We start from the raw sequence: 230,686 nt of genomic DNA, 5'->3' as shown, positions 1-230,686 counted from the left end.
AAATGATACTCGCTGGTCGGCGTTTAAATGACGGCATGGGCGCTTATGTTGTCTCTCAGTTAGTCAAAAACATGCTACACAAACGTATTCAGGTAGAGGGTGCGAATGTGTTAATTATGGGTCTAACCTTTAAAGAAAACTGTCCTGATTTACGCAATACCAAAATTGTTGATATTGTTAGTGAGCTTAAAGAATACAACATGAATGTTGATATTACTGACCCCTGGTGTTCAAGCGAACAAGCCGAGCACGAATATAACTTAAGCCTGACAGAAAAACCCGAAGCTGGTCATTACGACGCTATTATTTTGGCGGTAGCCCATAATCAATTTAAGAGCTTAGGTGTTGACGAAATTCGCAAACTAGGTAAACAACACCATGTACTTTATGACCTAAAGTATATACTACCAAAAGAGTCAGTAGACATGCGTTTATAGTGTAGGGGATAAATCAGCAATGCAGTCCGAAGGCTCAACCTACATCGAGCCCACGGGTGATAACGTAGGTTGAGGCGATTGTTTTTTAGGTCGGACTTTAGTCCGAGAACTGTACAGCAGGCTATTAACGACATGGGCCAACAAACATTTGCAGTTGGCATCACTCCGAAAACAGTTAAATTTCATTTAACCTGATGGACTAAAGTCCAACCTACATAGAGCCCACAGGTGATAATGTAGATTTAGGCAATTGTTTTGTAGGTCGGACTTTAGTCCGTCAACCGTACAGCGGGCTATTAACGAGATGGGCCAACAGGTATTTACAGCGTATTATTTTTTGCAGTTGGCATTATTCCGAAGGCAGTTAAATTTCATTTAACCTGATGGACTAAAGTCCAACCTACATAGAGCCCACAGGTGATAATGTAGATTTAGGCGATTGTTTTGTAGGTCGGACTTTAGTCCGTCAACCGTACAGCAAGCTATTAACGAGATGGGCCAACAAACATTTGCAGTTGGCATTATTCCGCAAACAGTTAAATTTCATTTAACCTGATGGACTAAAGTCCAACCTACATCGAGCCTACGGGTGAAAATGTAGATTCAGGCGATTGTTTTGTAGGTCGGACTTTAGTCCGTCAACCGTACAGCAGGCTATTAACGAGATGAGCCAACAAACATTTGCAGTTGGCATTATTCCGAAAACAGTTAAATTTTATTTAACCTGATGGACTAAAGTCCAACCTACATAGAGCCGACAAGTGACAATGTAGATTTAGGCGATTGTTTTGTAGGTCGGACTTTAGTCCGTCAACCGCACAGCAAGCTATTAACGATATGGGCCAACAAACATTTGCAGTTGGCATTATTCCGCAAATAGTTAAATTTCATTTAACCTGATGGACTAAAGTCCAACCTACATAGAGCCGACAGGTGATAATGTAGATTTAGGCGATTGTTTTGTAGGTCGGACTTTAGTCCGTCAACCGTGCAGCGGGCTATTAACTAAATTAGCCAATGCCAAAGCTTTAATAAATTATAAAACATGGAGGTTTTATGTCATGGTCTGATTTGCGTAAAGGCCGTTATTCACATGAGCAAGGTGAGTATTTTGTTACTTTCAATACCCAAAACAGAGAACCATATTTTCATGATTTTAATTTGGCCTGTTTGTTTTCTCAGCAAATAATTGTTAATGAAACTAAGCATAATTGTGTATGGCTGGCATGGGTATTAATGCCTGATCATTTTCATGGCTTATTGCGTTTAAATGCTGATGGTTCAACACTACCTAATGTTGTTAAGGGTTTAAAGGGAAGTGCTAGCTTTATTATTAATAAAGAACGTAATCAGCAAAAGCAATTTTGGCAATCATCGTTTTATGATCGTACTTTAAGGGTTGATGAAAATAGAAAGAATCTAGCTAGATATATTCTTGCCAATCCATTGAGAAAAAGATTAGTGAATAATATTGCTAATTATTCTTTTTGGAATTCAGTATATTTGTAGGTCACTGTTTATATAAAAGTTAAACTTTATTGAACCTGATGGACTAAAGTCCAAACTACATAGAGCCTACGGGTGATAATGTAGATTTAGGCGATTGTTTTGTAGGTCGGACTTTAGTCCGTCAACCGTACAGCGAATAAAAAACGTAGTAGGGTAAAACCAAACAAATAAGCAATCTGAAAGCTATTTTTTATAACTGACAGCTTAAAACTTCAAACTGACAGCTGTTTTTTAAAACTTGATGGACTAAAGTCCAACCTACATAGAGCCGACAGGTGATAATGTAGATTTAGGCGATTATCTTGTAGGTCGGACTTTAGTCCGACAACCGTACAGCAAATACAAAACGGAGTAGGTTAAAGCCAAACAAACAAATAACCTAAAAGCTATTTTTATAACTGAAAGCTGACAGCTATCTTTTAAAACCTGATGGACTAAAGTCCAACCTACATCAAACCTAAGGGTGACAATGTAAATTTAGGCGATTGTTTTGTAGGTCGGACTTTAGTCCGACAACCGTACAGCAAATACAAAACGGAGTAGGTTAAAGCCAAACAAACAAATAACCTAAAAGCTATTTTTATAACTGAAAGCTGACAGCTAAAAACTATCAAACTGACAGCTGTTTTTAAAACCTGATGGACTAAAGTCCAACCTACATCGAGCCGACAGGTGATAATGTAGATTTAGGCGATTGTTTTGTAGGTCGGACTTTAGTCCGTCAACCGTGCAGCAAATACAAAACGTAGTAGGATAAAGCCAAATAAAAAAGTAATCTAAAAGCTATTTTTATAACTGAAGGCTGACAGCTAAAAACTTCAAACTGACAGCTATCTTTTAAAACCTGATGGACTAAAAACCAACCTACATAGAGCCTACAGGTGATAATGTAGATTTAGGCAACTGCTTTGTAGGTCGGACTTTAGTCCGTCAACCGTACAGCGAATACAATAAAACTTAATATTTAAAACTAAATGGAAGTAATAATGTCAAAATATGAAGAAGTACAAAAGCAGCTTAAGCAAGAACCAAAAGTTTGGCTTGTTACTGGGGTCGCAGGTTTTATTGGCTCAAACCTTCTAGAAACATTATTACTATTGAACCAAAAAGTTATCGGTTTAGACAACTTTGCTACCGGTCACCAACGTAACTTAGACGAAGTAAAATCTGAGGTATCAGCACAGCAATGGCATAACTTTACTTTTATTAATGGCGATATTCGAAACTTTGATGACTGTCAACAAGCCTTTACTATTAACAACCTTAACGTTGACTATGTGTTACATCAAGCCGCCCTTGGCTCTGTGCCTCGATCTATAGCAGATCCTATTTTAACTAACGCGGCCAATATTACGGGTTTTGTGAATATGTTAACCGCAGCAAAAGACGCTAAAGTAGCCACTTTTGTTTATGCCGCATCAAGCTCTACTTATGGCGATCACCCCGCGTTACCAAAAGTTGAAGCAAACATTGGTAAGCCATTATCCCCTTATGCCGTGACTAAATATGTTAATGAACTTTATGCCGATGTATTTAATAAAACTTACGGCTTAAATGCCACCGGCCTGCGCTACTTCAATGTATTTGGTAAACGCCAAGACCCTGATGGCGCCTACGCTGCAGTTATTCCTAAATGGACAGCCGCTATGATAGACAACCAAGACTTATTTGTTAATGGTGATGGTGAAACCAGTCGTGATTTTTGTTTTATCGAAAATGCCGTACAAGCCAATATATTAGCGGCCACAGCGAATGAGCAAGGCAAAAACCAAATATATAATGTCGCGCTAGGGGATAGAACAACACTTAATGAATTATTTTCGAGCTTAGTTGCTGCATTAAACACCAATGAGGTTAGCTATACTAAAACAGCTATATACCAAGACTTTAGAGTTGGAGATGTGCGCCATTCTCAGGCGGATATATCAAAAGCTAAAAAACTTATCGGTTATCAACCAGCATACCGTATTCAACAAGGCATAAATAAAGCCATGCCGTGGTACATCAAATTTTTAACCAAGCAAGCAAACTAAGCAAAATTAAGTAAGTAAAGCAAAACCAAGTAAACAAAGCAGATCAAGCAAAATAATTAATTCGCCATATTGAAATTAATTTTTTTGACAAAGAACAGTAATTAAACTACTGTGCAATGCTGATCTGTTAGGTATGTCTTTTAAAGTCAATTTTAAGCAATCTTTCGACTGACTTTATATGGATATAATTAAGCCTTTGTCATTTTTTTATAAAAGCTTATTTGACTATCTAATAATTAAACCATCGCTATAAATTATAGAAGTTAAATAAATCAATGAAGTTATTTTTTGTCAAAATCACACTTGTGTCGTTACTTTTCATCAGTGCCTTTAATGTTTTTTCTGCAGACGTAAGCCAAGCACAAATAGAACAATTTAAACAATTGTCACCGAGTCAGCAAAAAGCCCTCGCGAAAAACATGGGTATTGACATCTCAGCACTAGGTGGCCTTGGCAATAACAGCAAAGCAGCTACGCAGTCATCTCCCTCATTAAATGAACTAGTGCCAGTTAGAAACACACCAATAGATGAAAATGATCCAGCATTAAAATCATCTGACGAAACTTTACCAGAAATTGAGGCCATTAGCCTACAGTTTGAAAAAATTGAAAACACCCTTAGCCTAAAGCCTTTTGGTTACGAGTTATTTGCTGGCGAACCATCAACATTTGCCCCTGTTTCTGACGTACCAATTCCTTCTGAATATGTTTTAGGCCCAGGCGACTCTTTATCTATTCAGCTTTATGGTAAAGAAACCATGAGTTACAACTTACCCATAAACCGTCAAGGTAATGTTGATATTCCTAAATTAGGACCGGTTAATGTAGCAGGGCAAAGTTTTAGTGAAGCAAAAAGTTTAATCACCAGTATTATCGACGAGCGAATATTAGGCGTTAAAAGCAACATATCAATGGGCGAATTACGCTCTATTAAAGTATTTGTATTGGGCGAAGCTTATCGCGCCGCGTCATATACCTTAAGTTCGTTATCAACGGTAACTCAAGCCATATATGCAGCGGGTGGTATTAACGACATTGGCTCATTGCGCAACATTCAAGTAAAACGCCGTGGCAAAGTTATTGCAGAACTAGACTTATACCAACTGTTATTACAAGGTGATACCTCAGGCGATATCAGTTTAATGGCCGGAGATGTGGTTTTTATACCTACGGTGGGCACAACAGTTGGCATTAAAGGTGAAGTAAGTCGTCCAGCGATTTATGAGCTTAAAAACGAGCAAAGCATAGCTGAGGTCATAAGTTTGGCCGGTGGAGTAAAAGCCACAGCTTATAAGCAAGTAGGAAAAATAGCACGTATCAACAAAAGTGGCTTACGTTCAGTGCTCAGTGTTAACTTACTGACCGGCCAAAATAGCCAAGTTAACAATGGTGACATCATAGAAGTGGCCTCAGTGTTATCAACACTAGAGCAAAGTATTACCGTAAAAGGCCATATTCAACGTCCCGGTATTTATGGTTGGTATAAAAATATCAAATTAAGCGATATTCTTCGCAGTATTAATGACTTTAAAACCCAACCTGATCTTGAATACATTTTAATTACCCGTAAAAACCCTATTACCGGCAAATTGACCAGCTATAACGTCAATTTTGCTAATTATATAAAAAGTCAGCAAGCCTCGTCAGACTTTGTTTTACAGGCAGAAGACACAGTTTACGTATTTAACAAACAAAGAAATCGTAGCGAAAGCCTAGAACCCTTGCTTGAGGTGCTAAAAGCACAAACTCAACTGGCAGAGCTTGCCACTATTGTTAGCGCAAAAGGCGCGGTGCGTAATCCTGGCGATTATCCGTTAACCGTAAATGCCACAGTTAATGACTTACTCAATGCGGCTATGGGTTATACACGAAACTCTGAATTAGAATATGCTTTACTCGCCAGAAAAGACAAACAACTAAATACCAGTGTGCTTTACATCGACCTAACCAGTGCCACCGCGAAGAATATTTCACTAACCGCGCTTGACCGATTGTTTTTGTTTAACCGCAACAAGCCGCGTACTGAATTACTTGAGGAATTAATTACTGAATTGCGCCAACAAGCTGACAAGTCAAAGGCACAAAATGTTGTTAGCATCACCGGCGATGTTCATTTTCCGGGGCAATACCCTTATGTTATTAACATGACTAGTAATGAATTGATTAATTTAGCCGGTGGCTTGAAAGAGTCTAGCTACTTGGTTAATGCAGACTTAGTGCGCTTTAATCATGACGGTATAGAAAATGCTGAAATTAGCCATCAAAATATTAATCCAGCGAGTCAGTTTATACTGCAATCACTTGATAACTTAAACATTAAACGCATACCTGATTGGCAAGAAAATCGAGAAATTAAATTAACCGGCGAAGTGGTTTTTCCCGGTAGTTATATTATACAAAAAGGTGAAACCTTAAATAATGTTATACAGCGCGGTGGCGGCTTAACAACAGAGGCTGATGCCTCGGCGGCAATTTTTACCCGAGCCGCGCTTAAAAAGCAAGAAGCTGAAAAAATAGCACAGCTGAAAGCACAGTTAGAAAGTGAAACAGCGCAAATAAAATTAACTGATGATGAAGCGGGCAGCGCTGAACTGACCGAATCATCAGCCTTGTTAACTCAATTAAATTCGGCTGAAGCCATTGGCCGCTTAGTAATTGACCTACCACAAGTATTAAGCAATAACCTAGCCGATATTCGCTTAGATAACGGCGATGTTTTGTATATACCCAAAAAACGAGAGTCAATCAGCGTAATAGGCGAAGTGCAATATGCAACATCACACTTGTATGAAAACGGTGTTGATTTTAACGATTATATTAACCGCTCAGGTGGCTTAAAAACCCGTGCTGACCAAGAACGTATTTATATTATCAAAGCCGATGGCACAGTGCAGTTAGCCAGTAATAACAACAACTGGTTTTCAAGCCAGGCTGATATGTTAGCACCAGGCGATACCATAGTAATACCGCTAGATTTAGAATATAAAGACAGCCTAAGCCTTTGGTCGGCAGTAACACAAATTATTTATAATTCAGCCGTAGCGGTTGCAGCCATTAGCGGTTTGTAATAGCTGGTTTGGCGTTTTTATCTGTTTTTGAATGACAGTGAATTGCTAACAATTTCAGAGAGATACTGACGCTATTGCTAGTAATAGCGTCAGCGGCATAGTTATTTAATCTCGTGTATTTAACTATAAAACTCCTTGTAGGTCGGACTTCAGTCCGACAGCCACAAAACTTAAAACTACTTGTAGGTCGGACTTCAGTCCGACAGCCACAAAACTTAAAGCTACTTGTAGGTCGGACTTCAGTCCGTCAGCCACAAAACGAACACATAACGAAAAAGGGCAAAATCCCAATTAGCCAGTAAACTCAAAAAGGCTAAATGTTTTTGTTCAAACAAAACCAATAAATAGCTATTAAAAATGACAGATATATTGCTATAATGCGCGCCTCTTATAGACAGATATATCTATAGCTGCACAACCCAGCAAGCTTATTAACTATAGAGAAAGTTACTAAAATGAACTTAAATGTGAGATATTGTGAAAAGTCATAAATTGCAAGGAAGTACTTCAAAAGAAGTCGACGCAATGAATTCAAACGAATATCATCAGCAACACCTTCCCGATGACGACGAAATTGACCTAGCAGAGCTTTGGCATGCTATATGGTCAGGCAAACTATTAATTATTGCTATTAGTGGCTTATTCGCTATTTCATCAATTATCTATGCGATTAATCAACCTAACATATATAAAGCTACAACCCTATTAGCACCTGCTAGTGAGCAAGGTGGCGCAAGTGGCTTATCTAAAATGGCTGGCCAGTTTGGTGGTTTAGCAAGCCTTGCCGGCATTAATCTTGGTGGTGGCGGCACAGATAAAACAGGCCTAGCGCTTGAAGTATTAAAGTCTAGAGTATTTCTCGAAAAATTCATCAATAAACACCAGTTATTAGTACCTTTAATGGCGGCTGAAAATTGGAATGCTAAGACAAATACACTGATATTGAATGGCGACGTTTATAACGCGACAACTAAAACATGGGTAAGAGAAGTTAAAGCACCTAAAAAACCTCAACCTTCTTCATGGGAAGCTTATAAAACGTTTAAAGATATTTTAGTGGTGGCAGCGGATAAAGAAACGGGCATGATCACCCTAACTATAGAACATTACTCACCAGAAATTGCCACGCAGTGGTTATTATGGCTAGTAAGTGATATTAACGCCGCCATGCGCGAACAAGACAAAGCCGAAGCGCAACGTAGTATCGACTATTTATCCACTAAGCTACAAGAAACTCAACTAGCCGACATGCAAACGGTGTTCTATCAGTTAATTGAGCAACAAACCAAAACCATCATGTTGGCCGAAGTATCACTAGAATATGTGTTGAAAACCATTGACCCCGCCAATGCGCCAGAAGAAAAAGCAAAACCTAAACGAGCCTTAATTGTTGTGCTAGGTACTATGTTAGGTGGCATTTTATCGGTGTTAATCGTGTTAGTGCGTTATTTTTCTAATAAAGATAATAAAGGTAATAATAAAGACGACATTAACCATTCAAATAGTGCTAACCAAGTTGCTGAGCCAATATCAGGTTCGACTACTGCTGCTCAAGCGTCAGCTGAAGTTACAAGTAAACAGGAGTATATATAATGATAATTGCTGCCTTAACTGCCTTCTGCTTTGCTTTTATTGCAATAAAAGTGTTCAAGCCTATTGCCATTGATGTTGGCTTAGTAGACAAACCGAATGCACGCAAACATCATGACGGACAAGTGCCATTGATTGGCGGCATTTCAATATTTGCTGCTGTATTAGCGGCCAGCCTAATCTGGCTGCCTAATACCTTAGAATTACGTATGTACCTAGTTGCCTCTGCGATGATGGTGTTTATTGGCGCACTGGATGATAAATTCGATCTTAAAGTACGCATTCGAATTGTTGGGCAAATTATTATTGCTAGTTTAATGATTTATGGCGTAGGTGGTTATATATCAAACTTAGGTAACTTATTTAGTTTTGGCGATATTGAACTCGGCCCCGTAGGCATCGTATTTACTTATTTTGCCATTATTGTGGTGATTAATGCTTACAACATGGTTGATGGCATTGACGGTTTAATTGGTAGCTTAAGTTTAAATACCTTTACCGCCATTGCGATATTATTTTTAATCAGTGGTAATACAAGCTACTTAAGCTATCCACTAATTTTAGCGACAGCAACCTTACCTTATTTGATGTTTAATTTAGGTTTTTTCAAAAGTTATAGCAAAAAAATATTTATGGGCGATGCCGGTAGTATGTTTATCGGCCTAAGTGTTATATGGCTATTAACCATTGGCACACAAGGCGAAAGCGCATCATTTAGGCCAGTAACCGCATTATGGATATGTGCCATACCTTTAATGGACATGCTGGCTATAGTTATGCGCAGATACCGTAAAGGTAAATCTCCTTTCAAGCCAGACCGAGATCACTTACACCACATATTACAACGCGCAGGTTTGTCTTCACGGCAAACACTAGTAGTTATTTCAATCGCTTCGGCACTTATGTCGATATTAGGTGTGTTAGGTGAATATTTTCAAGTACCTGAAAGCATTGAGTTGGCGTTATTTGTGTTGATATTCATTCTTTATAATAAGTATGCTCGGCATTTTAGTTGGAAGTATGATGAGTAAATACTTCAAATAAAAATAGTGTACCTTATTTACAGAAAAATGAAGAGGCGTTAGCGAAGGTTAGCGTTTTGTTGATTAAATGTCATTAAAGCAGCTTTTAGACGAACAAGAAAGTGACCTGTTCACAACAAAATTATATCAGGCCGGTATTACTCTGAGTTTAGGTATTGAAGGTTTTCAATAACATTCTAGGCACATCAATTAATTTAAAAAATATAGGAATAGATCATGAGTTTTACATTTGACTCCGTTAAAATTGGTATTATCGGCCTTGGCTATGTAGGTCTACCTCTAGCAGTAGAATTTGGTAAAAAATTTAACACCACGGGCTTTGATATTAATAAGGAACGTGTTGAGCAGTTACAAAACGGAATAGATGCAACACTTGAATGCTCATCGGAAGAATTAAAAGAAGCTAGCAAACTAGCTTATAGTGCCAATAAAGACGATCTTCAATCGTGTAATGTCTATATTGTAACTGTTCCTACACCTATTGATGAACATAAGCAACCGGATCTAACACCTCTAATTAAAGCGAGTGAAATGTTAGGCAAAGTGATAAGTCAAGGCGACATTATTATTTACGAGTCAACAGTTTACCCTGGCGCTACCGAAGAAGAATGTATTCCCGTAGTTGAGGGTGTTTCAGGGTTAAAATTCAACCAAGATTTTTATGCAGGTTACTCGCCAGAACGTATTAACCCGGGTGATAAAGAACATCGTGTCACTAATATTTTAAAAGTCACTTCAGGTTCAACCCCCGAAATTGCTGAAAAAGTAGATCAGCTTTATAAAACAATCATCATCGCCGGTACTCACAAAGCAAGTTCTATTAAAGTGGCAGAAGCAGCTAAGGTAATTGAGAATACTCAGCGTGATGTCAATATTGCACTTATAAATGAGCTATCAATTATATTTAATAAGCTTGATATTGATACATTAGAAGTGCTGGAAGCTGCGGGCACTAAATGGAATTTCTTGCCCTTCCGTCCAGGTTTAGTGGGCGGTCACTGTATTGGTGTTGATCCTTACTACTTAACGCATAAAGCACAGTCTGTTGGTTATCACCCAGAGATGATCTTAGCTGGGCGCCGTATAAATGACGGAATGGGTGCTTATGTTGTATCTCAATTGGTTAAGAAAATGCTGAAAAAACGCATACAAGTTGAAGGTGCTAATGTATTAGTAATGGGGCTTACTTTTAAAGAGAATTGTCCTGATCTTCGAAATACCAAAATTGTAGATATTATCAGTGAACTAAAAGAATATAATATTAATACAGATATTGTAGATCCTTGGTGCTCAAGTGCTGAAGCTGAACATGAATATAATTTAAAACTGATAGATGAGCCTAAACAAGCGCATTATGATGCCGTTATTTTAGCAGTATCTCATGATGAGTTTAAAGCTCTAGGTGCTGAAAAAATTAAAGCATTGTGTAAAGAAAATCATGTGGTTTATGACTTAAAGTATGTTCTTCCTAAAGATAAAGTTGATATGCGATTATAGTGGGAAAGTCTTATTCCCATATGTAATAGGGAATTTCATGATCATTGAATATACAGAAAGAGTTAATAAAATTGATGACTAAATACCAAGAAATAAAAAACAATTTAAAAATAGAACCTAAAACATGGTTGATTACAGGTGTCGCTGGTTTTATCGGCTCTAATTTGCTTGAACACCTATTATTATTGGATCAAAAAATAGTCGGTTTAGACAACTTTGCTACCGGCCATCAACATAACTTAGATGAAGTAAAAAGCTTGGTATCAGATAACCAGTGGCAAAATCTCACATTTATTGAAGGTGATGTACAAGATTATAATACTTGTACACAGGTGTTACATAATGTTGATTATGTATTGCATCAAGCTGCTCTTGGCTCTGTTCCTCGTTCAATAGCTGATCCCATCACCAGTAATGCCGCAAATATTACGGGTTTCTTGAATATGCTACAAGCAGCTAAAGAAGCTAATGTAAAAAGTTTTACTTATGCGGCAAGTAGTTCTACCTATGGCGATCATCCAGCATTACCTAAAGTAGAAGAAAATATTGGTAACCCTTTATCTCCTTATGCTGTTACTAAGTATGTAAACGAGCTTTACGCTGGTGTATACGCTAAGACCTATGGTTTTAAATCTATAGGTTTACGCTACTTTAATGTATTTGGTAAACGTCAAGACCCTGATGGTGCGTATGCAGCGGTGATCCCCAAATGGACAGCTTCACTTATTAAAGGTGAAGCAGTTTTTATTAATGGAGATGGTGAAACAAGTCGAGATTTTTGTTTTATTGAAAATACCGTTCAAATGAATATTTTAGCTGCAACAGCATCAGAAGAAGCAAAGAATCAGGTTTATAATGTAGCCGTCGGCGATAGAACCACCTTAAATATTCTTTATAGCTCTATACAAAAAGCACTTGCTGAAAATAATGTTCATAATAATAAAAAAGCAACTTATAGAGATTTTAGAACTGGTGATGTTAGGCATTCACAAGCAGATATAAGTTTAGCCAAGGAACAGCTTGGTTATACTCCTGAATTCGCTATTGACGCTGGTATTAAACAAGCAATTTCGTGGTATACAGAAAGAAGTTGAAGGGAGTCTTAAATTGAAAAATAGGATATCTGCATTAGACGGTTTACGTGGTTTAGCCGCTTTGTCAGTTGTAATATACCATTATACATTTAGATACAATGAATTATATTCTCATGACTATATAAATGAATTGCTTTTCTCTTGGGGGCATTACGGTGTAGATTTATTTTTTATAATAAGTGGTTTTGTTATTTTTTATTCTGCGTCTAAAGGTGGAAACCTTAAAAAATTTATAGAAGCACGTTTTTTTAGGTTATATCCTACTTATTGGGTGTCAATGTTATTGACATTCATAACTGTAAGTTTATACCAGCTACAAGGCAGAGTTGTTGATATAAAAACAGCCTTTTTAAATTTAATTATGTTTCAAAATTATTTAGGAATAAAAAGTGTCGATGGTGTGTATTGGACTTTAGCTATTGAACTAAATTTTTATTTTTGGATTGGCCTAGCAGTCTATTTTAAAAAGCTGAAAAATTTTGTCTATATAAGTAGCCTAATTTGTCTATTAAGTGTATTTACTCATAATTCACAGTTCATTTTTGCAAAAGTTTTTAATGTTTTACTTTTTACATATTACCTTCCTTATTTTGTTTTTGGCATGTCAATATTTTTATTGAAAATGAATAATGATTTGCGCCAAGGTTGGTTTGGTATCTTTTCCACTATTACGTGTATATTGTTAGCACGGAACAGTATTGATGATGTTTTTGCTTCAATTATTTGCTTTAGTCTTTTCATCGTTGTTATTAAATATGATTTTAATATCTTTTCTAAGGGCTTTCTTAAGTTTTTTGGCGTTATTTCATATCCTCTATATTTATTACATCAAAATATTGGGTATGTAATAATTCAATACTCTGTAACGAAAGGCATTTCTGAATGGTGGGCTATTCTAATTGCTTTTTTAAGTTCTGTTATTTTAGCTTGGGGAATACATGAACTTATAAGTAATAAACTTACATTATCTATGAAAAATATGTATTCGAAATCAGTATATCCGAATGCTGGTTGAACAATGAAAATAAAACATGTGGTGGTTTTACAGTCACTTTTATTCTTGTTATTACCTATACTGTCTTTTATATGGATAGTCGTAGAAGCAGTTCCTAAATCAAAGATACAGTCATTCGTCATTTCATGTTTTATGGGCTTATGCGCATATAATCTAATACCGTACCAGGGTATGGACTTAGTAGTTTATTATGAGCGCTATATTGCTTTGGTTGACTTAAACTTCGTCGATATACATGAGAGTTTTAACTCTAACTTTGGTGTGATTTATCTTATCAAATTAATAGAAGTATTAGGTTTTCCAAAAGAATTCATCCCTTTTATAGTAACAACTTTTTCCTATATAGCTATATTTAAAGCTATCGATATTATCGTTGATGGTCAAGATATATCTAAAAGTCAATGGCGACTTATTATAATAACTACTTTGTTAGTCGTTTCATTTGTTAATAGTGCGATTGGTTTACGAAGTGGTTTGTCAACTTCCTTATTTTTAATGGCTATCGCTTATGGCTTGAAAAACGAATGGTGGAAATTCTATCTCATTGGAATTATTTCGATATTTATTCATGTGTTTATAGCTTTGGGCTTTATCATTATAATCTTAGTAAGGCAGCTTCCAAAAAGTTTCAGCGTAATAACCCCAAAACTTTTGATTTTTTCACCACTATTAATTTTTATGGGGCTGGGGGTTGAACTTGTAGTCAATTCTGTGTCAATTTTTCTTCCCAAACAGTTAGCAGAATATGTTGTTAACTCATATATTCTGCATGAAAGCTGGGGACATAATGCAGAACTTAATTGGAAAACAAAGTTAGTTTCTTTGGTATTTATGTCATCAACATTCTATGCATCTTTACTTTATTTGTCTTTGAAAAAAAGTTTGAATAATGATTTTGAACTAGCAGCCTCTTTCTTAATTTTATTTGTAAGCCTTATGTGGGGTTTTTTTGCTATTTCAGAACGCTATAAATACCTTATTCAGTTAGTTGTTTTTTTACTGATTTTATACAGAATATTTTCTTGTGACATTCACTCGCGGAAGAGGTTAATGTATAAAACCCCTGTTATTTTATTCTTTATGGCTTCTATTCTTTCTACCTCTTGGGGAATGTATAGGTATAAAGTTGTAATTAAAGACTCTTATCATTTTTTAGCTCAACCTTTTTTATTTTCTTTTTTTAATGAAGTCGATATTAATAACTTAAGGTATGTACCAGCTACTTAGTTGGAATATAAATCTACTATGTCAGGTGTCTTTTTACTCTTTGCCAATGTTTGTTATGTTATTTGTCAATTTTTAGTTTTATCAATACTTTCTAAAAATTTTACTCCCAATGAATTAGGCGAATATTTTTTAGCTTTAGCGATATCCGCACCAGTAATGATCTTTTTTGCGTTAAAATTTAATGCGTATGTTATAACAACAAAAGATTTTGATGTTGATGAAAATAAAGGGAAGTTATTGGTAGCTAGAATAATATATTCGGCTGTTGGTATCGGTTTGTCGTTTGCTATATATAGTTTGTTTTTTTATTCATCTATTTCATTCGGTGTTATTAGCTTTGTATTATTAATTAAATTATTAGAGCAGTTTGATGATTTTTTTGCTGCATATTTTTCAAAAAATTTAGAATTTATAAGTTTTGCAAAAATAAAGATAACGAGAGGTGTAGGGTTACTTTTTTGTGTTCTTTTATCGCTATACTTAACCTCTAACTTCAATGATTTAATGATATTAAGTGCTATTTTGTACTGTGTTTTTTGGTGCTTAAGAAGTTGGGTATTTATAGCTAAACCCGTTTGGATTAGTTTTGATGAATTAAAACTGATTTTAAAAAAGATGTATACAATGGGGCTCAGTAGCTCGTTTCAATCACTCGCTACTAGCGGTAGTAGAACTTACATCGGTATTGCTATGGGAACTAGTTCGCTCGCTACATTTGGTTGTATATCATATTTATTAACAGCGGTTAATTTGGTTACCAATGCCTTAGGTACATATTATTTACCACACTTTACGAACAGAATTCATAGCAAAAAATTGTTTTTAAAAAAATTAGTTGAATCTCAATTTATTGTGCTTTTACTCTCTATCATCTTACTCTTTATTACTTTTACTTTTAGCGAAGATATATTGACGCTGTTATTTAATAAAGATGTTGCTTCATATAGTTTAGGTTTGTTTATTTTGTCATTTTCGGCCTCGTTTAAGGCGTCATCAAACTTAATGGGAACTGCTTTTGTCAGTACGAATAAATACTCACTACAATTAATATTTACAATTGTAAACCTTATCGCTTTGTCGTTATTTTTGTTCGTTTTTAAGTCAAGTGATTTAATGGGGGTTTTTTGGGCGTTGTTATTAGCAACAGTAATAGAGTGGTCACTAATGTTAGTTATTTCAATAAGGTATTTCAATGGTTACTTTAAATCAACTCATACATAAAATTTATTTATACTTTTTAATGAAGCGAAACCCTATAAAATTTGCCGTAGTTATAGGTGTCAAAGTAGGGAGGAATTGTAGAATAATCAGACCAAATTCAGGAACTTTTGGCTCAGAGCCTTATCTTGTTGATATTGGAGATAATGTTACTGTTGCTAAAGGGGTAGAATTTATAACTCATGACGGTTCACTGCAGCTATTTCGAGCTAAAGAGCCTCTTATTGAACTTTTCGACAAAGTTACCATTGGTGATAACGTATTTGTTGGCGTTAATTCAGTGTTATTACCAGGCACAACGATTCAAAATAATGTGATAGTTGGCGCTGGAAGTATTGTAAAAGGCATACTTGAAGAAAATAGTGTTTATGCTGGAGTGCCTGCGAAGTATATTTGTTCTTTAGATGAGTTTCTTACTCGAAATAGAAGTAGATTTTCTTATTTTAGAGATCTTAATGCTGAAGATAAAAGAAAAGCGATCATAGAGAGGTTTATCAGTTGAAGGTATTAATATTATTGAGTCGCTTACACCGTGGCGGTGCTGAAATAAGAACTTTGAATTTACTTAAGTTTATAAAGCTAAATTACAGTGTTGAAGTTACTATTTTTTTAACTTCAGGCGATACAGGTGTTTTAGATGACGAATTTAGAAAACTAGCTGAAATTGTTTACCGTGATAAAAAAACAAGCATCTTACAGAGTTATTATTACGTCCTTAAGCAAGTACAACCGACAGTTATACATATTAATGCAAACTTAGCTAGTGGTGTATATTGCTTTGTAGCAAAAATATTGCATGTGCCGGTAAGAATTTCGCATATTAGAACTGCTGCAGATTATGGGCATGGTGCTATTTATAAGACAAAAAAAGTTTTATTTAATATGTTAACCAATGCCTTTTCGACTAAGGTCATTGGTGTTTGCGATGGCGCAAGAACACTCACTAATACACCGTTAAATAAGTGGGAAACAGTTTACAATGGCATTGATACTTCAACAGTCTTAGATTCCCCAAAACATACATTAAAGGGAGAGCATAAGAGAATTATTATGCTCGGTCGAATAGATCCAGTGAAAAATCATAAATTTATTATTAATGTTTTTTCGTCATTTTCAAAGGACGATAATATTACACTTGATATTTTTGGTGAAGGCGAAAGCGCTTATGTTGACAGCCTTAAAGCATTAATAGAAAAACAAAACCTAATAGATATCGTTAATTTAAAAGGCGAGACTTCAAATCCTCTTGAAACAATCAATAATTACGACCTGATGGTATTGCCTTCATTGCGGGAAGGTTTACCAGGTGTTGTTCTAGAGTCGCTTAGTTGTGGTGTGCCAGTTATTTCAGCGAAACTATTAGGTGCACTTGAAATAGCTAAATATTCAAGTCATGTAAAATGCTTAACTACTTCGAAAGGATCAGAGCTTGAGTGGAAAAATGAAATTAATGCCTTTCATGTAGAGGACGATCGAATGGGCATTAAATCAGAGTTAGAGCAATCCCCTTTTATTTATGAAAAACATTGTAAAATAATATATTCAATCTGGAGCGGAAGTTAATGAGAAAACTATTATTTGTTCATGACCACGTATTTCTTCAAGGTGGTGATGGGAAAATATATTCGCCAGGCGGTTTTCCATCAAGTTTATGGAATAAATATTTAGAGCATTGTGATACGTTAAATGTCATAGGCCGGTTTGGTGGGAGAGTAAGTTCAGCTGAAAATAACCATGTTCTTTCAACGCATGAAAATGTTCAATTTAATTTTGTTGATAAGTTATCAAATCCAGTAGCATTAATCAAAAATGGTAAAAAAGTTGCTCAAAATATAGCTGATTTGGTTAGAGATTCAGATTGTGTGATTGCAAGACTTCCAAGTGAAAATGGCCTAATAGCAATTGACGAAGCAATAAAACAAGGCAAGCCAATTTGTATTGAAGTTGTTGGTTGTATTTGGGACGGTTTATGGAATTACGGAAGTATACTTGCTAAGTTATATGCGCCACTGGCCTATATGAGAATGCGTTCCGCTGTAAAGAGATCTAATTTTGTTCTTTATGTTACAAATCATTTTTTACAATCGAGATATCCTTGTTGCGAGGGTATAACGACCGTTTCTGCAAGTAATGTAATGGTTCACACAAAAGAAGCTAATTGGTCAAAAAGGAGTTATGGCAAAAAAATCACCTTTGGGCTTATTGGTAACTATAAAACTAAGTATAAGGGTATTGATATAGCTATTAGAGCTTTAGCAAAGGCAAAATGGTTAGATAAAGAGTTTGAGTTTAGAATACTCGGAAAAGGTGACTCTTTAGAATATAAATTATTAGCAAAGGAACTGGGGGTTGAAGATAGTGTTTATTTTGATGAACCATTGCCCAGTGGTAAGCCTGTATGGGATTGGTTAGATAATATTGACGTATACATGCAACCAAGCCTTCAAGAGGGCTTGCCACGGTCACTAATAGAGGCTATGAGTCGCGGGTGTGTAGCGTTAGGCTCTACTACTGGAGGTATACCAGAACTTATAGAAGATAAGTTTATTCATCCTGCTGGTAATATTTCTCTACTAAGCAAAACGATTGATAATTTAATGTTAAAGAAGAATGAATTTGATCAAATATCGAAAAGAAATATCGATGAGTCTCGTAAATATGATCATGAAATAATAACCTTAAAAAGGCAGAGCTTTTTTTCTAAGTTTATAAAGGGCTAAATATTGGAACAAATAAAATACCAATTTAGATTTGCGCTGCCTATGTGGTTTATGCAGCTAATGTGTGCTTGGTTACCTGACAATAGAATAAGCATTCGTATGCGAGGCATTTTGATGTCTTGTATTCTACCCAATAGGCCTAGTGGCCTTACAGTCGGTAGGGATGTCACATTACTTGGTATTGATAAGTTGATTATTGGAACAAATGTTTATTTGGCGAAAGGTACGTGGATAAACGCTATTGGTGGAGTAGTTATAAAGGATGACGTTTTACTTTCGCCATACGTAATTATAGCCTCCTTAACTCATGGCTATACAGGTGAAAATTACTTCGGAAAGTCAAAGGCTGCTCTCATTACTATTGAGTGTGGTTGTTGGATTGCCTCACATGCAACTATAACAAGTGGAGCCTACATAGCACCATGCTCTTTAATTGCTGCAAATTCTGTTGTTATTGGCTCTACAGAGCCTCACACAATATATTCTGGTGTCCCTGCAAAAAAAATAAAGGCAAGAAAATAATATGAAATTGTGTGTGATTATTACTGTATCGCAAAATTTATATAGTTTATATAGGGATCAATTTAAGTTTTTGAAAGATAGAGGAGTTGATGTTACTGCTATTGCTGCACCTGGTCCTGAACATCAATTACTTAGAGAACAAGGCATTAAGACTGTTGAAATACCTATGTGTAAACGACCTTCACCCTTTAACGATTTGTTATCTCTCTTTAAATTGTGGAGGCACCTTATATTCAATAAATATGATGTTATAAGTATTTCAACACCTAAAGCCTCTCTACTCGGTGCCATGGCTTCTTTTTTTAGTCATCATAGAAATGTGATATTCACTATAAGAGGAAGAGCTTATGAGAGCGAGGTAGGTTTAAAAAGAAAATGCTATATGCTGATTGATAAACTCATTTGTAAATTGTCTAGTAATGTTTTTTGTATATCAAAAGAGATTAGCAAGGACTTTATTGATAGTGGCCTTGTAAATCCAAACAAAATATTTGTATTAGGTGAAGGGTCAAGCAATGGCGTTGATTTGGGCAAATTTACGCGTTCACAAGACTTAAAAGTTAGAGCCGATTTAATACGCGAAAAATTCAATATAGGTGATTCAGATAAAGTTTGTTTGTATAGTGGCAGACTAAGAAAAGATAAAGGGATAACTGAACTCGTCGAGGCATTTTCTTTGTTAAATGATCTTGGTAATACGCACTTGATTATTCAAGGTGCTTTTGATGATACCGACCCATTGGACACCCGTATCTTAGATTTAATTAATATAAGCCCAAAAATACACCTGGCTCCGTGGTCGTATTGTGTAGAAGAATACTTTCAATGTGCGGATGTGTTTGTTTTTCCGTCATACCGAGAAGGGTTTGGAAATGTTGCTATCGAAGCGTCTGCCATGGAACTTCCAGTTATTGCCTTTGATGTAATCGGTTGTAGAGAAAGTGTTATGGATAATTATACTGGTATTTTAGTGAAGTCTAAATCTGTGGAAGAACTTTCCAGCGCAATGAGAACTTTGATTAAAGATGAAAAGCTTGCTAAAAAATTAGGAAGTCAAGGAAGGCAGAGGATAGAAGAACATTTTGATAGTGCAATCCTATGGGAGAAGCTGCTCGAAGTTTACAAAGGTATGCTTAAATGATTTTATTATTTTTTACTGTGAAATCATACCACTTAATGAGTAAATAGATTTTATAGATAAGTGCTTGGCTAGTTTAAATACTTCAAATTACAGAATGTTGATTTTTACCAAAAACCGTAAATGTTCACCTCATTTATGACTATTACCATAAAGGAATAATATGAATATCACAATCGCTGGAACGGGTTATGTAGGCCTATCAAACGCAATGTTGTTAGCGCAACATAACACTGTTATTGCGGTTGATATTATTAAAGAGAAAGTTGATTTATTAAAAGATAAAAAATCGCCTATTTCAGATGTTGAAATTGAAGACTTCTTGCGAAATAAAACGATTGATTTTACTGCAACCCTAGATAAAGAATTTGCCTATAAAAACGCCGACTATGTAATTATTGCCACGCCAACAGATTACGACACGGTAACTAACACTTTCAACACAAAAAGTGTTGAAGCGGTCATTAAAGATGTAATGGCTATTAACCCAACAGCAGTTATGGTCATTAAGTCTACTGTACCTGTTGGTTATACGGCACGTATTAAAGAAAAATTGGGCTGTGAAAATATACTATTTTCACCTGAGTTCTTACGAGAAGGTCGTGCACTTTTTGATAATTTGCATCCTTCACGTATTATCGTGGGTGAAAAGACAGAGCGAGCAACTATATTTGCTAATTTATTAGCAGAAGGCGCGATAAAGAAAAATATTGATATTTTGTTTACTAACTCTACTGAAGCCGAAGCTGTTAAACTTTTTTCGAACACTTATCTTGCTATGCGTGTTTCTTATTTTAATGAATTAGATTCTTATGCGGAAACGCACAACTTAAATGCTAAGCAAATTATTGAAGGAGTAGGATTAGACCCTCGTATTGGATCACATTATAATAATCCTTCTTTTGGTTACGGTGGTTATTGTTTACCTAAAGATACCAAACAGCTGTTAGCTAATTACCAAGACGTACCTAACAACTTGATCAGTGCAATTGTTGATTCTAACACCACACGTAAAGATTTTATCGCCGATTCTATTATCAGTAAAAACCCTAAAGTGGTCGGTGTGTATCGTTTGATCATGAAAAGTGGCTCAGACAATTTTAGGTCTTCATCTATTCAAGGTATTATGAAACGAATCAAAGCTAAAGGTATTGAAGTGGTGATTTATGAGCCAGTATTAGAAGAAAAAGAATTTTTTCATTCAGCAGTATATAACGATCTTGCAGCATTTAAAACAATTTCAGATGTGATAGTGTCAAACCGAATGGACGACGAACTAGCTGACGTTGTCGATAAAGTTTATACCCGTGATCTCTTTGGCAGTGATTAGTTGGCAGTGATTTTTTAACAAGTGTTTTATTCAAACTATTAAGAGCTTTTTATGAAGTATTTAGTAACCGGCGCGGCCGGGTTTATAGGCTTTCACGTAACAAAACGTTTATGTGAACAAGGTCATGATGTTGTTGGTATTGATAATCTCAATGATTATTATGATGTTAATCTTAAATTAGCACGTTTGGCTGAGTTAGATCAGTTTACAGATAGCAACGCTAAAAATATTAACGGGAATTTTCGATTTATAAAGTTAGACCTTACAGAACGTGAAGGGATTGCCACATTATTCATCAATGAAAAATTTGATCGTGTTATTCATTTAGCAGCCCAAGCAGGAGTTAGGTATTCAATTGATAATCCTATGGCCTATGCCGACTCTAATTTAATTGGCCATTTAACTATTCTTGAAGGTTGTCGTAATAACAATATTGAACATTTAATATATGCTTCTTCTAGTTCTGTTTACGGTTTAAATAATAAAACACCGTTTTCCACTAGCGATTCGGTTGACCATCCTGTTTCACTTTATGCTGCTACTAAAAAATCTAATGAATTGATGGCGCATAGCTACTCTCATCTTTATGATATTCCAACTACTGGTCTACGATTTTTTACAGTTTACGGTTCATGGGGGCGACCAGATATGGCGCCTTATATATTTACAAAAAAAATTCTAGATGGCGACACTATTGATATTAACAACAATGGTGATATGTGGCGTGACTTTACCCATGTAGATGACATTGTTGAAGGTGTTGTTCGCATTGCCGATGTAATACCTGAACGAGATATTACATGGAAAGTTGAAAGTGGCTCGCCAGCCTCTAGTTCAGCCCCTTATTCTATTTATAATATAGGGCATGGGTCGCCGATTAATTTGATGGGATTTGTTAAAGCCATCGAAGATGAACTTGGTATTGAAGCAAAGAAAAATTTTCGTGAAATGCAGGCGGGCGATGTTTACCAAACATTTGCTGAAGTAAATGATTTATTTGATACTACAGGCTATAAATCGCAAGTTAGCGTTGAAAAAGGTGTTGCTGAATTTGTAAAGTGGTATAAAGAGTTTTATAAGAAATAGTTACTGTATATCAAAATTTATCGTATATATAAAATGATACAATTTAGTATCATTTTATATATATACTGAAAACATTACTTCATCAAAACAATTTATATAACGCACTTTAAGTTAGTTATATGTAAAATTAAGGACAAAGATGCCAAATAAAATAAAAAAAGCTGTAATACCTGTAGCTGGGTTAGGTACACGGATGCTGCCAGCAACAAAAGCCATTCCAAAAGAAATGCTGCCCATTGTTGATAAACCACTTATTCAATACATAGTAAATGAATGTATTGCGGCTGGTATTAAAGAAATTGTTTTAGTGACGCACTCTTCTAAAAATGCCATTGAAAACCATTTTGATAAATCATTTGAGCTTGAAACTACTTTAGAAAAACGGGTTAAACGTCAATTGCTTGATGAAATTCAAGCGATATGTCCTAAAGACGTGACCATTTTGCATGTGCGCCAAGGCGAAGCCAAAGGTTTAGGTCATGCGGTATTAAAAGCTCGCCCTATTATCGGTAACGAACCATTTGTTGTTGTGCTACCTGATGTTATTTTAGATGATGCTACGGCGGATTTAAAAACCGAAAATTTAGCGGCGATGTTAACGCGTTATAACGAAGTTGGTGGCTACAGCCAGATTATGGTTGAACCTGTGCCTATGGAACAAGTAAGTAGTTACGGTGTGGTTGATTGTGGTGGCGTTGAACTTGCCCCTGGTGAGTCGAAAACTATGACGGCTATTGTTGAAAAACCAGCGATGGCAGATGCGCCGTCAAACTTGGCTGTGGTTGGCCGTTATGTGTTGTCTGAAAAAATTTGGGATTTGTTAAAATTAACCCCACCTGGTGCGGGTGACGAAATTCAATTAACGGATGCTATTGCGATGTTGATGGAAAAAGAAACCGTTGAAGCCTTTCATATGACGGGTAAGTCTCATGATTGTGGTTCTAAGTTAGGTTATATGAAGGCTAATGTTGAATATGGTTTGCGTCATCCTGAATTGGCTGATGATTTTAGAAGTTATTTAACTGATTTGATGAATAGTTAAGTTGATTTAAGTTTTAAGCTATCAGCTATCAGTTTAAAGAAAAGAAAAAAGAATAGCAGTCAGCTTAAAGCTAATCAGGTTTACTGCATTCTTAACACTCAAAGGTTATATATGTCTTTAGATGTTCGATGGCAACAAAGGTTGAGTAATTTTAATTTAGCCCTTAATGGGTTATCTGAGGCTGTAAATTTAAATAAAGAACGCCCACTCAGTAAACTGGAAGAGCAAGGCTTAATTCAGGTCTTTGAATATAACTATGAGTTAGCCTGGAATGTTATTAAAGATTTTTATGAAGCGCAGGCGGAAGTTGGTATTCAAGGTAGTCGTGATGCTATTCGTATGGCCTTTAAACGCGGTCTAATTGATAATGGCAGTTTATGGATGGAAATGATTAAAAGTAGAGTGCTAACTTCACATACTTATAGTCGTGAAACTGCTGCTAAAATATCTGCACAAATTATTAATGAGTATTACGATGCTTTTGTCTTGCTGAATACCAAATTAAATGATCTTCAAACAAAAGATCAGAGTTTACTTTAATAATGTTTGGCTTAGAACCTGATGCTATTGATGCCATTAAAGCTATATTTAGAAAATACTCAACTATTGATACGGTAATACTTTATGGCTCGAGAGCAAGGGGAAATTTTAAAATAGGGTCTGATATTGATATAACGCTTTTAGGTGAAAAATTGACTTATAAAGACCTAATTAATATTAGTATTGAGTTAGATGATTTACTCTTACCTTATGAGTTTGACTTGTCGATTTATGAAGATATAGACAGTAATAGTTTACTTGAACATATTAAGCGAGTTGGTGTAGAGTTTTATCGTAAAGCGGGAAAAGAAAAGAGATATAGCTAAGAAAAATCTGTCAGCTATCAGTTTTAAGCTTTCAGAAAAACATAGCTGTAAGCTTTTAGTTTTGAGCTGTCAGCTGTCAACTGTCGTAGGCAACAAGAAAAAACGTATCGCTGTTAGTTTACTTGTTGGTTGGTTTTTTTGTTTATCTGGTTTTGTGGTTGACGGACTAAAGTCCGACCTACAAAAGATAAGTTGCAAAATTTTATGGTGTTATTTGTCTGCTCTATGTAGGTCCTATGTAGTTTGGACTTTAGTCCATCGGGTTTTATGGCTATTTAGCCAATGGTTGGCATTAGTGCTTATTTTTTGGGTTTTAGCCATCATGGTAATTACTTGCTTGCTGGGTGGTTGACGGACTAAAGTCCGACCTACAAAAGATAAGCTGCAAAATTTTATAATGTTATTTGTCGGCTCTATGTAGGTCCTATGTAGGTTGGACTTTAGTCCATCGGGTTTTATGGCTTTTTGGCCAATGGTTGGCATTAGTGCTTATCTTTTGGGTTTTAGCCTTCATGGTAATTACTTGCTGGGTGGTTGACGGACTAAAGTCCGACCTACAAAAGACAAGCTTCAAAATTTTATGGTGTTATTTGTCTGCTCTATGTAGATCCTATGTAGGTTGGACTTTAGTCCATCGGGTTTTATGGCTATTTAGCTAATGGCTGGCATTAGTGTTTATCTTTTGGGTTTTAGCCTTCATAGTTATTGCTTGCTGGGCGGTTGACGGACTAAAGTCCGACCTACAAAAGATAAACTTCAAAATTTTATGGTGTTATTTATCTGCTCTATGTAGGTCCTATGTAGGTTGGACTTTAGTCCATCGGGTTTTATGGCTCTTTGGCCAATGGTTGGCATTAGTGCTTATCTTTTGGGTTTTAGCCATCATGGTAATTGCTTGCTGGGTGGTTGACGGACTAAAGTCCGACCTACAAAAGATAAACTGAAAATTTTATGGTGTTATTTGTTGGCTCTATATAGGTCCTATGTAGGTTGGACTTTAGTCCATCGGGTTTTATGGTTTTTTGGCCAATGGCTGGCATTAGTGCTTATTTTTTGGGTTTTAGCTATCACAGTAATTGTTTGCTGGGCGGTTGACGGACTAAAGTCCGACCTACAAAAGGGAAGCTGAAAATTTTATGGTGTTATCTGTCAGCTCTATGTAGGTTGGACTTTAGTCCATCAGGGGCATTGGCATTTTTTTATTAACACTCATTTATTAAAAGTATAGGTATATGGACGTAACTAATTTATCGCAGTTTACTGAACTGGCATTAACGCGTAATATTTTTTCACTATTTTCCGACCCTGAGCGCAGTGAAAACTATACGACTTCGGCGGCGGGTTTATTTTTAGATTATGCTAAGCAAAACATCGTTGATAGTGAGTTTGTGCCACTATTTACTTTGGCTGAACAGGTTGATCTTGCGGGTAAAATATCAGCGCAGTTTTCAGGTGAAAAGATCAACACTACCGAACAGCGCGCTGTTTTGCATACGGTATTACGTGCGCCTGACTCGGTTAAGCTTGATGTGTTAGGGCCGCAAGCTGATGAGGTTATTAACACTGAAGCCAAAATGGCTGCCATTGTTGATGATGTGCATTCGGGTAAGGTGTGTTCAGTTACTGGTGAAAAGTTTACTGATATTCTCGCTATCGGCATTGGTGGCTCTTATTACGGTGTTAAGGTGGCCTTGTCGGCACTTGTGCCTTACCACCAGCCAGGTTTGAAAGCGCATGTGCTGGCTAATGTTGATGGTGATGCCGCGCAAGAAAAATTTGCTAAACTTAATGCCGCAACCACGCTCGTGGTGGTGATTTCTAAAACCTTTTCTACCCAAGAAACCTTGCTGAATGCCACTATCGTTAAAGCTTGGATGCTTAATGCTTTGGTTGAACCTCATTATTCACCTGCAGAGGTTATGGCGAAACATTGGTATGCGGTCAGCAGTAATATTGAGGCTGCAACAGCGTTTGGACTTAATGCGGATAATATTTTGCCGATGTGGGATTGGGTTGGTGGCCGGTTTTCTTTATGGTCAGCGGTGGGTTTGCCACTGGCATTGATTATTGGTAACAGCCATTTTAACGCATTAAAAGCCGGTGCTAATGCCATGGACGAGCATTTTAAAAATGCACCGTTTGAGCAGAATATGCCGGTAATGATGGCTTTGCTCGGTATTTGGAATCGAAATGCTTTAGGTTACCCTAGTTTAGCTATTTTACCTTATAACCATGCGCTAAGAGCTTTGCCGGGTTATTTGCAGCAAACCGATATGGAAAGCAATGGTAAGTCGGTTTCTATTACCGGTAAAACGCTTAATTATTTAACCGCTCCCGTGGTTTTTGGTCAGGAAGGTACAAATGGCCAACATGCCTTTATGCAGTTAATGCATCAAAGTGCCGATATTATTCCAACTGACTTTATTCTCTCTCTTGCCCCAACGAGTAAGCATTTGGCTAATCATGACGCTTTGGTGGCTAATTGTTTCGCTCAGAGTGAAGCCTTAATGCAAGGTAAAACTTTAGCGCAAGCGAAAGCAGAAATGCTGGATGCTGGCGCTACTGAGGATGAAGCGAATAGGCTAGCTGCCCATAAAACCATGAAAGGTAATACCCCAAGTAATACTATTTTAATGCAGCAGTTAGATCCCCACTCCCTTGGCGCTTTATTAGCGCTGTATGAGCATAAAATATTTGTTCAAGGTGTAATTTGGCAGGTAAATTCATACGACCAATGGGGCGTTGAATTAGGTAAGCAGCTTGGCAAAGAAGTACTTAACGTGATGGCGCAGCCGATGAGCGATATTGACAGCGAAAAGCTTTCTGCCTCGTCACTGGCATTAATTCGTCGTTATAAAAGTAACTTAACTAATGCTATTTGAAATACATAATCGATCATTGTAATCTGGTTTAAATCTACAATATCTGCATTGCCTACAGGGATGTAGGTACTTATGTTTAGTCCGGAACAATAAACCTGTGCCTACAGTGCTGTTCCTAGCCACCTCGGTAATTGCTCCTGCATTACTCTAATGACTTACAGTCATGTAAGATTATTGCTCCTCACTTATCATTAGGTAGTCACTTAGCTCAGTGACTTATATCAGTTACTTCACTGAATTGGCGTAGGTTATATTTTTAGAATAAGAAGCTTAATCTTCCTTTCTCTTTATATTTTTTTGGTATAAACAAGCTTTTAGTTATATGGATAATGATTTGCTGCTGTGGCATGATGATAATCAATAATATCATGCCAACATTAGTGGTCAGCAATGCAATTAACCCATTTACAAAAGTTAGAAGCCGAATCTATTCATATCATGCGCGAAGTTGCCGCAGAATTTGATAATCCTGTGATGCTTTACTCGGTTGGTAAAGACTCCGCCGTGCTACTTCATCTTGCGCGAAAAGCCTTTGCTCCTGGAAAAATACCTTTTCCGCTATTACATGTTGATACCAACTGGAAATTCAAAGAAATGATTGCCTTTCGCGATGAAATGGCGAGAGAACATGGCTTTGATTTACTCGTGCATAAAAATGCCGAAGGTATGGCGATGAATATTAGTCCGTTTGAGCATGGTAGTGCTAAGCATACCGATATCATGAAAACTCAAGGCTTAAAACAAGCCCTTGATAAATATGGTTTTGATGCGGCATTTGGTGGCGCTCGACGTGACGAAGAAAAATCACGCGCGAAAGAGCGTGTGTATTCATTTCGTGATAAAAATCATCGCTGGGATCCTAAAAGCCAACGCCCTGAGCTGTGGAACATTTACAACGGTAAAGTGAATAAAGGCGAAAGCATTCGTGTTTTTCCATTATCGAATTGGACCGAGCTTGATATTTGGCAATACATCTATTTAGAGGGCATTAAAATTGTGCCACTTTATTTAGCTGAGAAACGCCCAGTAGTAGAACGCGATGGCACTTTAATCATGGTTGACGACGACCGTATGCCTATTGGTAAAGACGAAGTGGTGCAAATGAAAAGTGTGCGCTTTAGAACTTTAGGTTGTTATCCGTTAACCGGCGCTGTTGAGTCAACCGCAACAACCTTACCTGAAATTATTCAAGAAATGCTATTAACCAAGACCTCCGAGCGCCAAGGTCGTGTGATTGACCACGACTCAGCAGGCTCAATGGAGAAGAAAAAGATGGAAGGTTATTTTTAAAACTTTGTCATCTTATTCCAGTTTATTTTACGGTGTTAGCATTTTAATTAAATCGACAATTTGTCGAGTAGAAATTTCCAAGGAAAAAACATGAGTCATACAGAAGACTTACTTGAAACCGATATTGAAGCTTATTTGAAGCAGCATGAAAACAAAGAAATGGTGCGATTTTTCACTTGTGGTAGCGTTGATGATGGTAAAAGCACATTAATTGGCCGGTTATTACACGATTCAAAAATGATCTTTGAAGATCAATTAGCGGCGATTAAAAACGATAGTAAAAAGTCAGGCACTACCGGTGAAGCTATTGACCTAGCCTTGCTCGTTGATGGCTTGCAGTCAGAGCGAGAGCAGGGCATTACTATTGATGTTGCTTATCGCTATTTTGCTACTGACAAACGTAAGTTTATTATTGCCGATACTCCAGGCCATGAACAATACACCCGCAATATGGCTACGGGCGCTTCAACCTGTGACCTGGCCATTATTTTGATTGATGCTCGCCACGGCGTGCAAGTGCAAACTCGTCGTCATTCTTATATTTGTTCTTTGTTAGGCATTAAGCATGTTTTAGTAGCGGTTAACAAAATGGACTTGGTTGATTATAGCCAAGACCGTTATCAAGAGATTAAAAAAGACTACCGCAAATTTGCCGATGACTTAGCTTTTGAAGATGTGCGTTTTGTGCCAATTTCAGCCCTTAATGGTGACAATGTTGTTGACGAAAGTACTAAGATGCCTTGGTATCCCGGTGCTACGTTAATGAAGTTATTAAATACTATTAAGGTAGATGATCAAAAACACTTTACCCAATTTCGTTTTCAAGTACAGTATGTTAACCGTCCTAATCTTGATTTTAGAGGCTTTGCTGGCACAGTGGGCTCAGGACATATTCGTGTTGGTGATGAAATTGTTGCCTTGCCATCAGGTAAGCAAAGTAAGATTAAATCGATTGTAACTTTTGAAGGTAACATTGATCGCGCCGATCACGGTATGGCGGTTACTTTGACCCTTGAAGATGAAATTGACATCAGTCGCGGCGAAATGATTGTTAAAAAGGGCAGTATTCCTACTTCAGCTAAAGAGCTAAGTGCGACTATTGTTTGGATGCATGAAGACGAATTAGAACCAGGGCGTGAATACTACATTAAGCACGGCAGTAAGCTCACCACAGGGCACGCAATAAAAATTGACCACCGCATTGATGTTAATACCTTAGAGAAATTTCCTGTTGACCAATTAGCGTTAAATGAAATTGGTGTTGCTCAACTTGAAGTGGCTGAAGCTTTACATTTTGATGCTTATGGTGATAATCCAGCGACGGGTGCTTTTATTATTATTGACCGATTAAGTAATGTTACTGTCGGTGCGGGTATGATTAACGGCGCACTTGAAGCGAAACAAGATCATCAGTACTCAGCGTTTGAACAAGAACTTAACACCTTAGTTCGCAAGCACTTCCCACATTGGGGTGCACGCGATTTATTGAAATAGGAATAGCAGATTAGCTGTCAGTTTTAAGCTGTCAGCTTTCAGTAAAAATTTAGTTATAAGTTAAAAAATAAGTTTAAGGCATAGTGATCACTGTAGGTTGGTATTTATTCTTTAACTGAAAGGTCGGGCTTCAGTCCAAACGATAAGAGCCTACGGGTGATAATGTAGCCTTGGGCAATTGTTGATGTAGGTCGGACTTTAGTCCGTCAACTGTATAGCGAGCCATTAACGTAATGGGCCAAAAACACCTGCAACGGCATTATTTTGTCGTTCGCATGTATGCGAAGACGGTTAAATTTCATTTAACTTGATGGACTAAAGTCCAACCTACAAGGGCCTACAAGGGCTTGCGGGCGATAATGTAGCTTTGGGCAATTGTTGATGTAGGTCGGACTTTAGTCCGTCAACTGTAAAGCGAGCCATTAACGTAATGGGCCACAAAACATCTGCAACGGGCATTAGTTTGTCATTCGCATGTATGCGAAGACGGTTAAATTTCATTTAACCTGATGGACTAAAGTCCAACCTACATATAGCCTACGGGTGATAATCTAGTGTTGGGCGTTTGGTTTTTTTTATGGTTTTTGTAGGTCGGACTTTAGTCCGTCAACTGTACAGCGGGCTATTAACGTAATGGGCCAAAAACACCTGCAACGGCATTATTTTGTCGTTCGCATGTATGCGAAGACGGTTAAATTTCATTTAACTTGTTGGACTAAAGTCCAACCTACAAGATCCTACGGGTGATAATGTAGCCTTGGGCAATTGTTGATGTAGGTCGGACTTTAGTCCGTCAACTGTATAGCGAGCCATTAAAGAGATGGGCCAAAAAACATCTGAAACGGTATTATTTTGTCGTTCGCATGTATGCGAAGACGGTTAAATTTCATTTAACCTGATGGACTAAAGTCCAACCTACAAGAGCCCACGGGTGACAGTATAGCGTTGGGCAATTGTTGATGTAGGTCGGACTTTAGTCCGTCAACCGTATAGCGAGCCATTAACGTAATAGGCAAAAAAAGCAGCAGCAGATACTGTCTTATAACTCAGCATTTGTACGGTCAATTTTTATAATTTCACGATATTTACTTTTCGAACAGTAGTTAGAACTTGGATTAGGTTTACATTATGTTGTATACGCAGTGGCTACTGGTCGCAATATTTGCATTAACGCTTATTGGGCTTGTTTTTTTTCCGAACAAACCCGAGCGTGTTTTTGGTAGTACAACGTTACTGTGTTTAGCGGCGTCATTTGTTAGCACTGATGATATTCTCAGTAATGCAGTAAATCCTGGTTTAGTGACGTTATTATTATTGGTGTTATGTTCTTTTGCTTACGAACGCACCAGTATTTTAAGGCGTATATCAGCGTTAATGCTCAATGGTAAAGCATCTACGGCAAGTTTTAGAACGCTTGTATTTACCGCTTTGAGTTCGGCATTAATCAGTAATACGGCGGTGGTCGCTACATTAATTTCGGTAGTGAAAAAAAATACTGTGGTCAATCCTGGTAAATTACTCTTACCCTTGTCATTCGCCGCTATTCTTGGTGGTACTTTAACCTTAATTGGTACTTCAACTAACTTAATTGTTAATTCGTTATGGCTAGAACAAGGTCAACAAAGTTTAGGTTTTTTTGACTTTACGCTAGTGGGTGGTGCTGCACTGGTTGCTTGTTTGTTGATTATATTATTGCGTCAACATACTTTAGCTGACATGCCAAACGAGCAGCTAGGCGATAAGGAATATCTGGTTGAAGCACAAGTAAAACCTAACTCCAAACTCATTGGAAAAAGCATTGAAGATAATGGCTTAAGAAATTTAGACACTTTATTTTTGGTCGAGTTAGTACGCTGCGGGCGGCTTATTTCCCCGGTAACGCCAGATGAAGTAATAGAACCGAATGACAGGCTAATTTTTAGTGGTGACATCAGCAAAGTTTTAGTCTTGCAGCAATTTGATGGCTTAACCTTATTTGCTGAGCAAAAGGGTTTGTTACGGGAAAACTTAACCGAAGTATTGATTAAACCTGATTCTGCTATTGTAGGTAAAACCTTAAAAACAGCCGGGTTTAGGGCAAGGTTTGATGCCGCCGTTGTCGCTATTCGCCGAGAGGGCACGTCGCTTTCTGGCAAACTCGGTGATATAAAAGTGCAAGCGGGTGACTTTTTAGTTTTAGCGGTGGGCTCCGATTTTTGCGCGCGCACTAATTTAACGAAAAACTTTTTCATTCTTTCCGGTCATAAACCCGACGATATGCTGTCAGGCTGGCGTGACTCTTTAGCTATTTTTGGCTTTATTATTGCTATTGCGCTGACCATGGTGACTACGATAAGTTTATTGTCGAGCCTGATGTTTTATCTAGCGTTATTGATTTTAACCGGTTGTTTAACGGTGAATGAAATTAAACGCCGATTCCCGATTGAAATCTGGCTTATTGTGCTGGGTGCATTAACTTTAGCGCAAGCGTTTGAACATAGCGGCGTCGCAGGCATTTTTGCCCATGAAATTGAGCAATTACTGGCAGGGGAAAGTGCCTTAATCGCTATGGTGGTGATATTTTTCATTACCTTAATATTGACCGAAGTTATTACCAATAGCGCCGCTGCGGCTTTAGTGTTTCCGGTCGCTTATAATATTGCCATTGGCTTAGGTGTTAGCCCTTTACCCTTAGTGATGGCGGTAGCCTTTGGCGCTAGTGGCAGTTTTATTAGCCCTTATGGTTATCAAACCAATATTATGGTGTTTAATGCCGGCAACTACAAAATCACTGACTTTATTAAATTTGGTTGGCCGATAACACTGACTTATAGCTTTGTGGTGTTAATGTTGATACCGGTGGTTTTTCCGTTTTAGAGCAAAATAAAAGAGAAGCTTTTAGTTTAAAGCTGTCAGCTGTCAGTAAGAGATAGAGATGAAAGAGAAGCTTTTAGTTTAAAGCTTTCAGCTGTCAGTAAAAAAACAAAGATCAGAGATTAGTTGGGAGTTTGGTTGTGTTTTTACTGACAGCTTTGAACTGATAGCTTAAAGCTTTGTTAGCTTACAGCTATGTAAATAATTTAAGTGGAATAATATGAAAACTGAAAATACCGTTTGGCACACTCAACAAGTAAGCAAATCACAACGCGCTGATAGCAAAAAGCAAAAAGCTTGTTTGTTATGGTACACAGGCCTTAGTGGCTCAGGTAAATCAACCATTGCCAATGCGGTTGATGCTTTACTTTTTCAACGCCATTGTCATAGTTATTTACTTGATGGTGACAATGTTCGCCATGGCTTAAATGGTGACTTGGGCTTTAGTGATGAAGAGAGAGTTGAAAACATTCGCCGTATTAGCGAAGTGGCAAAACTGTTTGTAGATGCTGGTTTAATTGTCTCAACCGCATTTATATCTCCTTTTGCCGCTGATCGTACAATGGCAGCCAACAAGCTTGAGAACGGCGAATTTATTGAAGTATTTATCGATACTCCGATTGCTGTTTGCGAACAACGTGATCCAAAAGGCTTATATAAAAAAGTGCGAGCAGGTGAGATTAAAGACTTTACCGGCATAGACTCTACTTACGAAGCGCCTGAAAATCCAACCATTCATATCGACACGGCTAATAAAAGCATTGAACAATGCGCTCAACAAGTGGTTGATTATCTGATCACGCAAGGCTTGATTACTGATTGAGCCTACGGGTGACAATGTAGATTTCGATGATTGTTTTGTAGGTCGGACTTTAGTCCGTCAACCATTAGCCGGCGATTAACGTGATTGGCCATAAAATACCTGTAGCGGGTATTATTTTCTCAATTGGTATTGATGCAAAGACGGTTAAATTTTATTTAACTGATGGACTAAAGTCCAACAAGAGCCTACGAGTGATAACGTAGCCTTGGGCAATTGTTTATGTAGGTCGGACTTTAGTCCGACAACTGTATAGCGAGCCATTAACGTAATGGGCCAAAAAACATCTGAAAATGGTATTATTTTGTCGTTCGCATTGATGCCAAAGACGGTTAAATTTCATTTAACTTGTTGGACTAAAGTCCAACCTACAAAGGCCCACATAAAGCTTATGGGTGATAACGTAGCCTTGGGCAATTGTTTATGTAGGTCGGACTTTAGTCCGTCAATCATTAGCAGGCGATTCCCGCGATGGGCTAGCAAACACTTGCAGCGGGTATTATTCTCTCAATCGACATTAATGCCGAAGACGGTTAAATTTCATTTAACTTGATGGACTAAAGTCCATCCTACAAGAGCCTACGGGTGATAACGTAACCTTGGACAATTGTTTATGTAGGTCGGACTTTAGTCCGACAACTATTAGCAGGCGATTAACCCGATGGACTAAAATCCAAGCTAGATTACACTTACAAGTAACTTATGCTAACTTTATCGGTAAACAATTTATATAGGAGATTTTTGCATGCATTATGATGTTTTTAATGGCGATGCTGATGGCATTATTGCCTTGTTACAACTGCGTTTGGCTCAACCGAAAGCCTCAACACTGATCACTGGCGTTAAACGCGACATTCAATTATTACAGCAAGTACCTGTCGACCAGGCAACTTCTGTTACCGTGCTTGATATTTCTATGGAAAAAAACATTGTCGCTTTAGCGGCCTTGCTGGCCAATAATGTTGAGGTGTTTTATGTTGATCATCATCGCACGGGTGAAATACCGACCTCTGCGCATTTAGATAAAATTATAGATATTGACGCCAATACTTGCACCAGTTTATTGGTGAATCAATATTTAACTGGCAAATATGCTTTATGGGCTATTGTTGGGGCTTTTGGCGATAATATGTTAATAGCGGCCGAGCAGTTAGCGCAGCAAGCTGGCTTGTCAGATAATGAACAAGTACAGCTGAAAAATTTAGGGATTTATATTAACTATAACGGCTACGGTCGCACGGTTGATGATTTACATATTGCCCCTGATGTTTTATTTACCACTTTATTGGGCTATCCAGACCCCTTTACCTTGATTAATGAAGCCAACTCTATTTTTGCTATTCTTGAGCAAGCCTATTTAAGTGATATGGCACAAGCTAAACAGGCGAGCGTATTGCATGATGATGCGGCTTTGCAGCTTATTGAGCTTGACGATGCCGCTTGGTCGCGCAGAGTCAGTGGGGTTTATGGTAATGAATTAGCCAATCAGGAGCCTGATAAAGCGCATGCGGTGATCACCTTAAATATTGATGCGAGTTACACGGTAAGCCTGCGTGCCCCTATTAATAACAAAGTGGGCGCTGGTGAACTTTGTGCGCAATTTGACACCGGCGGCGGTAGAGCGGCCGCGGCGGGCATCAATCAACTACCGAAAGAAAAACTTGGTAAATTCATTGCGTTGGTGTCAAAATATTATCAATAGTTGACCTTCGGGTATTCAATTATAAATAGCATTAACCTTATAAGGATTTAAAGATGAGTTTGTTGATCACAGGCGGAACGGGCTTTATTGGTAGCCATACCGTTATTGAATTACTGGCGCTAGATAAAGACATTGTTATTGTTGATAATTTATCCAACTCTTCAACATTAGTGCTGGACCGTATTAAACAAATAACAGACAAGTCGGTAACCTTTATTCAAGCTGATATTTGTGATCGCCAAGCACTAAAGCAAGTATTTGAGCAACATAACATTGAAGCTGTAGTGCACTTTGCCGGTTTAAAAGCTGTGGGTGAGTCGAGTGTTATGCCATTAAGTTATTATCATAATAATGTCTCTGGTTCGGTAACACTGTTGCAAGTTATGGCAGAGCATAATGTTAAAAACTTAGTATTTAGTTCATCAGCAACTGTGTATGGTGAAAATAATCCCTCGCCACTTGATGAAACTATGCCAACGTCTGCGACCAATCCTTATGGTCAAACCAAACTGATGATCGAAAATATTCTCTTTGATCTAGCACGCAGTGATGAGCAATGGTCAATCGCCTGTTTACGTTATTTTAACCCGATTGGCGCACACGAATCGGGTCTTATTGGTGAAAATCCTAATGGTATTCCGAATAATTTATTGCCTTATGTGTCACAAGTGGCTGTTGGCCGATTAGCACAATTACAAGTGTTTGGTGACGATTATCAGACCCCTGATGGCACAGGTGTTAGAGATTATATTCATGTAGTGGACTTGGCCCAAGGGCATGTTAAAGCGTTAGAGGCATTAAGTGACATTAAAGGCTGTGTACCGATTAATTTAGGCACAGGTAATGGTACCTCGGTGTTAGAGATTGTGAACACTTTTCAAGAGATTTCAGGACAAGATATCCCTTATAACATTGCGCCACGCCGAGCCGGTGATATTGGCACCGTTTACGCTGATGCAAGTGTTGCGAAGACCTTACTAGACTGGCATGCAAAACTTGATTTAGCTACTATGATTATAGATACTTGGCGCTGGCAGTCTAAAAACCCCAATGGTTTTGAATAGTTAAGCTACTAATTTTAATTCGAAGTAAAGCTATTAGCTAGAAGTGAAGCTGTTAGCTACCAGCTTTTAGCTTTCAGTAAAACCAAGCAGATATTAGCACGCTTGACAGATGAATAATTGACAGCTGTATTTAAGCTTGATGGACTAAAGTCAAGCTAGATAAAGTCTATAGGTGATAGTTCAACCTTAGGTAATGTTTTTTAAGCACAATAATTACTGTACTAAATTTATTATAAACAAGGACGATTTATGCATAAAGGAATAATTTTAGCCGGCGGCAGTGGCACACGACTTTACCCACTCACGAAAGTTGTTAGTAAACAGTTGATGCCTGTTTACGATAAACCTATGGTTTATTATCCACTTGCGACACTAATGCAAGCAGGTATCCAAGAAATACTCATCATATCAACACCAGAAGAAACGCACCGTTTTGAAGAACTATTAGGTGATGGTTCAAATTTTGGTATTACCCTCTCTTATAAGATTCAACCTAGCCCAGATGGTTTAGCCCAAGCCTTTATATTAGCTGAAGATTTTCTTAATGGCTCTGCGGCAGCTTTAGTGCTTGGTGACAATATGTTTTATGGCCACGATTTGGTCAAGTCACTTAAAAATGCTAATGCACAATTAACTGGTGGTACTGTATTTGGCTACCATGTGTCGAATCCAAGATCATATGGTGTGGTGGAGTTTGACGCGAACGGCACGGCAATATCTGTTGAAGAAAAACCTCAAGTGGCTAAGTCAAATTATGCGGTACCTGGTTTGTACTTTTTTGATGCTCGCGTAGTGCAATTAGCTAAAAATGTTAAGCCTTCAGCGCGCGGTGAATTAGAGATTACTGATGTGATTGAGCAGTATTTGCAAGCGGGTGAATTGAAGGTCAAAATTATGGGCCGTGGCACGGCTTGGCTTGATACCGGTACGCATGACGACTTACTCGCTGCAGCACAGTTTATTGCCACTATTGATAAGCGCCAGGGTTTAAAGGTTAACTGCCCTGAAGAGGTTGCCTTTCGTAATGGTTGGTTAACTGAAACAAAGCTGCGTGAAATTGCCCAGCCTTTACTGAAAAGTGGCTATGGCGAATATTTGATCAAGCTGATTGAAGAGCGGGTGTTTTAAAGGGCTTGCTTTACAGGGAGGAAATAAGGAGAAGGGAATGAGGTTTTTAACAAAAGAGCTTTTGGTTTTTCTTTTATATCCTTGAGGAGCGACTTTAGTCGCTTTTTGGATTCATGATTAGGTTTTGCCACGGCGAATGAATTCGCCCCTACATAAGTTGATTTTGAAGTTTTGATGGGATTTTATGAATTATATTGATACTAAAATAGCCGACGTTAAAATTATTGAACCGAAAGTATTTGGTGATGAACGTGGTTTTTTTATGGAAACCTTCCGTGTTGATACGTTTAATGAGCATTGCTCTGAACATACTTTCGTACAAGACAACCACAGTAAATCGAGCCATGGTATTTTGCGCGGATTGCATTACCAACTGAAAAATACTCAAGGTAAGTTAGTACGTGTTACCTCAGGTGAGGTTTATGATGTTGCGGTTGATATGCGTACATCATCGGCTACTTTCGGTCAGCATGTCGCCGTGGTGCTTTCTGGTGAAAATAAGCGACAACTATGGGTGCCTGAAGGTTTTGCCCATGGTTTCTATGTTATGAGTGAGTCAGCAGAGTTTGTTTATAAATGCACAGATTATTATGCGCCAGAGCATGAAGTGTCACTATTGTGGAATGATCCAGCGTTAAATATTCAGTGGCCGCTGGTTAATGGTCAAGCGCCTGTTTTAGCCGCAAAAGATGAAGTGGGGTTGTTGTTTAAAGATGCCCCCGCGTTTACTGCTTCGCTTACTTCCTTATATACGTAAAGTCAGATAAAACCATGAAAATAATTGTTATAGGCAAGTCGGGTCAATTAGCTTGGGAGTTAAGTCAGTTTTCATCTCCCGAGCATGAAATACTCTGTTTAGGGCGTAATGATATTGACCTGCAAAATATTGCAGCAATCACTCATAGTTTACAGCAGCATAAAGCTGCGGGTGTTATAAATGCTGCTGCCTATACCGGCGTAGATAAGGCTGAAAGTGATGTTAACAATGCCTACGCCCTTAATGCTAAAGCGGTAGGTAATCTCGCGCAGGCGTGTAAAAATTTATCCTTGGCTTTTGTGCATATATCGACAGACTTTGTTTTTCATGGTGATAAAGGCGCGCCTTATTTACCTAAGGATGAAATACGGCCTTTAGGGATTTATGGCGCGAGTAAAGCCCAAGGTGAGCAGTTAATTACCAAGGTTTACCCAGAGCGAAGCACTATTATTCGCACTTCTTGGGTATATTCAACGCACGGTAATAATTTTGTAAAAACTATGCTGAACTTAATGAATACCAAGCCTGAGCTTGGCATTATTAGTGACCAGATAGGGTCGCCTACTTACGCGAAGGGCTTGGCTGCAGCTTGTATTGCAAGCTTAACGCACAATATCACAGGTATTCATCACTATACCGATACAGGTGTTGCTAGCTGGTTTGATTTTGCAGTCGCTATTCAAAATATGGGCTATGAACTGGGTTTATTAACTAAAAAAATACCCATCAAACCGATAACTACTGCCCAATACCCAACGCCGGCCAAACGGCCACATTATAGTGTGTTAGATAAGAGCAGTTTAATGCTTGCCTTGCCTGATCTTTCGTTTGTTCACTGGCAAACACAGTTGGCCACTATGATGCATGCGTTAAAAGCAGAGCAGTCTTAATTTATTTATTGTTTATTTATTATGTATTGCTCAGTGTTGATCGCTTATATATCAAATTTTTTAGAGAGTTGTTATGAAAAAATTATTAGTTACAGGTGGTGCAGGTTTTATAGGGGCTAACTTCGTACACTACTGGATGGCAAAGTATCCAGCCGATAAAGTTGTTGTACTTGATGCACTAACGTATGCAGGCAATATGGCTAATTTAGATAGTGTAAAAGATGAAGGAAACTTCACTTTTGTGCATGGTAATATTTGCGACCAAGCGTTAGTTGAAGCATTACTGATTGAACAGGGTATTGATACCTTGGTGCATTTTGCGGCAGAATCTCACGTTGACCGCTCAATTACTGGCCCTGATGCTTTTATTGAAACCAATATTATGGGTACCTATAGCTTACTTAAAGCGGCGAAAAAAGTTTGGTTAGACGGTGAAAGTGTACTTGCCGAGCATCGTTTTCATCATGTATCTACAGACGAAGTGTACGGCACGCTTTTAGCGACCGACCCTGCTTTTACAGAAGATACTGCTTACGCCCCCAATTCGCCTTATTCTGCCAGTAAAGCGGCAAGTGATCATTTGGTACGTGCTTATCACCATACTTATGGTTTAAATGTTACCACGAGTAACTGTTCAAACAATTATGGGCCGTTTCATTTTCCTGAAAAGCTTATTCCTTTAGTGGTTACTAATATTTTGCATAATAAAGTTTTGCCAATATATGGTGATGGCCAACAAATTCGTGACTGGCTATACGTTGAAGACCACGCTTACGGCATTGATTTAGTCTTACAAAGTGGCCGAGTAGGTGAAAACTATAATATTGGTGGCGAAAATGAATGGGCTAACATTGATATTGTTAAAACCATTTCAAAACTGGTTGAACAAGAATTTATTAAAAATAAAGCTTTAGCAACACGTTTTCCGAATGCAAAAGCAGCGATTGAGCAAAATACTGAATCACTTATTACTTATGTCAAAGACCGGCCTGGCCATGACCGTCGTTATGCTATTGACGCGACTAAAACCAATAATGAGCTAGGCTATCAACCGAAAGAGTCATTTGAAACCGGTATCGCTAAAACGGTTGCTTGGTATGTAAATAATGAATCCTGGTGGCAGAGTGTGATGGATGGCTCATACCAAAATTGGATAGCAGAGCAATACTCGTCAACTTAAGTCTATAAGTTTTGACGAGGCTATTTTATCTAAATACTATCTTAAATTTAACGCTGAAGAAGACGTGGATATTTATATGTCTTTAAAAATCTGATATTTTTGAATAGCCTTTTTGAATAACCAAACACTGTTTATTCTTGATTAGTATTTATGCCACAGAGAGTTAAATTGCATGTAACTCGATGGACTAAAGTCCAACCTACATAAAAAATACAGGTGATAATGCAACCTTGGGAGGTTGTTTTGTCGGTCGGATTTCAGTCCGTCAGCCGTTAAGCAGTTGATTAACGTGATCGGCCAACAAGCATTTACAGCTGAGTCTTGTTTTTTCAGTCGTCATTTGTGCCAAAGATAGTTAACTGAAAGCTGATAGCTATTTTTACTGACAACTTTCTATGCCATGCCTTTAAATTTTTGTTAAGCGATGACTAATAATTGGCAAGTTTTTGTTCGTCTGCCCAAGCGATTGCTTGATTATAGCTTTTAAGGACAGTGGCTTTGTTTAAGCCAAGCTTGGCCATGACTATGTTGGTTTTTGACCACTCTGCTCGTTCAATAAACTCTAACAGCATAATTAAGGCCGCCATATCACCTTTACGGGTTAATAACGTATCTTTGATTTCTTGAGCTAGTGGCAATTTGGTGAGAATGTTGGCTAAGTCTTCGTCAACAATGGCATCAATTAACGACAATAAACCGGTTAAAAAGGCAATTGAGCTATCTAGTGGTGATTTAATTTCACTGGCCATTAAATCACAAAACTTTGCTCGGATCATCGCCTCGTTAATAAGTTCAGATGGCTTATCGGGATTAATATTTGCTGCAAACATTAAACCAAGAAAACGTATTAATTCAGCTGAGCCTAATATAACCAGTGCTTGTTTAATAGTGGAAATGTCAGTGCGGCGTTTAAAGATCGCTGAGTTAGCATAACGCAGTAGCTTGTAGGACAAAGTAACATCGCGTTCAAAAACTGATGTAATACTGGCAAGGTCTAACTCTTTTTTTGAGGTTTCATAGAGGAGTTCTGCCATTGCTATTTGTGATGGCGATAGACTTTTGGTTTTTATCATCTCAGGCTTAGCGAAAAAGAAGCCTTGAAATAATTCAAAATCTAACGCTAATGCTTGGTTATATTCTTCGTAGGTTTCAACTTTTTCTGCCAGCAATTTAATGTGCGGAAAATCTTTAATGGCAGCTTTTACAATTTCTATGGTGTCTAATGTGGTGATTTGCCAGTCAATTTTAATGATGTGTATAAAAGGATAAAAGTGCTGCCATACAGATTGATGAATATAATCATCTAACGCGATAGTATAGCCTTTTTTATGTAAATCTTTGCATATCGATAATAACTTTTTACCTGGCTTTACGGTCTCTAAAATTTCAACAACCACTTCTTCTGGTGTTAATGTTTCTGGATAACCTTTAATGAGGGTTTCTAAAGTAAAATTAATAAAGGCAGGTTTATTGCCAGTAAATTCACTAATGCCAAGATTAAAGTTACTGGCTTCAATAATTTTTGTTGTCGCTTCGTCACCATCAATATCGGGGAAAACATTGATGATGCTATCGCGAAACAACAATTCGTAGGCAAATAGATTTTTATCTATATCTAATATTGGCTGCCTAGCTGCGTAAAAGTACATTCAAATTCCTAATTAATCCTATGTTATAAAAAATAATTTTAGTTTTTTTATTTAGTATTATTGTTTAGTTAACTTAATTTTCACATTAGCTGATTCATTTATAACACAAATAATTGTTAATACTTACGAAAAACATGGAATCAATTATTAACTAAGCCTATTATTGTTGTTCACGTTCAATTGAGTAGCAATGTGCTATATATTTGAACAGTTTTAATACCAAACAAATCAATGACCGTTAAGTGATAAAATAAATTGGTTCGATTGGTATAATGTTTTTCGGAGGTTAAATGGCTGTAGGAACGATGATTTCATTGGCACTATACTTTGTTGTTATGTTGGGAATAGGTATTTATGCCTATAGAAAATCAACTAGCGATGTATCTGGTTTTATGCTTGGGGGACGTAGTTTAGGACCTGGGGTAACAGCGCTTTCTGCCGGGGCCTCTGACATGAGCGGTTGGATGCTAATGGGTGTACCCGGGTTAATGTTCACAGTAGGCTTGAGCAGTGCTTGGATTTCTTTTGGTTTAGTCCTAGGTGCTTATTTAAATTACCTTATCGTAGCACCAAGATTAAGAACTTATACCGAGATGGCAAATGATTCGATTACTTTGCCCGATTTTTTCGAAAATCGCTTTGCTGATAGCTCACACGCACTTCGCATCACCTCTTCGATTGTTATTATTTTATTTTTTACCTTATATACTTCTTCAGGCATTGTTGCCGGTGGTAAATTATTTGAAAGTTCGTTTGGTCTAACCTATGAAGTAGGTTTATATATTACCGCGGGTGTTGTTGTACTTTATACACTTTTTGGTGGTTTTTTAGCTGTGAGTCTGACTGATTTTGTACAAGGCTGTATTATGTTTGTTGCCTTAGTGCTTGTGCCCATTGTCGCGATCTCTGATGTTGGAGGTACTGACGCTATGATGCAAGCTATTGAAAAGGTCGACCCTGCCTTCATAGACTTATTTAGTGGTGTCACTGTTATCACCATAATTTCTGCCATGGCATGGGGATTAGGTTATTTTGGTCAGCCTCACATTATTGTACGCTTTATGGCTATTCGTTCGGTAGAAGATGTACCGGCAGCGAGAAGAATTGGTATGAGTTGGATGATCGTTTCATTGTGTGGTGCTATGGCTACGGGTCTTGCCGGTGTGGCTTACGCGGCTAAAGTAGGCTTGGTAGTTGATGATGCGGAAACAATATTTATCTTATTAGGGCAGGTACTGTTTCACCCTCTTATCGCTGGCTTTATTCTAGCGGCGATTCTAGCGGCGATTATGAGCACCATTTCTTCGCAATTATTGGTGACATCAAGTTCATTAACGGGCGATATTTATCAAGCCTTTTTGAATAAGAACGCTAGTGAAAAGCAATTAGTCTTGGTTGGCCGAATATCAGTTGCCTTGGTAGCTATTGTCGCTATTTTTCTTGCTTACGATAGAGAAAGCTCAATATTAACTTTAGTCAGTAATGCCTGGGCCGGTTTCGGTGCTGCATTTGGACCCTTGGTTATTATGAGTTTGTATTGGAAGAAAATGAATCGACATGGTGCATTAGCCGGTATGTTAACCGGAGCTATTACCGTTTTAGTGTGGATATATGCACCTATAACGCTAAATGGTCAGCATCTTAGTGACGTGATGTATGAAATTGTACCTGGCTTTATTATGGCAAGTATCGCTATTGTATTGGTTAGTCGCTTAACAACCAAAGAGCAACCAGAAATCGAAAAATTATTTGATGAGGTTGTTGCTAAGCATAGTTAAATATAGTGAAACATAGCTAAAAACTAAAATAAACTGATATAGATAGTTTTAAGTTATTAGCTGTCAGTAAAAACTTTAAGTAGTTTTAAGTAAGTTATAGAAGCCGTTAATTCATGTTAACGGCTTTTTTTTGTTATTTTTTTTCTGAGTAATAGTTTTTTAAGCTGACGGCTTTAATCTCTATCTATTGTTAAATCGTGGAATTTAAACCCAAGCCATTAAGTTAGCTCTCACTTAGCGCTTGCCAGAGCTTTTAGAATAAATAGCATTTTGTATAGTGACTAACTATACAACAAAACTATGGGCGGTGATCGAAGCGCGAGGGAACGGCAAAATAGTGCGTTTAAAGGCGACTTAATATGCGGTGTTTACTATTTGATAAGGAGCTAATAAGGTTGTTATTAGCCACTCATAGCGGCACAACACTAGTACGTTGATGTACAAAGGATGTAAAACATTGTGGGCAACGCATTAGCAGTGATTGAGCATAACTATTATCTTGATGAAATTTGGGTAACCGCTCTGATTGGCCTCAGATGCAAGCTATCAATGTCTGCAGCAATCAACACATGGATGTAGGTATTCAGGCTCAGTCTGAAACGACGAACCTGTAATCTAAGTTTTTTTAAGTTGGCTAAGTGGTAAGGGATTTATTGGCATGAGTATCAGTTTGACGACTAAATTGACCAAGTAATATGATCACTCACTCGTTCTTGCCATTGCTTTATAGGCTCGTTCTTATCTCCTACTACAATGATATTTGAATGATTAAAGTTTAATGACCGACCTTGTAACTTATCATTAGCAAAATTAGCAACAAACTTAATGTCTTTGTCATCGGGTAAAATAAAAATATTGACCGGACTTGATTGACCTTGAAACACTAAATGCAGGCTGTTACTGCCATTAAAACGACAATAATCAGCGAAGATTAAGTTACCAAAGGTACTATCAAAACTGCCCTTAAATGTCGCCATTTTCTCATTTAATGAGGCCAGTGTTACCCTTGGTTGATCATTGTTAGAGAAGTGCGATGCTTCATAATTAACATGCGCGATAGCATAGTCACCCAAGTTTTTATAGGTGTTAGAAAACATCATAAAGTTAACGGTTAAGCCCATCACCAGAGCAACAGATGCTGCCATCGACAAACGCACACGTGTTTTACGTTTTTGTTGCTGATGGCTAGCAAAAGTTTGGCGTAAAATTAACTTATTAGCTAAATCTTCAGGCACGGGGATATGCATGGCTTGAGCGATTTTATTTTCTAATGTGTCAAGTTCTTGCGAAAATTTTTGTTTTGCGGAATCACTTTTAATCGCGGCTTTGATAGCATCATCACGGTTATTTGGCTCTGCTAGCATACTGCGTCTAAATTTTAAGTCATCCATTGTGTAGACCTCTTAATTTTGGCTCGTCGTCTACGGCCTCTTTCAATTGATTGCGTGCACGAAATAATCGTGTCATCACGGTATTTTTATTGAGTGACAAGATGCCGGCAATTTCTTCACCACTGAAACCACCAATTACCTGTAAAACTAAGGGTTCACGATATTCTTCAGGCATTTTTGCTATTTTTTCCCGTAACCAGTAGCTTTCAATTTCCTGTTCGCTACTGGTGGCTTTGACATCGGCAATAGTGGCTTCTTCATATTCGCTCATGTCAAAACGTTTACGCTCAAAACGACGAGCGTTTTCTCTGCGCAAAATAGTGATTAACCATGACTTTGCCGCCTTTTCGTCTTTCAACGAGTCAAGCGCGCGCCATGCACGTAAAAATGTTTCTTGCACTAAGTCTTCGGCAATATGCTTATCGTGGCATAACCAGTAGCCATATCGATATAAATCTGCATGTAATGCTTTAACGAGTGCTTCGTATCTAACTTGTTTTGTCGCCATGTTGTAAAAGACCTGAGGCTTTGTCATTTTATTTCACACAAAAGCATTTATTTACGTAGCCCCACTATAGCTCAAATAACTGCTTGAAATTTAATTGAATTAACTTTTTCTAGATGTAGCTGTTGTTAAAAAATTTTCAAGTCAAAAGTGATGTTTTTTAGTGGTAGGTTTTTAGTGTTAAGTTATTAGCGCTAGGTTTTTTGGCTCTACGGGGTTAATCGTTTGCTTAACGCTTAACGCTTGACGGACTGAAGTCCGATCGACAAAAAATCGGCCAAGGTTGCATTGTCACTCGAAGTTTTTCTGTAGATTGGACTTTAGTCCATTAAGTTAAATAAAATTTAACTATCTTTGACACAAAAGCCGACCTTGAATAGCTCGGCTTTATTTATGTTGAACAGGTGATTTCAATAACGTTAATGTAGAGAAGCTTAATTGCTAGACGCTGCTAAGGATTAATACTGATATCAACCTCGGATGACTTGCTGAGTTTGCTTTTATTCAGAGCTTGAATGGCAAGGCTCAGCTTGTTGCCTGACCAAGCACTTGGATTTTTTCCATAATAGCTTTGTTGCAACTCAATAATAGCGTTAGACAGTGCGGGGTCGTTAAAATAATCGTGCAATGAGTCAAGTGTTGTTAGTACTTGGCTTTGATTATTGTCTAATGATTGTTGCTGTGATTGATAGCGTGCCCATGGCAGCAAACATGCTAAGGCTAATTCGCCATTATTTTTCTTACAGGCAGCTAAGATAGCAAGATGAGCATTATTGACCTTGGTGTTAGTTTCACTATTGGCTTGCTTAGGCTTAAAAGGGCGCTTTGCTGTTATATACCAAGCTAATAAGGTGAGTAACCATAAGGCTAGAAATAGCCATTGCAAGAAGCTGTTTTGCTGAATGATTACGTTTTCTACAACTTTTGGTGTGGTTGGGTTTTCAAGATTCATGCGCGGTGGTTGCTGTTGCATGGTACTTGGTACTATATCAGCGTTGGGTAATATGATGATTTTTTGCCCTGCTATTGTGGCTATTTCTGCTTTATTAGTGACGGTATTCCACCAAGGAATACTAATTTCGGGTAACTGATATTCACCGGCTTTACTGGCAACAATGGCAAAGTTAACCACTTTTTGGCTGACTAAACGTTCATTGTTTAGGCCAGTATGCAGTTTAGCTTGATCTGGGTACACTTTAAGTCCTTGCGGAACTTGCATGTTAATTTCAGGTAGTTGCTCCTCTGAAAGCCCGACTGCGGTGAGCGTAATGGTGCGAGTGATTGGTTCGCCGACTTTAAATTTTCTTGGCGCGGGTTGAAACTCTTGCTGTAAAGCGAATAATTCGCTGGGCAACCATAGCCCGCTAACTTGCGCTGGAATAGCGTTAACCGTTAACGCTATATCGTCACCTACCACACTAACCGGTTTAGTATCGGCAAAACTTAAAAAGTTAGATCGTCTTGCTGAGGCTATGATGATCTCGCCAGAAAAAATTGGTGCTTTTAATATCATATCACCGCTTTTTTGTGGGCTAATAGCGTACACGCGTTCAATAACCCGATAACGTTTACCTTTGATAATACTTTCTGATTCTTGGTCTTTGCCGATTTGTAAAATATTCGCGCTGACCAGGCTGGGCTCGCTCAAACTGCCACGCTTTAATTCTGCGGCGAAGTGTAGCCTTACGGTTAGCGTGATTTGCTGTTGAACGTATAAGTCGGTGGCAGAGGCTTGTGTGGTGATAAACAGGTCTTGCTGGTTTGAAGTGGCTGATTCGTTTGCTGCGAGTGAATTAATGGTGATGATTTGGGTTTTGAAACCATTAATGTCAAACGCGGGTATCACTAGCTCACCTGAACTTCGAGGTATTAACACCGTATTCCATGTGGTGGTGCGTGTGGTGTCAAAATTGATCATGCTCGTTTGTGAGCTAACCGATGTTCTACCGACAATAAAGTCAGTTAATAGTGCTGATGTATCTAAGGCGTTTGCGTTAACATCATCATCGGCGGTAATGGTTAATATTATTGATTCATTAGCCATGGTCAGGCTTTTATCAACCGATGCGCTGACTTTTGTTAATGCGTAGCTATGACATGATAATAAAATAGCCAACAAAGAAATTATAACTTTTACCACTTTTTCTTAACTCCTACATTTCGACGATCTTGACTACGTTTTTGATACTCTAACTGCATTTTATTTCTCAGTAACATATAGGGGTCATCAGTGACTTTGTTGAGTAATTGTTGATGTTTTTGTTCGGTTTCTTTGGCCAATTGTTCGGCTAGCTCTTTAGCTGCTAGGCTTTGTGCATCGCTTGAATCTTCAGGGCTTTTCGCTTCTTGTGCATTTTTAGCTTGCTGTTGTTCTGATTGCTGTTGTTTATCGCGGTCAGTTTCTTGCTGATCTTTTTGCTCTTGGCCTTCTTCAGCATCTTTTTGCGCAGAAGATTCATCTTGTTCGCCTGGGTCTTGTTTTTCTGAGTTCTGTGGACTTTGCTGCTGTTCGCTGTCTTTGCTGTCACTATTTTCGTTTTGGCTGTCTTGACTGTCACCGTCTTGGTTTTCACCCGGCTGGTCATTGTCTTGCTGGTCGTTGTTTTGTTGATCATTTTTCTGTTGATCGTCACCTGATTCTTGCTCTTGATGTTCTTGTTGTTGCTTTAACTTTTCAAGCAAGGCTTTATTCGTTTTTGCATCGACTAAGTTTGGATCGCGCTGTAAGGCTTGTTCATAGGCCGCTATCGCGTCGTCAAATTTTTCTAATTTAGCTAAAGCATTACCTTGATTAAATAGCGCCTCTGCGGTGTTTTCTTGTTTAAATGCGGCTAAGGCTTGTTGGTAATCACCGGCTTTGTAGTAGGCACTACCTTGCCATAGTGGGTTTTTAAATTGTTCCGCTGCTTGCTGATATTGCTCACTGTTAAAGTGCGCTTGACCTTGTTGATCTTTAGTTTTCCAAAGATCTTGCCAAATATCAGCCTGAGCCTGGTTATTGGGTATTAACATGAAAGCGAACGGCAGGGTTGCTAGTAGTGCGCCACGTCTAAAATAACTTAACACCATAGGCAGAATTAATAACAGCAGGTAGGGGCCAAACTCTTGCCATTGATCGCCGGTATTTTCACTGGCTTTGGTGTTTTCTGCGTCTATGTCCGCGCTGAGCGGTTTGAAGGTCAGTCGTTCAATATCCTTGTTGTTCTGGGTCAGGGTGGCGTAGTTGCCTCTACCGCGTTGAGCTAAGCCCTGTAAGGCTTGTACTGTTAACTTAGGCACAATAATCGCGCCATTGTCATCTTTCATCAGTTCGCCATTATTGAGTTTAATGGGCGCGCCCGTTTTTGTACCAATGCCAAGAATATTAAGCCGATAAGGATGATCGCGTGACCATTGGGTTATATCTTGAATATCAATATTATCGATACCGTCAGTGAACCAATAAATATCGCCGTCTTTATGACCGGCATTGATTAACATTTCATTGGCCAGTGCCAATGCGGCAAATGGGTTGCTACCCAGTACCGGCATAAGTTCCGGGCTTAATGAAGGTAAAAGTAATTTTATGTTATTGCTGTCATCGGTTAACGGACTAATATTAAAAGCATCGCCTGCATAGGCAATGAGACCGATTTCACCGTCTTTAATACTATCGAGTAAATCTATGGCTTTATAACGTGCGCGTGTCAGGCGATTAGGAGCAACGTCGGTAGCATACATTGAGTACGACATGTCCATGATCAGCACTGAGCCTTGTGCTACTTGATACACTGGCTGTGGTAGTTTTTGCCAACTCGGTCCTGCCATGGCTAAAATTGACAGTAAGCCGATTAAAAACGGTAACAGCAATGAGTTAGATTTTGCTTTAGCGTTACCTTGCACTAATACTTTTGCTAAATGTGCCGGTAACAGTTGCTGCCAGCCTGACTGCTTAACACGCAATTTTTTTAACATAAACAGCATTAAAAATAAGCCAATAATAGCTAATAGCCAGAGTGGGCGAATAAAATGAAAGTCAGCCATATTAATCCGTCACTCCAGTTGCTGCTTTTTTGCTGAGGAAAAATTGCCCATTGGAGATGCTCTTAGTTAACAGCGTGAGTAAGCTTATCAGTAACGCTAAGCCTAAAGGCCAGTGGAACAAAGCGGTTAAAGGTCGCATCTGTTGTTGTTCTTGTTCTACGGGTTCAAGAGCGTCCAATAGTTGATAAATTTCACTCATGTCTTCACTGGCGCGAGCGCGAAAATAATAACCACCGGTTTCATCAGCCAGACGTTGTAAAGACTCTTCATCAAGATCACTTGAAGGGTTGACGCGACGAGCGCCAAATAATGAGTTTTGCACCATAACATCAGCGCCAATACCAATAGTGTATATGGTGATTTTTTTTGCCACGGCTAATTCAAGCGCTTGGTCGGGGGTAATTTTACCCGCGGTATTTTGACCATCGGTGAGTAACAATAAAACCCTATTCGATTCTTTTTTTTCATCAAAGCGTTTAACCGCAAGTGCGATAGCGTCACCAATTGCGGTTTTTTTGCCGACTAAGCCCAACACGGTTTCATCAAGCATTTGTTGCACAGTTTTACGATCAAAGGTCATCGGCGTTTGCATATAGGCATCGTCACCGAATAAGATCAAACCTAACCTGTCACCGCTGCGTCGTGCGATAAATTCACCCAGTAATTGTTTTAACATATCAAGACGATTAACGCTGCGGCCATTAAGGCTCATATCTTCTACTTGCATACTGCCGGATAAATCAACCGCGATCATCATCTCGCGCCCTTCAGTGGGCACATTGACGGATTCACCTAGCCATTGTGGCTGAGTGCTCGCCAGAACCAGTAACAGCCAAATAAGGCTGAGTATGAGTATTGATGACTTTTTCTTTTCGGGGGCAAACTCTTGTGTCTGAATACCTTTAATGATGGTGGGCATTCTAAGTGGCGCGGCTTGTACTTGTTTTTTAGCCGGTAACCAATAGACAAGTAACGGCAGCGGTAGGGCGATTAAGGCCCAGAGGAAATCAAAATGTATCATGATTTTGCTCCATCATTTTCAATCACTACGTTAGCTGATTTATCTGCTGCTGGGCTGTTATGTAAGCCAGTGTTTGTGTTTTTAATTGTTGCAGGCGCTAACCTAGCTAACTCTTTTTTGGGTGGTAAAGCATGGCTAAGCCATAATTTCGCTGCGCTTGAAAATTCAGCCGATATTTTATTTTCTGTAGTACTTGCTGCAACACTTTGGTAAACAGAAACAAAGTGTTCGGCGCTAAGTTCAGTAAATTCTTGCTGATGCTTAGGGGGTAATGTGGCGATTAAAAAGCTTTTAAAAGCATTGCCGGTTAAGTGTGCAACTTGTGATCGTGGAAAGTATTGTAAAGCTGCCCATTTTAGTAAGGCTACCATAGCGCTAATGTCAGTCGCCGTTGATAATTGTTTGAGTGCCATTTTTTGCGCCTGACGTTTAATCATGGCTTGTCGCAGTTTTAATAGGCCATAAATGATTAAGGCTAAAACAATAACGGCTAAAAGCCACCAACCTGGTGCGATAAGATAACCGTGCACATTGGCCGGTAGATGAATATCACTTAATTGTGCTAGCGGATCCATGACGCTACTCCGCGATGTAATTGAGTTTCGAGTGCTTCACTGGCACAAAAGTGCAGTAAGCGCGCGCCAGCTTTGGTTAGTTTTTCTTCTTTGGTGTTACTTAAACTCAGGGCCTGTTGATGATATTTTTCTGCCAGTGCTGGGTCACCGAGTATTAATTGTTGACGTTCATCACTATCACCACCATTAGTGATGCCAACGCTGATTTTATGTTTACTTTCTGGCAATTTTTGTTCGAGTGGATCGCTGAGCAAGCAAACGACTAATTCACAATGTCGCGTAATATGAGCTAAATGGCGCACCGCTTCATCCGTGAGATTAAAGGCATCGGTGATCAGATACACTAAGCTACCGGGTTTAGCGAGTTGGCGTAGGCGAGCACAGTTTTGTTCAAAGGCTAATATTGCTTGTTCACGGTTTAAGGGGTCGCTAGCAATAGTTAAAGAATCCGCGTGTTTCGTAACTAACGCATGCAAGTAATGCAGCACACCTTGTTGCCTGCTACGGGGTTTTAATTCTTGGTGACTGTGTTGGTTAAAAACAATACCGCCAATGCGATCGCCGCGTGACTTGGCATGCCAAGCCACTAAGGCTGCAACATGTGCTGCTTGCACTGATTTAAAAAGTAAGCGGCTACCAAAAAGCATGCTGGTGCTTAAGTCGGTGGCAATAAGCACGGGGCGTTCCACTTCTTCATGAAATAATTTTGTGTGTGTTTTTCCTGTGCGAGCCGTTACCCGCCAGTCAATAGCGCGAATGTCGTCACCATTTTGATAATGGCGAACTTCATCAAACTCCATGCCTCGGCCTTTGCTGCGAGCGAGATAATTACCTGACATTTTGCCACGTAAACTTTTCGAGGCGGCTAAATTAATCAGTGAGCTTTTAGCCTGATAACGAATCAACTCTTCAATGGTTAATTCGATGCCATTACTGACCAGTTCATTAAGCAACAATTGCGGGTTGTTTTGCTCAGTCGATTTTTTTTGATTAAACCACATAAAGGTAATTTGCGCTTAGGCAACCGCCACTAAGCTGAGTAAGTGATCAAGTAGTTGATTACTACTGATACCTTCTGCTTCAGCTTGATAAGTCATTATTATCCGGTGACGTAATACGTTGTGGAAAACCGCTTGGACATCTTCAGGGCTAACAAAGTCTCGGTTATTTAGCCAAGCTCTTGCTCGTGCACAGCGGTCAAGTGCGATAGTAGCGCGCGGGCTAGCACCGTAGGCAAGCCATTGTTTTAATTTGTCGTCGTACTTTTCTGGATGTCGAGTTGCCATGATCAAATCAACAATATAGTTTTCCACCGCTGGCGCCATATGAATTTGCATGGTTTCTTTGCGAGCGGCAAAAATATCAGCCTGAGTCATTTTTTGAATGGCTTTTGTTGCTACTTTTAATGCTTCACCGCGGTTAAGTTTTAAAATTTCTAACTCACTATCGGCATCAGGGTAATCGATTTCAACATGCATCAAAAAACGATCAAGTTGCGCTTCAGGCAGGGGATAAGTGCCTTCTTGCTCAATCGGGTTTTGTGTTGCCATGACTAAAAATAATTCAGGCAAGGGGTAAGTATTGCGGCCCACCGTAATTTGGCCTTCCGCCATCGCCTCTAATAAGGCAGACTGAACTTTTGCCGGCGCGCGGTTTATTTCATCGGCTAATACTAGGTTACGAAATAATGGTCCGGGTTGAAAAACAAAGGTACCATCTTCAGGGCGATAGATATCGGTGCCGGTTAAATCTGCTGGTAATAAATCAGGGGTAAACTGAACGCGATGAAAGTCTGCTTCGATACCTTGCGCTAATGCGTTAACCGCACGAGTTTTTGCTAAACCCGGAGGACCTTCTACAATAAGATGTCCATCAGCTAAAAGCGCTATCAGTAAGTTTTCAACAAGGGCATGCTGTCCAATAATTTGTGAAGATAAATGTTCTTTTAATGAGGAAAAGTGTTCAATAGCCATAGTTTATCGTTCTTATTGATTAAAAAAGTTTAAGTCAGCAGGTCTGACACATAAGTTGATATAAGGTTCAGCTTTTAAAAAAACAACCATCAGGACAAAATTGTAGGGTTTTTTCTTTAGCTTTTTAGTTACTTGGTGTGTTCTTGGTATCTTCTTAGTATAAGTTTGCTTATATTTTGAAGCTAATGATTGAATTATTTCTATAGTTGGTTAGAATTATCACAAATCCGAAGAGGTCTGACCTCTTGAGTGTTGCAACAAGATGGAATTAAAAATGACAAAATCAAAATTAATAACTGGCAGTGGAGAGCGCATAGCTATAGTCGCGGGCTTACGTACGCCGTTTGCAAAACAAGCGACTGCTTTTCATGGTGTTCCTGCTGTCGACTTAGGCAAAATTGTTGTCAATGAATTACTACAAAAGCATGACGTTGACCCAAAAATTATCGACCAGTTAGTGTTTGGGCAAGTAGTGCAAATGCCAGAAGCGCCAAATATTGCCCGTGAAATTGTGCTAGGTACTGGTATGAATGTTCATACGGATGCTTATAGTGTTTCTCGTGCTTGTGCGACTAGTTTTCAATCTGCGGTTAATGTTGCTGAGTCAATTATGGCGGGTTTTGTTGATGTCGGTATTGCCGGTGGTGCTGACTCTTCGTCTGTAGCGCCCATTGGTGTCTCGAAGAAATTTGCTCGCACCTTATTAGATTTAAGTAAAGCCCGTTCATTTGGTGCAAAGATGGCGCTTATTCGCCAGCTTAACTTTAAGGATATATTACCTGTACCTCCGGCGGTTGCCGAATATTCTTCTGGTTTGTCAATGGGGCATACCGCAGAACAAATGGCAAAAACACATGGTATTACCCGTGAAGCACAAGATGCATTAGCGCATCGCTCACATACCCTAGCCACGAAGAGCTGGCAAGAAGGTAAGCTAGCAGGTGAGGTGATGACCGCCCATAGCGAACCCTACAAGTCATTTATCGAGAGAGATAATTGTATTCGTGAAAACTCAGAGCTAGCCAGTTATGCCAAATTACGCCCCGTTTTTGATCGCAAACACGGTACGGTAACGGCGGCGACAAGTACGCCGCTAACCGATGGCGCTTCTGCCATTTTAATGATGCGTGAAGGTCGAGCTAAAGAACTCGGTTATAAACCTTTAGGCTACATTCGCAGTTACGGCTTTGCCGCGATTGATGTTTGGGAAGATATGCTAATGGGGCCAAGTTATGCTTCGCCAATCGCCTTACAGCGTGCCGGCATGAATTTAGCCGATGTAGATTTAATTGAAATGCATGAAGCCTTTGCGTCGCAGGCGCTTGCCAACGTGAAAATGTTTGCCAGTAACAAGTTTGCTCAAACGCATTTAGGGCGTGATAAAGCCATTGGTGAAATCGATATGGACAAATTCAATGTCATGGGTGGTTCGTTAGCCTATGGTCATCCGTTTGCGGCAACAGGTACTCGATTGATTGTACAAACATTGAATGAATTAAACCGTCGTGGCGGCGGTGTTGGCTTAACCACAGCTTGTGCAGCTGGTGGTTTAGGCGCGGCTATGATTGTGGAGACAGATTAATGACTGATGTAACAAATAGTGAACAAGCAGAAAATAATAAAACCTTTAGTTTAGCTCGCCAAGAAAATGGTATAGCGCATTTGATCATGGACGTTAAAGGCGACTCTATGAACACTTTGAAAGCTGAATTTTCTGATGAAATAGCGGAAATATTAAAAGAGATTCGCGAAGACAAGTCGATTACTGGCTTAGTATTAGCCAGTGGTAAAGCGGATTCTTTTGTCGCCGGCGCTGATGTGCATATGTTGGCGAATTGTACTTCTGCTGCGCAAGCCACGGCTTTGTCACGTCAAGGGCAAATGATTTTTGATCAACTGGAAAACTTATCAATCCCGGTTGTTGCTGCAGTGCATGGCGCTTGTTTAGGTGGCGGATTAGAACTTGCTATGGCTTGTCATGCCATCGTTTGTAGTGACAGCTCAAAAACCGCCCTAGGCTTGCCTGAAGTGCAATTAGGTTTACTGCCAGGTGGTGGTGGCACACAACGATTACCCAAACGTGTTGGTATTCAAAAGTCATTAGATATGATGCTAACCGGTAAGCAATTACGTGCTAAGCAAGCATTAAAAGCGGGCTTGGTAAATGATGTAGTGCCGCAGAGTATTTTGCTGAAAACTGCAGAGCAGCTAGCGCTTTCTGGCAAGGTAAAACCTAAAGCTCGCCAATTATCCATAATGGATAAGTTACTTGAAGGTAATAGCGTAGGCCGAAATATTTTATTCTCTAAAGCGACAAAAATGGTATTAGGTCAAACTAAAGGTAACTATCCTGCGCCTTTAAAAATAATTGACTGTATTCGTACCGGTGTTGAGCAAGCTGCTTCAAAAGGTTATCAAGTGGAAGCTGAACATTTTGGTCAATTAGTGATGAGTGATGTTTCTGTTCAGCTTAGACAACTATTTTTTGCGACCACAGATATGAAAAAAGAGCAGGGCGTTGAAGGTGTGGCGCCTAAAAAAATAACTAATACCGCAGTGCTTGGTGGCGGTTTGATGGGTGGAGGTATCGCTTTTGTCACAGCAACAAAAGCTAAACTACCTGTGCGGATAAAAGATATTTCAAATCAAGGTATCAGCCATGCCTTAAAATATGGTTATGATTTGTTAAACAAAAAAGTTAAACGCCGTTTTATGCGTCATAGCGAAATGCAAAGTCAATTAGCGCTAATAACTGGTACGACAGAATATACTGGTTTTGGCAATGTTGATCTTGTTGTTGAAGCGGTGTTTGAAGATTTAACCTTAAAACAAAAAATGCTGGCGGATATTGAAAGCCATTGTAAAGAAGGTACTATTTTCGCCAGTAACACTTCAAGCTTGCCAATAGGCCAAATAGCAGAGCACGCTTTACGACCTGAAAATGTTATTGGTCTACATTACTTTTCACCGGCTGACAAAATGCCGTTAGTGGAAATTATCGCTCACGATAAAACCTCTGATCAAACTATCTCGACTACCGTCGCATTTGCCAAGCAGCAAGGCAAAACACCGATTGTGGTAAAAGATAAAGCCGGCTTTTATGTTAACCGTATTTTAGCGCCTTATTTAAATGAAGCCGCGATGTTATTGCTTGAAGGTTGCTCTATTAAAGCGCTTGATAAAGCTATGGTTAAATTTGGTTTTCCCGTTGGACCTATGCAGCTATTAGATGAAGTTGGTCTTGACGTTGGTGCTAAAATCGGTCCAATTCTACAAGCAGAATTAGGGGATAGGTTTGCTCCACCAACGGCATTTTCTAAATTAATTGATGATGGCCGTTTAGGTAAAAAAACTAAAAAAGGCTTTTATCAATATAATACTAAAAGTAAGAAGAAATTAGTCGATGAAAGTGTATATGCCTTGCTAGGGCTTAAGGTGAGCAATACCACGGTTACTGACGCACAAGCTGAGCGCTGTGTTTATATGATGCTTAATGAAGCAGCTCGTTGTTTAGATGAAGATATTATCCGCAATGCCCGTGACGGCGATATTGGCGCTATTTTTGGTATAGGCTTCCCGCCTTTCCTTGGTGGACCTTTTAAGTACATGGATAAAATTGGCGCGGCAACTTTAGTGAGTAAATTAACCCAATGGCAAGCTGAATTTGGTGAGCGATTTACGCCTTGTGATGCCTTAGTGAAAATGGCAGAGCAAAATGAAAGCTTTTATAATTAGCCTATACTCTGGCTAACATTATCTTATACGGTATTTATTTACCGCTAAGGTGGTGATAATTAATTTACTAAGGGGCAATTTATTGCCTCTTTTTTTTATTGTTTTTTTTGAAATAGGGGGCTATTAATTTGAGATAATAAGTTAACAATAAAATACATAGTTTTTGAATAATTACTCTAAACTTGTTAAAATAACTAGGCGTGTTGGTTTTTTTACTTTTCAAGTCTAATTTTTCAAAGTGAGTAGAGCATGATTTTGTTATTCAGCGGGGTATTAAGCGTTGTTTTTTCTTTGTTTTTTTATTGCCAGGCAATCAGCAGTGGCTTAGGTATAAAGCGATGGGCAATAGCCGGTTTAATGTTTGGTCCTTTTGTTTGGCCTATGTTTTGTATGAAAAAACGTGTAAAGATATACCAGCGTTTTGGCTTTGATTGCTTGTTATTTCCAGCATAATAAAAAATATAGCCTGTTTTAATGTCAGTAACTTTTAATTTATAAAGACGCTAACTTCCTTGTAGCGTAGTGTCTAATAATCTTTATAAAAATCAACAGGCTTTATAAGGTCTTAATTCCACCAAGTACTTGCAGGCATTTCTTTTATTTCGATGCTTGCAGCAATAGTGTTTTCAGTCTTTGTAGTCATAAATAATGATTTAATTAAGTTAATCATACAGCCTCCTAGATGCTAATTTCGTTAGTGCTAGTATCTATACGAACTTCGTTTTTACGAGTTCCGACTTCTTCGATTATAAAAGCTTCATTGTTTATATCTGCTGCTGGAGTTGCTGACATTGCAAAAGAAAGAATTAGTGAACTAAACATGGTATTCCTTATTGTTATTAAATTAAATTAAATTAAATTCAATAACAGTAAAGCGAAAATCGTGCCAACAATAAAAGTCTTTATTTACAAGGCTCTTAACACGAATTTTACATAAAAGTTACAGCGTCATAAAGTTGACAACTTTGTTTAAATGGCATTTTTTCCAAATGAAGTAGATTTATTGGCAATTTGAAAAGAAAGCAAATACTTTTGGAAGTCACCTTTAGGTAGCGGTTTACTATAAAGGTAGCCTTGTAATTGCTCGCAACGTAAGCCAGATAAAAAGCTCAATTGCTGATTGGTTTCAACGCCTTCTGCGACCACTTGCATACCTAAGTTATGTGCGATGGTCACTATTGTTGCCACCATATTCCGCCCTTGCTCTGAGGTTTCAATATCATCAACAAAGGCTTTGTCTATTTTTAACGTATTTAAGGGGAATTTTTTTAAATAGGCCAGTGAAGAATAACCCGTGCCAAAATCGTCCAGTGATAAATGGATGCCCATCGCACGAATTTGTAACATAGTATCAATCGCTTTTTGTGGTGAGTCCATTACCGTGCCTTCAGTGATCTCTAGCTCAAGATATTTTGCCAGTAAGCCACTTTCTTTTAACGTATCAGCAATCATTGCCACCAAATTTGGTTGGGTAAACTGCACTGCTGAAAGATTAACCGCCACACGTCCATCAAAAAGCCCGGTATCGACCCATTTTTTAGTGGCAAAGCATGCTTTGCGTAAAACTATCTCACCAATATCTATAATTTGCCCTGTTTCTTCTGACACAGGGATAAAGACCACTGGGCTTATTATACCCTTATTCGGTGTTTCAAAACGAACTAAGGCCTCCATACCCGCTATTTTTCCTGTTGCAATCTCGATTTTTGGTTGATAAAAAACCGAAAACAAATCTTCTTTTAATCCGTGTCGAATTAAGCTTTCTATTTGCAGGCGTTTAACGGCGGTTTTATTCATAGAGTCGCTGAAAAATTGGTATTTATTACCACCCGTATTTTTCGCATGGTACATGGCCGTATCGGCATTTTTAAGGAGCTCTTGTGGACTCGCGCCATCTTCAGGATAAATTACGATGCCAATACTACTATAAAGCACAATTTCTTGGCTTTTAAGCCTAAGCGGTAGTGCAATAGATTTTAAAACTTCTTTGGCGATGTGGGTGATGGTATGAAGATCATTGGTGTTCTCAACAATTATACTAAATTCATCACCACCTAAACGATAAACCGTATCTTGATTTCGGCCTAGAATTTTAATGCGTTCGGCCACTTTGCATAGCAAAACATCGCCGACTTCATGTCCTAATGAGTCATTAACTTTTTTAAAGTTATCTAAATCAAACACCAGTAAGGCATGTGGGACTTTACTGCTCACTAATTTTTGTTGATTGGCTTGAAAATAAGCACGATTCGGTAACCCAGTTAGGGTGTCGGTATTGGCAAGTTTTCTTAATTCTACTTCTGTTTGCTTACGCTTGGTTATATCAGAGAAAACGCCGACAAAGTGCGATATATTACCACTTTCGTCACGAATGATATCGATATTAAAGTCAGTTGAATAAATCTCGCCATTGTCACGTTTACTTTTTATTTCACCGTGCCAACTACCTTTGGTCATTAAATGCTGTTTAACTTTTTGATTAAAGCTATCAGGATATTGATCAAAATTAAGTAAAGTCCCTTGCATTTGTAACTTATTTTTACCGGTTATATTTTGAAATGCTTTATTGATATCTACGACAGTAAATTGACGGTCGTAAATAACAATCGCGTCTGAAATATTCTCGATACATTTTGCAAAAAGCTTTAAACGTTCATCGGCGCGTTTAATTTGACTAATATCTTTTAAGGTCCCTGTCATTCGGCTAGGTTTGTTTTTTTCATCTCGTTCGACAATTTTTCCACGGTCGAGTACCCAGATCCATTTTTCGTCTTTATCTTTAACACGATAGGTCGCTTCAAAGTGTTCGCTATTGTCTTCCATATGCTGGTTTAAAGCTTCCCGTACTCGCGGGATATCGTGTTGGTGAATATTGGTTTGATCTGCTCCAACATTGCGCTTGCCATCTTGCGGGAATTCTAAAACTCCCCATATATTTGAGCGAAATATTTTTCCGCTTTTAATGTTCCAATCCCACATTTCATCACCACTGCCCCAAAGAGATAGTTTAAGACGCTCTTCACTTAACTTTATTTGTAGATGATAAAGACGCTTATGGCGTATCTGTTGCAATATGTAGGCGAAGATTAATAGTGCAATAAGACTATAGAAAAATATGGCGCTAGTTGACAGCCACCATGGCGGCGTTATGGTGATATTGAGCGATTTTATTTTACTTTCTTGATTGTTTTGTAAATCGTAGGCCTGTACTTCAAAAGTATAATCGCCAGAGTTTAAATTAGTGTAAGTTGCTCTTTGATTATTTTCACCAGAATCTATCCATTTATCTTCTAATCCAATTAAACGGTAACGATAATTTAGCTGGTTCGGTAACTTTGTATTAGGGGTAATAAATTCAATGCTAAATTGGGACTGTGTGTGCTTGAGTGTAAGAATAGTTAAATGATTAGGGGATTTGTCTAAATAAAACTCTTTATCGGTTATATTAGATTGCAACGTGGTCGCAACAGGAACCTCTTTGTTCGCTATGAGTATATTAGAAATAGTGGGAGTCGCTGTCAGTTGCCCAATGCGAGAAATCTCTTGAGGAATGAAGGTATGGAAACCATTTATTCCTCCAAAAAATATTGTATCAGCAGAAGTTAGTAAAGAGCTGTCGCTAATATACTCATTGTCACTTAATAGCATATCTTTATTGAAAGATTTTACTATTCTATTTTTAGGATCTACTGAGTTAATGCCGATATTCGTTGAAAGCCAACCTTTACCGGTAGAATCAATTACTATGTCCGCAATGAAATTATTACTAAGACCATTTTTTTCGTTGAACAACAAATTAGTATTATTTTTTTTGTTTATTAATGCTAAACCGTTGAGACGTGAACCTAACCAAATCCATTCATCGGACAATGAAATAGTAGATATATCCCCAAATAGCTTACTATTCGATAATAAATATAAATTATTTGAAAAATCAAGTTTTGATACATTAAAGGCTAATATTTCACCTCTGCTTGTGGAGAGCCATATTGTGTTGTCATTGTCGTATTTTAAGGTAGTAAATAGGCTGCCATTCTCTTGTTCATAAATTTCAAATTGATTGGTTTTAATGTCAAAAGATGCTAATTGCATTTCGTTATCAATAAACCAAATTTTATTTTCTATCAAAAATAATTTACTGTATTCAGTATGAGATAAGTTGAGTCCCCATGCCTTATTCTCAATTAATGTTAACGTCTTAGTATCAAAGTAATAGAGATTTCCTGGTTTATTAGGACTTTTCGCTTCAGTTTGTAACCAAAAATTATCTTGATCGTCTATCATTAAGTGAGAAATAGCTGTCTTGTTGCCAATTTTTAGATGAACTATTTTTTCATCTGAGTTTGTGTAGCTTAGCTTTCCATTATTTGTTGTAAACCAGATCCTTCCATCTTTAGATTCAGCAAACGCATATACGGCACTAGGTGTTTCATCATAGCTAAATAAACCATGTCTAATTTTTAACTGTAAACTGTTAAAGGTATTGATGCCATTCCCGACAGTTCCGATCCAAATATTATCCGCACTGTCTTTAAATAATTTTAATATATAGTTATTTGAAATAGCACTTTTATGCTGCACAGTTTGATAAGCATCTATATCTCCAGAGAGCAAGTTGATAATATTTAGCCCATTTAGCGTGCCAAGCCAAACCATCGATCCATCTAACAATGCGATAGACCTGACATTATTAGATAATAATTTATCATCTATATTTTCTGAGTCAGCGGAGTAATGTTTTTTAATTTTGTAATCTTGAGAAACAACAAACAAGCCATTATCTGTAGCTAACCAATATTGATTATCAATAGTCTTTAGGTCATAAAGGCTGGTAGCGTTAAGTGATAGATTCCACTTGTTTTCACCAGATAGCGGTACTAAAAATGACAATGTACTATTAGCTAAATATATACCTTTATCAAAAGTACCAAGCCAATAATTACCTTTTTCATCTTGAAAAATAGTTTTAATTTCTTTTAAGGCAGTATCAAATCCACGAATTCGTATCCGAGAGAAATTTTTATTTTCGCTGTCGAATTTATGTAGACCTTCTTTGGTGGATACTAAGATATCACCTTGTTGATCTTGATAAATATCCCAAACTTCATTATCTTTTAGGGAGTTACTGTTATTGGTTTGATTGAGGAAGTTATCAAAATTATCTAATGATTCGTTATATCGGCTTAAGCCTTCATTTGTACCGACCCAGAGTATATTATTGCTATCAATAAAAATTTTTCTAATAAAGTTATTAGCAATTGATTTTTTATCGGTACTGTCGTGACGATAATAAACAAAGTTTTTACCATCGTAACGATTTAAGCCGTCTTGTGTAGCTATCCATATAAAGCCATTGTTATCTTGAGTTATATCGTAAACATAGCTCTGTGATAAACCTTCGGCAATTGAGATGCGGTCAAACTTCAGTGGGGGGGTATTAATATTGTTTTCTGACGCTAGAATTTTGCCATAAGGGTATAGGAGAGTCACTAGAGCCAAGACAGCAAACATGGCACGAAATTGAGAAATTAATTTTTTTTTGAAAAAAAGCAAAAGCACTAATACAACCCTTTTTAGTTAAACCTATACCTTAATGATTTAGCTTATTAGGTATGCCATATATTTTGATTATTTCTGGATGCTAGGCCCTATTACAATGGATGTAAGGAACTAAGTCAATCTTTGCTGTTATTGTGTCGGCATTGTGTGGTGATATTCCGGTTATTAATCTATTCACTTATTTGTATCGGCTAACTTAATATTTTCTTTGACATTTTTTCAATAAAAATTCGATATTGTCATTAATGGTTACATTCTTGGTCATTTTATCTAACTGCGTTTTGTTTTCATAACTTAATAAGGACAAGCGATCTTTTAGCTCTGCGCCATTAAAATATTGTTGGATAAATTCAGCTACATTATCTATTGAGATAGTTTTAATCATTACAATGAGTTTTTGCTTTTGGTCAAAAGAGGCTTCTTTATTACAAATAGCGGCCCAATAACGCTGACTTTTAATTCTCAAGTTTGTATCTTTTTCTTGTAACTGACTTGCTAGGCCAAATTGTAAATGCTGCCAGTGTTCAGCAGGTAAATTGGTAATGTAATTATTTGTTCGAGCGATAAAGTCATTCATGGCCTCTGTTAATGTTACTGAGTCGGTGTGCGGCGATTGAATATAAAAAGCAATGCCTGGGTAGCAGTTAATCGGTATAAAACCGACACCAACCAAATAGCCATACTGTTTTTCTGTGCGCATTTCTTGGAAGAAAATAGGCGACAATAATTGATTAGTTAACATGGTTAACGCGATTGTGCGCAAATCTTTATTTGGCATGGGGTAATAGAGTAAAGCGGCGTGATCATGCTCTGGTAACTCCATCGGTAGTGTTAATGGGCCTACGCCTTGAAGATCTAGACATGGAATTTCAACTTGGTTATCTTGAGATAACTTGCCATCAAAAACTTGTTTAACCTTGGTAATAATATGGTCAGCAGATTGTCGGGACCAATTGCCATGAATGAGTAAATTGACCGCGGTGTTTTCAAAAATATGGGCTACAAAATTTGTAAACGTTTGAAACGATATCTTCTCTAGGGCATTAATTAAACTTTGGTTACTGGGGCTTTTGGGTTGCATTGTGGCGCTAAGGTTGGCAAATAGTTGTGAAATTGATTTGCTGTTTTCTGCATTTTGCCAGTGACTGAGCAGTTCTTGCTTAAATAATGCGAATTTATTCGGACAAAATTTTCCCTGCATTAAACTAGCTAACAATAGCGGCAATAGTTTTTCTTGTTTTGTACTAATACCTGATAATTTTAGCGTTAGGCCACTCTGATGAGAATATAGGTGATAGTGAATGCCCGCTAATTCGGCGTTGTAGTGCTCCTCAATAACAGCGTCGCTGTAAAGGTCAATAAATAAACGTGTCATTGCTATCGTGCTAGCACTTTCTATTACGGCTGGAGAGTCTATAGAGAGATAGATATAGCCTTTAGGGGTATTAAAACTAGTGTCATGTTTAAACCAAACATTTAAACCATTTTGCTGACAAATCTTTTTGGGCGGTGTCAGCGGGCCATTTTCTGTATTATCATTTTTGATCAGCTTAGGCCGGGACACTATATAAGGGTTTTTACTGGGTAAAAAAAGCGCGTTTATCTTGGGGGCATTTTGCCATTGTTCAATATCCTCGGGTTTAATATCCTTGACCGAGTAGGGCACTTGATACCATTTACTGGTGTTGAAATGGGGCTGTTGAGGAACATTTTTATCGATAGAAATAATGCGGATGTTAGTCGCAACCATTAAGCCAAGTAAGGTATTTAGTGTTGCTTGATTTTGACCTTCCATCACGTAATCACCGAAAATGTAATCTTGCTCTGGATAATGTTGCATATTGATCACAAGTTGGCTGACAGAGTTCAGAGGTGATAGTTTTTCTTGGTAAGAAAATGATGACTCAGCTAAGGCTTTTTTCTCTTGATAATACTGTTGATTAATTGGCGCTTGTTTAAGTAAATTTAGATATGAAAATACGATACTGACAATGGTAGTGATGTGCTGTGTACCTAATTTAGAAAGTGAGATGCTAATATTGAAATCTTTAAAATTAGAGCCATTTATGCCTGAGCCAGCCGTTAAAGCCAGCGCCCATTGTTTACTTTTTAATAATGATAAAATGCTACCCGGACCTTCATGACCCATTAAGTAGGCCAGAATAGCTTCAGGCTTTTGACGATAAAATTGATCAATACTTGGCATGGCAAAGCTAATGATCAGCTGTTGATCGTTTTTAACTGGCTGCACCGTGATCCATTTTTGTTGATGCTGGTCCAAGTAAAGCGGCTCACTAATTTTTGTTTTAGCCATGCCATTAGTGTTGATCTTGGAAAAATGCTCATGGGCTAAGTTTTCTAATTCGGTGAGCGTTTGTGGTCCTTCTAACACTAAGGTCATAAAATGCGCTTGATAATGCTTTTGAAAAAACGCACACAACTCATCGCGTAAATTGTAACCGACTTTATCGGCTAAGGTTTCACTGCTACCGACAGAAAACTTTGCGAAAGGGTGAGCTTGATTAATGGTTTCTTTGTGAACGTCGTAAAGCCGTCGAATATCGTCTTTAAGCTTGAGTTTGAATTCGGCGTCAATGTTCTTACGCTCTTTGTTAACAAATTCTTCAGATAATAACGGCATAGTAAAAAACTCGCCAAAACGTGCTATTGCCGCACTGAAATGTTGATAACCTATATCAAAGAAAAAACAGGTATGTTCTGTTGCTGTCCAAGCGTTATTACTGCCGCCATGTTGATTAATAAATTTCTGATATTCACTGCCATCAGGAAAATTTTTGGTGCCAAGAAATAGCATGTGCTCAAGAAAATGAGCAAGTCCCTGTCGATGATTAGGATCATCAAAATGCCCCACGTTAACGGCCAAAGCAGCGGCAGATTTATTTGATTCAGGGTTATGGATCAACAAAGCTCTTAAGCCATTGCCTAAGGTGATGGTTTGATAGTGTTTAGCGTCATTCGGGCTTTGTTTCACGGTTACTCCCGCACAATTTATGCTGTAGCTCGGTATGGCTATGCTCTATTGATAATCTTTCTAAATTACCTTAAGGAATAAGGTGAGTCCATTTTATTCTTATTAGATGTTATAAAAAGCTAAACAATTCGTTTACTATAGCCAAAATTATTGAGAACCTATTGAGAAATATGGCTAAGCCACCTGAATATATAAGATTCATGAGGTTTAGACATACAATCAACAATATTGAAATTGTGTTGAGATTAAGGTGTTTATGCAAATTTTTGTTATGCGTCACGGACAAGCTAAAATGATTGCGCCGTCTGATGCACTCAGACCGTTAACTGAAAACGGCGTCAAAGAAGCTAAAATTATGGGACAATGGTTATTAGAAAACAGTCTTTCATTTGATTGTGTTTTTGTTAGCCCATATTTACGCGCGCAACAAACGGCAGATGCCGTGATTAGCCAATTAGGCAATGTAGGTAAAAGGCAAACCTTAAGTATTATTACACCAGAAGATAGTGCTAAAGATGTTCATGATTATCTTGATGCCGTTTGCGCTGTTGAGCAGTACCAGAAAATATTATTAGTGTCACATATGCCTTTGGTAAGCTATTTGGTCGCCGAATTGAGCAATGATAACACTATGCCGATATTTCAAACGGGCTCGGTAGCGCAAATTGACTATGATACCGACAAAATGCATGGCGAGCTTATTCGCTTAATGTCACCTAATCAAGTCGTCAGTTAATGAAGCTTTCAGTTAATGAAGTTCGGCGCTAGGTTGCCATGATGTTTTTGAGACTCTGGCTCGTTAAGTGTTTTGGTTAATCAATACTAAACTTGTCTTTTAATTCGACTAAAACCAGTATGGCGCCATTGCCACCCCATTCCAATGGCGCTTGATGAAAGGCCATCACATCAGGGTGTTGTACTAACCAGTGCGGCACTTTATTTTTCAATATGCGGCCACCTAAACCATGAACGATACAAACACATTGTGCATGCTCTTTTTCACAAGCGGCAAGCAATGCGGCAATTTCACGTTTTGACTGGTAAAGATCAAGGCCGTGTAAGTCTAAAATTAAGTCTGGGGCGTATTGACCACGGCGTAAATTTTTAGCTTCAAAACTATCAACGCCATCACGAACGTACTTTAGAGGACCATTAAGATTCAGCGCGGGTTCAAATTCATCAGAGAAATGAAACTCAGCCAAGGCTTTTTTATCTTTTTGTTTTGCTAAAGTCGTTTTCTGCTTGCTGCTTCTTTTTGCCGGGTGTATTCTGTCCTGCACCATAGGTTTTACCTTACCTATGGTATCTTTAAATAAATTTATTTCTTCCACATTAAGTGCGTCTTTATATTTCATTTGCGAAGTTTAAAACATCGACGAACAATAACAAGTGAAAGTATAATAATAAAAACAAGTGTTATGATAATAAAACCTGAGGAAAGCGTGGGAATAATAAATATTGTAGAGGTAAGTGAACAATTACATACCGTTAATGATTATGTGCGTTTTGGTGCGAGTCAGTTTAATCAGGCTGAGTTGTATTTTGGTCATGGTACAAACAATGCTTGGCATGAAGCGCTTATTTTGGTGATGCATCAACTGGCTTTACCGCAAGAAATATCTAATGATCTTATGCAATGTCGTTTGGTATCCCAAGAGCGAATAGCGATTTTACACTTGTTTGAACGGCGAATGGTTGAAGGGCTACCTGCAGCATATCTAACTAATCAAGCGATGTTTTGTGGTTTGCCTTTTTATGTTGATGAGCGGGTACTAGTGCCACGCTCACCCATAGGTGAGTTAATCGATAATAAATTTGCTGGTTTAATTGATCATGCGCCAAAGCAAATTTTAGATTTATGTACCGGTAGTGGTTGTATTGCTATTGCCTGCGCTGTTGCGTTTCCTGAAGCAGAAGTTGATGCAGCCGATCTTTCTATTGATGCACTCAATGTCGCGCAAATCAATATTGAAGGTCATGGTTTATCAGCACAAGTTATGCCAATTGAATCTGACGTTTTTTCTGGGCTCGTAGGGCAAGGTTATGATTTAATAGTGACAAACCCGCCTTATGTTGATCAAGAGGATGTCGATGCATTGCCGCAAGAGTATTTACATGAGCCAGTAATGGGCTTAGGCAGTGGTTTTGATGGCTTAGATATCGTACGAAAAATTTTGGCGCAAGCCGCGAGTCATCTGCATGATAATGGCGTATTGATTTGTGAAGTGGGCAATTCACGAATCCATTTAAGTGCTGCTTTCCCCAATGTGCCATTTCAGTGGTTGGCGTTTGAACGAGGTGGCCATGGCGTGTTTCGTTTAACTAAAGCACAACTAGAAAATCATCAGCAAGATTTTCAGGCAATAAATAATTAATACCCAACAAGCTGCCTAGCGTAGTTTGTTGGGCACTCTGATACCAATTCATTAAGGCATTTGGTATATCATCATTTTTTACGGATAAGATTCATTATGTCAGGTAATACTTTTGGTAAGTTATTTACAGTTACTTCATTTGGTGAAAGCCATGGGTTAGGCTTAGGGGCCATTATTGATGGTTGCCCTCCAGGCTTAGAGCTTAACGAAGCTGATTTACAGCATGACCTTGATCGACGCCGACCAGGCACATCGCGTTTTACCACCGCGCGCCGAGAAGCCGACGAAGTCAAAATAATGTCAGGTGTTTTTGAAGGTAAAACTACGGGCACACCTATTGGTTTATTAATTGAGAATACCGACCAACGTTCGCAAGATTACGGTGATATTGCCAAGACATTTCGTCCTGGCCATGCGGATTATACTTACTGGCAAAAATATGGCATTCGTGACTACCGTGGTGGCGGTCGCTCTTCGGCGCGTGAAACTGCGATGCGTGTGGCAGCGGGTGCAGTAGCAAAAAAATATTTAAAACAAAAATTTGGTATCACTATTCAAGCTTGTGTCACCCAGATTGGTGACGTATGTGCTGAAAATATTGATTGGAATATTGTTGAAGAAAATCCGTTTTTCTTTCCAGATGCGAATAAACTTGAACAATTAGATGAATTATTACGTGGCATTATGCGCAAAAAAGACTCTATCGGCGCTAAATTGATGGTAGTAGCGAATAATGTGCCTGTGGGTTTAGGTGAACCTATTTTTGATCGTTTAGACGCGGATATTGCCCATGCCTTAATGGGCATTAATGCGGTGAAAGCGGTAGAAGTTGGCGACGGTTTTGCTGTTGTTAATCAAAAAGGCTCTGAGCACAGAGACGAGTTAACCCCTGAGGGTTTTGCGTCAAATCATGCGGGTGGTGTTTTAGGTGGTATATCTTCAGGCCAACCCATTGTTGCGTCGATTGCATTAAAGCCAACCTCTAGTATCGGTGTTAGTGGTAAAACCGTTGATCTTGCGGGTAAGTCTGCTGACATTGTGACTAAAGGCCGTCATGATCCTTGTGTCGGCATTCGCGCAGTACCGATTGCTGAAGCTATGTTAGCCTTGACCTTGATGGATCATTATTTGAGACATCGTGCACAAAATATGGATGTGATTTGTCAAACGCCAGATATTGAACGTTAAGCTTGCGGGTAAATCCCCAAGCTATGGTAGCCTAACCTAATGGCTTCAAAACAATTCATGCGTTTGTCGACAAATTATTTTTGGTATTTTGGTCTCTTAGGTTTAATCGTGCCTTTTTTAGCGGTATTCCTTGATGCCAGAGGTTTTACTTCGCTAGAAATTGGTGAAATATTAGCGGTGATCACCGCAACAAAAATAGTAGCGCCGTCATTATGGGCGCAGCTTGCTGACAAGTCAGGTCAACAACTAACGATAGTGAAGGTTGGCGCACTGCTGTCGTTGTGTTGTTTTAGTTTGATTATTTGGACATTCAGTTACTGGCCATTAATGTTTAGTTTGGCCATGTTTAGCCTCTTTATTACCTCAATATTACCGCAAATTGAAGTGATGACGCTTAATTCTATTCGCAAAAGTGCGAAAATATATGCCCGCATTCGTTTATGGGGCAGTATCGGTTTTGTCATCGTTGCTATGCTCAGTGGTGAACTCATTGAGCGTTATTCTGCCGAAGCCTTTAGTTATATTGGTATTGTCATATTAGCAGGGCTTTTTATATCGACACTGTTCAACAAGCAACCTCGAATAGCCAAAAAAACCTCCGTTGATAATGTTTCTATTAAGGCCAAAGTGTTCAATCGTAACTTTTTGTTGTTCTTTTTTGCGGGCTTAATGTTGCAAATGAGCTTTGGGCCTTATTATGTTTTTTTTGCTTTATACCTTAAAAACTTAGCTTACTCAGGTTTTTTAATTGGTATTTTTATCGCTATTGGTGTGGTTGCTGAAATTGGGGTTTTTGTTTTTGCCGCTATTTTCTTTAAGAGTTTCTCACTAAAAACGTTAATTAGCATGAGTATATTATTGACGGCATTTCGCTGGTTTATTGTCGGACATTTTGCCAATAGCGATATGGCATTGGCATTTTCCCAACTGATCCACGCGCTAAGTTTTGGTTTATACCATAGTGCCAGTATTAGCTTTATTCAACAGCACTTTAACGCGAACCAACAAAGCCGAGGGCAGGCGATTTATATCGGTGGTGTTTATGGTGTTGGTGGTGCGATTGGTGCCTATGTAGCTGGCTTATTATGGCAAGAGGGTATTGGTGCCGTAATAACCTTTGATTTTGCGGCGATGACCGCCCTAATTGGCGGGGTTTTAGCGCTATTTTTGCGTAATAAACCCATTAAGCGAAAAGTCAGCCTAGCTTAGAATAATCGATTATTTATTTCACTGGCGATAAGTTAACCGTTTTACTTTGCTAGTAACGAAAAAGCTAGCCATTTTATCGGCTAGCTTTTTTGATTTTGCCTAGTTAGGTTAATTAACTAGGCGGTGTGTACTTAGGCGGTAGGTACTATTTTACTTCTTCACCAGCGGCTTGTTTATCAGCATGGTAGCTAGAACGTACAAGTGGACCACATGCGGCGTGATCAAAGCCCATTTTATCTGCTTCACGTTTAAACATAGCAAAGTCATCTGGGTGAACGTAACGCTCGACCGGTAAATGATGTTTACTCGGTTGTAAGTATTGACCAATAGTTAACATGGTAACGCCATGAGCACGTAAATCCCGCATCACTTGAAGAATTTCTTCGTTAGTTTCACCTAAGCCAACCATTAAACCAGATTTAGTCGGTACACTTGGGTTCGCCTCACCAAATTTTTTCAATAGATCTAATGACCATTGGTAGTTAGCGCCTGGGCGAGCTTTGGTATATAAACGCGGTGCGGTTTCTAGGTTGTGATTGAAAGTACCCGGTGGATGGGTATTTAAAATTTCTAAAGCACGATCCATACGGCCACGAAAATCAGGGACTAAAATTTCTACTTTAGTATGTGGTGAATGCTCGGCAATTTCGGTAATACAATCAACAAATTGTTGTGCGCCGCCATCACGAAGGTCATCGCGGTCAACAGAAGTGATCACTACGTATTTCAGCTTCATGTCTTTTAGCGTTAAGGCTAACTTGCGCGGCTCTTCTTTATTTACCGCCATTGGGCGGCCATGGCCAACATCACAAAATGGACAACGGCGGGTACAAATATCACCCAAAATCATAAAGGTTGCTGTACCGTTATTAAAACATTCTGATAAATTTGGGCATGACGCTTCTTCACAAACAGAATGTAAATTATGTTTACGTAGTGCTGCTTTTATACTATCAATACGCTCTGAACTTTTTGGCAGTTTAATGCGTAACCAATTAGGTTTTCTTAGCATGGTTTCGCGCTCAGAAGTCATAACCTTAATAGGAATATGCGCCATTTTTTCGGCATCGCGTAGTTTAGTGCCTGGAGTAATTTGTGATGATTTAGTGGTCATGTATTGTTTCCAATCCCGTTTGATAAGATAAATGCTGGGTGTTTAATAACTCACTTAGGTGTTTAACCAATGAGTCACCCGCTTGATCTACTGTGGCAGGGCCTTGTAAATCGATTGTTTGTATCATTTCTAAGCCTTGGTAACCGCAGGGGTTAATGCGTAGAAATGGTGATAAGTCCATATTAACATTTAATGCCAAACCATGAAATGAGCAGCCTTTACGTACTCTAAGACCTAAAGAGGCAATTTTTTTATCTTCAACATAAACACCGGGTGCGTCAGGCTTTGCTTTTGCCGTAATGCCAAAGTCTGCCATTGAGGCTACGATGCCATCTTCAATTAGCGTAACCAGTGTTCTTATGCCCATTTTTCTTCGACGTAGATTGATCATAAAGTAGATCACTTGTTGGCCAGGGCCGTGATAGGTGACTTGCCCGCCACGATCTACTTTTACCACTGGAATATCTCCAGGCATAAGTAGGTGTTCATCTTTACCTGCTTGTCCTTGAGTAAATATTGGCGGATGCTCTACCAGCCAAAGTTCATCAGCAGTACTTTCGTCTCGATTATCGGTGAAATTTTGCATGGCATGCCAAACATCAACATAGTCGAGGTTATTAAGTTGCCGAATAATCAATGTGTTTTTCAAAATACATCTCTATAGGTTTTATTGCGGGTATTATAGCTAAATAATAATGGGAATACACCGGATAAGAAGTAGGGTCAAAGCACGTAACGTACTTGTTCAATGGCGTTCAAGGTTTTATATATTGTTTCAATATGTTCTTTACTGGTAACCGTAACAACCACTGAAATTGAATGATAATTTCCTTTCGAGCTTGGTTTTACCTTTGGCGCATAATCACCAGGCGTGTGTTTTTGCAACTCACCAACAACTAGGTCTGGTAATTCGTCACACGCGATACCCATGACTTTAAAGTTTAGTACGGTGGGGAAATCTAATAATTCATCAAATTTAGTATTCATTTTATTCTCTTAATCGGTAAAAAAACCCATATGCTGTAGGTGGTTTAATCATGACTAGCATATTCGAGTTAGTGGTAAATAAACCAATCCATGTGGTAATAATTTATGCGGCTGAATGTGCCAATTGGTGATATTTTAACACTATTTGTTACGAATGTGACCAGTCGAGGCTAGTTATTGGATATAAATGAGGGGGAGATTAACTAATATCAATGTTTGGTGATGGTTTTATTTTCTAATACAGCTGAATTAAAGCAGAAAACTTAGCCTAGGCTAAGTTTTCTGTGCAGTTTAGTATAACCAATAAAACAGTGATTAAAACTAGTTAATAAATTGCAGCTTTACATAGTCGATCAATTTATTAAACAGGCTACCTTCTTGAACTTCTTGTAGCGTTACTAATGGGTATTGGGCAATATCTTCACCGTCGAGTTGTAAAAATAATTTGCCTACTACTTCACCTTTTTGCAGTGGCGCTGTAAGTTGCTTGTCTAACTCAAAATTTGCTTGTAAGTTTTTACGTTGACCACGAGGAATGGTAATTGGGGTATTAACCATAATACCTAAGTCAACTTCTTTGCGATCGCCCATCCAAACTCTATCACTAACAAATTTTTCACCGGCTTTATAGGGTGTGTATGTTTCGTAAAAACGGAAACCATAGTTCAGTAGTTTTTTACTCTCTACTTTACGAGCGCGCTCGCTGTCTGTACCCATAACGACACTGACTAAGCGCATATCGCCTTTAGTAGCCGATGTGACTAAACTATAGCCTGCTTGTGAGGTATGGCCGGTTTTTAAACCGTCAACATTCATACTTTTATCCCACAATAAACTATTGCGGTTATATTGTTTAATGTTGTTATAAGTAAAAGACTTTTGGCGATACAACTTGTACTCATCGGGTACATCGCGAATAAGGGCAATGGCCAGTGTTGCCATATCACGCGCTGTGGTTTTGTGTTCTTTGCTGTCTAAGCCATGACTGTTTTCAAAAAAACTACTATACATGCCTAATTGTTCAGCGTGGGCATTCATTAATTGGGCAAATGCACCTTCACTACCGGCAATATGTTCAGCCATAGCAACACAGGCGTCATTTCCTGATGCAACGATAATACCTTGGTTTAACAAGCTTACTGATACTTCTGTACCCACTTCAATAAACATTTTTGATGACTCAGGGAAGTTTTTTGCCCAAGCTTTTTCGCTAATTTTAACGGGGTCATCATTACTGATATTACCATTATCTAGCTCTTTACCTATGATGTAACTAGTCATCATTTTGGTCAAGCTTGCTGGCGCAAGTAAAATATCGGCATTACTTTCTGCAATAACCGTACCCGTGGCATAATCTATTAAAATGTGGCCTTTAGCACTTACTTCTGGAGCGGGTGGGATAATAGTTTGTGCATGAGAAAGGGAGCAAACACTTAATAATACAGAGCCTAAAACAGTTAATAACTTTATCGGTTTTTTAGGTACTCGAGTAACTTTGATTTGGGGCATAATTGTCCTACAGCGCTATCATTTAATGGAAATTATAAAAACATTTAATGGAAATTATAAAAATTTTGTGCAGTATAACATTTTTCTTTTTTAATACTAATCAGTGCTACCTCAATTTGTTACCTTTGATGAATTTTGCTAATTATTTGTCTACGTTCAGTCGTAGTAATATGACTTGTTCGTTAAACATATTCGTTAAACATATTCGCTAAAAAATAACGGTTAACCTTAGGGCTTAATATTTTACTCGTGCATAAAAGTTACTAGTGAATAAAGTTACTGGCGAATAAAAGCTTTAGGGTAACCATCTGCTTTAATGGCTAACAATAACCTAGTTAATTCATCACTGCGCTCTATCGGACCAACAAGCACACGAAAAATTCCATTTATTTGTTCTAATAGGGTATTTATTTGATGTTGTTTAATTAATCCCTTGGCAAGTTTGGTCGCTTGAGTATGACTTCTACTAGCAAATACCTGAATATATTGCGCTGTAGGTGTCACCTTTAATGGCGATGGTGTTGCTGTTTCAAGCTCAATTTTTCTCGTGGCTATTGTTTCAGTTGCGACTGAAAGCGTTGTTTTTGGCAAAGGCGTGATTTTTTTTGCTTTATCTGTGGGGCGTTGATTGCTGGCCTGAAGTTTGGCTAAACCATTAAGCGTAAAATCAGTGATTGCTGTAATGGTTACATTGGCAGTACCTGTTTTTAGCATATCGAGCTTATAAGCGGCACTGTATGACAAATCAATAATACGGCTTTGATGAAAAGGGCCACGGTCATTAACTCGAACAATAACAGATAGCCCATTGCTATTATTAACAACCCTTAAATAGCTAGGTAAAGGTAAGTTCTTATGGGCGGCACTCATGGCATACATATCGTAAATTTCGCCATTCGAGGTTAAGTGACCATGAAACTTTCGACCATACCAAGAGGCCGTTCCGGCTTGACTAAAATTTTCTGCACTGTTTAATACTTGATAGTCTTCACCGCGTACTTGATAGTGTTTATTACCACCAAGGCTAAAGGCTTCAGCTCGCGGCGTAGCATCATGAAGTTCGCTAGCGGTAGGTAAGCGGCTGGGTGTACTGTCATTTTTTTGTTGGTAGCGACCATAGTTAGCGCTACAAGCCGAGACAAGTATGATCAATACACATAGGTATATAGGGTGGTTGATGTTTAGTTTCGCCATAAATATCAGTAGACTCTATTATTATTTACGTCAATCGTTTATTCGGTGATTTTTTATACGCTATTATTCCATGCGCTATTATTTAATACGCCATTCTTTTTGCTAGATATTAAATCTTCTATGGGTGCTTATTGCCATAAGCATGCCAAATCCTGCCATTAATGTCACCATTGATGTGCCACCGTAACTAATTAAAGGTAGGGGTACACCCACCACAGGCAATAAACCAGAAACCATGCCGATATTAACAAATATATACACAAAAAATGTCAGTGTTAAGCTGCCAGCCAAAAGCTTAGTAAAGGCATGCTGAGCATTGACCGCAATCCATAAGCCGCGCATAACAATGGCCAGATATACTGTTAACAATAAGCCTACACCAATTAAGCCAAATTCTTCACTAAATACCGCAAAAATAAAGTCAGTATGGCGCTCAGGTAAAAACTCTAGTTGTGATTGAGTACCTTGTAACCAGCCCTTACCGTGTATACCACCGGAGCCGATGGCAATTTTAGATTGAATAATATGGTAGCCTGAGCCAAGTGGATCTTGTTCAGGATTTAAAAATGTTAGCACCCGTTGTTTTTGATAAGGTTTCATCAAAAACATCCATAAAACTGGCGCAAATGCAGATGCTAAACCAACACAGGCCCCGATAAGTTTCCAACTGGCACCCGCAAGAAATATAACAAATATACCTGAGCTTGCGATCAGTAAAGACGTGCCTAAATCAGGTTGTTTTGCAATGAGCAGAGTGGGTATTAAGACTAAAATAAAAGCGATGATTATTTTGGAAATTTTGATTGGTAAATCGTATTGACTAACATACCAAGCGATCATAATAGGCATGATAAGTTTCATAATTTCAGAGGGTTGAAACTTGGTAAAGCCAAGGTCTAACCAACGTTGAGCACCTTTGCCAACATGTCCAAATAGTAGTACGGCACTTAATAACATTAAGCCGATAATGAAGACAGGCACCGCCCATCTTCGATAAGACAAGGGGGGGATTTGCGCAACAATAAACATCACAAATAGTGCTAAGCCAACACGCTTTGCATGTCTTATTAGCACAGCAGACTCTTGTCCACCTGCGCTATAGACGACAAATAATCCCAGTGTTAGTAAGATTAAAATCCCGATTAATAATGGCAGGTCAATATGTAAACGTTGCCATAAAGTGCGCTGTTGGTGTTGATCATGTCCGGTATTACGCACTAGGGATTACCTGCTGTATTTTTTATTTTTTGATGAAAATCGTTGCTATGATGTGGATGCTTGCGCGGGTCTTTACTGATAATTTCGCGATCACCAAAGTACTGATCCATAATCTGGCGGGCAACCGGTCCGGCATTGGTACCACCACCACCTTCAGCAACATTCTCTATGGCAACCGCAATCACTATTTCAGGGTTTTCGTACGGAGCAAAGGCAATGAACATAGCATTGTCACGTTTACTTTCTTTAACTTGACTCGCATCGTATTCTTCACCTTGTTCGATATTAGCGGTTTGTGCCGAACCCGTTTTACCTGCCGCGTCGTATTTACTGCCTTTAAATGCGGCATAGCCGGTCGCGCCAAATTTTTGCACGGTATTATGTAAACCGTCTAAAACCAGATCCCAGCTATGTTGGTTTTTTAAGATGATAGGCTGTTTTTCATCAACAACATATTCAGTGACAATGGTTTGCGCTGTGCTAGCATCTTGGTCGTTAACAACCACTTCAGTGGTTGCTTTTAATAAGTGTGGTACCTTAATCTCACCCTTGTTGACTAAGATGGATAGGGCTTGTGATAATTGCAGTGGCGTGACTGACCAGTAACTTTGACCAATACCTACCGATAGGGTTTCACCCGTATACCAAGGTTTATTATAACGGGCTCTTTTCCATTCGATACTGGGCATAATTGCACGACTTTCTTCGTGCAGGTCAATACCAGTATATTCACCGAAGCCGAATTTTCTCATCATTTGACTAATACGGGTAATGCCTAATTTATAGGCCAAATCGTAGTAATAAACATTACAAGACTGTTCTAACGATTTAGATAAACCGACTTTGCCATGGCCCCATTTTTTCCAGTCACGTCGCTTAGTTTCTATCCCGGGGAGTTGATAAAATCCGGGATCATAAATTTCTGTTTCTGGCGTAATGACCCCCGCGTCTAAACCCGTAATAGCTAATAACGGTTTAATCGTTGACGCGGGTGGGTATCCTTGTAATGTTCTGTTAAGTAAGGGTTTATTGCTTTGTGGAGCTAAAAGTTTTTTATATTTTTTGCTGCTAATGCCATGCACAAACAAGTTGCCATCAAAACTTGGGTTTGAATACATAGCAAGCACGCCACCGTCTCTTGGGTCAATGGCGACAATCGCACCACGTTTACCCGAAAGCGCCCGTTTTGCGATCATTTGTAGCTCAATATCCAAGGTTAAGGTCAGGTCTTTACCGGGAATGGGTGGGGTAAAGTCTAAGGTACGAATGATCCGACCTTGGTTGTTAATTTCTACTTCTTGGTGGCCAATGGTACCGTGTAAAATGTCTTGGTAATAGCGTTCTAATCCGCGTTTACCAATATTGCGCGTAGCGGCATAGTTTTCAGCTAAGCCTTGCTGTTCTAACGCGAGTGAGTCTCTACCATTAATACGTGCGACATAGCCCAGTGAGTGGGTGGTTAATTCAGCAAAAGGGTAATAACGCTTTAAACGTGCATCAATAAAAAAACCCGGAAATTTATGCTGATTGACCGAAAATAAGGCGACCTGTTGCTCACTTAAGCGTGAATAAAGCTCGATCGGTTTAAAACGACGTTTGCTTTTCATTGCTTGCAGTAGTTTGTCTTGTTTTTCTTGGCTTATATCTAACAGTTGGCTAACTTCTGACAAGCGCTTTTTAATGTCATTTACTTGCTCGGGGATCACTTCTAAGCTGTAAACGGGGGTATTGTCAGCCAGTAAAACACCGTTTCTATCGTAGATTAAGCCTCTATTTGGCGCGACAGGTAAAAGTTTAATCCGGTTGGAGTTTGAGCGTGTTTGGTATTTTTCATAGGAGCTAACTTGAAGATTATAAATATTACTAAATAACACTAGTGAAAGTATGATGATAGCCGCAAAGGTGATGAAGGTACGGCGGGCAAATAAATTAGCTTCAGCGCTATGATTTCTAATAACAACACGTTTTTTGGGTGCCATTATTTATTCTCTATGATAGGGGTGATTATTATTGATTGACCAAGCACGATAGAGGCTTTCAGCCACAACAATTCGAACCATAGGGTGTGGTAAGGTCAGCGGTGACAATGACCACTTTTGCTCAGATGCCTGAATGCAAGCGGGGGCTAAACCTTCCGGTCCACCAACTAAGAGCGCTACATCTCGGCTATCTACATGCCAACGTTCCAGTTGTTTGGCAAGATCAGGCGTCGTCCAAGGCTTGCCTTCTACTTCTAAGGTAACAATGCGATTACCTTTTGGAATAGCCGCTAACATTAGCTCACCTTCTTTTTCAAGAATGCGGGCAATGTCTGCATTTTTACCGCGTTTCCCTGGTGAAATCTCCACTAGATGGAAACTCATATCACGAGGAAATCTACGGCAATATTCGCTAAACCCTTGGCTAACCCAAGCGGGCATTTTATTACCAACGGCATATAAGGTAATGCGCATTGTTGTTTAGACTACTGCCATAGTTGTTCTAGTTGATAACGCTCACGAGTCTCATCAGTCATCACATGTACAACAACATCACCTAAGTCGACTAAAGACCATTCACCGACATCATTTCCTTCAACACCCAAGGCTTCAATACCAGCTGCACGGCATTCAATAGTGAGTGATTGTGCAATGGAAATAACATGGCGTTTTGAGTTACCAGAACAAACTAACATGTAGTCAGTGAAACTCGATTTTGTAGCTACTTCTAGTATAACGATATCGCGGCCTTTCATATCTTCGATTTTTTCGGTAACAAAAGTAATTAGGTCTGAACTTTGCAAAGTGGGATCTCTATAATTAACAACAATAATCGGCGATAATAGCATTATTTTGTTTGTCAGTTAACCATCTAATGCAGTAAATAGCCGTTTTTTTGCACAACAATGGATTTATTTCACTTAACCTCTCCCCAAGTGATACAAAATGAGTGATTTTGCTGCTGTTATTGAAAAATAATGGCGTTATCGATAGAGCTTATGTTGCTCTATATAATCATATACGCATTGAGGTAGATATTGGCTGACGTCTACGCCCGCTTTAATTTTGGCTCTTATTGTGGTCGAGGAAATATCCACAGGGCTACTTTCATGAATAAGTATTTGTCCAGTTTTCTGGCGCTGTAATTGCGCAAGACTATAAATTAAACGAGACTTTAGTGCGGGTTCAAGTGCCTCTTCCAACGCTAGGTGCGGGTAACCTGGGCGAATATTAACCACTAAGTTACATAAGGTGAGAATGTCTTGCCAGCTGCGCCATTGGGTAAATGATAAGAGTGAGTCCATACCCATAATAAAATATAAAGCGGCATTAGGTTGCTCAGTTTTTATTTGCTGTAAGGTATCGACGGTATATGAAGGGATGTGACGCTTGAGTTCACGAGTATCAAGGGTAAATACTGGGCTTTTATCACAGACTAAAGCCACCATTTTAGTACGCTGTTTCGCATTGGCATGAGTGCCAGCTTTATGTGGCGGGATATGAGCAGGAATTAAATGTAATTGTTTTGCGCCTAACCATTGCGCGGTTTCTTGGGCCGGTAAGATGTGACCGAGATGAATAGGGTCAAAGGTACCGCCAAGTAACGCGATAAGCGTTGGCGTTTCTTGGTTAGTTATACTCATAATCTAAACTGAAGTGTTGACTGATGTTATCGTGAAATAAGCTGATAAAAACATCACTGAGCAAAATAAAAGCGTTAAAGTCGCTACTGGTTTTACTGAGTAAGTCCACTTGCGCTAACCTCGCTAATGCTTGCTCGGCATTGCTTAAGCTTATATTGTTTAACGCATGCTGATATAAGGGTTTTTTCTTCTCCCAAATACGGTATTGCTTAAAAATGTCGTTAATATGACTGCCTTGTTCTATTTGTTCTAACATGGCATAAAGCTGACTTATTTCTTTGTGAACCACCCAAACTAATTGGCCAAATGCGCTATTGTCATGCTGCATTTGATCTAAGATAGTTAAGCACTTTTTAAGATCGCCAATCAGCAAAGTGTCGATCAGTTGAAAAGGATTAAATCTCGCTTGTTTAATTAAAAGTTGCTCTGCTTCTTCAACACTCACGGGTTGCTGTGAGAATAATATCGACAGTTTTTGCAACTCTTGAGCTAATGCCGGTAAATTACCTTCAAATAATTCAGTCATTAAATTAATAACATCGTCAGGTAAAGTCAATTGCAACTGCCGAGCTTGATTGCTGAGCCATTGTTTTAATTGTTTACCTTCAATATCGTATAAAGGTACAAAGCAACCAGCAGCTTCTAACGCTTTGAACCACTTGCGCTTTTGTGTGGCAGCGTCAATTTTAGGGCCATGAAAGATGAGTTGAATATCTTTATGTAACAGGGTGAGTAATTGCGCTATACCTTTCGCACCATTATCGCCAATTTTACCTGTAGTAAACTCTACTTCTATAATGCGTAACGATGAAAACAAACTCATCGACTGATATTCTTGAAACAGCTCATCCCAATTAAATTTATCATCAATGCTAAAACGAATAACTTCGTCAAAACCTTGTTTTTTAGCACTATTTTTAATTTTTTCTAAGGCGTCATTTTTTTGCCAAGGCTCATCACCAAAGACTAACCATATCGGTTTAAAGCCTTGTGTTAAGGTTTTCTCGAGGTGATTATGATAAATGCGCATGTGAAGTTACCTAGAGCTGAATACTAGCCATGTCACGTAAAATTTTATTGGCGGCTTCTTTACGCATTTCTCGTAACATTAACGACAATTCGCGACTTTTTGCTAGGGCAATATCAGGATCATCTTGATAGTCACGATTAAGCTCAAAGCGGAAATTTTGAATATCTTGTCCGGGGATTAAAATTTGATAGCGTACGGTATAAATAAGCTCGTATTCTGCTACTTGACCATTTGGGAAAACCGACAGTGTTCTTCGGTCTAAGTTGTCTTGTAGTATGCGCATTTGCGGAATAGCTTTTTCACTTTGTCGCACTAAAGTCACATCGTTAATGCTTAAGTGCTGCTTGACTAAACGGGTGAGTTCACCATATTGATCAACCGAGCTAAATACAATAGTTTGTAGCTCAGGCGCTAATAAATAATTGCCGCGTAGTTGAAAGCCACAACCATTTAACATCATTAAGACAATGCTAAAGGATAAAAGTTTGCTTACTCGACGAATTATTAATGGCTGCATAAAGTGTTCACTTTTTATAGGTAAAATTCAATCAGTGCATAGCCGACAAGTTTTAGCTATGCACTTTTAAATCGCTGTTTTAATTAAGTTATCATTAACAGCTGTAACAATAGAAGCTACTAATTAGCAACAATATTCAATAGCTTACCCGGTACATAAATCACTTTACGTACGGTTTTACCGTCAAGAAATTTGCTAACATTGACATCATTAAAACCGATTTCTTCAACTGCTTCTTTTGTTGCCTCGGCTGACACAGTAATTTTAGCGCGCAATTTACCGTTAACTTGTACAATAATAAGCTTTTCATCTTCCACTAAAGCGGTGGCGTCAACCACTGGCCAGGCAGTATTTTCAACTGGCTTACCATCGCCAACCATGTTCCATAAATGATGACTTAAATGTGGCACAATAGGAGTTAGCATTAAGACTACCGCACGAATAGCTTCATGCATCACCACGCGATCTTCAGTGCTAGCAATACTCGCTTTACCTAAATGATTCATCAATTCCATGATCGCGGCAATAGCGGTATTAAAAGTGTTTCGACGACCAATATCATCACTGACTTTAGCAATGGTTTTATGCAATTCAAGACGTAATGATTTTTGCGCCGAGTTAAGCGTTAAGTTGGCAACCTTGGGTGCCGCTTTTGACACTTCTGCAACTTGGGTAAAGTCATAAGTGAGTTTCCAAACCCGCTTTAAGAATCTATGTGCACCTTCCACGCCGGCATCACACCATTCTAATGTTTGCTCTGGTGGCGAGGTAAACATGATAAATAGTCGTACGGTATCAGCGCCATATAAATTAATAACTGCTTGTGGGTCAATACCGTTATTTTTCGATTTTGACATTTTGCTCATGCCAGCAGAAATAACCGGTTTGCCATCTAATTTACTGATAGCAGAAGTGACATGGCCTTTTTCATCACGCTCAACATCAACGTCTGTCGGTGCAATCCAATCTTGTCCGCCATTGTCTGCTTCACGATAATAGGTATCAGCTAATACCATGCCTTGACAGAGCAATTTCTTAAAAGGTTCGTTAGATTCTACTAAGCCAGCATCACGTAATAATTTATGGAAAAAACGGGCATAAAGTAAATGTAAAATGGCATGCTCAATACCACCAATGTATTGATCTACCGGCAACCAATAATTAGCTTTGGCTGGATCTAACATTTGTGTGTCATCGTTCGGTGAACAATAACGCGCGTAATACCATGATGATTCCATAAAGGTGTCAAAGGTATCTGTTTCGCGAAATGCTTCTTCACCATTGAAGGTGGTTTTAGCCCATTCAGGATTATCTTTAATTGGTGAAGTTACGCCATTCATCACTACATCTTCGGGTAGTTCAACAGGTAGTTGATCCGCTGGTACCGGCACAGACTCGCCATTGGCTAAATGTAGCATTGGAATCGGTGTACCCCAATAACGTTGACGAGAAACACCCCAGTCACGTAAGCGATAATTTACCGTGACTTTACCTTTGTTTTCAGCGATTAATTTTTCTGAAATAGCTTTAAAAGCCTCTTCAAAATTTAAACCGTCAAATTCACCCGAATTAACTAAAACACTCTTGCCAGTAATCGCCGCTTTTGTAACGTCAGCGCTTTCATCACTGGCAATAACTTGTTTAATCTCTAGACCATACTTAGTGGCGAATTCCCAATCGCGTTGGTCGTGACCCGGTACAGACATAACGGCGCCTGAGCCATAGTCCATCAGTACGAAGTTTGCCGCCCAAACAGGTACTATTTCACCGCTAATCGGGTGGAGTGCTTTTAAGCCGGTATCAACGCCTTTTTTCTCCATTGTCGCCATATCGGCTTCAGTAGATTTATTCGTTTTACAGCCTTGAATAAATGCCGCTAGTGCTGGATTCGTTTCAGCCGCAGCTAAGGCTAATGGATGCTGGGCAGCCAAGGCGACATAAGTCACCCCCATGATGGTATCTGGGCGCGTGGTGTAGATATCGAAGCTTTCAGTTGAGTCGGCCACTTGAAAGGTCATATCTACACCTTCAGAGCGACCAATCCAATTACGTTGCATGGTTTTAACTTGTTCAGGCCAATCGGTTAATTGGTCTAAGTCGTTAATTAATTCTTCAGCATAAGCTGTGATTTTAATGAACCATTGCGGTATTTCTTTACGCTCAACTAGCGCGCCAGAGCGCCAGCCACGACCATCTATTACTTGCTCGTTAGCTAATACGGTTTGATCAACAGGATCCCAATTCACCGTGGCATTTTTCTTATACACTAAGCCTTTTTCATATAGCTGAGTGAAGAACCACTGTTCCCAACGGTAATAGTCTTTTTTACAAGTCGCTAATTCACGACTCCAGTCGTAACCAAAACCTAATGACTTTAATTGGTTACGCATGTAATCAATATTTTCATAAGTCCATTTGGCAGGCGCGGAGTTATTTTTAATCGCGGCATTTTCAGCTGGCAAACCAAAAGCGTCCCAACCCATAGGTTGCATCACATTTTTGCCTTGCATGCGTTGGTAACGAGAAATCACATCACCTAAACTGTAGTTACGCACGTGGCCCATATGGAGTCGACCACTTGGGTATGGAAACATCGCCAAGCAATAAAACTTTTCTTTTCCTGGTAACTCTTCGGCTTTGAAGGTGTCGTTATCAGTCCAAAATTTCTGAACTTCGGCTTCAATTGATTGGGGATTGTAGATGGATTCCATTAAGATTTCTCAAACACACTTAAATAAGAGCCTTAACCCGCTTTTTTGACAATTTTACCTTGATAAAATTTGTCATGTTAAGGCTAGGTTTTAGCGATAAAAATATTCTTGATAGGATACCTTATCTCTAGCCGTTGCGACAAGTTAAAGCAGGGCTATGCGGAAAATTTTTCTAGATAAGCGAAAAATATTGCGCATTAACAGCTAAATAGCTGATAAAAGCCACTTTAGTCGTTGTTATATGCTTTAATAAAGTGCTGGTGGCTGAGGTTATCTACTCAATAAGTAGACTAATAAGTGATTTTTAAATGAGGGCAGCATGATGAAAAAAAAGCAATCTCAAATTCAAGAGCTTTATCAAAAGTTACAAACATGGTTGGAAGACACCAAGGATAACGAAATTCGCTCGGCTGTTGAATTACTCGAACAAGCGAAAACAATATTGATGGCTGCTGAGCAAATTCCTGAGCAGCAAGTTAAACAGTTTATCGCTAATCTTAAGTACGACTTGGGGGATTTTTATCAGCAATATCAAGCGGACATTAAGCATTCAATATATTTAGAGCTACTTAATGAAAACCTTTGGTCAAGCTTGGCGCAAATTACCGATAAGTCGCAAGTTGAATGGGCCGAGCTGATGGATGATTTTCAACATCAAGATGGCTACCATGTCGGTGATTATGTTGGTTTTGGTCAGTTAAAATGTAAAGCATGCCAAGATTGTGTTACTTATAGCCACCCAAATGTTGTTACGGATTGTATTACCTGTGGTGGTCAAGACTTTGATCGATTGAGTTTAACGCCGTAAAAACAACTTTTTTTGATGGTTTTTCTTTATATTATTTTGCTGTTCAGTGGCGTGTCGCTGTACACTGTGCTTATTGTAGCCGTATTTATTTCACCTGATATTAAAATCGCACTCCCGAGAGATCTTCTATGACAAATGTGTCAACAAATACACGTCTTAAACCTTGCCAGTTAACCGCAGACCTAACGGTTAAACAATTTGCTAATGCCACATCGACCTCAGAAATTGAACAAGTATTTATTGGCCATGAAAGAGCGAAAGAAGCACTAACTTTTGGCTTGTCGATGGATGCACCAGGTTTTAATGTTTACGCCATGGGTGAGCATGGTACCGGGCGTCAAACCCTGATCAAGCAAATGTTAGCCTCAACAGCGAGTCAAGAGCCTACACCTGATGAATGGTGTTATATCAACAATTTTGATGACCCAAATTCGCCATATAGCCTTTATGTTAGTCCAGGTGATGGTAAGCAATTACTTACTCGCATGAATACCTTTATTGATGAGTTAATGGATTTGTTTCCAGAGATTTTTGATAACCCTGGCTATCAACGTCAAAAAGCGGCGATTGATCGTGACTTTAATAAAAAATATGATCAAGCGATTACTGAGGTTGAAAAGGCGGCATTAAAAGATGATGTGGTGTTGCTCGAAGAAAATGGTGAAATTGGCTTTTCACCATTGGTTAAAGGTAAGCCACTTAATGATAAAGAGTTTGCTGAACTCAATGAACCAAAACGTGCTGACTTTTATATTTTGTTGGCCAAATTAGAAGATTTACTTTCTGAAAAATTAATTGAATTACCGCAATGGAAACGTATTTCTTCCGACAAATTACGTAAGTTAAAACATGAAACGGCAGCACAAAGTATTCAACCTTTTTTGAAAGAATTAGAAACAGAATTCGCCAGTAATACTGGCGTACAGAAATACTTAGCTAAAGTTAAAGCGCACGTTGTTGATGCTGTTTTAGAGTTACTGGTCGATGAAAGTAACGAGGCGCCTAATGACAAAGATATGCGTAAACTCATGGTGGAACGTTTTTTACCTAACTTATTGGTGACCCGAAAAGCCAATGAAGGTGCGCCAGTTATTTATGAACAGAATCCGACCTTTCAAAACCTGTTTGGCCATGTTGATTTTGGTAGTTTTCAAGGCAGCAGTTACACCAGTTATCGTTTAATAAGACCCGGTGCGCTGCATAAAGCCAATGGCGGTTATATATTACTTGAAGCGGATAAACTTTTGACCCAACCTTTAGTTTGGGCGCGTTTAAAGCTAGCGCTAAAGTCGCAGCAAATTACTATCGAAAATCCGCATTCAGAATATGCACAACCGGGTGCCTTTAGTTTGCAACCAGAAAAAATCCCGTTAAATGTTAAAGTGATTTTATTGGGCGATCCTGAAATTTACTATACCTTACAAGATTATGATCAAGAGTTTACTGAGTTATTTCGAGTTTTGGCAGACTTTGATCGTCACTTAGAAAAAAACCAAAGTAACTTAAATGACTACGCCAGTTTAATTCGCCAGCGTGCCCATCGTAACCATTATCCACAAGTGACAGATGAAGCGGTATTTGAGTTAGTTAAATATGCGCTCAGGCGCGCAGAACACCAGCAAAAAATATCAGCTAATATAGTGGAGGTTAATGACTTATTAGACGAAGCTTTTTATTTATGGCAGCGATCAGATGGCAAAAATGACCTGTGCGGTAAACATATCACCATGGCATTGGCGGCCAAACAACGACGTACCGGCCGCATGAGTGAAGCTTGGTTAGAGGAAATTAAAGAGCGTCAGTTACTTATTGATACCGAAGGTGGGCAAGTAGGTAAAATTAATGGTTTAACCGTGTTAGAGATTGGTGATAGTGTTTTTGGTACCCCAGCTCGTATAACGGCGACCGTATATGCTGGTAGCCAAGGGGTGACAGATATTGAGCGTGAAGTTGATTTAGGTAAATCTATTCACTCAAAAGGTGTGTTGATTTTAACTGGTTATTTGGGCCACAAGTATGGGCAGAAATTTCCAGTGACTATTTCTGCTAATATTGCCATTGAGCAATCTTATGGCCATATTGATGGTGACAGTGCGTCAATGGCTGAGCTTTGTGTGTTAATTTCCGCTATCGCTAAGTTGCCGATAAATCAAGGTATCGCGATAACAGGTTCGATGAATCAACATGGCGAAGTGCAATCTATTGGCGGCGTTAATGAAAAAATAGAAGGTTTTTATCGTCTCTGCAAGGACAAAGGCTTAACGGGCGAGCAAGGTGTGATTATACCTAAAACAAATACCATTAATTTAATGTTGGCACCTGAGGTGATACAGGCAGTGGCCGATGGACAGTTTGCCATTTATGCGGTTGACAATATTGATCAAGCGATAGAGATTTTAATGGCGCAACCCGCTGGAGCAATCACGCGTACTGGCCGTTATCCAAGAAAATCAATCCATGGTATGGTGCTAGATAAACTGTCAGCGTTTTCAGAGCTCATTAATGGCGCTGAAGAATAAGCTTAAAAGATAAGTTAGCTTGAATAATTAAGTAAAAAACCTCCTCTAACAATAAACACGGCAAGCGCCGTGTTTATTGCTTTTTACACCAGTTAAAATGTTTAAATGTTAATGTTCGCTTAAAAAACAAGCATTACTTAAATTCTTTTCTATACTGGCATTATCAACAATATTTTTCATCGTAATATTTTCCCAAGCACACGCGCCGAAATTCGAGTAAAAATTGATGATGCAAAGTTTGACTATTTGTACTTAGTTATAGGTGCTATCTCAGTAGGATTTATGAAGAGAGCATGTTAGCGAAAACGGAATAACAACAATAAAAAGTAAATGCAGCGAGTTAACCTTATCAATCAGTAATGGCGAGCTCCCTATAAAGATCAGGTACTTAAGCTGCCGAACAGACACTTTTTGTCTGTCCCATCTACTTAGTTGTTAATGTGTGATGAAATATGTGTGATGAATTTGAATGACACTGAAATCTAATCTAGCTAACTAACATTGACATCTTTAATTGCTAATGCGATTGCCAAGCTGCTGATGAGTATCTTGGTGATGGATTTTAAGTAGGTATCATAAGTAGGTATCGATGAGTTTGCTGTCTGTCGATTTGTAGTTTAATGAATTGTTTGCCAATGATATTTGGCATTATCACGCATTAGGTTATCAATGGAGGCTTTGTGGAAACATCGGATCAAATGACACAAGTATGGCCCATTGCGGCTTACTTTATTATTTTGGCTGCTATGCTCGTTCTGATGATGCTGCTATCCCATTTTCTTGGCCCCAAAGGTAAACAGCGAGCGAAGAACACCCCTTATGAATCCGGCATTGTTTCTGTCTCTGACAATAAAACCCGCTTTACTAATCACTTCTTTTTATATGCCATTTTTTTTGTCATTTTTGATTTAGAAACCATTTATCTTTTTGCTTGGGTTATTGCTTTTGATGAGGTGGGTTGGCCAGGTTTTATCGAAGCCAGTATTTTTATTACGGTATTACTGGCGGCATTAATTTATTTAATTCGTATTGGCGCATTAGAGTTAACCCGACGCCATCAACCTTTTAGAGCAACACAACTGCAGCGTTTGCAACAAGTTGAAAACCAGCCCGTTGAGCAAAGCCTCTTTGATAAAACTCTTTTTGATCAAACTAAAGGACAGCAATAATGGAATGGTCACTGACGAAAGCAAAATTAGATGACGCTATGGGGGAGATGAAAGGGGTTTCTGAAGCAGAATTAAAGCGCAGTGTTCTGTTTGCTAAGCTTGATGACATGGTGAATTGGGGGCGTAAAAATTCCATATGGCCGTTTAATTTTGGTTTAAGTTGTTGTTATGTCGAAATGGCAACGAGCTTTACCTCGCGACATGACATTGCTCGCTTTGGCGCTGAAGTGATTCGTGCAACGCCAAGACAAGCTGATTTAATGGTGATTTCAGGTACTTGCTTTCGAAAAATGGCGCCGGTGATCCAACACCTTTATGAACAATTATTAGAACCTCGTTGGATTATCTCCATGGGATCTTGCGCTAATTCTGGCGGTATGTACGACATTTATAGTGTTGTGCAAGGGGTTGATAAGTTTATCCCGGTTGATGTCTATGTGCCGGGTTGTCCGCCAAGGCCAGAAGCTTTGCTTGAAGCCTTATTGCTGTTGCAAACCAAAATACAACATCAGCCACGACCGTTAAGCTGGGCGGTTGGCGAACAGCAAGTCAGCGAAATTGGTAAACCGTCATTGCGAGACATTAAGCACGAAGAGCGTATTCAAGTGACGAACCTTGATTCACCCGATCACATTTAAGCGGCTGTTGGTGTTTTGCAACATTAACGTTTTAAAAACTGAGTGTTATTAAAACTGAGTGTTATTAAAGAAAAGTATCATTAAACAATGTGTTAATAAAGTTAAAACCCAGTAAAAACAGACTAATAAGAAAAATGGCAAGCGTGAAGGGAAGCTGATGGCATCACAAGTAAATATCAAAGCGAGTAATGATTGGCAGATGCTACAAGCTGTGCCTTTGCTTGATGAAATTATTACCCTTGCACCTAAGCTCAAGTTACAGCCGGTCAGTGCTGTTGAAAACATTGTTGACGATATTCCTTCTTATTGGTTAGAAAAAAACCAGTTAATGACATTGATGCAAGTGTTAAAGCAAGAGTTAGCTCAGCCGTTTGATATGTGTTTTGATCTTACCGCTATCGATGAAAGCGAACGAGAGCATCAATCATTGTCATCACAAGCCTTTACGGTCAGCTACCATTTACGATCATATCAACGTAATCAAGACATTCGAATTAAAGTTGCGCTGAGCACTACAGATAAAAGCTTAGAAAGTGTTTGTAGTTTATGGCCAAATGCCAATTGGTACGAACGAGAAGTTTGGGATATGTTCGGTATTATTTTTAAAAACCATCCACATTTAAGCCGAATTTTAATGCCAGATACCTGGCAAGGACACCCGTTACTTAAAACTCATCCTGCGCGTGCAACTGAAATGGACCCCTTCACGCTTCCTCCTTATCAACAAGATAAAGAACAAGCAGCACTACAATTTAACCCTGAAGCTTGGGGTATGAAGCGACAAAGTAAAGACAGCGATTTTATGTTCTTAAACCTTGGGCCCAATCACCCGAGTGTTCATGGTGCCTTTCGTATTGTGTTACAAATGGAAGGCGAAGAAATAGTCGATTGTGTGCCCGATATCGGTTATCACCACCGCGGTGCTGAAAAAATGGGCGAGCGACAATCTTGGCACAGTTATATTCCTTATACCGACCGAATTGATTACCTTGGCGGCGTAATGAATAACTTTCCCTATGTAATGGCGGTTGAAAAACTGGCGGGCATTACCGTGCCGGATCGCGCGAAAGTTATTCGTATTATGACCGCAGAAATGTTTCGTATTCTTAGTCACTTACTATTTTATGGCACTTTCGCGCAAGATCTTGGCGCACTTTCACCTATATTTTATATGTTTATCGATCGTGAAAAACTCTTTGGCATTATTGAAGCCTTTACTGGCGCTCGCATGCATCCAAGTTGGTTCCGCATTGGCGGTGTTGCACAAGACTTGCCAATAGGTTGGGAGGGGTTAGTGCGCGATTACGTTAATTATCTACCTAAGCGCCTTGATGAATATGAAAAAATGGTCATGCAAAATTCAATTTTAAAGCAACGTACTGTCGGCATTGGTGCTTATTCCACGCAAGAAGCTATTGACTGGGGCGTAACGGGTCCAGGATTAAGGGCAACCGGTTTTTCATGGGATCTACGCAAGCAGCGGCCTTATGGTGGTTATGATCAATTTGATTTTGAAGTACCGCTGGGCCACAAGGGTGATTGCTATGATCGTTGTCGGGTGCGTATAGAGGAAATGCGCCAGAGTATTCGCATTATTAAACAGTGCCTTAACAATATGCCTGAAGGGCCTTATAAAGCTGAGCATCCGCAAACTACGCCACCATTAAAAGATCGCACCATGCGTGATATTGATACCTTAATACCGCATTTTCTCAATGTTTCATGGGGGCCTGTGATCCCCGCAGGTGAGGTGTCTATCAGTGTTGAAGCAACGAAAGGCATTATGGCCTATCACCTCATTAGCGATGGTAGCACCATGAGTTATCGCACCCGTATTCGCACGCCTAGTTTCCCTCACCTACAAATGTTGCCATTAATTAGCAAAGGACAAATGGTGGCCGATCTCATCGCGACACTGGGCAGTGTGGATTACGTGATGGCAGATGTTGACCGATAAATTTTTAAGCTTGTTTAATAGCAGTAAATTCAATATTGAAAAATATAGTTAAGTGAGTAATAGCAATAATTTCAGCTTTTTTGACAACCAATACTCGTTAATAAAGAGATAGTGATGGAAACAATCAACACCACAATAATTGATTATCAGCATTATTTAACGGCAACTGAAATTGCTGCTATTGAGCATGAGGCCAGTATTATGGAAACGCGTGAAGCTGCTGGTATTGAAGCACTTAAAGTGGTGCAAGCACACCGTGGTTGGATCAGTGATGAAAGCTTATTTGCCATTAGTGACTTGTTAGCTATTCCCGTTGCCCAACTAGAGGGTGTGGCGACTTTCTATAATTTAATTTACCGACAACCTGTTGGTCAAAATGTTATCCACTTGTGCGACAGCATTGCTTGTCATTTAACTGGCGCAGACTCTGTACTTGCTGCGATTAAGCAACATTTAAATATCGAATACGGCCAAACCACAGCAGACGGTAAATTCACACTACTTTCTAATGCGTGTTTAGGCAGTTGTGATAAAGCGCCCGCGATGATGATTGGCAACGAACATTATCAGTATTTAAGTCCAGAAATCGCGGTTGATATTTTACAAAAACTTGCGGCTAAGGGAGAAGTAAATGGCTGAGTCGATATCTAACAATAACATCAAGCCGTTAACCCAATGGGTGAATCTACAGCAGCCGTTGTCATTTGATGCATATTGCCAAGCGGGTGGTTATCAAGGATCAAAAGTTGCGCTGCAATATTCGCCCAATGAAGTACTTGAAATTGTGAAAAATTCAGGCTTAAAAGGGCGGGGTGGTGCAGGCTTCCCTACGGGCATGAAATGGAGTTTTGTGCCTATGTTTACTGATGGTGATGAAGAGGCGCCGGATAATAAATATTTAGTCGCTAATGCCGATGAAATGGAGCCCGGGACATTTAAAGATAAGTTATTACTTGAAGGTGTGCCGCACCAGTTGGTTGAAGCTATGATTATCGCGGCTTACACCATAGGTGCGAACAAAGCTTATATTTTTCTGCGCGGTGAATATTACTTAGCGGCAAAGCGCTTACAAGATGCCATTGACCAAGCGTACCAAAATAATTGGCTTGGTGAAAAAATTCAAGGCAGCTCATATTCAATGGATTTATACATCCATTGTAGTGCTGGTCGCTATATTTGTGGCGAAGAAACCGCCTTGATAAATGCGCTAGAAGGTAAGCGTGCAATCCCTCGAGCTAAGCCGCCATTTCCACAAGTCAGTGGTTTATTTGGCAAACCTACCATAGTCAATAATGTTGAGACTTTATGTAATTTACCGCACATTTTAAAAAATGGCATTGCATGGTTTCAGGCTATTTCTCCTAACAGTGATGCTGGTAGTAAAATTTACAGTGCTTGTGGGCGGGTGAAAAATCCGGGCTTGTGGGAACTTCCTATGGGGCCAACCTTGGGGGAGGTGTTATATGACTATGCCGGTGGTATGCAAGATGGCTTGAAATTTAAAGGGCTACTACCGGGTGGTGCATCGACTGACTTTTTAGTGGCAGAGCATTTAGATACACCAATGGATTTTGACTCTATCGCTAAAGTGGGTAGTCGTTTAGGCACAGGTGGCTTGATTGTTTTAGATGATAAAAACTGTCCTGTGGCTATGGTATTAAATTTGATGCGCTTTTTTGCCCAAGAGTCTTGTGGTTGGTGCACGCCTTGTCGAGATGGCACGCCTTGGGCTGTTGAAGTACTAACACGTATTGAGCAAGGCCAAGGTAAAATACAAGATTTAGACACCTTAGCTAAACTCTGCGATTTTATGTGGATAGGTAAAACCCATTGCGCCTTGGCTCCGGGAGCCGTAGAGCCGCTAAGAAGCGCTTTAAAATATTTTCATGATGATTTTTTGCAGCATATTGAGCATGGCTGTTGTCATTATAATCCGTCAATGAGCGCTAAACGCACTAAAGTATCGCAAGCTCAAGTAACAAATATTAAAAAACATCAGTCAGTTAAATCACCTCAGTCACCTCAATCTCCAAAGGTAGGGCAATAACATGAGTGAAAAGAAAGTCACTATTTTCATTGATGACATGCCTTATCAGCTCAGCACTGAAGACAATTTGTTGGCTGGGGTGTTATCACAAAAATTAAACTTGCCTTATTTCTGTTGGCATCCGGCTATGGGCTCGGTTGGCGCTTGTCGTCAGTGCGCTGTTACGCAGTTTCAAGATAAAGCGGATCAACAGGGCCGCATTGTTATGGCTTGTATTACGCCAGTTACTGACGGTATGCGCATTAGTATTAAAAATAAAGCGGCCAGTGAGTTTCGCGAACAAGTTATTGCGGCGATGATGACTAATCATCCTCATGATTGTCCTGTTTGTGCTGAGGGGGGCGAGTGCCATTTACAAGATATGACGGTAATGACCGGCCACAGCGTACGAGCATATCAAGGTACAAAACGCACATTCACTAATCAATATTTAGGTGACTTGGTGGGTCACGAAATGAACCGTTGTATTACCTGTTATCGCTGTACGCGTTTTTATAATGATTATGCGGGCGGTAAGGACTTTGGGGTTTATGGTTCAAAAAACCAAGTGTACTTTGGTCGCCAGTCCGATGGTGCTTTGGAAAGTGAATTTAGCGGTAACTTAGTGGAAGTTTGCCCAACCGGCGTGTTCACCAATAAAGTTTTTTCATCACACTATACCCGTAAGTGGGATTTGCAATCTGCCCCGTCGGTTTGTAGTCATTGCTCTGTGGGTTGTAACTTAAGTATTGGCGAACGCTATGGTTCGGTGCGTCGGGTGATGAATCGCTACAATTTTGATATTAATGGCTATTTTATCTGTGATCGCGGTCGTTATGGTATCGGCTTTGTTAATGGTGAACAGCGTATCAGACAAGCTAAAGGTATTGCACAACAGTCACCTGTAGCCTTAACTAAATTAGATGTTGCTAAAGCTTTCTCACATTTTAGAAAAAAACAATTTCTCGGTATTGGCTCTACTCGTACCTCATTAGAAGCGAACTTTTATTTAAAAAATATAGTCGGCGCTGAGCAATTTAGCCCCGGCTATAACGATGAAGAAATGAAAGTGGCGGCACAACATGCCCAATTACTGACCTCAAACAAAGCACCTAGCCTTGCTGAGATTGAAGACAGTGACTTTGTTTTTATTATTGCTGAAGATATTAGCCAAACTGCGCCAAGAATGGCGTTGTCGGTGCGCCAAGCATTGCGCAATGCTGCTAAAGCTAAAGCTGAAAAAATCGGCATTGCATCATGGCAAGACAGTGCGGTGCGAACCATTGGCGGTAAATTACTGTCACCGTTATTTTCCCTGCAAAGTACCACTACTAAACTCGATGATGTTTGTCAGCAAACATTACTTTTACCTGTAGAGCAAATATCAAAAATTTTAGCGACATTGGAAAAGATTTTACAATTGGGCAATGCTCAAACGATTAACCATGACCAAGCTTTAGCACAAGCCGTTAAGCACTTAGCTGAGCAAGATCAGTTGAGCATCACTGACCAAGGCTTTATTGCCTCAGTTTATAAAGCCTTGCGTAAATCTACTAAGCCGTTATTTATTTCAGGTACCAGTGGTGTTTGTGCCAATGTACTGAGTAATATTGCCAATTTAATGTCGGCGTTTACAGCGCAAAATAAGCTGATAGCACCAGGGTTAATTATTGTGCCGCCGTGCAGTAATAGTGTTGGGTTATTATCGATTTTAGATGAAAAATCTTTGTCTATTGAGCAAGTATTAGCACAGCTTAATGACCCAGATAAAAGCTATCAAGGACTGATTTTACTCGAGCAAGAACTGGCAAATCTCTCAGCGGTTCAAATCACGCAGTTACGAAAATCTGCGCAAACCCTGATTGTGCTAGATCATTCAGCGCACCGACTTTCAAGTATCGCCGATATTGTTTTACCTGTTGCGGCGGTTAGTGAAGGAGATGGTCATTATGTTAATTACCAAGGCCGAGCCCAACAGTTTTTTCAAGTGCATCCTCCTGTTTTGCCAATTCAAGAAAGCTGGCGTTGGTTAGATAATATTGCCGATATTGTCGGTATAAAAATAACAAGTAAAGCCTCAGACGCAGCTGACCATGAGTCAAATTACTATACTCAAGTTGTGGCTAAAAAAACTCGCTATGAATCACTGACGCAGTTGCATCAATTTTTTCTTGATACTTATGCTCAATGGCCAAAGTTAATAACAAAAAAGGGGGATGAAACACAGCGTGATAAGAGCCAGCAAAAAGCTATTGCGAGAATGAGTCACCGAGCCAGTGGCCGTACAGCTCAAATGGCTAATATCACGGTACATGAAGCAAAAACCACCCAGAAAATTGATGATAACTTTACTTTTTCAATGGAAGGTAAAGCAACTGGACAAAGTAGCGACATGCCCTTTACTTGGGCGCCAGGGTGGAATTCAAATCAAGCGATTGGCCAATTTCAAAGAGAAATTAATGGTGCTTTATTGAAGGCAAGCGCTGCAGTATTTATCCCACTATCAAGTGTATTAGCCAACAACCCTTGTTGGCGATTAACTAAGAGTATTAAAAATAGTACTTTTCAAAGTAACACAGCTAAAAGTAGTGCAACTAAAAACCAAGTGACTAATTACTTGACTTATGTTCAACAAAAAAATGTTTATTTCAGTGATTGGCAAGCATCACTCACCGCTGAATTTCAAATGCTGCGACAAAGTAATCGAGTCTATATTAATGCTAAGACAGCTCAGCAAGCCGAGGTTACAAAAGGCCAGTGGGGTAAAATTATTTTTTCAGCGACAAACGAAAAAATGCTATTGGTTAGTCAAACTGTTATCAGTCAAATTTTCATTGTTAATGATTTACCTGACACTTTAGTTTTTGGCAACTTCGCTCTCTGTTCTTCGTTGCACCATCAACTAGAAATGACAATATCCTTAGCGTGTGAGCAAGAAATTGTTGATTACCTTGCTCAATTTAATGATGCATTAATAGCAGCGAAAAAAAGTAAAGAAAACATACTTGAGAGCTTGAAAATACAGGATCAAACCATTCCTATTCGATTGTTCTCAGGAGGGTTGAATGATGGCTGACATGCTTTGGAAGCTATTTGAAATAACCACTATTATCGCCTTGCTTATCCCTATAGCCGCGATGTTGGTGTGGGTTGAGCGCCGAATGATAGGTATATGGCAAGACCGTTGTGGTCCAAATCGCGTTGGGCCATTTGGTGTTTTACAATCATTGGCAGATTTATTGAAAATTCTGGGTAAAGAAGATTGGATCCCGTCTTTTAGTGATCGTTTAGTCTTTGTGCTAGCACCAGTGATTGGTGCTATGTGCGTCTTAATGAGTTTCGCCGTAGTCCCTTTCTCTCCAAGCATTGGCGTTTCTGATTTAAACATTGGTTTACTATTTTTTCTCGCTATGGCTTCGCTCGCTGTTTACAGCGTGGTGTTAGCAGGTTGGGCGTCAAACTCTAAGTATGCTTTGTTAGGCGGCATGAGAGCGGCGGCTCAAACTGTTAGCTATGAAGTGTTTATGGGCTTGTCTGTAATGGGCGTGGTGTTACTAACCGGTAGCTTTAATTTGCGTGAAATCGTGTTGGCACAAACCGATGGCTGGCTTATTCAATCACAATTTATTGGCTTTTTTATTTTTTTAGTGGCTGGTATTGCTGAAAGTCATCGACTGCCTTTTGATTTGCCAGAAGCTGAAACTGAACTCACCGCGGGTTTTCATACCGAATATTCTGGGCTGAAATTTGCCTTGTTTTTTCTCGGTGAGTATTTAAGCGTTACCTTAATATCAGCCATGTCAGTGGTACTGTTTTTTGGCGGTTGGTTAATGCCAGAGCCGCTTGCTTCATGGTTGCCTCCATTGCTGTGGTTTATTATTAAAATTATGTTTTTTGTGATGTTTTTTATTCTGCTTAGAACATCGCTGCCACGACCACGTTTTGACCAACTACTCAAGTTTGGCTGGGTCGTTATGTTGCCTTTAGCGTTATTAAACCTTTTGGTCACCGCAGTATTGCGCTTAACGGGAGTGCTATAACTATGATTAATTATGGGCAAACTTATGCAGTTACTTTTAAGGCAAACAGGGGCGAAAATGTTTAGTCAACTTCGAACCATTTGGTTAGTGCTTAAACACACATTTACCAAAGCCGATACGGTCCAGTATCCAGAAGAAAAACCTTATTTAGCACCCAGATACCGAGGTCGCATTGTGCTGACCCGAGACCCTGATGGCGAAGAGCGCTGCGTGGCCTGTAACCTTTGTGCGGTGGCTTGTCCGGTTGATTGTATTGCCTTGCAACAAGTGGTTGATGACGATGGCCGTAAACGTGCTGATTTTTTTCGTATTAACTTTTCACGTTGTATTTTATGTGGTTTTTGTGAAGAAGCTTGTCCGACCTATGCCATTCAGTTAACCCCTGATGTGGAATTGGCAGAATATGATAGGCAAAACTTAGTTTATGAAAAACAGCACCTACTGATTAATGGTCCAGGTAAATATCCAGATTATAGTTTTTATCAACAATCAGGTATTGCGATTGCAGGTAAAGGCAAGGGACAAGCAGAGCAGGAAAGGCCACCCATTGATATTAAAGGATTAATGCCATGAATTGCGAACTCTTTATGTTATATAAAGCTAAAAATAGTGGCAAGGAGAGAGAAAATGTTAGCTAATTTAACCTCAATTGAAAGCTTATTTTATCTTGCTGGTTTGGTCGCTGTTATTGCTAGTTTAAAGGTGGTTACTGGCCATAATACCGTGCACGCTTTGTTGTATTTAGTGGTGTCGCTATTAGCTGTTGCGGTTTGCTTTTATTTAATGGGAGCACCCTTTGCTGCTGGCTTAGAAGTGATTGTTTATGCAGGTGCAATCTTAGTGTTGTTTGTTTTTGCTGTACTGATGTTTGGCTTAGGTAAAGATGAAACAACAAACGCACCTAAGCATAAAGGTTTAGCTAATATGCTGGGCGCGATGTTGTTGGCGTTTGCGCTGTTAGTAGAAATTATCGTTATTATTAATAATGCCGATATGCAACAAAACTTACAAGCTACGGTTATTAGTTCAAAAACGGTGGGAATTATGTTGTATGGCCCCTATTTACTTGCCGTTGAAATTGCTTCCTTTCTACTCTTATCCGGTTTACTCGCCGGTTATCACTATGCAAAACCTGATGTTACTGGCGGGCCATTATGACCACTATTCCCTTGTTTCATGTGCTTATTTTATCAAGTCTATTGTTTGCCATTGGCTTTGTTGGTGTGGTGGCAAGAAAAAACACACTATTTATGTTGATGAGTTTAGAAATTATGCTAAATGCTGTTGGCGTTGCCTTTATTGGTGCGGGCAGCGTTTGGCAACAAGCGGATGGACAGGTGATGTTCATTTTAATTTTAACGCTTGCCGCTGCTGAAGTCGCCGTAGGCTTGGCGTTATTAATCCGTATGCAGAAGAAATACCACTCTTTAGATATTGATTTGTTAAATCAGATGAAGGGGTAATAACAGTGTTATTAGCGAGTTTACCTTTTTATCCCTTAGTGAGCTTCTTAGTGTTAATTGCCTTTGGCAAAAGACTGTCATGGCAGCTTGCGGCTATCATGAGTGTCAGTAGCATGGCACTGACGGTATTAGTTAGCGCGATATTATTGTTTGAATTATCCACTAGCCAAAACCAAGTGCTAAGCGTCAACCTCTGGCATTGGTTTGATTTATCTAGTCAACTGGGGACGGGTGAAGTTAACGTGCGCTTTTACCTTGATGGCTTATCCGCTGTTATGATCAGTGTTGTTAGCGGTGTGGGTTTTCTTATTCATTTATTTGCTGCTATTTACATGAAAGCTGATGCGAATTTCTCACGTTTTATGGCGTATATGAACCTATTTATTGTCGCTATGTTGATATTGGTCTTAGCGGATAATTTAGTGCTGCTCTATTTGGGCTGGGAAGGTGTGGGTTTATGTAGCTTTTTATTGATTGGCTTTTGGTATCAAGAAAAAAACAATGTTTTAGCTGCGCGTAAAGCTTTTATTGTTACCCGTATTGGTGATACCTCGATGGCGATAGGCTTGCTGTTAATGTTTAATACCTTTGGCGAATTAAATATAGCCGCGGTAACAACACTGGCTCAACAAGCCAATATGGTTACTGGCCCTAATTCTGTTTCTAGTGCAGAGCAAGCCAACAATATTTATTGGATTGCCTTATTATTACTTGGCGGCGCTGTGGGTAAATCAGCGCAATTGCCACTGCAAACTTGGTTACCTGATGCTATGGCAGGGCCAACGCCGGTGAGCGCCCTAATACATGCCGCGACTATGGTCACGGCAGGGGTGTATTTAATTGCCCGTATGCATGGCATTTTTTTATTAGCACCTGAAGTCATGAATTATATCGCTTGGTTGGGGGCACTGACCTTATTACTCGCCGGCGTTGCTGCACTCGCGCAAACTGATATTAAACGAGTTTTGGCCTATTCAACCATGAGCCAAATTGGTTATATGATGCTGGCGCTCGGAGCGGGTGCGTGGTCTGCTGGCGTTTTTCATTTAATGACCCATGCTTTTTTTAAAGCGCTGTTGTTCTTAACGGCAGGTGCGGTTATTTATGCGCTACATCATCAACAAAATCTTTTTAAAATGGGCGGTTTATGGAAGCAGCTACCCTTTGAAACGAGTTTATTTGTGGTGGGTTTAATTTGTTTGATGGCGCTACCTGGTACTTCTGGTTTTTTCTCTAAAGAAGCGATTATTGCCCAGCTTTGGTCGTCCAATACGGCAGGGCCGATGTTATGGTGGTGCGCTATTCTAGGGGCGTTATTAACCAGTATTTATAGTTGTCGGTTATTTTTTCTGGCTTTTCTGGGTACGGAACGCTGCACTGAAAAACCCCAGGCTGAAAAGAATGTATTACTGCGTAGTGCATTGATTATTTTGGCCTTGTTATCTTTATTTGGTGGACTTATTCCGCTTGATCTTACCTTGGTGTTTTCAGCGGCTATTCAAAGACCTTTAGTACAGTTGATTGAGCCTACTTGGTTACATAGCCTTGCCATAATAACGCCATTTATCGGTATGTTGTTTTCTTGGTTTTATTTCAAAAATTATCGTCGTTCGCCGCTTAAAGGTACTGAGCAACATATTGAGGCGAGTGAAGGTAAATTTGTGCTGTTCTGTCGTCAAGGTTTAGGTTTTGATGCGTTTTATAATGGGCTGTTAGTTAAGCCTTATCAGTGGCTTGCCCAAGTAAATAAACGCGATATTTTTGACCAAATTATTATGCTCAATGCTTGGTATGTTGGATTATGGCACGATAGTTTGATTCTAGTGCAAAATGGTAGTTTACGCTGGTATTTAGCTGCTTTTGGACTAGCGATAATCTTGCTGTTAGGAGTGAGTTTTTTATGACAGTAACTTTAATTATGCTGGCATTAGTTATTGCGGGTGCATTGGCCTGGCGAGCTGAAACATACTGGCAAGGTAGTGCTAAATGGCTAGCGCTAATTAGCTTAGCTTTATTAGCCACAGTTTTTGCGGTCTTTGTTATCGACTACGCTATTAACCACAATAATGACTTTGCGCAGTTACAGGTATTGAGCCGAGTAAATTGGATTCAAACCTTTAATATTCAATATAGTATAGCCCTTGATCAGTTGAGTATTGTATTAATAGCGCTGACCTGGCTGTTAGCGATTATTTGTGTGTTAGTTTCTTGGCATGAAATTAAGCACCATGTTGGTTTTTACTATTTTAATTTACTGTTAACTATTGCTGGCATTATTGGGGTTTTTGTTGCGGTTGATATGTTTCTTTTCTTCTTTTTTTGGGAAGTCATGTTACTGCCGATGACCGCTATTATTGCTATTTGGGGCCATGAAAAAAGACACTTTGCTGCGTTGAAATTTTTCATTTTTACCCAAGTCAGTAGTTTGCTGATGCTAGTGGCTATTATTGCCACCGGCTATTTTCATTTATTACAAACGGGGCAGTTAAGTTTTTATTACCTAGATTGGTTGATGTTGGATATACCGCTGTCCATGAGTCAATATTTAATGTTAGGTTTTTTTATTGCTTTTGCGGTTAAGTTACCTTCTGTGCCGTTGCACAGTTGGCTACCTGACGCGCATACCCAAGCACCAACCGCGGGCAGCGTATTACTTGCCGGCGTATTATTGAAAACGGGTGCTTATGGTTTAATTCGTTTTGTTATTTTTTTGTTCCCACAAGCCAGTACGCAATTTGCCCCTATTGCGGCGACATTGGCAGTAGTAAGTATTGTGTATGGTGCGAAAATGGCCTTTGCCCAACAAGATTTTAAACGTTTAGTGGCTTATAGCAGTATTAGCCATATGGGCTTTGTCATGTTGGCACTTTTTGCTTTTAATAGTGTGGCTTATCAAGGGGCTATTGTGACTATGGTGGCGCATGGTCTTAGTAGCGCTGCCTTATTCGCGCTCGCAGGCATGATTTACCAACGTATTCATAGTCGAGATTTGGCCGATATGGGCGGCTTTTGGCAAAGTGCACCTCGTATGGGGGGATTTGCTCTGGCCTTTGCCGGTGCTGCTTTTGGTTTACCGGGTTTAGCTAATTTTATTGGTGAATTTTTCAGTCTAGTAGGTGTGTTTCAAGTCTTGCCTGAATTTGCCGTTATTGCTGCATTGGGGCTTATTGGTTCAGCTATTTATGGCATGGTGCTGTTTCAATCAAGTTTTCAAGGTACGCCAACACAAGACATTATTGATCTCCAGCCTAGGGAGCTGATTATTTGTGGCTCATTATTATTGATGCTCTTAGCCATTGGTTTATATCCAAGGCTATTGCTTAAATTCTCATTTGGAGCCTAAGTGATGATGTCTATAACAAGTAACTCACCACCTTTACTTACCATGACCATGGCCGGCGCAATTTTGCCCCAACTCATTATCGCTTTTGGCATCACCTTAGCGTTATTGCTGGTGGCTTGGAAAAGATCACAACGCACCATCGCGGTATTCTCCTCTTTGATACTTTTTACCGCCTTGATAGCCAATGTTAGCTTGCTAGCCATGCCAACAACCCAAGTAACGCAATTGTTAAAAGCTGATGGTTACAGTCGCTTTGCTTTTAGCTTGATACTGATTTCAGCCTTGGTGGCTTTACGTATGAGCCATAGTTTTCTTAAAGCGCATATAGAAGTGCATGATGAATATTATTTATTGTTATTGCTACTCGTACTTGGGGCGGGCGTTTTGGTTACTAGCGACCATTTTGCCAGTTTATTTTTAGGCTTTGAGCTGCTAAGCCTAAGTTTGGTCGGGCTAGTGGGTTATCATCGAGAGAGTCATTACAGTGTTGAAAGTGCTTTTAAATATCTGGTATTAAGCGCCACCGCATCGAGTTTTATGCTCTTGGGTATTGCCTTTATTTATAGCGTTACCGGCGATATGAGCTTTAACGCCACGACAGCTTCTGCAATATACCATCAGCAAGGTTTAGGCATGTTTTTTCAGCTAGGGCTGTTGTTATTCGTTTCTGGCATCGCCTTTAAATTATCAATTGCGCCGTTTCATTTCTGGACACCTGATGTTTATCAAGGAGCACCAACACCAATCACTATGTTGATGGCCACCATATCAAAAGTCGCTATGTTCGTTGTTTTGCTTAAGTGCATTATTGCTCAGCGCTATTGGTTACACGACAGCTTTCAATTATTTTTGATGTCATTTGCGGTGATTTCCATGTTGCTAGGTAATGTGATGGCACTTAAACAGCAACATTTAAAACGCTTATTGGCTTATTCATCGATTGCCCATATGGGCTACTTACTGATTGTTATCATTGTGAGTTCAGCGCAAAGTTTGGCGTTTACTTGGCAAAGTGCGTTATTTTATTTAGCGGCCTATACCCTGGCTAACCTATCAATTTTTATCGTTATTGCCTTAATTCAGCAGCAAAATACCCGCGCGGCTTTTCAAGAAGATATTTTATTAGCAGACTTACAAGGTTTATTTTGGCGCGTACCGAGTTATGGTTTGTTGATGTTACTTGGCTTGCTGAGTTTAGCGGGCATTCCTTTAACCATGGGTTTTATTGGTAAATTCTATATCTTAAGTCAGGCAACTATTGCTCATGCTTGGTGGTTAATTGCCACGCTTATTGTCGCTAGTGGTATCAGTTTAGCTTACTATTTGCCGATGATATTTAAAATTTTTGCCGATGCGCCATCTGATGCGCTATCCGATACGCATCAGATGAACGGCAAAGTTAAAGCGCTTGGAGGGCATATTATTGAGCAAGTATTAGTGTATAGTTTTATTGCCTTTGGCTTGGTCTTTGGCATCTTACCAGAAGTGATTAATCAACTTATCGCTTCCTAGCTATTGTGAGCAAGCTTGCTAATTAATGGTCATTTTTAGCAAGTATATCGAATCTGTGTATCTATTATTGATGGCTCACAAGCAATAGAGATTAATGACCTCGATGGTAATTTTGATATTGACCATAGTTCAGGCAATATTAGTTCAGGCGACCTTTTTTTAAAAGGTCTATCAGTCAGGGCATTTTTGAACATGGCTCAGGTGGCTTAAGGGTAAAAAAGTAGATGGCGAGATCACTATTGACGATGGCTTTGGTGATCTCGAGATAGAGCAAGCTAGCGGGTTAAAAATCCTGGCAAGTGGCTCAGGTGGTTTACGGGTTAAAAAGGTAAAAGCCGGCTTTGAAATCGACAGTTAAGTAAGATTCGTTTTAATTACTGTAGAATATTCAGCACAGCGTAAAGTGCCATTTTTAGGTTTTTATGCTTTTTTTACTGTTTAATAGCGTTTAATACACATTATAGCTTGTATAAATTAACAACATCCGTATAATGCGCGCCTCTGTAATCGTCAATCAAAAAAGTTTCCAAGTGAAACTTAGCGAATTATAGAAACTTAAAATGAGTGGGGTATATCCGCCCATAGACTTGCCCAGTTAACCTTTCAACGTTAACGTAAGAATGTGCCTTAAGTCTTCCTGGTGGTTTCCTCGTATATGTACGTAGGGATTTTGGCGCATAGCCAGTTTCTACCATGAGAAGACAAAAATTATATGACTGATCTTAACAACGCCTCTGTAGGCTTTGACGCCCTTGGTTTGCCTGAAAACTTAGTATCTGCTGTAAAAGCACTAGGTTTTGAATCATCTACTGCAATTCAAGCGCAAACAATTCCCCCTTTACTTGCTGGTAAAGACGTCCTTGGTGAAGCGCAAACAGGTACCGGTAAAACGGCTGCATTTGGTTTGCCTGCACTAGCAAAAATTGACGTAACGATTCGTAAACCACAATTAATGGTTTTAGCGCCAACGCGTGAGTTAGCGATTCAAGTAGCAGAAGCAATTGAAACATTTGCACAACACATGAAAGGTTTACGTGTTGCTACTTTATATGGTGGTCAATCGTACCAGCCACAATTTCAACAACTAGAACGTGGTGCACAAGTTGTTGTTGGTACTCCTGGTCGTTTGATGGATCACTTACGTCGTAAGAGCCTTAAACTAGATAACTTATCATTTTGTGTGCTTGATGAAGCTGATGAAATGTTAAACATGGGCTTTTTAGAAGACATTGAGTGGATCCTTGAGCACTTACCAAAAGAAACACAAATGGCATTGTTTTCTGCAACTATGCCAGCGCAAATTCGCAAAGTAGCGAATCGCTTTTTGAAAAATCCTGAGCATATTAAAATTGCGGCAGTGAAAAAAGAAAAAGCCAATATTACTCAATATGCATGGAAAGTTAGCGGCATTAACAAAATGACAGCTTTGGAGCGTATTGCTGAAACTGTTGAATACGATGCAATGCTAATTTTCGTACGTACTCGTAATGATACCATTGACGTTGCTGAAAAATTAGAACGTGCAGGTTATGCTTCTGTTGCCTTAAACGGTGACATGAACCAAGCACAGCGTGAACGTACTGTTGACCAACTTAAATCAGGTGCGTCATCAATTCTTGTAGCAACTGATGTTGTTGCTCGTGGTCTTGATATTCCTCGTCTTTCATTAGTTATTAACTATGATTTACCAGGTGACAACGAAGCTTATGTTCACCGTATTGGCCGTACTGGCCGTGCAGGACGTAGTGGTACAGCAATTTCATTTGTTCGTCCACGCGAAATGTATTCTTTACGTCATTATGAACGTTTAACTTCTGGTACGATTGCTATGTACGACTTACCAAATATTCAAGAAATTGGTAAGGCACGTATTGAGCGCACTTGTACTGAGTTAGCGAGTATTGTTGCTGATAAAGAGTTAACGGCAATGCGCGAAATTATTGAAACTATGGCGAGTGAGTCAGAACTTTCAATGACAGATTTAGCGGCAGCGTTACTTTATCACAAACAGTTAAAGCAGCCTCTACAGCCGAAAGAAGATCCAAAGCCTCGTCGTGATGCACGTGAAAGAAATGATCGTGACAGCAAAGGTGGTGAAAGTCGTGGTGCTCGTAATGACAGCCGTGGTGGTCGTAATGAAGCCCGTGGCGGTCGCAGTGAAGCCCGTGGTGATAGTCGCAATGAGAACCGTCCAGAGCGTGCTCCTCGTAAAGCGAAAGTGGCACGTTCAGATGTCGATTGGCAGACTTACCGCCTAGAAGTAGGTAAAGAGCATGGTGCACGTCCTGGTGATATCGTTGGCGCTATTGCTAATGAAATTTCATTAGACAGCAGCTACATTGGCGCAATTAACTTACACGACAAACATAGTTTTGTGCAATTACCTAAAGGTATGCCTGACAAGTCATTCACGCAATTAAAGCGTGTTCGTGTTCGTCGTCAAGCATTAGAGATTACGGTTTCTGATACTCAGACACCAGCAGCATCGTCTGAGCGTCCACGTAAAGAGCAACACACTAGCAGCTAGTTCATTGGTATAAATAGCATGCTTAAAGCGCTAATTCCTCACTAGAATTGGCGTTTTTTTTTGCCTGTAGCATTCAGTTCAAGCACAGGTTCTTTTAATAGCAGTTTCATTAATTATCGGGTCTACTTTATGGACAGGTAAAATGATCAGAAAATTAGTGAAATTGGTATAACGAGTCTCTTAATTTATTGAAGATTTTTTGACGGTTAACTGAACGAATTGTCGAGCCTTAAACTGGCTGTAAATATATAGTTACATCTGTGGGTGTTGCTAGCTATAGCTTAGATCCTCATCACTCACAATTCATCTGTCTTGCACGTAAAAATAGATTTACGCCTCAAAAAATGTCAGTTTTTTCATTCACTTCCTCTGCGATGAATTCACGGTGATAATCGCCTCATTGCTACAATGAGAGAAACAACTATGACAGAATTAACAAAGACAGAATTAACAAACCCACTTAATTTACGTGGTATCGAATTTATTGAATATGCATCGCCAGATTCTGACTTTATGGAAAATGCGTTTTATGGTTTTGGCTTTTCAAAAACAAAAAAATTCACAGGCCGCGATATCGACTATTTTAATCAGAACGATATTCATTTTTTATTAAATCATGAACAAGCGGGTTTTTCTAAAGAGTTTGCTAAAAGCCACGGCCCAGCAATTTGTTCAATGGGTTGGCGAGTAGAAAATGCCGATTTTGCCTTTGAACAAGCGGTTGTTCGTGGTGCAAAGTCAGCGCAAGACGTTGATAATAAATTACCTTACCCCGCTATTTTTGGCATTGGTGATAGCTTAATTTACTTCATTGAGAAATTTGGCGCTAAAGGCTCAATATATGAAGATGATTTTGAAGATATTGCTGAACCTGTATTAGTAAAAGATAAAGGCTTTAAAGCCGTTGATCATTTAACTAATAACGTTTACCAAGGCACAATGGAGCATTGGGCTAATTTTTATAAAAACATCTTTGGTTTTACTGATATTCGCTACTTTGATATTAAAGGGGCAAAGTCGGCGTTGGTTTCATACGCTTTACAATCGCCTTGTGGCACTTTCTGTATTCCTATTAATGAAGGGAAAGGTACCAGCAATAACCAAATAGACGAATATTTAAATGAGTATAATGGTCCAGGTGTACAACACTTAGCTTTTATTTCAGATGATTTATTGGGCTCTTTAGATCAATTAGATAAAAACATCATTGATACCTTAAATATCGTACCTGAATATTATGATGATGTGTTTGATCGTATTCCTTGGGTAAAAGAAGATCACCAGCGCATTCGTGATCATCAGGTATTAGTCGATAGCCAAAACGAAAATTCATACTTGTTACAGATATTCACTAAGAATATTTTTGGACCTATTTTTATTGAAATGATCCAACGTGTTGATGACCAAGGTTTTGGTGAAGGTAACTTCACCGCTTTATTTAAGTCAATCGAACTTAACCAGATAGAACGTGGCGTGCTTTAAGCTAATTTATAGCGCTATAATTTATCTAAAAAGCCAGCATTTGCTGGCTTTTTTATGTTCTGACATAACCCAAGTACCAAAGTTTGTCTTGGCTAGGGATATAAGTTCCCTATCGAACTCTAGTCGCTGCGTTTATGTAGGGACAGGCTAATAACCTAAGTACTGCATCCGTGTTGGCAATATCATAGCTATATAGCTGTTCTTAGCCATTGATGTCATACGATATTAGCGTCTCTTGATAATTGCTCCCGTATATACGCTAATAAGCTTCATTCATTGATGAAAGTGTAGGTTAATACGAGAGAATCATTATTTTTAGGACAGCAATAGACTAATCACCTAGCTATGGTGTCAATGCTAGTAAATCATATAACCTAAATTGTAGAGCCAGAGCCAGAGCTAGGTTATGTTATTTCAGGTAAAAAAAAAGCGCCAGAAGGCGCTTTTGATCGTCATGTCTAATGCAAGTATTTACTTACTTAGAGCATCACCTAAATGAGGTCGAATATCTTTTAAAATTTCTTTTGCTAAGCGCGGGCTACTTGCGACAATATTGCCTGAGTTACCGTGATTATGGCCACCAACAAAGTCAGTGACTAAACCACCCGCTTCAATGACCATTAATTCACCAGCGGCGCTATTCCAAGGTTTTAAACCAATTTCAAAGTAACCGTCAACACGGCCAGCAGCCACGTAAGCTAAATCTAGAGCGACACAGCCAGCATGACGCATATCAGATGTTTTACCAAAGAGTGTTTTAAACATTTGTAAATAAGCATCAGTGTGTTGCTTATGTTTAAACGGGAAGCCGGTCGCTAAAATAGAACCTTTAAGTTCTTTAGATTGTTTTACGCGAATACGGAAACCGTTTAGTTGAGCACCTTTACCACGACTTGCGGTAAATAACTCACCACGAATGGGATCGTAAATAACTGACTGGTCTAATTTGCCTTTCACTTTTAAAGCAATTGACACGGCAAAGTGTGGAATACCTTTAACAAAGTTAGGCGTTCCGTCAAGTGGGTCAATAATCCACTGATAGTCGTTGTCTTTACCTTCAATTAATCCACACTCTTCACCAATAATAGTGTGATTAGGGTAAGATTTTTGAATTGTTTCAACAATAGCTAGTTCAGCACTTATATCAACATTAGTAACGATATCGTTCGTACCCTTAGATTCAATTTCAATCTTATCTACTTGTTCAAAAGCGCGCAAAACTACTTTGCCCGCAGCACGCGCAGAGCGCACGGCAATATTTAGCATCGGATGCATTATCGACTACCCTATATGTTGTAAAATGTCATAAACAGCTATGTAAAAGAACGAGGTTAACCTTAAGCGCCATACGATGATGAACCCCTAAAATTAAGCGCGCGAATTATAGCAAAATAATTATTACTTTGCGACACTCTTATTTATCATTAATGAACTGATATCCGTTAGGTCAGATAAAGTCATAACGAATAAGGTAAAACTTACCCTATTTTCTTCGTCTGATAAGCAAAAGAGCTAGACCATATTGATAAACACTATAAAACTAATATAAAAGCCGTGATTTTTTCTCAGTACAAGGATAATGTTCTGTGTTAACATTATCGGCTATTTTAGCCGTCTAGATAGGTAATGTTGTTAGCTAATTAAAGTCATGTTAACTAATTATTGCCCTCGAATTAAGTAAGTGTAGATAATGTCAGATTCTTTATTAAGTAAGGTTCGTATCGTTCTTGTTAATACCTCAGATTGTCGTAATATCGGCTCAGCCGCTCGCGCGATGAAAACCATGGGTTTAACTGATCTCATTTTAGTTGATCCTATTGAAATGCCCAATGGTCAAGCACAAGCTTTAGCGGCTGGTGCAACCGATGTCTTAAAAAATGCCAAAGTGGTGGCAACACTCGAAGAAGCCATTAAAGATTGTGGTTTAGTCGTTGGTACAAGTGCTCGGTCGCGCACGTTACCTTGGCCCATGCTAGAGCCTAGAGGTTGTGGCGAAAAACTGATCACAGAAGCACAAGAATATCCTGTGGCATTAGTCTTTGGCCGTGAGAGTAGTGGCTTAACGAATGAAGAACTTCAGTTATGTAACTTTCATGTGCAAATTCCAGCAAATCCAGAATACAGCTCATTGAATTTGGCTATGGCAGTACAAACCTTAAGTTATGAAGTGCGTACAAGCTTCCTAATCCATCAACAACAAGCCTTTACTCTGAATGAAAATGAAGAATATCCGCTTGCTGAGGAAACAGAGCGCTTTTATCAACATTTTGAAAATTCACTAAAAGCAACAGGCTTTATTATGCCAAGTCACCCAGGTTTAGTGATGACTAAGCTGCGTCGTTTGTTTAACCGTGCACGACCCGATGTAAAAGAATTGAAAATGATGCGTGGTATTTTAGCCTCAGTTGAACGCACTGCAAAAGCATCTAATATTGAAAAAAACAAAGATTAATTATAGCGTTAGTTAGTCACTTAACTCAGTGACTAATTCTGATTACAGCATAGAGAATTAAGGAACGTGGTATGTTTAACCGCATGAAAGAAGACATCAATAGTGTATTTGACCGAGATCCTGCCGCACGTAATGTTTTTGAAATTTTAACCAATTATCCTGGCCTCCACGCCGTGTGGTTTCATCGTTTAAGTCATCGTTTGTGGAAATGTAATTGGAAATGGTTAGCGCGAACACTCTCAACATTTTCTCGTTGGTTAACGGGTATTGAGATCCACCCGGGTGCGACTATTGGTCGGCGATTTTTTATTGACCATGGTATGGGTGTGGTCATCGGTGGTACCGCTGAAATAGGTGACGATGTCACTTTATACCAAGGGGTTACGTTAGGCGGCACAAGTTGGAAAGAAGGCAAGCGCCATCCAACCTTAATGAATAATGTTGTTATTGGTGCCGGTGCTAAAATTTTAGGTCCAATTACCATTGGTAAGAACGGCAAGGTAGGTTCTAACTCCGTGGTGGTAAAAGATGTGCCTGAAAACGGCACAGCTGTTGGTATTCCCGCTCGCATTGTTAACGCTAAAAAGGATGATAGTGCCGCTGAAAAACGTGAGAAAGTAGCAAAAAAATATGGCTTTGATGCTTATGCGGTGGCTACTGACAACCCAGATCCCGTCGCTAAAGCGATAGGTCGTTTACTTGACCATATGCATTTAATGGAAAATAAAGTTTCTGATTTATGTCGAGAGGTTAATCAGCTTGGTGGTCATGTTTGTCAAGAAGCACTACCTGAATTAAGGGTTGGTGAATTTGACGAAGATGAGAAAGCGGCAGCAAAACGTCGAGAAAGCGTAACAGAATCTTTTGATCCAGCAATTTAGTCATTGTTTATTTGCAGCTAGAGATTATGCTTGCTGCAAGCGAATATTTAGCCTAGCTATTGATACTAAATTTCTATCCCAGCTTTACTTCATTTAGAGGTTATTAAACATTAGAGTGATGTAAACTTTAATGTTTCTTCCTTCGTATTGACTAACTATTAAAGGCGAGTATAATACTTGAGTAAATCAGTCGGGTATTTAGTTGACTATATTGTAGGGACATGTAAATTCGTAGGGATATGTAAAATTGCCAACGAATTGATAGGGGTAATAAATGAAATTGACGTCTAAAGGCCGATATGCAGTAACAGCAATGCTTGATGTAGCTATTCATGCGGTAACAGGACCTGTTCCACTGGCTGATATTTCTGAGCGCCAAGGCATCTCACTATCATATCTAGAGCAACTTTTTTCACGGCTGAGAAAATACGGACTAGTCAATAGTGTTCGTGGGCCAGGTGGCGGTTACCGGTTAGGACAATGTTCAGCGCAAATTACCATTGCTGATGTTATCAACGCTGTTGACGAAAGTATCAATGCCACTAAATGTGGTGGTACAGGTAATTGTCAAGACGGTCAGCAATGCTTAACGCATTATTTATGGACCGATTTAAGCGACAGAATTGAAGATTTTTTAAAAGGCATTTCACTTGCCGAGCTCGTCGAGCAACGAAATGTAAAAATAGTGTCACAACGACAAGATAAAGCGACAGCGAAAGCTCGCAAATCCCCTTCGTTAGAGACCTTAATTACTACCCGCAATATTATGAATGACTGGCATTAATAGCTGGTTCAACTGGAGATTATTAATTAATGAAGCTTCCCATTTATTTTGATTATTCATCGACAACACCGGTAGACAAACGTGTTGCTGAAAAAATGATGCAATATATGACTACTGATGGTTTTTTTGGAAACCCAGCATCACGTTCACACAAATTCGGCTGGCAAGCTGAAGAAGCGGTTGATATCGCTCGTAATCAAATTGCTGATTTGATTAACGCCGACCCACGCGAAATTGTTATTACCTCAGGTGCAACAGAGTCTAATAACTTAGGTATTAAAGGTGCCGCTAAGTTTTACAGTAAAAAAGGTAAGCATATTATTACCTGTAAAACAGAACATAAAGCCGTACTAGATACTTGTCGTGAATTAGAACGTCAAGGTTTCGAAGTCACTTACCTTGATCCTGAAAGCAATGGTTTAATTGATTTAGACAAATTAAAAGATGCCATGCGTGAAGACACTGTTCTTGTTAGTATCATGCACCTTAATAACGAAATTGGTGTGATTCAAGATATTGCTGCTATTGGCGAAATGTGTCGCGAACGTAAAATTATTTTTCATGTTGATGCGGCGCAAAGTGCCGGTAAAATTGAAATTGATTTACAAGTTTTAAAAGTGGATTTAATGTCATTTTCTGCCCATAAAATTTATGGTCCAAAAGGCATAGGTGCACTTTATGTTAGTCGTAAACCTCGTGTGCGTCTTGAATCACAAATGCACGGTGGCGGCCATGAACGTGGTATGCGCTCAGGTACACTAGCTACTCACCAAATTGTGGGTATGGGTGAAGCATTTAGACTTGGAAAAGAAGAACTAGCACAAGACGCAATACACGTAACTAAAATGCGTGATCGTTTATGGGCTGGTTTAAACGACATGGAACAAGTTTTTGTTAACGGCGATTTTGACCAACGTTATCCAGGTAACTTAAATATCAGTTTCAACTTTGTTGAAGGTGAATCGCTTATCATGGCGTTAAAAGATTTAGCCGTATCTTCAGGCTCTGCCTGTACTTCTGCAAGTTTAGAACCATCGTACGTACTTCGAGCTTTAGGGCTAAATGATGAAATGGCGCACAGCTCAATTCGTTTTAGCTTTGGTCGTTTTACTACAGAAGAAGAAATAGATTATGCCATTGACCTGATTAAAAAGGCAATTGGCCATTTACGTGACATGTCACCGCTTTGGGAAATGTTCAAAGACGGTATCGATTTAGATTCAATAGAGTGGGCTGCTCACTAGAGCACCAGGAGAAATATTATGGCTTATAGCGAAAAAGTAATTGATCATTATGAAAATCCACGCAACGTTGGTTCTTTTGATAAGAATGATCCACTAGTTGCTACGGGTATGGTTGGCGCACCTGCATGTGGTGACGTAATGAAGTTACAACTTAAAATTTCAGCGGACGGCATTATTGAAGATGCGAAATTTAAAACTTACGGCTGTGGCTCTGCGATTGCCTCAAGCTCATTGGTAACAGAGTGGGTTAAAGGTAAGTCAATTGATGAAGCCGGTCTAATCAAAAACACGGCGATTGCTGAAGAACTTGCATTACCGCCAGTGAAAATTCATTGTTCAATCTTAGCGGAAGACGCAATTAAAGCGGCAATCGAAGATTACCGCAGTAAGCATAAAGGTTAAGCTGGAGACACAATATGAGTGTAACGATGACACCTGCTGCATCTGACAGGATCAAATCGTTTATCGAAAACCGAGGCAAGGGCCTCGGTCTACGATTAGGTATTAAAACAACGGGTTGCTCTGGTTTAGCTTATGTACTTGAATTTGTAGATGATCTAAATGACGACGACTCAATGTTTTCCATTAATGATGTTAATATCATTATTGACGGTAAAAGCCTGGTTTATCTTGATGGTATCGAACTTGATTTTATTAAAGAAGGTTTGAACGAAGGCTTTAAATTCACCAACCCAAATGCCAAAGGCGAATGTGGTTGTGGTGAAAGTTTTAATGTTTAATGAGCGATTAATTTCACTGGAGTTGTTGTGAATTATTTTCAGTTATTTGGTTTAGAAATTCAGTTTACTATTGACTTGGATAAGCTTTCAACACTTTATCAAACATTACAAAAAAAAGTACATCCTGATCGTTTTGCTCATGGTTCAAACCAAGAGCAAATGCTAGCCGTTAAAAAATCAACCTTGATTAACGATGCCTACCAAACGCTAAAAAAACCACTAAAACGCGCGCAATATCTCTTAGAATTGCGCGGTATTAGCATGCCTAACGAGCAAGCTTCTTTTGGTGATGTAAGTTTTTTAATGCATCAAATGGAACTGCGAGAAATGCTAGACGAAGTTAAGCATGCTGATGATGTTGATGCAGCTGTGTTTGACGCCTCACAAGTGTTTGAAGCAGAATTCCAGCAACTCTTTAATCAGCTGCAAAGTCAATTGGCAGAAAACACGTCAGACTCTAATAGCTTAGCTTGCGATAACTTAAGAAAACTTAAGTTTTATCAAAAGCTTAATGTTGAGCTAGATAAGCTCGAAGAGCTATTGCTAGACGGCTGAAAATAAAAAATTAAGACGTTAACAACTACATTGATTTTTCTATGAAAAAACAATGTAGTTGTTAATACAAAATTCGTAAAACTATCACCTAACGAGCTTTTACAATGGCATTATTACAAATCGCTGAACCAGGGCAAAGTACAGTTCCTCACGCCCACCGCCTTGCGGCGGGTATTGATCTTGGTACGACAAACTCTTTAATTGCTAGCGTAAAAAGTGGCCTAGCTGAAACTATTGTTGATGATAATGGGGCTGATATTTTACCGTCAGTGGTCAGTTATCAAAGCAAGGGTATACTTGTCGGTCATGACGCAAAAGCGTTAGCCGTGAGTGACCCTGAAAATACTATCGTGTCAGCTAAGCGCCTAATTGGCCGCTCTAAAGCTGATATAACGACAAAATATGCCTCACTGCCGTATGTTTTTTCTGGTGATGAAAACCATCCCTCAATAGCAACTCGCACCGGCGAAGTGAATCCGGTACAAGTGTCGGCCGAAATACTTAAAACTTTAGTGAAACGAGCTGAATTATCGCTAGGCGGCGAACTAACCGGTGTGGTTATTACCGTGCCGGCTTATTTTGATGATGCACAACGCCATAGCACGAAAGACGCGGCAAAATTAGCTGGTGTCAATGTCTTACGTTTACTTAACGAACCGACAGCGGCCGCAGTTGCTTATGGTTTAGACACTGAACATCAAGGAAAACAAGAAGGCGTTGTTGCGGTTTATGATTTAGGCGGCGGCACCTTTGATATTTCCATATTACGCCTCAATAAAGGCGTATTTGAAGTGTTAGCTACCGGTGGTGATTCCGCGCTTGGTGGTGATGACTTTGATGGCATGCTGGTTGAACATCTGATCAATAAAGCTGGCTTAGTGCGCCCTTTGTCTGCTTCAATGGAACGACAATTAACCCAGCAAGCTTGTTTTGCTAAAGAGCAATTGTCAAACAGTGACAGTGTTGAAATATCACTAACACTTGCCAATGATGAAACTTGGACCAGCAGTTTTACCCGCGTTGAGTTTGAGCAGTTGATCGCGCCATTAGTAAAGAAAACACTGCGAGCATGTCGTCGAGCTGTTAAAGACGCAGAGCTAGAGATTAGTGATATTATTGAAGTGGTCATGGTCGGTGGTTCTACCCGTGTACCCTTAGTGCGTCAAGAGGTTGAAGATTTTTTCAAACGACAACCTTTAACCTCAATTGACCCTGATAAAGTCGTTGCTTTAGGTGCAGCCATTCAAGCTGATATTTTGGCGGGTAATAAGCCAGATAGCGATATCTTGCTACTTGATGTTATTCCTTTATCATTAGGTTTAGAAACCATGGGTGGGCTAGTTGAGAAGGTTATTTCGCGCAACACCACCATTCCAGTGGCTAAAGCGCAAGAATTTACCACCTTTAAAGATGGTCAAACGGCGATGGCTTTACATGTATTACAAGGCGAGCGTGAGTTAGTTGATGATTGTCGTTCATTAGCACGATTTGAACTTCGTGGTATTCCGGCAATGACCGCTGGTGCTGCACATATCCGTGTCACCTTTAAAGTAGATGCAGACGGTTTGTTAGAAGTATCAGCGATGGAAAAATCAACCGGTGTTGAGTCGAGTATCACGGTCAAACCAAGTTTTGGTTTAGAAGCAGATGAAATCACTAACATGCTAAAAGACTCCATGGAAAATGCTGAGCAAGACATGCAAGTAAGGATGTTGAAAGAGCAGCAAGTTGAAGCGTCACAAGTGATTGAGTCGATTCAAGCGGCGCTTCTTGCCGATAGCGCTTTATTAAATGCAGCGGAAATCAGCAAAATAGATAGCGCTATTTCTGCGCTGAAACAAATAAGCCAAACAGGTAATGCCGATGAAGTTGAAGCGGCAATAGCGATATTAAATAATAGCACCGCCACATTTGCTGAACGTAGGATGGATTCATCTATAAGAACAGCATTATCTGGCCATTCAGTAGACGAGGTTTAGTCAAATGCCACAAATTATATTTTTACCCAACGCAGATCTTTGCCCAGAAGGCGCAGTAGTAGAAGCCGAAAAAGGCGAGAGCGTATTAGACGTAGCACTGAGAAATGATATTGGTGTTGAGCATGCATGTGAGAAAGTGTGCGCTTGTACCACGTGTCATATGATTATCCGTGAAGGTTTTGACTCTATCAAAGAGGGCGATGAACTCGAAGAAGATATGTTAGATAAAGCTTGGGGTTTAGAGCCTGAATCACGCCTTGGTTGCCAAGCATTAGTAGGCGACGAAGACTTAGTAGTAGAAATTCCTAAGTATACCGTTAATATGGTCTCTGAAACCCACTAGTTTTTCAGTCGGTAGCAGATAAAAAAGGGTAGTAACCGTGATGTTATTGCCCTTTTTTGATCAAGCCTATTGGCTGATTGAACTCACCTTTAGCAGGGACTTTAGTTAATTATTTTGACAATAGTGAGCAAGGATTACATTACTAACGCACTTGACATCGAGCACAGTAAGCTTTAATTATCGCTGATGGTTATGCTTTAAGTCATACTTAAATTGTGTAAATATCAGTGTGAAGGATGACACATACTCACCACCTACAAGATATATTATTAATGAAAATTTATTTTATTAGCGTATTAGCTATTCGCATTTATATGACATAGCTAAATAGACACGTCATTAAAAATTTGCTTTAATCAAGGTTCAAGTTTTTTGCGTTGAGAGCGCTTTATAACCCAAGGAACGGATACCTATATTTTAAATAACTTCTAGGCATCATAAATTTGTCAGTACTATCTAAATCACAAACGATAAAAAGTTTAATCATCACTAATCAGTTTGCTACTGATATTTTGTTATTAAACACCCCAAATGAAATTTGGCAGTATTTAGCCCAAAATATTGTTGAAAAGCTCGGTTTTGACGATGCCGTTATTTACACTTTAGATGCTGGGGGGGAAACCTTAAGTCGCATGTCGGGCTTTGAAAAGAAAACCTCCTTAAACCATGATAAAAGTAGTAATATTGAAATAAGAAATACTTCGTCTAACTCGATAGTTATTCCTTTTAATGAAGGTGTTATTGGTAAGGTTGCGGCAACTAAGCAAGCGCTATTAGTCAAAGATATTCGAAAATTTGAAGGCTATATTGTTGAAGATGAAACTACATTATCAGAGTTAGCGGTTCCTATTTTATTTAAAGAGCAATTATTAGGTGTTATTGACTCCGAACATGCACGGGTTGATTTTTACACTGAATATCACCTGAGAACACTGACTGCATTAGCTTCTCTTACCGCAATGAAAATATCTCAAATCATCAAAGTTGATGGCCTGGAAGAGGTGATTGAAAATTTAGAATATGCCAATAAAATTCAAGATGCCTTATTTGAGATTGCTGAACTTACCTTTACCACTAGCACTATGGGTGATTTTTATCGGAGTTTGCATCAATGTATTGGCCGTATTACTTTTGCAAAAAACTTTTTTGTTGCCTTACTTAAAGATGACGGAAAAACCATCGAATTTCCTTATGCGGTAGACGAACTTGACCAAGATATTGTTGACGAGTTAGATCAAGGAAAGATTTTCGATAAAGTAGCTATTGATCCACAACATTTAAGTATTACAGGCTATGCCCTGTTAAAAGATAAACCTTTTCTATTATATGAAAAAGATATTCAAAAAATGCTGGATAACAAAGAGCTCTATATTTTAGGCAGCATAGCAAAAGCTTGGTTAGGCGTGCCTTTTGGTCGCGGTGATAATAAAGGTATTGTCGTTGTACAAAGTTATAGCACTGACTTTTTATTCCAAGAAAAAGACAAACAACTATTATCTTTTGTCGCGAAGCACATCCATAACGCCATTGAAAGAATGGCAGCTCAGCAGAAGTTGCAGTTTTTAGCATTACATGATCCTTTGACAGACTTACCTAATAGATCGCTTTTTAAAGATAGAATGCAACACGCGTTTTTACATTGTCAGAATAATCGCCAAGACAATTTAGCCATACTGTTTATCGATGTAGATAGATTTAAGCAAGTTAACGACACTTATGGTCACCATGTTGGTGATAAGTTACTTATTGCTATTGTAAAATCAATAACGACAACTTTAAGAAACACCGATACATTGGCACGTTTAGGTGGCGATGAATTTGCCATACTGCTTGACGGTAAGATTGATTATGAGACCATTTGTCGGGTAACAGAAAGTATTATCGAGGCGACATCCGGGGCTTTCACTATCGATGGTTTGAATATTTCTAGTAGTGTCAGTATTGGCATCGCCACTTACAGTGATGCGAGTGAGAGTGCTGATCAATTATTGATTGATGCTGATCATGCTATGTACCAAGCCAAGCTCAAAGGCCGTAATCAGTATGTCTTTTTTGAAGCACTTGAAGAACAAAATAAATCAACCAATGTTAAAGTTGAGTACGATTTCGATCATGGAGTTAAAAATCTTGAGTTTATCGGCAATTATCAACCGCTAATTGATTTTGATACCGGTGATGTTATTGGTGCTGAAATTTTGGTACGTTGGCAGCATCCTAAATTAGGCCTGTTATTTCCAGATATTTTTATTCCTATTTTAGAAAGATCAGGGCAAATAGTGCAGCTTGATCTTTATATGCTGAAGTTGGCGGTGAACAATCTCAAGCTTTGGGCAGATTGGCTGCCAGAAAAATTTAAGCTCAATGTTAATGTCTCAACATCAGGTTTTGCGTCACAAGATTTTATTAATTATTTGCAAGAACAACACCTTGAATCTGCAGGTTTTACTGAACGATTATGCGTAGAAATTACTGAAGCAAGTCTAATACTGAACGTTGATGCAGTGAAAAAACATTTAGATATTTTGAAACGTCTTAATATTTCAGTCGCCTTAGATGACTTTGGTACGGGTTTTTCGTCGCTGAGTTATTTACATCAATTTTCTTTAGATTATTTAAAACTAGATAAAAGCTTTGTTGATGATATCAATGAAGTGAACAGTAAGGTGTTGATATTAGACGCTGTGGTTAATTTAGCTAAAGCATTGAAAATAAAAACCACAGCAGAGGGTATTGAAACTAAAGCGCAATATCAAAAGCTTAAAGAAATTGGCTGTGATTTAGGGCAAGGCTATTATATTGCAAAACCGCTACTGGATACTGACTTTAAACGTTTTCTTTTAAACAGGGGCAATTAACTTTAAATCGCTTAATGCCGATACAGCTAACTTAAGTTAATGCTAGGTAAGTATCTAGCTAGCTAGGCAATCAATATTTTTAAGCAACAGCCTTAAGCCACACCTTTAAGTAATAGCTTTAAGCAATATCGTTATGCCGTATTAAGTTTCACTACCTGTTTACCGGTAAAACCGCCGGCTAACTGTTTGTTTAGCGCGGCGGAAACATTCGCTGCGCTAAAGTTAACTAGGTTAACTTTAGGTACAATTAAATCACCTTTTTCTACACTATCAAGCAATAAATTACTCATAAAACTCATACGTTGCTGTGCACACAAACTATTAGCTAGCCAAGCACCAGCAAGCGATACAATGCTAATGTTAGGTGCCTTTCTAAACAGCAGTTCTTGCTCAAAGCTAGGTAATGGTTTTAAACAGGCAATACGACCACAAAAGCGCATTAATTCAATATTGCGCACCGTGATATCACCGCCAATGGAGTCAAGTACAGCATCAAAACCTTGCGGACCTAATTCACGGCGAATTTTCTCACAAAGTTTTTTATCCTGATAATCAAATACCGCATCAGCCCCTAGCGATTTGACTAATTTATGATTATGTTTTGCTGCTGTGGTAAATACATCTACGCCGCGTTGTTTAGCAAATTGAATAGCAATTTGACCAACGGCACCTGCGCCCGCTTCAATCAATAAAGTATCACCCTCAACAAGTTGTAATCGGTCGAGTGCAATTAACGCTGTCATACCCGCACAAGGCAGTGCAGCCGCTTGTTCGGGACTGACGCTTTCAGGTACAACAGAAACCGCATAGTTTGCTACTTTGGCGTACTCACTCAGTACGCCTTGTGCGCCCATGCTGGCATGCCACATAACACGTGCGCCTATATTGGGATAAACTCCTTTTGGCGCTTTAACGACTATGCCTACCGCATCTAAACCCAGTACATGTGGGTACTGCCAATGACAAAACCCTGTTTTGGCATATTCTGCATCTAAGGGATTCAGGCCAACATATTCTACTTTTATTAAGAGTTCGTTATCGTTGCATTTAGGCACACTAAGCTCAATATTCTCCAAGCGAATTTCTTCGTTAGCTTCGCGTAAAACAATAGCTTGCATTGTTTTTGAAATATCTTTTTGTGGTGAAAATTCAGTATCAAACATAGGTAAACTCAATCATTAAAAGCGGGTTAAAGCATCACTCCAGCAAGCATTAAAGCCATGATAGAAATTAACTTTTGCCAGCAATGACGCAATAACTGCGTCTACAGCATTCTCTTCGACTATTAAAGCATTCTGTCGAGCATCTAACAACGCCAAGTCAAGCCTTTGGCCTACTTGCTCTATAGCACCTGCAGGCAAAAAGCATTAATAACCTATGAATAACGCGCTTTAGCGCAGTGTTCTTAGCTACCTTGCTTTTTGCCTAATCGCCAGGATGTTCCAACGGCTACTTTAAGGTTTTAGCCAGCATAATACTGCGTTGATATTATTTTAATGTCGGCACTTTTTTCTCGTTACTGCCTTTAGTCACTAAGATATAAAACACTGGCGTAAACAATAGGCCAAAGAAAGTAACGCCTACCATGCCAGAAAATACGGCATTACCCATGGCATGGCGCATTTCTGCCCCAGCACCTGTGGCTAATACTAAGGGTATTACGCCTGCAGTAAAAGCAATTGAGGTCATTAAAATTGGCCGAAGTCGCATACGACATGCGGCCATAATAGCGTCAAGATGAGACATGCCGTGTTGGTTTTGATCTTTGGCAAACTCCACCATTAAAATCGCATTTTTCGAGGCTAAGGCGACCAACACTATTAAGGCAATTTGGGTGAAAATATTGTTGTCTGAACCGACATACCAAACCCCTAACAATGCTGAAAATATGGTCATGGGCACAATAAGGATAATAGCTAAAGGTAAGCGTAAGCTTTCATATTGTGCAGCAAGTACCATAAAAACTAACAATACGACTAAGGGGAATATATATATCATGGTATTGCCAGCAATAATTTGCTGGAAGGTCACATCGGTCCATTCATAAGCAATGCCTTGAGGTAGCGTATTGGCCAGTATCAGCTCAATGGCTTGCTGAGCCTGATCCGTGCTATAACCGGGCGCAGGACTGCCATTGAGCTCGGCACTTGGGTAACCATTGTAATGCATTACGCGATCAGGGCCTGTGGTCGGTGTAACCATTAATACTGAGCCTAGTGGCACCATATTACCTAAGTTGTTACGTACTTTTAGATTTAAAATTTGTTCAGGATCTTTGCGAAATTCAGCATCTGCTTGTGCTTTAACTTGATAAGTACGACCAAATAAATTGAAATCATTGACATAAACTGACCCTAAGTAAATCTGCAAGGCGTTGAATACTTCGTCTAATGCAATGCCTTGTATCAAGGCTTGTTCACGGTCAATATCAATATCCATTTGTGGTGTTTGAATACGAAAGCTTGAATACAAGCCAACGAGGGCAGGGTCTTGTTGTGCTTTTGTAATGACTTTTTGCAAGCTATTAAATAGCGCCTCAAAGCCTTTGTTATCTCGGTCTTCAATTTGCAATTTAAAGCCACCAGTTGTACCTAAGCCTTGAATAGGTGGTGGTGGAAATACAGCAACATAGGCCGCATCAATCACACTAAATCGTTGATTAAGTTGTCCGGCAATAGCCATAGCCGACAAGCTAACATCTTCACGTTTTTCAAAAGCGTCTAAGGTGACAAAAACAATCGCGCTATTAGGGCTGTTAGTAAAACCATTCACTGATAAACCAGGAAATGCTACCGTATGGGCAACGCCATCAATGGTATGGGCAATGGCTTCCATTTCTTGTACAACGTCTTGGGTACGATCAAGACTCGCCGCATCGGGTAACTGAGCGATAGCCACTAAATATTTTTTATCTTGCGCAGGAATAAACCCGCCAGGTACAGCATCAAATAAGGTTACTGTGCCACCTAATAAAGCGACATAAGCGACGAGCACAACTATGCTCATACGTATTAGCTTTTGCACTAATTTTTGGTAACCCTTTGCGCCACGGTCAAACAAGCGATTAAAAGGTTTAAACAACCAGCGGCCAAAAATAGCATTTAAAAAGCGTGTTAAGGCGTCGGGTTTACTGTCATGCGATTTCAATAATAGCGCAGCTAATGCTGGCGATAATGTCAGTGAGTTAAAGGCTGAAATCACGGTTGAAATAGTAATCGTTAAAGCAAATTGTTTATAAAACTGCCCCGATAAACCAGAGATAAAGGCCGTAGGAATAAATACCGCTAATAATACTAAGGCAATGGCAATAATAGGACCGGTAACCTCAGTCATAGCAACACGGGTGGCTTCTAAAGGCGATAAACCTTTCTCGATATTACGTTCAACATTTTCTACCACTACGATGGCATCATCAACGACGATACCTATGGCTAATACCAGACCAAATAACGACAAGGTATTAATAGAAATTCCCAGCCATTGCATAACAGCAAAAGTACCAATTAATGATACCGGCACGGCAATTAATGGAATAATTGAGGCACGCCAAGTTTGTAAAAATACCACCACAACAATCACGACTAGGGCAATAGCTTCTAATAAGGTGGTAATCACCGCATCAATAGAGTCACGAACAAAAACGGTCGGGTCATAAACAATGTCATACTCAACCCCAGCAGGAAATTTCTCTGATAACCGTGCCATGGTTGCACGTACTTGGTCGGATAACTCAATGGCATTTGAACCCGGGCGTTGAAAAATAGGCATAGCTAGGGCAGGTTGGCCATCTAGCAGGGCTCTTAATGCATAATTATTTTGACCTAGCTCTAACCGAGCAACATCTTTAAGGCGGATCAACTGACCTTGCTCGCCCACTTTAATAATGACTTGGTCAAACTCTTCGATACTATTTAAACGACCTTTAACATTGAGTAGAATTTGAAATTGGCTATCGTTAGATGCAGGTTGTGCACCTAAGCTACCGGCGGCCACTTGTTGGTTTTGCGAGCGTAATGCACTTATCACATCCATTGCGGTTAATTTACGGGCAGCTAATGCATCTGGATTTAACCACACTCGCATCGCATATTGACCGCCACCAAATAATTTCACATCACCGACACCGGGTAAGCGAGCAATTTCGTCTTTAACATACAAATCAGCATAGTTAGATAAATAAGTTGTATCATGCGTTTTTTCGGGCGAATAAAGATGCACCACCATAGTCAGGTCCGGAGATGACTTTTCTGCCACTACGCCAAGGCGTTGTACTTCTTCTGGTAAACGTGGCAAAGCACTGTTAACACGGTTTTGTATTTGTACTTGTGCGCGATCTAAATCGGTACCCAAGGCAAAAGTAACGGTTAATGTCATACGACCATCACTAGTGGCTTGAGAAAACATATACAACATGTTTTCAGTACCATTTATTTCTTGCTCAAGCGGTGTTGCTACTGTTTGTGCAATAACGGTTGGGTTAGCACCAGGGTAATTAGCGGTGACCACAACGGTTGGAGGTACAACTTCAGGGTATTCACTGATCGGTAATTGAAATAATGAAATACCGCCACCGATCAAAATAATAAGTGACAAGACGGCCGCGAAGATAGGCCGTTGAATAAAAAAGTGAGAAAAATTCATCAAAAGCTCTTAATATTTAGCAATAAGGCTAACATCGCCCATTGCAGACAAAGTAAATGCGATATCGCTCGTATCAATGGCAACAGTTCTTGGCTTGATTGGCATACCAGGTCCAACACGGGCTGGGCCGTTAACTGCGATAATATCCCCTTTGCTTAAACCCGCGGTAATCGCACGTAATTTTCCGTAACCTTCACCCATTTCAACTAATTTGTACTCTAGAACGTTATTTTTATCTACCGTAAGCACAAAACGATTTTTCAAATCTGTACCTATGGCACGTTCAGGTATAATAATTTGCTTAGTGATGGCATTAGCTGCGAGCTTAATGCGGGCAAAAGATCCCGCACGTAGTTGATCGTTTACTTGCTTATGTTTACCTTCAAAGATGGCGCGCACTCTTAATGTACCCGTTGATGAATTAATGCGGTTATCAATAAAATTAATGTAACCCTCATGGCTAAAGTGTTTCTGTCCGAGTTTTTGCATTACCACTTGTTGTTTACTTGCTGCAGTGATATCAGCAAATGAACTATTCCAAGTGCGTTCATCAATATCAAAATAAGCATACATTTCATGATTAGATACGATTGACGTGAGGATACTTTGGCCGGCAAGTACGTTATTACCACGGGTGATATTCGCGCGTGAAATTACACCATTAATAGGTGATCGAATGGCAGTAAATTCTAAATCAAGTTCTGCGGAAGTGAGTTGTGCTTGCAATGCGGCTAGCTGTGCTTCACGTTGGTGTAAAATCGAGGTGCGAGACTCAGCTTGCTCTTCAGAGATAGCTTTTTGCGCTGTTAAGCGTATTGCACGTTTGGCTTCACTTTTCGCTTGACCTAATGCGGCCTTTGCACTGAGAATTTGTGCCTCCAAACTAGCAACAACGGCGGCAAAAGGGCGATCGTCAAGTTGAAATAATAAGTCGCCTTCTTTGACATCATCGCCTTCTTTAAAAGCGATGTGGTTAATAACACCTGAAACTCGTGGCATTAAAGCGACGTCTTGGGGAGATTCTAAACGGCTAGTATAAATATGCCAATTTTGTACAGGTTTAACCAACACCTCCGCAACATCAATAGCTTGCAAAGGTTGTGCTGCTTTTTTTTGCTCTGGCTCTTCTGCACAGCCGGTTATTGCTAAGCTGAGGGTGAGGATAGCGGCCATAAAAATATTTTTACTCATCATGATTCTCGTTTTGCTCAAAATAATACTCTAGGATAATGGCGTGCATGATACGTAACTAATGTGTGGACAAAAAGTATAGATTTTTAAATACATTAGTGCCAAAATTGCACCAATGGGTGTGATACGGAATAAATAATGGATACAACAAGCCGGTTATTAATGTTGTTAGATGTGGTCGAACTTGGCTCATTTACCAGCGCAGCGCAAAGCAGGAACATTGACCGCTCGGTTATTTCAAAACAAATTAGCCGACTTGAAGATGATTTGGGTGTCAGGCTATTAAATAGAACAACCCGGTCTTTTTCACTGACTGCTGCGGGTGCTGAAATGATAAAAAAATCTCGGGAGCTGCGTGAGTTACTGGGACAAACCGTTAGGTTGGCGGAAAATTATCATCAAGAACCACGAGGGGTATTAAAAATCACCTCGCCAACCATCATCGCTAAGCGATACTTACAACCTGTGATCAATGATTTTCAAAAACGTTTTCCGCAAGTTGAAGTGGAACTACGTTTAGACGATCGTGTGATGGATATTGTTGCCGAAGGTTTTGACTTGGCTTTTCGTATTGGCGAACCTAAAGACTCGACCTTGATTGCCCGAAAACTGGCCCGTAATCGCATGATTATTTTGGCGTCACCCGAATTTATCCAGACCTATGGCATGCCTAAAACTATCGATGAACTCGCACTATTGCCAGCGGCAAGCTATACCAGTAATTCGCTACGAGTCACCAGTATTAGCACGATTGATCAACATGGCGATAGGCGTGAAAAAACTATAAAAAGTATCTTTCGAGCGAATGATGCCGAGGTATTGTTATTAAAAGCGCTGTCTGGCACTGCATTTGTGGTAGTGCCGGCGTTGACCCTTGGCAATGAAGTTGCTGATGGACAGTTAGTCCCCCTGCTGACAGATATACAATTGTCAGATTATAGCGCCATGTATGCGATATATCCTCATCGAGATCTGCCAGTAAGAACGCGACTATTCTTTGACGCGGTTCGAGAATATATTGGTAAAACCACACCTATTTGGGAAAGTAACATTCCAAATTTTGAGTATTTATATCAAGGGTAATTAAAAATAATTTATATAAATCAAAAGGATTAGTTTTATAGCTTAATCATTGCTGGGCGTGTGGCATATTAACTAACCCCATAGTGATAGGTCGAGGCTAATCACCTGCATGGGAGTCGTTATAACTTGATAGGCATTAAGCATTCGGTTGGTTGATGACCGCTCTAAAAGCATGGATCGCTTTAGGCGGCAATGCATAATTTTTCTTGGCAAAAGGTGGGGTATCATCAACCTCATGTTGTTTTCAGGTATGGTTAACGAATTGAGACTTTTCAACTTGATGAAGTGCTTCAAGTAGTCCTGAAAACCATCTACCATTTGGAGTATAAATAGCAAACATAACTCATGTTTGCTTGAAAAGTATCGAATTTATCTTGTTCATAACAAGGTGTTGTGAACAAGATCTGCTGTTGGATTAAAGCAATATCAATAGTGCTAACAAGGAAAGTCAGCAATCAGAGTTTCAAATATCACCTGTTTAAGTTGCTTATCAGCTAATTGATTAATATCCATAGATTTAGCAATCGATGAAGCAATTTCTTTTCTGTCATACTCACGTGGAATACAAAATTGGTACGCCTCTTCATTACTCAACATGGAAGATGTTGTTAACACGCGTGTTCGATAAGCTCGCTTTAAAAAATCGCTTTGTTCAGGAGCTGTGCGCTCAATCATTGCCTTGGGTTTTACCACACCATCATCGTTGAGTAATGACGAGTCAATAAAGCCATCTATATATAGCTTACAGGCATTTATTTCACTTTTGTCGTCACCTTGTTGGTAAGCTTTACAAGAACTGATAATGTCAGACTTAAAGTCAGCCTTTACTACTGTAGACATAGCCAATAGCCCAATTGCAGCCATATTAAGTATTAGAAGTTTTAAATTTTTCATTTTTTTGTCCTTTTGTTACGGTTAATTTGTTTGAAGATCGACTGATTAACCAAGCACCAGCAACGGCTGATATTAATGAACCAACTAACACGCCAACTTTTACTTGGGTTTGATAAGCCAAACCCTGCTCTTCAAAGGCGAGTGAGCCAATAAATAAACTCATAGTAAAGCCTACGCCACAAAGTAAACATACGCCGTATAATTGTGTCCAAGTGGCGTCTTTGGGCAAGCGACATAGTTTTAGTTTCACGGCAATAACACAAGCCGCGAATATACCTAATTGTTTACCGATGAATAATCCACCAATAATACCTATGGATATGGGTGTGAAAAGTTCATTAACTGAAACCCCGGTTAAGCCCACACCCGCATTGGCAAAGGCAAAAAGTGGTAGCACAAAAAACGCTATCCATGGATGCAAGCCATGTTCAATTTGATATGACATAGACTGTGACTTTTCACGGGCGATAGGAATAAACCAAGCGACGGCAAAACCGGCTAAAGTTGCATGTACACCTGATTTTAATACCGCAGCCCAAACGATAATTGACAGTAATATATAAGGCGCTTTGTTCTCTAATTTAAGTCGATTAAAAATAAAGAGTGTCACTAAACCTATACCCGCGATAATAAGCGAGTTGGTGGCTAGCTCTTGTGAGTAAAATATGGCGATAATAATAATTGCACCAATATCGTCAATAATAGCAACAGATAACAGAAACAGCTTTAAACTAGGGGGTAAGTATTTGCCAAATAAAATAAAAATGCCTAAGGCAAAAGCGATATCTGTTGCGGAAGGAATTGCCCAACCATTCATAGCAACCGCATCTTGATAATTAAAAGCCACATAAATTAATGCTGGGCAAATAATACCGGCAATAGCAGCCAAAAAGGGTAGTACCACCTGATCAGGACGTGACAACTGGCCGTAAAATAATTCACGCTTAATCTCTAAACCAACAACAAAGAAAAATAACGCCATTAAACCATCGTTGACCCACAAGACTAAGGGTTTACTGATAGCAAAGGTGCCTAACGTAATGCTCACGGGGAACTCAAGGAAGTCATTGTAACTCTGACTAAAAAAACTGTTAGCCATTATCAATGCCAGTACTGCGGCTAATACTAAAATAATGCCAGAACTCGCATCAGTTTGGATAAATTGTTTCCAACGTAGAACAATAATGTTTTCTGCCATAAAATCTCCTTTGATCTAGCTCATACCAATATCACTAATTTTCTGCTCATTTCACCTGGTTAAAACCAGCCATTCCTGCGTTATTTATTTAATAATTATCGTTGCATGTATACAACTGGTTAGACCATGCAGGAGCCTATTGTGCTGAACAACGCGTTATTAAAATCAATGTCTTGTATTTGGTCATTTTCCCTAGGTGTAAAATAGCCCCGCAAATTAATTAAACTTGTATGACACATTTATAGCTAATAATTCAACGCAATGAAAGTCGACTGTAGCTGTGTTTTTATCAACAAAAAGTTGCTAAGGTATAGTGCTAGAAGGCTAAACAGTGACAGGGAAATTAAAGAGGTTATATGGCTAAGCTTAATTATCATCACTTACAGTATTTTCATGCAATAGCAACACATGGCAGTATTGCTCAGGCGGCAAAGGTTATGCATATCACACCACAAACCCTGAGCGCTCAACTCAATTTATTAGAAGAACAATTAGGCTATAGCTTATTTGAACGTAAAGGTAAGCGTTTGGTCCTTAATGACATGGGGCGTATTTCTTTTCGTTATACCCAGGAGATATTTAGTTTAGGCGATGAACTGCTGCATTCATTAAAAAATCATTCAACTGATTTTTCTTTTCGTTTTTCCATTGGCGTCACCGATGTTATCGCGAAAGTTTTTTCATTTAATTTATTGAAATCTATCTATGACATAGACAATTCTATCAAGCTGGTGTGTAAGGAAACTAGCTTAGATGTTTTACTTGGAGAGCTTGCGATGAATAAATTGGACGCGGTATTAAGTGATACTCCACTGCCGACAGGTTCACCATTAAAAGCCTATAGTCACTTGATAGGTAAATGTGGCTTAAGTTTTTTTGCTGACAAAAAATTAGCGCAATCATTAACAGGCGACTTTCCAATGTCACTTGATGGTATACCTTTTTTTACCGCTGGCGAAGGCTCAAACCAACATTTAAACGTCTTGTCTTGGTTTAATGAATTAGATATTTCCCCCAAGGTAATTGGCGAGTTTGATGATTCAGTGTTAACTAAATATTTTGGCCAGGCGGGATACGGTATTTTTTGTGCGCCCACTATGATTGAAAATCATGTTGTTGAGCAGTTTGACGTTGAAATTATTGGTAGAACTAACGATATTATCGAGCATTACTACTTAATATCCCCTGAACGGAAAGTAAAACATCCAGGGGTGCAACATTTATTAACCGAAGGCAAAAAATTATTCAAAAAGCCTATGTCGTAAAGCTTATGTTGTACAAATTTAAGTTATAAAATTTAAGTTATTAAGGTTAAAGAATATTGTTAAGTGATGACGAGCAATAATAGATTTGTAAAGCTAACAGCCAACAAACCATCACCATTAGCAGCATAATTTAATGAATGCCATGTGCTTTTATTTATTTTAAAATACTATATAAACATCAGCTTAAATCAAAAAGGTTGCGTGAAATAAATTTTTCAGGGCAGTAAATTGGTGTAAGGTTTTGTTTAAAGACCGTTAAGCGTTAAATTAATATGATTAATTTAACGCTGTTCAGTGACTGGGTTTTTGTACCACGATGTTGGGCTAATAATGCTTATTTTTTGCCTTTTTTTTCATCCATCACCTGATCAGCATCACTAAGCAGATGCTCAATATTAATATGCTTTTTTTGATCAAAAGATACAATGCCATGCGCAAAAGATATTTGGTAAGGTAGATCTAGGTGTTTACTGACAGAAATTAAATTATAAGCAAAACGTTTTATCACTTGTTTAGCTGTTTCAAGCTCTGTATCGCTCAGCAATACCACAAACTCATCACCGCCTATTCGGGCACAAACATCAGACACTCTAAAGCTGACTTTTAATTGTTCAGCAAATAGTTTTAATACTTGATCGCCAATCATATGGCCATAATTGTCATTGAGTAATGTAAAGTCATTAAGATCAAAATAAGCCAGATGACAGTCATTGTTTTGTCTAACAGCCCTATCAATAGAATGTTGACTTAAACGTTTGAAACCTATTCTATTCGTTATATTGGTTAGTTCGTCCATAGTAGCCCAATGCCATGAAATAAACTCATCCGTTATTAAGGCACTCAACTCTGTTAACGAAGCAATTTCATCCTCGCTTAGGGTTCTTGTTTTTGTGTCTATAATACATAAGGTTCCTATGTTTTCACCGCTTGGTGAGGCAATGGGATGACCAGCGTAAAAACGTATATCAGGTAGGTCGACAACCAAAGGATTATCAAAAAAACGCACGTCTTGTAAGGCATCTTCAATAATAAATGTATTTTTTTGGTGAATTGCATGGCCACAAAAAGAAATATCTCTGGGCGTTTCTTTGGCGTCTAAGCCAATTGAAGATTTAAACCACTGGCGCTCTTTATCAACTAAAGTAACCAGTGCAATAGGCACATTAAATAGCTTTTTAGCTAGGCGAGTAACGCGATCAAATCGCTCATCAGGATCAGTATCTAATATGTTCAGAGCATCTAACGACGCTAATCGACATTTTTCATTTTTTGGTAGACTAGGTGCAAGCATTATTTATACGCAAATTGATGACCACTTAGTGAGTATAGTGCTATTTAATAGTGAAAGAAAAATGCTTTTACTTTTTATTGACTGAAATTAATAAAAAAGACTTTTTTGTAGTATTTCACTACAGCGATTTTGCTAATAAGGGTTTGAGGTTGGTTGTTTATTGTGCAAATATGATAGGGCAAAAATAGTTTAGGTATGATAAAAAATAAGAGAACTAAAAAGGAGTTTGTTTTGAATTATTCAATTAAAAATATAATAAAGCCTATGTCAATCATAGGATTATTTTCAATATTATCAGCATGTGGGGGCGGTGATTACACCTATATTGGCACACCAGAACCTGAAAAACCAGAGCCGATTACGCCGCCAGTTGTCGTTACACCTGTACCTTCATTTGACGGCGATGGCGTATTATCAGCAAATATTCGTTGGACAGATTATGGTGTACCGCACATTACCGCCGACAACTTAGAGAGCATGTCGTATGGCGTGGGTTATGCATTCGCTAAAGATAATATCTGTATGCTTGCCGATCAAATTCTAAAATATAACTCACAACGCGCAAAGTATTATGGGCCTGATATTGTGCCTAGTTCAGGTGACTCAGCGCATTTAATTAATGACTTTGGTTTTTTAACCTTAGGAATTAGAGCGCATGCAGCACAAAATATAAAGTCACTTTCAAGCAATAGCCAAGCTTTATTGTCAGGCTATGCACAAGGTTATAATAAATACTTAGCCGATACGGGTGTTGCTAATATTGATGGTTCATGTGCCAACATGCCTTGGGTACAGCCGATTAGTGATATTGATATGCTGACTTACACACTCGGTATTGCTTTGTTACCAGGAGCCGCAAACTTTCTTGGCCCGATGTTTTTAGCTGCTCCTCCAGGAGAAAGTTTCGCACCTTATCCACAAAGTGCTGATGTTAATCGCTATAAAGTTAATTCAAATCCGGTTGTTACACTCCCTGAAAAGAACCCAAGTGATTTGGGTTCAAACGGCTGGGGCTTAGGTAAAGATAAAACTGAAAACGGTAAAGGTATGGTGTTAGCGAATCCGCACTTTCCACATACGGGAAATTTACGCTTTTGGCAATTCCATATTACTATTCCTGAGCATTTGAATGTTATGGGGAGTTCGCTTACCGGCATGCCAGGAGTCGTAAATATTGGTTTTAATGAAAATGTCGCTTGGACCCATACTTTTTCATCAGCTGAGCACTTTGTGGTTTATCAGTTGACATTGAATCCAAACGATCCGGCACAAATGTCGCAAGTGATTGACGGAGCAAACCGTTTAATCACAGGTAAAGAAATCGCCATTGATGTTGCTGTGGGGCCAGGCCAAACGATTAAACTCGCGAAAATGACTTACTCAACCCATCATGGCCCTATGGTTGTTGTTCCGGGAAGTTTTGCATGGGGCCCTGGTGGTAGTGCCTTTGCCATAAAAGATGCTAACTTGGGTAATGTCGATATTATCGACCACTGGTTAGCGATGAATTTAGCGGGTAATATTGCTGAATTTAAACAAGCCTTTGTTGATTATGATGGGGTGATTTTTAACAATACTATGTCAGCAGATAGTGACGGTAATGTTTTCTATATTGATGACTCAACGGTGCCCAATTTAACTGCGACAGCCATTAATGAAATGACCACAAATCCATTGCTTGTTGGTGCTAAGCAAGCTGCGGGCTTTACTGTTTTACCGGGATTTTTATCCGCATTTGATTTTGATCGCGCTGTACCCTATGAAAATGCACCCCAATATTCTGGCACTGACTCTGTCCAAAATTCAAATGACAGCTATTGGCTTACCAATATTAATGCGCCTATAACAGGTGTTTCACCTTTATATGGTGCGGTAGATAATCAGCAGTCTTTGCGTTCTCGCTTGGCACAGAAATTATTGGTAGATAGTGCCGGCAGCGATGGTTTATTTAATCCGGCAGAGGTCGAACAAGCCTTATTAAGTAATCGCAGCTATTTGGCTGAAAATATTCTGACTGATCTTTTAAGCATTTGCCAAGCACAAGGCAGTACAGTGGTTAGCCTTGAAACACAGGACGTTGATATAAGTGACGGTTGTGCGGCATTAGCGCTTTGGGATGGTACTTTTAATAAAAATAGTAGTGCGGCACATTTATTTCGAGAGTTTGCCTTTTTATTTCATAAAAAACCGCAGTGGCAACAAAGTTTTTCTAAAGATAATGTGCTGACCACACCTAGTGGCTTAATAAATAATGCCACAACACTGGAACAGTTTGCCCAAGCTCAGCTTAATGTTGAATCAGCGGGGTTAGCATTAGATGCTACATTGGGTTCAGTGCAGTTTGTTGAGCGCAGTTTAGCTGATGGCAGTGCCTCAGGTATCAAAATTCCTTGGGCAGGCTCTCACAATATAGAAGGAGGCTTTAATGTCTTTGATACCCGCACAGGTAATGACGGTTCATTGTTGCCTCGCCATGTTTATCTGGCACAAAATAGCGATTCTATACTAAGTGCTGAAGGTGGTGGTTATCATATTAATTATGGTAGCAGCTGGATGACAGTAGTGAACTTTACCGATGATGGCCCAGTTGCTAGAGGTTTATTGAGTTATTCTCAATCTCATGAATATGGCAGCGATCATAGCATAGACCAAACCTTGCTCTATTCACAACAACCACAATTGAGACCTTTGCGCTTTACCCAAGCAGATATTGAAGCTAATAAAGTCTCTGAAATGACGATTAGTTCTGCTCCAGAGTAAACAATTAGCGCGTTGTAAAAAAAAAGCCAGCAGTAACCTTAAAGGTTATGCTGGCTGTTTATTAGCGCTAATAGCATCAGTGAGCAAAGTTAGCTGGTGATTGAAGCAAGCTCTAAGGTCACTTGATCTAAGCCTAAATCTGATATCCTACGATTAATTTCAGATTGTTTGCTACTAATTAACGATATACCTTCAACAATCATATCGTAGGCTTTCCACTCTTGCGACTTGGTGTCTTTGCGCATTTGAAAGGTAATATTTATATCTGGCTTACCCGTGTCGATAATTTTGACATCAACAGAAGCTGATCTCACATTCGCCCTCAGTTGACTTTCTGGTTCAAATAACACTTTCTGATTACTGTATTGTGTTAAAGCGTTGGCATAAGTACGAACCAAATAAGCGCGCATGGCAGTAATAAATTTTACTCTTTGCTCTGAGGTTGTTTGTCGCAAATGTTTACCTAAAATTTTAAACGCAGCATATTGATAATCAATAGATGGCATTAATTCTTCTTCAACAATATCTCGCATCAGATCTGGAAATTTTTTCAAAGCATCTTGATTGTTGGCAATTTTAGTAAATAGGTTATTACCTGTTACAGCGATGACTTGATAAGGAGAAACTGATGGCGTAGCTTCAACTGCCATACTGTTTTGGACAAAACTAGTGAATAACACCAACAGCATTAAGAGCTTTTTCATGATGACCCTGTAAGATATAGTTAATTTTAATTGCAGCTATTATACATACCGACCGTGCGGTATGTAAATGCTTTTTAGGCTTAAGATAGAAGATAAAGTGTTAAAAAATGTTAACTCAGTGAGGCGTTAATTTAGCATTAACGTTTTAATTGGCCCATGTATCGGCAAAGCTCTTTGATGACTTTGTCAAACAGCTCTTTGTTTAATGAGCTTTTACTTAAACTGGAAGAGCCGTGAAAGGTTGAGACAATAAAGTAAGCGACCTGGCTAAAATCAAGGCCTGGTTGTAACTGGCTGCTAACCCGCGATAGGTTAGTGGCAATTAATAAGTTTAACTGTTGTTGCATCGCCAGTATGCGAATACGAAAGCCTTCATCTACGCCTGACATTTCCTGACAGAGGTTGTTTAAAGGGCATCCACAGACTAGTTCATCACAACTCATCTCTTTAGACATTGAACTGAAAAAATCAGATAAGCCTTGAATGGGATCTTCAGCTTCTACGGGCGGTTGCCAAAGCGCAATAAAAGCGGGGGCATAAACTTCCTCAAATACCGCATAGCCAAGTTCCATTTTATTGGCAAAATGATGATATAACGCCCCTTTAGATATTTCACAGCGAGCTAAAATACAAGACAAGCTAGTGGCGTTGAAACCCTTTCGATGAATTTCATCAGCGCTAACTTCTAGTATTTTTTGCCGGGTTTGCTCTGGGTCTCTCATAGGCTTACCTTAAAATATCTTACAACATAATAGCCCTAGTTTAACCGACCGACAGGTCGGTTGCAAAGATAAAGTATGAAAAACATGTATTGCAATTGATCATTCCAATATAGAACTAGAACGTTTCTAATGAAGCTGGATCGGTTTTAAGGGAAGTTAAGGAGCTACAAATCACGGTTGTAGCTTACTGTAAGGAGGTTCAGCTTATTAATTTTAAAACGTGCATACGCTAAAGTTAATAATTAATTTTTTTCTATTTATTATTGATTAATCTCGTCGGGAATGAGAGTTTTCTCGGTATTCACATTTAGAGCTTAATTCTCATTTGTGTGATTGCGAATAATGTTTGAGATTACCAACCCCCCGTGTCAGAGTAGTTGTCACGCAAAAGAAAAAGTCGGTAACGTTTAGTGGCATTGTGGGAGTTATTTTATTTTTTATAGGTATAGGTGTGCTTATTGTAAATCTAATTGCTGGTGGGGTAACTATATTGCTAGGTTTAGTCATCAGCTTCTCATCAAAAGGTATGGTTACAACAATGATATGTCCTTCTTGTGGCTGGAAAGGGCGCACGCTATAACATTATAGCTATAAGCTGTTAAATTTGACTTTCTACACGAGTGTTATCTATACAAGACCTAATCCTAAGCATGCCTTGTCGTTAAAAGCTAATGTCCGCTTTTTGGCCAGCCTGTGTGAAAACTATTTTGAACTGGTGTAATTAGATAATATCAACGAAAAAAGGCGCTGTAGATTAAATTCTGTAGTACGTTTGATAACAAACCACCTGTTAATTTACGTAGCGTCGCATAAAAAATTTACGCTGGGAGTTTTCACACAGCCTGTGGCAATAGAATACTTACGAAAGTGCAAAGTTTGCACATTGCACATGAGTATATGTTCCAAAATGGAACCAACTGAATAATGCAACCGGCTGGACAAAAAAATGACTGAATTAATCAAAAATGTAGTTCTCTAATTTATCTGTTTCTTTTTCCGCCTTAGCTATAGCAGCATTTTTAACGAACTCATACGGAAGTTCTGGATTATCTTCCATTATGCGACCAATCTTAGCCCAATGTTCTATTTGCTTTGCAGGGGAACGTGATAAAGCACCGCCAATAATTTTAGCTTTGCTAATTAACACACTGTCTAGCCTAATACTTTCTGTTGTCATATTGCACTCCTAAAAATTGCTCAGAACGTATGTGTGCCGAACGTGTGAAAAACTGTATTACCGAGGATTGCTCGGTAGTTCGACAAGAAGTTTAAAAGTGCTAGGTTTTAATCTAATATAACATTCGCAAAAGCCACCACAGCGGTCGTTCACCTATTTTTATTGGTAACTTCAAAGTACCAACTCCAGACCTTCATTATCGAATAGTAAATTATTTAATTTATCGACTTTTTTGAATGCCATTAGACAAATAAGACTAATTAGACTAAATTAGTCTTATTGCTGTTTTGAGAGATTAAATTATGAATATTAATAACAATACTTATCAAGAAATTAAAGATGATCTGGAAGAAGCTTCATTCTTAATTAATAAATCAGGTGAAGAGAAAAAGGTACACAAATTAATCATGAGTGCTCTAATAAAACTGGCTAAGCATGAAGATGTTTCCCAAGAAAAACCAGCTTCAGAGGCTAACGAAATTAATAAAGTGGCGAGAAGACTCAAACTTTGGACAAATAGACCAGATCAAATGAACACTAAAATCCTGAGCGCTTATCTAAAATTAGCATCAAAAGAAGGAAAAGTTACCGAGGAGCAATTAAAGCAAGAGGTAAGCGAGGAAAGCAGTTTCGACTCAAACTTTACGCAAATGAGAATTATTGCTGATAGAAATCATGGTAAAGTATTTTCTATTGACAACGGAGAGGTAACAATATGGGAACCAATCAAACAATATGTCGATACATTTAAGACAAATTCGGGTCTATAGATTATGCCAGAGAATCTAAAAAAAATGGTTGCCTTGATAGTTGATGGATCTAACGATGATCTCTTTATCGAGCTTCAAAGAATTAAAAAAATGCACTCATATTCAGATTATGAATGGTTGGAGGCTACAAGCCAAATGAATAAAGAATCTCTAGAGTCTTTTATCAAAAAACTAATAATGATGCGAAAAAGAAATAGCTCACATACAGGAGGAAGTGTTAGCCCTGTAAGGTGGCTATATTCCCAATATAAAAATAGTTTTGAAGATATAAATAATTCTCTTTATGACTGGATCGTTCAAAATAGTGAAAACTCATACGAACCTACAGGGAGTGCCATTAACCGAAGATAATAAACGTCTCTATCTCAAAGTAAAATTAAGTGATGAAAGTTCAACGGCAGTAATGAGCTTGCAGGAGTCATAGCTGTCATAGCATCATCCAACTCGATTGAACATCACCATGACTGACTCCTGAGCCACCACAGCGGTCATTCGTCATCAAATAGTTAATGCTAACTGAGGACATCAGCAAAATAAAAAAAGAGATACTTTTTCTAATGATTAAGTTATCTATCAATGGGGCTAAGGGTCCCTGATGAATGCTGGCCAATCACATGAGTATAGATTTGAGTAGTCTTCAAATCATTATGGCCAAGTAATTCTTGTACCGTTCTAATATCAGCTCCATTTAACAGCAACTGAGTCGCAAAACTGTGTCTGAAAGTATGTGCTGTGACATGCTTTCTTATTTCAGTTTTCACTACGGCAGATCTCAGAGCTTTGGTTAATGAGGTCCAATGTAAGTGATGACGACAAAAATAACCATCCGTTGGATGCTTACATCTCACGGTTGAGGGAAATAAGTATTGCCACTTAAACTGAGTAATTGCTTTTGGGTATTTGCGTGATAATCCTGAAGGCAAACTCGTTTTACCTTCTCCTTCAGCTAAATCTTTACTATGCAAGTCTTCGACTTTGTCTATTTGAGCCTTGAGTGGCTCTATGAGTATTTTAGGCAATAAGGTCATTCTGTCTTTAGCCCCTTTCCCCCTAAAAACGTAAATTGAATTACCGTCAAAATCGATATCTTTTATACGCAATCTCAATAGTTCCGCTTTTCTTAATCCACACCCGTATAACAGGCTGAACATTAGGTGGTACGGGGGCTTTAACTCTTTGATAATCGCAGTAGCCTCTTGATTTGATAATACCATTGGCACCCTAGTTGGCGCTTTAGCCCTGACCGTATCAGATAAGAGGGTTAGTTCTCTTTTGAATACATGCTTGTACATGAAAACAATTGAGCATAGTGCTAAGTTTTGGGTTGAAGACGTTACTTGCCTATCAACAGCTAAGTAAGTGAGATAATTACTTACTTCTTGCTCTCCCATATCTTTGGGGTGTCGCTTTTGGTTAAAAAGAATGAAGCGTTTAATCCAAAGCAAATACGTTTTTTCAGTTTGGATACTGTAATGTTTTGTACGAAGGATATTACGGATACTTTCAAGAAAAGGCGATGTAGACATTATTACCAACCTATAGCTGTATTTATATACAGTTATAGGTTTCAATTAAATAAAGATCAAATATTTTATCAAATGGATATTACTGAGAAGTCTCAGTAAATGACCAAAACCCTGATACATCATTAAAATTTCAAGTTATCTTGCTGAATACAAACGTGTTTTATCTTTTTGTGTTAACAGGATATTACTGAGACTTCTCAGTAATATCCGAACACAATAAGTTTTGGTTAAATTAATCTTTCTAATTTATTGAAATTGTGGAATATTAAGTGATAATTAATAAAAATTATGGAACGGACATTACTGAGAAGTCTCCATAATAAGCGTTAGTTGCCAAGGAAGGATTGGTTCATGATTCGTAGTTTTATCAATAAATTTGGTTCTACTTTATACGTTCAAATATGGGAGAACCGTATTAGAGTAGTGGATTTAGAAACAAATGAAGTCTTTGATGAAAAGCCGCTCCTGCAAGTTGAAACTCGTAAAAATGGGGCAAAGGATGTTACTGCTTTTGGTAACAATGCTTACCTTAATCCACTAAATCCTTTTTCCCATCCACGAGCGTTGCTAAATGACTTCTTTATTGGAGAGCGATTACTTCAAGAAATCGTTAAAAAGCTTGTTGGTAAAAAATTCATATCTCCAGCTCCTGCAATAATCATTCATCCAATGGAAAAAACTGAGGGTGGACTAACGATGATAGAAATTAGAGCGTTTCGAGAAATGGCTTTGGGAGCAGGAGCAAGAGATGTTGCAATTTATCAAGGTAAAGGTACATTAGAACCATCAACGATTAACTTCAAAGATATTGTAAAACAAGAAGAAAACATGGCTATAGGTGCAGTTGGCAACTAACAAGCCAATTAAGCAGGACTAAAAACAGTTTGCTGTTTTCGTTCCTCAACATTTTAGCAAACAATTTTCAGCCCCTTATTGGGGCGTTAGCAATACAAGGAGGCTCAGGTGCAATTTTCAATCTTTATTTTATTTCTATTCTCTTTTTCTCTTTCTGCGAATATATTTGAAAATATTTCATGCGGAGAATACGATGCATCAATATATCCCAATAAAACAGAATTTAAAGGAAGTACAGAACGCGAAATAACGGAAGTTGGGGTAAATGAATTTTTTGATGAATTAGGTGAAACAGATTCATCACAGCCCCAATGGTTATTTAAATTAGTAAATAGAGAAACGGGAAAATATAAAAAATCTTTTCCTAGAAGACCACCTAATTCAGAAAGTGGCGTGGTTATAGAACATCAAATTATACAGCCTAAACTTATTATAAATTTGGGTGAAAAAATTATTGCTGGCAGTAATAACGGTGAGTTTGGTGGGGCATTGGTTTTAATTGATGAAAATAATAAGGTTACATTAATTGAAGAAATGAATGTCGAAGACATTTATGAAATGCCTTTCGGTTTAGTCGTCACATCTGGTTTAGCTCATATGTCAGGGAATCACGGTGATATTCATTTGGTAAATGCAAACTTTAAACTTGAAAAGCTATATAGCTTAGTGGGTATGCCAAAGTCTTCTTGGTTACTAGAAAACGGAGATCTACTTATTAATAGTTATCCATCAGGCTCACAGGTTTTAACGAAAAGTGGTTATATGAAGCGTGTGCAATGTATTGCTAACAAGCCATTCAAGCAGGACAAATAACAGTTGGCTATTTGCTCCTCCGTCGCTTATTTTAGCCAACTATCATTTGCCTCTTAATGGGGCGTTTGATACAAAATCTAATCTGAATTCAATTTTAGTCACTTGATGCTAATGTCTATACTGTGGTAAAAGTTAGCGTTCAGAAACGAAATGCGACTGGCGGCTTTGAGCTTCAAGCGGACGTTAGGATTAACGAGTGGCTAACTTCCTCTAGCGCACTATTTATGATTATAAATTCACGATTAAATTAGGTCGGCTTTGTAGCAACAGTGAATGTTCAGATACGAGTCGCCACCGGCAACAATGAGCTTAAGCGGACGTTAGTGTATAATCCTATCTAACGGAACCAGATAAATTATAAATTGGACCAAGAGTTATTTATTAGCCTGTGCCACAAAAGATGACAAACTGAACCACACGCCTATTGCCATAACTATTGGCCAGCGTAGCCCTCAAAATCACTAGGTTTTCGCGATAATGTTGCCAAAAATTAGCCTCTCAAATCCCCTCATATATTCATTATTTATATAAAAAACTAAAAATAAATAACAAAACATTCTTAAAATTTCAACTTAATTGACTGTTCATTACATTTCAAAGAGTTAGTTAATAATATATTTTAAAAGTGACCTTTTTTGCGTAGAAAGTGACGGGTTATGCAAAAACTTTCCTTTGATAACAAATACGTATAATTTACTTTTATTCATTTTTCATTCAATATATTACCCAATACTTTTCGCGATTTTATTCGAATGAATAAATGGGAATGACTATGAATAGAGAAAACACCAAGTCGATAGCTCATGAGATAAATGATGCATTGATCTCATGCTAACAGAAGAAAGTTTTTTAAAGCGAATAAAGCAACCTAACAGTCCAAACTGGTTAGCTGTAGGTGTCGACACTCAAGATAATAGTCAGTTATACATCGCGGTAAACGGCGGTATGAATAACATCAACAGCGCCCCCATTGAGTCTTATGCTCCTGAAATTAAGACTTATACATTAGATATGATTGCCAAAGGTGAATTATACATTGCACCAAGTGCGCAGCCTTATCCGATAGGCCAAGGCTGTAGTGTTTATTTTTATAGTTTACAAATGACAAAAAAAAATAGAAAGTAACCTTGTATTTTAAATCCAGTATATCGAGTGTTTTGGCAATACTAAAATATGTTACAGGGTCAAAGCCCATTGTGAGGTGTCTATATGAGGTCACTTCATTGCAGGGCTTTGGATCAAAAGTATAGTAGGTAACATTAGAAATGGTTGCTTAACTAGGTTGACTGAATTTAGTTGACCACGTCAATAATTTAAATTGATTTTTTGATACATAAATTACTTTTCTTCAACCTACTGTGCTGTCATATGCTTCACACAAGTTAATGAATTTTAAGCACTGGTGAAATGCGAAGCGCTTCAATCTGCAATGGATTAAAGCCTATGCGTAGTAGTTCGAATTCTTCTAAATAAATTTTTGAGTGACGACCTTTCTCGATAGTTTGATAAAGATTACCACTATCTGTAGTAATTAATTGATTTGAACTATTAATATGAATAATGTTGGATGTACAAATGAAATCATCCTTCAAATAATGGGATCTAGCATCATAAATTACATAGCCACAAAGTACACGTTCTACTAAATCTGAAGCATCAAAAACAGATACTAAAAACCAATCACGAATGACAGTATTCATAAAGTTATCTCTACATTGTTGATGATAATTAATTTTAAAATTTCACGAGTAAACTTACCAATAATTTCTAGGAACAATCAAAGTGTTTTTAGTACAAAATTAGTCTTTCACAAGTGTCAGTGATATAGTTAACATCCACCATAAACACAGCATAACTATTTAATTTAAAAGTATTTAATTACACCGCGACTTTTACAAATAAATAAACACATAGTATTGCCTACTCTAATTCATTAGAAGTTTTTTATAGTTAAATAGCTATAAAAATATCATGAAAGTACGTTTCACTGGCTAATCATCACCCACCAAAAAACTAAAAATAAAAACAACCCAGCCACAAAGTAACGTCAACACCAATAAAACACAATAAATACGCCTACAGCCCAATAAAATATAGAAGTATAAGTAATAAAAAATACTAGTACTCATTGCGTACCACTAAAAAGCGTATTGATATGATATGAAAATGCCAACAAAAATAGCAAAGTAAAGACAAGGCTGCAAAAACAATAATTTATTAGTTTTCTAATATTGCAAGACTTAAAAATTTGCATATAATCAAGTGTGACTTTAATTAACTATAAGAGATCACATTATGAATTTACTCACATACTTGGACAAAGAAAACTTAGACAGACGGCTTTATACATACTCAAAGATTAACTCTGCTATCACTTACACTACGACAAAAAATATCTACCCGCTTTTCGCTGAAAGTTATTTAGAGTTTGATGCATTGCATCAACGTCAATTTAACCCGGATGTTACCTTTTTAGAAACTCAGCCACTTTCTGTTTACTGGGAAGACGAAAAAGGAAATTCACACCGTTATTCAGCAGATATTTTTACTGAAGATAAAGATGGCAATCTTTTGATTGAAGAAGTGAAACCTTTTGAAAAATACGATACAAAGAAAAATAGAAAGAAATTTGAACAAATTGGGGCGGCTTTTGAAGCAGAGGGAGCTAAATTCATTGTCATCACTGAGCAAGATATCTATCAAGGTCACAATACTGATAATTTTCATTTATTGCATCGCTACCTTGGTAAGTCCATTGATAGCAACACATTAAAAACAATCAATTACCAAGCATCTAATGAAATGACCCTTGGTCAATATTTAGAGTTATCTGATGATTTGCATATCCCTTCAGATACCATTTTTACAATGCTCGCAACACACCGACTTATGATTGACTTTGTTGAGCCTATCCGTAACACCATCATGGTAAACAAGGAGGTTTCATGAATTCTCTAGATAGAAAAAAAGTATCTACTTATGTAGTAGATAAGCAGATAGGTACTGCCCCCCTATCAAATATAAACATAGCACTGATGATCAATCGTGTCACTTTGAAAATCAAAGATAGAAAAACACCTTCAATCACAATACTAAAGCGTTGGTATATGACCTATCTTAAAAACGGCTGTACTCAAATTGGTATTCGTAATAGGGGTGTAAGATGCAACCATTAAGCTCTTCTTATACATCTTTTACTGCGGGTGCTCAGTTTGAGTTAGATGGTCTTCATCATGAGATACTTTACAGTGATAGTGAAGGTGTCCTCCTCCTTGATGAAAATGGTAAGCGTAAAGACATGCCGCTCTTAACTTTGCAAGGACTGGTAGGTAATGGTCTTAAATTTGTTATTGCCAAGAAAGAGGTACCTGTTTTACCAGTATTGACTGATATTCAACATAAACAACTAAATCGAAAAATGACTTATGTTGAGTATGCTATTGCTGAAGCACCTCAAGCTCCTACTTCGAAGCAGTACTCTTCGATTGCAAGAGAGAAAGCCAGAACAAAACTAAGTGACCCTAATCCTCCGGGTCTATCAACTATCAATGAATGGATAAGAAAGTACATTGCTGCTCTTAAATCTGAATATGCTCTACTTCCTGAAGGAGGTCACGGTAGGAATAGTAAATTCAGCAGTGACGTCACCGACTTAGCCGATGAGGTTATCGTCAATTATATTTTAGTGCCGGAGCCTTTTTCAACCGTTGAAGCATACGAAATATTTAAAGTAAAAGTTTTAAAAGAAGGTCTTACTGAGGGTAAGATTCCTGCTGCTTCTACTTTTGCGAATTGGATTAGTGAATTACAGTACTTTGAAGTCATAAACGCCCAAGATGGTTTTATCGCAAAAGATATGGCATCGAGACAGATGTTAAAGAAGTTTTCTTGTCCGCATTTATTAGGTCGTGTTGAATTTGACGCGATTCACATTCAGATAGGTTTGTTAGATGATGGCACTCGGAAGTATCGAGGTAGCATTATTATTATGGTCGCTATTGATGTGTTTTCTCGATGTATTCTTGGATATAGCTATCATGTTGGAAAAGGAGGTGAATCGGTCGAGTTAACTACACAATGTGTTCAAAATGCAGTTATGCCTAAGGCGCGTGAAGATTGGTCTATGTGCGGCTTAATGTCGTTGGCAGCATGTGACGCTGGGGCATCATTTGTTTCAACACATTTCACTGGATTTTTAGCACAATTTAACATTAACAGATTAACCACAGCGGTTAAAAAGCCGTACCGCAAACCTTTTGTGGAGAATTTCTTTAAAACTTTAAGAAAGCAATTACTTACAAAGCTAAAAGGATATTTAGGTAGCGCTCGATATAAAGGCGTTTACAAAGAAAAAAGTGACTTAAAAAAAGAAGCGTTCTATACGGTAAGTGAGTTCCGTGAATTGTTTGAAAATTACATTTGTGAGAATTATCACCAAAGTGGTCATGAGGGTTTAAGAAATAGAAGTCCGGCAAGTGTATGGAATGATGCTGTTGGAAAAATGCCAGGATTAGTTACTTTTCCTGAGGATATTGAGCTATTTAAAGCTTGGGGAGGAAGACTTGATTCGAGAAAATTACATCCTACGCGCGGGATTACAGCAAATAAACATTGTTTTAATAGTCGTACTTTAGGTAAGTGGTATAGCGAACTTTACGGAAATCCTTCCTATATCAATAAACCGATTGAACTAATGGTATCTCATAGCAAACAAGATATTAGTAAAGTTCTAGTATTCCATCCTAAGTCGAGTGATTGGATAACGTTACCAAACACCAATCCTACGGTATATAGCGGTATGAGTGAGCTTGAATTTACTATGCAAGAAGAGTTGAAATATGAAGGTATAGAAGAAGCTACACGTAAAGTGTTTGATGTTAATGAACAGATTATTCACCATGAGGCTTCTGCACAAAATAAAGCTGAAAATGACGAAAAATCGAAGGTAAAAGGTAATCAGAAACAAGAAAAAACAGGTGTTACCCTCGGTGAGGGCAACCTAAAATCGGCTTTATCTAATTTATCTCAACAACAAAGACCTCAAGAATCATTCGAGGGTAGTGAAGCTGAAAATGAAGAAGATAATGTTGATGCTCAAGTTATAGCAGAGCAAAAACCGCGTAAAATAGTAGAGGTGAAGATCCATGGAGAATACTAATCGAGCTTCATATAATGCTGCTCTATCACTACCTACTCGTAAATTTATCGAGATGCCTCACAGCACTGAAATTTTAAATGAGTTAGGTTACATTCTTGGTCGTGCAAATGCAGGTGAACCTACTGGACTAGTAATTTCAGGGGTAACAGGCACAGGTAAATCATCTATTTTGAGTCACTTTAAAGCATCCTGGGATGCTGACTTAGAAAAAGGAGAATGCTCTCCTATAGCTCTAATAAAGACCCCCTCTAAGCCCTCCGACAAAATGTTGCTTGAAAATGAACTTACTGCACTAGGAGATCCTTCTCCACGTTCAGGAGATTTAAGTTCAAAACGTGACAGACGGGATGCGCTTATTAAAACCACAAATATCAAAGTACTCATTTATGATGATTTTCAGCATATTGTTGAGCACAGAGGTGAAAAAGTGGCAAGGCAGTTACTCGACGAACTTAAAAACTTATCAGAGCAGTTTGGTATATCTCTTGTCTTTGCGGGTGTAAATACTGTTGAGCAAGTTGGAGTTATTAATGAGCAAATAGATTCCCGTTTTAGTAGCTTAAAACGGGTAAGGGTTATGTCGATAGAAAATGATAATGAGTTTTACTATTTTCAATCCTTTATCAAGTCAATGGCTATCACTAAAGGAATTACAGATGTAGATTTGACTAAAGATAATTATATATATCGTTTTTACTACGCTATAAAAGGCGATTTAAGAATTTTAAATAACCTGATAAATAAAGCCTTGTATATATTTAAATTAAGTAAAAATACAAAATTACAGTTAAATCACTTCGAAACAGCCTTTAATGATATCAACTCAAAAACATGGGAAAACGAAAATGATAAACGTGTTAACCCATTTGATCCAAAAAAGTTAAGCACGGTAAAAAAACAGTTAGGGATAAAAGCGTAATATGAATAGTTATCTTTTTCCAAAAACCATTGAACCTAATGTTGGAGAGAGCTTATATGGCTTTGTAAAACGGTTAGCAATAGCATACGGATGGACGAATTTAGGCTCATTTATGATGGCTCTAAAAGTTCATAATATACATCAAGTAAATTGGTTTGTTTTATCTGATGTAACTGAGCGAATTGTTAGTAATTTTGCGATGTCCTTACAGCTAGATGAAAGTCTATTATCCAAGCAGTTATTTGAAAAGGATACTTATGCCTCACTGACTTTAAATCACCGTCAGTATGGCAGTCATGCGGTTAGGAAAATTAGAGTTTGTCCTGAATGTGTTAGCGAAGGAGCTTCTCATCAATTATTTTGGCAGCATGTCGCAAATGGCTATTGTGAAAAGCATCATTGTGAATTGGTTAGTCACTGCCAGCATTGTCATTCACCAATACAGATAGAATACGGTTCACAGTGCGCTAGTTGCTTCAAAAGTTTACATAAAGAGTATGTTGAGCCAAGCTCAATCATCCCCGTTTTACAAAAACTTGCTAGGAATGAGCAACTTCAGCTCATGAATGCATTGGAGGAAATTATTATAATGCTACGCTCTGACGGTGATGCTTTTACGTTAAGAAGTTTTTTTGAAAACAACAAACCTATACTGTTATCAAAACTATATTTTGAAGGATTACTAATCTTAATCAGTAGCGACTTCAAAGCTATGTGGCAGCATTATATTGCCAAAAAAAGGCAGGACTTCAGTGTATTAGGAACACTCGCAGTTAACCTACCGTTTCAAAGGCTCACTAATATAGACCCAGCATTACTCAGAAAGGTTACCAGCATAACCAATGAGCAATGCGAAGTTAACTTCAACTCTCACTCACCAGATTTTTCACTCTATGATTCATCAGTTGGCAATAAGCTTTCACCTGAGGATATATCATTTTTCTGTGGCATTAAAAAAGCTGAATTTAGAAGTTTAAGTCAGACAAAGTGGTTAGTTCAGCCAAAGGGAGTAAGTTGCAATTCTAAGATTTTATTTGACTCTCAAATTCTTATGCGAGGTATTAGCTCAACCACAATATCATTATCTAATGCCGACCAAGAAAGCACTGATATGGTCTGTTTTAACTCAAAAAAACTTGATGCTATTAAGTTTGCTGGATTGAACAAAATACAGCTTTTGATGCATGCAAATTCAAATAATATTTCAATTTATTTAGCTGATAGTTTAAAGGACACGTTAATAGACAAACTGTTCATCGTGAAATCAGATTTATATAAAATCATTCTTAATCATATAAACATAGATAATGACAAAATTTCAAAATCAAAGCTGGCAGGAATGTTTGGAACAACATCAAGTAAAATTGATGTTATGATAAAATGCGGGTTTATAAAATATAATAGGGGTAGTGTCAGTGTTGACTGTTTTAATCAATTTTTCAATAACTTTGATGTGCTCAACCGTATTGGAAAAATTAAGAAAATAAATATAAAAAAGCTGGTTAACTTGCTAGAAGATGAATATGATTTACGCCCTGCGTTTGCTTTTAAAACAGAGAAATTAGATGTCCTTTATATTTATAATAAAACAGATAAGTTCAGCACAGTCATAAACAAACTAAGTTAATTCCCTCTAAATTCAACCCCCTAAAAAAACCATTCAAATAAACTTGATTTTTATTGAGTTTAACCTAATCTACTAATAAATCAGAGAGAAATCCCTAGCTACTGCCGTTATTTTCAATATATAAATACGTTTTAATATATATTAAATTAAATATAGTGCTTTAAAATTAATACACTATATAGTTAATTGCAGAAATCTAGCTGTTAAGTGTGATTATCGACAGAAATCCAGTTTTTAACTAGAAGTTCACTCTAGCTAAACTGAAATTCCCTCTCTAAGTCATTGAAAAATAAAATACAGAAATCCAGCTCTATATTGGAATGATCACAATGGTTGCTAGCCATATTGATAAAGTAAAAGCTAAAGCGTTTGCAGCTCAATTAACTTTCCAATGGGATCGTCCAACGATTTTGGCGGCATAGTAAACCATTGTGGGCCATTTTTTGTCAGGTAAATACAGTCTTCAAGTCGCACACCAAATTCACCTTGAATATAAATACCTGGCTCATTAGAAAAGCACATGCCTGGTTTTAAACGTTCAGTTTCGCCATGAACAAAGTTGACACTTTCATGTCCTTCCATGCCGATACCGTGCCCGGTTCTGTGCGACAATCCGGGCAATTTGTAGCCAGGACCAAAACCTTTGCTTTGATAAAATTTACGCACGGCATCATCAACTAAGCCCGCTTGTGTACCAATTTTTGCTTGTTCAAAGGCAATTTCTTGACCTTGTCTAACCGTTTGCCAAACCTCACGCTGGCGCTTACTTGCTTCACCAAAAACAAAAGTACGACTGATATCAGATTGATAACCATGAACATTGCAGCCGCAATCCATTAATACCACCGAACCTTCAGTTAGTATTTGCTTTTGTTTAGTGCCATGCGGGTAAGCACTGGCTTGATTAAATAGCGCCATATTCCATGCGCCTTTACCGCCTAATTGCCCTTGGGCTGTGTGCATTAATGATTTTACATCGCTTTGGCTCATGCCAATTTTTAGCTGAGCGAAAACATTAGCGTAGGCAAGTAAAGTCACTTCATTGGCTTTGTGCATTAACTCAAGCTCATGTTGGCTTTTATACATACGACAACCAAGCGTTACTGGCTCGGCACTGACATGCTGCATAGTAGAAAGTTGGGCCATAACGCCACTCATAACAAAATAACGCACTGAATTTTCAAAGGCGACTTTGCCTTTATTTAATCCTGAGTCTTTTAATATTTGTTTAATTAAAACGAATGGACTTTCATGCTCTTGCCAAACACGAATGTCATCACCAACCGCTAAACTCTCGCGTACGCTTGGCGCTTCAAAAAAAGGACAAACAACAGAAATTTTACCTTCACGTGGGATAATAACCGCCGTTACACGTTCACTGCGCCGCCATTGTATACCTGAGAAATAATCCATCGCGGCGCCGGGTTCAAGTATCAAGGCTGATATTTCAAGTTGTTGCATTAATTTTTGTGCTTTGGCTATACGCTCCAATCGCTCGACTGGATTAATGCCTGTTACCGTACCTGTAATCGATTTAAGTGCTGGCCTTTGGCCTTTCCTTTGGCCCTTGATATCAGGCTGATTATTTACTGAAGCAGCAAGGGCAGATGACGTCAGGGTTTGCCCAGCAATAGACAGGGTGGCAATACTTGCACCACTGGCTTTTAAAAAAGTTCTTTTACTGATGTTCATGTCTTATTCCTGTCTATAACCCAGTATAAAAATGCTATCTAGGGTTGAAGGTTATATTAAAGGGTAAAATAATATTTATACTTTACGCTATCGTTTATTTTCTCAATGAGCAAGCGCTTACTGATAAAAGCCATTGCGCAGTTTTGGTTTATTATTTGAGGTTATTCAGCCTTGAGGGTATCTGCAAATAATGATGATTTATTTTGGGGTTAACCTACCAACCGCCAGCGATGGAAAGCGAAGGCTGTACTTTTGTACTCTTTACTCTGGTCCAATTGAGTTAGCTTAAGTTAATGGGAATTGACCGGAATAAGAGGGCATTGATTTGACATCTGTTATCTATCTGCAAGTAGCTTGATACAAAAGGTTATTAGGTAATTATGTCGAGCAGGTATAAAACAGGCTCATTTCTGTTATGGTGAGCTAACTAGCTTATTAAGTTTAGATAGTAGCTTTTTATTGTTATAAAATATAACCATTAGCATGAAATATTCATGTGATTTACAGACTAAAAATGACTAAGTACGCTGACATAATTTATGGCAAAACCGAATAAAAAAGGCCCAACAAAAACCATCGATATTTTTTGTGTGGGCTGTAATACCTTGTTATTTAAATACCGAAAGGGCGGCAAAGGAGCCTTAGTAAAAAGCTTTAAAGAACGGATCAGCCAAGATTATACTGTTGAACCTTGTCTTTGCCCAAAATGCTATAAACCTTTTGCCCGAGATACTTTGATCCGCGGTTTACCTGCTTATAAATTTATTGGTGGTAAAGTTTGGTTTAAATAACTCAGACATCAGGGTAACCACTAACACGCATTGTGCTGGTTATTATTGCGCGAAAGTGACAAAGGCAGCGAGTGTTTAGATAGGACAGTGAGGTCTTTTAAATACTTATGACGTGATTGATCTGAGGTATTTGAGATTGAGCTCAAGCATTGATGTGTTTAGCTCTTGTTTAACTATTGTCCAGATAAATTTCAGTTCTATTTCTACCTCGCGCTTTCGCTTGATATACAGCATTGTCCGCTTGAGTAAATAAATCGATAAATGATATTTGCTCATCACAAATACTCATGCCAATACTGACGGTCAGCGAACTGTCGCCCACTTTAATTTCAGCGATTAACTTATGTAGTTTACTGCATAGTAATAAGGTATCACTTTTGTTGGTATCTGGTAACATGATCAAAAATTCTTCTCCGCCAAAACGGGAGATAAGATCTGTTTTTCGGCCAAATCCTTTTAATAACTGCCCGAGTTTTTTTAGTACTCGGTCACCTTCTAAATGGCCCATGGTGTCATTTATTTTTTTAAAATGATCGACATCTAGCATTAATAAACTTACTGAGTAATGAGATCTTGCTGCTTGTTCCAGCATTAAGCTACTTCGATATTTCATTTCTCTTCTATTTAATAACTCGGTTAACTCATCAGTTGAGGCCAGTAATTTCAATTTCTCAGCTTGTATCTCAAGTGTTTCTCTGGTTTTTATTAGCTCTTCATAGAGTTCATTTCGTTTAGATGCATTGAATAAACTCCAATAAATACAACCATTAGCACTCAAACTAGCATTCACTGTGATAGGAATACGTCGTCCATCTGCATGAAATATAATGAGCTGCATTTCCTCACACACTTTTTCGTGTAAAAGTGTCGGAATTAAATAACTTTGAAAAAATATTCTTGAGGATAGAGTAAACAGAACATCCACACTTTTACCAATAAGATCATTAGGCTGCCACAATAGTTGCTTGGTAAAATATGAATTGATATAGGTAATAACTCTTGCGGAATTAGTGACTAAAGCACCACATGGAAAGCTATCAAGAGAGTCATTTACTACCTTGTTATTCTCAATGTGATGTTCCCCCACCTTAATTACTTCGCATATTCTATTATCGAATTCATAATAGCTTCAGGGTGAGTCATATGTAGACAATGGCCATCAGCGGCTATCACTTTAAGGTGACTATCAGGCATTTCACGAGCCATGAACTCACCAATAGAGATCGCAGCCAGTGCGTCATTTTCACTTTGTAAAATTAATGATGGCTGTTTAATCGCTTTTAAAAGATAACGATTATCAGATAAAAAGGTTACTTCAGCAAAATTTCTGGCAATAACAGGGTCGGTAGAACAAAAGCTGCCCGATAGCTCGCCAATAAGATCATCTGAATTAGTTGTGCCAATCGCTAAAGGTGCAAAATAATTAGCCCAGCCGATATAGTTTTTATCCATAAGGTTTAATAATTCTTTTAGATCTTCCTTGTCAAAACCACCAAAATATTCAGGAGGAAGGTTTAAAAAACAGGGTGAAGGGCAAATCATTATTAGCTTAGAAAATAATTCAGGTCTTTGGATAGCAACAATCGCACCAATCATACAACTGACTGAGTGTCCGATGAAAGTGGCGTCAGATAGCGCTAAAATGTCACAGATTTCAATGATATCTTCAGCATATCCTTCAAGTTTACTGTAACGTTTTTTACTGTATTGAGATATATCAGAAGCACCTGAGCCAACATAATCAAATAATACAATCGTGAAGTGCTTGGACAATTCTGGCGTTAAAAAGCGCCACATATTTTGATCGCAGCCAAATCCATGGGCAAGAAACAGGGTTTTACTGCCTTGGCCAATTAATTTAACATTATTTCTAATAAGTACATTATTTGTATCTAGCAAGCTAATTTAATCCTTATTTATGAGGTTAACATCCATTAGTGCTGATCGATTGCATCTTAGTAAATCTAATTGAATCACTCGAGTTTAGCAAAGTATTTATAATTAATTCGATATGATACTGACTTTGATGAGTCAGATATTAACCAAGGCTATTGTGGTGTATGGCAAGTTGATTGTTTTCATAGGTATTATTTATGCTAATGATTAACCCAAGTTCGATTAACGCTTTGCTTGGTTTCTACAGGTTAGTTTAGTCGTGTCGGCTTATAGCAGCTTATGTTCACTTATGTCGAGTAGTGGCAATATGGCAATTGTGATTGAGAGCACAGCAAGCGTGCTCTATTTTATCTAACGCAATCGAACAATAACTTAATAAAATGGCTATAAGTTGTACTAAATGAGCGGATTTTACCAAGTTGGATAATAAACGGATCTGTTCAAATAGCCGCTAAAGTGAACCATTAAGTTATTAGTTAGGTAATTAGTTAAGTAATGCCATCAGTAAATAAGCACACTCAAATTAACCAACCCACTATATTAAATGGCCTAATTAATTTGAGTGACTTAACGTTAAAGACTCTAAATCATAAATCATAAATCATAAATTATGAATTTCAGTTCTCTTCAGGTAGAACTTTAATCGCCATATAATAGCTAGCTTCTAGCTCATCATTGATACAGTTTAATAAGTAACTGTTCATGTCTGATGTAGTAATTTCATCTTCTACAGCGTCATTTTTACATTCTGCTAAAAGGCTGACGACATATTCTGAAGGGGCTGCCATTAATTCGGTTTCATCTTCTTGGCCAAATGCTGCAGTTGACGTTAATGCTAGTACAGCGAATGCTAAAATTAATTTTTTCATATTGAATCTCGTTGATGTTTCATTACATGTCCCAATAGTCACTTAAAGAATTAAGCTCTCTATCAAGAAATCTTTTTTCATTTAATGAATCTAATCTTTGTCTTATTTGATAATTTTGTTTTGCTGTTTTTCTAATTGCTTTTTTATTGGTTGAGCCAGAGTCAATTTCAAAACTAGCAATACCCGTATCAAAATTTGAATCATCATCAACATCTATATCAGTATCTGCATATGTATCAATGTTCATTTCTTTACCTTATAAAAAATCATATTTGTGTTTTCAAGCTGATAATGGGCCGTTAATTTAAAATTGGAAAGTGAATTATTTTGCGGTTATTAATCAAATTTTTTTATCAAATTAATTTAACGGTTAAAATCTTGATTAGCATTATTGAGATAAAAATTCCACGTAATGGTTAATAGGATGTATAAGCTTATAAGTTGTTATAAAACAATGGGTTAATATTTTCACGGTAGTTTTATGATCGTTTTTCTTGTTTAGTCAGAGGTGTGTTTAATCATGTTTTGTTTTAGTGGCAGCAGGTAAGGGGATTATGCAACGCTAATTTTTTTTAAGTCTACACTGGTCGTTATCAAGTCGTTATCAGGTCGTTATCAAGTTTAACGGGCTATTAGCCCTAAAAATAAAGTGGAGGGTAGATAAGGGCAAGCTGTTGAAAAATTAATTTATCAGCCACGGGCTAACTCAATATTTACGGTCATAACTCTAGCTTAACCTTGGTCTGGTCAACTTCTTTATGGTGATAATTAAGCGGTGGATACGCGAAAATTTTAGCGGAAATGAGATTATTTAAAGGCTTTAACCTTAAACTCAGCGTAAATTATTTAAGCTTTTTAGCTAATAATTCAAGTTTTTCTTCTAATTGCGTTAGCTTTTCAGTGATGGCGGTATTTTGAGTAATAATTTGAGCATTTTGCATTCTCAGCTCTCTGTTTTTAATGTTGGTATCGGCAAAACCAAATATTTTGTTGATAAACATCGCCCCCATAGCACCCAGTATACCTACGCCGAGTATAAACATAATAAAAACAGACGCTCGACCAATAAAAGTGATGGGGTAAACGTCACCAAAACCAATCGTGGTAGAAGACATCACCATTAGCCAAATAGCATCGCTATAGCTTTTTATGTTTGAGCCTTCAAGCCCATACTCAGCTTGATAAGTAATATAGCCCAAGGATAAGTTTAAGGTTAAAAATAAGAGGAAAGAGGCAATGCCAATAAAGCCGTAGTTGTAATTTTTTATGCCGAAGTCATCAACACGGTATAAATTAGTTTTCTCCATTGCTTTTTGAACGACTATCATTTTAATCTCTTACATTATCTATGGGCTTTTATGAAACAAGTTAATCGGGGTAAACTTAGCTCGGCTTTAGTCAATAAGGCTATTATTGACATAATTAATTAAATCATCCATTAATTTTTTCTTAATTTCAAGTTGCTGTTCTGATGATAAAGCATATTTTTCAGCCAGTAAGGCATAATCGTCAGCTGACAAGCTTACGGTTAATCTTGGGCGTTTAGGGCGCTTATTTATCGGTAAGCCCAGAATGTCTCGAATTTGCTCTGACGGGCTGATACCAGCCTCTAACGCTTGCTTTCTAATGGCGAGTTGAATTTTCTCATCCATATCAAAAGCAACTTGCACTGCTTTGACCGCTTTTACGGATGATTGCCATTTGTCGGGAATTTTTCGTGACACAATTAACTCCCTGGATACATATCAACAATATCTGTGGTGGGTTTAAATAAGGTTAAAAATACTTCGGTATCGCCGTCTTGCCATACTTCAATATCGACGCCTTTATCTTGATCTTCATCAAATAGCGAATAAAGCTCAAATTGCTCACCACTGTCTTTGCCTTGGTAAGCTGAGAGTTCATCTTTTCGATAATCTTTGCGATGAAAGTAACCTACTTGGGCATAACTGCTTTGTCGATATATTTCGCTGCTCCAGCCTGACGTGGTGCTACTGTCTGCTATGCGCTCTAATTGCGCTTGACCCGGTTCATCGAAAACTTCAGCAAATTGCTCAAGATCAAACAGTGTTTCAACATCTTGATGCAATATTTTCAGGGAAAATTTTAGATAGGTTTTATCATCAACGTCCAAAGTTAAATACAACTCTGTATTGTCACCGCCCTGCAAAACCCACTCTGCTTGAGTTTTATTTTCAAATTCATAGCTGTTAACGGCCGTTACTTGAAATTCTTGCGCTCTTAGTGCTGCGGGCAAACCAAAACTGTCTGATAGCACAATGATGTCACCTAGGGTGAGTTCTTTTACATTATTGAGTTTACGTTCTGGCGTTGGTTTCTTAAATATATTTTTAAAAAAGCTCACTATTTGCTCCGAATATCAATGGCTAAACTGGCATTTAATTAAACTAAAAAACCGCTTTGCATCATGGATACAAAGCGGTGGTAGTAACTTGTAAGTTACTTCTTTTTAGCTTTTAAACGCTCTAATACTGAATTTGCGTTGTTGTCACTAGCGCCAATGCCAGCTTCTTTAAGCTTAGCTTCAAGTGAGTTATCTGAGTTTTCTGACTCAAGTACTTCAGCGGCTTTCATGCGATCATCAAATTTCTGTTGCTTAGCTTTAATGCGCTCTAATGAGTCTTTGGCACTTAATAGCTTAGAGTTACTTGATGAGAAGTTATCGGTAATTGCCGAGGTTGCTTTTTGCACGCTTTCTGTGGTTTTCACCATAGACAATTGACGTTTGTATTCAGCTACGTGACGTTCACTCTTTTTCACTAACTCTTTCAAGCGTTCAGCACTGCCTTGAAAGCTATCAAGAGATTGTTGCTGCGTGGCGAGTTCATTTTCAAGTGCTGATATCTTTTCAGCAACGGCTAAAGCAAGTTCGTCGTCACCTTTTTCTAGGGCTTGAACGGCATAACCCTCATGCTCAGCAACTTCACGCTTAATGCGCTCAACGTCACGGCTAGACGACATTTGTTGTGCCATAACACCGGTTAGGTCACGTTTAGCTTTAGTGAGGTGATTTTCTGCGTCACGAATTTCTTGTTCAAAAATACGGGTTGCATTTGAGTCAATAATGTTTTCACCGACTTCAGTTGCGCCGCCGCGAATAGCGGTCATAATTTTTTTAAAAATACTCATCATAATACTCCTAAGGTGGTTGCTTAAATTAAGTAATCACTCATGTCATCAATAATTTCTAGCGCATTATTGCTCAATACCGCTAGTTCGTGTTCGATATCATCAAATGTTGAGCTAATTGCTAGCGCACCAAAAATGACATATTTATCACCAATTTTTGAAAATGAAGATAATGGCATAGGTATGTTCATTTCTAACATACTGACATGCATTTCATTTATCTTGTCTGATTTAACTTCTTCTTCACCCCAGAGGTAGGTGATACAAAGAATTTGATCATCCGTTACCGACACAAAAATAGGTAACTCTTCACGGTCGAATACCGAAATTTGTAATACATCGACTTCACCTGAAATGGGTTGGCAATCAAACACCATCCCAGTATCTGAATCATCAGCCAAGGTATTTAGGTAGTCAGCTATTTTATGAATATTCATGTTATTCCTCATGCTCGAATAAGTAGCGTAAAATCAGTGATACTGTTTTACTTAACGACATAATATGTCGTATTGGGTTAATTTAGCATCATGACATATTATGTCAAGTGCTTATTTCATTTTTCTTATTTTATCTTAGCTTAAGCTATACCAAACGTCTTGGTGCTAAATAAAAGATCAATAATGCCGTTGCAGTTTATCTGTATTCATTGTGCTCACTGTAAATGAGCATTGTTCAAGCCTTGTTGATCTTGCCATGCTTTTTGATGTAATTGATAAATTGCATGACTGCCAAGATAATTAATCGGTACGGTTTCACTGTCTTGATAAAAATCTCGAGAAAATTCAAAGGCATTAGTCACCATAGGTAAGGTTAGCCAATGGTGATCAACAGGCAATTGAGGTAAGCGTTTTAATCTTGTTAAAGGCGCTGCGCCCATTTTACTGGCAATAGTCCAACCCCATTCGCCGAAACTAGGTACGTTGTCATGATATTGCTGAACCGTTGAATATCCGGCGGCTTGCACCGTTTTACCAATAGCAATAAAGGCGTCTTTAGCATGATAAGGACTGGCCGATTGAATGCCAATTAAGCCATCGCCCGCCAGTAGTTGCTTTAATCTGGCATAAAAATTAACTGAATAAAGTTTATTTAAATCTGGATGGCTGGGGTCGGGTAGGTCAACAATAATCGCGTCAAAGGTTTGATGGCTTTGCAATAGTTGGTCGATAGCGATAAAAGCATCAGCGGCAATAATTTCAACACGCTCATCGCGCAAACTTGCCGCGTTTAAGTCTTCAATGGCATTAGCCAGCCTAAGTGGTAATTTCTCATGTGGATTTTTAAATAATTCAATGAGTTGCGCATCTAAATCCACTAAGGTGACCTTTTTAGGTTGCCACTGTAAAACATCTCTTAATGCTAGGCCATCACCGCCACCAATAATGAGAATGTTGTCATGGCGTGCTGAGCCGGCTAATACTGGGCTAACAAGATAACTGTGGTAAATAAACTCATCTGAGGATGAAAACTGTAAGCGGCCATTTAAATAAAAGTTAATAATGCTGCCTTCTTCAGGGCCCATATTTCTTTTGGTAAAAGTCAGTTGTTGAAAACGCGTTTTGTCACTATAAACAACTTTGTCGAGATAAAGTAAGTTACTCATTTGACTTAACCAGCCATTACCAAATTGGTAAATTGCCATGATCATAACTAATAAAAGGCCATGAGCCGTTATTAAGGTTTTTCGCCAGGTCAGTTTTTGCCAATAATATAAAATAAATACAATGCCAGCGGTTAGATTTAAGGCGGCAGTTAATGCACTCGCTTTGCTGATGTCTATAGATAAAAGAAATATTACCCAAATGGCAGCGCCAATACCGGCGCCAATATAATCAGCGCCGTAAATGGTGCCAAGATTATTTTTAAGATGCTTTTGATGTATTTCTTCGCGAATGCGTGCAATAAGTGGGATTTCCATACCAATAAAAAAGCCCAGAATTAGACCGAAAAAATATGGACTATTAAAGGCAATAAAGCTCAGTTGTTTAAATAAACCACCTCGCGGGTAGGCGTCAGGGGGCAAGTTAAACATCGAGCCTAATATGTCAGGAAAAGTTTGTGTGATGGCGATCAGTCCACCAATAATGAGTATTGAGCTACTACCCAGAAAAGCAATCATTAGCTCTAACCAAACAAAGCCGTTAAAGGCGCATTGAATTTTTCGCGCCGCAAAAGCACCTAAACCCATAGCGACAATCATCAGGCCAATCATGGCGTAAATAGTACTTTCCATAATACCAAGTACACGACCGGCGTAATGTGACAATAGATATTCGTATATCAGCCCACAACCCGCTAAAACAGCCATAGTTAAAATCAGGAGCACATCATCCCATAGCCGATTTCTATTGCTTGTCATGGTTATTCCTAGCTTGAGTTAAATGGGTGTTTAATGAAACGGGGAAAATAACCAAGCGTAATAATTTACCCTTGGTTATTTTAATAGCAAAGTTTTAATAGCAAAATATTGATAAAACTATGACATTAACGCCGTTAAAATAAGCGCAATTGAAATGCTAATCGCCATCTCAACACTGGCGACACCAATATTGTGTTGATGGTCTACTTCCTCAACTAAGTTGATACCCATCAGCACTAGGCGTTTAGCAATAGAAGTCAGAATAGCGACTAATATGGTCATAATTATACCAAAGATAAACCAGCCAACTATATTAGCTAATAAGGTCTCTGGGCTATAAGTCAAAAAGTGGCTGGCAGCTGTTACCGCTAGGGCCGTACTAATAACTTGACCAGCATAACGAATGGCGAGAGCAACTTGGCCTTCAGCAAAGGCATTTTGCATGCAGCTATTTTGATTGTTTTTAGCATACTGGTGTTCTTTAATACGGGTAACTAACACTAACATGGCTTGTGAGACTATAAAGCCAGCAATAATAGCGATAAAGGTGTTGATATCTAAACCGTAAACCCACAGTAATACCGCGCGAATAATAATGGCGGTGGCAATAGCACCTGAAGCATCGACAATACCCACTGAGATATTATGGGCTTTAATTTGCGCATTTTTATCTATTTGGTTTAAAGCAAAACGGTCATGAAAAACCCGGCCTACTTTAATTAAAATCAATCCTAAAATGCCGTAGCTTGCCATGCCGACAATTTCCATTAAATAACTTTCGGCATTTTCACCGGTAATGGCACCCGTTAGTACAATACCCAAGGCAGCAACACTACCGGCAACACTAACACCAAAAGCAAAGTTATCTTCTTTGGCAAGTTCGTCGGTAGAGTTAACTTTTGCAGATAAACCACTAATAAAGCGCATGGCGCAAAGTAATATAATGGCAATCGTTATATCGATAGCTAAGAAAATTAATAACTCTATATTTAAACCAGTTATTTCAATAAATGTATTCATACTTATCCCTACTTTCCACGTCTAAAGCTTCGTGACGTTGTACTCTTACTGTTTCTAAAGCTAGCATTTTTTCCACTTGTGCTTGATCTTGCATAAGCGCTTTTATTGGCTGTTTTGCTAGCAAATCGATTGGCACTGGTTTGTGCGCTTTTGCTCTGGCTAGAAATACTTGACGCGCCAGTTCTATTTTTGCTGTAAGTACTGGTGTATTTTTGGCCGCGGCTTTGAAATGATTTTTTGGTGCGAGCATCTAAATCAGTTTGTTTACTTAGTTGATTTGGGGAGCTGTAGCGCTTGCGGCCATAATCATTGTAATAACTATAATTTCGGTTACGGCCCCAATCATTATAACTCGTTCGGCGAGAGCCAAATACATCACCCATCATCGAGTACATACCGTACCAAGCCCAAAACGACATGCCATTTGAGCCAGTAGTCCAGTTACCGTAAGACGGATTGCCAATAAGCTGTTCACCTGTGCCAAAGTCTTGTGCTTTATTGGCTGCTAAGCTTTGCTCTTTTGACATCGCATTAACGCGCGGTAAAGTGCCATCAGACATATCAGCCAAGACATTAAGCGGATCGCTTAATGCATCAGAATATAGAACGGGATCGGCTGCTTGATACAGGTTTAATAACTCATCATAAATAGCTTGAGAACTCTCAAACATTTGTGGTTGTTTTTTTACCGTATTTAGTCGGTCAACTAAGGCAATAAACATCGGGCCTTTTGTGCCGGTATCTTTTAAAAACTCGTCAATTAAGGGTTTATAATCTGGCTTACTTTGTAGTAATCTCTCCCCGTATTGGGTAATCAAATTAGCATTACGAACTTGCCCGTTAGCAAGTGCTTGAGCAAGTAATTCAATACGTTGTTCAGTGAGTGGGATTTGTTGAGTGATTTGCCCTTTTATTGGATCTCCACAAGCGGAGAGCAATAACGTTAGCAAGAGTATCATTGATTTTAGCGGCTGCATTCCTGCCATAGTGTCCTCAAAAATGCTATGGTTATCATTCATTAGTATCACTTCTGACATATTATGTCTATTTTTTTAAGTATATCAGTGAAATTAATTTGTTACTGATTGTTATTAATTATTACTTACCTTACTCATTTTCATTTTAGCTTTTATCGAGGATAACGTGTCTAATTCATCGTCTTTGCCATTTTCGCCATTACTTGCCAGCCAACAAGCTGATAGTTGGCTAGAGTTTTCTCAACAATATCCGAATGTTACCGATACTTTATCACCAGAGCGCTTAGCGCTGTTTAAAAGGGCATTAGGGTTAAGTGACTTTATTTTGCGTAGTGCCATACAAGCCCCCGAGTTGCTGGTTGAGCTTTTTAATAGCGAGCAGTTATTGTCGAGTGAAACACCGCAATATAGCGTAATGCTTGCTGACAGTATTGATAAATGCTCCACAGAAGAACAACTGCAAAAGTGCCTGCGATTGTTTCGTTTAAAGCAAATGGTAGATATTGCTGTTGGTGATTTTCTATTGGATATAACGCTTGATGAATCGTTAAAACGACTGTCTTCATTAGCTGATAGTTTGATTATTGCGGCTAATGCTTGGTTAACAAAGTTTTGTGAAAGCAAGTGGGGTGTACCGGTCAACAGTGCCAATGAAACCCAAAATTTACTGGTATATGGCATGGGTAAATTAGGCGGACAAGAGCTTAACTTTTCTTCTGATATTGATTTGATTTTTGTCTATCCTGAAGCGGGAGCAACGCAAGGGCTTAGGCGAAGTATCGACAATCAATTATTTTTTACTCGCTTAGGGCAAAAATTAATTACCGCGTTAAATCAACATACCGCTGACGGTTTTGTTTATCGTGTTGATATGCGTTTACGCCCTTTTGGTGAAAGTGGGCCATTAGTATTATCGTTTAATGCCATGGAAGATTATTATCAAGATCAAGGGCGTGATTGGGAGCGTTATGCAATGTTAAAGGCGCGGTTGGTCGGAGAAGGTAAGTATCATGACCAATTGTCTAACATGTTGCGACCTTTTGTTTATCGACGCTACATTGATTTTAGCGTTATCGACAGCCTGCGACGTATGAAAGCTATGATTGCCCAAGAGGTTAGGCGTAAGCAACTCAATAATAATATCAAGCTGGGCGCGGGCGGTATTCGCGAAGTTGAATTTATTGTGCAAGTTTTTCAAATGATCCGAGGTGGCCGTGTTAGTGATTTACAGCATCGTAACTTACTCACCGTACTGCCTTTATTGGTAACACACGATGTGCTTACACAACCCAGTGCGCAAGTGTTAACGGCTAGTTATCGATTTTTGCGTCGGGTTGAAAATATTATTCAAGCGTTAAATGATCAACAAACTCAAACCTTACCTGACAATGAATTAGACCAGCAGCGCTTAGTCAGCATTCTTGCCGACGAAAATTGTACAAACTGGCCAACTTTTCTGGCACAGCTTGCTACTCATATGCAGGGCGTTCATCAACAATTTAGTGAACTTATTGGTGAGGAAAGTCCAAATCGTCAGGCGGTTGATCAATATTGGACCACACTTTGGGATAGTGAATGGAGCGATGAGGAGGCTATTGCTTGGATTGATCAGTCTCCGCAATTGCTAGAGACAAAAGCTGGTGTTGAGTTTTCTCACAGTGAAACTATATGGCAGGCGCTGAGAGATTTTCGCGCTGAAATGACTAAACGCAGCATGGGCAGCCGTGGCCGCCAAGTGCTAGATAAATTGATCCCGACTCTGCTGTGGCATCTTGCTGATTTAAGACTAACGGATCAGACCTTAGCACGAGTATTAGGGGTGCTAAAAACTGTCGCAACACGTACCGCCTATCTGGAATTATTATTTGAGAATGAAGGGGCATTAAAACAATTAATTCATTTGTGTCGCAACAGTAGTTGGGTGGCAGAGCACATTGCTAAATTTCCCATATTACTTGATGAACTCATTGATCCTAAATTATTTTATCAGCCACCACTGTTATCTTCTTATGTCGCGGAACTACGTGAAACTATGTTACGGGTACCTGAAGACGATCAAGAAGCGCAAATGATCACCTTACGTGAGTTTAAACAAGCTAAACAATTACGTATCGCCGCGGCGGATATTACTGATATTTTACCGATTACCAAAGTCAGTGATCATTTAACTGCATTGGCAGAAGCCCTAGTCGAAGAAGTAGCAAACTTAGCGTGGCAACAAATGGCACTGCGCTTTGGTGTGCCAACCAGTAAATTAGACGGCCAAGACAAAGGTTTTGCTGTTATTGGTTATGGAAAGTTAGGCGGGATTGAACTTGGTTACAGCTCTGATTTAGATTTAGTATTTGTCCATGATGCTGATTTGGCAGAAATGACCTCAGGAGAAAAGTCGATTTCTGCTGGACAATTTTACTTAAAACTTGCTCAACGTATGATGCACTTATTTAATACTCGCATGGCAAACGGTATTTTATATGAACTCGACATGCGATTAAGGCCTTCGGGCAATGCCGGTCTTTTAATGGTGCACATTGATACCTTTGCTCATTACCAGTCCAGTGACGCTTGGACCTGGGAGCATCAAGCGTTAGTCCGTACCAGAGTCATTTATGGTCACGCCAGATTAGCCGACAGGTTTAAAGAAATTAAACGCAATGTTTTAATGAGAACTCGTGATAAAAAAGTGCTACGTGAAGACGTGATAAAAATGCGTAATAAAATGCGCCAACACTTGGATAAGTCATCAAAGACTGAAGTCGATATTAAACAGGGACTGGGTGGTTTAGTCGATATTGAGTTTCTTGTACAATATTTGGTTTTAGCACACAGTGCTCAGCATCCCAATTTGAGCGATTATTCAGACAACATTAATCTACTGGAGTATTTAGCGAACATAGGCGTTATAACTAAACAACAACAGCAGGCATTAGTGGATAATTACTGCAAGTTACGTGACATCAGCCACCATGCAACCTTGCAAAACAGCGCAGCCATGATCCCCGTTACTGAATTTAGCGCTGAGTATAGTCAAGTTATGGTAATGGTTGAACAGTTGTTGCAGTAGCCTATAGCCGATGAAAACCGCTTGGTGATATTAGTGACGCCTGTTCGGTAACAGCAGGCATTCTTTATCCAAGTAAGCCGTGCCATGCTCGATGACAACAATAGTACGTTGCTGATAACAAAAGTAAATTGAAAGGCCATTTTCAAAATGGCCTTCAATAGCTTTGCCGACTTGATAAGAGGTAGTGACAATATCTTTATTAATTCTAAAGGCATTTTTAACGACAAAGTCACGATTAAGCCACCAAATTACTTGTAGATTATTATCTCCCGCATACTCTGATAATTTGCCAAATAAGGTTTCGCCAAGACGAAATGGATGGTTATCAGTTTCGCCGATCCAATTTTTTGGTAAGGGTCGAGTGATTAAAGCTCGTGCGGTTAATATTTTCTCTAAATCACCTTTTGGCTCTGGTAAATAGACAATGTTATTACGAATTTGCGGGCCATCTCCAGTCATGTCACCACGTATGCTAGCATAATAGTTAGAAAGCCCGTCAGCAGCGGCATTGGTACTTTTTTCAGCATCAAGGATTTCTTCTTGTGCTGAGGATTCAGCTTGCTCTGCCTGATAAGTGTCAACCTTTGTGGCAACCACTTTATCGGCTGGCTCTTGGCTGTCGGAAAATAAGGGCTCTGTGTTGAGCAGTAATGCTGACGCTAAGCCAATTAGGATCAAACCTAAAATAATACTTCGTAACCAAAATTTCATAAATTACTTAAAATTAAATTCATACTTTACTGACACCATAGCTAATTTCAACTATTTATACAATGACGGATCATCTTCATTCGGGCGAGTTTTAAAGCGGCGGTGCAACCACATATATTGTTCAGGTTTCACCATGATTGCTTTTTCTAACTCTTGATTTATTCTTAATACGTCTGCGGTGTCATTACCGGTGGGGAAATTCTCCAGCATAGGCTTTATCTCTAAGGTGTAACCACTGCCGTCATCATTACGAGTAGGGATTAACATATGTGTTTGGCAATTTTTTTGCCGAGCAAATATTAATGTACCTGTGGTTGAGGCGGCGTCTGGTACCGCGAAAAAGGGCACAAAAACACTGCGACTGCGACCATAATCTTGATCAGGTAAGTAAATACAGGCTTCACCCTCTTTTAGTGCTCGAAGTAAGCCTTTAACATCACGTTTGCCCAGCATATATTTGTTTGAGCGACCACGACCACGAAACTGAAAATATTCCATTAAGTAATTGTTATGAGGTCGATAAAACACCACCATAGGATGTCCGTAACCTATGCCTCGACAATTAATTTCGGCGCTAAGGTAATGCATGGCGAGTAATAGTATACCTTTACCTTGCTTTTGTGCTGCTTCAATATGCTCAAGGCCAATAATTGTTGTGTGACGTTTTACCCGCCAATTTGGCCACCACCAACCCATACCAGTCTCCAATAAGGCAATACCGGTATTTTCAAAATTGCGTTTGAGCAAAATTTGGCGTTCGGCATCTGACATCTTAGGAAAACAAAGCTCTAAATTTCGTAAGGCAACTTTTTTGCGGCTTGAGCCTATTTTGTATAGTAAGCGGCCAATCATTTTGCCGAGAAAAAGCTGAAACCGATAAGGTAACCAAGAAATGGTGTAAAGAATAAATACCCCAATCCAAGTTGGCCAATATTTAGGTAACAGGAAAGATATTTTAAAATTTGGTTGTAAAACTTTGTTTTTACTCACGGGATGATTTCAACTCATTGAATTGCTTGTGATACAATATCGCTTATTATATCTGTTATAGGGTACAGGATGAAAGTAGATATTCCCGCTTTTGAAAAAGCACGTGTTTTAGTCGTTGGTGATATCATGTTAGATCGCTATTGGTCTGGTCCAACACAACGTATTTCACCCGAGGCACCTGTGCCGATTGTTAAAATACTTCAAGACGAAGATCGCCCAGGAGGCGCAGCCAACGTCGCTTTGAATATTGCATCACTAAATGGCCAGGTTACTTTACTGGGTATTACCGGTCAAGATGAAGCGTCGACAACATTGCAAACTCAGTTGTCAGCAATGAATATAAATTGTCAATTTATTCAATCGCAAGCTCACCCAACAATCACCAAATTGCGTATTTTAAGTCGTAATCAACAATTATTACGCTTAGATTTTGAAGAATCATTTGCCGAACTTGATAAACAGCCGTTGATAGAGCAAACCCAAGCCTTAATTGCTCAGCATGATCTTTTACTGTTATCAGATTATAACAAAGGTACCTTGTCAGAAGTTCAAGCCCTGATCAAAGTGGCGAAAGCACAAAACATTCCTGTGTTAGTTGATCCAAAAGGCACTGATTTTTCACGCTATCGCGGTGCTACGTTAATTACACCTAATCTCGCAGAATTTGAAGCGGTAGTAGGACACTGTAAAAGTGAGGCCGATATCGTTAGTAAAGGCCAAGCATTACTTAAATCATTAGATTTAACCGCCATGCTAGTCACTCGAAGTGAGCAAGGCATGACCTTGTTACGCCATGATCAAGAAGAATTTCATTTACCCACGCAAGCGAAAGAAGTTTATGACGTAACTGGCGCGGGAGATACGGTTATTGCAACACTTGCCCTTGCGATAGCCGCCAAAGCTGAATTTACCCAAGCCAGTGCTTTAGCCAATATTGCGGCCGGCATTGTTGTGGGTAAATTAGGTACCTCGACCGTAAGCGAAGCTGAATTAAGTGCAGAATTATCATCGGGTCAAGAAAGTGGTTTTGGTGTGATGTCTGAAGAACAGTTAAAAATTGCCGTTGAACTAGCGCAAGCACGTGGCGAAAGTATTGTGATGACCAATGGTTGTTTTGATATTCTGCATGCTGGTCATGTTTCTTATTTGACCACGGCAAACACGCTAGGTAGCCGCCTAATTGTTGCGGTAAATGATGACGCTTCTGTGACGCGCTTAAAAGGCCCAGGTCGCCCTGTTAATCCGGTGGATCGCCGAATGGCGGTATTAGCAGGTCTAGGTGCTGTTGACTGGGTAGTCCCCTTTAGTGAAGATACCCCGCAACGCTTAATTGCCAATATATTACCCAACACCTTAGTTAAAGGCGGCGATTATAAAATAGCAGACATTGCTGGAGGCAAGGAAGTTATTGCAGCAGGCGGCGAAGTGAAAGTGCTTAATTTTGAAGATGGTATTTCGACAACTAAAATTATTAACGCGATAAAACAAGAGAAGTAGTCAGGTGAACTTTCTTCTAGCATCGTCGTTCTTTCACCTCGATGTAGATAAATGTACTCATGCCCTGAAGCTATGGATGGCTCAGAAAGGCTAAATGAACACGACATTGCTGATATAGATACAGGTATTTGAGTTATGTCTGCAACTGATAATTCGTACTTACTACGGACGTGAGTACTTAGTTTTTGTCAGAGACAATAAATTAACTGTCTGTCCTGAACATAAAAAAGCAGCATTAATGCTGCTTTTTTTTCAATTTTTAAGCTAAGGGATTTATTTAGCGGCGATTAAACCTTGGTTTATGTCGGCTAAATCTTGCTCGGTAATGGTGCCGCCAGCACGCTTTAAGGCTAATACATTTTGAATGTAATTATATCGCGTTGACGATAAATTACGCTTGGCGTCATATAAGTTTCTCGTACTGTTTAAAACATCAACAATGGTACGCGTACCCACTTCAAAACCTGCTTCAGTCGCTTTTAACGCACTTTGTGCACTCACCACGGCTTGCTCTAATGACTTAATAGCTGACACTGCAGTGATAACGGTATTATAGGCATTACGGGTGTTACGCACTACGTTACGATGCGTTTGTTCCATATTCTGGCTTGCAGCAACATAATTGCTTTGCGCTTGACGAACACTGCTTGATATTGCGCCGCCTGAATAAATGGGCACATATAAAGACACACCAATTGAGTGGCTGTCTAATGCGGGGTTATTAAAGTTGAGACTATCGACTTCATTATCTTGCTCTCGGCTGCCATAGCTGCCATTTAAGCTTAACGTTGGGTAATGTCCTGATTTTGCGATATTGATATTTTCTTTGGCAATATCAATGCTTATTCTTTCTGCAATCAGTTCTAAATTTTTTGCTTCTGCCGTTTGCTGCCATTCGTTGGCGCTATCTGGGTATGGGCGAGAAGTACTAAAGCGTTCGGTATTTAAAATGTTCAAATCACGGGGATAAACATTGGTGATCACACGTAATGCTTCTTCGGCATTAAACACTTGGTTTTCTGATCTAATTTCACTGGTTACGGCATTGTCATACTGAGCCTGAGCTTCATGAACATCAGTAATGGCTGTTAAGCCAACAGAAAACCTTTGTTTTGTTTGCTCTAACTGACGTTCAATAGCGGCTTTTTCTGCTTTTGAGAATTCCAAATCATCTTTTGAACTCAGCACCTGAAAGTAGGCTTGTGTTACGCGCACAATTAAATCTTGTTTCGCTAACTGGTATGACACATCACTTTGGTGCGCAACTTTCTTGGCATTATCAAGTTTTAACCAAGTACTATGATTATATAACTCCATATCTAAGTTAATACCATAACTCGTGGTGTCACTTTTATTAGTCAGGAGTAAACCTGAAGATTGTCCAGTATCAGAAGTAGGAATAAACTCACTCTCGCTTTCTGTATAGCTTGCTGAGCCGTAAACCTGTGGCAATAAGACTGAGCGCGCTTGTTCAATACCTTCTTCTGTTGCTAAATATTGCGCATGGGCTCGAAGAACAACCGGATCACTAGCTTGGGCTTGTTGGTATACTGACAGTAAATCTTCGGCATTAGCTAAAGAGCTACTTGCAGCACAGGCAAGGCCAATAAATAATGCGGTTATTGTTTTTTTCATCTTGAGGAGGTTCCTATAATAATGAACTGGCTATTATTTTTCTAATTGTAACCATCTTATCGCGAATAAGGAATTAGCTAAATAAAATAAGTGTTTAGGAAAGTATTCTAGTGTAACAAAATGTTAAATGCTAGGGTATTGGAAAATTGCCTAACAGCATAAGAGAGAACTCACGATGAGTATAACCAAAGACGCTTTATTACGCTTTAATTTAACCGACGTAGAGGTGATTAAAAAATCAAGAAAATATCAAGGTTTTTTTGCCCTTGATGAGTATCAACTCCGTCACAAAATTTATGCTGGCGGCTATAGTAAAGTATTAACACGAGAGGTTTTTGAGCGCGGTGATGCGGTTGCTTTATTACCCTATGATCCGATAACCGATTGTATCGTATTAATTGAACAATTTCGCCTAGGAGCATTACGCAGTAAAACTGGACCTTGGCAATTAGAACTTATTGCGGGTATGTTTTCAGAAAATGAAGTGGCATTAGACGTTGCGATCCGAGAAGCAAAAGAAGAAGCTAACTTGGATGTAGCGCCTGAAAATGTGATTAAAGTGATGGATTACCTTTCAAGCTCAGGCGGTATGAGTGAGTGCATTCACCTTTATTGTGCCTGTGTTGACAGTGAGCATATTTCAGGCGTTCATGGTTTAGAGACCGAAGGTGAAGATATTTTAGTGCATGTTGTTACGCGCCAAGACGCTGAAAAGTTACTTGCAGAGGGAAAGATAGCTAATGCTGCGACTATTATTGCGTTACAATGGCTAGCTCTAAATCTTGATAAGCTCAAAGCTAACTGGAAATAAATGTCAGTTGTTGTAAAAAAATATCGCCCTCATTTACCCACTTTAATGACCTTGTTTGAAGTTAACTACATGTTATTGCTGCGCGTACTTGCTGATAAAGAACAGGTAGGCGAACAACGCTGTTTTTTTATCTCTGATTTTTTGAGTTACCGAGTGAGAGTTGACGAAGTCACTAAATACACAACCTTACTGACGATTAATCAAGAAGCCAATATTCACGGTTATAATTTAACCGCGTTATTTCGCCCGAAAATGGTGATTCGCTTATATCATGATGCTCGCATGGCTGAAGTGATCAGTAATCAAGATGTACAGCAAATTAAGCCACGTTATGATTACCCGAATAACAAAATGCACTTACCTGATGAAAAACAGCAAATTAATTATTTCTTAAAAGAATGGTTACAGCTGTGTTTGCAATTAGGCCAAGTGCAGATCAATCTCAATATCCTGAAAAAATCCTAAGTTAATGTTAAAAAAACTCAAGTGAAAGCGCTTAATGTCAGATAAAACAATGCCCAACAGCTTAAGGTTAAAAAAACTGACCTTAGCGCAAATTAGTGATAGCCATTTATTTGCTGATCGCACTGGCCTGCATCACCAGGCTAATGTTTACCAGAACTTAATCAATGTGTTGTTGGCCATCAAAAATCAGCCATCAATTGATGCGATTATTTTTACCGGTGATTTAACACAAGATCATACACTAGAGTCTTATCAGCTTTTTGTCAGCGCATTTGAAGCCTGTGAAATTATCACACCGGTTTATTTTATTGCTGGTAATCATGATGAACCGACGTTGTTATCACGCTATTTGTCACATGCCCCTTTTTGTCAAGACAGTATAATTGAAAATGATGATTGGCAAGTGCTATTGTTGGAAAGTAAAAGTGCCACACCTGCGGGCGAGATCAGCAAAGCACAGTTTGATATTGCCGCTGGCATGATTGACCCGACCAAAGCTCAATTGTTATTAATGCATCATCATCCAGTTGATGTTGGTTATTTTATTGATCAACATGGCTTAATAAACCAAGCAGAATTTCAACAGTTTTTAACTGATTTTCCCTCGATAAAAGCCGTAGGTTGTGGCCATATTCACCAAGCATTAACCTTGCCTATGACGTTGGAACACAGCACAGTGAGTTTATATACTTGTCCGGCAACATCGATTCAATTTGACATCAATTCACTGACAGCTAAGTCAAATGGCCAACCGCCAGGCTATCGACTATTTACCTTGGCCACAAATGGCGAATTTACCAGTACAGTACATTTTGTTTAACTTAATGAGAGGAAAAAAATTATTATGATTAATGTTTTATACATTCATGGTTTTAACTCATCACCTCAGTCAATGAAAGCTCAGATCACGCAGGATTTTTTTGCTAAAAACTACCCAGAAATAAACTTTCACTGCCCACAAATTGCCTCTTCACCCAACAGCGCTATGGCACAACTTGAGGCTATTATTGCCCTTGAACCCCGCGCGACTTGGCTATTAGTCGGTTCGTCTTTAGGCGGTTATTTTGCCACTTATTTAGCTGAAAAATATCAAGTGAAAGCGGTATTGATTAACCCTGCGGTTAAGCCATTTGAATTAATGAAAGCTTACCTAGGTGAGCAGGTAAATCCTTATACGCACGAGTGCTATCAAGTTAAAGAGCAACATATCGTTGAATTGAAAGCGCTTGAACAGGAAAATATTTCTAACAATAATTACTTGGTCATGGTACAAACCGGTGATGAAGTGTTAGATTACCAACAAGCTGTTGAAAAATACCGCCAGTGCCAATTGGCAATAGTGCAAGGGGGAGATCATAGTTTTATTGATTATGAAAATACCTTGCCTAACATAGCGTCATTTTTCAACTTACCCCTAATATCAGCCTAATTATCAGAACCTATAAATGAGCGAACAATATAATTCCGACTCCATTGAGGTCCTAAGTGGCCTTGACCCGGTGCGCCATCGTCCTGGCATGTATACCGACACTACTCGTCCTAATCATTTAGGCCAAGAAGTTATCGATAACTCTGTTGATGAAGCATTAGCCAAGCATGCACAAAATATTACCGTCATTCTTGATAAAGACCAATCATTAGAAGTGATTGATGACGGTCGAGGTATGCCAATTGATATTCACCCAGAAGAAGGTGTATCAGGGGTAGAACTTATTTTTTGTAAGTTACATGCTGGTGGTAAATTTTCTAATAAAAATTATCAGTTTTCTGGTGGTTTACATGGTGTGGGTATTTCTGTTGTCAACGCCTTGTCTACCCGTGTAGACGTGTCGGTTAGGCGTGATGGTAAAGTCTACGAAATGGCTTTTGAAAGTGGCTATAAAGTAGAAGAGTTAAGAGAAACTGGCATCGTGGGTCGTCGTAATACCGGCACCCGGGTGAAATTTTGGCCTGATGCTAGTTATTTTGATTCTGCCAAATTTTCAGCACGTAGGTTAGTACATTTATTAAAAGCTAAAGCCGTACTTTGCCCCGGATTGACCATAAAGTTTCATGATAAAAATGAAGATAATAAATATCAATGGTGCTATGAAGACGGTTTAGTTGACTATTTAAAAGAGTCAGTTAAAGGTTACCCAAGCTTGCCAGAAGAGCCTTTCGTTGGCAGTTTTACCTCGCAACATGAAGCCGCTGAATGGGCGATAACCTGGTTGCCAGAAGGGGGGGAGTCGGTTGGTGAAAGCTATGTTAACTTAATTCCTACGGTGCAAGGCGGTACACATGTTAATGGTATGCGCCAAGGCTTATTAGAGTCAATGCGTGAGTTTTGTGAATTTAGAAGCTTACTGCCACGTGGTGTTAAGTTAACGCCAGATGATATTTGGGATAAGTGTTGTTATATCCTGTCGGTGAAGATGGAAGATCCACAATTTGCCGGACAAACTAAAGAGCGTCTCTCTTCACGCCAATGTGCTGCATTTGTTACCGGCGTAGTAAAAGACTCGTTTAGTTTATGGCTAAACGAGCATACTAGCATTGCGGAAACATTAGCTGAGTTTTGTATTTTTAATGCGCAGCGTCGTTTACGTGCCGGCAAAAAAATCATTCGTAAAAAAGTCACCCAAGGGCCGGCTTTACCGGGTAAGTTAACTGACTGTGGTAGCCAAGATATTTTGCGTACCGAGCTATTTCTGGTCGAGGGCGACTCAGCTGGAGGTAGTGCAAAACAAGCTAGAGACCGTGAAGTTCAAGCCATCATGCCGCTACGTGGTAAAATTTTAAATACCTGGGAAGTTGACTCGGGACAAATCTTAGCTTCGGAAGAAGTGCATAACATTTCTGTGGCTTTAGGTATTGACCCTGATAGCGATGATTTATCAGGATTGCGCTACGGTAAGATTTGTATTCTCGCCGATGCCGACTCTGATGGGTTACATATCGCTACTTTGCTTTGTGCGTTATTTACGCAACATTTTTTACCTTTGGTTCAAGCCGGTCATGTTTATGTGGCTATGCCGCCATTGTATCGCGTTGATGTTGGTAAAGAAGTGTTTTACGCTTTGGATGAAGCGGAAAAAGACGGTATTTTGGATCGAATTGAAGCAGAGAAAAAGCGTGGCAAAGTCAATGTACAGCGATTCAAAGGTCTAGGTGAAATGAATCCGTTACAATTACGTGAAACCACCATGGACCCCAATACGCGCCGGTTAGTGCAGTTAACGGTTGATGATCATAGTGAAACTATGGAATTGATGGACATGTTGCTGTCTAAAAAACGGGCCGGTGATCGTAAGATTTGGTTGCAATCTAAAGGTGATCTGGTTGAATTAGATTGATAAGGTTTATCCATTCTGTTGGCAATATTGGCCAACAGAATGGATTTTTTCGCGTTAAGTCATCAGCCATTCGATAACTTTTATTAATGTGCCATAGCATTAGGTGGACGTTGCAACAACGAACTTGGAGTAAGATGATGATATGCTTACTTCGTTGTTGACCTAGATGATAATGAAATAGCAGCAAGTTACTGGCAAGTAACTGAAAAATAGTTTGAAAATAACCTTAGTGATATATAGCTTATTGTTTTTTTTAACATAATAAATAATAGTTTATCATTTACCTAAATTCGTTTTATACTATTAATCGCATATTATCACATGGATTGTTGGAGCAGAGATTTGTTGAGAAGCTTGGTAAAATTAACCTTTCAAAATAGTAGCCTAATTTTCTTTGTTTTTTTGTTAATATCTTGTAAATCAAATGCTTTGCAGTCTTTAACTGATAGCGATTTCAATACGTTTTTGTTACGTGCTGAACAGCTTAATAACACTGATCCCAAAGCGGCATTGGTTTTATTAAATAGACATAAAACCGAGCTAAACACTCAACCTATCACCAATCAAGTCAATTACTATCGCATTCAATCTGCGGCATATATAGATCAATCGTTATACAGTTTAAGTGAGACATCGTCAGAGCAGGGCTTAAAACTTGCTAAGCAAATGAATAACCCTAGCATATTTATTGCTGAACTCGCTTACTCTAAAGGTTTTGCGATCGAAAATTTGGGTGATTTTGAAGGGGCTTTTTTACTTTATCAAAACGGTTTAGATGTTGCCCGCTCGATGAATAATCAGAAATTAATTGCGCGCGGTCTGATTAATATCGGCGCGATCTTATATTTACAGCAAGATTACAAACAGTCATTAATTACGCTTAATCAAGCCTTAGCACTGGCAAATGCCATTGGCGATGATGCACTTTTAGGTGAAATTAACACTGAGCTGGGTATTTTATATGCTCATTTAGGTGAAAAAAACCAAGCCAATGACTATTTTCAACAGTCGTATCAACATTATAAAAGCGCAGGTAAACATAACTATGCTCTTAATAGTTTGCATAATGTGGCTAATAACCACACTAAGCAAAAGAATTTTGAGCAAGCTATTAAAGTTTATCGCGTATTAGAAAGCGAAATTCAGCCCAGTACCAGTCATCAGTTTATCGCTAGTGTTTATAGAAATTTAGCTCGGGCGCTACTCAACAAGGAAGATGCTGAGATCGAAAGTGCGTATCGATATATTCTCCTTGCGGGTGAACATATCGAAGATGTAGAACAACATTTAGTAAAACTTCAATACCTTATAGACAAAGCTTATATTTTAGAAAAAATGACGCGTTATCAAGAAGCATTAGACAGTCTTGAGCAAGCTGAAATACTGCTTGAGCGTAAAACTAGCAATGTTTATGACACTAGTGAGCTAAAAATGCTCTTTCTAAGCGCTAAATTGCATTATGCTTTAGGCCATTATAATCAAGCATATCAAATTCAAACTCAATATTTTACGCTGTCTATAGCGGGTGAGCAGGCACGAGAAACGACAGAAGTCGATGAGTTAATGTTGCAATATGAAAGTGAAACGGCTCAACGACATACTCATATTTTGGAAAAAAAACAGCGCATACAGCACTTACAACTTCAGCAAATGACACTTGACGTTAACAGCCGTAAGGCATTTGTTGGCATATTAGCATTGTGTACTTTGTTATTAGCTTGGTGCTTATATCGTGTTATCAAAGGGCAAAGGAACTTAACTAACGCCACTCGAACTGATAGTCTAACGGGTGTCGTTAATCGACGTAGATTACTTGAGTTAGGTGAAGAATACTTTTTAACCGCTCAAAACCATCAACAAGCCTTTAGTGTTTATATGATTGATATCGATTTATTCAAAAAAATCAATGACCAATTTGGTCATGTTATTGGTGACAAAGCACTAAAAGAAATTGCTATTCAAGGTCAAAATCTAATGCGAGCGAGTGATGTTTTTGGCCGCTTTGGCGGTGAAGAATTTATTGCTTTATTGCCAAATACTGGCAATAGTGAAGCATTGGAAGTAGCACAGCGACTTAAAGAAAACATCGAACAAGCAAAATGGCAAACTCAGCAAATCAAGCAGTTAACGGTAAATATTGGTGTAGCGACATTTGAGCAAGGTAATTATGATAACTTTGCAGCTTTGTTAAAAGTAGCTGACGAACAGTTATTAAAGGTCAAACAGTCTGGCCGTAATACAGTTACAGTTACAGTGAGTGATCATGAATAAATACTCACTGTTAACAGGTCTTGCTTTATATTTGTTAATGACTTTTATCAGTACGGCGGTGAATGCGGATGAAATTACTGGCCAGCAAGAGGTATTTAATCAAGTTAATAGCCTCTATGCTAAACAGCAAAGGCCCATTGTTTTTTTTGCGATTAATAGCGAAATATTATTGCTTAACAGCTTGAGTATGCATGACAAAGTGGCAGCGCAAGTTAAATTATTAGCTTGGCAAAAATTGTCTCTGACATTAAATGTCGCTGAACAATATTTATTGTATGTTGTGCGTGCCAATATTGCTGATGTTGCAGGGCAAGAATATAAAGTGATTAATTGGCTCAATAAAGCACTTAAACTTGAGCCGTTACTGGCTAAAAAACAACTCGACTCACCTTTATTTGCCAGTGCTTATCTAACCCTTGCAAACATCTATGCAAGCCAAGGTGAAGATAAGAAAGCCTTCGATAGTAAAAAACAATACATGAACAAGTATTTTTCTCATTTGAAACAGCAAAAAGAATATCGTGTTAAAGGTTTAAATGAAAAATACCACATTGAAAAAAAGCATGAAGAAAACGAGCTACTGAGACAAAACAGTCAAATACAGCATTTTGCGCTGACGCGTGCTGAATCTGAACGTAGTCAACAGCATCGTAATATTGCCATTTTTATTGCCGTAGGAAGCCTGTTCCTTTTACTACTTTTACGACAATTTAAAATCCGTCAAGCCTTAAAGTTACTGGCAAAAACTGATAGTTTAACGTTATTGCCTAATCGTCGTTTGTTCTTTAGTCACGGTGCTACTTATATGAAACAAGCATTAACGGGTAATAAAGCACTCAGTATTTTAATCTTAGATATAGATAATTTAAAAAATATAAACGACAACTTTGGTTACGATGCCGGCGACAGCGTTATTGCTCAGGTTGGCGTATTAGCCGGTGAAACGATGCGTTCTCGAGATTTTCTGGCACGTATTGGCGGTGAAGAGTTTGCCGCTATTTTACCCGAGGCCACCATTGTACAAGCGCGCGCGATTGCAGAGCACATACGTGAGAAAATTCAAGCTAATATCAGTAAAAATAAAAACAATAATATTCAGGTTACTGTCAGTATAGGTATTGCCAGCATTGCTGATATTAAAGAAAATTTTGATAGTTTGTTACATGCGGCTGATTTGGCTATGTATCAAGCAAAGGCTAATGGTCACAATCAAGTTTGTAGCTATTCTACAGAAAGACAAGAAAATTAAGATTAATCACTATTGGACGATATTTATCGCCTAACAGTGTTCTTTCCACTAGTATAATCAGCTAAGCTACCCCAGAACAACAATAATAAAAGTAACGCTTAATCATTCGGCATTAAGTGAGCTTTTTAGGAAAATATTTTCATGTCAGATGCTCTCGACTTTAGTTTAGACGGTATTGAACAACGCCCTCTAAGACAATTCACTGAAGAAGCTTATTTAAATTACTCGATGTATGTCATTATGGATCGTGCATTACCTCATATTGGTGATGGCTTAAAGCCGGTGCAACGACGTATTGTTTATGCCATGTCAGAACTTGGCTTATCTGCATCAGCAAAATATAAAAAATCTGCCCGTACTGTCGGTGATGTACTAGGTAAGTTTCATCCCCATGGTGATTCTGCCTGTTACGAAGCTATGGTGTTAATGGCGCAGCCATTTTCATATCGTTACCCATTAGTTGACGGACAAGGAAATTGGGGCGCTCCTGACGATCCAAAGTCATTTGCCGCCATGCGTTATACCGAAGCCCGTTTATCACGCTTTAGTGAAGTTTTACTAGCCGAATTAGGCCAAGGCACTGTTGATTGGTCGCCTAATTTTGATGGCACCATGCAAGAGCCCAAAACCTTACCTGCGCGCCTACCACATATTTTACTCAACGGTATTACCGGCATTGCTGTCGGTATGGCAACAGATATTCCGCCGCATAATGCTAGAGAAGTGGCGAATGCCTGTATTCATTTAATTGAGCAACCGAAAGCTGAATTAGCCGATCTACTCGATATTATTCATGGGCCAGATTATCCAACTGATGCTGAAATCATCACGCCTAAAGCCGATATTGAAAAAATTTATCAAACCGGTCGTGGCAGCATTAAAATGCGTGCGGTCTATGAAGTGTTAGATGGTGATGTGGTTATTACCGCATTACCACATCAGGCTTCTGGTGGAAAAATATTAGAACAAATTGCTAATCAAATGCAGGCAAAAAAACTGCCGATGGTAGTTGATTTACGTGATGAATCAGATCATGAAAACCCGATCCGTTTAGTGATTGTGCCCCGTTCAAATCGTGTTGATATTGAACAGTTGATGCAGCACTTATTTGCTACCACAGATTTAGAAAAAAACTTTCGTGTCAATTTAAACATGATAGGTTTGAACAACAAACCCGCCGTTAAAGATATTAGAACCATATTAAGCGAGTGGTTAGAATATCGACGTGAAACTGTGCGTCGTCGTTTGCAATATCGATTAGATAAAGTATTAGCGCGTTTGCATCTGTTAGATGGCTTATTAATCGCCTATCTTAATATTGATGAAGTAATTGAAATTATAAGAGGTTTTGACAAGCCCAAAGCAGAGTTAATGTCACGCTTTGAACTGTCAGAACGTCAAGCCGAATCGATATTAGAAATTAAACTTCGCCAACTAGCTAAGCTTGAAGAAATTAGAATTCGTGCTGAGCAAGATGAGTTGAACATTGAACGTGAATACCTAGAAAAAATACTCAGTTCTAAAGTTCGCATGAACACCTTGATGAAGAAAGAGATCCTAGAAGCCGCTGAAACATACGGTGATGATCGCCGCTCTGTTATTGTTGAGCGACAAGAGGCAAAAGCCTTATCTGAAAAAGATCTTATGCCGAGTGAGCCTGTGACTGTTGTGGTTTCGCAAAAAGGCTGGGCACGTTGTGCAAAAGGTCACGACATTGATGCACAAGCATTAAGTTACAAGTCAGGTGATGAATACTTATGCTTAGCAAAAGGGCGTAGTAATCGTCCTGTGGTGTTTTTTGACTCCGCAGGTAGAGCTTACGCCACTGATGCGCATAGTCTACCCTCAGCGCGTAGCCAAGGAGAGCCGTTAACCGGACGCTTTAATCTGACCAGTGGTGAAAACTTTGAAAAAGTACTGATGGCTGATGACCAATGTCGTTACTTACTCAGTAGTGATGCCGGTTACGGTTTTGTGGCAAGCTTTGCCGATATGGTCAGTCGTAATAAAAATGGTAAAGCATTATTAACTTTGTCTGCAGCGGCGAAAGTAATGACGCCAAAAGTTATTAGTAATTTAGAGACAGAATTAGTGCTTTCAATTACCTCAGAAGGGCGCATGCTGGTTTTCCCAATCAAAGACTTGCCTATTTTGAGTAAAGGTAAGGGTAATAAAATAATTAATATCCCTACTGCAAGGGCTAAAACACGTGATGAATATGTAACCTTGCTCGAAGTGTTGCCACCCAACAGTGCCATTACCTTGCATGCCGGCAAGCGCAAGTTAACGTTAAAAGCGAGTGACATTGAACATTATAAAGGTGAACGTGGCCGTCGAGGTAATAAGTTACCTAGAGGTTTACAACGCGTTGATCATATCGTTATAGAGCAACAAAACTCAGATATCGAGCCTGAAATTCCTGAGAGTTAATACTTCTGATTTAGCACCTAAGAATTAGCACAAAAAAAGCCTTAAGATTAAATATCTTAGGGCTTTTTTATGCTCAGGACGAGCGGTATGCTGCGATCACATGGATGTGAAAGAGCAGCGATGCTCAGGACGAGCGGTATGCTGCGATCACATGGATGTGAAGTAGCAGCGATGCTCAGGACGAGCGGTATGCTGCGATCACATGGATGTGAAGTAACAGCGATGCTCAGGGCGAGTGGTCAGCTTTTTGTGCCTGACAAAAACTCAGTACCAACATTCATGTCGGCAATGCTACAAAAACGTCGCCGGTCCTAACCATCCACCTTAGATTGTACTTGGTGCGCGGTTAATTGTTGAATTAGGCCCGAAAGTTGCGTGATTTTTTTATTTGATAATTGCCGATAATCGAAATAAGGACAAATAATAACGCCTAAATCGATATTGATGGCGAAATCATGACTCAGCCATATGCAGCTATTACAAAACCCTAGTTGTTCAGCGTAACCTTTACCTAATATTATGTGTAGTTTTTGACTGGGCTTAGCGCTGAGTAAATTAGCCCCTGAACAGTCAGCCTCTGAAAAGTCAGGTGCTGAAAAAAGTAAGCAATGATCACTTTCTGCCTGTAATAGAGCGCTGTCTCTTAAGTTTTGCCAACTAGTAAATTGTTCCGGTGATATTTCAAATAACAACTTAGCGTAAACATTAAAAATTTTTCGCCAATGGTTACCGGTTTCACAAGCAATATCGGCAATTTCATCTGTCACTAACGCTTTAACACTCGTCAGGTTTTGATAGTGTGCTAATGGAGGGCAGTTTCTTATATAGAAAATAATCTTGGCGTCAAGAGTACCTAAACCGACGGCTTTATTTAGCATTTTTACCCATTTTATTCGTTAGCTTATCCATTTTTACGCAGGAAAAATGGCCAAATATAAATAAATAACGCAGCAGTTCTTTATTTAAACCAGTAGAATTGATAACAAGTTTAGTGAAATTGGTGGTACTTTTCCTAATAAAAATGCAATAAAAAACCCGGTACAATCCGGGCTTTTAATCGTTTATATTAGCCATACTAAGCTTAATTAAAACTCTTTCAACATATTTTCTAAAGAATCATCAAATGCTTTTAATTCTTTTTCCAGTTGAAATTTTTCTTTCAGTTGTTCAATTTCACGCCACTTTCTTTTTTTATTATTACTTGAACTCGATTTAGGCCGTTTGCCTAAAGAGCCCAATACTTGTTGAAAATTTTCCATGGTATGCTCCTTATTTCTACAACTGCAGTATTTTGTATCACAGTTGTTAACAATATAGAAACATTATTTGCATTTTATTTACAATCCCATGGGGTTCACAAGTTTCATAACTTAAAAATTTAAAGCATAGCCTGTAATTGTTGCTCAAGTTTAACTTGGTCAATGGTAAAGTTTCGAATACCCTCGGCTAACTTCTCTGTTGCCATGGCATCTTGGTTCATTTGCCATCTAAATTGTGCTTCACTAAGTGCAGGTTCATCGGCTAATGGTGCATGATCGCTGAATAGTTTTTGCGATACTGTTGCCGTTGAATTAGCTAATTCGTCCATCAGGTTTGGGCTAATCGTTAATCGGTCACAACCAGCGAGTTCAAGTATCTCACCAATATTTCTGAAACTAGCACCCATGACTACAGTTTTATGACCTTTAGCTTTGTAATAATTATAAATACTGGTTACTGATACTACGCCTGGATCTTCGCTGGCTGAGTAATCACTACGGCCAGTGTCTTTTTTATACCAATCTAAAATGCGACCAACAAAAGGTGAAATTAGGTAAATATTGGCTTCAGCACAGGCCTGTGCTTGAGCAAAGTTAAACAACAAAGTTAAATTGCAGTTAATGCCTTCAGCTTCTAGTTGCTCTGCCGCTTTAATACCTTCCCATGTTGAGGCTACTTTGATCAAGATACGATCATTACTAATGCCAGCCTCGTTGTACATAGCGATAAGTTTATACGCTTTAGCAATCGATGCGGCTGTATCAAAGGATAAGCGCGCATCAACTTCTGTTGAAATTCTACCTGGGACTGTCTTTAAGATTTCTAAGCCGATGAGTACCGAAAACTTATCTGCAGCGTCGATGACTTGCTGTTCAGCGTTTGATGATTGAGTTTTCGCCCACGCTACTGCGCTAGTAAGTAGTTGCTGATAATTAGCTAAAGAGGCTGCCTTTAATAGTAAAGACGGATTCGTGGTGGCGTCTTGTGGTTGAAACTTAGCAATAGCTTCAATATCGCCGGTATCAGCAACAACCGTGGTCATTGCTTTTAGTTGAGAAAGTTGAGAAAGTTGATCGGTCATAACATGTCCCTTGACGTTGATAATGTAATCAGGTGGTTTTATTGAGTAAATTTTGGTGAAATATTACAACATTTACAAGTATTTTGATTGGAAATAGTAAACTTTTTATCTTATTCGGCTCTATTTGTATCAAATTTTCATAATTTAGCAAGTGTGAGGATGAAATAGTGTTGATAAAACACTTTATTGCCTGTGTGCGCGCTAGCGGTTCAATGAGTAATTCATAATGAAGATAATTATATTAGTTTTTTCCTGTGTTATAGTGACAAAAATTGTAAGATAGAGTAGATAAATAATGTTACTTGTTGTTTCTCCGGCGAAGAACTTAGATTATGAATCCCCCGTTGCTACCGAGCTATATTCACAACCTGAACTATTAGCAGACAGTAAAGTGCTGATGAAAAAGTGTAAAACACTAACGCCTGCGGATATTAGTTCATTAATGGCTATTAGCGATAAATTAGCCGGCTTAAATGCGGCACGTTTTGGCGAATGGGCAACGCCTTTTACGCCGGAAAATGCTCGACAAGCTGTGCTAGCATTTAATGGCGACGTATACACTGGCTTAGATGCTAAATCGTTTAGCGAGGATGACTTTACCTTCGCTCAACAGCATATGCGGATATTATCAGGGTTATATGGCCTATTAAGACCGCTCGATTTGATGCAAGCATATCGACTAGAAATGGGTAAAAAATTAGATAATGATCGCGGTAGCAATTTATATCAATTTTGGGGTGACATTATCACCGAGCATTTAAATGTCGCTATTGCCGCCCAAGGCGATAATGTGTTAATTAATTTAGCGTCAAATGAATACTTTAAAGCGGTTAATAAAAAAGTATTAAAAGCCGAAGTAATAACTCCAGCATTTAAAGATTGGAAAAATGGTCAATTTAAAATGATCAGTTTTTTCGCCAAAAAAGCCCGAGGTTTAATGGCGCGTTATATTATTGAGCACCAAATCACAGATCTTGAAAAGCTAAAAGACTTTGATGTCGCAGGTTATCAATATTCTTGCGATTTAAGTAAAGGTAATGATTGGGTATTTACCCGTAAAGAGCTAGATTAAGCTGATTTTATTTGCTTGACTATAATCGCTATAAAGTTGAAAGGTAGATACTTTATAGCGACTATAGTGCTAACTGCCCGAGCGGTTAATAACACGCGCCTACCTTGTTTAATGCGTCGTCACTTATATGTGACCTGATTAGCTGACCTGATATATTTGAACAGTATATTTAATCTGTGGGTATTGTTTTTAAACGCCTAAATGACCCAAGTGATCTTCAAGTACAAAATATAAATCAACAGTCCAACACTTCTAAATCTATCACAGAATATAGTTATAAAAGCTATGCTAAATTAAATATAACCGTATTAACTATCGGCTTCTTTTACTTCAGCTTTACTACTCGAATGAATAAAATACAGCGCAATTGCCAAACAAACTAAAGCCCCAATTCGGCTATTTGACAGTGTAATAGCCTCATTGCCCAACCAGCCAAAGTTATCGATTAACACACTCATGGTGAGCTGACCAAAAATAACCGCAACCGTTGCTAATGCTGTGCCTATATGTTGAACAGCAATCACCATAATAACAATATAAGGTACACCACATAAGGCGCCAAGCAGCTGCCATTTGGGTACATCCATTAAAGTAATAGCGTGATTGGGCTCAAAGAAAAAAATAAGCAAGGCAGTGATTAAAGCGCCTACCGAAAACGTTAAAAATGCGCTTTTAAATACACCAACATTGCCGCCTAGGCGACCATTCAATGCCGCTTGAACACTCAATGTAGCGCCAGCAATGACGGCTAACATAATCATTATAATGGTGGTCATTTCTTTACCCCTTAGTCATAAAAAAAAGTGCTAGCACAATGAAAGCCAAGGCAATAATTCGCTTAAGATCTATTTTTCGTTCAGTCGTACCAAATAAACCAAAATGGTCGATTATTAAACTTTTAAATACTTGGCCTGCAAGTATGCCAATCATAGTCATCGCGACCCCAATAACAGGAGTAACAACCGTTAATACAATAACGTAGATAGGCCCTAACACGCCGCCAATGAGCAATAATGGCGGTTGTGCAAAAAAAGAAGCACTATTACGTGGGCTAAAGAACAGCATTAATAAAAAAGTCAGTGCAGCTCCAACACCAAAAATGCTGAATGTGGCCCACAGTTCACCGACTTGATTTCCTAGAGGCCCAAGTAGACCCGCTTCAACAGACAAGCCCATTCCACCTAAAACAACAATAAATATTAATAAAATTTGCATGAGACAGCCTTTAATAAATCATATTATGTAGTTTACATCAGCTCATCATCATGAAAAACGCTATAATATAGAAATGATCTTTGCAAAAGTTGCATAAATGAATAATATAAATTCAATCAGTATAAAAACATTAGTTTTTTTTATTAATGTATTTAATCATCAAAGTTTTTCGGTTGTGGCGAGAAGAGAAGGTGTGTCAGCGTCTAAAGTGTCACGTATTATTAAGCAGTTAGAAGACAATTTAGGGCAGCAACTTTTTTATCGGAATACACGTGCCGTGATCCCTACCGAAGCTGCTAGGGTATTTTTGACTTATGCACAATCAATTACCGCAAGCATTAATGAGGCGCAAAATAAATTTCAAGACAAAACGCTAGAACCTGGTGGTTTAGTCAGAATAAATGGCCCGGTATTTTTTGGGCAACGACACATCGCACCTTGGCTGCCTCAACTCAGCTCTCGCCACCCTAAATTACAAATAGACCTGACATTAACGGATGATTTTATTGATCCCCATCATGATGCTACAGATATTATTTTTCGGATTGGAACCTTAACTGACTCTTCGTTTCATGCCCGTACTTTTGGCGAGCAAACCTATCATTTAGCTGCTTCTCGAGCATACATAAAAAAATATGGCATAGTGCAAAGTCCATCAGATTTACCCGAGCATAAATGTTTAATATATAAAGGTTCATCAGGCCAAAACCGTTGGCTGTTTAAAAAAGAAAATGAAGATTGGGTGCATCAATCTATACCGGCTTTACTGACCTCCAATAATGCAGAAAGCTTGCTAGTATCTGCGCTTAAAGGCATGGGTATTGTGCTTTTTCCTGATTGGCTTATTGGAGAATATCTCAAAAATGGCACTTTGATTAAATTATTACCCAACTACAATACCGCTATTAAGAAAACACCTCAGCATGTTACGGCCATTTATCCTAATACCCGCCATGTATCGCTAAACGTAAGACAAATAATTGACTACTTTAGTGAAGTGTATGGCTCACCGCTTTATTGGGAACTAAATTAGATTTAAAAAGTTAAATTGAAAAAGTTAAATTGAAAAAGTTAGATTGAAAAATCACACTGAAAAGTTAATCAAGATTAAATCGTATGCTATAAACAAAAAAACCTAAACAGCAAGGTTTAGGTTTTTTAGTTTCTAGCTAACATCTGGTCACTTTTAACTGACCGCTTAGCACTGGCCGTGTTTAGTTTAACTCGTCGCTTTACCGCGTTTCGCGACTTTTTTCGCTTTAGCTTTCTTTTGAGCAACGGTTCTTTTTACTTTGGTTTTTTTAACAGCAACACGTGCTTCTTTGTATTGCGGTCTTAACGTTTCAATCACACGGCGTGGTAAACGTTCTTTAATATAACGTTCAATTTTACCAATAACCAACATGTCATGCGCTTCAACCAGTGAGATAGCGGTGCCTTTATTGCCCGCTCGACCTGTTCGGCCGATGCGATGTAAATAAATATCGGCGGTGCGCGGCATATCAAAGTTGATAACATGGGTGATATCGTCAATGTCAAGGCCACGTTCAGCGATATCGGTAGCGACTAAAACATTAACCGTACCATTGCGTAAACGCTCGACTGAGGTGTTGCGTTTGTCTTGTTGCATTTTACCTTCAAGCCAGACACAAGGCATGTTATCAGCATAAAGTTTACCTGATAGGTATTGCACTGTCTCACGTTTATTGGCAAAAACTAGGGCACGTCCTACTTCTTCTTGTTGCAATAAGTTCAGTAATAAGGCGAATTTATGATCTTTGTTATCGGCTAAGTGCATCCACTGATGAATTTTCGCTTTTTCTTTTCGAGAAGGGTTCGCTTCCAAAAATACCGGGTCGTTCAATAGTTCGCGAGAAAAACGTACTACGGCAGCACCTTCCAGTGTGGCGGAAAATAACATGGTTTGTTTGCGCCAACGTGCTTCTCCAACAATGCGATTAATCGTTTCAGCAAAACCCATAGTGAGCATACGGTCAGCTTCATCTAAAATAAGGATTTCAATTTCACGGCTATCAAACTGCTCGCTTTCAATGTATTCCATTAACCGGCCAGGTGTAGCAACCAAAATATCTGTGTTACCTGTGAGTACTTCTTTATGGCTGCCATAATTAACACCACCGGTAATAACCGCAGATTTAATGTTGGTTAGCGCGGTTAACTTCTGACATTGCTCATGAGTTTGTATGGCAAGCTCGCGTGTTGGCGATAAAATGAGTACACGTGGAAAACCTTGCTGCGGGCGAGGATAATCAAGCAAGTGTTGAGCAGCAGGCAAAATAAATGCTGCTGTTTTTCCCGTTCCTGTTGGGGCTGAAGCTAATACGTCTTTGCCTGTCATAGCCACAGGAAGTACTAACTCTTGGATAGACGTTGGCTTTTTATAGCCTGCATTTTCAATGCCGCCCAATAATGCGGAATCTAGGTCAAACTGCTCAAACATGTAATAATTTTCTTTGGGGATTAATGAGGGGGATTATAATGGCAAAATACGATTTATCCTAAAGATCTCGCCAAATTTGTCTATTTATTATGATATTTAGCCTAATCTGCTAGAATATCTGCGATTTCAGCGCTAATTTGTTGGCACCATTGTTTGATCCGTGCTTCGCTAGCGTTGTACTGGTTGTCTTCATCAAGCGCTAAACCAACAAAATGTTGCCCATCTTCTGTTAGTGCTTTTGACTCCGCAAAGTCATAACCTTCATTTGGCCAATAACCGATCACATAGCCGCCTTGTGCTAGCACTTGGTCATGTAACATGCCAAGTGCATCTTGAAACCAATCAGTGTAACCAATTTGATCCCCCATACCATAAAGGGCAACAATTTTTCCTTCAAGATCAATGTCGGCTATTTCTGGCCAATGTGACTCCCAGTCTTCCTGAATTTCACCATAGTCCCAAGTAGAAATACCTAAAATTAAGATGTCGTGGTTTACCATTTCCGTCAGTGGCGTATCTTTGATATTAAATAAAGTGACGTTATCTTGGCCAAGTTCAGCTTGAATTTTTTCTGCTGCTATTTCGGTATAACAAGTGGTTGAGCCGTAATATAATGCGATGTTCATTGATAAATTACCGAGGTTTAACGAACCACGTTAGGTGGTTGGTGAGCGAGTGGTGGGATTTTAGCAAATTTCTCGCCAATAAGATGCTTTGCTGTGCCACTGAAAGTCATATTTTATCAGATCAGTTAGCTAGTGGCCGGCTTAGTGTTATTGCAATTATGCCTTTTTCACTGTAATTTTAGGGTGCTTAAAGCGGTCTTTGTATTTATCTAAAATTACAAAAGTAATTTTCCGCTTATTTTCCGCTCATAGAGTTAAGGTATGGTATTGATTTATGTCTAAGAAATTTTTATTGGCTGCTGCATTTGGCTTGTTAAGTTTGACCCAAAATGTTGTAGCGTCTGCTGAGCCAGCAAATAACCGTGTGATGTTACCTGTTAACCAGTCGTCTGAGTTGCAAGGGGTAAAGGCAAAATTGTCACAAATGTTAGGGTTTAATGTCGCTAGTATCAAACCATCTCCCATGGCAGGTGTCGTTGAAGTGCTTACCGATCAGGGCTTATTTTATGCTAGCGCCGATGGCAATTTTTTATTGCATGGTAAAATGTATGGATTAGGCGAAAATGTGAGTAATTTAACCGAAGAAAGTTTAGCGCAAGTGCGTGTTGACGGTATGGTTAAGTTCTCTGATGCTATGATTGTTTATCCGGCTAAAAACGAAAAGCATGTAGTAACCGTTTTTACTGACATTACCTGCGGTTATTGTCGTAAAATGCACGAACAAATGAGCGCTTACAACGATAAGGGCATCACGGTGCGTTATTTAGCCTATCCACGTGCTGGCGTAAAAGACCAAACCGGCAGTTATTCACAAGGTTTTAAAGATTTACGCTCGATATGGTGTCATGAAGATCCTCAGTCGGCGTTAACAAAAGCAAAAAGTGGCTCTTCAGTGGCGGCACGTATTTGTGATATGCCTATCGAAGATGAATTTGACTTTGGTCGTCAAGTGGGCGTTTCTGGAACACCGGCCATTATATTAGCCAATGGTTTGATGGTGCCTGGTTATCAAGACCCAAGTAAATTATTTACGTTATTAGAAACTTCTCAACAAGGTGGCTAATATCAAACCAATTGATAAATTTTTTTGATAGGTATAAGTTGATTTTTTGATAAAATGGCAAGTCATTCACTTGCCATTTTTGTCTCTAGCATTTCAAGTATAAGGTGTATTCATGCATAAAGAGATCATTCGTCGAGAGCAAGTTAGCGATGAGCATTTACCCGATACACTTCATCCACTTGTTCGACAAATATATGCACGACGCGGTGTTACCAATAAAGCACAACTTGAATTAACCGCGTCTCATTTATGTGCGGTTGACTCGTTAAAAGGCTTACCTGAAGCATGTGAACTGTTATATCAGGCACTGCAAGGGCAAAAAAACATCACGATAATTGGTGACTTTGATGCTGACGGAGCCACAAGTACGGCCTTAATGATGGAAGCATTGCAAATGCTAGGTTCAACCAATCATCATTTTTTAGTCCCCAACCGATTTAAGTACGGCTATGGCTTAACCCCTGAAATTGTTGATATTGCCAACTCACAAGGCGCACAGGTATTGGTGACGGTTGATAATGGCATTAGCTGCATTGCGGGTGTTAAAAGGGCGAAAGAGTTAGGGCTGCAAGTGGTAGTTACTGACCATCATTTACCTGGCGCACATACACCCCCTGCCGATGCCATTGTTAATCCCAATCAAGTGGGTTGTAATTTTGCCAGCAAGTCGTTGGCCGGTGTTGGTGTCGCATTTTACTTTATGTTGGCGTTAAGAAAATATTTACGTGAACAGCAATGGTTTGAACAGCAGAACATTAAAGAGCCTAATATCGCACAATTACTTGATTTAGTTGCCTTAGGTACAGTTGCTGATGTGGTGTCACTTGATGCCAATAACCGAATTTTAGTCGAACAAGGACTCAAGCGCATTCGCGCAGGAGCGACGCGCCCGGGTATTCAAGCCTTAATAGAAATTGCCGGTAAAAATCAGCAAAAATTAGTGGCCAGTGATTTTGGCTTTGCTTTAGGCCCACGTATCAATGCAGCAGGTCGATTAGACGACATGGCGTTTGGCATTAACTGTTTACTAGCAAAAGATTTATCAAGCGCTAGAGTGATGGCGGCCGATCTGGATGACTTAAATAAAGCGCGCCGGGAAATAGAGCAGGGCATGCAAATTGAGGCCGAGCAAGTACTGGCCAGTTTACAGTTTAGTGAAAGCAATTTACCCCATGGCATTAGTTTGTTTCATGGCGACTGGCATCAAGGCGTCATCGGTATTGTCGCCGGGCGCTTAAAAGAAAAGTATCATCGCCCGAGTATTGTCTTTGCCAAAGGTAATGATGACGACGCCAGTGGTATGAATAACAGTGACGCTGACAGTATTGATATCAGTAGCAATGAAATAAAAGGCTCAGCGCGCTCTATTCCAGGTTTACATATTCGTGATTTACTCGAGTATATTGACAGCCAACACCCTGGTATTATTATAAAATTTGGTGGTCATGCCATGGCGGCAGGTTTATCAATACCGGCAAATAAATTCGAACAGTTTTCCGCGCTATTTGAGCAATATGCCGAGCAGTGGTTAAGTAAAGAAGCTTTAACGGGTGTACTGGCCTCAGATGGCGAGCTATTAACTAACGATATGACACTGGCTTTTGCACAGGTCTTACGTGAGGCCGGGCCGTGGGGACAAAATTTTCCAGAACCGGTATTTGATGACGTTTTCACGCTTGTACAGCAACGTATTGTCGGCGAAAAACACCTAAAGCTTGTGGTAGAAAAAGACCAGCAAGTATTTGATGCCATCGCCTTTAATGTTGATATTAAGCGTTGGCCAGACAACCAAGCCAAGCAGGTGAAGCTAGCCTATCGTCTGGACATTAATGAGTTTCGTGGTAAACAGTCAGTACAATTAATGGTTGAACAATTAGACTAAAGGTTATCAATGCCATTATCAGCTTAAGAGGTGATAAAAATATCATAAAAATGGCATTGCATTACTCAAGCAAGCGTTTATTTAATCGCGTAATTAGGCTACAATGCGCGACTATTTTTTTTGTTTTTCCCTTTATTCATCAATTACGGCGTGACAGATAAAAAATATGCTAGAAGTTAATCCAGTACTCAATAAAATTAAAGAAATTCGTGAACGCACCAATCTGCTTCGGGGGTATCTTTGACTACGACCAAAAGTCAGAACGCTTGGTTGAAGTTACGCGAGAATTAGAATCTGCCGATGTGTGGAATAACCCTGAACGTGCACAAGCACTAGGTCGTGAACGTGCGGCATTAGAAGCTGTGGTTGAAACTATTCAACAAATGGACTCAGGTTGTGAAGACATTGAAGGCTTTGTTGAACTTGCCGTTGAAGCCGACGACGAAGAAACCTTTAATGACGCTGAAGCTGAAACAAAAACCTTAGAAGTTAGCCTTGAAAAACTAGAATTTCGTCGGATGTTTTCTGGTGATCACGACGCCAATAACTGCTATTTAGATATTCAATCAGGATCTGGCGGTACAGAAGCACAAGATTGGGCAGAAATGCTTATGCGCATGTATTTACGCTGGGGTGAAGCCAATGGTTACAAAACAGAAGCCATTGAAGTCACCGGCGGTGATGTCGCCGGTATTAAAGGTTGCACCATTAAATACACGGGTGAGTATGCTTTTGGTTGGTTACGCACAGAAACCGGTGTGCATCGTTTAGTACGCAAGTCACCCTTTGATTCAAGTGGTCGTCGTCATACCTCGTTTGCTTCTGCGTTTATTTACCCAGAAATAGACGACAATATTGAAATTGATATTAACCCAGCAGATTTACGCATAGACACCTTTCGTGCCTCTGGTGCGGGTGGTCAACATGTTAACAAAACTGATTCTGCCATACGTATTACCCATGAGCCAACCGGCGCAGTAGTGGCTTGTCAGGCTGATCGTTCACAGCACAAAAACCGTGCTACCGCGATGAAATTGCTAAAAGCTAAATTGTATGAAATGGAAATGCAAAAGCAAAATGAAGGTAAACAAGAATTAGAAGATGGCAAGTCAGATATTGGCTGGGGTAGTCAAATACGCTCTTATGTTTTAGATGACAGCCGTATTAAAGACTTACGCACTGGCATAGAAAATCGCAATACTCAGGCAGTATTAGACGGTGATTTAAACAAATTTTTAAAAGCTAGTTTGAAATCTGGCTTATAAGTACTTAATTAATTTAAACTATTTTTAATAGAATATACCTGTAATAGAAAGATTTGAGCGCTAAATAACTTAGCTTAAATTCCATGTTACGTTAACACACGAGAAATAAAATGACTGATCAAGCACACCAAGACGAAAATAAATTGATTGCCGAGCGTCGTGGCAAATTAGCAAAAATTCGAGAAAACTGTCCGGCTAATGGCCACCCTAACAAGTTTGACCGAAAACATTATGCTGCTGATTTGCAAGCTGAACACGGTGAAAAAGATAAAGAAACGCTTGAAGCTGAAACCGGTCTTTACAGCATTGCTGGTCGTGTTATGGCAAAACGTGGTCCATTTTTAGTCTTACAAGATATGACCGGCCGTATTCAGGCTTATGCCCACAAAACGGTGCAAAAAGATATTAAAGAGCGTTGGGGCACTTTAGACATTGGCGATATTATTGGTGTTACCGGTACTATGCATATGTCAGGTAAAGGCGACTTATACGTCAATATGGATAAATACGAGCTGTTAACAAAGTCACTGCGTCCATTACCAGAAAAATTTCATGGTTTATCAGATGTTGAAACAAAATATCGCCAACGTTACGTTGATTTGATCATCAATGAAGAAACGCGTAACACCTTTAAAATTCGTTCAAAAATTGTTGATGGTATTCGCAAGTTTTTAACTGACCGTGATTTTATGGAAGTTGAAACACCTATGCTACAAACCATTCCAGGTGGTGCAACGGCGAAGCCTTTTGAAACATTCCACAATGCCCTAGACATTCAAATGTATATGCGTATTGCGCCAGAGCTTTACTTGAAGCGCTTGGTTGTTGGTGGTTTTGAGAAAGTTTTTGAAATTAACCGTAACTTCCGTAATGAAGGCTTATCATCACGTCATAATCCAGAATTTACCATGATTGAATTCTACCAAGCTTATGCTGATTATCATGACCTAATGAACCTTACTGAAGAAATGTTACGTACCCTAGCTGAAGACGTTATGGGGTCAGCTATTATTCGTAATACCGTTAAAAACTCTGACGGTGAAGTTGTAGAAGAGAAGTTCTATGATTTTGGTAAGTCGTTTACTCGTCTGTCTATGGTTGATGCGATTTTACAATATGGTACCAACCTTGATGAAGCGGTTTTACGTGACCCAGAAGCTAATTTTGATGCCTTAAAAGCGATGGCAAAACAAGTAGGTGTTAAGGAAACTGAAGCATCTAAAGTCTGGGGTGCTGGTAAGTATGTTTGTGAGATTTTTGAAGAAGTTGCCGAGCATATGCTTGACCAACCGACCTTTATCACAGAATATCCGTGGGAAGTCTCGCCATTAGCCCGTAGAAATGATGATAACGCATTTATCACTGACCGTTTTGAGTTTTTTGTTGGTGGTCGTGAACTAGCCAACGGTTTCTCAGAGCTTAATGATGCTGAAGACCAAGCGGCGCGTTTTAGAAATCAAGTTGCAGGTAAAGATGCCGGTGATGACGAAGCCATGCACTTTGACGCTGACTATATTCAAGCACTTGAATACGGTTTACCGCCAACAGCGGGTGAAGGTATTGGTATTGATCGATTAGTCATGCTATTCACCGATTCACCTACCATTAAAGACGTTATTTTATTCCCGCATATGCGTCCACTTGCTGAGTAATACCAACTTGGCATTACTCGCTGAATAAGCTGAGTTAAACGCATAACGAAAAAAGCACCTTAGGGTGCTTTTTTATGTTCAGGCGTCCTGTCTTTCAAGGCATTAGAGCATATCGCTAATTGCTCCTGCACTACTTCTACTGACTTCTCTCCCTGTAAAAAAAATATGGCTGCACAGTAAGTTCAGTTTAGCTAATGGTTATTCTCCTCTAAGTATTTATAAGCTAGGGTATTTACAATATAGCTAATATTATTTTAAATAACATAAACATAAACATAAACATAAACAGGTACTTAATTTTTTATTAGGCTTTTTTTGGCAGCAATATAATTTTAATCGCTTGGTTTATTAACTTAGACTGAAATAATGTCGTGGCCAAAATTAAGTTATAAATAGCACAAGGGTTATTTAAATGAATGGTTTATATTTGTCTGCATTAGTGGTGTATTGTCAATGTTCTGTTAAATTTAAAGGGTTACCGATCAAAGTAAGCCAAATATTAGGAGAATTAAAATGGCATTTGAAGTTACCTTTGAATTGAAAGAGTCAGATTTAGAGTATTTTCGTGATGTGATGCGAGCAGCTAAATCAGAAGCAAAAAATTTAACTGAAGCAGAAATTTTAGCTAATGCAAAAAGCCTGAGTAAAGACATTCAAGTTGATGTGCCGCTATTTGTCAGTGAAAGAATTAAAAAATTAGCCACCTTAGTCGCTATGATTGAAGATTCGGAGTGGAAAATACCTGACCAAGAGCGGGCTGATGTATTAAGTGCTTTGGCTTATTTTAGTGATCCTGAGGATTTAGTGCCTGATCATATTCCGGTGTTAGGTTTTTTAGATGATGCCATCATGATTGAGCTAGTTGTTGATGAACTTAAAGATAACATCGAGGCTTTCTTAGAATTTTGTCACTACCGAAAGCGTGAAGAAGGTCGTCATAGCGATGAAACTATTACTCGAGATGAGTGGTTAGAGTCTAAGCGAAAAGAGTTGCACAGTAGAATGAGAAATCGTCGTGCTGGTCGCAGTAGTTCTCGTTCAGGTTTTCGTTCGGTTTTTTAACTGAAAACTGGTCAGTTTATTTGATTGAACTCAAGGTCTGAAAAAGCCGCAGTAAGTGGCTTTTTCAATCTTCAATTTTCAATTTTTAACTTCTAATTTTTCAATTTTTTTAAGATAGCTAGATGATTTAATGCGTTATAAACAACATTAAAATGAAAAAAGCGATAATAGTAGCGTTAAAAGCAAAGATATAACCAAAGCCTTTTAAGCCCTGTTTAATGGTGTAATTATTACTGCTTAAATACCAATACCAAATAGCGCTCATGAGTATAGGGACAAGAAAAAATAGTTGGATCATATTTACGCTATCTCCTGCGTTACTGTTTTTGATGGCTCGCGCCATGGTGCCACTTTTAATAGCATTAACATACCGGGTATCGCTAATGCCGTACATATAAAGTAAAAATTAGTCCAACCTATTTGTTCAACAATAACGCCCGTAGTGGCATTGGCAAATGTTCTTGGCAGTGCGGTTAATGCAGTAAATAATGCAAATTGTGTTGCTGCAAATGCTGGGTTAGTGGCTCGGGCAATAAAAGCGGTAAAGGCCGCTGTGCCAAGACCAACACCCAAATACTCAAAGCCCATAGCGAAAGCTAAAGCGTAGGTGTTGTGGCCAATTTCTGCGAGGGCTGCAAAACCTAGTATACTTATTATTTGCACAAAACCAAACAACCAAAGCGCACGATTAATACTTAATTTAATCATTACGATACCACCAACAGCCAAACCTATAGTCATAGCAACTAATGACGCTGTTTTAGCCACCACACCTATCTCAGTTTTAGTAAAACCTAAGTCGATAAAAAATGGCGTTTGTAAAGCCGTTGCCATACTGTCGCCGAGTTTATATAAAAACAAAAAAGCGAGAATTTGTAGCGCAGATTTTGTACCTTCTCTACTAATAAAGTCCTTAAACGGTAAAACAACGGCTTGCTGTAATGTTTTTGGTGCTTGGGCGGTGTTATTAAGCTCTTTGATTGAAAGGCTTAAGATAACGCCTATTAGCATAAACGCGGCGACAATAATAAATACCGCTTGCCAACTGATATGGTCAGAAAGAATAAAGGCCAACGAACCCGGCACTAAGCCAGAAAGCCGGTAAGCTTGTACGTGAATAGAGTTACCTAGGCCAAGTTCATGCTCAGGCAGTAATTCTCGACGATAGGCATCGAGTACAATATCTTGACTCGCACTAAAAAATGCCACAGCGGCTGCTAGGTAGGCAACATTCCAGATATTCATTACGGGGTCAACAAAACCAAAACCTGCAATAGAGAAGAGCAATAATACCTGGGTGAGTAACATCCAACTGCGGCGGCGCCCCAATACCGGTAATGAATAGCGGTCCATTAATGGCGACCAAATGAATTTCCATACGTAGGGAATACCAATTAAGGAAAACAAACCAATTTCGGTCAGACTAACACCCTCTGAGCGTAACCAACCCGGCACCAGTTGATAAAGAATAAACAAAGGCAGTCCGGAGCTAAAGCCAGTGAATATACAAATTAGCATACGGCGATTGAGTATTGCTTGTTTAAAGGTCGGGGATTGCATTGCTCAAAGCCTAATGAATGCGAGAATATAATGTTGTAAGGCTATCAAAATGTATTAGTAAACAGAAGTTTAATATTTTGAAACAGGCAATTAGTTATTACTGCTTACCTGTGGATTTTTTTTAATCTTGTAATATTAAGGTATTGGGCGCCAACCTATGCAATCAATAGGATAACTGCCCGTTCCAGAGAAAAACTCTAAACAGGTGGATATCTCACTTTTAAAGTATAAATCACGTTCAAGGTCATTAGCGCTGTGCAAACTAAGTTCATGCATTATATGCCAAAATACACGTTCTCTAGCATTATTGGGCGTTTCGTCACTCACCTGAAGTAAAGTCCATTCTGCCATGGTGTTTTCGACAAATTTATCAAGCTCAGTGTAGTGCAGAGAATGATTAATAACAGCGGTAATATAGGCCCTAATTTGTGTGATTTTTTCATTGATAAACTGCTCAATTATCATGATGTTCCTTTTTCGAAATCTAGCTAATAAAGTAGCTTAGCTCTGGTATGAAATTCTGCTATATACTCGGGTATATAAGAGTGTTGCTCGCCTTGTAATATTTTTTGATGCTGTTTAGTTATCGTAGATAAAATTCAAATTGTCAACGTTGACCTGTTGTTCAATGGTGACTTATAGGGGGGTGTTAAAAGGCGATTTAGTAACCAAAAGACTATTTGGAAAGTGTGTTTTATACCAAGGTAATGTTATTCATCATCTATTTTATTATTAAGAGGGCGTTGATAAAAACCAATCAGCCCAGTATATAATGAATCAATTTCGGATAAGGGCTTTAGATGGCAGGCAATAAAATGGCCTTGATTAACATGATAGGTTCAATAGGCACATCTTCCCAGCCCATTTCGCCATTATAATCTGTTTTCACTAAGGCCATGGCATCTACCACTGCTTGACCTTCCACGATGGCACCAAAAACCGCATAACCCCAATGTCTGCCGGGGTCTAAACTGCTATTATCTGCCACGTTGAAAAAAAATTGTCTATTTGCGGTATGAGGACGGTTCTCTTTTGCCATGGCAATCGTGCCTATGACATTTTTTAAACCATTGCCTGACTCATTTATGATGGTGTTATCCACTTTTTTAAGTTCAAAGTTTTGGCTATAGCCTCCGCCTTGAACAATAAATTCAGGCACAATACGATGAAAAATAGTGTTGTTGTATTCGCCTCTAACCACATAGGTTAAAAAATTATCGACAGTAATGGGAGCGCGTATTCTATCAAGCTCTACAATAATGATGCCCATTGAGGTTTCTAATTTAACTCGTGGGAATAAATTATCAGGATCAATGGCTAAATTTTTGGCACTACAGGTGAATGAAAGTAATAATAATATCACTGAAAAAATTTTCATTATGGCTCTCTCGACATTCGGTTATTAAGTTATTGTGCTATTGAATAAACTGCTGCAACTCTTCGCTTTGCACTATTTGGCTTAATAACTTTGTCAGTTGTTGGTTAAAATCTCGCTCTAATACCGCAAGGTCTGCTTTTAGAGGGCCATTGCTGGTACCGGTAATTTTAAATGTTTTTGTTAAAGTGTTTTTGCCATTATTGACAATCACACGAAAACTCATTTGATTACTGGCGCTATATTTTAACAATTGTTGTTGTACACTGACCAAGGCATTGTCGATAATAACGTCCACTTGATTAACGGCTAGCGGCTGTATTTTTAGACCATTAGCTATTAATGCTGGGGTAAGTGCTGTAGATACAATATCAACTATGCGCTGTTGAGGTGAATATAACTGTGTGGCTTCGCCAGCACGTAAAATTTGCACGACATGGTTTGAGCGGCGCAAATCACTAAAGCGTAATTGCACTTGCTTTTGTTGGAAGGCATCACTGCTACCTACATTGATTTCAGGGCTGACAATAACCTGCTTTATTGGCGCACTACAGGCAAATAACAAGTTAGTAGCGCTTAAAAGTAGCAACTTTATTATACTTGATTTCATCTTATATCCTTTAGAATTAAAGTGACAAAATTAACGTTTTATTGCTGAAATAGTGACAAATTTTTCGTTGCTGGCAATCAACTTTTCATTGCCAAAAATACGTTGTAATTTTATATGATAACCCAGTTGACGGTTGCCAATAATGCGTAACTCACCCCCTTTTTTCAATACCCGGTGGCTGTCTTTAAACATTTGCCACGCGATATGATCTGTGGTGGCGGTTTGTTGATGAAATGGCGGGTTACATAATACAAGATCAACACTGCCGCCCTCAACACTGGTTAAGCAATCGTTGACTAGAAAATGGCACTGTTCAATAGCTGAGGGTAAGTTTTCAGTCATATTTAATTTTGCTGATGCGATCGCCATGTAAGACTCATCGATAAAGTGCACTTGCGCTGCGGGCTGCTTTGATAATACCTGTAAGCCAATAACACCATTACCACAACCTAGGTCGATAACCTCAGTGTTTGCAGCAACATTGGGTAAATTTTCCATAAAATAACGCGCGCCAATATCGAGTTTTTCTCGAGCATAAACGTTGGCGTGATTATGTAGGGTGAAATCGGTGTTTTCTAATGGCCATGAGGTTGGAAACACCGCCGATAATGCTTTGTCATTATCGAGTTGACTAAAAACTAGTCGGGCTTTTTTTACCGCTAATGATGTTGTTGTTGTGCCTAAGTAATTTTCAAACAATTTAAGTGTCGAACTGTGAATTTCCTTAGCGCGATCGCAGGCAATAAAAATAACATCTTTACTCAGCTGCTGTTTTATTTTGCTCAGTTGTTGGCAAAGCAGGCCTTTGCTTTTTGGAATTTTATAAAGCACGATGTTAATATCGCTAGGTAAATCATCTAGGCTGCTCAGCAGGGTGATATTTTCTTCTGATAAACCATTTTGCTCTAGATTAAGTTCAATACCTTGATGACTTAAAAATGAGTCACTAACACAATACAACTGCTGCTCAGTTAAGTTGCAGCTTATAGCGCCAAAACTATCATTGAAAATAAGAATGTTTTGTTTTGAGCTAGTTAATAGTTGTTGCTCTAGGTAACTAATTATATATTCATCAGCGGCGTCCCATGCTTGCAAGCTTCGATTGACTTGGCCGGTTGGAAAACGATCGAGAAAAAGGTTTTTGTCATTGAGAATAAAAGGGCTGATCATAGTGATAAATACTTGGTTGGCGTTACCGATATTGTGACAAAATTTATCACTACGAGCTAGTTAATTGCGGATTTTATCGAGATAATAGCGTTAAATAAGACAAAGTCATCATTAAAACATCATAAGGAAGCTATTGGTTTGAAAATACTATCTCCTGATGCTGATATAGATTATATCGAAAACTTTTATGCTGCAGATAAAGCACAACTGTTTTTTCACCAACTTGAGCAAAAGTTAGCTTGGCGCCATGATGATATTAAAATGTTTGGCAAAGTGATGAAAATACCAAGATTACAAGCTTGGTATGGTGATAATAATCTCAGTTACCGTTATTCAAATATGACCTTGATAGCCCAACCTTGGACCGAAAGTTTACGGGCACTGAAAGCAAAAGTTAGCGACTATTGTGACCATGAGTTTAATGCGGTATTAGCAAATTTATACCGTAATCAAGATGACAGTGTCGGCTGGCATAGTGATGATGAGCCTGAATTAGGTCTAATGCCAACTATCGCTTCGTTATCTTTTGGCGCAGAACGTGAATTTCAACTTAAACATATTATCACTAAAGAAAAAATAAACATTATGCTTAGGCCGGGTAGCTTACTGATTATGCGAGGAAATACACAAAAATATTGGCAACACTGCCTACCTAAAAGAAGTAAAGAAATAGCGCCACGTATCAACCTGACCTTTCGAAAGATATGTCTCTAAGGTTTATTTTGGCAATTTTCAAAAAACTTAACTAGTAAGAATAATAGTTAAAATAACGCTGTCAGTCGTCTAGATAGATGGCATAATTATCAGTAACGACTAAAATTAAAACTGATCCATTAGCCGATCAACCTTAGGGAAAATATTATGACAATCGAAGCTATTATTGAAGAAAAACTACTTGCTGCTTTTTCACCCCTTCATCTCGATGTAATTAATGAAAGTCATATGCATAATGTTGCACCGGGTAGCGAGTCGCACTTTAAAGTGATTATTGTTTCAGATGAATTTGAAGGCGAACGTTTGATTAAGCGCCATCGCGCCATTAACACATTATTAGCGACAGAGCTTGCAGATAAAATACATGCACTAGCCCTACATACTTATACTGAACAAGAGTGGAAAAACTATTACGCTGAGAACACACCTTTATCACCTAAATGCTTAGGCGGTAGCAAAAAAACAGGATAAATTATCCGCGTATCTCTGGTAAATAGCTCGCTATTATATTTTGCACCGTTAATGTCATATTAACGGTGTTTTTATGTACAGGATGTACGGTATGCAGCGGTCACATGGATGTGAAAGAGCAGCGATGTACAGGATGTACGGTATGCAGCGGTCACATGGCGGTTCCTAGCCATCTAGGTAATCGCTCTATTGAGTGGTTTATAGCTATGTAAGGCTATGGCTCCACGGCATTAGTAGAACCATGAATGTCGATATTAAAGATCTTTGCTGTGTAAGCTATACAATGAGTTAGCTTCCGAATTTTATCAGGCCGCAGACTAGTATTAATCATCAATATGGCATGAGCCAGGCACTGGCTTAGCGTTTTTAGTTAGCCAACAAGCTTTTGCTGCTTTGCCTGTTGATTTACATAGTATTATTGAAGTGGCTGTTAATGCGGTAAATGAATCAACCTTAGCAGAAGCCCGTAAAAATATGGCATTAAAAGCCCTGATTAAAGCGCATAATGTGCAATTACGTCAAATGCCTGCTGAAGTTATGTTAGCATTAAAACAGCATAAGAACGCCTTGATTAAAGAACAGGTTAAAGCAGATAAATATTTTGCCCGCGTATGGCAGTCATACAGTGAATTTTTAGCATCTATGCGAGCGTATAATAAATTAACCTTGCAAGCTTATGACCAAAATCGCTGATTTTTTAACAATGTTGTCGGCTTTTGTCGAATATTATCGTTGGTTGTAGTCAAGTATTGTCTAGCATGGCTGAGTTTCACCACTGGTCGCATCTCTTAAGAGGTCAAGCCAGAGTAAACTAGTCGGCAAATTGTTTGTAGACAGTAAATTAAGCTTAATTAATTTTAATTAATTTTAATTAATTTTAATTAAGCATTTTTCAAACTCAAATTGTTACTTTGAATAACCCCGTATCACGATACTACTTGGTGTTGTATGTTATTGGGATTTTGAAGTGACACTAAGAAGGTATAGTTATGGTTATTAAGCCAAAAATTCGTGGTTTTATTTGTACTAATGCTCATCCTGCCGGTTGTGCAGCGCATGTTAACGAGCAAATTGCTTATGTAAAAAGTCAGCCTCAAGCCGATGATAAGCCTAAGAACGTATTAGTTATTGGTGCATCAACAGGTTACGGCTTGTCATCTCGAATCACAGCGGCTTTTGGTAATGACGCTAAAACATTAGGTATTTTCTTTGAAAAGCCACCAACAGAAAGAAAAACCGCATCAGCGGGTTGGTATAATACGGCTGCTTTTCAAGCGGCGGCTGACCAAGCAGGCCTGTGGTCAAAAAATATCAATGGCGATGCTTTTTCTCATGAAATTAAAGCAAAAGCTATTGCCGCTATAAAAGCAGAATTAGGTGAAATTGACCTGATTGTATACAGCTTAGCGTCGCCACGTCGTACGGATCCTGATACGGGCGAAGTCTATTCATCAGCACTTAAACCTATTGGTCAAAGTGTTACGACGAAAAATTTAAATACCTCTAAACGTACGATTGATACAATGTCAGTTGATGCGGCTACAGAAGCAGAAATTCAAGGCACTATCGACGTTATGGGTGGCGCTGATTGGGAGCTTTGGATTAAGGCACTCGGCGATGCGGGTGTACTGGCTAAGGGTTTTAAAACCGTTGCTTATACCTATATTGGTAAAGAATTAACTTGGCCGATATACGGACATGCCACTATTGGTCGTGCAAAAGAAGATTTAGATCGCGCGTCAACAGCAATAAAAGCGACAACAGCTAATATTAAGGGCGAAGCTTATGTTACGTCACTTAATGCCGTGGTAACACAAGCCAGTTCGGCAATTCCTATTATGCCATTATATATTTCAGCCATGTTTAAAGTGATGAAAGCTGATGGCACTTACGAAGGTTGTATTGAGCAAATTCAAGGCTTGTTTAGAGAAAATATATACGGCAAAAACCCTATTATTGATGAAGCTGGGCGTTTGCGTCAAAATAACAAAGAACTTGAAGACAGCGTGCAAAAACGTGTCACTGATATTTGGAATACGGTTGATAGCGACACTATCGATGAGTTAACCGATTACCTTGGTTATCATCAAGAATTTTTGAAGTTATTTGGTTTTGACTTAACTGGCGTCGATTATAACGCAGATATTAATCCAGAATTGGCGATCAATAACTTATTGTAACTTGTTTCAAATTACATGAGATTTAATACTGAAAGTCATACAGACTAGTGCGTGATGAATTGGTGACCTAATATTTGTGATTAAAAAAACCGACGATTTGTCGGTTTTTTTATGTCGATTAGGCGTTATTTATGCTTTATAATTTCGGTTGTTTACAACTTTATTACAGAGAATAATGAGTCAATTATTAACTGGATGTGATGCTTTATCGTAGTAAATTTCTACTAAAAAATGATATTTCGTTCTAATATTAGCCGAATTAGAGATTATTCGACTAAATTGTTATTTTTTGTGCTGCTTAAGATAGAATCAAAATGTGGTTTTGTGCTAGAATCGCGCCAGAAATTTTAACTAGAGCCAGTGAACCTTGATTTATCAAAAATAAATTAAGACTTTGCTGAAATACACTGAAATCAGTCGTTTTGTTAATTGTCTGCGCTCATTGTTGTGATGTTTTGCAACAGAAAGTGCGGTTAAATAGCTCAAAAATTGATTTTGATTACTCCCATCAAAAGTAGTGCAAGTGTTTATGATTACAATAAAAAAAGGTCTGGATGTTCCTGTAGTAGGTACCCCCCAGCAGGTAATCCATGATGGTCCGTCCATCAAAACTGTTGCAACATTAGGTGAAGAGTTCGTGGGTATGCGCCCAACCATGTTTGTTAAGGTTGGAGAAAGCGTTAAAAAAGGTCAGGCACTTTTTGAAGATAAAAAGAATCCTGGCGTTAAATTCACAGCTCAAGCTTCAGGTGTTGTTAAAGAAATTAATCGTGGCGAAAAGCGCGTATTGCAATCAGTTGTCATCGAAATTGGTGGCAGTGAGCAAGAAACGTTTACTTGTTATGCAGCTAACGAACTCAACTCTATTGCACGTGAAGATGTTGTTGCAAACCTAGTTAACTCAGGTTTGTGGACGGCATTACGTACACGTCCATTTAGTAAAGTTCCTGCGGTAGATGCCAAGCCTGTTGCCATATTTGTTAGCGCTATGGATACTAATCCATTGGCCGCCAATCCAGCACTCATTATTGCTGAGCAAAGTACCGCATTTGCCAACGGTTTAACTGTGCTTGCGCGCTTAACTGACGGTGAAGTTTTTGTCAGCAAAGCGCCAGGTAGTGATATTGCGGTTAATTCATCTGCTATTGTCAATGAATTTGCTGGAAAACATCCTGCGGGTCTAGTTGGCACACATATGCATTTCTTGAAGCCTGTTAGTGCTGATAAAGTTGCATGGCATGCTGGCTATCAAGATGTAATCGCGATTGGTAACTTGTTTACTTCTGGTGAGTTAGATAGCAGTCGTATTATTTCTTTAGCCGGTCCTGCTGCAAAGAACCCTCGCTTGGTTCGTACCGTATTAGGTGCAAATGTTGCAGAAATTATTGCTAATGAAACACTTGATGGTGAGTTACGTGTCGTTTCGGGTTCATTGTTATTAGGCGCAATTGCCTCAGGCGTTAAAGGTTACTTAGGTCGCTATCACACGCAAATCTGTCTGATCCTTGAAGGTAGAGAAAAAGAGTTTATTGGTTATATGTACCCGGGACCTAATAAATTCTCAGTAACGCGTGCGTACATGTCACACTTCTTCCCTAAGAAGTTGTTCAACATGACGACTACAACCAATGGCAGTTCTCGAGCTATGGTGCCTATTGGTAATTTCGAACGTGTTATGCCGTTAGATATTTTACCGACATTGTTATTGCGTGATTTATGTGCCGGTGATACCGACAGAGCGCAACAGCTTGGTGCTTTAGAGCTTGATGAAGAAGATTTAGCCTTGTGTACGTTTGTTTGCCCAGGCAAAACAGATTACGGCGTGATCCTTCGTGATTGCCTAACCACAATTGAGAAGGAAGGTTAGTCATGGGCTTGAAAAAGTTTATTGAAGATATTGAACCGCAATTTGAAAAAGGCGGTAAATTTGAAACTTGGTATGCGCTTTACGAAGCGGTCGCAACAGGGCTATTTACGCCTGGCCAAGTGAACAAAGGTCAAACTCACATTCGTGACAGTATGGACCTTAAACGTATTATGATCACAGTATGGCTGGCGGTTTTCCCTGCTATGTTCTGGGGTATGTACAACATTGGTTTCCAAGCGGCTGATGCATTAGCGGCCGGTTACGCTTTACCTGATAATTGGCAAGTAGGTTTGTTTGAAATGCTGGGCGGTAGCTTATCTGTAGAATCTGGTTGGTTCAGCATGATGTGTTACGGCGCTGTGTTCTTCTTACCTATCTATGCCACAGTGTTTGTTGTCGGTGGTTTTTGGGAAGTGTTGTTCGCCTCAGTGCGCAAACATGAAGTTAACGAAGGTTTCTTTGTTAGTTCAGTGCTTTTCGCTTTGATCTTACCGGCGACTATTCCACTATGGCAAGCCGCCATAGGTATTACTTTTGGTATTGTTATTGCCAAAGAAATATTTGGTGGTACAGGTAAAAACTTCTTAAATCCAGCATTAGCCGGTCGTGCGTTTTTATACTTTGCTTATCCAACGGATATCTCTGGTGGCTCTGTGTGGGTTGCTGTTGATGGTTACTCGGGTGCAACAACGCTAAGTGCAGCAAGCCAAGGGCTAAACGATTATACCATTGGTACTGATTGGTGGAATGCTTTCTTAGGCTATATCCCAGGCTCTGTTGGCGAGGTTTCCACAGTCATGGTTTTGCTTGGTGGTGCTTATATACTTTATAAAGGTATTGCCTCATGGCGCATCGTCTTAGGTGTGTTTACCGGTATGGTGTTAACGTCAATGCTATTTAATAGCATTGGTAGTGATACCAATGCTATGTTTGCTATGCCTTGGTATTGGCACCTTGTCAGTGGTGGTTTTGCTTTTGGTATGATGTTTATGGCAACAGACCCAGTAACCGCTGCATTTACCAATAAAGGTAAATATTGGTACGGGGCAATGATTGGTCTGATGGTGGTACTGATACGTGTGGTTAACCCAGCATTCCCAGAAGGTATTATGTTAGCTATTTTATTCGCTAACTTGTTTGCTCCACTACTTGATTATTTTATGGCTCAAGAAAATATCAAACGGAGGCTTGCTCGTAATGTCTGATACTAAAAAGAAAGAAACTTTCGGCGGAACTGTTGGTTTCGTATTTATAATTTGTTTAGTTTGTGCTGCCCTAGTATCGATTGCTGCAGTTGGTTTAAAACCCTTACAAACCGCCAATAAATTGCTTGATAAGCAAACTAAGATCCTTGAAGCATCTGGTTTATTAGCGATAGCGCTTAAAGCAGAAAATATTAAAGCTTTGGGTGGTGAATCTGAAAGTATTGTTGATACGTATGAAAAGTATGTTGATGCCAAGATGATTAGCTTAGCAACAGGTAAAGTCATTGAAGGTAACGTTAAAACCTTTGATGAACGTGCTGATGCGCGTGATATCAGTAAAAGCTCAATACCTGAAAATGATATCGCGGGTATAAATCGTCAAGCTGATCATGCCGTAGTTTATTTGATTAAAGATGAACAAGGTAAGGTATCAACGATAGTATTGCCTATTGTTGGCTCTGGCTTATGGGATCTAATGTACGGCTTTATTGGTTTAGAGTCTGATTTAAATACCGTTAAAAGTCTTATCTACTCTGAGCTAAAAGAAACGCCGGGCTTAGGTGCTGAAGTACTTAACCCTAAATGGAAAGCTTTGTGGCCAGGTAAGGAAATGTTTGACGAACAAGGCAACATAGCGATTCAAATTGTTAAAGGTGGTGCTAAAGCTGGCAATATTCACGGCGTAGATGCCTTGTCTGGTGCTACCTTGACCAGTAATGGTGTTGAGAATACATTGCATTTTTGGTTAGGCAAAGAGGGCTATGGTCCATTTATTACTAACTACCGCGCTGGAGGATTGAACTAATGGCTACTGATACTAAAAAAGTATTATTTGGACCTGTTATTGATAATAACCCGATCGCCTTGCAAGTGCTGGGTGTTTGTTCTGCACTGGCAGTTACAAGCTCATTAGCGAATGCGTTGGTTATGACGCTTGCCGTCATGCTAGTAACAGGCTTTTCAAATTTATTTATTTCACTGATTCGTCATCAAATACCATCCAGTGTTCGTATCATAGTACAGATGGTGATTATTGCTTCACTGGTTATTTTGGTTGACCAAGTGTTAAAAGCGTTTTCTTATCAGCTATCAAAAGAGTTGTCGGTATTTATCGGACTGATCATTACTAACTGTATTGTGATGGGCCGTGCTGAAGCTTTTGCGATGAAAGAAAAGCCAGGGGTTAGCTTTTTAGATGGTATCGGTAATGGTTTAGGTTACGGTGCAGTGTTGATGGTTGTTGCTTTTTTCCGTGAACTATTTGGTTTTGGTGAACTATTTGGTTATGAAGTGTTTACTTTGGTGCAAAACAACGGTTGGTACCAAGGTAATGGCTTATTAGTTTTACCCTTTAGCTCATTCTTCATTATCGGTTTAATTATCTGGGCAATTCGCCAGTTCAGGCCAGAACAAGTAGAGAAGGATTAAGTCGTTATGGAACATTATTTAAGTATATTTGTTAAGGCTATATTTATTGAAAATTTGGCATTAACCTTCTTCCTCGGTATGTGTACATTCTTAGCGGTTTCTAAGAATGTTAGCACGGCGATAGGTCTAGGTGTTGCAGTTGTTGTAGTATTAGGCATTGCAGTACCTGTTAACCAAATCATTTATCAAGCGATTTTAGCGCCAGGTGCGTTAGATAGCGTCATGGGTGTTACCGAGGCAAAAGACTCTATAGATTTAAGCTTTTTGTCTTTTATTACCTTTATTGGTGTGATTGCGGCCTTAGTGCAGATTCTTGAAATGGTATTAGATAAATACTTTCCTGCGCTATACCAAGCGCTGGGTGTTTTCTTACCCTTGATTACTGTTAACTGTGCCATCTTTGGTGGTGTGTCATTTATGGTAGCAAAAAACTTAACCTTAGGTGAAAGTGTTGTTTACGGCATTGGCTCAGGTGTAGGTTGGATGTTAGCAATAGTATTAATGGCGGGTATTCGTGAAAAGATGAAATACTCGGACGTACCTGATGGCTTAAAAGGTCTAGGTATTACGTTTATTTCTGCAGGATTGATGGCCTTTGGCTTTCTTTCTTTCGGTGGTATTTCACTTTAGGTTTATGTTGGTTTTAGCGAACACTTACTTGCGAGTAAATGACTTAGCTAAAACCCTTAGAGAAAATTAAAGGAAAGTCGATGGAAATTATTATTCTCGGCGTATCGATGTTCACTGTGATAGTGCTAGCCTTAGTAGTGGTGATTTTACTTGCCAAATCTAAGTTAGTTTCTTCAGGTGACGTTACGATTAGCATTAATGGTGACCCAGAAAAGTCGGTAGTAACTCCGGCTGGTGGTAAGCTTTTAGGCGCACTTGCTGACCAAGGTATTTTTATACCTTCAGCTTGTGGTGGCGGTGGTACTTGTGGCCAGTGTCGTGTAGAAATACATTCAGGTGGTGGTGATTTACTACCCACTGAATCAGGCCATATCAATAAGCGTGAAGCAAAAGAAGGTTGTCGTTTAGCCTGTCAAGTAGCTGTTAAGCAAGATATGGATATTGTGCTTGAAGATGAAATCTTTGGTGTTCAGCAATGGGAATGTGAAGTTATCTCTAACGATAACCAAGCAACTTTTATTAAAGAACTTAAGTTACAAATTCCAAATGGTGAGTCTGTACCTTTCCGCGCGGGTGGTTATATTCAAATTGAAGCACCTGTTCACCACGTAAAATACAGCGATTTTGATATCGATGAACAATACAAAGGTGACTGGAATCATTTTGGCTTTTTTGATGTAGAATCAAAAGTTGATGAGCCGACGTTACGTGCTTATTCAATGGCGAACTATCCAGAAGAAGAAGGCATTATCATGCTGAACGTGCGTATTGCTACGCCACCTCCAGGGCGTTTACATTTACCAGCAGGTAAAATGTCGTCTTATATCTTCAGCTTAAAAGCGGGTGATAAAGTGACTATTTCAGGTCCATTTGGTGAGTTCTTTGCCAAAGAAGGCGAAAGTGAAATGGTCTTTATTGGCGGTGGTGCAGGTATGGCGCCTATGCGTTCTCATATCTTCGATCAACTTAAACGTTTACATACTAAACGTAAAATATCGTTTTGGTATGGTGCTCGTTCTAAGCGTGAAATGTTCTATGAAGATGATTATAACGGCCTTGCAGCTGAAAATGACAACTTCATTTGGCATGTGGCGTTATCTGATCCACAACCCGAAGATAACTGGGATGGCATGACAGGTTTTATTCATAACGTATTACATGAAAACTACCTGAAAGACCATGAAGCGCCAGAAGATTGTGAGTACTACATGTGTGGTCCTCCAATGATGAACGCTGCCGTTATTCATATGTTGAAAGATCTGGGTGTTGAAGATGAAAACATCATGTTAGATGATTTCGGTGGCTAATTAAGCTCGCGAATTCATTAAGTGAAAAGGCGGCCTAGGTCGCCTTTTTAATACCTATTAGCTTTTAACTTTATCACTGAATTTATTTAGCTAAAACAAGCTGTTTTTTTCACCAATGACGCAGCTTGCTTTAGCTAAACAAACTTTTATTAAGGATATTGTGATGCAATATAGTTTTAACCTAACTAAGCACAAATTAGCCGCTAAATTATGGCTAATAACAACCATGTTAGTTGTGTTAGGCGGCTGTTCACCCAGTAATGACCTTGCTCGTCAAGAATATTTTCTGCAAGGCAATACGATGGGCACCACCTATAATATTAAACTGGTGGGTCAGAACATAGACGCAGTTAAAATCCAGCAAGGTATTGATAAACAGTTAAAACAACTCAATCAGGAAATGTCGACTTATATTACAGATTCCGAATTATCAACATTTAATCAATCAAGGTCACTTTCGCCAGTTAATATCTCGACAGGTTTAGCTCGGGTAATTAAAGAAGCTATGCGCTTAGGAGAGCTAAGTAATGGTGCGCTTGATGTAACGGTAGGACCATTAGTTAACTTATGGGGTTTCGGGCCAGAATATCGTCCTGAAACCATACCAAATAATGAATTATTAACGGCCACCAAAGCGCGAGTGGGTTTAGATAAGTTAGCATTTAAAAACGGCATGTTAAGTAAAAGTATTCCCGATCTTTATGTTGATTTGTCAACCATTGCCAAAGGTTATGGCGTTGATTTAGTCGCTGAGTTCGTCGAAGCTAATGGCATCAATAATTACCTTGTTGAAATTGGTGGAGAGATGCGTCTTAAAGGTTTTAAACATACCGGTGAACTTTGGCATGTTGCGATTGAAAAGCCTTTAAGTACCGAACGTGCTGTTCATCAAATTATTGTGCCAAAAGATAACGCGGTTGCTACATCAGGTGACTACCGCATTTATTTTGAAGCTGAAGGCCAACGATTTTCGCATATCATAGACCCAAAAACTGGCAAGCCGATTAATCATAAACTGGTTTCTGTGACGGTAATTCATCCATCATCAATGACTGCTGACGGTTTATCTACGGCCATGATGGTGATGGGTGAAGAAAAAGCGCTGGCGTTTGCAGAGGCTAATGATCTTGCGGTTTACATTATTGAGAAAACTGATCATGGCTTTGTCGAGCAAAGCACGGTAAAATTCATGCAGTACCTCAAGTAGGTTTGCAGGGGTTTATTTACGTTACTGACGTTATTCTCGTTATTTAAAAGTTATTTTTATAATCAACTTATTAAAGTTTTATCAAATAGGTAGGCACTCATTATGGTTATTTTTTTAATCACCTTATGTTTTTTTCTCGTTATTGTTATGGCAATGGCAGTAGGTTATATATTTCAGAACAAAACGCTTGCTGGTAGTTGTGGTGGCCTAGCGAACGTTGGTATTGATAAGTCATGCAACTGTGATGATCCTTGTGAAAAGCGCCAAGAACGTGATCGAGTAGCGGCATTAACCATTGGCGACATCAGCGTGAAAAATATTTAGGCTGTTGACGTAAGTAAAGTTTTTAGCGCATTGTGTTATCAAAACTTGCAGTTTACATCAGATGATTTTTAGAAAAAGGTGAGCTTAGCTCACCTTTTTCTGTTTAGGTTGAGCAATATAACTTGAGCCATTGATGCTTTTAGCCATCGAAGTTTCTTTGGTATTAGCAGACCTTTGTAGCTCGATGTCAAAGAACGCGATGCTTAGTTAACTACTTTACTGCCATTTACCATGCTAATAACTTAACTAAAACGCTTAAATAAGTCGTTCAATTAGCCAATAGATAGCGATAATAGCAATCGCAACATTAAGCGACAGTACTAACCTTTCTTGATACCAAACTTTACTCCTCAAGGGATATAAACACATAAAAGCGAGGGCAATAACCGTCAGTTGTCCTAGTTCAACGCCAATGTTAAATGAGATCAAACTCAAGGCATATTGACTCTGCGCTAATCCCAGATCGCCTAATACCGAAGCAAAACCTAAACCATGTAACAAACCGAAGGCAAATATTATCGGCATACGTGCATAACTAGTGGTATTTGTTTGTGCTCGGTAAATATTTTCAACGCCTACATAGACAATAGATAAGGCAATGAGTGGCTCTACAATTGCGCTGGACAAGGCTACAACACCGTAAATACCTAAGGCAAGGGTAATGGTATGCGCTAGGGTAAATGCAGAGATTTGCCATAGTAAAGTTGAGCGACGTTTAGCAAAAAGTAAAAGGGCTAAAACAAAAAGAATATGATCTAAGCCCAGTGGCAGTATATGAACAAAACCCTGATAAATATAATCAGCGGCAAGTTTTATTCTTGTAGGCACTATAGCGTTACTTGCCGCTAAGTTGGCGTTGGCTAAACTAATTTTATAACGGTTACTTAGGGTTGCTGAACGGATGATTTCTTGCTGTGGTCGAATCACTTTCAGTACAATATCACCCAATAATGGCGAAAATTGCACGGCAACTTCATCCACCCCTTGTGGAATATCTCCGGTTACGTTTAATTGTGCTTTATATTCAGCTAAGCCGGCTTGTTGAGATAATATTCGCTTTAAATGCTGTAATTGTAAGCCTTTAAAGGGCGCAATATTGTGCTTTAGGTTTTGTTTTATATTCCCGTCAATGTTCCCGTCTATATTCGCGTCAATGCTCCCTTGAATATTTTTATGCGCATTTATATAAGTAAAATGCAGACTAGTTTGTTGGCTCAAAATAACTTGCAGGTGTTCGAGTAGCTTTTTTTGTTCAACAAACGAGTGCTGATTGAGTACGCCAATCACCTTAGCGTCATCACCTGAGATGTTGAGATGTTTTTTTAGTAAATGCAGCAAGTCTACCGTAACAACAAGTTGATAATGTTCACTGTTATCTAAGGATAACGTCGCCTTATTAATATCATCACTATGGGCAGAGCTAGCACATGAAAAAAGTGCTGTGGTAAATAAGATAATAAAAATATATAGCGGAAAAAGTGCTCGCGTATGCAAAATAAAAACCTTTATGGTGAGAAAAAAATAGCGCTAAGCTATCGCATCTTTTATAAAATTAACAGTGATTTTAAAATGAAGAGAATACTTCTACATTTATATATCACGACTTATCTCTCCTTTACCTCTCCTTTACTGCTAGCTAGCGCTTATTAATGGACAAACACAAAAGCTAAACCTAAAGCTTATTGCTCATCATGGCGATGGAAAGTGACAAACTTTGCGATATATTATGATTTAGAGCAAAAACTTTAAAAATAATATAAGCCAAAATGTTATATCGCAGATTATAATACTGTGGGCAACACTTGTGCTTTGCTAAAATTTAAATGATTTAGCAAAGCAGAGGGCCTTATTCGTTACTTATCAGCGCTAATTTATTCGCTTAATAAGATCAAATTGATACCTTAAAAAGCCAATAAACAGCCGAGATAAGTTTGAAAATAGTATAAGCCAATAAAAACAGCCATTTTAGTCATTGGTCAACGCTAATAACCAGAACAATATTGAGTTCATTAGGTACTTATGTTTAAAAAAATATTATTAATTCTGTTACTTTCATGTATTTCTGCGACTGCTTGGGCCTCAGGTCACGGCAGTATTGATTTAACCAACTCGATATTTGGTTTCACTGCCCTTATCTTATTCTCAATCGCCTACCTACTGGTTATTGGCGAAGACGTTATCCACTTAAGAAAATCAAAACCTGTGCTTGTTGCCGCTGGTGTTATTTGGTTAATTATTGGCTGGGTATACACCCAGCATGGAGTGCCCTTAGAGGCAGAGGAAGCCTTTAATCATAACTTACTTGAATATGCGCAGTTATTATTATTTCTTCTTGTGGCCATGACCTACATTAACGCGATGGAAGAAAGAGGTATTTTCGATGGCTTGCGTTTATGGATGGTTTCTAAGGGCTTGAGCCTTAGATCGTTGTTCTGGGTGACGGGTATTTTAGCCTTCGCTATCTCTTCATTTGCTAACAACTTAACTACCGCCATGTTGATGTGTGCCATTATATTAAAAGTGGCGTCTAAGGATAAAAAGTTTATCAATATAGCCTGCATTAATATTGTTGTTGCGGCTAATGCGGGTGGTGTATTTAGTCCGTTTGGCGACATTACTACTTTAATGATTTGGCAGTCAGGTTTGGTTAAGTTTGAACAATTTATTGTTTTGTTTATTCCCTCAGTGGTCAATTTTTTAGTACCCGCCATCATCATGAGCTTTTTCATTTCCAATGAAAAGTCGACGCCAGTCGTCAGTGAAGCTTTCCAAATAAAGCGAGGCGCAAAAAGAATTGTCGCACTTTTTGTGCTGACCATTGCAACAGCCGTGTTATGCCATAGTGTGGTTAATATGCCACCCGTGTTAGGTATGATGATGGGATTAGGTTACTTAAAATTCTTTGGTTTTTATTTACGTATGAGCCTACCACGCTCTTTAGATAAAAAACGTAATAAAGCCGAAGCTGAAAACGATGCAGAAGCATTGAAAAAGCTTGGCAATATTATACCTTTTGATATTTTTGACAAAATAGCACGGGCAGAGTGGGACACCTTACTGTTCTTTTACGGCGTTGTTATGTGTGTGGGTGGTTTAGGCTTTATGGGCTATTTAAGCTTAGTTTCAGAGGCCTTGTACAGTAACTGGAGCCCAACTTACGCCAATATTGCCGTAGGTGTATTATCAGCCATTGTTGATAACATTCCGGTAGTGTTTGCGGTGTTAAGTATGAACCCAGTGATGGATCTTCAACAGTGGTTATTAGTTACCATGACCGCAGGGGTTGGCGGCAGTTTATTGTCCATTGGCTCAGCGGCAGGTGTGGCGTTAATGGGGCAAACCAAAGGTATGTATTCTTTTATGGGTCACTTAAAGTGGAGTTGGGCTATTGCCCTAGGTTACGCGGCAAGTATTGGCGTACACTTTCTGATTAATGGTTAATGGTTAATGGTTAATATGTTTTTCAGTTTAGCTTAACTGAAAAACATATGGTGTCGAACTAGCTATTGTTATTACGCCTAAAGCGTAGTTAACCTTAGCTAGGTTGCCGCTTAATATAGTAACTAATCACTTCAATGAGTAACCAGAAAAGGGGCTTGGCTCTATTTAATCACTCTTTAACTCAGTCTTCATTTTAACAATTCTTTGAGGAAAATTGATGCTTTGCACTACGGCCTACGCCCACTAGCATTCAACATCTTATAATGATCTATATTGATAACTTAAGCCATTTCTTCATTGTTTGATTTTACTATATTGACGCTAGCTTAATAAATGGTAAAGTAACTGTGTTTATATACAGTCATGGTCTGTATTGTTATATCTTACATTAATTTATTTATATGGCATGGTAAATGTTTAAAGATAAGCCACCGCAAAAAAAGATAATTCATATCGATATGGACTGCTTTTATGCCGCGGTTGAAATGCGTGATAATCCCCAGTGGCGTCATGTGCCTATTGCTGTTGGTGGCAATGGGCCGCGTAGTGTGTTGTGTACTTGTAACTATAAGGCGAGAGAGTTTGGTGTGCGCTCTGCTATGCCAAACGCAAGGGCGAAAGCCCTTTGCCCTGAACTGATTATTGTTAATGGCCGTATGTCAGTTTATCAGCAAGTATCGCAACAAATTAGCGCCATATTAGCCCGCTATACTGATTTAATTGAACCTTTATCGTTAGATGAAGCCTATCTTGATGTGACTGATTCGCCGTTGTTTTATGGTAGCGCTACCTTAATTGCCGAACAAATACGCCGTGATATTTATAACGAGCTTAATCTCACCGCGTCGGCTGGTATTGCGCCCAATAAGTTTCTAGCTAAAATTGCGAGCGATGAAAATAAGCCCAATGGCCAATGTGTGGTTACGCCAGAAAATGTCAGTGCTTTTGTGGCTAATTTAGCGCTGAAAAAAATCCCAGGCATTGGGCCAAAAACCAGTGAAAAGCTAAAAGCTTTTGGTTTTGAAAGCTGCGCCGATGTAAGAGCGAGTTCGGTAGCAAAACTACACACTATAGTCGGTAAATTCGCTAACGTTATATACCAACGTAGCTTTGGTATAGATGACAGAGCACTTGAAACCTCACGGGTGAGAAAATCACTGGCAATTGAAACTACTCTGGCAGACGATATTGACTCCATTGAACAATGTCAGGCGATATTAATAAGTTTATTTAGTCAACTACAACTGCGCTTAGCCAAGTATGCCGATCGTGAAATTAGCAAACAAACGGTAAAAATTAAATTTGCCGACTTTCAGCAAACAACGGTTGATATAAAATCAAAAGCTTGTCTTGAAGCTGTTTTTATTGAATTATTACAAAAAGCTATGACCCGAGCTAATAATCGAAAAGTGCGTTTGATAGGCTTGTCATTGGGTTTTACTGAGCAACACAGTCATGATAAGCAAAGTCAGCTAGCCTTATTTTAGTCTTGTGTTGTATTTTTGTTAATTTAGTGTCAAATTTTTATTGCCTTTGAAAAGTATAATGCAAGGGCAAAGTGATCTAAGTACGGTCAAATAGAGTAAAACAATACATATCAACTAATACCCATACCAACGACAATTAAATGACAGAAGTTTAGAGCTATTAATAGGATTTAACCTATGCTTTGAATTCTCAGTCTTAATCATATTAAAAATGGCGGAAAATCATGTTAAAAAAACTTTTAGTCAGTGCAGTCGTGAGTACATTATTGAGTGTTTCATTGCATGCGCAAGAAATGGCTGATGCCGATATAACTGTGCAACCCGCTGCAGGCGGTGTTTATATGTTGCAAGGTCCAGGTGGTAATATTGGTGTGTTAGCCACAGAACAAGGTTTGCTATTAGTTGATGATAAATTTGCCCCATTAGCTGAAAAAATTGAAGCAGCAATGAAAGGCATTGAGGATAAAGCACTTAAATATATCATCAATACGCATTATCATGGCGACCATACTGGCAGTAATCAGTTTTTTTCACATAAAGCGCCAATTTTTGCCCATGAGAATGTTCGCAGCCGGTTGAGCAGCAAAGCCGACCATGAAGTAGAAAGTTTGCCTGTGGTAACCTACAAAGATGGTATTACTATTTATTTAGCTAACGAAGAAATTCAGCTAACACATTTACCGAGCGGCCATACTGACGGCGATACCTATGTTTACTTTAAAAAAGCGAACGTATTACATACCGGTGACTTATTTTTTGAAATTGGTTTTCCTTATATCGATTTAGAAAGTGGTGGTAGTGTTAAAGGCTATTTAGCCAATGTTAAGTACATGCTTAAAAACACACCTGACGATGTGGTGATCATTCCAGGCCATGGCAAGTTAACCGACAAGAGCCATATGCTAGCCTTTGCGACAATGATGGAGTTTAGTATTAATAAAGTGTCTGCGGCACTTGCTGCCGGAAAATCTGAACAGCAAATACTTAACGAAGGTATGGGTGAAAAATATCAGCATTTGTCTTGGGAATTTATTACTGAAGAGAAGTGGCTGAAAACCTTGGTTGCTGACTTAAAGTAATAGGTTGCTGACTTAAAGTAATAGTTTGCTGACTTAAAGTCATAGGTGCTGAGTCAAAGTCATAGGTGAGTTATAATTCTTGGCCGTGTGAATACAAAGTCCAACAAAACTGAACTCAGCTAACCGACTAGAGATAATTTACCTATAAGGGCTTTTTAATAGCCCTTTTTTTATGCGTAGAATTTACAGGTTGTAAGGTATGTTTGGGGGGTATGGCTATTACTCAATGATCATAATCTTTGCATCACTAACGCCTTATCGAACTTAACGTTTGTGCTTAAGTTACTTAAACATTAAAGTGAAAAATAAGATGATTTATTAACATAATTTTAGCTTACTTAAGCTTGCTTTAAGATTTGAGTAATAGAATGACATTATAAACTTTTCAGGAGATAGTTATAATGTTAAACACAATTTCAAGCCATCAAGTACACGAGATAACTTCAACTGAAAAATATCAAGATTATTCAGTTAATTTGACATCGCCTGAGCTGTTGTCAAATAAGACTACGCCAACCCCATACTCACCAAATACCCATTCACCAAGTGCCCACTCAACAAGTAACAATTCACTTGTTAAGCAAAAGTTTAATTTTGATATTCAAGTTGCGGCCTTGGGCAGTAAGCAAAGAAGCGAGATTGAGCAATTTATCAAACAAGGTTTTCTCAAGAGTTATCAGGCGAAAGTTTCAGTGACTATGCCTCATTTGTTAGCTCTGTGTAATGGTACTTATAAAGCGGCTTTAGGCATTCGTAGTGGTCAAGACGATTTATTTATTGAGCAATACCTTTCCGGTGCCATTGAGCAACAAGCTGTGTTTGTAAAAAATAATATCGACAGAAAAGATATTGTCGAAATAGGCCATCTTTTTAGTAATAATCAAAGGTTCACTCTGCCGTTATTTATGATCACAGCCGTTTCTTTGTTTTATCTAAACTATAAATACATGGTGTTTTCAGGTACAGAAAAGGTGGTTAATTTAATGGCTAAATCAGGAGTGCATTGCACTCACCTTAGTGATGCTTATCAGAATAAAATTCAAACATCGACTGATGATTGGGGCAGTTATTATGCCACTAATCCAAAGGTTGTTGCGGTGTCGTTATCCGATGTTATTGCTTTGATAGACCGACTGCCGATGTATCAAGCAATGTTTAAATCACTTGATAAACAAATTGCCCAAACATGTCAGCAACTAGGTTAAACAACTTTTAATTTATATGACTAATAAAAAGGTATTACCATGAAAAAATTCACATTATTAACACTCCTTTGTTGCCTTGTAAGCAACGTATACGCGAATAATATCAGTAAGCTTAATTTTGATGACGCACTACTCGCCATACAGCAACAGTGGGTAGAAGCTAATTATGTTAAAACTCAAAAGGAACAAAAAAACGATTTTACCGAGTTACAGCAAGCATCAAAAAAACTAACGGTTGAATTCCCTGACCATGCCGAAGCTTGGATTTGGCATGGTATTGTACAATCTAGTTTTGCGGGGGCAAAAGGTGGCTTGGGAGCACTTTCTTTAGCCGATGATGCTAAAAGTGCTTTTGAAAAAGCTTTATCTCTGGATGAAACCGCCTTACAAGGCTCTGCGCACACCAGTTTAGGTATTCTTTACCTTAAAGTACCTGGCTGGCCACTGAGTTTTGGTGATGATGACAAATCTGAGCAACATCTTAAAGCCGCTGTAAAAATGAATCCTACGGGTATTGATATTAACTATTTCTTAGCTGAATTTTATCTTGAACAAGACCAGTATGAAAAAGCAAAAGAGCACCTATTATTAGCACAAGCGGCTCCACAGCGCGTTAACCGAGCCAGTGCTGATAAATTTAGACAGCAAGAGGTTTTAGTTTTACTTGCCAAGGTGAATAAAAGTATAGCGAAAAATTAAAATTAATCGCTAAGCATGATTTTAAAAGCTTGAAAGACATGGTTTCAAGTTTTTTTGTCTGCAAAATAAGTAATAGGCGCTGATGCTATGGCGACTCCTCAGCATCGTATTAGTCAATATATCTTTGACGTATCGCGAAATGATAATTTGTATTAAGTGTAGAAGCCAAATAAAGCTAGCAACACTTTTCAATGTAAGCCTACTTATGCCGTTAAGCATATAATGGTCTGCTTTACCGCCAATACACTTTTGAATTATTGACGATCACTTTGTGCGCTTTGCGGAAGTACAAGTTTGAAATTTCGAGTGTTTGTTGAGGTCAACTGTTCACCCGTTAGTTGACCTTATTAGGTCGACAGCTAACTTCAAAAATTTGCATTTACCTGACGTTATTTAATTTGTTTTGAGACTCATTTAATAATCATAAAAAGCAAATACCCCTCTCTTATCTATCTCCCTTATCTACCTCTCTTAGCATCCAATCTATGGGCGCAAAATTTAGGATATACAAACACCGCATTGTGACCAATATTTTGAATAACATCATTTAAATCTATGACTTATTAATAAAGGTAGCTATATCTTAAGTTAATACTATCCTTTATCATCCAAAATAATATAGATAAAGCCTTTAGGATACATATGAATAAGCACGGAAATTTATTTACAACCCTTTTTATCATTCTATTTTTAGAATCAGTAGTTATGGCTTTTGTATATAATACATTTTGGGAAACATTTGTTATTGGCCTACCTGCCGCTTTAGTTCCTATCTTTTTGATTAAAAATGCAATCAATAGTGAGTTAACTAAACATGCTACGGCAATAGCTGTGATAATTTTTGCATCCTTACATATTCATCAAATGAATGGCCTAATTGAAGTCCATTTTGAAATATTCATTTTGATGGCTTTTTTAATTATCTTTAGTGATTGGAAAGTATTTATATCTGCTTTATTAACGATTGCAGTTCACCATGTATCTTTTTATTTTCTACAATTAAATAACGTTGGCGTTTATATTTTTGATAATGATAGATTACTATTTTCCACTGTAGTCATTCATGCCGCTTATGCTCTTGTTGAAGCAATTATTGCGGGGTATATTGCAAAAATGTTGTATGACGATAGTGTTGTGGGTCAAGAGTTATCAATAATTACCCAACAACTCACTGAAAATAAGAATTCAATAGATTTAACCATTCGCTCTACATCAAATGATAATGTGATTTTACAGGGTTTTAATCAATTATTAACTTTACTTAATAATGTGATCGTAGATGTAAAAAAACAAGCTCAAGACTTAGTGAACAACTCTACAAACTTAACCTTAGTACAAGCCACACTCGTAAGATCATCAAATATAAGACAAGATGAAACAGACGTAATAGCTTCAGCTATTGAAGAAATGGCGGTTACCGTGTCGTCTATTGCCCAAGATACTTCAATGTTAAGCCAGCAAATGTCAGAAGCAAATTCACTGACACAAGCTACAGGTTCAAACATTTCAGATATTAACAGTATGAATAAAACATTAACGAAGGCATTATTTCAAACGAGAAGTGAAATAGAAGAGCTTACAAAGTCTAGTGAAATGATTACAACGGTACTATCTGAGATTACAAGCATTGCTGATCAAACTAATTTATTAGCATTAAATGCTGCTATTGAAGCGGCTAGAGCGGGTGAACAAGGTCGAGGTTTCGCAGTGGTTGCAGATGAAGTGAGGGCATTAGCCAATAGAACGAAAGAAAGTACTGATAAAATTAGTAAAACAACGTTAGAGTTAAATAACTATTCTAAAACATCCACTGAAGCAATGAAAAATTCTATAAAAATTGTTGAGGATGTCATTAAAACCTCTGATTTAGCCAGTAGTAATATGGATCAAGCTTTAACGTTAGTTGCTCAAGCAAGTGACATTGCAATATCTGTTGCCGCCGCAGTCGAAGAACAATCAACCACAACGGATAGTATTGCTGAAAGTACAGAAAACATGAGGGTTTCAAGCCAAGATGATTTAAAAAACATACAATCGTTGTCAAATGAAACTGAAAACATGAACGTTTCGATTATGTCATTAGAAAAAAATATTGAAAGTTTTAAATAAGCAAGCCAATTACTTCCATTACATTCTGTTTGCTGTTTGGATCATCGGTACTATTATCGCGGCAATATACTTTATTAGTGCGCGATTAGTTATGTTTGATCCAGATGGCAAATTAAAAGGAATGGATGGTAATGATATTATAACGGCGTTGGTGAACTCAGCAGTTTTAAAAGATAAAACATTGTCAAATACGATAATTCATTTTAGTGATTCAAACTGTCGTTGCGCTGCTAATAGTGAAGATCATAAACTTTTAATAAGTACCCAAGCTGAGCAAGATGGTTTTAATGTATTAAATTTATCTATATCTAACAGTATAAGTCATATAATTCCATCCACACCGTCGGCATTAATTATTGATGCAAAAGGAAAATTAATCTATTTTGGGCCATATTCTGAAGGACTTGATTGTTCGTCCTCCAATAGTTTGATAAAAATAGTGTTAGATAATTATAAAAAAGGTTATAACGCCAAATTAATACTTGCTCAAACTAAAGGGTGTTATTGCAATGTATAAACAAAATATTATTGAAAGAAAGTTATATCATCTATTTTGCGGTGTTCAACCATGTCCGCTGTAGATCAAAACATACAAATTTCATCAGTATAAATTTTCAAATGCTAATATCACGAAAGTGGCATCAGTTAGCGATCAGTTGTCTTAAATAGTGACTGATAGCTAGCTTGCGCTTAACGTATAGCAGGGTCAGCTGCCAATTTTAGTTGATTTTTCCTATTTAGTGTTTCCATCTTTATGTAGAGGGCTCCCACTTTATTCGACTGCTACATTAAGGGTAAAGTTAGAGAAAAAATCACACTGAACTACTATTGGCATATTTTTTTATAATAGGTAATTGTTTTATAATTGATTGACTAACAAGTGAGGGAAATAATTGGTTGATGCGAACAAAAAGCTTTTCTGGCCAACCTATGTAGCGCTCTTCACTTGATTGCATGATCAAGGTGAGTAATTCTTTAGCGACAGTTTCGGCTGAATCGACAGCGCTATTCAGTTCAGCATTTAATTTCTCTACCTCACTACTATTTAAACTCGTTTGAGTAGCGCGTGGTGCAAGATATTTAACTCGAATATTACTATCGGCTAGTTCTCTCGATAATGTTTGGCTAAAGCCTCTTAAAGCAAATTTACTGGCACAATAAGCCGTATAGCCAGGAAAACCTATACTGCCATAAGTAGATCCAATATTGATTATTTGTGCCTTGTTACATTGTTTAAGTAAGGGCAATAACGCTTGGGTTAATTGCATAGGGGCGATAGTGTTAGTGGTAATAATATGACTTATTTCACTTTCGCTAGCTTGTTCAAATAACTTAAATTGACTTACCCCGGCATTGTTGATCAATACATTAACTTCAAACGGTAATAAGGCTAATTGTGCAATTAAGTCATCACGTTGTGCTGGCTGTAAAATATCTACCACAAAGCTAACCACTGAGTTTTTAGCCTCTGGATTTGCAGCTAATAATTCGGCTTTTAATTGCGCTAGTTTCGCTTGATTTCGACCGACTAAAACCAAGTTAGCGCCAGAGCTAAACAATAGTTGGCTAAACGCTTGCCCAATGCCCCCGGTTGCGCCAGTAAGTAAAATATTATTATTGGTCATGGTGTTGCTGAATTTATTGGTCATTTGCAGAGCCTCTGGTCATGTGGTTTATAGCATTAGGTAAAAATATTGTTTAAGGTATTATTTAAGGTATTTTGTAAAAATTAAGGCCTAGTAACCCATACCAATAAAAAGTGCTCTGTCGCTTAAGTTGCCAGTAATAGCTCTACGACCATGCAATACGCGTTTATTGTTAATAACGACTATATCGCCATCTTGCCACTGAATTTCTTGAGTATATTTTTCAGCAAGCTCAGCGGTTTGTTTCATTAATGCTTCACTCACTGGCTGACCATTAGCAAAGCTATAATTGGGTTTTTCATAATTAAAAGAAGGACCTAACAGTGCGTTAGCAAAGGCGAATTGCTCAGTTTGGCTTTCTGCTTTAAACGCTCCTTTCCCCGCTCCTTCATTAGCAAGGCCCTTAATGGGTAAACAAGGCTGAATATCTAATGCGTAATCTAAACTATCATCAGGGTTTATTTTCCCTCTTTGATCTTGATTAATCGCTATAAAATCAGCTAAATGTTTTTCAGTTACCTCAGCTAGACAGTTAACTTCTGGGTGTTGATTAACTACATACTGGCGCCAAAGGTGGGAAGGTAAACGTCGTGAAACAGTTACCGTTTGCTGCCATGCTTGTTGTAACTGCGCCGACATATTTTGAAAAAGTTCAGCGCCGTCGCACAAGGTAGTTTGAGAGCCCTGTTTAGCGCTTTTTTCACTATAAAAAGCCACCAAGTTAGGTGGAAAAGGCGTATTACCATTTTCTATATGTAAACCTACTGCATCGATACCCGCATTAACTTTTTGGCTAGATTTATCAGCAAATTCACGTGCGGGATCAAAAGTTAGCTCATGACAAAAGTGTTTTAATAATTCACTAAATTTTGGCAAGCTAGCATCAAACCCACGCAGTAATACCCAGCCGTTATCATTTAACTTTTGTTTAGCTTGGTTAACCACTTCAAGTTCATTTAGCGCTGTGTTGGTGGTAGCCAAAATAATGTTTGTCATAGTGATCTCCTGATAATAAATACGGTTAAATTATGAATAAAGTGCAGCAAGTTTGTCTTCATAGACCAAGGCAATATTTTTTCTTTTTATACGTCCGTTACTGGTAAGCGTATTGGACTGAGTACTAAAAGGAGCATCAGCTAGCAACCAATGATGAATTTGCGCATAATCGGGTAAGCTTTTATTACACTCATCAATAGCGTTTTGTATCTCAAGCGGGTTTTTATTATTGGCAACCACTACCGCTGACAAAGTAGGACGAGCTTCGCCAAAAACCGCTACTTGGGAAATAATTGACGACGACGTTAAGCTGGCCTCCACCCATTCAGGAGAAATGTTACGGCCAAAACTACTAACAATGGTGTTCTTTTTTCTGCCTGACACATAGATGAAGCCATCAGCATCGATATAGCCTAAATCACCGGTATGAATTTGTTCAGGTACTGGCTTTAATTCACCTAAATACCCTAGCATTGCCTGACCATCAATAATGATCTCGCCATCAGCAGCAATACTTACCTGCACATGAGGTAGTGCTTTACCAACACTGCCTATTTTATTTTGTTGGGGTAAATTAAGACTGACCACCGAACAACATTCTGATAAACCATAGCCTTCATAAACAGGTAAGCCACTATCTATCGCTTGTTGCAAAATAATTGGCGATGTTTTGCCTCCACCTAGCGCGATAAACTGTAAGCTAGCGCATTGAGCTAAAACTTCTTTATTTGCTGCATGGACTAAATATTTTAATATTTGCAGTAATAAAATAACGCTGCCAACCTGATGCAAAGCAATTTTATTAACTAGTTTTTCAATATCGAATTCAACATTAGACACAAAACCTAGCGTGGCTAATGGCGCGGTTATTACCGCTCCACCTCGAAGTAAGCAAATATATACCCCAGCAATATTCTCTAATAATGTCGCTAACGGCATAACGCATAAATGATCTGATATCGGCAGTTGAACCATTGAAGCTTCAATGCCTTCACACACAGCCGCAATGTTCGCACTGGACAAACAAACCCCTTTAGGCTCTCCGGTAGAGCCTGAGGTATAAGTAATTTTAGTCACGGCATCGATATCGTTAATCGCATTAATTTCACGATCAAAGCGGTAATCGCCCGACAGAGGCAATAGCAGGGTGTCAGTAAGTGGTAAAAGCTTAGGTGCGGCGTTATTCGCAACAGCAAAATGTAAGTGCTCGTTAGTGTTAAGCGCCAGCGTTAAAGCTTGCTTGGTTATAATGGCGTCTAGTTGTGCGCTTTTCGCTAAATGTCCAACTTGTGCTGGCGTAAAAAATAGTGGAATGGGCACCAAGGTCACGCCTAAGCTAGCGGCAGCCAAATCACATATAATCCACTCTGAGCAGTTATCCATATACAGCCCAATGCACTGCACTTTTGCTTGTGTAAAAACCGCTGCTACACTCGCTATTTTTTGCCATAATTGCTGATTAGAAATGATGTCTTGATGATCACCCGCATCGGTAATTAAAGCAGCTTGATGAGGAAAAAAATCAGCGCGCGAGCGTAATACTTGAAACAGCTTTTCCATGATACTTCCTTTTTAATGAACCCATTAGGATTTGATTAAAACAAGTATCTATGACAAATCTTAACGCAGTCTTAAGCGTGAGATAAATTTCTCAACACAAAGAAGAAAATTATACCTGGGTTTTATTTGCTTGATGCGCTTTATGCAATGGTAGCTGTTGGTTTCGCAGGTAAGTCAAACCATTGCAAAAGGGGCTGTTAAGTATCTATTTCTGTGATGGGCGTTTGCTGGCTAAGCGCGTTATTCAGTTAACTCATATGCATCAGTAATATTGATTTTATCTTGTGTATAGTGGTAAATATTTAACGTTTTAGTACTAGGGTGTCCAGTGCTAACATTTGCCTTATATCAGGTCTGTTCAAAAGCAATAATTAAATATATAATCAGGTATGGTATTGATTTAAATGAGTTTTTCAGATTGGCCTTGTTTGCTCTAGGCTTAAGGTTGTGTCTATTTTTTAGCTTCAATTGCTGTGACCTTAAAATCAATTCCTTCATAGAAATCTCCGGTATCTCCAGGCAGCACGTTAATGCTCAGAACATCTTTAGCAAGCGTAATTTTTTCACTGCCTAAGTAATTTATTCTTAGGTTATATTTTCCTGGCTTTAAGTCCTGTAAAACAAAAAAACCGTCATACTCAGGGCTTACGCTACTATAGTAATTACCATTTTTTTCCACAACTATCTCAACATAACTAAAAAACTTTTTACTTATGCTATCGGCTATTTCTGGTAAATAAATAGATCCCATAACCAAGGATAAGGGGACAAGTCCGACAGATAGTTTTTTACCAGATGCGGGGATCAGCTCGATAACTTCAGCACTATCCGCTCTTAGTGTTGGATCAACCATAATACCAGAATAATCATAATGCAGCTTGTTACTGCGATAAGGTGATATGTTGCTGAGATAAAAACTACCCGCGCGGTCGGTTTTTACCTTATTTTTACCTATAGCAACACCCACACCCACAACAGGTTCCTCATCGATATCTTTTTCCCCATTGGCATTTTTATCAACAAAAATTCTTCCTTCGAGATAACCATTATCTGGATATTTGGCGTGATTGGTTAGAAAGGGTTTTTTCATATTGATCACGGTTTCATAACTCGCTCTGACCTTGTGCGGCTGAGCTCTTTTACTATCGTAATCCGCGTCTATCTTGAAAAAATCGTTAAATTTATATTCAAAAGTTATACCGAGGGTAAAATGATCACTTTTGTTATAATTTACCTCAACACTATAGGCAAAGTTTGTCTGCTGATGTAGTCTTTTTCTTAGCCTAGCGATATATTGCCATTTAGCCTCACGGCGCTGGTTATAGTTGGCATTGAGATTATAGGTAAAATCTCCCTCATTATAATCAACATCTATTTTGACTGTGTGGTTATGCTGTTGCTCGCTCTGTTTTTGTACCGTTTTGCCAAGGTCTGCTTTAATGCGCAGTACTTTGTTAACATCATAACTTACGCCGGTGTTATATATATTTTCGGTATGGTCTTGATATTTTTTATTTGAAAACCTAAAAAAATAATCACTTCGGCCATAATTGCCACTAATCTCAACTTGTTGATAGCGGTCTTTGTTTTCATCTTGCGCCAATAGGTGACTAAAACGCTCATAGCTGTAGAATAATTTATGGGAAAAAATTTTACTGCTCAATTCGCCAATATAGCCCTGACTTCGGTCTGTAAGAGAGTCATAATAAGAAAGGTTAGCCACTAAGGGGACAAATAAAGTTGAAAAACGGTATGCTAGTTTATGCTTAGCATATTGATAGAGCGTGTCTTCATTGCGGGTATTATAATAGTCAAAGTAATAACTGAGATTATTGCTTACACCGTAGGCAATCCCATAGGTTCGATCATCCCAAGCCTTATTTTCTGCTTGTGGATTTTGCCCATAGAAAAAGTTGTAGTCCCACTCTCCCGCATTTAAAAAGTCATTACCCTGCATTACATTGACAATTTCTTCTGTTAGTAAGACACCATTTCGGTCGAATATCTTTATTGTAAAGGCATCGTTTTGACTTCTCATTTCTAGGGTAAACTCATACTCGACTCCCTCGATACGCTGATAGTCAGCGACCTTACCATTTTGATAAATTTCAACCATAGCGTTGGCGGCTGCTCTCCCTCTAATAGTGACGTTTTGTCCGGAACGCGTCACGGTATAATCGTTGTCACTAATGGATAAGCCACGAATGTTGCTGTTGTAGCCCAGCAGGTTATTGCCACGGATATAATTGTCTCCAATAATGAGCGTTTTATCCTGTAAAATATAAGGATATTTTAGGCTAATATTAGCGAGGTTTTTATTGGGATAAAGGCTATGCCTGATATTAAAATCACCATAAAGTAGCTGCGCACTATACTCAAGGTCAACATTTCCCTTGTTTTGCTCTGCCCCATTTTTAAAGTAGCTACTTATATCATTAATGTCATAGCGCAGCTTAAGCATACCAAAATCGATGAGCTTTCTGTCCTCTTGCATAAAGAAGTCTTTTTCTGGTGTGGCAGACTGACTGTTTTTCTCTTCTTCGATACCTCGCTTTCTTCTTTGTGCCGCAATCCGGTAGTCTAGGGGTAGGCTAAAATCGGGTGATATTACTAAAGTGTAACTTTCTGCCCGCCACTGAACCGCCTTAATAGGCAGCAGCTCACTGATCCCCTGAGGGTCCAAATAGATCTGGCCATCTATGATGATGGTGTTTAGATTAGTAAGCTTTTTTGTTATATACCTTGCTTTGCTATCTGGAAAGAGACTAGCTGCCATAAAGAGTTTTATGTTTTCACCTTCAATGGACAATTTGCTATATTCGCGCAATTCACTAAAGGCTATAAAATCCTTGATTGCAATATAAATGCCGCCATCATAATCACTTTTGACCTCGTAGAACTCTTGCTTTAGGTAGCGACCAACTTTGAGGGTGATCATATCGTCAAAATACTCATCCTGTGTATTGGCGAAAGTGGGATGAATAAAAAGCAAGCTGTATAGCATGAGGAAAACTGGACTGATTAAGCCTGTGGGCACTTTTTGAATGGCCGAAAAAAACATTACTAGGCTATCAGGAAATTTAAGCAACATTTTTAGGCCGCTAAAACGTATGTAAGCTGCAAAGGCGCAGGTGTTAAAAGGCATAAAATGTAGTAATTAAAAGCGCTAACGTCGTAGCGTGACTTTTGCAAGGAAGATCGCCTGTAGGTTATTAAAAACTAAGGTGCTTTGATTTAAATACGGTTACTTAGAGTGTCGCTAGGCCAATATATTCAGTGCTTTTAGTGAATTTAAAAGGCTTAATCATCATCAAGATAGTTAACTTGGTATTTAATTCTTTTGCTATGTTTACCGCTGATATTTTTTTCTCCCAGCAGTGAAAAACCAATTGTAAATTCGCCTTCGCCATATTTATTTAAAGTAATGATTTTTTGTTTAGGCTGCAGGTTTTCAATCCTGACACCTGGGGTAAGATACACGACCCCATTGGTTTTGATCTGCAATTTCACCTGTTTATTGGCTTTGCCTTCAACGGTGATAAGTACACCCTCTTCAGGATAAACCTTCAGCCTGCTGCCGTTATAAAGATAGAGGTCTTGCAATAGGGCATTTTTTACGCCGACTATCTCTAGTGAAAAAACCGAAGGTGCATAAATAAACACTAATAAAAATAAAAATTTGTTCATTGCTTGGTAACCAGGTTAAAAAAGGCAACTATCAAGTTGCCTGAATAATGATTAAGTTTATGCTTAACTTGTAACTTTAGTCACCGTTGTATCAGCGATAGCATCATAATTCACTGAAATGGTAATAATTTCACTAACATCAGCATCTGTCACATTAGCGGTATCTAGGCCAACATTAAAAGTAAGAGCTTGCGATGTAGTTGTATCCACAAAACCTATTGCTGAACCGGTCGTATCACCAGTTAAAAGAGCCAATGCACCATCAGTTGTAACTGTATAACTAAATGTTTCTAGCGCTTCACCCACGACGGTAGCAATAACCGCTTCAGTTGAAATAACTGAGTCAGTGTAAACATCGCCAAAGTCGATTGTTGCTGTATCTACCGTGACAGAAATTGGTGTTACATAATGAGCAACAACATTTAAGGTATCGCTTACTTTACCATCTAAGGTCGCAGAATCATTCGCAGCCATTGCTGTTGAAGAGATGGCTAGTATTGATGTTGCTAATAATAATTTTTTCATTTTTATCTCACTTGTATTGCTTTGATGATGAATAAACTGCCTTTTTATCAAAGGCAGCCTATTCGGGGATGTCGTTGTAGGCCACCAGTACCGTAATTGTCGCAGACAAATCGCTGCTCATATCACGGGTACTAAGGTCTACATAAAATTCATGGGCTTGGTCAGCCCCGTTTGCTGTTGCTACATAAGTCATGGTATTTGTTGTATAGCCTGTGTTGGCCGTGCGCGACACTTGTAAAACATTACTGTTGTCGTCATTACTTATTTCGACGGTATAGTCATAGCCACTCTCGGCATTCACCGTAAAATCAACCACTACACTGTCTACCTCGCTATCACGGTACACATCGCCAAAATCAATACTTGTAACAGCAAGCCAGAGCGATATTTCTTTAACCGCCTCACCATTGATATAAAAAGACCCTTCTTCAGCGGCCAAGCAGCTTGAAAAAATTAATAATATTACAGCGAATTTACGCACTTTTAGCGCAGTTAAAGAACAAAGCTAAATGCTTTAGAAAAATCAATTTTGTCATTGGCAAAAACAATTTCTACATAATCAGTATCTGTATTCATCGCTATCGATTGATTGAGCTTAACCAGCTGCTCGCGATAGAAACCTTTTTTAAAGTTTTCTTCTTTAATCAATGCGTTATTTTGGTAAAACTTAACAGCAATATTAAGAGGATAAGAATAATTCCCCTCATTTTTAAGCTCACCTTGTAATTGATAACCTTGATCTGCTTTTACCATCCGTAAATTTTCAAAATCCATAGCACTTTTAAGTTCACCTTTTCTGGCATAGTAGGGGATCCCTATGTTCATCAACATGGTAACTTGACCAGAATTTTTTCTTGGTGGCAGCTCTTTAAATACCAGTAGCGCAACATATTCTCCATCAGCTAAGTCTTTTTTTATTCTGGGCGCTATCCTTACTTGGATCTGACCTTTAGGTGGTATCAATACTATTTTTGGATAAGCGACCAATTGATCGCCCAAGTAATACTTGGCTTTAGCCCATGGCGGTTTTTCAAAGTCGACCCTAACTCGAACAGGCTTGTTGCTCTGATTGACCAGGGTAGTGTCTTGCGTGACCGGTTGGTCCAGATCTAGCCCAAAACTTGTTTGGGTGACCGTAAAGGCACTAAAGCTGCTAATGGAATAAGTGCAAAGTAATAGTGCAATAACACCTTGTAAGTAATTTTTCATATCAATCAAATAATTCCTGCTACATTTTTATCTTTAACGAATTTTACAAAATTCAGGCAAAAAAATGGCCCTCATAAAGAAGACCATAGATAAAAAAATAGCTCAGGAAACAAAAAGTGTTAATTCACTCTTGGCAACTGGCTACCATTTTACAGGCCCTTTAGCTTTGCGTCCCTAGGTTTCCCTAGGTTTGCGATTTATTTATAGGTTTGCAATTTATTTACTTTCTAAACAGTACAACGAGATTAGATAACCGCCATAAAAAGCGTTTATCTGATAATGACTTATGTTACATCTCTGTACTGATCGATAATTAAGCTTTGCTATATTATTTATTAGGCTCACCGTATCACAAATATGGTGTATGTTAAAACTAGCTACTTATGATGAATATTCAGACAGTTTAAACTTGTATTGTACAAGCTCAGTTTATAGTGTCGTTATTGAACCGCTAGTGCTTGTAAACTCATAAAGTAGGTAAGAGAAAGGATTAACACAAAAGTGTCACATCAGAAAAATAAGCGTTCATTTTGAACACATTTTAAACAATAAAAAATGTCAGGCTGGCGAAGTTAATGTCGGAGAAATAGACTAGTGGCTGGGTAATTAAGCTGATTTTTTGTAAAAATATCTGTTACTTAATTCATGGGAAAATTAGGATAAAAAATAATTATAAAATTTATAATTATTTTTTATCCTAATTTTTAATGGTAGTATCAAGAAGTTAAAGTTAAAAGTTTTTTGCATAATTAATGTAAAAGAAATCAAAAATTTTTTCACATTAACTATGACCGACATTCAAGTCAGTAAATATAACACAATATTTCGGCATGTTTTTATATGGCCTTACTACAATATTTATA

The 230,686-nt window shown here is 38.7% G+C and carries 192 protein-coding genes and 1 riboswitch (1 of these 193 cut by a window edge); of the genes, 116 read left to right on the top strand and 76 right to left on the bottom strand.

Annotated features, from left to right (window positions below):
• The 32 genes from tviB (H4J61_RS07240) to rfbB form a co-directional block, all read left to right on the top strand.
• Window positions 1–437, top strand: the 3' portion of a protein-coding gene (gene tviB, locus H4J61_RS07240; RefSeq protein ID WP_220461205.1) for a Vi polysaccharide biosynthesis UDP-N-acetylglucosamine C-6 dehydrogenase TviB. It extends 844 nt beyond the left edge of the window; the window shows 437 of its 1,281 coding nt (coding positions 845–1,281); its start codon lies off the left edge, out of view; its stop codon occupies window positions 435–437.
• Window positions 438–1,493: 1,056 nt separating this feature from the next.
• Window positions 1,494–1,946, top strand: coding sequence for an REP-associated tyrosine transposase (locus H4J61_RS07235; protein ID WP_182184526.1), 453 nt, complete (start codon window positions 1,494–1,496; stop codon window positions 1,944–1,946).
• A 986-nt stretch (window positions 1,947–2,932) separates the two neighbouring features.
• A complete protein-coding gene (locus H4J61_RS07230; protein ID WP_182184525.1) occupies window positions 2,933–3,979 on the top strand; it encodes an NAD-dependent epimerase/dehydratase family protein in 1,047 nt (348 codons plus the stop codon).
• Between the two features lie 275 nt (window positions 3,980–4,254).
• A complete protein-coding gene (locus H4J61_RS07225) occupies window positions 4,255–7,047 on the top strand; it encodes an SLBB domain-containing protein (RefSeq protein WP_182184524.1) in 2,793 nt (930 codons plus the stop codon).
• A gap of 525 nt (window positions 7,048–7,572) precedes the next feature.
• Window positions 7,573–8,640 (top strand): Wzz/FepE/Etk N-terminal domain-containing protein, encoded by a 1,068-nt coding sequence (locus H4J61_RS07220; RefSeq protein ID WP_182184523.1) that lies wholly within the window; start codon window positions 7,573–7,575, stop codon window positions 8,638–8,640.
• Window positions 8,640–9,668, top strand: coding sequence for a UDP-N-acetylglucosamine--undecaprenyl-phosphate N-acetylglucosaminephosphotransferase (gene wecA, locus H4J61_RS07215; protein WP_182184522.1), 1,029 nt, complete (start codon window positions 8,640–8,642; stop codon window positions 9,666–9,668). Before H4J61_RS07220 ends, wecA begins: the two co-directional genes overlap by 1 nt.
• Before the next feature lie 228 nt (window positions 9,669–9,896).
• Window positions 9,897–11,177 carry a Vi polysaccharide biosynthesis UDP-N-acetylglucosamine C-6 dehydrogenase TviB gene (gene tviB, locus H4J61_RS07210; protein WP_182184521.1) on the top strand — a complete coding sequence of 427 codons (1,281 nt, stop codon included), beginning with the start codon at window positions 9,897–9,899 and terminating at the stop codon, window positions 11,175–11,177.
• 74 nt (window positions 11,178–11,251) lie between these two features.
• Complete coding sequence (locus H4J61_RS07205; RefSeq protein ID WP_182184635.1) at window positions 11,252–12,271, top strand: NAD-dependent epimerase/dehydratase family protein; 1,020 nt, start codon at window positions 11,252–11,254, stop codon at window positions 12,269–12,271.
• A 13-nt stretch (window positions 12,272–12,284) separates the two neighbouring features.
• The gene (locus tag H4J61_RS07200) at window positions 12,285–13,286 is read left to right on the top strand and encodes an acyltransferase (protein WP_182184520.1); all 1,002 of its coding nucleotides are present in this window, start codon (window positions 12,285–12,287) and stop codon (window positions 13,284–13,286) included.
• 171 nt (window positions 13,287–13,457) lie between these two features.
• Window positions 13,458–14,513 (top strand): EpsG family protein, encoded by a 1,056-nt coding sequence (locus tag H4J61_RS07195; RefSeq protein ID WP_182184519.1) that lies wholly within the window; start codon window positions 13,458–13,460, stop codon window positions 14,511–14,513.
• 18 nt (window positions 14,514–14,531) lie between these two features.
• Entirely contained in the window at window positions 14,532–15,734 is a 1,203-nt protein-coding gene (locus H4J61_RS07190) for a hypothetical protein (RefSeq protein WP_182184518.1), read from the top strand.
• A complete protein-coding gene (locus H4J61_RS07185; protein WP_182184517.1) occupies window positions 15,706–16,233 on the top strand; it encodes an acyltransferase in 528 nt (175 codons plus the stop codon). Before H4J61_RS07190 ends, H4J61_RS07185 begins: the two co-directional genes overlap by 29 nt.
• Window positions 16,230–17,294: a glycosyltransferase gene (locus H4J61_RS07180; protein ID WP_182184516.1), complete on the top strand. Its 1,065-nt coding sequence runs from the start codon at window positions 16,230–16,232 to the stop codon at window positions 17,292–17,294. Before H4J61_RS07185 ends, H4J61_RS07180 begins: the two co-directional genes overlap by 4 nt.
• A complete protein-coding gene (locus H4J61_RS07175; RefSeq protein WP_182184515.1) occupies window positions 17,294–18,451 on the top strand; it encodes a glycosyltransferase family 4 protein in 1,158 nt (385 codons plus the stop codon). The genes H4J61_RS07180 and H4J61_RS07175 overlap by 1 nt, the downstream gene beginning before the upstream one ends.
• A gap of 3 nt (window positions 18,452–18,454) precedes the next feature.
• Window positions 18,455–18,973, top strand: coding sequence for an acyltransferase (locus H4J61_RS07170; protein WP_182184514.1), 519 nt, complete (start codon window positions 18,455–18,457; stop codon window positions 18,971–18,973).
• 1 nt (window position 18,974) lies between these two features.
• Window positions 18,975–20,114 (top strand): glycosyltransferase family 4 protein, encoded by a 1,140-nt coding sequence (locus H4J61_RS07165; RefSeq protein WP_182184513.1) that lies wholly within the window; start codon window positions 18,975–18,977, stop codon window positions 20,112–20,114.
• 160 nt (window positions 20,115–20,274) lie between these two features.
• Window positions 20,275–21,441 (top strand): nucleotide sugar dehydrogenase, encoded by a 1,167-nt coding sequence (locus H4J61_RS07160; protein WP_182184512.1) that lies wholly within the window; start codon window positions 20,275–20,277, stop codon window positions 21,439–21,441.
• Window positions 21,442–21,492: 51 nt separating this feature from the next.
• Window positions 21,493–22,527: an NAD-dependent epimerase/dehydratase family protein gene (locus tag H4J61_RS07155; protein WP_182184511.1), complete on the top strand. Its 1,035-nt coding sequence runs from the start codon at window positions 21,493–21,495 to the stop codon at window positions 22,525–22,527.
• A gap of 139 nt (window positions 22,528–22,666) precedes the next feature.
• Entirely contained in the window at window positions 22,667–23,569 is a 903-nt protein-coding gene (gene galU / locus H4J61_RS07150; RefSeq protein ID WP_182184510.1) for a UTP--glucose-1-phosphate uridylyltransferase GalU, read from the top strand.
• A 111-nt stretch (window positions 23,570–23,680) separates the two neighbouring features.
• Window positions 23,681–24,109: a nucleotidyltransferase substrate binding protein gene (locus H4J61_RS07145; RefSeq protein WP_182184509.1), complete on the top strand. Its 429-nt coding sequence runs from the start codon at window positions 23,681–23,683 to the stop codon at window positions 24,107–24,109.
• 2 nt (window positions 24,110–24,111) lie between these two features.
• The gene (locus H4J61_RS07140) at window positions 24,112–24,435 is read left to right on the top strand and encodes a nucleotidyltransferase domain-containing protein (RefSeq protein ID WP_182184508.1); all 324 of its coding nucleotides are present in this window, start codon (window positions 24,112–24,114) and stop codon (window positions 24,433–24,435) included.
• 1,232 nt (window positions 24,436–25,667) lie between these two features.
• Window positions 25,668–27,317, top strand: coding sequence for a glucose-6-phosphate isomerase (pgi, locus tag H4J61_RS07135; protein ID WP_182184507.1), 1,650 nt, complete (start codon window positions 25,668–25,670; stop codon window positions 27,315–27,317).
• Between the two features lie 390 nt (window positions 27,318–27,707).
• Window positions 27,708–28,607 (top strand): sulfate adenylyltransferase subunit CysD, encoded by a 900-nt coding sequence (cysD, locus tag H4J61_RS07130; RefSeq protein ID WP_182184506.1) that lies wholly within the window; start codon window positions 27,708–27,710, stop codon window positions 28,605–28,607.
• A 90-nt stretch (window positions 28,608–28,697) separates the two neighbouring features.
• Window positions 28,698–30,101 (top strand): sulfate adenylyltransferase subunit CysN, encoded by a 1,404-nt coding sequence (gene cysN, locus H4J61_RS07125; protein WP_182184505.1) that lies wholly within the window; start codon window positions 28,698–28,700, stop codon window positions 30,099–30,101.
• A gap of 1,128 nt (window positions 30,102–31,229) precedes the next feature.
• Window positions 31,230–32,957 carry an SLC13 family permease gene (locus H4J61_RS07120; protein WP_182184504.1) on the top strand — a complete coding sequence of 576 codons (1,728 nt, stop codon included), beginning with the start codon at window positions 31,230–31,232 and terminating at the stop codon, window positions 32,955–32,957.
• Between the two features lie 217 nt (window positions 32,958–33,174).
• Complete coding sequence (cysC, locus tag H4J61_RS07115; RefSeq protein WP_182184503.1) at window positions 33,175–33,777, top strand: adenylyl-sulfate kinase; 603 nt, start codon at window positions 33,175–33,177, stop codon at window positions 33,775–33,777.
• Window positions 33,778–34,519: 742 nt separating this feature from the next.
• Window positions 34,520–35,476: a DHHA1 domain-containing protein gene (locus tag H4J61_RS07110; RefSeq protein ID WP_182184502.1), complete on the top strand. Its 957-nt coding sequence runs from the start codon at window positions 34,520–34,522 to the stop codon at window positions 35,474–35,476.
• Window positions 35,477–35,529: 53 nt separating this feature from the next.
• On the top strand, window positions 35,530–36,540 hold the full coding sequence (gene galE / locus H4J61_RS07105; protein ID WP_182184501.1) for a UDP-glucose 4-epimerase GalE: 1,011 nt from the start codon (window positions 35,530–35,532) through the stop codon (window positions 36,538–36,540).
• Between the two features lie 249 nt (window positions 36,541–36,789).
• Window positions 36,790–37,668 (top strand): glucose-1-phosphate thymidylyltransferase RfbA, encoded by an 879-nt coding sequence (gene rfbA, locus H4J61_RS07100; RefSeq protein ID WP_182184500.1) that lies wholly within the window; start codon window positions 36,790–36,792, stop codon window positions 37,666–37,668.
• A gap of 184 nt (window positions 37,669–37,852) precedes the next feature.
• Window positions 37,853–38,425, top strand: coding sequence for a dTDP-4-dehydrorhamnose 3,5-epimerase (gene rfbC / locus H4J61_RS07095; protein ID WP_182184499.1), 573 nt, complete (start codon window positions 37,853–37,855; stop codon window positions 38,423–38,425).
• Window positions 38,426–38,439: 14 nt separating this feature from the next.
• A complete protein-coding gene (gene rfbD, locus H4J61_RS07090; protein WP_182184498.1) occupies window positions 38,440–39,315 on the top strand; it encodes a dTDP-4-dehydrorhamnose reductase in 876 nt (291 codons plus the stop codon).
• Between the two features lie 73 nt (window positions 39,316–39,388).
• On the top strand, window positions 39,389–40,495 hold the full coding sequence (rfbB, locus tag H4J61_RS07085; RefSeq protein WP_182184497.1) for a dTDP-glucose 4,6-dehydratase: 1,107 nt from the start codon (window positions 39,389–39,391) through the stop codon (window positions 40,493–40,495).
• A 428-nt stretch (window positions 40,496–40,923) separates the two neighbouring features.
• Here the strand turns inward: rfbB and H4J61_RS07080 are convergent, their stop codons facing one another.
• Window positions 40,924–42,144: an EAL and HDOD domain-containing protein gene (locus H4J61_RS07080; RefSeq protein ID WP_182138279.1), complete on the bottom strand. Its 1,221-nt coding sequence runs from the start codon at window positions 42,142–42,144 to the stop codon at window positions 40,924–40,926.
• A gap of 290 nt (window positions 42,145–42,434) precedes the next feature.
• Here H4J61_RS07080 and putP point away from each other — a divergent pair, with 290 nt between their 5' ends.
• Window positions 42,435–43,922: a sodium/proline symporter PutP gene (gene putP / locus H4J61_RS07075; protein ID WP_182138280.1), complete on the top strand. Its 1,488-nt coding sequence runs from the start codon at window positions 42,435–42,437 to the stop codon at window positions 43,920–43,922.
• A gap of 677 nt (window positions 43,923–44,599) precedes the next feature.
• Here putP and H4J61_RS07070 read toward each other — a convergent pair.
• The 8 genes from H4J61_RS07070 to H4J61_RS07035 all read right to left on the bottom strand — a co-directional run bounded on the left by H4J61_RS07070 (window position 44,600) and on the right by H4J61_RS07035 (window position 53,410).
• Entirely contained in the window at window positions 44,600–45,313 is a 714-nt protein-coding gene (locus H4J61_RS07070; RefSeq protein ID WP_182184496.1) for a DUF3379 family protein, read from the bottom strand.
• A complete protein-coding gene (locus tag H4J61_RS07065; RefSeq protein WP_259363161.1) occupies window positions 45,306–45,821 on the bottom strand; it encodes a sigma-70 family RNA polymerase sigma factor in 516 nt (171 codons plus the stop codon). The genes H4J61_RS07070 and H4J61_RS07065 overlap by 8 nt, the downstream gene beginning before the upstream one ends.
• Window positions 45,822–46,269: 448 nt before the next feature.
• Entirely contained in the window at window positions 46,270–47,958 is a 1,689-nt protein-coding gene (locus H4J61_RS07060; RefSeq protein ID WP_182184494.1) for a BatD family protein, read from the bottom strand.
• Complete coding sequence (locus H4J61_RS07055; RefSeq protein ID WP_182184493.1) at window positions 47,952–49,841, bottom strand: tetratricopeptide repeat protein; 1,890 nt, start codon at window positions 49,839–49,841, stop codon at window positions 47,952–47,954. Before H4J61_RS07055 ends, H4J61_RS07060 begins: the two co-directional genes overlap by 7 nt.
• Before the next feature lies 1 nt (window position 49,842).
• Window positions 49,843–50,862: a VWA domain-containing protein gene (locus H4J61_RS07050; RefSeq protein WP_182138284.1), complete on the bottom strand. Its 1,020-nt coding sequence runs from the start codon at window positions 50,860–50,862 to the stop codon at window positions 49,843–49,845.
• Window positions 50,859–51,437 (bottom strand): DUF4381 domain-containing protein, encoded by a 579-nt coding sequence (locus tag H4J61_RS07045; RefSeq protein WP_182184492.1) that lies wholly within the window; start codon window positions 51,435–51,437, stop codon window positions 50,859–50,861. The genes H4J61_RS07050 and H4J61_RS07045 overlap by 4 nt, the downstream gene beginning before the upstream one ends.
• Window positions 51,425–52,438: a DUF58 domain-containing protein gene (locus H4J61_RS07040; protein WP_182184491.1), complete on the bottom strand. Its 1,014-nt coding sequence runs from the start codon at window positions 52,436–52,438 to the stop codon at window positions 51,425–51,427. Before H4J61_RS07040 ends, H4J61_RS07045 begins: the two co-directional genes overlap by 13 nt.
• 15 nt (window positions 52,439–52,453) lie before the next feature.
• The gene (locus H4J61_RS07035) at window positions 52,454–53,410 is read right to left on the bottom strand and encodes a MoxR family ATPase (protein WP_182184490.1); all 957 of its coding nucleotides are present in this window, start codon (window positions 53,408–53,410) and stop codon (window positions 52,454–52,456) included.
• A gap of 274 nt (window positions 53,411–53,684) precedes the next feature.
• Here H4J61_RS07035 and fadI point away from each other — a divergent pair, with 274 nt between their 5' ends.
• Together fadI and fadJ are read left to right on the top strand one after the other, a co-directional pair.
• Window positions 53,685–54,992 carry an acetyl-CoA C-acyltransferase FadI gene (gene fadI / locus H4J61_RS07030; RefSeq protein WP_182184489.1) on the top strand — a complete coding sequence of 436 codons (1,308 nt, stop codon included), beginning with the start codon at window positions 53,685–53,687 and terminating at the stop codon, window positions 54,990–54,992.
• Window positions 54,992–57,145: a fatty acid oxidation complex subunit alpha FadJ gene (gene fadJ, locus H4J61_RS07025; protein WP_182184488.1), complete on the top strand. Its 2,154-nt coding sequence runs from the start codon at window positions 54,992–54,994 to the stop codon at window positions 57,143–57,145. Before fadI ends, fadJ begins: the two co-directional genes overlap by 1 nt.
• Before the next feature lie 969 nt (window positions 57,146–58,114).
• Here fadJ and H4J61_RS07020 read toward each other — a convergent pair.
• Together H4J61_RS07020 and H4J61_RS07015 are read right to left on the bottom strand one after the other, a co-directional pair.
• Window positions 58,115–62,635 (bottom strand): EAL domain-containing protein, encoded by a 4,521-nt coding sequence (locus tag H4J61_RS07020; protein ID WP_182184487.1) that lies wholly within the window; start codon window positions 62,633–62,635, stop codon window positions 58,115–58,117.
• A 265-nt stretch (window positions 62,636–62,900) separates the two neighbouring features.
• The gene (locus H4J61_RS07015; protein WP_182184486.1) at window positions 62,901–65,696 is read right to left on the bottom strand and encodes an insulinase family protein; all 2,796 of its coding nucleotides are present in this window, start codon (window positions 65,694–65,696) and stop codon (window positions 62,901–62,903) included.
• Between the two features lie 256 nt (window positions 65,697–65,952).
• On the opposite strand from H4J61_RS07015, the gene sixA reads away from it, so the two are divergent.
• On the top strand, window positions 65,953–66,432 hold the full coding sequence (gene sixA, locus H4J61_RS07010; protein ID WP_182184485.1) for a phosphohistidine phosphatase SixA: 480 nt from the start codon (window positions 65,953–65,955) through the stop codon (window positions 66,430–66,432).
• A gap of 76 nt (window positions 66,433–66,508) precedes the next feature.
• Here the strand turns inward: sixA and smrB are convergent, their stop codons facing one another.
• Window positions 66,509–67,051, bottom strand: a complete 543-nt coding sequence (gene smrB, locus H4J61_RS07005; RefSeq protein WP_182184484.1) for an endonuclease SmrB — start codon at window positions 67,049–67,051, stop codon at window positions 66,509–66,511.
• Between the two features lie 87 nt (window positions 67,052–67,138).
• On the opposite strand from smrB, the gene prmB reads away from it, so the two are divergent.
• The 3 genes from prmB to H4J61_RS06990 all read left to right on the top strand — a co-directional run bounded on the left by prmB (window position 67,139) and on the right by H4J61_RS06990 (window position 70,468).
• Window positions 67,139–68,071, top strand: a complete 933-nt coding sequence (prmB, locus tag H4J61_RS07000; protein ID WP_310650041.1) for a 50S ribosomal protein L3 N(5)-glutamine methyltransferase — start codon at window positions 67,139–67,141, stop codon at window positions 68,069–68,071.
• A gap of 96 nt (window positions 68,072–68,167) precedes the next feature.
• Window positions 68,168–69,259 carry a chorismate synthase gene (aroC, locus tag H4J61_RS06995; protein ID WP_182138297.1) on the top strand — a complete coding sequence of 364 codons (1,092 nt, stop codon included), beginning with the start codon at window positions 68,168–68,170 and terminating at the stop codon, window positions 69,257–69,259.
• 39 nt (window positions 69,260–69,298) lie between these two features.
• Window positions 69,299–70,468 (top strand): MFS transporter, encoded by a 1,170-nt coding sequence (locus tag H4J61_RS06990; protein ID WP_182184482.1) that lies wholly within the window; start codon window positions 69,299–69,301, stop codon window positions 70,466–70,468.
• A 145-nt stretch (window positions 70,469–70,613) separates the two neighbouring features.
• Here the strand turns inward: H4J61_RS06990 and lipA are convergent, their stop codons facing one another.
• From lipA to leuS, 13 genes are all read right to left on the bottom strand, one after another.
• The gene (lipA, locus tag H4J61_RS06985; RefSeq protein WP_182138299.1) at window positions 70,614–71,582 is read right to left on the bottom strand and encodes a lipoyl synthase; all 969 of its coding nucleotides are present in this window, start codon (window positions 71,580–71,582) and stop codon (window positions 70,614–70,616) included.
• A complete protein-coding gene (lipB, locus tag H4J61_RS06980) occupies window positions 71,572–72,234 on the bottom strand; it encodes a lipoyl(octanoyl) transferase LipB (protein WP_182138384.1) in 663 nt (220 codons plus the stop codon). Before lipB ends, lipA begins: the two co-directional genes overlap by 11 nt.
• Before the next feature lie 71 nt (window positions 72,235–72,305).
• A complete protein-coding gene (gene ybeD, locus H4J61_RS06975) occupies window positions 72,306–72,569 on the bottom strand; it encodes a DUF493 family protein YbeD (protein ID WP_182138300.1) in 264 nt (87 codons plus the stop codon).
• A gap of 321 nt (window positions 72,570–72,890) precedes the next feature.
• Window positions 72,891–74,078, bottom strand: coding sequence for a serine hydrolase (locus tag H4J61_RS06970; protein ID WP_182184481.1), 1,188 nt, complete (start codon window positions 74,076–74,078; stop codon window positions 72,891–72,893).
• A gap of 276 nt (window positions 74,079–74,354) precedes the next feature.
• Window positions 74,355–75,272 (bottom strand): septal ring lytic transglycosylase RlpA family protein, encoded by a 918-nt coding sequence (locus H4J61_RS06965; RefSeq protein ID WP_182184480.1) that lies wholly within the window; start codon window positions 75,270–75,272, stop codon window positions 74,355–74,357.
• Between the two features lie 102 nt (window positions 75,273–75,374).
• Window positions 75,375–76,490: a rod shape-determining protein RodA gene (gene rodA, locus H4J61_RS06960; protein WP_182184479.1), complete on the bottom strand. Its 1,116-nt coding sequence runs from the start codon at window positions 76,488–76,490 to the stop codon at window positions 75,375–75,377.
• Window positions 76,490–78,469, bottom strand: a complete 1,980-nt coding sequence (mrdA, locus tag H4J61_RS06955) for a penicillin-binding protein 2 (protein WP_182184478.1) — start codon at window positions 78,467–78,469, stop codon at window positions 76,490–76,492. Before mrdA ends, rodA begins: the two co-directional genes overlap by 1 nt.
• A gap of 3 nt (window positions 78,470–78,472) precedes the next feature.
• Window positions 78,473–78,943 carry a 23S rRNA (pseudouridine(1915)-N(3))-methyltransferase RlmH gene (gene rlmH / locus H4J61_RS06950; protein ID WP_126669858.1) on the bottom strand — a complete coding sequence of 157 codons (471 nt, stop codon included), beginning with the start codon at window positions 78,941–78,943 and terminating at the stop codon, window positions 78,473–78,475.
• Window positions 78,944–78,954: 11 nt separating this feature from the next.
• Window positions 78,955–79,272, bottom strand: a complete 318-nt coding sequence (gene rsfS / locus H4J61_RS06945; protein ID WP_259363159.1) for a ribosome silencing factor — start codon at window positions 79,270–79,272, stop codon at window positions 78,955–78,957.
• A 180-nt stretch (window positions 79,273–79,452) separates the two neighbouring features.
• Window positions 79,453–80,112 carry a nicotinate-nucleotide adenylyltransferase gene (gene nadD, locus H4J61_RS06940; protein WP_182184476.1) on the bottom strand — a complete coding sequence of 220 codons (660 nt, stop codon included), beginning with the start codon at window positions 80,110–80,112 and terminating at the stop codon, window positions 79,453–79,455.
• On the bottom strand, window positions 80,099–81,142 hold the full coding sequence (gene holA, locus H4J61_RS06935) for a DNA polymerase III subunit delta (protein ID WP_182184475.1): 1,044 nt from the start codon (window positions 81,140–81,142) through the stop codon (window positions 80,099–80,101). Before holA ends, nadD begins: the two co-directional genes overlap by 14 nt.
• Window positions 81,143–81,152: 10 nt before the next feature.
• Window positions 81,153–81,659 carry an LPS assembly lipoprotein LptE gene (gene lptE, locus H4J61_RS06930; protein WP_182184474.1) on the bottom strand — a complete coding sequence of 169 codons (507 nt, stop codon included), beginning with the start codon at window positions 81,657–81,659 and terminating at the stop codon, window positions 81,153–81,155.
• 119 nt (window positions 81,660–81,778) lie between these two features.
• Complete coding sequence (leuS, locus tag H4J61_RS06925; RefSeq protein WP_182184473.1) at window positions 81,779–84,370, bottom strand: leucine--tRNA ligase; 2,592 nt, start codon at window positions 84,368–84,370, stop codon at window positions 81,779–81,781.
• Window positions 84,371–84,689: 319 nt separating this feature from the next.
• Between leuS and H4J61_RS06920 the strand changes: the two genes are divergently transcribed.
• From H4J61_RS06920 to hppD, 17 genes are all read left to right on the top strand, one after another.
• A complete protein-coding gene (locus H4J61_RS06920; protein ID WP_259363158.1) occupies window positions 84,690–85,178 on the top strand; it encodes a zinc ribbon-containing protein in 489 nt (162 codons plus the stop codon).
• A gap of 128 nt (window positions 85,179–85,306) precedes the next feature.
• Complete coding sequence (locus H4J61_RS06915) at window positions 85,307–87,697, top strand: ATP-binding protein (RefSeq protein WP_182138311.1); 2,391 nt, start codon at window positions 85,307–85,309, stop codon at window positions 87,695–87,697.
• Window positions 87,698–88,377: 680 nt separating this feature from the next.
• Window positions 88,378–88,866 carry an NADH-quinone oxidoreductase subunit A gene (gene ndhC, locus H4J61_RS06910; RefSeq protein WP_310649838.1) on the top strand — a complete coding sequence of 163 codons (489 nt, stop codon included), beginning with the start codon at window positions 88,378–88,380 and terminating at the stop codon, window positions 88,864–88,866.
• Window positions 88,867–88,904: 38 nt separating this feature from the next.
• On the top strand, window positions 88,905–89,504 hold the full coding sequence (locus tag H4J61_RS06905) for an NADH-quinone oxidoreductase subunit B family protein (RefSeq protein ID WP_310649913.1): 600 nt from the start codon (window positions 88,905–88,907) through the stop codon (window positions 89,502–89,504).
• A 157-nt stretch (window positions 89,505–89,661) separates the two neighbouring features.
• Window positions 89,662–91,461, top strand: a complete 1,800-nt coding sequence (gene nuoC / locus H4J61_RS06900) for an NADH-quinone oxidoreductase subunit C/D (RefSeq protein ID WP_182184471.1) — start codon at window positions 89,662–89,664, stop codon at window positions 91,459–91,461.
• Window positions 91,462–91,584: 123 nt separating this feature from the next.
• Window positions 91,585–92,100, top strand: coding sequence for an NADH-quinone oxidoreductase subunit NuoE (nuoE, locus tag H4J61_RS06895; RefSeq protein WP_404852062.1), 516 nt, complete (start codon window positions 91,585–91,587; stop codon window positions 92,098–92,100).
• Window positions 92,093–93,508 carry an NADH-quinone oxidoreductase subunit NuoF gene (nuoF, locus tag H4J61_RS06890; RefSeq protein ID WP_182184469.1) on the top strand — a complete coding sequence of 472 codons (1,416 nt, stop codon included), beginning with the start codon at window positions 92,093–92,095 and terminating at the stop codon, window positions 93,506–93,508. Before nuoE ends, nuoF begins: the two co-directional genes overlap by 8 nt.
• 1 nt (window position 93,509) lies before the next feature.
• Complete coding sequence (gene nuoG, locus H4J61_RS06885) at window positions 93,510–96,563, top strand: NADH-quinone oxidoreductase subunit NuoG (protein WP_182184468.1); 3,054 nt, start codon at window positions 93,510–93,512, stop codon at window positions 96,561–96,563.
• On the top strand, window positions 96,553–97,527 hold the full coding sequence (gene nuoH, locus H4J61_RS06880; RefSeq protein WP_310650040.1) for an NADH-quinone oxidoreductase subunit NuoH: 975 nt from the start codon (window positions 96,553–96,555) through the stop codon (window positions 97,525–97,527). The genes nuoG and nuoH overlap by 11 nt, the downstream gene beginning before the upstream one ends.
• Window positions 97,528–97,539: 12 nt before the next feature.
• A complete protein-coding gene (nuoI, locus tag H4J61_RS06875) occupies window positions 97,540–98,100 on the top strand; it encodes an NADH-quinone oxidoreductase subunit NuoI (protein WP_310650039.1) in 561 nt (186 codons plus the stop codon).
• A gap of 54 nt (window positions 98,101–98,154) precedes the next feature.
• Window positions 98,155–98,685 carry an NADH-quinone oxidoreductase subunit J gene (gene nuoJ, locus H4J61_RS06870; protein ID WP_220460935.1) on the top strand — a complete coding sequence of 177 codons (531 nt, stop codon included), beginning with the start codon at window positions 98,155–98,157 and terminating at the stop codon, window positions 98,683–98,685.
• Window positions 98,682–98,990, top strand: a complete 309-nt coding sequence (nuoK, locus tag H4J61_RS06865) for an NADH-quinone oxidoreductase subunit NuoK (RefSeq protein ID WP_182138317.1) — start codon at window positions 98,682–98,684, stop codon at window positions 98,988–98,990. The genes nuoJ and nuoK overlap by 4 nt, the downstream gene beginning before the upstream one ends.
• 5 nt (window positions 98,991–98,995) lie before the next feature.
• Window positions 98,996–100,894, top strand: a complete 1,899-nt coding sequence (nuoL, locus tag H4J61_RS06860) for an NADH-quinone oxidoreductase subunit L (RefSeq protein ID WP_310650038.1) — start codon at window positions 98,996–98,998, stop codon at window positions 100,892–100,894.
• Entirely contained in the window at window positions 100,891–102,333 is a 1,443-nt protein-coding gene (locus tag H4J61_RS06855) for a NuoM family protein (RefSeq protein ID WP_182184467.1), read from the top strand. Before nuoL ends, H4J61_RS06855 begins: the two co-directional genes overlap by 4 nt.
• Before the next feature lie 3 nt (window positions 102,334–102,336).
• Window positions 102,337–103,845 carry an NADH-quinone oxidoreductase subunit N gene (locus H4J61_RS06850; RefSeq protein WP_182184466.1) on the top strand — a complete coding sequence of 503 codons (1,509 nt, stop codon included), beginning with the start codon at window positions 102,337–102,339 and terminating at the stop codon, window positions 103,843–103,845.
• Window positions 103,846–104,557: 712 nt separating this feature from the next.
• Window positions 104,558–106,372, top strand: coding sequence for a DEAD/DEAH box helicase (locus H4J61_RS06845; protein ID WP_182138320.1), 1,815 nt, complete (start codon window positions 104,558–104,560; stop codon window positions 106,370–106,372).
• A 423-nt stretch (window positions 106,373–106,795) separates the two neighbouring features.
• Window positions 106,796–107,854, top strand: coding sequence for a 4-hydroxyphenylpyruvate dioxygenase (hppD, locus tag H4J61_RS06840; RefSeq protein ID WP_182138321.1), 1,059 nt, complete (start codon window positions 106,796–106,798; stop codon window positions 107,852–107,854).
• 471 nt (window positions 107,855–108,325) lie between these two features.
• Here the strand turns inward: hppD and suhB are convergent, their stop codons facing one another.
• Window positions 108,326–109,129 (bottom strand): inositol-1-monophosphatase, encoded by an 804-nt coding sequence (suhB, locus tag H4J61_RS06835; protein WP_182184465.1) that lies wholly within the window; start codon window positions 109,127–109,129, stop codon window positions 108,326–108,328.
• Between the two features lie 415 nt (window positions 109,130–109,544).
• Between suhB and trmJ the strand changes: the two genes are divergently transcribed.
• The 10 genes from trmJ (at window position 109,545) to H4J61_RS06785 (ending at window position 119,687) form a co-directional block, all read left to right on the top strand.
• A complete protein-coding gene (trmJ, locus tag H4J61_RS06830; RefSeq protein ID WP_182184464.1) occupies window positions 109,545–110,306 on the top strand; it encodes a tRNA (cytosine(32)/uridine(32)-2'-O)-methyltransferase TrmJ in 762 nt (253 codons plus the stop codon).
• A gap of 71 nt (window positions 110,307–110,377) precedes the next feature.
• A complete protein-coding gene (gene cysE, locus H4J61_RS06825; RefSeq protein WP_182138324.1) occupies window positions 110,378–111,187 on the top strand; it encodes a serine O-acetyltransferase in 810 nt (269 codons plus the stop codon).
• 274 nt (window positions 111,188–111,461) lie between these two features.
• A complete protein-coding gene (gene iscR, locus H4J61_RS06820) occupies window positions 111,462–111,971 on the top strand; it encodes a Fe-S cluster assembly transcriptional regulator IscR (protein ID WP_182138325.1) in 510 nt (169 codons plus the stop codon).
• 29 nt (window positions 111,972–112,000) lie between these two features.
• The gene (locus tag H4J61_RS06815) at window positions 112,001–113,215 is read left to right on the top strand and encodes an IscS subfamily cysteine desulfurase (RefSeq protein WP_182138326.1); all 1,215 of its coding nucleotides are present in this window, start codon (window positions 112,001–112,003) and stop codon (window positions 113,213–113,215) included.
• Window positions 113,216–113,233: 18 nt separating this feature from the next.
• Complete coding sequence (gene iscU / locus H4J61_RS06810) at window positions 113,234–113,617, top strand: Fe-S cluster assembly scaffold IscU (protein ID WP_182184463.1); 384 nt, start codon at window positions 113,234–113,236, stop codon at window positions 113,615–113,617.
• A 14-nt stretch (window positions 113,618–113,631) separates the two neighbouring features.
• Window positions 113,632–113,955, top strand: a complete 324-nt coding sequence (gene iscA / locus H4J61_RS06805) for an iron-sulfur cluster assembly protein IscA (protein ID WP_182138328.1) — start codon at window positions 113,632–113,634, stop codon at window positions 113,953–113,955.
• Window positions 113,956–113,982: 27 nt separating this feature from the next.
• Complete coding sequence (gene hscB, locus H4J61_RS06800; RefSeq protein ID WP_182184462.1) at window positions 113,983–114,510, top strand: co-chaperone HscB; 528 nt, start codon at window positions 113,983–113,985, stop codon at window positions 114,508–114,510.
• Between the two features lie 104 nt (window positions 114,511–114,614).
• Window positions 114,615–116,489 carry a Fe-S protein assembly chaperone HscA gene (hscA, locus tag H4J61_RS06795; protein WP_182184461.1) on the top strand — a complete coding sequence of 625 codons (1,875 nt, stop codon included), beginning with the start codon at window positions 114,615–114,617 and terminating at the stop codon, window positions 116,487–116,489.
• A gap of 4 nt (window positions 116,490–116,493) precedes the next feature.
• Complete coding sequence (gene fdx / locus H4J61_RS06790) at window positions 116,494–116,832, top strand: ISC system 2Fe-2S type ferredoxin (protein ID WP_182138331.1); 339 nt, start codon at window positions 116,494–116,496, stop codon at window positions 116,830–116,832.
• 443 nt (window positions 116,833–117,275) lie between these two features.
• On the top strand, window positions 117,276–119,687 hold the full coding sequence (locus H4J61_RS06785; protein ID WP_182184460.1) for an EAL domain-containing protein: 2,412 nt from the start codon (window positions 117,276–117,278) through the stop codon (window positions 119,685–119,687).
• A 131-nt stretch (window positions 119,688–119,818) separates the two neighbouring features.
• On the opposite strand, the gene H4J61_RS06780 is transcribed toward H4J61_RS06785, so the two are convergent.
• The 4 genes from H4J61_RS06780 to H4J61_RS06765 form a co-directional block, all read right to left on the bottom strand.
• Window positions 119,819–120,850 carry a zinc-binding dehydrogenase gene (locus H4J61_RS06780; RefSeq protein WP_182184459.1) on the bottom strand — a complete coding sequence of 344 codons (1,032 nt, stop codon included), beginning with the start codon at window positions 120,848–120,850 and terminating at the stop codon, window positions 119,819–119,821.
• Between the two features lie 15 nt (window positions 120,851–120,865).
• Window positions 120,866–121,048 (bottom strand): hypothetical protein, encoded by a 183-nt coding sequence (locus H4J61_RS06775; RefSeq protein WP_182184458.1) that lies wholly within the window; start codon window positions 121,046–121,048, stop codon window positions 120,866–120,868.
• Between the two features lie 127 nt (window positions 121,049–121,175).
• On the bottom strand, window positions 121,176–124,328 hold the full coding sequence (locus H4J61_RS06770; RefSeq protein WP_182138334.1) for an efflux RND transporter permease subunit: 3,153 nt from the start codon (window positions 124,326–124,328) through the stop codon (window positions 121,176–121,178).
• A 9-nt stretch (window positions 124,329–124,337) separates the two neighbouring features.
• On the bottom strand, window positions 124,338–125,519 hold the full coding sequence (locus H4J61_RS06765; RefSeq protein WP_182184457.1) for an efflux RND transporter periplasmic adaptor subunit: 1,182 nt from the start codon (window positions 125,517–125,519) through the stop codon (window positions 124,338–124,340).
• Between the two features lie 138 nt (window positions 125,520–125,657).
• On the opposite strand from H4J61_RS06765, the gene H4J61_RS06760 reads away from it, so the two are divergent.
• Entirely contained in the window at window positions 125,658–126,602 is a 945-nt protein-coding gene (locus H4J61_RS06760) for a LysR family transcriptional regulator (RefSeq protein WP_182184456.1), read from the top strand.
• A 435-nt stretch (window positions 126,603–127,037) separates the two neighbouring features.
• Here the strand turns inward: H4J61_RS06760 and H4J61_RS06755 are convergent, their stop codons facing one another.
• Both H4J61_RS06755 and nhaA read right to left on the bottom strand, forming a co-directional pair.
• A complete protein-coding gene (locus H4J61_RS06755; RefSeq protein ID WP_182184455.1) occupies window positions 127,038–127,442 on the bottom strand; it encodes a Rap1a/Tai family immunity protein in 405 nt (134 codons plus the stop codon).
• Between the two features lie 25 nt (window positions 127,443–127,467).
• Window positions 127,468–128,694, bottom strand: coding sequence for a Na+/H+ antiporter NhaA (gene nhaA, locus H4J61_RS06750; RefSeq protein WP_182184454.1), 1,227 nt, complete (start codon window positions 128,692–128,694; stop codon window positions 127,468–127,470).
• 356 nt (window positions 128,695–129,050) lie between these two features.
• Between nhaA and nhaR the strand changes: the two genes are divergently transcribed.
• Window positions 129,051–129,959: a transcriptional activator NhaR gene (nhaR, locus tag H4J61_RS06745; protein WP_182184453.1), complete on the top strand. Its 909-nt coding sequence runs from the start codon at window positions 129,051–129,053 to the stop codon at window positions 129,957–129,959.
• Between the two features lie 334 nt (window positions 129,960–130,293).
• Here nhaR and H4J61_RS06740 read toward each other — a convergent pair whose 3' ends face one another.
• On the bottom strand, window positions 130,294–131,250 hold the full coding sequence (locus H4J61_RS06740) for a sensor domain-containing diguanylate cyclase (RefSeq protein WP_182184452.1): 957 nt from the start codon (window positions 131,248–131,250) through the stop codon (window positions 130,294–130,296).
• Between the two features lie 264 nt (window positions 131,251–131,514).
• Between H4J61_RS06740 and H4J61_RS06735 the strand changes: the two genes are divergently transcribed.
• Window positions 131,515–134,010 carry an acylase gene (locus tag H4J61_RS06735; RefSeq protein ID WP_182184632.1) on the top strand — a complete coding sequence of 832 codons (2,496 nt, stop codon included), beginning with the start codon at window positions 131,515–131,517 and terminating at the stop codon, window positions 134,008–134,010.
• An 89-nt stretch (window positions 134,011–134,099) separates the two neighbouring features.
• Here H4J61_RS06735 and H4J61_RS06730 read toward each other — a convergent pair whose 3' ends face one another.
• From H4J61_RS06730 to H4J61_RS06720, 3 genes are all read right to left on the bottom strand, one after another.
• Window positions 134,100–134,714, bottom strand: a complete 615-nt coding sequence (locus tag H4J61_RS06730) for a phospholipid-binding protein MlaC (protein WP_182184451.1) — start codon at window positions 134,712–134,714, stop codon at window positions 134,100–134,102.
• Between the two features lie 137 nt (window positions 134,715–134,851).
• A complete protein-coding gene (locus H4J61_RS06725) occupies window positions 134,852–135,436 on the bottom strand; it encodes a TetR/AcrR family transcriptional regulator (protein WP_182184450.1) in 585 nt (194 codons plus the stop codon).
• A gap of 955 nt (window positions 135,437–136,391) precedes the next feature.
• Entirely contained in the window at window positions 136,392–136,613 is a 222-nt protein-coding gene (locus H4J61_RS06720; RefSeq protein ID WP_182184449.1) for a TA system antitoxin ParD family protein, read from the bottom strand.
• Between the two features lie 302 nt (window positions 136,614–136,915).
• Between H4J61_RS06720 and H4J61_RS06715 the strand changes: the two genes are divergently transcribed.
• Together H4J61_RS06715 and H4J61_RS06710 are read left to right on the top strand one after the other, a co-directional pair.
• On the top strand, window positions 136,916–137,383 hold the full coding sequence (locus H4J61_RS06715) for a hypothetical protein (RefSeq protein WP_220461204.1): 468 nt from the start codon (window positions 136,916–136,918) through the stop codon (window positions 137,381–137,383).
• Window positions 137,384–137,386: 3 nt separating this feature from the next.
• A complete protein-coding gene (locus tag H4J61_RS06710; RefSeq protein ID WP_182184448.1) occupies window positions 137,387–137,734 on the top strand; it encodes a hypothetical protein in 348 nt (115 codons plus the stop codon).
• Between the two features lie 215 nt (window positions 137,735–137,949).
• Here H4J61_RS06710 and H4J61_RS06705 read toward each other — a convergent pair whose 3' ends face one another.
• Window positions 137,950–138,909, bottom strand: a complete 960-nt coding sequence (locus H4J61_RS06705) for an integron integrase (protein ID WP_182184447.1) — start codon at window positions 138,907–138,909, stop codon at window positions 137,950–137,952.
• A gap of 351 nt (window positions 138,910–139,260) precedes the next feature.
• On the opposite strand from H4J61_RS06705, the gene H4J61_RS06700 reads away from it, so the two are divergent.
• From H4J61_RS06700 to H4J61_RS06690, 3 genes are all read left to right on the top strand, one after another.
• Window positions 139,261–139,764 (top strand): rod shape-determining protein MreB, encoded by a 504-nt coding sequence (locus tag H4J61_RS06700; protein WP_182184446.1) that lies wholly within the window; start codon window positions 139,261–139,263, stop codon window positions 139,762–139,764.
• Window positions 139,765–139,872: 108 nt separating this feature from the next.
• A complete protein-coding gene (locus H4J61_RS06695) occupies window positions 139,873–140,577 on the top strand; it encodes a hypothetical protein (protein WP_182184445.1) in 705 nt (234 codons plus the stop codon).
• An 828-nt stretch (window positions 140,578–141,405) separates the two neighbouring features.
• Window positions 141,406–141,702 carry a hypothetical protein gene (locus tag H4J61_RS06690; protein WP_182184444.1) on the top strand — a complete coding sequence of 99 codons (297 nt, stop codon included), beginning with the start codon at window positions 141,406–141,408 and terminating at the stop codon, window positions 141,700–141,702.
• A 257-nt stretch (window positions 141,703–141,959) separates the two neighbouring features.
• Here the strand turns inward: H4J61_RS06690 and H4J61_RS06685 are convergent, their stop codons facing one another.
• Window positions 141,960–142,277 carry a hypothetical protein gene (locus H4J61_RS06685; protein WP_182184443.1) on the bottom strand — a complete coding sequence of 106 codons (318 nt, stop codon included), beginning with the start codon at window positions 142,275–142,277 and terminating at the stop codon, window positions 141,960–141,962.
• A gap of 595 nt (window positions 142,278–142,872) precedes the next feature.
• On the opposite strand from H4J61_RS06685, the gene H4J61_RS06680 reads away from it, so the two are divergent.
• Genes H4J61_RS06680 through H4J61_RS06660 form a run of 5 tightly spaced genes read left to right on the top strand, consistent with a single transcriptional unit; the run spans window position 142,873 to window position 148,281 of the window.
• Entirely contained in the window at window positions 142,873–143,526 is a 654-nt protein-coding gene (locus H4J61_RS06680; RefSeq protein ID WP_182184442.1) for a TnsA endonuclease N-terminal domain-containing protein, read from the top strand.
• The gene (locus tag H4J61_RS06675; protein WP_182184441.1) at window positions 143,523–143,753 is read left to right on the top strand and encodes a hypothetical protein; all 231 of its coding nucleotides are present in this window, start codon (window positions 143,523–143,525) and stop codon (window positions 143,751–143,753) included. Before H4J61_RS06680 ends, H4J61_RS06675 begins: the two co-directional genes overlap by 4 nt.
• A complete protein-coding gene (locus H4J61_RS06670; RefSeq protein ID WP_182184440.1) occupies window positions 143,741–145,735 on the top strand; it encodes a DDE-type integrase/transposase/recombinase in 1,995 nt (664 codons plus the stop codon). Before H4J61_RS06675 ends, H4J61_RS06670 begins: the two co-directional genes overlap by 13 nt.
• On the top strand, window positions 145,722–146,654 hold the full coding sequence (locus H4J61_RS06665) for a TniB family NTP-binding protein (RefSeq protein WP_182184439.1): 933 nt from the start codon (window positions 145,722–145,724) through the stop codon (window positions 146,652–146,654). The genes H4J61_RS06670 and H4J61_RS06665 overlap by 14 nt, the downstream gene beginning before the upstream one ends.
• 1 nt (window position 146,655) lies before the next feature.
• On the top strand, window positions 146,656–148,281 hold the full coding sequence (locus tag H4J61_RS06660) for a TniQ family protein (protein WP_182184438.1): 1,626 nt from the start codon (window positions 146,656–146,658) through the stop codon (window positions 148,279–148,281).
• 360 nt (window positions 148,282–148,641) lie between these two features.
• Here H4J61_RS06660 and H4J61_RS06655 read toward each other — a convergent pair whose 3' ends face one another.
• Window positions 148,642–149,973, bottom strand: coding sequence for a Xaa-Pro peptidase family protein (locus H4J61_RS06655; RefSeq protein ID WP_182184437.1), 1,332 nt, complete (start codon window positions 149,971–149,973; stop codon window positions 148,642–148,644).
• A gap of 539 nt (window positions 149,974–150,512) precedes the next feature.
• On the opposite strand from H4J61_RS06655, the gene H4J61_RS06650 reads away from it, so the two are divergent.
• Window positions 150,513–150,764, top strand: coding sequence for a hypothetical protein (locus tag H4J61_RS06650; RefSeq protein ID WP_182138344.1), 252 nt, complete (start codon window positions 150,513–150,515; stop codon window positions 150,762–150,764).
• Between the two features lie 169 nt (window positions 150,765–150,933).
• On the opposite strand, the gene H4J61_RS06645 is transcribed toward H4J61_RS06650, so the two are convergent.
• The 12 genes from H4J61_RS06645 to H4J61_RS06590 all read right to left on the bottom strand — a co-directional run bounded on the left by H4J61_RS06645 (window position 150,934) and on the right by H4J61_RS06590 (window position 161,077).
• Window positions 150,934–151,851 (bottom strand): diguanylate cyclase, encoded by a 918-nt coding sequence (locus H4J61_RS06645; RefSeq protein WP_182184436.1) that lies wholly within the window; start codon window positions 151,849–151,851, stop codon window positions 150,934–150,936.
• Between the two features lie 5 nt (window positions 151,852–151,856).
• Complete coding sequence (locus H4J61_RS06640) at window positions 151,857–152,663, bottom strand: alpha/beta fold hydrolase (protein WP_182184435.1); 807 nt, start codon at window positions 152,661–152,663, stop codon at window positions 151,857–151,859.
• A 614-nt stretch (window positions 152,664–153,277) separates the two neighbouring features.
• Window positions 153,278–153,529: a hypothetical protein gene (locus H4J61_RS06635; RefSeq protein WP_182138347.1), complete on the bottom strand. Its 252-nt coding sequence runs from the start codon at window positions 153,527–153,529 to the stop codon at window positions 153,278–153,280.
• 22 nt (window positions 153,530–153,551) lie between these two features.
• The gene (locus H4J61_RS06630) at window positions 153,552–153,776 is read right to left on the bottom strand and encodes a hypothetical protein (RefSeq protein ID WP_182138348.1); all 225 of its coding nucleotides are present in this window, start codon (window positions 153,774–153,776) and stop codon (window positions 153,552–153,554) included.
• A 595-nt stretch (window positions 153,777–154,371) separates the two neighbouring features.
• Window positions 154,372–154,857 (bottom strand): potassium channel family protein, encoded by a 486-nt coding sequence (locus tag H4J61_RS06625; protein WP_259363155.1) that lies wholly within the window; start codon window positions 154,855–154,857, stop codon window positions 154,372–154,374.
• A gap of 66 nt (window positions 154,858–154,923) precedes the next feature.
• Window positions 154,924–155,253 carry a hypothetical protein gene (locus H4J61_RS06620; RefSeq protein ID WP_182138349.1) on the bottom strand — a complete coding sequence of 110 codons (330 nt, stop codon included), beginning with the start codon at window positions 155,251–155,253 and terminating at the stop codon, window positions 154,924–154,926.
• Between the two features lie 2 nt (window positions 155,254–155,255).
• Window positions 155,256–155,894 carry a hypothetical protein gene (locus H4J61_RS06615; RefSeq protein WP_182138350.1) on the bottom strand — a complete coding sequence of 213 codons (639 nt, stop codon included), beginning with the start codon at window positions 155,892–155,894 and terminating at the stop codon, window positions 155,256–155,258.
• Window positions 155,895–155,989: 95 nt separating this feature from the next.
• On the bottom strand, window positions 155,990–156,679 hold the full coding sequence (locus H4J61_RS06610) for a PspA/IM30 family protein (RefSeq protein ID WP_182184434.1): 690 nt from the start codon (window positions 156,677–156,679) through the stop codon (window positions 155,990–155,992).
• A 23-nt stretch (window positions 156,680–156,702) separates the two neighbouring features.
• Window positions 156,703–157,116 carry a YjfI family protein gene (locus H4J61_RS06605; RefSeq protein ID WP_182184433.1) on the bottom strand — a complete coding sequence of 138 codons (414 nt, stop codon included), beginning with the start codon at window positions 157,114–157,116 and terminating at the stop codon, window positions 156,703–156,705.
• A 215-nt stretch (window positions 157,117–157,331) separates the two neighbouring features.
• Window positions 157,332–159,038: a polyamine aminopropyltransferase gene (locus tag H4J61_RS06600; RefSeq protein ID WP_182184432.1), complete on the bottom strand. Its 1,707-nt coding sequence runs from the start codon at window positions 159,036–159,038 to the stop codon at window positions 157,332–157,334.
• A 117-nt stretch (window positions 159,039–159,155) separates the two neighbouring features.
• A complete protein-coding gene (locus tag H4J61_RS06595; protein ID WP_182184431.1) occupies window positions 159,156–160,058 on the bottom strand; it encodes a DUF350 domain-containing protein in 903 nt (300 codons plus the stop codon).
• Between the two features lie 8 nt (window positions 160,059–160,066).
• Window positions 160,067–161,077, bottom strand: coding sequence for a hypothetical protein (locus tag H4J61_RS06590; RefSeq protein ID WP_310649841.1), 1,011 nt, complete (start codon window positions 161,075–161,077; stop codon window positions 160,067–160,069).
• A 124-nt stretch (window positions 161,078–161,201) separates the two neighbouring features.
• On the opposite strand from H4J61_RS06590, the gene glnE reads away from it, so the two are divergent.
• Window positions 161,202–164,099, top strand: a complete 2,898-nt coding sequence (glnE, locus tag H4J61_RS06585; RefSeq protein WP_182184430.1) for a bifunctional [glutamate--ammonia ligase]-adenylyl-L-tyrosine phosphorylase/[glutamate--ammonia-ligase] adenylyltransferase — start codon at window positions 161,202–161,204, stop codon at window positions 164,097–164,099.
• A gap of 30 nt (window positions 164,100–164,129) precedes the next feature.
• Here the strand turns inward: glnE and H4J61_RS06580 are convergent, their stop codons facing one another.
• Both H4J61_RS06580 and lpxL read right to left on the bottom strand, forming a co-directional pair.
• The gene (locus tag H4J61_RS06580; protein WP_182138355.1) at window positions 164,130–164,810 is read right to left on the bottom strand and encodes a TcpQ domain-containing protein; all 681 of its coding nucleotides are present in this window, start codon (window positions 164,808–164,810) and stop codon (window positions 164,130–164,132) included.
• A gap of 51 nt (window positions 164,811–164,861) precedes the next feature.
• Entirely contained in the window at window positions 164,862–165,800 is a 939-nt protein-coding gene (gene lpxL / locus H4J61_RS06575; protein ID WP_182184429.1) for an LpxL/LpxP family Kdo(2)-lipid IV(A) lauroyl/palmitoleoyl acyltransferase, read from the bottom strand.
• Window positions 165,801–165,869: 69 nt separating this feature from the next.
• On the opposite strand from lpxL, the gene hldE reads away from it, so the two are divergent.
• Window positions 165,870–167,297, top strand: coding sequence for a bifunctional D-glycero-beta-D-manno-heptose-7-phosphate kinase/D-glycero-beta-D-manno-heptose 1-phosphate adenylyltransferase HldE (gene hldE / locus H4J61_RS06570; RefSeq protein ID WP_182184428.1), 1,428 nt, complete (start codon window positions 165,870–165,872; stop codon window positions 167,295–167,297).
• Window positions 167,298–167,570: 273 nt separating this feature from the next.
• Here the strand turns inward: hldE and tolC are convergent, their stop codons facing one another.
• A complete protein-coding gene (gene tolC, locus H4J61_RS06565) occupies window positions 167,571–168,932 on the bottom strand; it encodes an outer membrane channel protein TolC (RefSeq protein ID WP_182184427.1) in 1,362 nt (453 codons plus the stop codon).
• A 175-nt stretch (window positions 168,933–169,107) separates the two neighbouring features.
• On the opposite strand from tolC, the gene H4J61_RS06560 reads away from it, so the two are divergent.
• The 8 genes from H4J61_RS06560 (at window position 169,108) to parC (ending at window position 179,493) form a co-directional block, all read left to right on the top strand.
• Window positions 169,108–169,743: an NUDIX domain-containing protein gene (locus tag H4J61_RS06560; RefSeq protein WP_182184426.1), complete on the top strand. Its 636-nt coding sequence runs from the start codon at window positions 169,108–169,110 to the stop codon at window positions 169,741–169,743.
• Window positions 169,744–170,208 carry a DUF1249 domain-containing protein gene (locus H4J61_RS06555; RefSeq protein ID WP_182184425.1) on the top strand — a complete coding sequence of 155 codons (465 nt, stop codon included), beginning with the start codon at window positions 169,744–169,746 and terminating at the stop codon, window positions 170,206–170,208. It abuts the gene before it with no gap.
• 34 nt (window positions 170,209–170,242) lie between these two features.
• Window positions 170,243–171,028, top strand: a complete 786-nt coding sequence (locus H4J61_RS06550) for a metallophosphoesterase (protein ID WP_259363153.1) — start codon at window positions 170,243–170,245, stop codon at window positions 171,026–171,028.
• A 24-nt stretch (window positions 171,029–171,052) separates the two neighbouring features.
• Window positions 171,053–171,637 (top strand): YqiA/YcfP family alpha/beta fold hydrolase, encoded by a 585-nt coding sequence (locus H4J61_RS06545; RefSeq protein WP_182184424.1) that lies wholly within the window; start codon window positions 171,053–171,055, stop codon window positions 171,635–171,637.
• Between the two features lie 16 nt (window positions 171,638–171,653).
• Window positions 171,654–173,543, top strand: coding sequence for a DNA topoisomerase IV subunit B (parE, locus tag H4J61_RS06540; protein WP_182184423.1), 1,890 nt, complete (start codon window positions 171,654–171,656; stop codon window positions 173,541–173,543).
• Window positions 173,544–173,972: 429 nt separating this feature from the next.
• Window positions 173,973–175,814, top strand: coding sequence for a tetratricopeptide repeat-containing diguanylate cyclase (locus H4J61_RS06535; protein ID WP_182184422.1), 1,842 nt, complete (start codon window positions 173,973–173,975; stop codon window positions 175,812–175,814).
• The gene (locus H4J61_RS06530; protein ID WP_182184421.1) at window positions 175,807–177,063 is read left to right on the top strand and encodes a GGDEF domain-containing protein; all 1,257 of its coding nucleotides are present in this window, start codon (window positions 175,807–175,809) and stop codon (window positions 177,061–177,063) included. Before H4J61_RS06535 ends, H4J61_RS06530 begins: the two co-directional genes overlap by 8 nt.
• A gap of 141 nt (window positions 177,064–177,204) precedes the next feature.
• Complete coding sequence (gene parC / locus H4J61_RS06525) at window positions 177,205–179,493, top strand: DNA topoisomerase IV subunit A (RefSeq protein ID WP_182184420.1); 2,289 nt, start codon at window positions 177,205–177,207, stop codon at window positions 179,491–179,493.
• Window positions 179,494–179,804: 311 nt separating this feature from the next.
• Here parC and H4J61_RS06520 read toward each other — a convergent pair whose 3' ends face one another.
• The 3 genes from H4J61_RS06520 to tal form a co-directional block, all read right to left on the bottom strand.
• Window positions 179,805–180,371, bottom strand: a complete 567-nt coding sequence (locus H4J61_RS06520) for a DUF6942 family protein (protein ID WP_182184419.1) — start codon at window positions 180,369–180,371, stop codon at window positions 179,805–179,807.
• Between the two features lie 207 nt (window positions 180,372–180,578).
• Window positions 180,579–180,752 carry a DUF3545 family protein gene (locus H4J61_RS06515; RefSeq protein WP_182135130.1) on the bottom strand — a complete coding sequence of 58 codons (174 nt, stop codon included), beginning with the start codon at window positions 180,750–180,752 and terminating at the stop codon, window positions 180,579–180,581.
• 119 nt (window positions 180,753–180,871) lie between these two features.
• Window positions 180,872–181,834 carry a transaldolase gene (gene tal / locus H4J61_RS06510; protein WP_182135128.1) on the bottom strand — a complete coding sequence of 321 codons (963 nt, stop codon included), beginning with the start codon at window positions 181,832–181,834 and terminating at the stop codon, window positions 180,872–180,874.
• Window positions 181,835–182,129: 295 nt separating this feature from the next.
• On the opposite strand from tal, the gene yaaA reads away from it, so the two are divergent.
• Window positions 182,130–182,906, top strand: coding sequence for a peroxide stress protein YaaA (gene yaaA / locus H4J61_RS06505; RefSeq protein WP_182135126.1), 777 nt, complete (start codon window positions 182,130–182,132; stop codon window positions 182,904–182,906).
• 308 nt (window positions 182,907–183,214) lie between these two features.
• Here the strand turns inward: yaaA and H4J61_RS06500 are convergent, their stop codons facing one another.
• Together H4J61_RS06500 and H4J61_RS06495 are read right to left on the bottom strand one after the other, a co-directional pair.
• Window positions 183,215–183,682, bottom strand: a complete 468-nt coding sequence (locus tag H4J61_RS06500; RefSeq protein WP_182135124.1) for a DMT family transporter — start codon at window positions 183,680–183,682, stop codon at window positions 183,215–183,217.
• Between the two features lie 4 nt (window positions 183,683–183,686).
• Window positions 183,687–184,121, bottom strand: a complete 435-nt coding sequence (locus tag H4J61_RS06495; RefSeq protein ID WP_182184418.1) for a DMT family transporter — start codon at window positions 184,119–184,121, stop codon at window positions 183,687–183,689.
• 97 nt (window positions 184,122–184,218) lie between these two features.
• Between H4J61_RS06495 and H4J61_RS06490 the strand changes: the two genes are divergently transcribed.
• Window positions 184,219–185,154, top strand: coding sequence for a LysR family transcriptional regulator (locus tag H4J61_RS06490; RefSeq protein WP_182184417.1), 936 nt, complete (start codon window positions 184,219–184,221; stop codon window positions 185,152–185,154).
• Between the two features lie 186 nt (window positions 185,155–185,340).
• On the opposite strand, the gene srmB is transcribed toward H4J61_RS06490, so the two are convergent.
• Both srmB and fldB read right to left on the bottom strand, forming a co-directional pair.
• Window positions 185,341–186,582 carry an ATP-dependent RNA helicase SrmB gene (gene srmB / locus H4J61_RS06485; RefSeq protein ID WP_182135119.1) on the bottom strand — a complete coding sequence of 414 codons (1,242 nt, stop codon included), beginning with the start codon at window positions 186,580–186,582 and terminating at the stop codon, window positions 185,341–185,343.
• Between the two features lie 101 nt (window positions 186,583–186,683).
• On the bottom strand, window positions 186,684–187,208 hold the full coding sequence (fldB, locus tag H4J61_RS06480; RefSeq protein ID WP_182135117.1) for a flavodoxin FldB: 525 nt from the start codon (window positions 187,206–187,208) through the stop codon (window positions 186,684–186,686).
• A gap of 274 nt (window positions 187,209–187,482) precedes the next feature.
• Between fldB and dsbC the strand changes: the two genes are divergently transcribed.
• From dsbC to H4J61_RS06455, 5 genes are all read left to right on the top strand, one after another.
• Window positions 187,483–188,271 carry a bifunctional protein-disulfide isomerase/oxidoreductase DsbC gene (gene dsbC / locus H4J61_RS06475; protein WP_182184416.1) on the top strand — a complete coding sequence of 263 codons (789 nt, stop codon included), beginning with the start codon at window positions 187,483–187,485 and terminating at the stop codon, window positions 188,269–188,271.
• Between the two features lie 112 nt (window positions 188,272–188,383).
• Window positions 188,384–190,153, top strand: coding sequence for a single-stranded-DNA-specific exonuclease RecJ (gene recJ, locus H4J61_RS06470; RefSeq protein ID WP_182135113.1), 1,770 nt, complete (start codon window positions 188,384–188,386; stop codon window positions 190,151–190,153).
• A gap of 166 nt (window positions 190,154–190,319) precedes the next feature.
• A protein-coding gene (prfB, locus tag H4J61_RS06465; protein WP_182184415.1) for a peptide chain release factor 2 occupies window positions 190,320–191,418 on the top strand; the annotation gives its coding sequence in 2 pieces (ribosomal slippage) (window positions 190,320–190,394 and window positions 190,396–191,418; 1,098 coding nt in all).
• 110 nt (window positions 191,419–191,528) lie between these two features.
• Window positions 191,529–193,070: a lysine--tRNA ligase gene (gene lysS / locus H4J61_RS06460; RefSeq protein WP_182135110.1), complete on the top strand. Its 1,542-nt coding sequence runs from the start codon at window positions 191,529–191,531 to the stop codon at window positions 193,068–193,070.
• 513 nt (window positions 193,071–193,583) lie between these two features.
• Window positions 193,584–194,132, top strand: coding sequence for a YkvA family protein (locus tag H4J61_RS06455; RefSeq protein WP_182135108.1), 549 nt, complete (start codon window positions 193,584–193,586; stop codon window positions 194,130–194,132).
• Window positions 194,133–194,259: 127 nt separating this feature from the next.
• On the opposite strand, the gene H4J61_RS06450 is transcribed toward H4J61_RS06455, so the two are convergent.
• The 6 genes from H4J61_RS06450 to H4J61_RS06425 all read right to left on the bottom strand — a co-directional run bounded on the left by H4J61_RS06450 (window position 194,260) and on the right by H4J61_RS06425 (window position 198,847).
• Window positions 194,260–194,430 (bottom strand): hypothetical protein, encoded by a 171-nt coding sequence (locus tag H4J61_RS06450; RefSeq protein ID WP_182135106.1) that lies wholly within the window; start codon window positions 194,428–194,430, stop codon window positions 194,260–194,262.
• Window positions 194,431–194,432: 2 nt separating this feature from the next.
• Window positions 194,433–195,692, bottom strand: a complete 1,260-nt coding sequence (locus H4J61_RS06445) for an AmpG family muropeptide MFS transporter (protein ID WP_182184414.1) — start codon at window positions 195,690–195,692, stop codon at window positions 194,433–194,435.
• A 135-nt stretch (window positions 195,693–195,827) separates the two neighbouring features.
• Window positions 195,828–196,157: a hypothetical protein gene (locus H4J61_RS06440; protein WP_182135103.1), complete on the bottom strand. Its 330-nt coding sequence runs from the start codon at window positions 196,155–196,157 to the stop codon at window positions 195,828–195,830.
• Window positions 196,158–196,488: 331 nt separating this feature from the next.
• Window positions 196,489–197,070 carry a peptidylprolyl isomerase gene (locus H4J61_RS06435; protein ID WP_182135101.1) on the bottom strand — a complete coding sequence of 194 codons (582 nt, stop codon included), beginning with the start codon at window positions 197,068–197,070 and terminating at the stop codon, window positions 196,489–196,491.
• A 37-nt stretch (window positions 197,071–197,107) separates the two neighbouring features.
• Entirely contained in the window at window positions 197,108–197,677 is a 570-nt protein-coding gene (locus H4J61_RS06430) for a YajG family lipoprotein (RefSeq protein ID WP_182184413.1), read from the bottom strand.
• A gap of 30 nt (window positions 197,678–197,707) precedes the next feature.
• The gene (locus tag H4J61_RS06425) at window positions 197,708–198,847 is read right to left on the bottom strand and encodes a methyltransferase (RefSeq protein ID WP_182184412.1); all 1,140 of its coding nucleotides are present in this window, start codon (window positions 198,845–198,847) and stop codon (window positions 197,708–197,710) included.
• Between the two features lie 138 nt (window positions 198,848–198,985).
• Between H4J61_RS06425 and H4J61_RS06420 the strand changes: the two genes are divergently transcribed.
• From H4J61_RS06420 to nqrM, 12 genes are all read left to right on the top strand, one after another.
• Window positions 198,986–199,561, top strand: coding sequence for an alpha-ketoglutarate-dependent dioxygenase AlkB (locus H4J61_RS06420; protein WP_220460872.1), 576 nt, complete (start codon window positions 198,986–198,988; stop codon window positions 199,559–199,561).
• 147 nt (window positions 199,562–199,708) lie between these two features.
• Entirely contained in the window at window positions 199,709–200,032 is a 324-nt protein-coding gene (locus H4J61_RS06415; RefSeq protein WP_182135097.1) for a BolA family transcriptional regulator, read from the top strand.
• A gap of 333 nt (window positions 200,033–200,365) precedes the next feature.
• Window positions 200,366–200,725 (top strand): hypothetical protein, encoded by a 360-nt coding sequence (locus H4J61_RS06410; RefSeq protein ID WP_182184628.1) that lies wholly within the window; start codon window positions 200,366–200,368, stop codon window positions 200,723–200,725.
• 296 nt (window positions 200,726–201,021) lie between these two features.
• Complete coding sequence (gene fabV / locus H4J61_RS06405; RefSeq protein WP_182184411.1) at window positions 201,022–202,212, top strand: enoyl-ACP reductase FabV; 1,191 nt, start codon at window positions 201,022–201,024, stop codon at window positions 202,210–202,212.
• Between the two features lie 529 nt (window positions 202,213–202,741).
• Window positions 202,742–204,079 (top strand): Na(+)-translocating NADH-quinone reductase subunit A, encoded by a 1,338-nt coding sequence (locus H4J61_RS06400; RefSeq protein WP_182184410.1) that lies wholly within the window; start codon window positions 202,742–202,744, stop codon window positions 204,077–204,079.
• A 2-nt stretch (window positions 204,080–204,081) separates the two neighbouring features.
• Entirely contained in the window at window positions 204,082–205,284 is a 1,203-nt protein-coding gene (locus H4J61_RS06395; protein WP_182135091.1) for an NADH:ubiquinone reductase (Na(+)-transporting) subunit B, read from the top strand.
• Entirely contained in the window at window positions 205,277–206,089 is an 813-nt protein-coding gene (locus H4J61_RS06390) for a Na(+)-translocating NADH-quinone reductase subunit C (protein ID WP_182135089.1), read from the top strand. The genes H4J61_RS06395 and H4J61_RS06390 overlap by 8 nt, the downstream gene beginning before the upstream one ends.
• Entirely contained in the window at window positions 206,089–206,712 is a 624-nt protein-coding gene (locus H4J61_RS06385) for an NADH:ubiquinone reductase (Na(+)-transporting) subunit D (RefSeq protein WP_182135087.1), read from the top strand. Before H4J61_RS06390 ends, H4J61_RS06385 begins: the two co-directional genes overlap by 1 nt.
• Before the next feature lie 6 nt (window positions 206,713–206,718).
• Complete coding sequence (gene nqrE / locus H4J61_RS06380) at window positions 206,719–207,342, top strand: NADH:ubiquinone reductase (Na(+)-transporting) subunit E (protein ID WP_182135085.1); 624 nt, start codon at window positions 206,719–206,721, stop codon at window positions 207,340–207,342.
• 80 nt (window positions 207,343–207,422) lie between these two features.
• Window positions 207,423–208,649 (top strand): NADH:ubiquinone reductase (Na(+)-transporting) subunit F, encoded by a 1,227-nt coding sequence (nqrF, locus tag H4J61_RS06375; RefSeq protein ID WP_182135083.1) that lies wholly within the window; start codon window positions 207,423–207,425, stop codon window positions 208,647–208,649.
• Window positions 208,650–208,812: 163 nt separating this feature from the next.
• The gene (locus tag H4J61_RS06370) at window positions 208,813–209,856 is read left to right on the top strand and encodes an FAD:protein FMN transferase (RefSeq protein ID WP_182184409.1); all 1,044 of its coding nucleotides are present in this window, start codon (window positions 208,813–208,815) and stop codon (window positions 209,854–209,856) included.
• A 102-nt stretch (window positions 209,857–209,958) separates the two neighbouring features.
• Complete coding sequence (nqrM, locus tag H4J61_RS06365; protein WP_182135079.1) at window positions 209,959–210,180, top strand: (Na+)-NQR maturation NqrM; 222 nt, start codon at window positions 209,959–209,961, stop codon at window positions 210,178–210,180.
• 255 nt (window positions 210,181–210,435) lie between these two features.
• On the opposite strand, the gene H4J61_RS06360 is transcribed toward nqrM, so the two are convergent.
• On the bottom strand, window positions 210,436–211,674 hold the full coding sequence (locus H4J61_RS06360; RefSeq protein WP_220461203.1) for a HupE/UreJ family protein: 1,239 nt from the start codon (window positions 211,672–211,674) through the stop codon (window positions 210,436–210,438).
• Between the two features lie 525 nt (window positions 211,675–212,199).
• Between H4J61_RS06360 and nhaD the strand changes: the two genes are divergently transcribed.
• From nhaD to H4J61_RS06325, 7 genes are all read left to right on the top strand, one after another.
• Complete coding sequence (gene nhaD / locus H4J61_RS06355; protein WP_182135077.1) at window positions 212,200–213,621, top strand: sodium:proton antiporter NhaD; 1,422 nt, start codon at window positions 212,200–212,202, stop codon at window positions 213,619–213,621.
• Between the two features lie 413 nt (window positions 213,622–214,034).
• The gene (gene dinB, locus H4J61_RS06350; protein WP_182184408.1) at window positions 214,035–215,108 is read left to right on the top strand and encodes a DNA polymerase IV; all 1,074 of its coding nucleotides are present in this window, start codon (window positions 214,035–214,037) and stop codon (window positions 215,106–215,108) included.
• Between the two features lie 224 nt (window positions 215,109–215,332).
• The gene (locus H4J61_RS06345) at window positions 215,333–216,187 is read left to right on the top strand and encodes an MBL fold metallo-hydrolase (RefSeq protein ID WP_182184407.1); all 855 of its coding nucleotides are present in this window, start codon (window positions 215,333–215,335) and stop codon (window positions 216,185–216,187) included.
• Between the two features lie 401 nt (window positions 216,188–216,588).
• Complete coding sequence (locus H4J61_RS06340) at window positions 216,589–217,392, top strand: thermostable hemolysin (RefSeq protein ID WP_182184406.1); 804 nt, start codon at window positions 216,589–216,591, stop codon at window positions 217,390–217,392.
• A 39-nt stretch (window positions 217,393–217,431) separates the two neighbouring features.
• A complete protein-coding gene (locus H4J61_RS06335) occupies window positions 217,432–218,091 on the top strand; it encodes a tetratricopeptide repeat protein (protein WP_182184405.1) in 660 nt (219 codons plus the stop codon).
• A gap of 642 nt (window positions 218,092–218,733) precedes the next feature.
• Window positions 218,734–220,200 (top strand): methyl-accepting chemotaxis protein, encoded by a 1,467-nt coding sequence (locus H4J61_RS06330; RefSeq protein WP_182184404.1) that lies wholly within the window; start codon window positions 218,734–218,736, stop codon window positions 220,198–220,200.
• Window positions 220,184–220,717: a DUF6436 domain-containing protein gene (locus tag H4J61_RS06325; protein ID WP_182135065.1), complete on the top strand. Its 534-nt coding sequence runs from the start codon at window positions 220,184–220,186 to the stop codon at window positions 220,715–220,717. The genes H4J61_RS06330 and H4J61_RS06325 overlap by 17 nt, the downstream gene beginning before the upstream one ends.
• A gap of 295 nt (window positions 220,718–221,012) precedes the next feature.
• On the opposite strand, the gene H4J61_RS06320 is transcribed toward H4J61_RS06325, so the two are convergent.
• The 8 genes from H4J61_RS06320 to H4J61_RS06285 all read right to left on the bottom strand — a co-directional run bounded on the left by H4J61_RS06320 (window position 221,013) and on the right by H4J61_RS06285 (window position 229,823).
• Window positions 221,013–221,849 carry an SDR family oxidoreductase gene (locus H4J61_RS06320; RefSeq protein ID WP_220461202.1) on the bottom strand — a complete coding sequence of 279 codons (837 nt, stop codon included), beginning with the start codon at window positions 221,847–221,849 and terminating at the stop codon, window positions 221,013–221,015.
• Window positions 221,850–221,936: 87 nt separating this feature from the next.
• Window positions 221,937–222,842, bottom strand: a complete 906-nt coding sequence (locus H4J61_RS06315) for a TauD/TfdA family dioxygenase (protein ID WP_182184403.1) — start codon at window positions 222,840–222,842, stop codon at window positions 221,937–221,939.
• Between the two features lie 30 nt (window positions 222,843–222,872).
• On the bottom strand, window positions 222,873–224,402 hold the full coding sequence (locus H4J61_RS06310) for an AMP-binding protein (protein WP_182184402.1): 1,530 nt from the start codon (window positions 224,400–224,402) through the stop codon (window positions 222,873–222,875).
• A gap of 451 nt (window positions 224,403–224,853) precedes the next feature.
• A complete protein-coding gene (locus tag H4J61_RS06305; RefSeq protein WP_259363150.1) occupies window positions 224,854–227,493 on the bottom strand; it encodes a hypothetical protein in 2,640 nt (879 codons plus the stop codon).
• Between the two features lie 209 nt (window positions 227,494–227,702).
• Window positions 227,703–228,089 carry a hypothetical protein gene (locus tag H4J61_RS06300; protein ID WP_182135059.1) on the bottom strand — a complete coding sequence of 129 codons (387 nt, stop codon included), beginning with the start codon at window positions 228,087–228,089 and terminating at the stop codon, window positions 227,703–227,705.
• Window positions 228,090–228,152: 63 nt separating this feature from the next.
• Window positions 228,153–228,614, bottom strand: coding sequence for a hypothetical protein (locus tag H4J61_RS06295; protein ID WP_182184401.1), 462 nt, complete (start codon window positions 228,612–228,614; stop codon window positions 228,153–228,155).
• A 58-nt stretch (window positions 228,615–228,672) separates the two neighbouring features.
• Window positions 228,673–229,095 carry a hypothetical protein gene (locus H4J61_RS06290; protein WP_182184400.1) on the bottom strand — a complete coding sequence of 141 codons (423 nt, stop codon included), beginning with the start codon at window positions 229,093–229,095 and terminating at the stop codon, window positions 228,673–228,675.
• Window positions 229,096–229,106: 11 nt separating this feature from the next.
• Window positions 229,107–229,823 (bottom strand): molecular chaperone, encoded by a 717-nt coding sequence (locus H4J61_RS06285; protein WP_182184399.1) that lies wholly within the window; start codon window positions 229,821–229,823, stop codon window positions 229,107–229,109.
• A 129-nt stretch (window positions 229,824–229,952) separates the two neighbouring features.
• Window positions 229,953–230,028, bottom strand: a riboswitch (cyclic di-GMP riboswitch).
• Window positions 230,029–230,686: the final 658 nt, after the last annotated feature.

Source organism: Colwellia sp. MB3u-4, assembly GCF_014077065.1.
In the GTDB taxonomy this organism is placed as follows: Bacteria; Pseudomonadota; Gammaproteobacteria; order Enterobacterales; family Alteromonadaceae; genus Cognaticolwellia.
The sequence above is the reverse complement of the archived record's forward strand: the minus strand, read 5'-3'. Positions and strand labels throughout refer to the sequence as shown.

Excerpts from the sequence above, each read along its gene's own strand:
- H4J61_RS07235 (WP_182184526.1), top strand. The coding sequence starts at position 1,494 with ATGTCATGGTCTGATTTGCGTAAAGGCCGTTATTCACATGAGCAAGGT.
- H4J61_RS07230 (WP_182184525.1), top strand. The coding sequence starts at position 2,933 with ATGTCAAAATATGAAGAAGTACAAAAGCAGCTTAAGCAAGAACCAAAA.
- H4J61_RS07225 (WP_182184524.1), top strand. The coding sequence starts at position 4,255 with ATGAAGTTATTTTTTGTCAAAATCACACTTGTGTCGTTACTTTTCATC.
- H4J61_RS07220 (WP_182184523.1), top strand. The coding sequence starts at position 7,573 with ATGAATTCAAACGAATATCATCAGCAACACCTTCCCGATGACGACGAA.
- wecA (WP_182184522.1), top strand. The coding sequence starts at position 8,640 with ATGATAATTGCTGCCTTAACTGCCTTCTGCTTTGCTTTTATTGCAATA.
- tviB (WP_182184521.1), top strand. The coding sequence starts at position 9,897 with ATGAGTTTTACATTTGACTCCGTTAAAATTGGTATTATCGGCCTTGGC.
- H4J61_RS07205 (WP_182184635.1), top strand. The coding sequence starts at position 11,252 with ATGACTAAATACCAAGAAATAAAAAACAATTTAAAAATAGAACCTAAA.
- H4J61_RS07195 (WP_182184519.1), top strand. The coding sequence starts at position 13,458 with ATGGACTTAGTAGTTTATTATGAGCGCTATATTGCTTTGGTTGACTTA.
- H4J61_RS07190 (WP_182184518.1), top strand. The coding sequence starts at position 14,532 with ATGTCAGGTGTCTTTTTACTCTTTGCCAATGTTTGTTATGTTATTTGT.
- H4J61_RS07185 (WP_182184517.1), top strand. The coding sequence starts at position 15,706 with ATGGTTACTTTAAATCAACTCATACATAAAATTTATTTATACTTTTTA.
- H4J61_RS07175 (WP_182184515.1), top strand. The coding sequence starts at position 17,294 with ATGAGAAAACTATTATTTGTTCATGACCACGTATTTCTTCAAGGTGGT.
- H4J61_RS07165 (WP_182184513.1), top strand. The coding sequence starts at position 18,975 with ATGAAATTGTGTGTGATTATTACTGTATCGCAAAATTTATATAGTTTA.
- H4J61_RS07160 (WP_182184512.1), top strand. The coding sequence starts at position 20,275 with ATGAATATCACAATCGCTGGAACGGGTTATGTAGGCCTATCAAACGCA.
- H4J61_RS07155 (WP_182184511.1), top strand. The coding sequence starts at position 21,493 with ATGAAGTATTTAGTAACCGGCGCGGCCGGGTTTATAGGCTTTCACGTA.
- galU (WP_182184510.1), top strand. The coding sequence starts at position 22,667 with ATGCCAAATAAAATAAAAAAAGCTGTAATACCTGTAGCTGGGTTAGGT.
- H4J61_RS07145 (WP_182184509.1), top strand. The coding sequence starts at position 23,681 with ATGTCTTTAGATGTTCGATGGCAACAAAGGTTGAGTAATTTTAATTTA.
- H4J61_RS07140 (WP_182184508.1), top strand. The coding sequence starts at position 24,112 with ATGTTTGGCTTAGAACCTGATGCTATTGATGCCATTAAAGCTATATTT.
- pgi (WP_182184507.1), top strand. The coding sequence starts at position 25,668 with ATGGACGTAACTAATTTATCGCAGTTTACTGAACTGGCATTAACGCGT.
- cysD (WP_182184506.1), top strand. The coding sequence starts at position 27,708 with ATGCAATTAACCCATTTACAAAAGTTAGAAGCCGAATCTATTCATATC.
- cysN (WP_182184505.1), top strand. The coding sequence starts at position 28,698 with ATGAGTCATACAGAAGACTTACTTGAAACCGATATTGAAGCTTATTTG.
- H4J61_RS07120 (WP_182184504.1), top strand. The coding sequence starts at position 31,230 with ATGTTGTATACGCAGTGGCTACTGGTCGCAATATTTGCATTAACGCTT.
- cysC (WP_182184503.1), top strand. The coding sequence starts at position 33,175 with ATGAAAACTGAAAATACCGTTTGGCACACTCAACAAGTAAGCAAATCA.
- H4J61_RS07110 (WP_182184502.1), top strand. The coding sequence starts at position 34,520 with ATGCATTATGATGTTTTTAATGGCGATGCTGATGGCATTATTGCCTTG.
- galE (WP_182184501.1), top strand. The coding sequence starts at position 35,530 with ATGAGTTTGTTGATCACAGGCGGAACGGGCTTTATTGGTAGCCATACC.
- rfbA (WP_182184500.1), top strand. The coding sequence starts at position 36,790 with ATGCATAAAGGAATAATTTTAGCCGGCGGCAGTGGCACACGACTTTAC.
- rfbC (WP_182184499.1), top strand. The coding sequence starts at position 37,853 with ATGAATTATATTGATACTAAAATAGCCGACGTTAAAATTATTGAACCG.
- rfbD (WP_182184498.1), top strand. The coding sequence starts at position 38,440 with ATGAAAATAATTGTTATAGGCAAGTCGGGTCAATTAGCTTGGGAGTTA.
- rfbB (WP_182184497.1), top strand. The coding sequence starts at position 39,389 with ATGAAAAAATTATTAGTTACAGGTGGTGCAGGTTTTATAGGGGCTAAC.
- H4J61_RS07080 (WP_182138279.1), bottom strand. The coding sequence starts at position 42,144 with ATGTACTTTTACGCAGCTAGGCAGCCAATATTAGATATAGATAAAAAT.
- putP (WP_182138280.1), top strand. The coding sequence starts at position 42,435 with ATGGCTGTAGGAACGATGATTTCATTGGCACTATACTTTGTTGTTATG.
- H4J61_RS07070 (WP_182184496.1), bottom strand. The coding sequence starts at position 45,313 with ATGGATGACTTAAAATTTAGACGCAGTATGCTAGCAGAGCCAAATAAC.
- H4J61_RS07065 (WP_259363161.1), bottom strand. The coding sequence starts at position 45,821 with ATGGCGACAAAACAAGTTAGATACGAAGCACTCGTTAAAGCATTACAT.
- H4J61_RS07055 (WP_182184493.1), bottom strand. The coding sequence starts at position 49,841 with ATGGCTGACTTTCATTTTATTCGCCCACTCTGGCTATTAGCTATTATT.
- H4J61_RS07050 (WP_182138284.1), bottom strand. The coding sequence starts at position 50,862 with ATGATACATTTTGATTTCCTCTGGGCCTTAATCGCCCTACCGCTGCCG.
- H4J61_RS07045 (WP_182184492.1), bottom strand. The coding sequence starts at position 51,437 with ATGGATCCGCTAGCACAATTAAGTGATATTCATCTACCGGCCAATGTG.
- H4J61_RS07040 (WP_182184491.1), bottom strand. The coding sequence starts at position 52,438 with ATGTGGTTTAATCAAAAAAAATCGACTGAGCAAAACAACCCGCAATTG.
- H4J61_RS07035 (WP_182184490.1), bottom strand. The coding sequence starts at position 53,410 with ATGGCTATTGAACACTTTTCCTCATTAAAAGAACATTTATCTTCACAA.
- fadI (WP_182184489.1), top strand. The coding sequence starts at position 53,685 with ATGACAAAATCAAAATTAATAACTGGCAGTGGAGAGCGCATAGCTATA.
- fadJ (WP_182184488.1), top strand. The coding sequence starts at position 54,992 with ATGACTGATGTAACAAATAGTGAACAAGCAGAAAATAATAAAACCTTT.
- sixA (WP_182184485.1), top strand. The coding sequence starts at position 65,953 with ATGCAAATTTTTGTTATGCGTCACGGACAAGCTAAAATGATTGCGCCG.
- smrB (WP_182184484.1), bottom strand. The coding sequence starts at position 67,051 with ATGAAATATAAAGACGCACTTAATGTGGAAGAAATAAATTTATTTAAA.
- aroC (WP_182138297.1), top strand. The coding sequence starts at position 68,168 with ATGTCAGGTAATACTTTTGGTAAGTTATTTACAGTTACTTCATTTGGT.
- H4J61_RS06990 (WP_182184482.1), top strand. The coding sequence starts at position 69,299 with ATGGCTTCAAAACAATTCATGCGTTTGTCGACAAATTATTTTTGGTAT.
- lipA (WP_182138299.1), bottom strand. The coding sequence starts at position 71,582 with ATGACCACTAAATCATCACAAATTACTCCAGGCACTAAACTACGCGAT.
- ybeD (WP_182138300.1), bottom strand. The coding sequence starts at position 72,569 with ATGAATACTAAATTTGATGAATTATTAGATTTCCCCACCGTACTAAAC.
- H4J61_RS06970 (WP_182184481.1), bottom strand. The coding sequence starts at position 74,078 with ATGCCCCAAATCAAAGTTACTCGAGTACCTAAAAAACCGATAAAGTTA.
- H4J61_RS06965 (WP_182184480.1), bottom strand. The coding sequence starts at position 75,272 with ATGGCGAAACTAAACATCAACCACCCTATATACCTATGTGTATTGATC.
- mrdA (WP_182184478.1), bottom strand. The coding sequence starts at position 78,469 with ATGGCACCCAAAAAACGTGTTGTTATTAGAAATCATAGCGCTGAAGCT.
- rlmH (WP_126669858.1), bottom strand. The coding sequence starts at position 78,943 with ATGCGCATTACCTTATATGCCGTTGGTAATAAAATGCCCGCTTGGGTT.
- nadD (WP_182184476.1), bottom strand. The coding sequence starts at position 80,112 with ATGAGTATAACTAACCAAGAAACGCCAACGCTTATCGCGTTACTTGGC.
- holA (WP_182184475.1), bottom strand. The coding sequence starts at position 81,142 with ATGCGCATTTATCATAATCACCTCGAGAAAACCTTAACACAAGGCTTT.
- lptE (WP_182184474.1), bottom strand. The coding sequence starts at position 81,659 with ATGCAGCCATTAATAATTCGTCGAGTAAGCAAACTTTTATCCTTTAGC.
- leuS (WP_182184473.1), bottom strand. The coding sequence starts at position 84,370 with ATGGAATCCATCTACAATCCCCAATCAATTGAAGCCGAAGTTCAGAAA.
- H4J61_RS06920 (WP_259363158.1), top strand. The coding sequence starts at position 84,690 with ATGATGAAAAAAAAGCAATCTCAAATTCAAGAGCTTTATCAAAAGTTA.
- H4J61_RS06915 (WP_182138311.1), top strand. The coding sequence starts at position 85,307 with ATGACAAATGTGTCAACAAATACACGTCTTAAACCTTGCCAGTTAACC.
- H4J61_RS06905 (WP_310649913.1), top strand. The coding sequence starts at position 88,905 with ATGGGGGAGATGAAAGGGGTTTCTGAAGCAGAATTAAAGCGCAGTGTT.
- nuoC (WP_182184471.1), top strand. The coding sequence starts at position 89,662 with ATGGCATCACAAGTAAATATCAAAGCGAGTAATGATTGGCAGATGCTA.
- nuoF (WP_182184469.1), top strand. The coding sequence starts at position 92,093 with ATGGCTGAGTCGATATCTAACAATAACATCAAGCCGTTAACCCAATGG.
- nuoG (WP_182184468.1), top strand. The coding sequence starts at position 93,510 with ATGAGTGAAAAGAAAGTCACTATTTTCATTGATGACATGCCTTATCAG.
- nuoH (WP_310650040.1), top strand. The coding sequence starts at position 96,553 with ATGATGGCTGACATGCTTTGGAAGCTATTTGAAATAACCACTATTATC.
- nuoI (WP_310650039.1), top strand. The coding sequence starts at position 97,540 with ATGGGCAAACTTATGCAGTTACTTTTAAGGCAAACAGGGGCGAAAATG.
- nuoJ (WP_220460935.1), top strand. The coding sequence starts at position 98,155 with ATGTTAGCTAATTTAACCTCAATTGAAAGCTTATTTTATCTTGCTGGT.
- nuoK (WP_182138317.1), top strand. The coding sequence starts at position 98,682 with ATGACCACTATTCCCTTGTTTCATGTGCTTATTTTATCAAGTCTATTG.
- H4J61_RS06855 (WP_182184467.1), top strand. The coding sequence starts at position 100,891 with ATGACAGTAACTTTAATTATGCTGGCATTAGTTATTGCGGGTGCATTG.
- H4J61_RS06850 (WP_182184466.1), top strand. The coding sequence starts at position 102,337 with ATGATGTCTATAACAAGTAACTCACCACCTTTACTTACCATGACCATG.
- H4J61_RS06845 (WP_182138320.1), top strand. The coding sequence starts at position 104,558 with ATGACTGATCTTAACAACGCCTCTGTAGGCTTTGACGCCCTTGGTTTG.
- hppD (WP_182138321.1), top strand. The coding sequence starts at position 106,796 with ATGACAGAATTAACAAAGACAGAATTAACAAACCCACTTAATTTACGT.
- suhB (WP_182184465.1), bottom strand. The coding sequence starts at position 109,129 with ATGCATCCGATGCTAAATATTGCCGTGCGCTCTGCGCGTGCTGCGGGC.
- trmJ (WP_182184464.1), top strand. The coding sequence starts at position 109,545 with ATGTCAGATTCTTTATTAAGTAAGGTTCGTATCGTTCTTGTTAATACC.
- cysE (WP_182138324.1), top strand. The coding sequence starts at position 110,378 with ATGTTTAACCGCATGAAAGAAGACATCAATAGTGTATTTGACCGAGAT.
- iscR (WP_182138325.1), top strand. The coding sequence starts at position 111,462 with ATGAAATTGACGTCTAAAGGCCGATATGCAGTAACAGCAATGCTTGAT.
- H4J61_RS06815 (WP_182138326.1), top strand. The coding sequence starts at position 112,001 with ATGAAGCTTCCCATTTATTTTGATTATTCATCGACAACACCGGTAGAC.
- iscU (WP_182184463.1), top strand. The coding sequence starts at position 113,234 with ATGGCTTATAGCGAAAAAGTAATTGATCATTATGAAAATCCACGCAAC.
- iscA (WP_182138328.1), top strand. The coding sequence starts at position 113,632 with ATGAGTGTAACGATGACACCTGCTGCATCTGACAGGATCAAATCGTTT.
- hscA (WP_182184461.1), top strand. The coding sequence starts at position 114,615 with ATGGCATTATTACAAATCGCTGAACCAGGGCAAAGTACAGTTCCTCAC.
- fdx (WP_182138331.1), top strand. The coding sequence starts at position 116,494 with ATGCCACAAATTATATTTTTACCCAACGCAGATCTTTGCCCAGAAGGC.
- H4J61_RS06780 (WP_182184459.1), bottom strand. The coding sequence starts at position 120,850 with ATGTTTGATACTGAATTTTCACCACAAAAAGATATTTCAAAAACAATG.
- H4J61_RS06770 (WP_182138334.1), bottom strand. The coding sequence starts at position 124,328 with ATGAATTTTTCTCACTTTTTTATTCAACGGCCTATCTTCGCGGCCGTC.
- H4J61_RS06765 (WP_182184457.1), bottom strand. The coding sequence starts at position 125,519 with ATGAGTAAAAATATTTTTATGGCCGCTATCCTCACCCTCAGCTTAGCA.
- H4J61_RS06760 (WP_182184456.1), top strand. The coding sequence starts at position 125,658 with ATGGATACAACAAGCCGGTTATTAATGTTGTTAGATGTGGTCGAACTT.
- H4J61_RS06755 (WP_182184455.1), bottom strand. The coding sequence starts at position 127,442 with ATGTCTACAGTAGTAAAGGCTGACTTTAAGTCTGACATTATCAGTTCT.
- nhaA (WP_182184454.1), bottom strand. The coding sequence starts at position 128,694 with ATGGCAGAAAACATTATTGTTCTACGTTGGAAACAATTTATCCAAACT.
- nhaR (WP_182184453.1), top strand. The coding sequence starts at position 129,051 with ATGGCTAAGCTTAATTATCATCACTTACAGTATTTTCATGCAATAGCA.
- H4J61_RS06740 (WP_182184452.1), bottom strand. The coding sequence starts at position 131,250 with ATGCTTGCACCTAGTCTACCAAAAAATGAAAAATGTCGATTAGCGTCG.
- H4J61_RS06735 (WP_182184632.1), top strand. The coding sequence starts at position 131,515 with ATGTCAATCATAGGATTATTTTCAATATTATCAGCATGTGGGGGCGGT.
- H4J61_RS06730 (WP_182184451.1), bottom strand. The coding sequence starts at position 134,714 with ATGAAAAAGCTCTTAATGCTGTTGGTGTTATTCACTAGTTTTGTCCAA.
- H4J61_RS06725 (WP_182184450.1), bottom strand. The coding sequence starts at position 135,436 with ATGAGAGACCCAGAGCAAACCCGGCAAAAAATACTAGAAGTTAGCGCT.
- H4J61_RS06720 (WP_182184449.1), bottom strand. The coding sequence starts at position 136,613 with ATGACAACAGAAAGTATTAGGCTAGACAGTGTGTTAATTAGCAAAGCT.
- H4J61_RS06715 (WP_220461204.1), top strand. The coding sequence starts at position 136,916 with ATGAATATTAATAACAATACTTATCAAGAAATTAAAGATGATCTGGAA.
- H4J61_RS06710 (WP_182184448.1), top strand. The coding sequence starts at position 137,387 with ATGCCAGAGAATCTAAAAAAAATGGTTGCCTTGATAGTTGATGGATCT.
- H4J61_RS06705 (WP_182184447.1), bottom strand. The coding sequence starts at position 138,909 with ATGTCTACATCGCCTTTTCTTGAAAGTATCCGTAATATCCTTCGTACA.
- H4J61_RS06700 (WP_182184446.1), top strand. The coding sequence starts at position 139,261 with ATGATTCGTAGTTTTATCAATAAATTTGGTTCTACTTTATACGTTCAA.
- H4J61_RS06690 (WP_182184444.1), top strand. The coding sequence starts at position 141,406 with ATGCTAACAGAAGAAAGTTTTTTAAAGCGAATAAAGCAACCTAACAGT.
- H4J61_RS06685 (WP_182184443.1), bottom strand. The coding sequence starts at position 142,277 with ATGAATACTGTCATTCGTGATTGGTTTTTAGTATCTGTTTTTGATGCT.
- H4J61_RS06680 (WP_182184442.1), top strand. The coding sequence starts at position 142,873 with ATGAATTTACTCACATACTTGGACAAAGAAAACTTAGACAGACGGCTT.
- H4J61_RS06675 (WP_182184441.1), top strand. The coding sequence starts at position 143,523 with ATGAATTCTCTAGATAGAAAAAAAGTATCTACTTATGTAGTAGATAAG.
- H4J61_RS06670 (WP_182184440.1), top strand. The coding sequence starts at position 143,741 with ATGCAACCATTAAGCTCTTCTTATACATCTTTTACTGCGGGTGCTCAG.
- H4J61_RS06665 (WP_182184439.1), top strand. The coding sequence starts at position 145,722 with ATGGAGAATACTAATCGAGCTTCATATAATGCTGCTCTATCACTACCT.
- H4J61_RS06660 (WP_182184438.1), top strand. The coding sequence starts at position 146,656 with ATGAATAGTTATCTTTTTCCAAAAACCATTGAACCTAATGTTGGAGAG.
- H4J61_RS06655 (WP_182184437.1), bottom strand. The coding sequence starts at position 149,973 with ATGAACATCAGTAAAAGAACTTTTTTAAAAGCCAGTGGTGCAAGTATT.
- H4J61_RS06650 (WP_182138344.1), top strand. The coding sequence starts at position 150,513 with ATGGCAAAACCGAATAAAAAAGGCCCAACAAAAACCATCGATATTTTT.
- H4J61_RS06635 (WP_182138347.1), bottom strand. The coding sequence starts at position 153,529 with ATGAAAAAATTAATTTTAGCATTCGCTGTACTAGCATTAACGTCAACT.
- H4J61_RS06630 (WP_182138348.1), bottom strand. The coding sequence starts at position 153,776 with ATGAACATTGATACATATGCAGATACTGATATAGATGTTGATGATGAT.
- H4J61_RS06625 (WP_259363155.1), bottom strand. The coding sequence starts at position 154,857 with ATGATAGTCGTTCAAAAAGCAATGGAGAAAACTAATTTATACCGTGTT.
- H4J61_RS06610 (WP_182184434.1), bottom strand. The coding sequence starts at position 156,679 with ATGAGTATTTTTAAAAAAATTATGACCGCTATTCGCGGCGGCGCAACT.
- H4J61_RS06605 (WP_182184433.1), bottom strand. The coding sequence starts at position 157,116 with ATGAATATTCATAAAATAGCTGACTACCTAAATACCTTGGCTGATGAT.
- H4J61_RS06600 (WP_182184432.1), bottom strand. The coding sequence starts at position 159,038 with ATGACAAGCAATAGAAATCGGCTATGGGATGATGTGCTCCTGATTTTA.
- H4J61_RS06595 (WP_182184431.1), bottom strand. The coding sequence starts at position 160,058 with ATGAATACATTTATTGAAATAACTGGTTTAAATATAGAGTTATTAATT.
- H4J61_RS06590 (WP_310649841.1), bottom strand. The coding sequence starts at position 161,077 with ATGAATGATAACCATAGCATTTTTGAGGACACTATGGCAGGAATGCAG.
- H4J61_RS06580 (WP_182138355.1), bottom strand. The coding sequence starts at position 164,810 with ATGAAATTTTGGTTACGAAGTATTATTTTAGGTTTGATCCTAATTGGC.
- hldE (WP_182184428.1), top strand. The coding sequence starts at position 165,870 with ATGAAAGTAGATATTCCCGCTTTTGAAAAAGCACGTGTTTTAGTCGTT.
- tolC (WP_182184427.1), bottom strand. The coding sequence starts at position 168,932 with ATGAAAAAAACAATAACCGCATTATTTATTGGCCTTGCCTGTGCTGCA.
- H4J61_RS06560 (WP_182184426.1), top strand. The coding sequence starts at position 169,108 with ATGAGTATAACCAAAGACGCTTTATTACGCTTTAATTTAACCGACGTA.
- H4J61_RS06555 (WP_182184425.1), top strand. The coding sequence starts at position 169,744 with ATGTCAGTTGTTGTAAAAAAATATCGCCCTCATTTACCCACTTTAATG.
- H4J61_RS06550 (WP_259363153.1), top strand. The coding sequence starts at position 170,243 with ATGTCAGATAAAACAATGCCCAACAGCTTAAGGTTAAAAAAACTGACC.
- H4J61_RS06545 (WP_182184424.1), top strand. The coding sequence starts at position 171,053 with ATGATTAATGTTTTATACATTCATGGTTTTAACTCATCACCTCAGTCA.
- parE (WP_182184423.1), top strand. The coding sequence starts at position 171,654 with ATGAGCGAACAATATAATTCCGACTCCATTGAGGTCCTAAGTGGCCTT.
- H4J61_RS06530 (WP_182184421.1), top strand. The coding sequence starts at position 175,807 with ATGAATAAATACTCACTGTTAACAGGTCTTGCTTTATATTTGTTAATG.
- parC (WP_182184420.1), top strand. The coding sequence starts at position 177,205 with ATGTCAGATGCTCTCGACTTTAGTTTAGACGGTATTGAACAACGCCCT.
- H4J61_RS06520 (WP_182184419.1), bottom strand. The coding sequence starts at position 180,371 with ATGCTAAATAAAGCCGTCGGTTTAGGTACTCTTGACGCCAAGATTATT.
- H4J61_RS06515 (WP_182135130.1), bottom strand. The coding sequence starts at position 180,752 with ATGGAAAATTTTCAACAAGTATTGGGCTCTTTAGGCAAACGGCCTAAA.
- tal (WP_182135128.1), bottom strand. The coding sequence starts at position 181,834 with ATGACCGATCAACTTTCTCAACTTTCTCAACTAAAAGCAATGACCACG.
- yaaA (WP_182135126.1), top strand. The coding sequence starts at position 182,130 with ATGTTACTTGTTGTTTCTCCGGCGAAGAACTTAGATTATGAATCCCCC.
- H4J61_RS06500 (WP_182135124.1), bottom strand. The coding sequence starts at position 183,682 with ATGACCACCATTATAATGATTATGTTAGCCGTCATTGCTGGCGCTACA.
- H4J61_RS06495 (WP_182184418.1), bottom strand. The coding sequence starts at position 184,121 with ATGCAAATTTTATTAATATTTATTGTTGTTTTAGGTGGAATGGGCTTG.
- H4J61_RS06490 (WP_182184417.1), top strand. The coding sequence starts at position 184,219 with ATGAATAATATAAATTCAATCAGTATAAAAACATTAGTTTTTTTTATT.
- srmB (WP_182135119.1), bottom strand. The coding sequence starts at position 186,582 with ATGTTTGAGCAGTTTGACCTAGATTCCGCATTATTGGGCGGCATTGAA.
- fldB (WP_182135117.1), bottom strand. The coding sequence starts at position 187,208 with ATGAACATCGCATTATATTACGGCTCAACCACTTGTTATACCGAAATA.
- dsbC (WP_182184416.1), top strand. The coding sequence starts at position 187,483 with ATGTCTAAGAAATTTTTATTGGCTGCTGCATTTGGCTTGTTAAGTTTG.
- recJ (WP_182135113.1), top strand. The coding sequence starts at position 188,384 with ATGCATAAAGAGATCATTCGTCGAGAGCAAGTTAGCGATGAGCATTTA.
- lysS (WP_182135110.1), top strand. The coding sequence starts at position 191,529 with ATGACTGATCAAGCACACCAAGACGAAAATAAATTGATTGCCGAGCGT.
- H4J61_RS06455 (WP_182135108.1), top strand. The coding sequence starts at position 193,584 with ATGGCATTTGAAGTTACCTTTGAATTGAAAGAGTCAGATTTAGAGTAT.
- H4J61_RS06450 (WP_182135106.1), bottom strand. The coding sequence starts at position 194,430 with ATGATCCAACTATTTTTTCTTGTCCCTATACTCATGAGCGCTATTTGG.
- H4J61_RS06445 (WP_182184414.1), bottom strand. The coding sequence starts at position 195,692 with ATGCAATCCCCGACCTTTAAACAAGCAATACTCAATCGCCGTATGCTA.
- H4J61_RS06440 (WP_182135103.1), bottom strand. The coding sequence starts at position 196,157 with ATGATAATTGAGCAGTTTATCAATGAAAAAATCACACAAATTAGGGCC.
- H4J61_RS06435 (WP_182135101.1), bottom strand. The coding sequence starts at position 197,070 with ATGAAAATTTTTTCAGTGATATTATTATTACTTTCATTCACCTGTAGT.
- H4J61_RS06430 (WP_182184413.1), bottom strand. The coding sequence starts at position 197,677 with ATGAAATCAAGTATAATAAAGTTGCTACTTTTAAGCGCTACTAACTTG.
- H4J61_RS06425 (WP_182184412.1), bottom strand. The coding sequence starts at position 198,847 with ATGATCAGCCCTTTTATTCTCAATGACAAAAACCTTTTTCTCGATCGT.
- H4J61_RS06415 (WP_182135097.1), top strand. The coding sequence starts at position 199,709 with ATGACAATCGAAGCTATTATTGAAGAAAAACTACTTGCTGCTTTTTCA.
- fabV (WP_182184411.1), top strand. The coding sequence starts at position 201,022 with ATGGTTATTAAGCCAAAAATTCGTGGTTTTATTTGTACTAATGCTCAT.
- H4J61_RS06400 (WP_182184410.1), top strand. The coding sequence starts at position 202,742 with ATGATTACAATAAAAAAAGGTCTGGATGTTCCTGTAGTAGGTACCCCC.
- H4J61_RS06395 (WP_182135091.1), top strand. The coding sequence starts at position 204,082 with ATGGGCTTGAAAAAGTTTATTGAAGATATTGAACCGCAATTTGAAAAA.
- H4J61_RS06390 (WP_182135089.1), top strand. The coding sequence starts at position 205,277 with ATGTCTGATACTAAAAAGAAAGAAACTTTCGGCGGAACTGTTGGTTTC.
- H4J61_RS06385 (WP_182135087.1), top strand. The coding sequence starts at position 206,089 with ATGGCTACTGATACTAAAAAAGTATTATTTGGACCTGTTATTGATAAT.
- nqrE (WP_182135085.1), top strand. The coding sequence starts at position 206,719 with ATGGAACATTATTTAAGTATATTTGTTAAGGCTATATTTATTGAAAAT.
- nqrF (WP_182135083.1), top strand. The coding sequence starts at position 207,423 with ATGGAAATTATTATTCTCGGCGTATCGATGTTCACTGTGATAGTGCTA.
- H4J61_RS06370 (WP_182184409.1), top strand. The coding sequence starts at position 208,813 with ATGCAATATAGTTTTAACCTAACTAAGCACAAATTAGCCGCTAAATTA.
- nqrM (WP_182135079.1), top strand. The coding sequence starts at position 209,959 with ATGGTTATTTTTTTAATCACCTTATGTTTTTTTCTCGTTATTGTTATG.
- nhaD (WP_182135077.1), top strand. The coding sequence starts at position 212,200 with ATGTTTAAAAAAATATTATTAATTCTGTTACTTTCATGTATTTCTGCG.
- dinB (WP_182184408.1), top strand. The coding sequence starts at position 214,035 with ATGTTTAAAGATAAGCCACCGCAAAAAAAGATAATTCATATCGATATG.
- H4J61_RS06345 (WP_182184407.1), top strand. The coding sequence starts at position 215,333 with ATGTTAAAAAAACTTTTAGTCAGTGCAGTCGTGAGTACATTATTGAGT.
- H4J61_RS06340 (WP_182184406.1), top strand. The coding sequence starts at position 216,589 with ATGTTAAACACAATTTCAAGCCATCAAGTACACGAGATAACTTCAACT.
- H4J61_RS06335 (WP_182184405.1), top strand. The coding sequence starts at position 217,432 with ATGAAAAAATTCACATTATTAACACTCCTTTGTTGCCTTGTAAGCAAC.
- H4J61_RS06330 (WP_182184404.1), top strand. The coding sequence starts at position 218,734 with ATGAATAAGCACGGAAATTTATTTACAACCCTTTTTATCATTCTATTT.
- H4J61_RS06320 (WP_220461202.1), bottom strand. The coding sequence starts at position 221,849 with ATGACCAATAAATTCAGCAACACCATGACCAATAATAATATTTTACTT.
- H4J61_RS06315 (WP_182184403.1), bottom strand. The coding sequence starts at position 222,842 with ATGACAAACATTATTTTGGCTACCACCAACACAGCGCTAAATGAACTT.
- H4J61_RS06310 (WP_182184402.1), bottom strand. The coding sequence starts at position 224,402 with ATGGAAAAGCTGTTTCAAGTATTACGCTCGCGCGCTGATTTTTTTCCT.
- H4J61_RS06305 (WP_259363150.1), bottom strand. The coding sequence starts at position 227,493 with ATGTTGCTTAAATTTCCTGATAGCCTAGTAATGTTTTTTTCGGCCATT.
- H4J61_RS06300 (WP_182135059.1), bottom strand. The coding sequence starts at position 228,089 with ATGAACAAATTTTTATTTTTATTAGTGTTTATTTATGCACCTTCGGTT.
- H4J61_RS06295 (WP_182184401.1), bottom strand. The coding sequence starts at position 228,614 with ATGAAAAAATTATTATTAGCAACATCAATACTAGCCATCTCTTCAACA.
- H4J61_RS06285 (WP_182184399.1), bottom strand. The coding sequence starts at position 229,823 with ATGAAAAATTACTTACAAGGTGTTATTGCACTATTACTTTGCACTTAT.